208 protein-coding genes, 4 tRNA genes, 3 rRNA genes and 4 pseudogenes are annotated in these 227,880 nt (G+C 71.1%); 131 read left to right on the forward strand and 88 right to left on the reverse strand.

Annotation, left to right across the window (positions count from 1 at the left end):
- The first annotated feature begins 324 nt into the window (after positions 1-324).
- The gene (locus tag H4687_RS26345; protein WP_179860045.1) at positions 325-921 is read left to right on the forward strand and encodes a M23 family metallopeptidase; all 597 of its coding nucleotides are present in this window, start codon (positions 325-327) and stop codon (positions 919-921) included.
- Between the two features lie 22 nt (positions 922-943).
- Here H4687_RS26345 and H4687_RS26350 read toward each other — a convergent pair whose 3' ends face one another.
- Together H4687_RS26350 and H4687_RS26355 are read right to left on the reverse strand one after the other, a co-directional pair.
- Positions 944-1,132, reverse strand: coding sequence for a hypothetical protein (locus tag H4687_RS26350; protein ID WP_005475753.1), 189 nt, complete (start codon positions 1,130-1,132; stop codon positions 944-946).
- A 90-nt stretch (positions 1,133-1,222) separates the two neighbouring features.
- The gene (locus H4687_RS26355) at positions 1,223-1,852 is read right to left on the reverse strand and encodes a TetR/AcrR family transcriptional regulator (protein ID WP_046918542.1); all 630 of its coding nucleotides are present in this window, start codon (positions 1,850-1,852) and stop codon (positions 1,223-1,225) included.
- Positions 1,853-2,019: 167 nt separating this feature from the next.
- On the opposite strand from H4687_RS26355, the gene H4687_RS26360 reads away from it, so the two are divergent.
- A complete protein-coding gene (locus H4687_RS26360) occupies positions 2,020-3,621 on the forward strand; it encodes an MDR family MFS transporter (protein WP_046918541.1) in 1,602 nt (533 codons plus the stop codon).
- A 243-nt stretch (positions 3,622-3,864) separates the two neighbouring features.
- On the opposite strand, the gene cseC is transcribed toward H4687_RS26360, so the two are convergent.
- The 6 genes from cseC to H4687_RS26390 all read right to left on the reverse strand — a co-directional run bounded on the left by cseC (position 3,865) and on the right by H4687_RS26390 (position 9,895).
- Positions 3,865-5,271: a two-component system sensor histidine kinase CseC gene (gene cseC / locus H4687_RS26365; protein ID WP_046917025.1), complete on the reverse strand. Its 1,407-nt coding sequence runs from the start codon at positions 5,269-5,271 to the stop codon at positions 3,865-3,867.
- Between the two features lie 14 nt (positions 5,272-5,285).
- On the reverse strand, positions 5,286-5,993 hold the full coding sequence (cseB, locus tag H4687_RS26370; protein ID WP_046917026.1) for a two-component system response regulator CseB: 708 nt from the start codon (positions 5,991-5,993) through the stop codon (positions 5,286-5,288).
- A gap of 80 nt (positions 5,994-6,073) precedes the next feature.
- On the reverse strand, positions 6,074-6,757 hold the full coding sequence (locus tag H4687_RS26375) for a hypothetical protein (RefSeq protein WP_046917027.1): 684 nt from the start codon (positions 6,755-6,757) through the stop codon (positions 6,074-6,076).
- Positions 6,745-7,296: a SigE family RNA polymerase sigma factor gene (locus tag H4687_RS26380; RefSeq protein ID WP_013001644.1), complete on the reverse strand. Its 552-nt coding sequence runs from the start codon at positions 7,294-7,296 to the stop codon at positions 6,745-6,747. Before H4687_RS26380 ends, H4687_RS26375 begins: the two co-directional genes overlap by 13 nt.
- A gap of 352 nt (positions 7,297-7,648) precedes the next feature.
- Positions 7,649-8,566, reverse strand: coding sequence for an HhH-GPD family protein (locus H4687_RS26385; RefSeq protein WP_046917028.1), 918 nt, complete (start codon positions 8,564-8,566; stop codon positions 7,649-7,651).
- Between the two features lie 270 nt (positions 8,567-8,836).
- Positions 8,837-9,895 carry an LLM class flavin-dependent oxidoreductase gene (locus tag H4687_RS26390; protein WP_046919579.1) on the reverse strand — a complete coding sequence of 353 codons (1,059 nt, stop codon included), beginning with the start codon at positions 9,893-9,895 and terminating at the stop codon, positions 8,837-8,839.
- A 297-nt stretch (positions 9,896-10,192) separates the two neighbouring features.
- Between H4687_RS26390 and H4687_RS26395 the strand changes: the two genes are divergently transcribed.
- The gene (locus H4687_RS26395; protein WP_046919580.1) at positions 10,193-11,017 is read left to right on the forward strand and encodes a hypothetical protein; all 825 of its coding nucleotides are present in this window, start codon (positions 10,193-10,195) and stop codon (positions 11,015-11,017) included.
- 114 nt (positions 11,018-11,131) lie between these two features.
- On the opposite strand, the gene disA is transcribed toward H4687_RS26395, so the two are convergent.
- The 3 genes from disA to H4687_RS26410 all read right to left on the reverse strand — a co-directional run bounded on the left by disA (position 11,132) and on the right by H4687_RS26410 (position 15,359).
- Positions 11,132-12,256 (reverse strand): DNA integrity scanning diadenylate cyclase DisA, encoded by a 1,125-nt coding sequence (gene disA, locus H4687_RS26400; protein WP_046919581.1) that lies wholly within the window; start codon positions 12,254-12,256, stop codon positions 11,132-11,134.
- A gap of 80 nt (positions 12,257-12,336) precedes the next feature.
- Positions 12,337-13,746: a DNA repair protein RadA gene (gene radA, locus H4687_RS26405; RefSeq protein ID WP_005475728.1), complete on the reverse strand. Its 1,410-nt coding sequence runs from the start codon at positions 13,744-13,746 to the stop codon at positions 12,337-12,339.
- Positions 13,747-13,973: 227 nt separating this feature from the next.
- Positions 13,974-15,359: a hypothetical protein gene (locus H4687_RS26410; protein WP_046919759.1), complete on the reverse strand. Its 1,386-nt coding sequence runs from the start codon at positions 15,357-15,359 to the stop codon at positions 13,974-13,976.
- 215 nt (positions 15,360-15,574) lie between these two features.
- Here H4687_RS26410 and H4687_RS26415 point away from each other — a divergent pair, with 215 nt between their 5' ends.
- Positions 15,575-17,293, forward strand: a complete 1,719-nt coding sequence (locus H4687_RS26415; protein ID WP_050399569.1) for a BACON domain-containing protein — start codon at positions 15,575-15,577, stop codon at positions 17,291-17,293.
- 237 nt (positions 17,294-17,530) lie between these two features.
- Here the strand turns inward: H4687_RS26415 and H4687_RS26420 are convergent, their stop codons facing one another.
- Entirely contained in the window at positions 17,531-18,442 is a 912-nt protein-coding gene (locus tag H4687_RS26420) for a hypothetical protein (RefSeq protein WP_046920351.1), read from the reverse strand.
- Between the two features lie 71 nt (positions 18,443-18,513).
- On the opposite strand from H4687_RS26420, the gene H4687_RS26425 reads away from it, so the two are divergent.
- From H4687_RS26425 to ilvD, 4 genes are all read left to right on the forward strand, one after another.
- Complete coding sequence (locus H4687_RS26425; RefSeq protein WP_046920350.1) at positions 18,514-19,446, forward strand: Ppx/GppA phosphatase family protein; 933 nt, start codon at positions 18,514-18,516, stop codon at positions 19,444-19,446.
- Between the two features lie 159 nt (positions 19,447-19,605).
- Positions 19,606-20,427, forward strand: coding sequence for a sugar phosphate isomerase/epimerase family protein (locus tag H4687_RS26430; protein ID WP_050399570.1), 822 nt, complete (start codon positions 19,606-19,608; stop codon positions 20,425-20,427).
- Complete coding sequence (locus H4687_RS26435; RefSeq protein WP_046915413.1) at positions 20,424-21,041, forward strand: TetR/AcrR family transcriptional regulator; 618 nt, start codon at positions 20,424-20,426, stop codon at positions 21,039-21,041. The genes H4687_RS26430 and H4687_RS26435 overlap by 4 nt, the downstream gene beginning before the upstream one ends.
- Positions 21,042-21,228: 187 nt before the next feature.
- Positions 21,229-23,082, forward strand: coding sequence for a dihydroxy-acid dehydratase (ilvD, locus tag H4687_RS26440; protein ID WP_046915414.1), 1,854 nt, complete (start codon positions 21,229-21,231; stop codon positions 23,080-23,082).
- A gap of 172 nt (positions 23,083-23,254) precedes the next feature.
- On the opposite strand, the gene H4687_RS26445 is transcribed toward ilvD, so the two are convergent.
- The gene (locus H4687_RS26445) at positions 23,255-25,564 is read right to left on the reverse strand and encodes a protein kinase domain-containing protein (RefSeq protein WP_050399571.1); all 2,310 of its coding nucleotides are present in this window, start codon (positions 25,562-25,564) and stop codon (positions 23,255-23,257) included.
- Between the two features lie 196 nt (positions 25,565-25,760).
- Between H4687_RS26445 and H4687_RS26450 the strand changes: the two genes are divergently transcribed.
- The 6 genes from H4687_RS26450 to proC all read left to right on the forward strand — a co-directional run bounded on the left by H4687_RS26450 (position 25,761) and on the right by proC (position 30,531).
- Complete coding sequence (locus H4687_RS26450; protein ID WP_046919105.1) at positions 25,761-26,114, forward strand: SH3 domain-containing protein; 354 nt, start codon at positions 25,761-25,763, stop codon at positions 26,112-26,114.
- 154 nt (positions 26,115-26,268) lie between these two features.
- On the forward strand, positions 26,269-26,841 hold the full coding sequence (locus H4687_RS26455; RefSeq protein ID WP_050399572.1) for a hypothetical protein: 573 nt from the start codon (positions 26,269-26,271) through the stop codon (positions 26,839-26,841).
- 140 nt (positions 26,842-26,981) lie between these two features.
- Entirely contained in the window at positions 26,982-27,788 is an 807-nt protein-coding gene (locus H4687_RS26460) for a class I SAM-dependent methyltransferase (RefSeq protein WP_050399573.1), read from the forward strand.
- A gap of 217 nt (positions 27,789-28,005) precedes the next feature.
- Positions 28,006-28,821, forward strand: coding sequence for an ABC transporter ATP-binding protein (locus tag H4687_RS26465; RefSeq protein ID WP_192781720.1), 816 nt, complete (start codon positions 28,006-28,008; stop codon positions 28,819-28,821).
- Positions 28,818-29,606, forward strand: a complete 789-nt coding sequence (locus H4687_RS26470; RefSeq protein ID WP_046918902.1) for an ABC transporter permease — start codon at positions 28,818-28,820, stop codon at positions 29,604-29,606. Before H4687_RS26465 ends, H4687_RS26470 begins: the two co-directional genes overlap by 4 nt.
- A gap of 112 nt (positions 29,607-29,718) precedes the next feature.
- Positions 29,719-30,531 (forward strand): pyrroline-5-carboxylate reductase, encoded by an 813-nt coding sequence (gene proC, locus H4687_RS26475; protein WP_020113787.1) that lies wholly within the window; start codon positions 29,719-29,721, stop codon positions 30,529-30,531.
- A 12-nt stretch (positions 30,532-30,543) separates the two neighbouring features.
- On the opposite strand, the gene trpS is transcribed toward proC, so the two are convergent.
- Positions 30,544-31,539 (reverse strand): tryptophan--tRNA ligase, encoded by a 996-nt coding sequence (gene trpS / locus H4687_RS26480; RefSeq protein ID WP_046918903.1) that lies wholly within the window; start codon positions 31,537-31,539, stop codon positions 30,544-30,546.
- Positions 31,540-32,370: 831 nt separating this feature from the next.
- On the opposite strand from trpS, the gene H4687_RS26485 reads away from it, so the two are divergent.
- From H4687_RS26485 to H4687_RS26535, 11 genes are all read left to right on the forward strand, one after another.
- A 16S ribosomal RNA gene (locus H4687_RS26485) occupies positions 32,371-33,898 on the forward strand.
- A gap of 315 nt (positions 33,899-34,213) precedes the next feature.
- Positions 34,214-37,336: ribosomal RNA gene (locus H4687_RS26490) — 23S ribosomal RNA — on the forward strand.
- An 89-nt stretch (positions 37,337-37,425) separates the two neighbouring features.
- Positions 37,426-37,542: ribosomal RNA gene (gene rrf, locus H4687_RS26495) — 5S ribosomal RNA — on the forward strand.
- The 16S, 23S and 5S rRNA genes sit together here, the layout of an rRNA operon.
- A gap of 72 nt (positions 37,543-37,614) precedes the next feature.
- Entirely contained in the window at positions 37,615-38,259 is a 645-nt protein-coding gene (locus tag H4687_RS26500) for an HAD family hydrolase (RefSeq protein WP_046920319.1), read from the forward strand.
- Between the two features lie 54 nt (positions 38,260-38,313).
- Positions 38,314-39,531 (forward strand): MFS transporter, encoded by a 1,218-nt coding sequence (locus H4687_RS26505; RefSeq protein ID WP_050398089.1) that lies wholly within the window; start codon positions 38,314-38,316, stop codon positions 39,529-39,531.
- Positions 39,482-40,657, forward strand: coding sequence for an acetoin utilization protein AcuC (locus tag H4687_RS26510; protein WP_046918879.1), 1,176 nt, complete (start codon positions 39,482-39,484; stop codon positions 40,655-40,657). Before H4687_RS26505 ends, H4687_RS26510 begins: the two co-directional genes overlap by 50 nt.
- Positions 40,658-40,884: 227 nt before the next feature.
- Complete coding sequence (locus H4687_RS26515; RefSeq protein ID WP_046918193.1) at positions 40,885-41,700, forward strand: phosphatase; 816 nt, start codon at positions 40,885-40,887, stop codon at positions 41,698-41,700.
- Between the two features lie 129 nt (positions 41,701-41,829).
- On the forward strand, positions 41,830-42,042 hold the full coding sequence (locus H4687_RS26520) for a helix-turn-helix domain-containing protein (protein WP_004984898.1): 213 nt from the start codon (positions 41,830-41,832) through the stop codon (positions 42,040-42,042).
- A 167-nt stretch (positions 42,043-42,209) separates the two neighbouring features.
- Entirely contained in the window at positions 42,210-42,308 is a 99-nt protein-coding gene (locus H4687_RS26525; RefSeq protein WP_003948845.1) for a 30S ribosomal protein bS22, read from the forward strand.
- Positions 42,309-42,612: 304 nt separating this feature from the next.
- Positions 42,613-43,680 (forward strand): NAD-dependent epimerase/dehydratase family protein, encoded by a 1,068-nt coding sequence (locus H4687_RS26530; RefSeq protein ID WP_020113791.1) that lies wholly within the window; start codon positions 42,613-42,615, stop codon positions 43,678-43,680.
- A gap of 14 nt (positions 43,681-43,694) precedes the next feature.
- Positions 43,695-44,774, forward strand: a complete 1,080-nt coding sequence (locus H4687_RS26535; RefSeq protein WP_046918185.1) for a lysophospholipid acyltransferase family protein — start codon at positions 43,695-43,697, stop codon at positions 44,772-44,774.
- 92 nt (positions 44,775-44,866) lie between these two features.
- On the opposite strand, the gene H4687_RS26540 is transcribed toward H4687_RS26535, so the two are convergent.
- The 3 genes from H4687_RS26540 to H4687_RS26550 form a co-directional block, all read right to left on the reverse strand.
- A complete protein-coding gene (locus H4687_RS26540; RefSeq protein WP_046918186.1) occupies positions 44,867-46,102 on the reverse strand; it encodes a DUF5667 domain-containing protein in 1,236 nt (411 codons plus the stop codon).
- A gap of 296 nt (positions 46,103-46,398) precedes the next feature.
- A complete protein-coding gene (locus H4687_RS26545; RefSeq protein WP_020113793.1) occupies positions 46,399-47,175 on the reverse strand; it encodes an ECF subfamily RNA polymerase sigma factor, BldN family in 777 nt (258 codons plus the stop codon).
- Positions 47,176-47,560: 385 nt separating this feature from the next.
- The gene (locus tag H4687_RS26550) at positions 47,561-48,496 is read right to left on the reverse strand and encodes an HAD family hydrolase (RefSeq protein WP_078531388.1); all 936 of its coding nucleotides are present in this window, start codon (positions 48,494-48,496) and stop codon (positions 47,561-47,563) included.
- A gap of 197 nt (positions 48,497-48,693) precedes the next feature.
- On the opposite strand from H4687_RS26550, the gene H4687_RS26555 reads away from it, so the two are divergent.
- The 6 genes from H4687_RS26555 to hemB all read left to right on the forward strand — a co-directional run bounded on the left by H4687_RS26555 (position 48,694) and on the right by hemB (position 55,640).
- Complete coding sequence (locus H4687_RS26555; protein WP_046918187.1) at positions 48,694-48,981, forward strand: glutaredoxin family protein; 288 nt, start codon at positions 48,694-48,696, stop codon at positions 48,979-48,981.
- 317 nt (positions 48,982-49,298) lie between these two features.
- Positions 49,299-50,054, forward strand: a complete 756-nt coding sequence (locus H4687_RS26560) for a redox-sensing transcriptional repressor Rex (RefSeq protein ID WP_046918188.1) — start codon at positions 49,299-49,301, stop codon at positions 50,052-50,054.
- Positions 50,051-51,814, forward strand: coding sequence for a glutamyl-tRNA reductase (locus H4687_RS26565; RefSeq protein ID WP_046918189.1), 1,764 nt, complete (start codon positions 50,051-50,053; stop codon positions 51,812-51,814). Before H4687_RS26560 ends, H4687_RS26565 begins: the two co-directional genes overlap by 4 nt.
- Positions 51,811-52,779, forward strand: coding sequence for a hydroxymethylbilane synthase (gene hemC / locus H4687_RS26570; protein ID WP_046918190.1), 969 nt, complete (start codon positions 51,811-51,813; stop codon positions 52,777-52,779). The genes H4687_RS26565 and hemC overlap by 4 nt, the downstream gene beginning before the upstream one ends.
- The gene (locus tag H4687_RS26575) at positions 52,776-54,527 is read left to right on the forward strand and encodes a bifunctional uroporphyrinogen-III C-methyltransferase/uroporphyrinogen-III synthase (RefSeq protein WP_046918191.1); all 1,752 of its coding nucleotides are present in this window, start codon (positions 52,776-52,778) and stop codon (positions 54,525-54,527) included. Before hemC ends, H4687_RS26575 begins: the two co-directional genes overlap by 4 nt.
- A gap of 120 nt (positions 54,528-54,647) precedes the next feature.
- Entirely contained in the window at positions 54,648-55,640 is a 993-nt protein-coding gene (gene hemB / locus H4687_RS26580) for a porphobilinogen synthase (protein WP_046918192.1), read from the forward strand.
- Between the two features lie 43 nt (positions 55,641-55,683).
- Here the strand turns inward: hemB and H4687_RS26585 are convergent, their stop codons facing one another.
- Positions 55,684-56,448: a DUF4232 domain-containing protein gene (locus tag H4687_RS26585; RefSeq protein ID WP_050398090.1), complete on the reverse strand. Its 765-nt coding sequence runs from the start codon at positions 56,446-56,448 to the stop codon at positions 55,684-55,686.
- Positions 56,449-56,725: 277 nt separating this feature from the next.
- On the opposite strand from H4687_RS26585, the gene H4687_RS26595 reads away from it, so the two are divergent.
- Positions 56,726-58,318 (forward strand): helix-turn-helix domain-containing protein, encoded by a 1,593-nt coding sequence (locus H4687_RS26595; protein WP_050398112.1) that lies wholly within the window; start codon positions 56,726-56,728, stop codon positions 58,316-58,318.
- Between the two features lie 131 nt (positions 58,319-58,449).
- On the forward strand, positions 58,450-59,352 hold the full coding sequence (locus H4687_RS26600; protein ID WP_046920031.1) for an SAM-dependent methyltransferase: 903 nt from the start codon (positions 58,450-58,452) through the stop codon (positions 59,350-59,352).
- A 15-nt stretch (positions 59,353-59,367) separates the two neighbouring features.
- Here the strand turns inward: H4687_RS26600 and H4687_RS26605 are convergent, their stop codons facing one another.
- Entirely contained in the window at positions 59,368-60,300 is a 933-nt protein-coding gene (locus H4687_RS26605; RefSeq protein ID WP_046920032.1) for a phosphotransferase family protein, read from the reverse strand.
- 128 nt (positions 60,301-60,428) lie between these two features.
- Between H4687_RS26605 and H4687_RS26610 the strand changes: the two genes are divergently transcribed.
- The gene (locus tag H4687_RS26610) at positions 60,429-61,709 is read left to right on the forward strand and encodes an aminotransferase-like domain-containing protein (RefSeq protein WP_050398091.1); all 1,281 of its coding nucleotides are present in this window, start codon (positions 60,429-60,431) and stop codon (positions 61,707-61,709) included.
- A 10-nt stretch (positions 61,710-61,719) separates the two neighbouring features.
- Here the strand turns inward: H4687_RS26610 and H4687_RS26615 are convergent, their stop codons facing one another.
- The gene (locus tag H4687_RS26615; protein WP_050398092.1) at positions 61,720-62,559 is read right to left on the reverse strand and encodes a DUF4253 domain-containing protein; all 840 of its coding nucleotides are present in this window, start codon (positions 62,557-62,559) and stop codon (positions 61,720-61,722) included.
- A gap of 109 nt (positions 62,560-62,668) precedes the next feature.
- Positions 62,669-64,432, reverse strand: a complete 1,764-nt coding sequence (argS, locus tag H4687_RS26620; RefSeq protein ID WP_050398093.1) for an arginine--tRNA ligase — start codon at positions 64,430-64,432, stop codon at positions 62,669-62,671.
- A gap of 474 nt (positions 64,433-64,906) precedes the next feature.
- On the opposite strand from argS, the gene lysS reads away from it, so the two are divergent.
- From lysS to H4687_RS26635, 3 genes are all read left to right on the forward strand, one after another.
- Positions 64,907-66,652, forward strand: coding sequence for a lysine--tRNA ligase (gene lysS, locus H4687_RS26625; RefSeq protein WP_046917993.1), 1,746 nt, complete (start codon positions 64,907-64,909; stop codon positions 66,650-66,652).
- A 373-nt stretch (positions 66,653-67,025) separates the two neighbouring features.
- The gene (locus tag H4687_RS26630; protein WP_046917994.1) at positions 67,026-67,724 is read left to right on the forward strand and encodes a toll/interleukin-1 receptor domain-containing protein; all 699 of its coding nucleotides are present in this window, start codon (positions 67,026-67,028) and stop codon (positions 67,722-67,724) included.
- Positions 67,721-70,516, forward strand: a complete 2,796-nt coding sequence (locus H4687_RS26635) for an NACHT domain-containing protein (protein ID WP_046917995.1) — start codon at positions 67,721-67,723, stop codon at positions 70,514-70,516. The genes H4687_RS26630 and H4687_RS26635 overlap by 4 nt, the downstream gene beginning before the upstream one ends.
- 46 nt (positions 70,517-70,562) lie before the next feature.
- Here the strand turns inward: H4687_RS26635 and H4687_RS26640 are convergent, their stop codons facing one another.
- The 3 genes from H4687_RS26640 to H4687_RS26650 all read right to left on the reverse strand — a co-directional run bounded on the left by H4687_RS26640 (position 70,563) and on the right by H4687_RS26650 (position 74,093).
- Positions 70,563-71,933, reverse strand: coding sequence for a DUF2637 domain-containing protein (locus H4687_RS26640; RefSeq protein ID WP_046917996.1), 1,371 nt, complete (start codon positions 71,931-71,933; stop codon positions 70,563-70,565).
- A gap of 160 nt (positions 71,934-72,093) precedes the next feature.
- On the reverse strand, positions 72,094-73,029 hold the full coding sequence (locus H4687_RS26645; protein WP_046917997.1) for a hypothetical protein: 936 nt from the start codon (positions 73,027-73,029) through the stop codon (positions 72,094-72,096).
- 173 nt (positions 73,030-73,202) lie between these two features.
- Entirely contained in the window at positions 73,203-74,093 is an 891-nt protein-coding gene (locus H4687_RS26650) for a hypothetical protein (RefSeq protein ID WP_050398094.1), read from the reverse strand.
- Between the two features lie 205 nt (positions 74,094-74,298).
- Between H4687_RS26650 and H4687_RS26655 the strand changes: the two genes are divergently transcribed.
- Both H4687_RS26655 and H4687_RS26660 read left to right on the forward strand, forming a co-directional pair.
- Positions 74,299-75,492, forward strand: a complete 1,194-nt coding sequence (locus H4687_RS26655; RefSeq protein WP_046919322.1) for an RtcB family protein — start codon at positions 74,299-74,301, stop codon at positions 75,490-75,492.
- 56 nt (positions 75,493-75,548) lie between these two features.
- Complete coding sequence (locus H4687_RS26660) at positions 75,549-75,884, forward strand: YnfA family protein (protein ID WP_050398095.1); 336 nt, start codon at positions 75,549-75,551, stop codon at positions 75,882-75,884.
- A gap of 16 nt (positions 75,885-75,900) precedes the next feature.
- On the opposite strand, the gene H4687_RS26665 is transcribed toward H4687_RS26660, so the two are convergent.
- Positions 75,901-76,344: an ester cyclase gene (locus H4687_RS26665; RefSeq protein ID WP_046919480.1), complete on the reverse strand. Its 444-nt coding sequence runs from the start codon at positions 76,342-76,344 to the stop codon at positions 75,901-75,903.
- A gap of 145 nt (positions 76,345-76,489) precedes the next feature.
- On the opposite strand from H4687_RS26665, the gene H4687_RS26670 reads away from it, so the two are divergent.
- Positions 76,490-77,266: an SDR family NAD(P)-dependent oxidoreductase gene (locus H4687_RS26670; RefSeq protein WP_046919479.1), complete on the forward strand. Its 777-nt coding sequence runs from the start codon at positions 76,490-76,492 to the stop codon at positions 77,264-77,266.
- Positions 77,266-77,457, forward strand: a complete 192-nt coding sequence (locus tag H4687_RS26675; RefSeq protein ID WP_046919478.1) for a hypothetical protein — start codon at positions 77,266-77,268, stop codon at positions 77,455-77,457. Before H4687_RS26670 ends, H4687_RS26675 begins: the two co-directional genes overlap by 1 nt.
- A 26-nt stretch (positions 77,458-77,483) precedes the next feature.
- On the opposite strand, the gene H4687_RS26680 is transcribed toward H4687_RS26675, so the two are convergent.
- A complete protein-coding gene (locus H4687_RS26680) occupies positions 77,484-78,299 on the reverse strand; it encodes a helix-turn-helix transcriptional regulator (RefSeq protein ID WP_050398096.1) in 816 nt (271 codons plus the stop codon).
- A 142-nt stretch (positions 78,300-78,441) separates the two neighbouring features.
- On the opposite strand from H4687_RS26680, the gene H4687_RS26685 reads away from it, so the two are divergent.
- Both H4687_RS26685 and H4687_RS26690 read left to right on the forward strand, forming a co-directional pair.
- The gene (locus H4687_RS26685; RefSeq protein WP_046918332.1) at positions 78,442-79,593 is read left to right on the forward strand and encodes an LLM class flavin-dependent oxidoreductase; all 1,152 of its coding nucleotides are present in this window, start codon (positions 78,442-78,444) and stop codon (positions 79,591-79,593) included.
- Positions 79,590-80,189, forward strand: a complete 600-nt coding sequence (locus H4687_RS26690) for a CE1759 family FMN reductase (protein ID WP_005476502.1) — start codon at positions 79,590-79,592, stop codon at positions 80,187-80,189. The genes H4687_RS26685 and H4687_RS26690 overlap by 4 nt, the downstream gene beginning before the upstream one ends.
- Positions 80,190-80,216: 27 nt before the next feature.
- On the opposite strand, the gene H4687_RS26695 is transcribed toward H4687_RS26690, so the two are convergent.
- The gene (locus H4687_RS26695; protein WP_046918329.1) at positions 80,217-81,521 is read right to left on the reverse strand and encodes a glycosyltransferase family 4 protein; all 1,305 of its coding nucleotides are present in this window, start codon (positions 81,519-81,521) and stop codon (positions 80,217-80,219) included.
- A gap of 297 nt (positions 81,522-81,818) precedes the next feature.
- Between H4687_RS26695 and H4687_RS26700 the strand changes: the two genes are divergently transcribed.
- Positions 81,819-82,553, forward strand: coding sequence for a response regulator transcription factor (locus H4687_RS26700; protein WP_046918331.1), 735 nt, complete (start codon positions 81,819-81,821; stop codon positions 82,551-82,553).
- 12 nt (positions 82,554-82,565) lie between these two features.
- Positions 82,566-84,182: a sensor histidine kinase gene (locus tag H4687_RS26705; protein WP_050398097.1), complete on the forward strand. Its 1,617-nt coding sequence runs from the start codon at positions 82,566-82,568 to the stop codon at positions 84,180-84,182.
- Positions 84,183-84,233: 51 nt separating this feature from the next.
- On the opposite strand, the gene H4687_RS26710 is transcribed toward H4687_RS26705, so the two are convergent.
- Positions 84,234-84,746 (reverse strand): hypothetical protein, encoded by a 513-nt coding sequence (locus tag H4687_RS26710; RefSeq protein WP_046919937.1) that lies wholly within the window; start codon positions 84,744-84,746, stop codon positions 84,234-84,236.
- Between the two features lie 173 nt (positions 84,747-84,919).
- Complete coding sequence (locus tag H4687_RS26715; RefSeq protein WP_046919935.1) at positions 84,920-85,669, reverse strand: transglutaminase domain-containing protein; 750 nt, start codon at positions 85,667-85,669, stop codon at positions 84,920-84,922.
- A gap of 432 nt (positions 85,670-86,101) precedes the next feature.
- Between H4687_RS26715 and H4687_RS26720 the strand changes: the two genes are divergently transcribed.
- Entirely contained in the window at positions 86,102-86,596 is a 495-nt protein-coding gene (locus tag H4687_RS26720; RefSeq protein WP_050398098.1) for an ATP-binding protein, read from the forward strand.
- Positions 86,597-86,600: 4 nt separating this feature from the next.
- Positions 86,601-87,584: a phosphotransferase enzyme family protein gene (locus H4687_RS26725; RefSeq protein ID WP_050398099.1), complete on the forward strand. Its 984-nt coding sequence runs from the start codon at positions 86,601-86,603 to the stop codon at positions 87,582-87,584.
- Positions 87,585-87,606: 22 nt separating this feature from the next.
- Here the strand turns inward: H4687_RS26725 and H4687_RS26730 are convergent, their stop codons facing one another.
- The 4 genes and pseudogenes from H4687_RS26730 to H4687_RS26745 all read right to left on the reverse strand — a co-directional run.
- On the reverse strand, positions 87,607-88,002 hold the full coding sequence (locus tag H4687_RS26730) for a TOBE domain-containing protein (RefSeq protein ID WP_046917409.1): 396 nt from the start codon (positions 88,000-88,002) through the stop codon (positions 87,607-87,609).
- Positions 88,003-88,069: 67 nt separating this feature from the next.
- Positions 88,070-89,317 (reverse strand): pyridoxal phosphate-dependent aminotransferase, encoded by a 1,248-nt coding sequence (locus tag H4687_RS26735; protein ID WP_046917408.1) that lies wholly within the window; start codon positions 89,315-89,317, stop codon positions 88,070-88,072.
- Positions 89,318-89,596: 279 nt separating this feature from the next.
- Positions 89,597-90,526 carry a class A beta-lactamase gene (gene bla, locus H4687_RS26740; protein WP_373560627.1) on the reverse strand — a complete coding sequence of 310 codons (930 nt, stop codon included), beginning with the start codon at positions 90,524-90,526 and terminating at the stop codon, positions 89,597-89,599.
- A 72-nt stretch (positions 90,527-90,598) separates the two neighbouring features.
- Positions 90,599-91,092 (reverse strand): annotated as a pseudogene (locus H4687_RS26745) (Lrp/AsnC family transcriptional regulator); the annotation flags it as partial.
- Here H4687_RS26745 and H4687_RS26750 point away from each other — a divergent pair.
- Positions 91,090-91,743, forward strand: a pseudogene (locus H4687_RS26750) (M20/M25/M40 family metallo-hydrolase); the annotation flags it as partial. The pseudogenes H4687_RS26745 and H4687_RS26750 sit on opposite strands and share 3 nt — an antisense overlap.
- 81 nt (positions 91,744-91,824) lie before the next feature.
- Here H4687_RS26750 and H4687_RS26755 read toward each other — a convergent pair.
- The gene (locus H4687_RS26755; RefSeq protein WP_003974483.1) at positions 91,825-92,262 is read right to left on the reverse strand and encodes a hypothetical protein; all 438 of its coding nucleotides are present in this window, start codon (positions 92,260-92,262) and stop codon (positions 91,825-91,827) included.
- 988 nt (positions 92,263-93,250) lie between these two features.
- Here H4687_RS26755 and hemL point away from each other — a divergent pair.
- The 7 genes from hemL (at position 93,251) to ccsB (ending at position 101,515) form a co-directional block, all read left to right on the forward strand.
- Positions 93,251-94,570 carry a glutamate-1-semialdehyde 2,1-aminomutase gene (hemL, locus tag H4687_RS26760; protein ID WP_046917406.1) on the forward strand — a complete coding sequence of 440 codons (1,320 nt, stop codon included), beginning with the start codon at positions 93,251-93,253 and terminating at the stop codon, positions 94,568-94,570.
- A complete protein-coding gene (locus H4687_RS26765; RefSeq protein WP_046917405.1) occupies positions 94,567-95,241 on the forward strand; it encodes a histidine phosphatase family protein in 675 nt (224 codons plus the stop codon). Before hemL ends, H4687_RS26765 begins: the two co-directional genes overlap by 4 nt.
- Before the next feature lie 589 nt (positions 95,242-95,830).
- Positions 95,831-97,096, forward strand: coding sequence for a polysaccharide deacetylase family protein (locus H4687_RS26770; protein ID WP_179860040.1), 1,266 nt, complete (start codon positions 95,831-95,833; stop codon positions 97,094-97,096).
- Positions 97,097-97,161: 65 nt separating this feature from the next.
- On the forward strand, positions 97,162-97,761 hold the full coding sequence (locus H4687_RS26775) for a TlpA family protein disulfide reductase (protein ID WP_046919465.1): 600 nt from the start codon (positions 97,162-97,164) through the stop codon (positions 97,759-97,761).
- 10 nt (positions 97,762-97,771) lie between these two features.
- Positions 97,772-98,557, forward strand: a complete 786-nt coding sequence (locus H4687_RS26780) for a cytochrome c biogenesis CcdA family protein (protein WP_046919466.1) — start codon at positions 97,772-97,774, stop codon at positions 98,555-98,557.
- A gap of 4 nt (positions 98,558-98,561) precedes the next feature.
- On the forward strand, positions 98,562-100,394 hold the full coding sequence (resB, locus tag H4687_RS26785; RefSeq protein ID WP_050398101.1) for a cytochrome c biogenesis protein ResB: 1,833 nt from the start codon (positions 98,562-98,564) through the stop codon (positions 100,392-100,394).
- Positions 100,391-101,515 carry a c-type cytochrome biogenesis protein CcsB gene (gene ccsB, locus H4687_RS26790; protein WP_046920343.1) on the forward strand — a complete coding sequence of 375 codons (1,125 nt, stop codon included), beginning with the start codon at positions 100,391-100,393 and terminating at the stop codon, positions 101,513-101,515. Before resB ends, ccsB begins: the two co-directional genes overlap by 4 nt.
- A gap of 106 nt (positions 101,516-101,621) precedes the next feature.
- Here the strand turns inward: ccsB and H4687_RS26795 are convergent, their stop codons facing one another.
- The 3 genes from H4687_RS26795 to H4687_RS26800 all read right to left on the reverse strand — a co-directional run bounded on the left by H4687_RS26795 (position 101,622) and on the right by H4687_RS26800 (position 103,732).
- Positions 101,622-102,626 carry a hypothetical protein gene (locus tag H4687_RS26795; protein WP_225966833.1) on the reverse strand — a complete coding sequence of 335 codons (1,005 nt, stop codon included), beginning with the start codon at positions 102,624-102,626 and terminating at the stop codon, positions 101,622-101,624.
- Positions 102,627-102,699: 73 nt separating this feature from the next.
- Positions 102,700-102,828, reverse strand: coding sequence for a DUF397 domain-containing protein (locus tag H4687_RS46635; RefSeq protein WP_233443309.1), 129 nt, complete (start codon positions 102,826-102,828; stop codon positions 102,700-102,702).
- The gene (locus tag H4687_RS26800) at positions 102,785-103,732 is read right to left on the reverse strand and encodes a helix-turn-helix domain-containing protein (RefSeq protein ID WP_046914241.1); all 948 of its coding nucleotides are present in this window, start codon (positions 103,730-103,732) and stop codon (positions 102,785-102,787) included. The genes H4687_RS46635 and H4687_RS26800 overlap by 44 nt, the downstream gene beginning before the upstream one ends.
- A gap of 116 nt (positions 103,733-103,848) precedes the next feature.
- Between H4687_RS26800 and H4687_RS48520 the strand changes: the two are divergent.
- From H4687_RS48520 to H4687_RS26820, 4 genes and pseudogenes are all read left to right on the forward strand, one after another.
- Positions 103,849-104,252: pseudogene (locus H4687_RS48520) on the forward strand (hypothetical protein); the annotation flags it as partial.
- A 30-nt stretch (positions 104,253-104,282) separates the two neighbouring features.
- Positions 104,283-104,507, forward strand: coding sequence for a DUF7848 domain-containing protein (locus H4687_RS48720; RefSeq protein ID WP_451682053.1), 225 nt, complete (start codon positions 104,283-104,285; stop codon positions 104,505-104,507).
- 253 nt (positions 104,508-104,760) lie between these two features.
- Complete coding sequence (locus H4687_RS26815) at positions 104,761-105,138, forward strand: peptidoglycan-binding domain-containing protein (protein WP_046914235.1); 378 nt, start codon at positions 104,761-104,763, stop codon at positions 105,136-105,138.
- Positions 105,139-105,322: 184 nt separating this feature from the next.
- The gene (locus H4687_RS26820; protein ID WP_233443305.1) at positions 105,323-105,631 is read left to right on the forward strand and encodes a peptidoglycan-binding domain-containing protein; all 309 of its coding nucleotides are present in this window, start codon (positions 105,323-105,325) and stop codon (positions 105,629-105,631) included.
- A 6-nt stretch (positions 105,632-105,637) separates the two neighbouring features.
- On the opposite strand, the gene H4687_RS26825 is transcribed toward H4687_RS26820, so the two are convergent.
- The 4 genes from H4687_RS26825 to H4687_RS26840 form a co-directional block, all read right to left on the reverse strand.
- Complete coding sequence (locus H4687_RS26825; RefSeq protein WP_046914233.1) at positions 105,638-106,033, reverse strand: GntR family transcriptional regulator; 396 nt, start codon at positions 106,031-106,033, stop codon at positions 105,638-105,640.
- Positions 106,026-106,817, reverse strand: coding sequence for a hypothetical protein (locus tag H4687_RS26830; RefSeq protein ID WP_225966834.1), 792 nt, complete (start codon positions 106,815-106,817; stop codon positions 106,026-106,028). Before H4687_RS26830 ends, H4687_RS26825 begins: the two co-directional genes overlap by 8 nt.
- Before the next feature lie 178 nt (positions 106,818-106,995).
- Positions 106,996-107,970, reverse strand: a complete 975-nt coding sequence (locus tag H4687_RS26835) for an isopenicillin N synthase family dioxygenase (RefSeq protein ID WP_046914231.1) — start codon at positions 107,968-107,970, stop codon at positions 106,996-106,998.
- Entirely contained in the window at positions 107,954-108,436 is a 483-nt protein-coding gene (locus H4687_RS26840) for a nucleoside deaminase (RefSeq protein WP_046914230.1), read from the reverse strand. The genes H4687_RS26835 and H4687_RS26840 overlap by 17 nt, the downstream gene beginning before the upstream one ends.
- A 261-nt stretch (positions 108,437-108,697) precedes the next feature.
- On the opposite strand from H4687_RS26840, the gene H4687_RS26845 reads away from it, so the two are divergent.
- Both H4687_RS26845 and H4687_RS26850 read left to right on the forward strand, forming a co-directional pair.
- Positions 108,698-110,014, forward strand: coding sequence for a sensor histidine kinase (locus H4687_RS26845; RefSeq protein WP_233443306.1), 1,317 nt, complete (start codon positions 108,698-108,700; stop codon positions 110,012-110,014).
- Between the two features lie 243 nt (positions 110,015-110,257).
- Complete coding sequence (locus tag H4687_RS26850) at positions 110,258-110,635, forward strand: SH3 domain-containing protein (protein WP_020113811.1); 378 nt, start codon at positions 110,258-110,260, stop codon at positions 110,633-110,635.
- Between the two features lie 197 nt (positions 110,636-110,832).
- On the opposite strand, the gene H4687_RS47575 is transcribed toward H4687_RS26850, so the two are convergent.
- Positions 110,833-111,138: a hypothetical protein gene (locus H4687_RS47575; protein WP_046914229.1), complete on the reverse strand. Its 306-nt coding sequence runs from the start codon at positions 111,136-111,138 to the stop codon at positions 110,833-110,835.
- Between the two features lie 679 nt (positions 111,139-111,817).
- Here H4687_RS47575 and H4687_RS26860 point away from each other — a divergent pair.
- A complete protein-coding gene (locus H4687_RS26860; protein ID WP_046914228.1) occupies positions 111,818-112,501 on the forward strand; it encodes a response regulator in 684 nt (227 codons plus the stop codon).
- A gap of 95 nt (positions 112,502-112,596) precedes the next feature.
- Here the strand turns inward: H4687_RS26860 and H4687_RS26865 are convergent, their stop codons facing one another.
- The 11 genes from H4687_RS26865 to H4687_RS26915 form a co-directional block, all read right to left on the reverse strand.
- Complete coding sequence (locus H4687_RS26865; RefSeq protein WP_046914227.1) at positions 112,597-113,019, reverse strand: gas vesicle protein K; 423 nt, start codon at positions 113,017-113,019, stop codon at positions 112,597-112,599.
- Positions 112,994-113,281: a gas vesicle protein gene (locus H4687_RS26870; protein WP_046914226.1), complete on the reverse strand. Its 288-nt coding sequence runs from the start codon at positions 113,279-113,281 to the stop codon at positions 112,994-112,996. The genes H4687_RS26865 and H4687_RS26870 overlap by 26 nt, the downstream gene beginning before the upstream one ends.
- 2 nt (positions 113,282-113,283) lie before the next feature.
- On the reverse strand, positions 113,284-113,799 hold the full coding sequence (gene gvpJ, locus H4687_RS26875) for a gas vesicle protein GvpJ (protein WP_046914225.1): 516 nt from the start codon (positions 113,797-113,799) through the stop codon (positions 113,284-113,286).
- On the reverse strand, positions 113,796-114,959 hold the full coding sequence (locus tag H4687_RS26880; RefSeq protein ID WP_046914224.1) for an SRPBCC family protein: 1,164 nt from the start codon (positions 114,957-114,959) through the stop codon (positions 113,796-113,798). Before H4687_RS26880 ends, gvpJ begins: the two co-directional genes overlap by 4 nt.
- Complete coding sequence (locus tag H4687_RS26885; RefSeq protein WP_046914223.1) at positions 114,952-115,677, reverse strand: hypothetical protein; 726 nt, start codon at positions 115,675-115,677, stop codon at positions 114,952-114,954. The genes H4687_RS26880 and H4687_RS26885 overlap by 8 nt, the downstream gene beginning before the upstream one ends.
- Positions 115,674-115,934: a gas vesicle protein GvpG gene (locus tag H4687_RS26890; RefSeq protein WP_037627762.1), complete on the reverse strand. Its 261-nt coding sequence runs from the start codon at positions 115,932-115,934 to the stop codon at positions 115,674-115,676. Before H4687_RS26890 ends, H4687_RS26885 begins: the two co-directional genes overlap by 4 nt.
- 33 nt (positions 115,935-115,967) lie before the next feature.
- Positions 115,968-116,681: a GvpL/GvpF family gas vesicle protein gene (locus H4687_RS26895; protein ID WP_046914222.1), complete on the reverse strand. Its 714-nt coding sequence runs from the start codon at positions 116,679-116,681 to the stop codon at positions 115,968-115,970.
- 8 nt (positions 116,682-116,689) lie between these two features.
- Positions 116,690-117,139, reverse strand: coding sequence for a gas vesicle structural protein GvpA (locus H4687_RS26900; RefSeq protein WP_046914221.1), 450 nt, complete (start codon positions 117,137-117,139; stop codon positions 116,690-116,692).
- A 116-nt stretch (positions 117,140-117,255) separates the two neighbouring features.
- The gene (locus tag H4687_RS26905; RefSeq protein ID WP_020113814.1) at positions 117,256-117,582 is read right to left on the reverse strand and encodes a gas vesicle protein GvpO; all 327 of its coding nucleotides are present in this window, start codon (positions 117,580-117,582) and stop codon (positions 117,256-117,258) included.
- A gap of 78 nt (positions 117,583-117,660) precedes the next feature.
- Positions 117,661-118,386: a TioE family transcriptional regulator gene (locus H4687_RS26910; protein ID WP_050398103.1), complete on the reverse strand. Its 726-nt coding sequence runs from the start codon at positions 118,384-118,386 to the stop codon at positions 117,661-117,663.
- Positions 118,387-118,445: 59 nt separating this feature from the next.
- A complete protein-coding gene (locus H4687_RS26915; protein WP_046919358.1) occupies positions 118,446-118,853 on the reverse strand; it encodes a PLD nuclease N-terminal domain-containing protein in 408 nt (135 codons plus the stop codon).
- A 116-nt stretch (positions 118,854-118,969) separates the two neighbouring features.
- Here H4687_RS26915 and H4687_RS26920 point away from each other — a divergent pair, with 116 nt between their 5' ends.
- From H4687_RS26920 to H4687_RS26930, 3 genes are read left to right on the forward strand one after another with little or no spacing between them, the layout of a single operon-like run.
- A complete protein-coding gene (locus H4687_RS26920) occupies positions 118,970-120,427 on the forward strand; it encodes a menaquinone biosynthesis decarboxylase (protein ID WP_046919359.1) in 1,458 nt (485 codons plus the stop codon).
- Entirely contained in the window at positions 120,424-121,326 is a 903-nt protein-coding gene (gene mqnP / locus H4687_RS26925) for a menaquinone biosynthesis prenyltransferase MqnP (RefSeq protein WP_046919360.1), read from the forward strand. The genes H4687_RS26920 and mqnP overlap by 4 nt, the downstream gene beginning before the upstream one ends.
- 45 nt (positions 121,327-121,371) lie before the next feature.
- The gene (locus H4687_RS26930) at positions 121,372-121,938 is read left to right on the forward strand and encodes a Uma2 family endonuclease (protein ID WP_046919361.1); all 567 of its coding nucleotides are present in this window, start codon (positions 121,372-121,374) and stop codon (positions 121,936-121,938) included.
- On the opposite strand, the gene H4687_RS26935 is transcribed toward H4687_RS26930, so the two are convergent.
- Positions 121,928-122,551, reverse strand: coding sequence for a rhomboid family intramembrane serine protease (locus H4687_RS26935; RefSeq protein ID WP_046919362.1), 624 nt, complete (start codon positions 122,549-122,551; stop codon positions 121,928-121,930). The genes H4687_RS26930 and H4687_RS26935 overlap by 11 nt on opposite strands.
- Positions 122,552-122,642: 91 nt before the next feature.
- On the opposite strand from H4687_RS26935, the gene H4687_RS26940 reads away from it, so the two are divergent.
- The 7 genes from H4687_RS26940 to H4687_RS26970 all read left to right on the forward strand — a co-directional run bounded on the left by H4687_RS26940 (position 122,643) and on the right by H4687_RS26970 (position 127,438).
- Complete coding sequence (locus tag H4687_RS26940) at positions 122,643-123,341, forward strand: UbiX family flavin prenyltransferase (protein WP_078907098.1); 699 nt, start codon at positions 122,643-122,645, stop codon at positions 123,339-123,341.
- Between the two features lie 93 nt (positions 123,342-123,434).
- Positions 123,435-123,890, forward strand: a complete 456-nt coding sequence (locus H4687_RS26945) for an Lrp/AsnC family transcriptional regulator (RefSeq protein ID WP_005476412.1) — start codon at positions 123,435-123,437, stop codon at positions 123,888-123,890.
- Between the two features lie 66 nt (positions 123,891-123,956).
- Positions 123,957-125,120, forward strand: coding sequence for an aminofutalosine synthase MqnE (gene mqnE, locus H4687_RS26950; RefSeq protein ID WP_046919364.1), 1,164 nt, complete (start codon positions 123,957-123,959; stop codon positions 125,118-125,120).
- 107 nt (positions 125,121-125,227) lie between these two features.
- Positions 125,228-125,662, forward strand: coding sequence for a hypothetical protein (locus H4687_RS26955; RefSeq protein WP_046919365.1), 435 nt, complete (start codon positions 125,228-125,230; stop codon positions 125,660-125,662).
- A 76-nt stretch (positions 125,663-125,738) separates the two neighbouring features.
- Positions 125,739-126,263 carry a GNAT family N-acetyltransferase gene (locus H4687_RS26960; RefSeq protein ID WP_046919366.1) on the forward strand — a complete coding sequence of 175 codons (525 nt, stop codon included), beginning with the start codon at positions 125,739-125,741 and terminating at the stop codon, positions 126,261-126,263.
- Positions 126,264-126,361: 98 nt separating this feature from the next.
- The gene (locus H4687_RS26965) at positions 126,362-126,742 is read left to right on the forward strand and encodes a DUF4229 domain-containing protein (protein WP_046919367.1); all 381 of its coding nucleotides are present in this window, start codon (positions 126,362-126,364) and stop codon (positions 126,740-126,742) included.
- A gap of 36 nt (positions 126,743-126,778) precedes the next feature.
- Positions 126,779-127,438: a TetR/AcrR family transcriptional regulator gene (locus H4687_RS26970; protein ID WP_046919368.1), complete on the forward strand. Its 660-nt coding sequence runs from the start codon at positions 126,779-126,781 to the stop codon at positions 127,436-127,438.
- Between the two features lie 477 nt (positions 127,439-127,915).
- Here H4687_RS26970 and H4687_RS26975 read toward each other — a convergent pair whose 3' ends face one another.
- Entirely contained in the window at positions 127,916-129,055 is a 1,140-nt protein-coding gene (locus H4687_RS26975; protein WP_046919369.1) for a MaoC family dehydratase, read from the reverse strand.
- A 294-nt stretch (positions 129,056-129,349) separates the two neighbouring features.
- Here H4687_RS26975 and H4687_RS26980 point away from each other — a divergent pair, with 294 nt between their 5' ends.
- Positions 129,350-131,317, forward strand: a complete 1,968-nt coding sequence (locus tag H4687_RS26980) for an AMP-dependent synthetase/ligase (RefSeq protein WP_050398104.1) — start codon at positions 129,350-129,352, stop codon at positions 131,315-131,317.
- 22 nt (positions 131,318-131,339) lie between these two features.
- Here the strand turns inward: H4687_RS26980 and H4687_RS26985 are convergent, their stop codons facing one another.
- Positions 131,340-131,822, reverse strand: a complete 483-nt coding sequence (locus H4687_RS26985) for a hypothetical protein (protein WP_318787712.1) — start codon at positions 131,820-131,822, stop codon at positions 131,340-131,342.
- A 301-nt stretch (positions 131,823-132,123) separates the two neighbouring features.
- Between H4687_RS26985 and H4687_RS26990 the strand changes: the two genes are divergently transcribed.
- Positions 132,124-132,588 carry a DUF4115 domain-containing protein gene (locus H4687_RS26990; RefSeq protein WP_233443308.1) on the forward strand — a complete coding sequence of 155 codons (465 nt, stop codon included), beginning with the start codon at positions 132,124-132,126 and terminating at the stop codon, positions 132,586-132,588.
- Between the two features lie 103 nt (positions 132,589-132,691).
- Here H4687_RS26990 and H4687_RS26995 read toward each other — a convergent pair whose 3' ends face one another.
- A complete protein-coding gene (locus H4687_RS26995; protein WP_007490911.1) occupies positions 132,692-132,895 on the reverse strand; it encodes a cold-shock protein in 204 nt (67 codons plus the stop codon).
- A gap of 380 nt (positions 132,896-133,275) precedes the next feature.
- Between H4687_RS26995 and H4687_RS27000 the strand changes: the two genes are divergently transcribed.
- From H4687_RS27000 to H4687_RS27020, 5 genes are all read left to right on the forward strand, one after another.
- Positions 133,276-134,121, forward strand: a complete 846-nt coding sequence (locus tag H4687_RS27000) for a menaquinone biosynthetic enzyme MqnA/MqnD family protein (protein WP_005476378.1) — start codon at positions 133,276-133,278, stop codon at positions 134,119-134,121.
- A gap of 218 nt (positions 134,122-134,339) precedes the next feature.
- Positions 134,340-136,067: a serine/threonine-protein kinase gene (locus H4687_RS27005; RefSeq protein WP_050398106.1), complete on the forward strand. Its 1,728-nt coding sequence runs from the start codon at positions 134,340-134,342 to the stop codon at positions 136,065-136,067.
- A gap of 176 nt (positions 136,068-136,243) precedes the next feature.
- Positions 136,244-137,011, forward strand: a complete 768-nt coding sequence (locus H4687_RS27010) for a prepilin peptidase (RefSeq protein ID WP_050398107.1) — start codon at positions 136,244-136,246, stop codon at positions 137,009-137,011.
- 113 nt (positions 137,012-137,124) lie between these two features.
- Positions 137,125-138,324: a cyclic dehypoxanthinyl futalosine synthase gene (gene mqnC, locus H4687_RS27015; RefSeq protein WP_046919178.1), complete on the forward strand. Its 1,200-nt coding sequence runs from the start codon at positions 137,125-137,127 to the stop codon at positions 138,322-138,324.
- Between the two features lie 7 nt (positions 138,325-138,331).
- Positions 138,332-138,781: an imidazolonepropionase-like domain-containing protein gene (locus H4687_RS27020; RefSeq protein WP_046919177.1), complete on the forward strand. Its 450-nt coding sequence runs from the start codon at positions 138,332-138,334 to the stop codon at positions 138,779-138,781.
- 39 nt (positions 138,782-138,820) lie between these two features.
- On the opposite strand, the gene H4687_RS27025 is transcribed toward H4687_RS27020, so the two are convergent.
- Entirely contained in the window at positions 138,821-139,861 is a 1,041-nt protein-coding gene (locus H4687_RS27025; RefSeq protein WP_046919181.1) for a chitinase, read from the reverse strand.
- Between the two features lie 624 nt (positions 139,862-140,485).
- Between H4687_RS27025 and H4687_RS27030 the strand changes: the two genes are divergently transcribed.
- Both H4687_RS27030 and H4687_RS27035 read left to right on the forward strand, forming a co-directional pair.
- On the forward strand, positions 140,486-141,184 hold the full coding sequence (locus H4687_RS27030) for a demethylmenaquinone methyltransferase (protein WP_046919180.1): 699 nt from the start codon (positions 140,486-140,488) through the stop codon (positions 141,182-141,184).
- 198 nt (positions 141,185-141,382) lie between these two features.
- Entirely contained in the window at positions 141,383-143,359 is a 1,977-nt protein-coding gene (locus H4687_RS27035) for a zinc ribbon domain-containing protein (protein ID WP_107086283.1), read from the forward strand.
- Between the two features lie 76 nt (positions 143,360-143,435).
- On the opposite strand, the gene H4687_RS27040 is transcribed toward H4687_RS27035, so the two are convergent.
- Together H4687_RS27040 and H4687_RS27045 are read right to left on the reverse strand one after the other, a co-directional pair.
- Positions 143,436-143,759, reverse strand: a complete 324-nt coding sequence (locus tag H4687_RS27040; protein WP_078907100.1) for a PASTA domain-containing protein — start codon at positions 143,757-143,759, stop codon at positions 143,436-143,438.
- A 137-nt stretch (positions 143,760-143,896) separates the two neighbouring features.
- The gene (locus H4687_RS27045; protein WP_046913400.1) at positions 143,897-144,403 is read right to left on the reverse strand and encodes a GNAT family N-acetyltransferase; all 507 of its coding nucleotides are present in this window, start codon (positions 144,401-144,403) and stop codon (positions 143,897-143,899) included.
- Between the two features lie 145 nt (positions 144,404-144,548).
- Here H4687_RS27045 and H4687_RS27050 point away from each other — a divergent pair, with 145 nt between their 5' ends.
- A complete protein-coding gene (locus H4687_RS27050; RefSeq protein WP_046913399.1) occupies positions 144,549-145,841 on the forward strand; it encodes a geranylgeranyl reductase family protein in 1,293 nt (430 codons plus the stop codon).
- A 475-nt stretch (positions 145,842-146,316) separates the two neighbouring features.
- On the opposite strand, the gene H4687_RS27055 is transcribed toward H4687_RS27050, so the two are convergent.
- Positions 146,317-147,153 (reverse strand): C40 family peptidase, encoded by an 837-nt coding sequence (locus H4687_RS27055; RefSeq protein ID WP_046913398.1) that lies wholly within the window; start codon positions 147,151-147,153, stop codon positions 146,317-146,319.
- A gap of 715 nt (positions 147,154-147,868) precedes the next feature.
- On the opposite strand from H4687_RS27055, the gene H4687_RS27060 reads away from it, so the two are divergent.
- From H4687_RS27060 to H4687_RS48725, 16 genes are all read left to right on the forward strand, one after another.
- The gene (locus tag H4687_RS27060; protein ID WP_046913397.1) at positions 147,869-148,228 is read left to right on the forward strand and encodes an NADH-quinone oxidoreductase subunit A; all 360 of its coding nucleotides are present in this window, start codon (positions 147,869-147,871) and stop codon (positions 148,226-148,228) included.
- Positions 148,229-148,243: 15 nt separating this feature from the next.
- The gene (locus H4687_RS27065; protein ID WP_046913396.1) at positions 148,244-148,798 is read left to right on the forward strand and encodes a NuoB/complex I 20 kDa subunit family protein; all 555 of its coding nucleotides are present in this window, start codon (positions 148,244-148,246) and stop codon (positions 148,796-148,798) included.
- Positions 148,795-149,571 (forward strand): NADH-quinone oxidoreductase subunit C, encoded by a 777-nt coding sequence (locus H4687_RS27070; RefSeq protein ID WP_046913395.1) that lies wholly within the window; start codon positions 148,795-148,797, stop codon positions 149,569-149,571. The genes H4687_RS27065 and H4687_RS27070 overlap by 4 nt, the downstream gene beginning before the upstream one ends.
- Positions 149,568-150,908 (forward strand): NADH-quinone oxidoreductase subunit D, encoded by a 1,341-nt coding sequence (locus H4687_RS27075; RefSeq protein WP_046913394.1) that lies wholly within the window; start codon positions 149,568-149,570, stop codon positions 150,906-150,908. The genes H4687_RS27070 and H4687_RS27075 overlap by 4 nt, the downstream gene beginning before the upstream one ends.
- 29 nt (positions 150,909-150,937) lie before the next feature.
- A complete protein-coding gene (gene nuoE / locus H4687_RS27080; protein WP_046913402.1) occupies positions 150,938-151,768 on the forward strand; it encodes an NADH-quinone oxidoreductase subunit NuoE in 831 nt (276 codons plus the stop codon).
- Positions 151,768-153,123, forward strand: coding sequence for an NADH-quinone oxidoreductase subunit NuoF (gene nuoF / locus H4687_RS27085; protein WP_046913393.1), 1,356 nt, complete (start codon positions 151,768-151,770; stop codon positions 153,121-153,123). The genes nuoE and nuoF overlap by 1 nt, the downstream gene beginning before the upstream one ends.
- Positions 153,120-155,624, forward strand: a complete 2,505-nt coding sequence (locus H4687_RS27090; protein WP_046913392.1) for an NADH-quinone oxidoreductase subunit G — start codon at positions 153,120-153,122, stop codon at positions 155,622-155,624. The genes nuoF and H4687_RS27090 overlap by 4 nt, the downstream gene beginning before the upstream one ends.
- Positions 155,621-156,985 carry an NADH-quinone oxidoreductase subunit NuoH gene (gene nuoH / locus H4687_RS27095; RefSeq protein WP_046913391.1) on the forward strand — a complete coding sequence of 455 codons (1,365 nt, stop codon included), beginning with the start codon at positions 155,621-155,623 and terminating at the stop codon, positions 156,983-156,985. Before H4687_RS27090 ends, nuoH begins: the two co-directional genes overlap by 4 nt.
- Positions 156,978-157,619, forward strand: coding sequence for an NADH-quinone oxidoreductase subunit NuoI (gene nuoI, locus H4687_RS27100; protein ID WP_046913390.1), 642 nt, complete (start codon positions 156,978-156,980; stop codon positions 157,617-157,619). Before nuoH ends, nuoI begins: the two co-directional genes overlap by 8 nt.
- Positions 157,616-158,452, forward strand: a complete 837-nt coding sequence (locus tag H4687_RS27105) for an NADH-quinone oxidoreductase subunit J (RefSeq protein WP_046913389.1) — start codon at positions 157,616-157,618, stop codon at positions 158,450-158,452. Before nuoI ends, H4687_RS27105 begins: the two co-directional genes overlap by 4 nt.
- Positions 158,449-158,748, forward strand: coding sequence for an NADH-quinone oxidoreductase subunit NuoK (gene nuoK, locus H4687_RS27110; RefSeq protein WP_005481399.1), 300 nt, complete (start codon positions 158,449-158,451; stop codon positions 158,746-158,748). The genes H4687_RS27105 and nuoK (H4687_RS27110) overlap by 4 nt, the downstream gene beginning before the upstream one ends.
- A gap of 15 nt (positions 158,749-158,763) precedes the next feature.
- Positions 158,764-160,737 carry an NADH-quinone oxidoreductase subunit L gene (gene nuoL, locus H4687_RS27115; protein WP_046913388.1) on the forward strand — a complete coding sequence of 658 codons (1,974 nt, stop codon included), beginning with the start codon at positions 158,764-158,766 and terminating at the stop codon, positions 160,735-160,737.
- Between the two features lie 5 nt (positions 160,738-160,742).
- The gene (locus H4687_RS27120) at positions 160,743-162,314 is read left to right on the forward strand and encodes an NADH-quinone oxidoreductase subunit M (RefSeq protein WP_046913387.1); all 1,572 of its coding nucleotides are present in this window, start codon (positions 160,743-160,745) and stop codon (positions 162,312-162,314) included.
- Complete coding sequence (gene nuoN, locus H4687_RS27125) at positions 162,311-163,960, forward strand: NADH-quinone oxidoreductase subunit NuoN (protein WP_046913386.1); 1,650 nt, start codon at positions 162,311-162,313, stop codon at positions 163,958-163,960. Before H4687_RS27120 ends, nuoN begins: the two co-directional genes overlap by 4 nt.
- A gap of 287 nt (positions 163,961-164,247) precedes the next feature.
- Positions 164,248-166,308 (forward strand): DNA helicase RecQ, encoded by a 2,061-nt coding sequence (recQ, locus tag H4687_RS27130; RefSeq protein WP_046913385.1) that lies wholly within the window; start codon positions 164,248-164,250, stop codon positions 166,306-166,308.
- Between the two features lie 68 nt (positions 166,309-166,376).
- Entirely contained in the window at positions 166,377-166,631 is a 255-nt protein-coding gene (locus H4687_RS48725) for a WCX domain-containing protein (protein WP_046913384.1), read from the forward strand.
- A 58-nt stretch (positions 166,632-166,689) separates the two neighbouring features.
- On the opposite strand, the gene H4687_RS27135 is transcribed toward H4687_RS48725, so the two are convergent.
- The 7 genes from H4687_RS27135 to fahA form a co-directional block, all read right to left on the reverse strand.
- Positions 166,690-169,611: a fumarate reductase/succinate dehydrogenase flavoprotein subunit gene (locus H4687_RS27135; RefSeq protein WP_225966838.1), complete on the reverse strand. Its 2,922-nt coding sequence runs from the start codon at positions 169,609-169,611 to the stop codon at positions 166,690-166,692.
- A gap of 20 nt (positions 169,612-169,631) precedes the next feature.
- Positions 169,632-170,456, reverse strand: coding sequence for an ABC transporter ATP-binding protein (locus H4687_RS27140; RefSeq protein WP_046918536.1), 825 nt, complete (start codon positions 170,454-170,456; stop codon positions 169,632-169,634).
- Positions 170,440-171,372, reverse strand: a complete 933-nt coding sequence (locus H4687_RS27145) for an ABC transporter permease (protein ID WP_046918537.1) — start codon at positions 171,370-171,372, stop codon at positions 170,440-170,442. The genes H4687_RS27140 and H4687_RS27145 overlap by 17 nt, the downstream gene beginning before the upstream one ends.
- A complete protein-coding gene (locus H4687_RS27150; protein ID WP_046918538.1) occupies positions 171,369-172,721 on the reverse strand; it encodes an ABC transporter substrate-binding protein in 1,353 nt (450 codons plus the stop codon). The genes H4687_RS27145 and H4687_RS27150 overlap by 4 nt, the downstream gene beginning before the upstream one ends.
- Before the next feature lie 27 nt (positions 172,722-172,748).
- Positions 172,749-172,976, reverse strand: a complete 228-nt coding sequence (locus H4687_RS27155; RefSeq protein ID WP_010986276.1) for a 4Fe-4S dicluster domain-containing protein — start codon at positions 172,974-172,976, stop codon at positions 172,749-172,751.
- A gap of 45 nt (positions 172,977-173,021) precedes the next feature.
- The gene (locus tag H4687_RS27160; protein WP_050398109.1) at positions 173,022-173,825 is read right to left on the reverse strand and encodes a GntR family transcriptional regulator; all 804 of its coding nucleotides are present in this window, start codon (positions 173,823-173,825) and stop codon (positions 173,022-173,024) included.
- Positions 173,826-174,279: 454 nt separating this feature from the next.
- Positions 174,280-175,548 (reverse strand): fumarylacetoacetase, encoded by a 1,269-nt coding sequence (gene fahA, locus H4687_RS27165; protein WP_050398110.1) that lies wholly within the window; start codon positions 175,546-175,548, stop codon positions 174,280-174,282.
- Positions 175,549-175,895: 347 nt separating this feature from the next.
- Here fahA and H4687_RS27170 point away from each other — a divergent pair, with 347 nt between their 5' ends.
- Positions 175,896-176,702: a Cof-type HAD-IIB family hydrolase gene (locus H4687_RS27170; protein WP_046920076.1), complete on the forward strand. Its 807-nt coding sequence runs from the start codon at positions 175,896-175,898 to the stop codon at positions 176,700-176,702.
- Between the two features lie 63 nt (positions 176,703-176,765).
- Here H4687_RS27170 and H4687_RS27175 read toward each other — a convergent pair whose 3' ends face one another.
- Positions 176,766-177,518 (reverse strand): transglycosylase SLT domain-containing protein, encoded by a 753-nt coding sequence (locus tag H4687_RS27175; protein ID WP_046920075.1) that lies wholly within the window; start codon positions 177,516-177,518, stop codon positions 176,766-176,768.
- 960 nt (positions 177,519-178,478) lie between these two features.
- Here H4687_RS27175 and H4687_RS27180 point away from each other — a divergent pair.
- From H4687_RS27180 to H4687_RS27195, 4 genes are all read left to right on the forward strand, one after another.
- Complete coding sequence (locus H4687_RS27180; protein ID WP_046919435.1) at positions 178,479-179,489, forward strand: polyprenyl synthetase family protein; 1,011 nt, start codon at positions 178,479-178,481, stop codon at positions 179,487-179,489.
- 959 nt (positions 179,490-180,448) lie between these two features.
- Positions 180,449-181,798: a LolA family protein gene (locus H4687_RS27185; protein ID WP_046919434.1), complete on the forward strand. Its 1,350-nt coding sequence runs from the start codon at positions 180,449-180,451 to the stop codon at positions 181,796-181,798.
- A 70-nt stretch (positions 181,799-181,868) separates the two neighbouring features.
- Positions 181,869-182,846 carry an ABC transporter ATP-binding protein gene (locus H4687_RS27190; protein WP_046919433.1) on the forward strand — a complete coding sequence of 326 codons (978 nt, stop codon included), beginning with the start codon at positions 181,869-181,871 and terminating at the stop codon, positions 182,844-182,846.
- Positions 182,833-183,759 carry an ABC transporter permease gene (locus H4687_RS27195; RefSeq protein WP_046919432.1) on the forward strand — a complete coding sequence of 309 codons (927 nt, stop codon included), beginning with the start codon at positions 182,833-182,835 and terminating at the stop codon, positions 183,757-183,759. The genes H4687_RS27190 and H4687_RS27195 overlap by 14 nt, the downstream gene beginning before the upstream one ends.
- 22 nt (positions 183,760-183,781) lie before the next feature.
- Here the strand turns inward: H4687_RS27195 and H4687_RS27200 are convergent, their stop codons facing one another.
- From H4687_RS27200 to H4687_RS27220, 5 genes and pseudogenes are all read right to left on the reverse strand, one after another.
- The gene (locus tag H4687_RS27200) at positions 183,782-184,390 is read right to left on the reverse strand and encodes a flavodoxin family protein (RefSeq protein WP_046919431.1); all 609 of its coding nucleotides are present in this window, start codon (positions 184,388-184,390) and stop codon (positions 183,782-183,784) included.
- A 157-nt stretch (positions 184,391-184,547) separates the two neighbouring features.
- Complete coding sequence (locus H4687_RS27205) at positions 184,548-185,735, reverse strand: amidase (protein WP_078907101.1); 1,188 nt, start codon at positions 185,733-185,735, stop codon at positions 184,548-184,550.
- A gap of 95 nt (positions 185,736-185,830) precedes the next feature.
- Positions 185,831-187,204, reverse strand: coding sequence for a hypothetical protein (locus H4687_RS27210; protein WP_046918403.1), 1,374 nt, complete (start codon positions 187,202-187,204; stop codon positions 185,831-185,833).
- A gap of 86 nt (positions 187,205-187,290) precedes the next feature.
- Positions 187,291-187,600, reverse strand: a pseudogene (locus H4687_RS27215) (DUF4913 domain-containing protein).
- Between the two features lie 70 nt (positions 187,601-187,670).
- The gene (locus H4687_RS27220; RefSeq protein ID WP_159026243.1) at positions 187,671-188,102 is read right to left on the reverse strand and encodes a hypothetical protein; all 432 of its coding nucleotides are present in this window, start codon (positions 188,100-188,102) and stop codon (positions 187,671-187,673) included.
- Positions 188,103-189,804: 1,702 nt separating this feature from the next.
- Between H4687_RS27220 and H4687_RS47580 the strand changes: the two genes are divergently transcribed.
- Together H4687_RS47580 and H4687_RS27230 are read left to right on the forward strand one after the other, a co-directional pair.
- Complete coding sequence (locus H4687_RS47580; protein WP_264086503.1) at positions 189,805-190,476, forward strand: hypothetical protein; 672 nt, start codon at positions 189,805-189,807, stop codon at positions 190,474-190,476.
- 204 nt (positions 190,477-190,680) lie between these two features.
- Complete coding sequence (locus H4687_RS27230) at positions 190,681-191,154, forward strand: hypothetical protein (RefSeq protein ID WP_225966840.1); 474 nt, start codon at positions 190,681-190,683, stop codon at positions 191,152-191,154.
- A gap of 106 nt (positions 191,155-191,260) precedes the next feature.
- On the opposite strand, the gene H4687_RS27235 is transcribed toward H4687_RS27230, so the two are convergent.
- From H4687_RS27235 to H4687_RS27245, 3 genes are all read right to left on the reverse strand, one after another.
- Positions 191,261-192,217 (reverse strand): M28 family metallopeptidase, encoded by a 957-nt coding sequence (locus H4687_RS27235; protein WP_046919228.1) that lies wholly within the window; start codon positions 192,215-192,217, stop codon positions 191,261-191,263.
- 117 nt (positions 192,218-192,334) lie between these two features.
- Positions 192,335-193,294, reverse strand: coding sequence for an EamA family transporter RarD (gene rarD / locus H4687_RS27240; RefSeq protein WP_046919227.1), 960 nt, complete (start codon positions 193,292-193,294; stop codon positions 192,335-192,337).
- Between the two features lie 437 nt (positions 193,295-193,731).
- Complete coding sequence (locus H4687_RS27245) at positions 193,732-194,586, reverse strand: SDR family oxidoreductase (RefSeq protein ID WP_046919695.1); 855 nt, start codon at positions 194,584-194,586, stop codon at positions 193,732-193,734.
- Positions 194,587-194,678: 92 nt separating this feature from the next.
- Between H4687_RS27245 and H4687_RS27250 the strand changes: the two genes are divergently transcribed.
- Positions 194,679-195,095, forward strand: a complete 417-nt coding sequence (locus H4687_RS27250) for a winged helix-turn-helix transcriptional regulator (protein ID WP_046919696.1) — start codon at positions 194,679-194,681, stop codon at positions 195,093-195,095.
- 77 nt (positions 195,096-195,172) lie between these two features.
- Here the strand turns inward: H4687_RS27250 and H4687_RS27255 are convergent, their stop codons facing one another.
- From H4687_RS27255 to H4687_RS27275, 5 genes are all read right to left on the reverse strand, one after another.
- Complete coding sequence (locus H4687_RS27255) at positions 195,173-196,261, reverse strand: 2-oxoacid:ferredoxin oxidoreductase subunit beta (RefSeq protein ID WP_192781721.1); 1,089 nt, start codon at positions 196,259-196,261, stop codon at positions 195,173-195,175.
- The gene (locus H4687_RS27260; protein WP_192781722.1) at positions 196,254-198,191 is read right to left on the reverse strand and encodes a 2-oxoacid:acceptor oxidoreductase subunit alpha; all 1,938 of its coding nucleotides are present in this window, start codon (positions 198,189-198,191) and stop codon (positions 196,254-196,256) included. The genes H4687_RS27255 and H4687_RS27260 overlap by 8 nt, the downstream gene beginning before the upstream one ends.
- Before the next feature lie 328 nt (positions 198,192-198,519).
- Complete coding sequence (locus H4687_RS27265) at positions 198,520-199,179, reverse strand: response regulator transcription factor (RefSeq protein WP_020113839.1); 660 nt, start codon at positions 199,177-199,179, stop codon at positions 198,520-198,522.
- Positions 199,180-199,541: 362 nt separating this feature from the next.
- Positions 199,542-200,876 carry a sensor histidine kinase gene (locus H4687_RS27270; protein WP_046919889.1) on the reverse strand — a complete coding sequence of 445 codons (1,335 nt, stop codon included), beginning with the start codon at positions 200,874-200,876 and terminating at the stop codon, positions 199,542-199,544.
- Positions 200,877-201,204: 328 nt separating this feature from the next.
- Entirely contained in the window at positions 201,205-202,440 is a 1,236-nt protein-coding gene (locus tag H4687_RS27275) for a sensor histidine kinase (protein WP_097251346.1), read from the reverse strand.
- Between the two features lie 299 nt (positions 202,441-202,739).
- Between H4687_RS27275 and H4687_RS27280 the strand changes: the two genes are divergently transcribed.
- The 12 genes from H4687_RS27280 to H4687_RS27335 all read left to right on the forward strand — a co-directional run bounded on the left by H4687_RS27280 (position 202,740) and on the right by H4687_RS27335 (position 214,768).
- Positions 202,740-203,159 carry an NADH-quinone oxidoreductase subunit A gene (locus H4687_RS27280; RefSeq protein WP_046920355.1) on the forward strand — a complete coding sequence of 140 codons (420 nt, stop codon included), beginning with the start codon at positions 202,740-202,742 and terminating at the stop codon, positions 203,157-203,159.
- The gene (locus H4687_RS27285; protein WP_046920356.1) at positions 203,150-203,884 is read left to right on the forward strand and encodes an NADH-quinone oxidoreductase subunit B; all 735 of its coding nucleotides are present in this window, start codon (positions 203,150-203,152) and stop codon (positions 203,882-203,884) included. The genes H4687_RS27280 and H4687_RS27285 overlap by 10 nt, the downstream gene beginning before the upstream one ends.
- On the forward strand, positions 203,881-205,488 hold the full coding sequence (locus H4687_RS27290; RefSeq protein WP_192781723.1) for an NADH-quinone oxidoreductase subunit C: 1,608 nt from the start codon (positions 203,881-203,883) through the stop codon (positions 205,486-205,488). Before H4687_RS27285 ends, H4687_RS27290 begins: the two co-directional genes overlap by 4 nt.
- On the forward strand, positions 205,485-206,453 hold the full coding sequence (locus H4687_RS27295) for a complex I subunit 1/NuoH family protein (RefSeq protein ID WP_046918786.1): 969 nt from the start codon (positions 205,485-205,487) through the stop codon (positions 206,451-206,453). The genes H4687_RS27290 and H4687_RS27295 overlap by 4 nt, the downstream gene beginning before the upstream one ends.
- Before the next feature lie 2 nt (positions 206,454-206,455).
- Positions 206,456-207,049, forward strand: coding sequence for a NuoI/complex I 23 kDa subunit family protein (locus tag H4687_RS27300; protein ID WP_046918785.1), 594 nt, complete (start codon positions 206,456-206,458; stop codon positions 207,047-207,049).
- A gap of 47 nt (positions 207,050-207,096) precedes the next feature.
- Positions 207,097-207,771: an NADH-quinone oxidoreductase subunit J family protein gene (locus H4687_RS27305; protein ID WP_192781827.1), complete on the forward strand. Its 675-nt coding sequence runs from the start codon at positions 207,097-207,099 to the stop codon at positions 207,769-207,771.
- Positions 207,771-208,190 (forward strand): NADH-quinone oxidoreductase subunit NuoK, encoded by a 420-nt coding sequence (nuoK, locus tag H4687_RS27310; RefSeq protein WP_046917795.1) that lies wholly within the window; start codon positions 207,771-207,773, stop codon positions 208,188-208,190. The genes H4687_RS27305 and nuoK (H4687_RS27310) overlap by 1 nt, the downstream gene beginning before the upstream one ends.
- Complete coding sequence (locus H4687_RS27315; RefSeq protein WP_046917796.1) at positions 208,187-210,181, forward strand: NADH-quinone oxidoreductase subunit 5 family protein; 1,995 nt, start codon at positions 208,187-208,189, stop codon at positions 210,179-210,181. Before nuoK (H4687_RS27310) ends, H4687_RS27315 begins: the two co-directional genes overlap by 4 nt.
- 6 nt (positions 210,182-210,187) lie before the next feature.
- The gene (locus tag H4687_RS27320) at positions 210,188-211,771 is read left to right on the forward strand and encodes a complex I subunit 4 family protein (protein ID WP_046917797.1); all 1,584 of its coding nucleotides are present in this window, start codon (positions 210,188-210,190) and stop codon (positions 211,769-211,771) included.
- Positions 211,768-213,348, forward strand: a complete 1,581-nt coding sequence (locus H4687_RS27325) for an NADH-quinone oxidoreductase subunit N (RefSeq protein WP_179860039.1) — start codon at positions 211,768-211,770, stop codon at positions 213,346-213,348. Before H4687_RS27320 ends, H4687_RS27325 begins: the two co-directional genes overlap by 4 nt.
- A 161-nt stretch (positions 213,349-213,509) precedes the next feature.
- On the forward strand, positions 213,510-214,373 hold the full coding sequence (htpX, locus tag H4687_RS27330) for a zinc metalloprotease HtpX (RefSeq protein WP_046917799.1): 864 nt from the start codon (positions 213,510-213,512) through the stop codon (positions 214,371-214,373).
- Positions 214,370-214,768, forward strand: coding sequence for a YccF domain-containing protein (locus H4687_RS27335; protein ID WP_046917800.1), 399 nt, complete (start codon positions 214,370-214,372; stop codon positions 214,766-214,768). The genes htpX and H4687_RS27335 overlap by 4 nt, the downstream gene beginning before the upstream one ends.
- A 20-nt stretch (positions 214,769-214,788) precedes the next feature.
- Here the strand turns inward: H4687_RS27335 and H4687_RS27340 are convergent, their stop codons facing one another.
- On the reverse strand, positions 214,789-216,045 hold the full coding sequence (locus H4687_RS27340) for an APC family permease (protein WP_050399452.1): 1,257 nt from the start codon (positions 216,043-216,045) through the stop codon (positions 214,789-214,791).
- A gap of 150 nt (positions 216,046-216,195) precedes the next feature.
- On the opposite strand from H4687_RS27340, the gene H4687_RS27345 reads away from it, so the two are divergent.
- Positions 216,196-216,462, forward strand: a complete 267-nt coding sequence (locus tag H4687_RS27345; RefSeq protein ID WP_020113843.1) for a GlsB/YeaQ/YmgE family stress response membrane protein — start codon at positions 216,196-216,198, stop codon at positions 216,460-216,462.
- Positions 216,463-216,514: 52 nt separating this feature from the next.
- On the opposite strand, the gene H4687_RS27350 is transcribed toward H4687_RS27345, so the two are convergent.
- On the reverse strand, positions 216,515-217,003 hold the full coding sequence (locus tag H4687_RS27350; protein WP_046918419.1) for a YajQ family cyclic di-GMP-binding protein: 489 nt from the start codon (positions 217,001-217,003) through the stop codon (positions 216,515-216,517).
- Between the two features lie 165 nt (positions 217,004-217,168).
- On the opposite strand from H4687_RS27350, the gene H4687_RS27355 reads away from it, so the two are divergent.
- Positions 217,169-217,250: transfer RNA gene (locus H4687_RS27355), tRNA-Tyr, on the forward strand.
- A gap of 103 nt (positions 217,251-217,353) precedes the next feature.
- The gene (locus tag H4687_RS27360) at positions 217,354-217,560 is read left to right on the forward strand and encodes a hypothetical protein (protein ID WP_046918418.1); all 207 of its coding nucleotides are present in this window, start codon (positions 217,354-217,356) and stop codon (positions 217,558-217,560) included.
- A 25-nt stretch (positions 217,561-217,585) separates the two neighbouring features.
- Here the strand turns inward: H4687_RS27360 and H4687_RS27365 are convergent, their stop codons facing one another.
- On the reverse strand, positions 217,586-218,242 hold the full coding sequence (locus tag H4687_RS27365) for an SDR family oxidoreductase (protein ID WP_046918417.1): 657 nt from the start codon (positions 218,240-218,242) through the stop codon (positions 217,586-217,588).
- Positions 218,243-218,363: 121 nt separating this feature from the next.
- On the opposite strand from H4687_RS27365, the gene H4687_RS27370 reads away from it, so the two are divergent.
- Positions 218,364-219,398: a hypothetical protein gene (locus H4687_RS27370; protein WP_050399453.1), complete on the forward strand. Its 1,035-nt coding sequence runs from the start codon at positions 218,364-218,366 to the stop codon at positions 219,396-219,398.
- Between the two features lie 105 nt (positions 219,399-219,503).
- Here the strand turns inward: H4687_RS27370 and H4687_RS27375 are convergent, their stop codons facing one another.
- Positions 219,504-220,772 (reverse strand): amidohydrolase family protein, encoded by a 1,269-nt coding sequence (locus H4687_RS27375; protein ID WP_050399454.1) that lies wholly within the window; start codon positions 220,770-220,772, stop codon positions 219,504-219,506.
- Between the two features lie 355 nt (positions 220,773-221,127).
- Between H4687_RS27375 and H4687_RS27380 the strand changes: the two genes are divergently transcribed.
- The 6 genes from H4687_RS27380 to H4687_RS27405 all read left to right on the forward strand — a co-directional run bounded on the left by H4687_RS27380 (position 221,128) and on the right by H4687_RS27405 (position 223,732).
- Positions 221,128-221,200 (forward strand) — tRNA-Thr (locus H4687_RS27380).
- A 46-nt stretch (positions 221,201-221,246) separates the two neighbouring features.
- Positions 221,247-221,319 (forward strand) — tRNA-Met (locus H4687_RS27385).
- A 91-nt stretch (positions 221,320-221,410) separates the two neighbouring features.
- Positions 221,411-221,575 carry a 50S ribosomal protein L33 gene (rpmG, locus tag H4687_RS27390; RefSeq protein ID WP_003948671.1) on the forward strand — a complete coding sequence of 55 codons (165 nt, stop codon included), beginning with the start codon at positions 221,411-221,413 and terminating at the stop codon, positions 221,573-221,575.
- 137 nt (positions 221,576-221,712) lie between these two features.
- The gene (locus tag H4687_RS27395) at positions 221,713-222,165 is read left to right on the forward strand and encodes a MaoC family dehydratase N-terminal domain-containing protein (protein ID WP_005481302.1); all 453 of its coding nucleotides are present in this window, start codon (positions 221,713-221,715) and stop codon (positions 222,163-222,165) included.
- A 7-nt stretch (positions 222,166-222,172) separates the two neighbouring features.
- The gene (locus tag H4687_RS27400; RefSeq protein WP_005481300.1) at positions 222,173-222,601 is read left to right on the forward strand and encodes a MaoC family dehydratase; all 429 of its coding nucleotides are present in this window, start codon (positions 222,173-222,175) and stop codon (positions 222,599-222,601) included.
- Positions 222,602-222,676: 75 nt separating this feature from the next.
- Entirely contained in the window at positions 222,677-223,732 is a 1,056-nt protein-coding gene (locus tag H4687_RS27405) for a UDP-N-acetylmuramate dehydrogenase (RefSeq protein WP_046913798.1), read from the forward strand.
- Positions 223,733-223,741: 9 nt separating this feature from the next.
- Here H4687_RS27405 and H4687_RS27410 read toward each other — a convergent pair whose 3' ends face one another.
- Together H4687_RS27410 and H4687_RS27415 are read right to left on the reverse strand one after the other, a co-directional pair.
- On the reverse strand, positions 223,742-224,782 hold the full coding sequence (locus H4687_RS27410) for an adenosine deaminase (RefSeq protein WP_046913799.1): 1,041 nt from the start codon (positions 224,780-224,782) through the stop codon (positions 223,742-223,744).
- A gap of 125 nt (positions 224,783-224,907) precedes the next feature.
- On the reverse strand, positions 224,908-226,134 hold the full coding sequence (locus H4687_RS27415) for a pyridoxal phosphate-dependent aminotransferase (RefSeq protein ID WP_020113846.1): 1,227 nt from the start codon (positions 226,132-226,134) through the stop codon (positions 224,908-224,910).
- Positions 226,135-226,385: 251 nt separating this feature from the next.
- Here H4687_RS27415 and H4687_RS27420 point away from each other — a divergent pair.
- The 3 genes from H4687_RS27420 to nusG all read left to right on the forward strand — a co-directional run bounded on the left by H4687_RS27420 (position 226,386) and on the right by nusG (position 227,812).
- A tRNA-Trp gene (locus tag H4687_RS27420) sits at positions 226,386-226,458 on the forward strand.
- A gap of 114 nt (positions 226,459-226,572) precedes the next feature.
- Positions 226,573-226,860, forward strand: coding sequence for a preprotein translocase subunit SecE (gene secE, locus H4687_RS27425; protein ID WP_005481294.1), 288 nt, complete (start codon positions 226,573-226,575; stop codon positions 226,858-226,860).
- A 76-nt stretch (positions 226,861-226,936) separates the two neighbouring features.
- Entirely contained in the window at positions 226,937-227,812 is an 876-nt protein-coding gene (gene nusG / locus H4687_RS27430) for a transcription termination/antitermination protein NusG (RefSeq protein WP_046913800.1), read from the forward strand.
- Positions 227,813-227,880 lie beyond the last annotated feature (68 nt).

Below are 227,880 nucleotides of genomic sequence, written 5' to 3' on the forward strand. Positions count from 1 at the left end.
CGGGGGCGGTGACATGGCGCACTCGGGGTTCGGGCGGTACTACGCGGAATAGTGGGTGGCGTCTGTGGGGCAAAACGGACTTTTAGGTCTAGGGGTGCGGGTTTCGGGGGGCGGTGTGCAGGTGGGGAGGTGTTTGGGGGTGACTGTCAAGAACTGGGGGGATTTCTGATGGAGTACGACGTTCGGTCGTAGGTCACACGTTTGGGGGGTTTCGGGACGTAGGGGTACCAAGGGGTGTCCCGTTCGGCGGCCGCAGAGGTGCGCCGGGTGGGATTCGTGTCCGTCGAGGCACAGTCCCTGTCTCCGTTCCCCGTGAGGTACTCCATGTCGCAGCGTGTTCGCACTCCCCGCACCCGTACGTCCCGGCTCCGTGTCCGTGCCGCCGTGATGGCCGTCGGGATGGGGGTCTCGGGTGTGCTGGGGGCCGGGATCGCGTCCGCCGCCGACGGGGCTCCGGCCGCGAGCGCCGGTACCGTCCAGGCCGCCGCCGCCAAGAAGGCGGCCTCCTGGGTCAGCCCGGTCAAGGGTTACAAGCTGAGCGCGCGGTTCGCGCAGGCCGGCAACATGTGGTCCGCCAAGCACAGCGGGCAGGACTTCGCCGTCAAGAGCGGTACGTCGGTCGTCGCCGCGCACGGCGGCACCGTCGTGAAGGCCGGTGGCAACGGCGCCGGTGACGGTCCCGCGTACGGCAACGCCGTCGTCATCAAGCACGCCAACGGCCAGTTCTCGCAGTACGCCCACCTCTCGAAGGTCGGCGTGAAGGTCGGGCAGGTCGTCAAGACCGGGCAGCGCATAGCCTTCTCCGGCAACACCGGTAACTCCAGCGGCCCGCACCTGCACTTCGAGATCCGTACGACCGCCAACTACGGCTCCGCCGTCGACCCCGTCGCCTTCCTGCGCGCCAAGGGTGTCACCGTCTGAGACCGCGGGTGAGCGGGCCGGGTCAGCACGGGCCGTAGTCCTGGCCCGTGCCGCACATCGGGGTGTCCGCGTAGTAGTCGATGAAGAACACCATGAGCACGAGCATCACGACCGTCACCGCCGCCGTGACGGCGAGGGCGACATGGTGGCGTCCGCGGAGGAACTCCGCGCGTTCCTCGTCGGTCATGCGGGCGTAGTCCTCGGCGTTCACGGGGCCTCCTCGTGCGGATGCTCGGGAGGTCCCCGAAGGCACTGAGGGTTTACCCGGATACAGGGCCCTTCAAGAGCGTTGCTCAGGTTTTCAGGGGCTTTGGGTGCCCGCGTGGGCCTGGGTCACCAGATCGATCGCGACCTCCAGGACCGCCTCGCGCTTCTCCTCGGGGTCGCCTTCGACGTCCCGGAGGACGAACATGCCGGCGTGCATGGTGAACAGGGCGCTCGTGCAGCGGACCTGGTCGGTCAGGGCGGCGTCGGGTTCCTTGATGGTGTCGACCAGGCGGATCATCCGGTCCTTGAACGACTCCCCGACGCTCAGCTCGCGTACCGTCGCCTGGTTCTCCTGCATGAAGCGGAACAGGGGCGCCACGTCGGCCAGGGCCACGCTGTAGCGGCGCAGGATCTCGCGCTTGGTGTCGAGAGTGCGCGGCTGGGTGCCGGCCCACTCGATCAGCTCGTCGATCGGCCGCTGCAGATCCTGGAAGAGGCTGATGAGGATGTCTTCCTTGGTCTTGAAGTGGTAGTAGAGCGCCGCCTTCGTCACGTCGAGGCGTTCGGCGATCTCCCGCAACGAGGTCTTCTCGTACCCCTGTTCGGCGAAGAGTTCGAGGGCGACGTCCTGGATGCGCTGACGGGTGTCGCCGCGGCGCTGCCGTTTCGTCGTCGCCCGTGTCACGTCCGTCGCGCCCGTCGCGTCCGCTGTCGGGTCGCTCATCCTCGTACTCCTCGCCGTCGCGGAAGGCCTGCGCCGGTCAAGGCTCGGCCAAGCCCGTCGAACTTACTTGACGCCCGGCTAGTTAGGGACCTAGCTTCCCTTAGTGTAGACAACTAGCCGGTCGGCAAGTAAGTACTCGGTGGCTCCGGGGGGAGTGGAGGACCGCAATGGACGCGGAGAAGAAGAACGAAGTGAGTGGTGGGGCCGAGAAGGACGGGCCGCAGCCGCGCAGTGTGCGGGTGGTGCTGCTCGCGCTCATGATCGCCATGCTGCTGGCGATGCTCGACAACATGATCATCGGCACCGCGATGCCGACGATCGTGGGCGAGCTGGGGGGCCTGGAGCACCTCTCCTGGGTCGTGACCGCGTACACGCTCGCGACCGCGGCCTCCACTCCGATCTGGGGCAAGCTCGGCGACCTCTACGGCCGCAAGCGGGTCTTCATGACCTCGATCGTGATCTTCCTGATCGGGTCGGCGCTGAGCGGGATGGCCCAGGACATGGGCCAGCTGATCGCGTTCCGCGCGGTGCAGGGGCTCGGTGCCGGTGGCCTGATGGTCGGCGTCATGGCGATCATCGGCGACCTGATTCCGCCGCGTGAGCGGGGCAAGTACCAGGGGATGATGGCCGGTGTCATGGCCCTGGCCATGATCGCCGGGCCGTTGGTGGGCGGGTCCATCACCGACCACTGGGGCTGGCGCTGGTCCTTCTACATCAACCTGCCGCTCGGGGTCGTGGCGCTGGTCGCCATCAGCGCCGTACTGCATCTGCCGAAGCCGTCGCGGGACGGCCGGTCGGCACGGGACATCGACTACCTGGGCGCCGCCCTGCTCACCGTCGGCATCACGGCGATCGTCCTGGTCACGACGTGGGGCGGGACCGAGTACGCCTGGGGGTCGGCCGTCGTCATGGAGCTGATCGCGCTCGGTGTGGCCTCGCTGGTCGGCTTCCTCTTCGTGCAGAAGCGGGTGGCGGAGCCGGTGATCCCGCTGCACATCTTCCGCAGCCGGAACTTCACGCTGATGTCCCTGATCGGTTTCTTCACCGGGTTCGTGATGTTCGGCGCGGTGCTGTTCCTGCCGCTGTTCCAGCAGTCCGTGCAGGGCGCGTCCGCGACCAACTCCGGGCTGTTGCTGCTGCCGATGCTGGGCGCGATGCTCGCGGTGTCGATGGTGGCCGGACGGGTCACCACGGGAAGCGGTCGCTACAAGATCTTCCCGGTCGTCGGGAGCGTCCTGATGATCGTGGGCCTGTTCCTGCTGGCGCAGATGGACACCGGGACGAGCCGGGTGACGTCCGGGGTGTACATGGCCGTGCTGGGTGCCGGTATGGGCTGCCTGATGCAGATCACCATGCTGGTCGCGCAGAACAGCGTCGAGATGAAGGACATGGGTGTCGCCTCCTCGACCACCACGCTGGCCCGGACGCTCGGGTCGTCCTTCGGCGTTGCGATCATGGGCGCGCTGTTCAACAGCCGTGTGCAGGACGTGATGGCCGAGCGGGCCGGGGCGCTGGGGTCCCAGGTGACCGAGCGGTCGGCACAGCTGGACGCGGCGAGCCTGGCGAAGTTGCCGGTGGCGGCGCGGGAGGCGTACCAGTACGCGGTCGCTTCGGGCACGCACTCGGCGTTCCTGCTGGGGGCGATCGTGTCCGTGGTGGCGTTGGTGGCCGCGGTGTTCGTGAAGGAGGTGCCGTTGCGGGGGGCCGGGGGGTCGCCTGCGGTGGGCTCCGCCGGTGAGGCCGCGGCGAAGGAGGCGGCGGGGGTCTGATCGGGCCGTCCCCCCCCGGGTTCGCTTGAGAGCCCGGGGGGTTCGGTGCGTTGGCGGGTGCGGGTTCGGTGGGGGTTCTCGCGCAGTTCCCCGCGCCCCTGAAAAGCAGGGGCTGCGCCCCGTGCTTTTCAGGCTCGCCGGGCCGTCGTCGCTCGGGCCCGCGGGGACTGGTCTTTCAGGGGCGCGGGGAGCTGCGCGAGCAACCCCCGCCCACCCGCAGCCGAAGGAAGAGCGCGCCCCGGCTCACTCCGCCCCGTCGTACGACGTCGGCAGCATCGGATAGCTGCCCGTGTTCGTGGGGGCGTGTTCCGGGAGCCACAGGACCGCGACCGCGCCCTCGGACGGGACGCCGTCCGGGGAGCCGGGCGGGCGGACGTTGCGGAAGGTGAGGCGGGCGCCCAGGACGCGGGCCTGCCCGGCGGCGATCGTGAGCCCGAGGCCGTGCCCCTGGCCCGCGCGGTCGGAGGCGCCGGTGCGGAAGCGGCGCGGACCGTCCGCGAGCAGGTCCTCGGGGAAGCCGGGCCCATGGTCGCGGACGCGGATGACACGGCCCTCGACGGACACCTCGATCGGCGGCCTGCCGTGCTTCGCCGCGTTCGCCAGGAGGTTCAGCAGAACGCGTTCGAGCCGGCGCGGGTCCGTCGTCACCTCCGACTCGTGCACGACCCGCACCCGCACTCCCGCGTCCTTCGCCGCCACCCGCCGGGCCACGAACTCGCCCAGCATGATGTCCTGCAACTCGGCCCGCTCGGACGCCCCGTCCAGGCGCGCCACCTCCAGCACGTCCTCCACGAGCGTCCGCATCGCCTGCGCCCGGTCGCGGACCAGCTCGGAGGGCCGGCCCGGCGGCAGCAGTTCCGCGGCCGTGAGCAGGCCGGTCACCGGCGTACGCAGCTCGTGCGCGATGTCCGCCGTCACCCGCCGCTCCGCCTCGATGCGCTGACGCAGTGTGTCGGCCATGGCGTCCACGGCCCGCGCCAGCTCCGCGGTCTCGTCGCGTACGACACCGCCGATCGCGTCCTGCACCCGTACGTCGGACTCGCCCATGGCCACCTCGTGCGCGGCGGCGGCCGCCTTGCGCAGCCGGCGGGACATCTGGCCGCCGATGAGCACCCCGAGGGCCGAGCCGCCGAAGACCACCGCGATCGACCCGATGAGCAGGGCCTGGTCGAGGTCGCGCAGCACCGCGGAGCTGTGGTCGGTGAAGTCGGTGTGCAGGGAGAGGACGCGCTTGTCCTTCAGCGGGACGGCCGCCCAGATGTCGGGCACCCCGTTGCGGCCCTCGGACACATAGGTGGCCCGGCGGCCCTCCGCGACCTTGGCCAGGAGGTCCTTGGGGATGTCGGGGTCGTCGAGCTGCACCCCGAAGGCGCCGGACTTCAGCGGACGTCCCGACTCGTACATGCGCTGGGCGACCTGGATGCGCTCGTCGGCGAGGTCGCGCGAGTTGTCGAGCATCGAGACCCGCGCCGCGTTGTGCACGACCAGGCTGAGCGCGACCGCGACCAGCGCGCCGACCAGCGCGATCGCCGCGCTCAGCTGCCACCGCAGGCCGGTGCGGATGCCCGAGGCGAGCCCCGCGCCGGACCGGCGGACGCCGGCGCCCGACGGCTCCGGCGTCCGCCCCCCTCGTACCGCCCTCGTGTTCATCTGCCCCGCCCCGCTCAGGCCTTGAGCTTGTAGCCGAAGCCGCGGACCGTCTCGATGCGGTCCTGGCCGATCTTCGCGCGGAGTCGCTGGACGTGGACGTCGACGACCCGGGTGTCGCCGCCCCAGCCGTAGTCCCACACGCGTTCGAGCAGCTTGTCGCGGGACAGGACCGTGCCGGGGGCCGACGAGAACTCCAGCAGCAGCCGCATCTCGGTCGGCGTCAGCGCCACCGGCACCCCGGACTTCAGGACCTCCATGCCCTCGGTGTCGATCACGAGTTCGCCGAAGGTGAGCACCCCGCCGGTGCTGGCGGCCCCGGTCTCCTCGGCCTTGGCGTCACCGCCGGTCGCGTGCCCGAAGCGGCGCAGCACCGCGCGGATCCGGGCGACCAGGACGGCACCGTCGAACGGCTTGGTCACGTAGTCGTCGGCGCCCGCCTCCAGGCCCAGCACCACGTCGATGGAGTCGGCACGCGCCGAGAGCATGATCACGGGGACGGTCGACTCGTCACGGATACGGCGGCACAGGGAGACCCCGTCCAGGCCCGGCACCATGACGTCGAGGAGGGCGATGTCCGGCCGGTCCGCGCGGAACGCCTCCAGCCCCGACAGCCCGTCGGGCATGGCCGTGACCGCGAAGCCGTCGCGCTCCAGCGCGAGCTGGGTGGCCTCGCGGATCACGTCGTCGTCCTCGACGAACAGGACATGGGTCTGCTCTGCCATCCGGTGATCTCGCTCGCTCTCGGTCGGGGTGGGACGAACCGGTCGGGTCGTCCCGCGCGGCACGGCTCCCGGCGCCCGGGTCAGCCCTGCTCGGGGGTCGCCGTCTCCGTGCCGCCCACCGCGCTGCTGTACTCGGTGCGCGTGCTGGAGCGCTGTACGAAGCCGTCCTTGATCCAGCGGTAGGTCGTGACCTCCTCGCTGGACGGGTAGGAGGACGGGTCGCCATTCTCGTACAGCTGCCGAGTGACCATGAGGTCGCCCCGGTCGATCTCCGCGTAGACGGGGGGCTGTTCGGACAGGAAGACGCTCCGGTACGCCCCCTTCTCCGAGCGGTACACGTACGACGCCACCCCGACGGCGTCCGCGCAGGTCATCACGTTGACCACGAGGTCGTCGCCGGTGCCCCCGGTCAGGTTCCCGTAGGTCACGTCCACCGGGTACTCGTCGGCCACGCACGGCTTCAGGTCGCTCTTGACGGTCCGGCTGACCTCCGGGTCCGCGCGGACCATGCGGACGACCTCGTCGACGCTCGGGTGATCGCCGCCGCTGTCACCGTCCACCGACGCGGAGACGGACGGCGAGGCCGCGCCCGCCGCGAGGGAGTCGTTGTCGGCCGGGCCCTCGTCGCGGGCGCCGGTGCCGCCCGTGCCGCAGGCGGAGACGGAAAGACCGAGGGCGGCGAGCACGGCCACCGCCGTGATCACCGCCTTCGGGGCCTGCCGGGCTCCTGGCCCCGGGCCGGCCACTGTGCTCAGGCCGCGCAACGCTCCTGCTCCTCGCTCGCTTCGAACGCGCGGGCGGCACGCTCGTCGATGTCCCGCGACTCCAGCTCCTCGCGGAGCCGGGCCAGCGCACGGTGGAGTGTGCTCTTGACGGTGCCGGCCGACATGCCGAGGGCGGCGGCCGTCTCCTCCGTGGACATCTGCTCCCAGTGTCGCAGGACCACGACACTGCGCTGCTTGGGTGCCAGAACCTTGAGGATGTCCATCAGGAGGGCGCGGTCCGCGTGCTGCTCGGTGGAGTCCTCGATACGGGCGTCCGGCAGCTGCTCGGTCGGGACCTCCTCCAGCTTCCGGGCCCGCCACCACTCCGTCCGCGTGTTGATCATGACCCGGCGCAGATAGGCGTCCGCCAGCCGCTTGTCCGCGATGCCCTCCCAGCGGCCGTACGTCCGGGCCAGCGCGGTCTGCAGCAGATCCTGGGCGTCGACCGGGTCCGGCACGAGCCGACGGGCACTGCGCAGCAGCGCGTCCTGCCGGGTACGGACGTACTCCTCGAATTCGAGCACCTCGCCGTGCGCCATGATCAACCGCCTCCGTTCCCCGTTTCCGGCGTCCGCGCTGTCGCGCGGCGCCGGTTGTCCGCCGCTTCGTCTCGCTGGTGCGATCCGCTCGTGCCGCCTGGTCCGCTGGTTCGTTTCGCGGGTTCCTGCGGTACGCCAATGAAGCTACGGAGGGGTTGTCACGGGGACGTCCGAACCAGCCTGCGGAGAACGCTCGGCTGTCCGTCGGTTGTGTAACAGAAGGAGGAACGGGGTAAAGCGACCTGCCTTTTGGGGCTGGAATGTGCCGGTTCACCCCGTCGGGTGGGGATGCGGTCCGTGTCGCGGTCGAGCCTCGGCCCTGCGTGGCCTGTGACGTACGGCGGGCCGGCCGTCAGGTGAGGGGCAGGCGGTACAGGCCGCCGGGGAGGGGTTCCACCAGGCCGTCGGAGACCAGCCCGTCGAGCGCGCGGGCGCGCTGCACCGGCTCGTCCCACACCCGGTCCAGGACCGCCTGCGGTACGGGCGCGGTCGCGTCCCGCAGTACGGCGAGGAGCTTGCCGCGGACCTGACGGTCGGTACCGGCGTACGTCTGACCGCGCCGCGCCGGGCCCTCGTGCGCGGGCTTCCCGGCCAGCCGCCACGCGCACTGCCCGGCGATCGGACAGCTTCCGCACGCCTCGTTCTTCGCCGTGCACACCAGCGCGCCCAGCTCCATCGACGCGGCCGCCCAGCGCGACGCCGTACCGTCGTCCTCCGGCAGCAGGGCGCGGGCCATCTTCCGTTCGGCGGCCGTGGTCGCGTTCGGCGGGTACTGCGTGCCGCTGACCGCGCGGGCGAAGACGCGCCGCACGTTCGTGTCGAGCACGGCGTGCCGCTGGCCGTAGGCGAACGACGCCACCGCCGCGGCCGTGTACTCGCCGATCCCCGGCAGCGCGAGCAACTGCGCGTGCTCCCGCGGTACGTCCCCGCCGTGCCGTTCCGTTATGGCCACCGCGGCGCCGTGCAGCCGCAGGGCGCGACGCGGGTATCCGAGCCGGCCCCAGGCGCGGACCGCCTCGCCCGGTGGTTCCTTCGCGAGGTCCGCCGGGCGGGGCCAGCGCGCCAACCACTGTTCGTAGACGGGCAGTACGCGGTTGACCGGCGTCTGCTGCAGCATGAACTCGCTGATCATCACCCCCCAGGGCCCAGCCTCCGGCCGCCGCCAGGGCAGGTCACGGGCGTGCGTCTCGAACCAGGCGATCACCGGGGTGTGCAGTGCGGTCGGGGTTGCGTCGGCAGGGCTGCTCTGAGGCTTCGTGGGTGCAGTCATGGCACGGTCGATCCTGCCATGCGGGGGTGGGTGGGGGCGGGTTCTGGTGGGGGGTGTCTGGGGCGGGTCGGCCGGCTGCGAGCCGATGGGGCTCCCCGCGCAGTTCCCCGCGCCCCTGAAAAACAGGGGCTGCGCCCCGTGCGTTCAGGCCCGCCAGGGCCTGGGCTTCTAGGGGCGCGGGGAACTGCGCGAGAAGCCCCACGCGCCAGTACCCGCCGACGCACCCGCACCCCCGACCCCTGACGCGCCCGCCTCAACCGCCGGCCCGTCTCAACCGCCGGCCCGCCACCCCAGCTCCGGCCCCAGCTTCGTCGCGATGTCGGTCAGGATCTGCACGTAGTCCTCGTGCTCGAAGGTGAACGGCAGTGCGAATGCCACCTCGTCGACCTCCCGGAAGGCGACCTGCGCCCGCAGCCGCTCGGCGATCTCCGCGGACGTACCCACCAGGTCGGGTGCGAAGAGCAGCCGCCCCGGCCCCTGCGGCGCGGCGGTCCGGGGCAGCCGCTTCGCCGCGTACGCCTCGTACCGGGCGCGCTGCTCCGCCGTCGCCGAGTCGGTGGGGATGACGACGAGCCCCTGCGAGACCCGGGCCCCCGCCCCCTCGGGATGGTGTGCCCGGAACTCCCGGATGTGGGAGAGCTGGACCCCGGCGAAGTCCACCGCCCCGCTCGTCTCGCCCTCCGCCTTCACGACGCTGCTGGTCAGGAAGTTCATGCCGTTCTCGCCGGCCCACCGCGCCGACCGGAGGACGCCGCCGCCGTACCACATACGGCTCCCCAGCCCGGGGGAGTGCGGCTGCACTCGCTCGGAGAAGACCTCGAACCCCTCGGTGCCGCTGAAGTCGCTGGCCGGCTCACCGCGGACGAAGCCGAGGAGCCGCCGGACCCGATCGAAGCCGAAGTCCTCGGCGTCGGCGGTGTCCGGGTAGAGCGCGGCCTTGACGGTGTCGTAGTGCATCGGGGGTCCGACGCTGATCCCCGGGTTGAGCCGGCCGCCGGAGAGCAGGTCGACCGTGGCCAGGTCCTCGGCGAGCCGCAGCGGGTTCTCCCAGCCCAACGGGATGACGGCGGTGCCCAGTTCGATACGGCTCGTGCGCTGCGAGGCCGCCGCCAGGACGGCGACGGGGGAGGAGATGCCGTACTGCAGATGACGGTGGCGCAGCCACGCGCTGTCGAAGCCGAGCCGCTCACCCAACTCGATGATCTCCAGGGTCGACTCGTGGCCCCGGCGCGGATCGGCCTCGTCGAACAGTCCGATGGTCAGGAAGCCCAGCTTCCGCAACGGCCTGGGCGTCGGCACGGTGACGCCGCCCTCCACGGATCCGTCCATCGTCTTCTCCCGTCACGTCGACGCACTGCGCGGTGATGGGGAGATTGTGGCAGTTGTGGATGAGGAGACGGTGAACGGCGGTGCGAGGGCCGGACGTTCGCCCGGACGGCCGGGCGCGGTACGACGCCGATCCGGTCACGGAGGGTGCCCGTTCGGGTGTTGTGATCACGTACCGCGATCATGTGGCGTCCGGCGGGGGTGCCTTCGGGAACGACCGGGATGATGATCCGGAAAAGTTGGAGTTTCGGGCGGCGGGTGGGGCCGGTGAAGGGCCCGATCTCTCGTACAGTTTGCGCCGTGGGATCTCTGCGCAATCCGATCGGGCCGCTTCCCTCCACCATCTATTGGCGACGGAGGGCCATTCTGCTGACCGTCGTCGGTCTGCTGGCGATCCTGGTCGTATGGATCGTCACCGGCGGTGGCGGGGGCAACGGGAACAACGCGGGCGAGCCCGACGGCAAGAACCCCGTCACCTCGATCACCCCCGGGCCCTCGCAGTCCGGTCCCGCGATCAGTCAAGCGCCGGGCGGACGGGACGAGTCGGGCGACGGGTCGAGCGCGGGCGGCGACGGTTCGGGCTCCGGATCCGGCGGCTCGGGTTCGGGTTCTGGTTCCGGGGGCGCCGAGGACGGGTCCGGTGCCGCGGGCGGGGGCACGTCGGACGACGGCGGCAAGAACGGCAGCAGTTCCGGGGAGCAGGTCGACGCGGGGTCGAGTCTGCCCAACTGCACCGCCGGGGCCGTGAAGTTGACCGTGCGCAGTGTGCGCAACGACTACGAGCCCGGCGTGAACCCCACGTTCGAGCTGATCGCGCGCAACTCCTCCGGCGGTGACTGCAAGCTCGACCTCGGGCCGGACAACACGGTGGTGACGATCACCGCGGCCGACGGCGACGACGCGTTCTGGGCGTCCGACGACTGCCACGAGACCGCGGGGAGCCTGCTGTTCCGGGTGCCCGCCGGGGACCGGGTCACCTACACGGTGGAGTGGAACCGCGCCCCCAGCGCGCCCAACTGCGCGACTCCGTCGGCGGGTTCGGCCGGCGCGGGGACCTACCTCCTGGAGGCGAAGGCTCCGGGGCTGGCCACGGCCCGGGCGTCGTTCGTGCTGGAGAAGGACTGACGGTCGGGGACCGGAGACCGGGGTCATCCCCGACGCTCCACCCGTCCCGCGCTCGGAGGGGCCGCCCTCACGGCCCCGCACCGACCTCTGCCCTGCCGGGCGGCCTCCGCGCTGCTAGACGTACCGCTCCAGGATCGACGACTCCGCCAGGCGGGACAGGCCCTCGCGGACGCTGCGGGCGCGGGCCTCGCCCACTCCGTCGACCGTCTGGAGGTCGTCGACGCTGGCGGCGAGCAGCTTCTGCAGGCCGCCGAAGTGTTCGACGAGGCGGTCGATGATGGCGCCGGGGAGGCGGGGGACCTTGGCCAGGAGGCGGTAGCCGCGCGGGGAGACCGCGGAGTCCATGCCCTCCGGGGAGCCGGTGTAGCCGAGGGCGCGGGCGACGGTGGGCAGTTCGAGAAGCTCCGCGTGGGCGAGGGCGTCGAGTTCGCGCAGGGCCTCGTCGACCGTGCGGGAGCGTTTGGCCGTCGGCTCCGGGACATAGTCCCGGACGACCAGTTCGCGCTCCGGCTCGACACCCGCGATCAGTTCGTCGAGCTGGAGGGCCAGGAGGCGGCCGTCGGTGCCCAGTTCGACCACGTATTCGGCGATTTCGGTGGCGATGCGGCGGACCATCTCCAGCCGCTGCGCGACCGCCGAGACGTCCCGGACCGTCACCAGGTCCTCGATCTCCAGCGCGGAGAGGGTGCCGGCCACCTCGTCCAGGCGGAGCTTGTACCGCTCCAGCGTCGCCAGGGCCTGGTTCGCGCGCGACAGGATCGCCGCCGAGTCCTCCAGGACGCGCCGGTGGCCGTCGACGTACAGCGCGATCAGGCGCATCGACTGGGAGACCGAGACGACCGGGAAGCCGACCTGCTTGCTGACACGGTCGGCCGTGCGGTGCCGGGTGCCGGTCTCCTCGGTGGGGATCGTCGGGTCGGGGACCAGCTGCACACCCGCCCGGAGGATCTTGGAGAGGTCCGAGGAGAGCACGATGCCGCCGTCGAGCTTGCACAGCTCCCGCAGGCGGGTGGCCGTGAACTCCACATCCAGGACGAAACCGCCGGTACACATCGGCTCGACGGTCTTGTCGAAGCCGAGCACGATGAGCCCGCCGGTGTTGCCGCGGAGAATCCGTTCGAGCCCGTCGCGAAGGGCCGTACCTGGTGCCACGGCGCTCAGTGAGGCGCGCATCAGGCCATCGGCACCGGAGCTCCCACCGGACTTTCCGGGAGCTGCTGCCCGGTCGTTGGCTGCCACTGCACTCCTCCGGTCGCGGGTTGGGGGCGCTCCCGTTTCGCACTCCTGGTTCGTACGGACGGGCGAGACCTGGGCAAAGTCTACCGGCGGTCCTCCTCGTCCCGTGGGGCCTCTCGCCGACGGGATCGGGGCAGCACCCGCAGGGCGTCTCCCATGTCGGCCACTTCGAGGACCTTCATACCGGGAGGAACCCTGCCGGGATCGGACGGAACGAGCGCGTGGGTGAATCCCAGGCGGTGCGCTTCGGAGAGCCGGCGCTGGACGCCCGTGACCCGTCTGACCTCGCCCGCGAGGCCCACCTCACCGATCGCCACGAGGTTCTTGGGCAGCGGGGTGTCGGTCGCCGCGGACGCCAGGGCGAGGGCGATCGCGAGGTCCGCGGCGGGCTCCGAGAGCTTCACGCCGCCGACCGTCGCCGAGTAGATGTCCCGCTTGCCGAGGGCGCTGATACGGCCGCGCTGCTCCAGGACCGCGAGCATCATCGACACCCGCGAGGTCTCCAGGCCGGACGTCGTGCGCCGGGGGGAGGGGAGCTGCGAGTCGACTGTGAGCGACTGCACTTCCGCGACCAGGGGGCGGCGGCCCTCCAGGGTGACGGTCAGGCAGGTGCCGGGGACGGGTTCGTCGCGGCGGGTGAGGAAGAGACCGCTGGGGTCGGTGAGACCGGTGATGCCCTCGTCGTGCAGCTCGAAGCAGCCGACCTCGTCCGTGGCGCCGTAGCGGTTCTTGACGCCGCGGACCAGGCGCAGGCGCGCGTGCCGGTCGCCCTCGAAGTGCAGGACCACGTCGACGAGGTGCTCCAGGAGACGGGGACCCGCGATGGCGCCGTCCTTCGTGACGTGTCCCACCAGGAGGGTCGACATGCCGCGTTCCTTGGACGCGCGGATCAGGGCGCCGGCGACCTCCCGGACCTGGGCCATGCCGCCGGGGGCGCCGTCGATCTCGGGGGAGGCGATCGTCTGGACCGAGTCGAGGATCAGCAGGGACGGCTTCACCGCGTCCAAGTGGCCCAGCACGGCGGAGAGGTCGGTCTCGGCGGCGAGGTAGAGGTGGTCGTGCAGGGCGTTGATCCGGTCGGCGCGCAGGCGGACCTGGCTGGCGGACTCCTCGCCCGTGACGTAGAGGGTCGGGTGCTCGGCGTCGGCGGCCTTGGCGGCGACATCGAGGAGCAGGGTGGACTTGCCGACGCCGGGCTCGCCCGCGAGGAGGACCACGGCGCCGGGGACCAGGCCGCCGCCGAGGACCCGGTCCAGCTCCGGAACCCCGGTGGTGCGGGCGGTGGCCTGACGGCCGTCGACCTGGCCGATGGGCACGGCGGAGGTGGTGACGCGGCCGGGGGCCGTCGTACGGACGGCGGGCGTGCCGTACTCGTCGACCGTGCCCCACGCCTGGCATTCGGGGCAGCGGCCGAGCCACTTGGCCGTCTGCCAGCCGCACTCCGTGCAGCGGTAGGACGGCCGGTCCTTCGCGGTTTTCGTACGGGCAGCCATGCACGAACCGTAACGGAGGGCACTGACAGCGGCGGGGGCCGGGCGAATCGGGCCGGGGCCGGCGGCCGTGGGGGGTGCCGGCCCCGGTGGGGGCGCCCGTTCGCCGTGGGGGGCGTGCTCGTGGGGCGGGCGCCAGGGGGACGCGGTTGCTCACGCCGTTTCCCGCGCCCCTCGGGGACGCGCGCCACCGGTTGCCTGGGGCGCGCCCCGTGTCTCGCGAACGTGCCCTAGCGGCGGGGCCCGATCGTCAGGTCGGCCGGGCGGTACGGGACGTAGGCCGCGCCGTCGAGGCCGAGGGCGAGGGCGGCGGTCTGGAGGGCGCCCGGGGTCGCGGAGGCGCCCCAGCGGCCGGAGTCGAGGCGGGACTCCAGGGCGTGCAGGGCGGCGACGGTCTCGGCGGTGGTGAAGGTGCAGTGGCCCTGGCGTTCGACGTAGGCCTGGCGCAGGAGGGCGGCGTCGCCGGAGGCGCGCACGCGGGCGGCGAAGCGGGACTCCTGCTCCACGGGGACCAGGTCGTCGGCGACGGTGTGGATGTCCAGGAGCGGGACCGCGAGGCCCTGGCCGGCGGAGGAGGTGCGCTCGCCGGCCGCGACGGCGGCCGGGTCGGCGGCGATGTCGGCGTGGGAGGTCAGGTTCCGCAGATCGGCGCGCAGGTTCAGGCCGGCCTTCTTGTACAGAGCCTTGACCAGGGGCGCGTGCTGCGAGTTCGCGAGCACGCGCGCGTAGTCGACGCCCTTGTTCCCGGAGTTGTTGCCGCCCAGGGCCTTCTCGACGTGGTGGCGGGCGGGTTCGACGCGGTTGAGGACACCCTGAGCGAGCCACGCGTACTGCTGGGCCTGCTGCGCCTCCCAGTCCCCGTCGGCGGGGCGGTCCTTGCCGGGTGCCCAGGTGGGCAGGTTGAGGTAGGCGGCGGCGAGGGCGATACGGGCGCGGCCCTCGGGGGTCTGCTGGGCGGCGACGACGGCGTCGGTGAGCTGCCGGCCGGTCGCGGCGCCCTCGGCCTCGGAGGCGAGGTCCACCAGCTTCACCGGCGTGTCCGGGAGCAGGAGCCGGGCGATCGTGTACTCGGCGTCGAGCTGGTAGGTGTGCAGGTCGTTGGCGCCGGCCACGAGACCGCAGAGGCCGAGGGCGCCGTCGATCCCGCCGGCGCCGGAGCGGGCCAGCCGGGCGTTGACCAGACCGCCCATGGACTGCCCGACGGAGAGGGTGCGGGTGGGTTCGCCGATCTTCTCGGTGACCGCCGCGATGGTGGCGACCTGGTCGCGCTCGGCGCTCTCCAGGGCCCAGAGGGTCTCGCTCACGTCGTAGGAGGAGCCGGTGAGCGCGTAGCCCTCTTCGAGGAGCCGCAGGCGTACGGCCTCGCGGGGGGCGTTCTGGGGCGCGGTGCCGCCGAAGCCGTGGCTGAAGACGATCAGGGTGCCGTTCCAGTTCTCCGGGACGTCCGCGATCCAGGCGGCCCCGTCCGGGAGGGTGCCGGTGAGGCGTTCGACGGCGGGCGCGGCCGTCTGCGCGGTGGCCGTCGAGACGGAGGCGCCGGTCAGCGAGAGGACGACGGCGGCGGCCAGGGCGGTGAGCGTGCGGCCGGCGGGCGAGCGGACAGCGTGTGCGGTCATGAGAGTGGGGCTCCTGACTCGGCATACCTGAAGGTAACTTGGACTCCGGGAATGTAGGGCGAATTAGTGGCCGTGGTCAAGAAAGTGCACAACATTGGCGGGATGCCGCCGGAACCCAGGGTTCCTGTCCCCTTATGAGGGATCGTTTCACCCGTACGGAGTAAATGTGTCGAAGGGGCGGGAAGGTGCCGCTTCCGGGCGCCTACCGTCCATGAATGATGAGCATCAGTCCGGAAACCTCGACCCGCACCACCGGCGCGCACCGGGCGTACAGCGAGGCGCGCGATCGGGCGGCCGCGCGGGCGGTGGCGCATCGCACGCCGGCGCACTACGAGCCGTACCTGGACGGCCTGTTCACCTACTGCATGTCGGTGCTGTGCGACCACGACGCGGCGACCGCGGCCCTGGCGGACGTCCTCGCGCTCGCCGAGCGCCGCCGGGGCCCGGACGACGCCGGGGGCCGCCGGGCCCGGCTGTACGCACTGGCCCGGTGGGCCTGTCTGCGCGGGCTCACGGAGGTCCGGCAGAAACGGCCGGGCACGCACGCCTCCGCGCGCCCGCCCGCACACGCCGGCGGGACCGAGAAGCCGCGCGCCGCGAAGAACGCCGTCGGATCCGCCGTCCTCTCCGAGGACGAGGAGCGGCGGCGCAGGCGTGAACTGGCCCGGCTCGCCTGGCCGGAGGCCGCCGGCACCACGCCCGAGCAGCGCGAGGCGCTGGAGTTGGCGGTGCGGCACCAGCTCACCGCCCCCGAGGTCGCCGACGTGCTGGGGATGGACCCGGCCGCCGCCCGGGAGTTGCTCGCCTCCGCCGCCTGCGAGGTGGAGCGCACCAGGGCGGCCCTGGCCGTCGTGGAGAGCGGCGCCTGTCCGGGCGTCGCCCGCCTCGCCGGGGACCAGCCGTTCGTCCTGAGCGCCGCCCTGCGCCGCGAACTCGTCCGGCACGTCGACGACTGTCCCGTCTGCCGCCGCGCCGCCGAGCGCGCCGTCCCCGGCCACTGGCCCGGCACCAGCGTCACGCCCGCCGCGCTGCCCGTGCTCGAAGCGCCGCGCGCGGCCCTCGTGTCCGCGACGGCGCACCTCACGCGCGCGCGTGGCGGCGCCCCGCGCTTCGACCGCCGGGGCTTCCCCATGGACCCGAGGGACCGCGCCGCCCGCCGGGACCGGCTGCGCGCGCGTGCCGTCACGACGACCGTCGTGGCCACCGTGGTCGCCGCGCCCGTCTTCGCCCTCTGGGCCGCCTACCGGGGCGCCCCCCTCATCGGCGAGGGCGCCGACGGCCGTTCCGTCAGCGCGGGCGAGGAGCAGGGCGACGGCGACGGCACCGTCGGCGAGGGCGGCGGCGACGCCTACGAGAACGCCGGCAACGCCCGCACCAGGCCCGGTGCCCGCCCCGGCAAGGGACCCGCGGACGACGTGTCCGTGGAGGTCACCCAGGGGAAGGGGCGGGGCGCGCTCGCCGTCACCGCGGCGAACGACGGCGACACCACCCTCATCACCCTGAAGACGACGGGCGACTCCCCCGTCCGCTGGTCCGCCCGCACCGGCGCCGACTGGCTGTACCTCAGCCGGTCCTCGGGCACCCTGGAGCCCGGCGCGTCCACGACGATCAAGGTGTACGTCGACCAGCTGAGCGAGCCCGCCGGGTACTGGACGGCGGAGGTCTCACTGGCTCCCTCGGGCGCCGTGGTGACGATCGAGGGCTACGGACCGGTGCCGACGCCGCCGGTCGACACCCGGCCGACCCCACCGGATGCGGACCCGGGCCCGCCGAGGCCCACGGACCCGCCCCCGGCACCCGACCCGGACCCCACACCCACCGGCCCGGCGCAGCCCGACCCGACCCCGGCCCCCACCGACGAGACCCCCACGGACCCGCCCGGCCCGACCCCGCCGCCGAGCGACGGGGGAGGCGACCCGCCGCCGGCTTCGTAGGGACGGCGGGGGTGCGTGCCGGGAGGGAGGGTCTGGCCCGGCGGGGGAGCAACCGGGTGCGTCGCGCGTGGTGGGCCCACCACGGATCGCCGGGGCGGGCGAGGGCGGGGGCCGGCTCCGCCCGCGATGCTCGGCCCGCACCAGGGGCTCCGCCCACGGTGTACGGGCCCCGCCCACGGTGCGGTCCGACCGAATCCACCGACTCGGTCTGCGGTCCGACCGAAAGCACCGCTCCGCCTACGGTCCGACCGAATCCACCGGTTCGGCCGGCGGGGTGACCGGATCCGCCGGATGCGGTGCCACCAGCGGCAGACGCGACGCCAGTCGCTGCTCGCACAGCTCGACCAGGCGGTCGTACCCCTCCTTGCCCATCAGCTCGACCAGCTCCGGCCGGTACGAGACGTACACCGGGTCGCCCGCGCCGTGCGCGGAGGTCGCCGACGTGCACCACCAGTGCAGGTCGTGGCCGCCCGGGCCCCAGCCGCGGCGGTCGTACTCCCCGATCGACACCTGCAGCACCCGCGTGTCGTCGGGTCGGTCGATCCAGTCGTACGTGCGCCGGATCGGCAGCTGCCAGCAGACGTCCGGCTTGGTCTCCAGCGGCTCGCGGCCCTCCCGCAGCGCCAGGATGTGCAGCGAGCACCCCGCGCCCCCGGCGAAGCCCGGGCGGTTCTGGAAGATGCACGACCCCTTGTAGGGACGGGTCTGGCGGTCGCCGTCCTCGTCCTTGGAGACCCAGCCGGTCTCCGTGCCCACGTCGTGGAACTGCCAGATCTCCGGAGTGAGCCTCGCCACATGCTCGGCGACGCGCTTCTCGTCGTCCTCGTCCGAGAAGTGGGCGCCCAGGCTGCAGCAGCCGTCGGCCGCGCGGCCCGCCTGGATGCCCTGGCAGCCGCTGCCGAATACGCAGTTCCAGCGCGAGGTCAGCCAGGTGAGATCGCAGCGGAAGACCTGCTCGTCGTCCGCCGGATCAGGGAACTCCACCCACGCGCGCGCGAAATCGAGTCCCTTCTCGTCCGGCGCCGTGGACTCCGCGGAGCCCTTCGCCGACTTCGGTGGCCTGGTCGCCGCCTTCGCCCGCGAAGAGCCGCCGGTCGCGGCCGCTCCCGCTGCCGACTTGTCGGCCTTTGCCTTTTTCGTCTTTGGCACCCGTCCAGGGTACGGCGCCGGAGGCCGCATCGAGGACCTTGCACGGCCCAGCTGGCAGTAGCGTTCCGCCCATGAGACTCGGTGTCCTCGACGTGGGATCGAACACGGTGCATCTGCTGGTGGTGGACGCACACCCGGGCGCACGCCCCCTGCCCGCGCACTCGCACAAGGTGGAACTACGCCTTGCCCAGCTCCTCGACGAGGCCGGGGCCATCGGTCCCGAAGGGGTCGAGAAACTCATAGCCGTCGTCCACGAGGCGCTCCAGGCCGCCGAGGACAAGGGCGTGGAGGAACTGCTTCCCTTCGCCACCTCCGCCGTGCGCGAGGCCAGCAACGCCGACGAGGTCCTCGCCCGGGTCCAGGACGAGACCGGGGTCGAACTGCAGGTCCTCACCGGCGCCGAGGAGGCCCGGCTGACCTTCCTCGCCGTCCGCCGCTGGTTCGGCTGGTCCGCGGGCAAGCTCCTCGTCCTCGACATCGGCGGGGGCTCCCTGGAGATCGCGTACGGGATAGACGAGGAGCCCGACGCCGCCGCCTCGCTGCCGCTGGGCGCCGGCCGCCTGACCGCCGGCTGGCTGCCCGGCGATCCGGCGACGCCCGACGACGTCCGCGCCCTGCGCCGGCATGTCCGGGCCCAGATAGCCCGTACGGTCGGCGAGTTCAGCCGGTTCGGGGCTCCCGACCACGTCGTCGCCACCTCCAAGACCTTCAAGCAGCTCGCCCGTATCGGCGGCGCGGCCCGCTCCACGGAGGGGCTCTACGTCCAGCGCGACCTCAAGCGCGAGGCCCTGGAGTCCTGGGTCCCCAAGCTCGCCCAGATGACCACGGCCCAGCGCGCCGCGCTCCCCGGCGTCTCCGAGGGCCGCGCGAACCAGATCCTCGCGGGCGCGCTGGTCGCCGAGGCCGCGATGGACCTCTTCGACGTGCAGACCCTGGAGATCTGCCCCTGGGCGCTGCGGGAGGGCGTGATCCTGCGACGCCTGGACCACATGGGTACGGCGTAGGGGAACCGGGGGCGTTCGCCGTCGGCCGCCCCGGTGGGGGCCGACCCGCGGTCCACCCTCCCCGAGCACCCCCACGGCGTACGGGCGGGCCCACCCACCCCCGGCCGACCTCGCGCCCCCCGGCCCACCCGACCCGCCCCACCCCGTAGGCTGTGCCGCGTGGCAGAACCCGTACGGATCCCGGACGCGAAGGTCGCGCTGTCCACGGCCTCCGTGTATCCGGAGTCGACGGCCACGGCCTTCGAGATCGCCGCGCGCCTGGGCTACGACGGCGTGGAGGTCATGGTCTGGACCGACCCGGTCAGCCAGGACCTGGAGGCGCTGCGCCGCCTCTCCGACTACCACCAGATCCCCATCCTCGCCGTACACGCCCCCTGTCTGCTGATCACCCAGCGGGTGTGGTCGACCGACCCGTGGGTCAAGCTCCAGCGCGCCCAGGCCGCCGCCGAGAAGCTCGGCGCGAGCACGGTCGTCGTACACCCCCCCTTTCGCTGGCAGCGCCAGTACGCGCGCGACTTCGTCACCGGTATCTGGCGGATGGCGGGTGAGACGGACGTCCGGTTCGCCGTCGAGAACATGTACCCCTGGCGCTACCGTGACCGCGAGATGCTCGCGTACGCCCCCGACTGGGACGTGACGAAGGACGACTACCGTCACTTCACGATCGACCTCAGCCACTCCGCGACCTCCCGCACCGACGCCCTGGAGATGGTCGACCGCATGGGCGACCGCCTCGGCCACGTGCACATGGCCGACGGCAGGGGATCGGCCAAGGACGAGCACCTCGTCCCGGGCCGCGGCAGCCAGCCCTGCGCCGAACTGCTGGAACGTCTCGCCCACACCGGTTTCGACGGCCACGTCGTGATCGAGGTCAACACCCGCCGCGCCATGTCCGCCGCCGAGCGCGAGGCCGACCTGGCGGAGGCCCTCGCCTTCACCCGGCTGCACCTCGCCTCCGCCGTGCGGGTCCCCCGGCCGTGACCTCGGCCACCCCCCGCCGCCGGGGCCGGCCCTCCCGCACGGAGTCGGCCGACACGCCCGCCGCGCGCGACCGCATCCTCCTCGCGGCCCGCGAGGAGTTCTCCGAGCGCGGCTACGACAAGACGTCCGTACGCGGCATCGCCAAGGCCGCCGGGGTGGACTCGGCGCTCGTGCACCACTACTTCGGCACCAAGGAGCAGGTGTTCGAAGCGTCCATCGAGGTGGCCTTCGGGCCCCTCCTGAGCGCCCCCGGCTCGATCGCCGAGGGCCCCCTCGACGGTGTCGGCGAGCGGCTGGCCCGTTTCTTCTTCGGGGTCTGGGAGAACCCGGCGACCCGCGCGGCGCTGCTCGCGATCGTCCGCTCCGCCGTGAACAACGAGGTCGCGGCCACCGTCTTCCGCCGCCTCGTCTCGGCACAGCTGCTGCGCCGCGTCGCCGCCCAGCTCGACCGCCCGGACGCGGAACTGCGCGCTGAGCTGGCCGCCGCCCAGTTGGTGGGCATCGCCATGCTCCGCTACGTGATCAAGGTGGAGCCGCTGGCGTCGGCGGATCCGGAGCAGATCATCAGAAGGGTCGCCCCGGCGGTGCAGGCCCACCTCACCGCGCCCGGCTAGGCGCGCGAGCCCTCACACACGCGCGTCCCGGCCCCTCGCAACCGTGCCCCCGAACCCTGCCGACCCGCAGTCGAAAACCGAGACAGTCGTCCCGCATTCCGGACAAGCTGTCCAACCCTTGGCGCAACGGGCGTACGCTCGATGCAGTCAGAACTCTCTGATCGCAGTCTCTGAAGGAGCGAGCGCGATGCCCCAGCTGAGGTCCCGCACAGTCACCCACGGCCGCAACATGGCGGGCGCCCGCGCCCTTATGCGCGCCTCCGGTGTACCGGGCGCGGACATCGGCCGCAAGCCGATCATCGCGGTCGCCAACAGCTTCACCGAGTTCGTGCCGGGCCACACCCACCTCCAGCCGGTGGGCCGCATCGTCAGCGAGGCGATCACCGCGGCCGGCGGCATCCCGCGCGAGTTCAACACCATCGCCGTCGACGACGGCATCGCGATGGGCCACGGCGGCATGCTGTACAGCCTCCCCTCCCGCGACCTGATCGCGGACAGCGTGGAGTACATGGTCGAGGCCCACTGCGCCGACGCCCTGATCTGCATCTCCAACTGCGACAAGATCACCCCGGGCATGCTGAACGCCGCCCTGCGGCTCAACATCCCGACCGTCTTCGTCTCCGGCGGCCCCATGGAGTCCGGCCGGGCCACCCTCGTCGACGGCACGGTCCGCACGCTCGACCTGGTCGACGCGATCTCCGACGCGGTCAACGACAAGATCTCGGACGAGGACATCCTCCGTATCGAGGAGAACGCCTGTCCGACCTGCGGCTCCTGCTCCGGCATGTTCACCGCCAACTCGATGAACTGCCTCGCGGAGGCCATCGGACTCGCCCTCCCGGGCAACGGCTCGGTCCTGGCCACGCACACGGCCCGCCGGGCGCTGTACGAGAACGCGGGCCGCACGGTGATGGACATCACCCGCCGCTACTACGAGCAGGACGACGAGACGGTCCTGCCCCGCAACGTCGCCACCTTCGCGGCCTTCCAGAACGCCATGGCCCTCGACATCGCGATGGGCGGCTCGACCAACACGATCCTGCACCTGCTGGCCGCCGCCCAGGAGGCCGGCGTCCCGTTCGACCTGGACGACATCAACGAGGTCTCGCGCCGGGTGCCGTGTCTGGCGAAGGTCGCGCCGAACGTCGCCAAGGACCGCACGTACTACATGGAGGACGTGCACCGGGCCGGCGGCATCCCCGCCCTCCTCGGCGAACTGCACCGCGCGGGCCTGCTCAACGAGGACGTCAACTCGGTTCACAGCCCGTCCCTCGCCGACTGGCTGAAGACCTGGGACGTGCGCGGCGGCTCCCCGTCGCCGGAGGCTCTGGAACTGTGGCACGCGGCACCCGGATGTGTGCGTTCCGCCGAGGCCTTCTCCCAGTCCGAGCGCTGGGAGGCCCTGGACGTGGACGCCGAGGGCGGCTGCATCCGCTCCGCCGAGCACGCCTACTCCAAGGACGGCGGCCTCGCGGTCCTCAAGGGCAACCTGGCGGTCGACGGCTGTGTGGTGAAGACGGCGGGCGTCGACGAGTCGATCTGGACGTTCGAGGGCCCGGCGGTCGTCTGCGAGTCGCAGGAGGAGGCCGTCCAGAAGATCCTCATGAAGGAGATCAAGGAGGGCGACGTCGTCGTCATCCGCTACGAGGGCCCCAAGGGCGGCCCCGGCATGCAGGAGATGCTCTACCCGACCTCGTACCTGAAGGGCCGCGGCCTCGGCAAGACCTGCGCGCTCATCACCGACGGCCGCTTCTCCGGCGGCACCTCGGGCCTCTCCATCGGCCACGCCTCGCCCGAGGCGGCCGCCGGCGGCACGATCGCCCTCGTCGAGGACGGCGACCGCATCCGCATCGACATCCCGAACCGTTCGATCGAGCTGCTGGTCGACGACGCCGAGCTGGCCCGCCGCGAGCAGGCCCTGAACGGCGTCTACGCCCCGAAGAACCGGGAGCGCAAGGTGTCGGCCGCGCTGCGCGCCTACGCCGCGATGGCCACCAGCGCCGACAAGGGCGCGGTGCGGGACGTCAGCAAGCTGGGCTGAGGCCCCGCGAAAACAGCACATCGAGGGCCGTTCCCCTACGGGACGGCCCTCGTTCGTGCGGCCACTCGTTCGTGAAGCGCCTCGTTCGTGAAGCCACTCGTTCGTGCAGCCACTCGGCTGTGAGGGCGACGTCACTCGCCCTCGCCCTCGCCCGGCCGTGACCGGCGGAGGGTCACCAGCTCCCCGGGTCGTTCCCGTCCAGCCCGAGCACCGTCCCGTCGAGCGTGCCCGCGCAGACCCGGCCGTCGATGACCACGGGCTCGGGCAGCGAGGCGGTGACCCGGCCCGGGTCCCCGAGCCGCGACGGTGTGTCTCCGCTGATCCCGCCCTTGCGCACGTCCACCGCGAGCAACCGCCCGTCGGACGCGGTGAAGTACACATGCCGGTCGTCGGCGACCGGCGCCGAACTCCGCGCGACCCCCGTCTCCGTCCGCCACAGCTGCTTACGCGCCTTCATGTCGACGGCCGTGAGAGCGCCCTGCGCGCCGCTCAACAGGTACACGACATCGCCCCGCACGACCCCGTGGGCCCCTTGGAGCCGCACGGGCAGGGTGACCCGGACCGTGCTCCCGGTGCCGGGGTCGTACCGGACCACGGCGACCGTGTCGTCGTAGGCACCACCGATCGCGCCAAGGACGAGGGCGCCGTCCTGGACCCCCAGCAGCTCCAGGTGGCCCTCCAGCGGGGCGTCCCAGCGCACGTCACCCGTCCTCGGGTCCACCGCGGTGATCCGCGTGCGCGCCTCCGCCCCCTTGCCGGTGACACTCGCCAGGTACGCCGACCGGTCCCCGCCGAACGACGTGAAGTACGCCTCCGGCTGCCCCGGGATCCGGCCGCTCCACAGGGTGTCGCCGGTGGCAGTGTCCACACCGGTGACCGTCCCGTCGGCGGCGGTGAGCAGCAGCGCGCCGCCGGCGTAGTGCCTGCCGCCGTACGCCGAGACGTCCCGCTCCCACCGCACCTTCCCGGTGCCCGGGTCCAACGCCTGGGCCCGGCGGCTCTCGTCCGTCAGCACCTGCACCAGCCCACCCGACACGACGGGCGGGTCACCGGTGCCCAGCCCACCCGCCCCGGCGACGGTGTGCCGCCACAGCACACTGCCGTCCGCCGGATCCAGCGCGGAGACCAGCCCCGGCTGCACGCACAACAGCTTCCCCGCCCCGTACGAGCAGTGCGGCGCGCTCCTGTTCTTCGCCGCCGGCCTGGTGGCCCAGGCTTCGAGGGCGGGCGCGTCGGCCGCCGCACGTCCGGTCCGGGGCGAGGCCGCGCCACCGTCCGTCCGCCCGCCCTCGTTTCCCAGCGCCCGCACGGAGGCGAACCCTCCGCCCGCGACGAGCACCACCGAGACGGCGACGAGCACGGCCCGCACGCGCGACCGGCGCCAGGCCCGGCTGCTGCCCTGGTCCGCGCGCCGCCCGGAGTCTCCTCGCCCCTCGGCCCCGACGAGGCCGCCGCCCGAATCGGCGCCGGTGCCTGTGCCCGAATCCGCGCCGGTGCCGGTGCCGGTGCCGGTGCCGGTGCCGGTGCCGCGGGCGGTGCTGGTTGCGGTGCCGGTGGCGTCCTCCGTCACGTCCGTGGCCCGGCCCGGCGGAGACGCCCAGCCCGCCCCTTCTCGCTCCCGCCGGGTCGTCATGAACGTCTGGGTGTCGTACGAGGCGGCCACGGACCGCAGTTCGTGCATCAGCTCGTCCGCCGTGGGCCGGTCCTCGGGCTCCTTGGCCAGGCAGGCGCGGACGAGGGGAGCGAGGTTCTCGGGTACTGCGGTGAGGTCCGGCTCGTCGTGGACGACCTGGTAGGCGACGACATAGGGACTGTCGGAGTCGAAGGGCCCGCGCCCGGTGGCCGCGTGCACGGTGACCGAGCCGAGGGCGAAGATGTCGGCGGCGGGCCCGACCTCCCGGGGCCGCCGGAACTGCTCGGGGGCCATGAACGGCGGTGTGCCGATCAACTTCCCCGTCTCGGTGCGCAGTTCGCTGTCCTTCGGTCGCGAGATACCGAAGTCGATGACCTTGGGACCGTCCTCGGCGAGCAGGACGTTGCTGGGCTTGAGGTCCCGGTGCACGACGCCGGCGCGGTGGATGTCGCGCAGCGCCTCCGCGAGCCCGGCCATCAGGCGCCGCAACTGCCCCGGCGGCATGGGCCCGTTCCGCTTGACGTACTCGGCGAGGGTCGGGCCGGGGATGAAGAGGGTGGCCATCCAGGGCCGCGCGCTGTCGGTGTCGGCATCCACGACCGGGGCGGTGAAGGCGCCGCTCACCTGGCGGGCGGCGGCGACCTCCTGCTTGAAACGCCCTCTGAACTCGGGGTCCTTGGCGAACTCGGCGTGCACCACCTTCACCGCGAGCCGCAGACCGGACGTGGAGGCGGCCAGATGGACGACGCCCATGCCACCCGACCCCAGACACGATTCCAGACGGTACTGGCCGGCGTACTCGGGAAGTTCCGCTTCCGCTCCCGACCCGGTGCCGCGCTGCGGTGCCATGGGTCCACCCCCGTGCTGTTTCGGCCGCTCGCGCGACGTTCGGAGCCTAGTCGATGACACGTACGGGACAGAGGCGGCTTGCTAGCCTTCACGCGCGAAAAACGCACAGGTGTGTGTGTCCTGATTCAGGGGTATCAAAGGGTCCCCATGCCCTGCGTGGGGGTCGAACGGGGTTTCAAACGGGGGGAGTTCAGCCATGTCTGTCGACCATGTCGAAGAGATCGCGGGGGACGGCGAGGGGGAGCGGACCGTCACGGCATCGGCCGAGGGTTCGGCCACCGCCGCGACGGCCACGGCAGCCGTCCGCCGCTACTCGGTGGCGCCCGGCGTCCGTCTCAACGTCCGCAGCGGCCCGAGCACCAGCTACGGCATCGTCCGCGTCCTCTCCGAGGGCGTCACGGTACCGATCTACTGCCAGACCCCGGGCCAGACCATCTCCGGCCCCTACGGCACCACGAACGTCTGGGACAACATCGACGACGGCCAGTACATCTCCGACGCCTACGTCTACACCGGCAGCGACGGCTACGTGGCGGGCCGCTGCGGCTGACCCAGTAACCGGGGCCGGCTGACGACACGGCGCGGCGGCACGGAGAGCACCGCGGTACCCCCGCGCGGGGGTACCGCGGCCAGGCCGGTCCGGCCGCCCCGAGGGCCCGGACACCGCCGCGCAGCCGCTCCGACGCCGGAGCCATAATCGACCCGTGAGCGACAAGCCGAAGAACGACCAGGCGGGGCAGACGCAGGGGCAGACGCAGGGGCAGGGGCAGGAGCCGCAAGGGCCGCAGGCGCCCTCGGCCGCTTCCCCGGCGACCCCTACGGGCCCTCGCCCCGAGCCCATCCGCTTCTTCGGGACGACCTGGCTGAATCACGACGGCACCTACACGGCCCGCCGCGCGACCGTCACCGCCGGCTCGCTCGTGGCCCTGGCCGTCTCCTGCCTGGTGCTGCGCCTGGCCTACGAGGGCCTGCGACTGGCCGCGGTCGGCGGTTTCGTCAGCATCCTGGTCGTCGTCATGTTCGCCATCTGCAGCGCCCTGGCCTTCGGCCACACCTGGGGTGCCTTCACCAAGCGCCCCGACCCGGCCCGTCACTCCTCCCTACGGGGCCTCCTCACCATCGGCTTCCTCGGCTCCCTGACCGCCTACTTCCTCCGCTCCCTGAAAGAGGCCCCGGGCGAGTCCCTCCACCGCGAGGAGTACACCGAGGCCCGCCGGCAGTACGACCGCCGCACAGCCAAGCGCACGAAGAACCCGGCCAAGCGCCGCCGCCCCTGACCGACCGGCACGTCACCGCCCCGTCAGGTACGCGGCGAACCGCGACGCGGGAGGGTGCAGCCCCCGGGAACGGGACGGGTGGGTGCGGCCCGGGCGACAGCCCCTCCCCAACCCCAGCCCACCGAGCCACGATGTCCCCCATGACCACCTCTCGCCCCCGCCTCTCCCACACCGCCCGGGCCCACTCCTTCAACGCCGCCGCAGCCCAGTACGCGGCGAACCGCCCCTCCTACCCGGCCACCCTCTTCGACACCATCGAAGCCCTGGCCGCGCGGCCCCTCCCTGGCGCACGCGCCGTGGACGTGGGCGCGGGCACCGGCATATCCACGGCCCTCCTCCACACCCGCGGCGCCGACGTCCTCGCCGTGGAACCCGGCGCAGGCATGGCCGCCCAGTTCCGCCGCAGCCACCCCCACATCCCCCTGGTCCGCGGCGACGGCAACGCCCTCCCCGTCGCCACCGCCTCCACCGACCTCCTCACCTACGCCCAGTCCTGGCACTGGACCGACCCCGCCCGCTCGGTCCCCGAGGCCCTCCGCGTACTCCGCCCCGGCGGCGCACTCGCCCTCTGGTGGAACACCGACGCCGTCGACGTCCCCTGGATCGCCGACGCCACCGTCCGCATCCACCGCTTCCTCGGTGTGGACCCCGGCACCCCGATCGAGAAGAGCGGCTCCGGCGCACCCGCCGCCCTCGCCGACACAGCGGCCCTCGCCGGCACCACCGACCGGCTCGTCTTCACCCGCCGCCAGATCCGCTGGAGCCGCACGGTCCCCCTGGACACCCACCTGGCCAACATCGCCAGCCACTCGGGGTTCCTGGTCCTCGGCCAAGACGCCACCTCCACGTTCCTCACCGAGGAACGAGCCCACCTCCGCGGACTCTTCCCCACCGAAACCATCGAAGAGATCTACGACGTGGACCTACTGGTGGCCATCCGCCCCTGAACACCCTCCTTCCTGTTCCCGGGAACACCCTCCACCCGTGGGCACCCTCCGCCCCACCGACCGGCCCGAACCCTCACCCCCATCACCCCTGCCGAGCGCCCGCGCCCCCTACGCGCCCGCTCGCACTTCCGCCTGCCCCCGCCCGGAACCAGCCCCGCCCCGAACCCACCTCACCCCCTCACTTGACGTCCCCCTCGCCCTGCGCAATATTCACCACATGATGAATAACTCCGGGAGCGAGCCCCCACCCCCACCCGCCATCCACGCCCAGAACCTCACCGTCGCCCGAGGTCCGCGTACCGTGCTCCGCGCCGTCGACTTCGCCGTCCCGCAGGGCCAGATCACCGGCCTCCTCGGCCCTTCCGGCTGCGGAAAATCCACCCTGATGCGAGCGATCGTCGGCACCCAGGCCAAGGTCACCGGCACCCTGGACGTCCTCGGCCGCCCCGCGGGCGATGCCAACCTCCGCTCCCGCATCGGCTACGTCACCCAGGCCCCCTCCGTCTACGACGACCTGACCGTCAGCCAGAACCTCGCCTACTTCGCCGCGATCCTCGACCCCGGCCGCGCGGCCGCCGACCGCCGTCACGAGAACGTCACCCGGGCCATCGCCGACGTGGACCTCACCACCCACGCCGACGCCCTCGCCGGCAACCTCTCCGGCGGACAGCGCAGCCGCGTCTCCCTGGCCGTGGCCCTCCTCGGCGCCCCCGAACTGGTGGTCCTCGACGAGCCCACCGTCGGCCTGGACCCCGTCCTGCGCCGCGAACTGTGGGCCCTCTTCCACACCATCGCCCACGAGCGCCGGGCCACCCTCCTGATCTCCTCCCACGTCATGGACGAGGCCGAGCGCTGTCACCGCCTCCTCCTCATGCGCGAGGGCCGGATCCTCGCCGACGACACCCCCGAGGCCCTCCGCGCCCGCACCCACACCGAAACGGTCGAAGAGGCCTTCCTCCGCCTGGTAGACGAAGCCACGGCGACCGCGCCCACAGCCACGACCGACGCACACCAGAAGGAGCCGGCGCGATGACCGCCACGACCACATCCACGCCCCCGATGGCCTCCCGCCCGAGGGCCCTCAGCTACTCCCGCACGACCGCCACGGCCGCCCGAGTCCTCCGCCAACTCGGCCACGACCCCCGCACGATCGCCCTGCTGATCCTCATCCCGTGCGTGATGCTGTTCCTGCTGCGCTACGTCTTCGACGGCAGCCCGCGCGTCTTCGACTCCATCGGCGCCTCACTCCTCGGCATCTTCCCGCTGATCACGATGTTCCTGGTGACCTCGATCGCGACCCTGCGCGAGCGCACCTCGGGCACCCTGGAACGCCTCCTCTCCATGCCTCTCGGCAAGGGAGACCTCATCGCCGGCTACGCCCTCGCCTTCGGCACCCTGGCGATCATCCAGTCCGCCCTCGCCACGGGTCTGGCCGTCTGGTTCCTCGACCTGGACGTCACCGGCTCCCCTTGGCTCCTCCTGATCGTCGCCCTCCTCGACGCCCTGCTCGGCACCGCCCTCGGCCTCTTCGTCTCGGCCTTCGCCTCCTCCGAGTACCAGGCCGTCCAGTTCATGCCGGCCGTGATCTTCCCCCAGCTCCTCCTCTGCGGCCTGTTCACCGCCCGCGCGAACATGCACCCCGCCCTGGAGGCCATCTCCAACGTCCTCCCCATGTCCTACGCCGTCGACGGCATGAACGAAGTCCTCCTCCACACCGACATGACCGCCACGTTCGTACGCGACATCGCGATCGTCGCCGGCTGCGCCGTCCTGGTCCTCACCCTGGGAGCGGCCACCTTGCGGCGCCGGACGACCTGACGCCCCCCACACCACCCGGCCGACGTCCCGCCCACCGGACACGCCGACCGAACCCGCGCCCCCGGTGCGAGGATGGCCCCAGGACGACGCACCCCCGGAGGGCACCCGCACCATGAGCCAGAAAGTCGCAGTCCTCGGCACCGGCAAGATCGGCGAGGCCCTGCTCAGCGGCATGATCCGAGCCGGCTGGGCACCCGCGGACCTCCTGGTCACCGCCCGCCGTCCCGAACGCGCCGAAGAACTCCGCACCCGGTACGGCGTCACCCCGGTCACCAACGCCGAGGCCGCGAAGACCGCCGACACGCTCATCCTCACGGTCAAGCCTCAGGACATGGCCACCCTCCTCGACGAACTCGCCCCGCACACCCCCGCCGACCGTCTGGTCGTCAGCGGCGCGGCGGGCATCCCCACCTCCTTCTTCGAGGAGCGCCTGGCCGCAGGCACCCCCGTCGTCCGCGTTATGACGAACACCCCCGCCCTCGTCGACGAGGCCATGTCCGTCATCTCCGCCGGCAGCCACGCGAGCGAGGCCGATCTCGCGCACGCCGAGGAGATCTTCGGCGCCGTCGGCAAGACCCTTCGCGTCCCCGAGTCCCAGCAGGACGCCTGCACCGCCCTCTCCGGCTCCGGCCCGGCGTACTTCTTCTACCTGGTCGAAGCCATGACCGACGCGGGCATCCTCCTCGGCCTGCCCCGGGACAAGGCCCACGATCTGATCGTCCAGTCCGCCATCGGCGCGGCCACGATGCTCCGTGACAGCGGCGAACACCCCGTCAAGCTCCGCGAGAACGTCACCTCTCCCGCCGGCACGACGATCAGCGCCATCCGTGAACTCGAGAACCACGGAGTGCGCGCCGCGCTGATCGCCGCACTGGAGGCCGCCCGCGACCGCAGCCGCGAACTGGCCTCCGGCAAGAAGGACTGACGCCCCGCGCGGTCAGCCGGCCAGCAGACCGATCGCCCGGTACGCCTCATCCACCCTCGGCCGAGCCATGCCTCTGGCCTTCTCCGCGCCCATCCGCAGCACCCCCTCCACATACGCAGGATCCGCGCACAACTCCTTGTGCCTCTCCTGTACGGGCCTGAGGAGTTCGACCACGGCCTCTGCGGTGTCCTTCTTCAGTGCTCCGTACGATTCATATACACCGCTCAGGTCCTCGGGGTTCCCACCCCCACAGGCGGCGAGGATCTCCAGCAGGTTCGCGAGCCCCGGCCGTTTCTCCGGGTCGTACACGACATCCCGCCCGCTGTCGGTCACGGCCCGCATGACCTTCTTCCGCGCCACGTCCGGTTCGTCCAGCAGGTAGACGATGCCCGGCCCGACGTCGTCGGTCTTCCCCATCTTCGACGTCGGATCCTGGAGGTTCATCACCCGGGCCGCGACCTTCGGACGCGTGGCCCGCGGCACCACGAACGTCCGTCCGTACCGCTGGTTGAAGCGCACGGCCAGGTCCCGCGTCAGTTCCACATGCTGCGTCTGGTCATCGCCCACCGGCACCTCGTCGGTCCCGTACGCCAGGATGTCCGCCGCCATCAGGACGGGATAGGTCAGCAGCGACAGCCGGACACTGCCGCCCCGCTCCCGTTCCCGCGCCGCCTTCTCCCTGTACTGGATCATCCGCCGCATCTCGCCGTCCGTGGCCACGCACTCCAGCAGATACGACAGCCGCGCGTGCTCGTCCACATGACTCTGGACGAAGACGGTGCACAGTTCCGGATCAAGCCCCGACGCCAGCAGCAGGGTCGCCGCCTGCCGGGTCAGCCTTCGCACCCGCGCCGGATCGTGGTCCACGGTGAGCGCGTGAAGATCCACCACACAGAACAACGCGTCCGTCCGGTGCTGGTCGACCTCGGCCCACCGTCGTACGGCTCCCAGGTAGTTCCCCAGCGTCAGATGCCCCGTCGGCTTGATCCCGCTGAACACCCGTGTCATCTCTCCACCTCCTGATCAGGACCGCCGCCACCGGCCGGCCGTCCCACAGGAGGGAGATACGAGAAACGGCCGCCGGGGGCGGCGGCCGTCGAGTACATACGTGCGTACGGCCGCCGTCAGGCGGCCCACCACTGCTGGTGACACGTACGCGTAGTCATGGGGGTCAGGCTACGCCTCACAGGACCGCGCGGCAGCGAGTTGACACACCCCGAGCCGGTACGTAATGTTCTCCGGGTTGTCCGACGTGAGCGCCGACCTCGGTCGGTCCCCGGACAGCCATTCCGCAGGTAACCACCAACAATCGACGACCTGTCGTCGTGTCCTTGGCATGTGTATTTGCGAAATGAGGAATCCGCGTTCGAAAGGGCGCAACCCCCGATTAGCTAGGGGGCAGGGAATCCGCTAAAGTCTCACTCGTCGGAACGGCCCAACAGCCGCGAGGACAACACCCGCTGACTGGGAATCAGGCCCGAAAGGATCTGGTAGAGTCGGAACCGCCGGAAAGGGAAACGCGAAAGCTGAAACCTGGAAAGCACCGAGGAAATCGGAGCCGGAAACGGTCTGATAGAGTCGGAAACGCAAGACCGAAGGGAAACTGCCCGGAGGAAAGCCCGAGAGTAGCTTGGGTGAGTACAAAGGAAGCGTCCGTTCCTTGAGAACTCAACAGCGTGCCAAAAATCAACGCCAGATATGTTGATACCCCGTCCGCCGGGCAGTGTTCCGGTGGTCGAGGTTCCTTTGAAACAAACACAGCGAGGACGCTGTGAACGGCCGGGCTTATTCCGCCTGGCTGTTCCGCTCTCGTGGTTTGCACCCGATTACGGGTACACATTCACGGAGAGTTTGATCCTGGCTCAGGACGAACGCTGGCGGCGTGCTTAACACATGCAAGTCGAACGATGAACCACTTCGGTGGGGATTAGTGGCGAACGGGTGAGTAACACGTGGGCAATCTGCCCTTCACTCTGGGACAAGCCCTGGAAACGGGGTCTAATACCGGATACAACCACTACAGGCATCTGTGGGTGGTGGAAAGCTCCGGCGGTGAAGGATGAGCCCGCGGCCTATCAGCTTGTTGGTGAGGTAACGGCTCACCAAGGCGACGACGGGTAGCCGGCCTGAGAGGGCGACCGGCCACACTGGGACTGAGACACGGCCCAGACTCCTACGGGAGGCAGCAGTGGGGAATATTGCACAATGGGCGAAAGCCTGATGCAGCGACGCCGCGTGAGGGATGACGGCCTTCGGGTTGTAAACCTCTTTCAGCAGGGAAGAAGCGAAAGTGACGGTACCTGCAGAAGAAGCGCCGGCTAACTACGTGCCAGCAGCCGCGGTAATACGTAGGGCGCGAGCGTTGTCCGGAATTATTGGGCGTAAAGAGCTCGTAGGCGGTCTGTCGCGTCGGATGTGAAAGCCCGGGGCTTAACCCCGGGTCTGCATTCGATACGGGCAGACTAGAGTGTGGTAGGGGAGATCGGAATTCCTGGTGTAGCGGTGAAATGCGCAGATATCAGGAGGAACACCGGTGGCGAAGGCGGATCTCTGGGCCATTACTGACGCTGAGGAGCGAAAGCGTGGGGAGCGAACAGGATTAGATACCCTGGTAGTCCACGCCGTAAACGGTGGGAACTAGGTGTTGGCGACATTCCACGTCGTCGGTGCCGCAGCTAACGCATTAAGTTCCCCGCCTGGGGAGTACGGCCGCAAGGCTAAAACTCAAAGGAATTGACGGGGGCCCGCACAAGCAGCGGAGCATGTGGCTTAATTCGACGCAACGCGAAGAACCTTACCAAGGCTTGACATCGCCCGGAAAGCATCAGAGATGGTGCCCCCCTTGTGGTCGGGTGACAGGTGGTGCATGGCTGTCGTCAGCTCGTGTCGTGAGATGTTGGGTTAAGTCCCGCAACGAGCGCAACCCTTGTTCTGTGTTGCCAGCATGCCCTTCGGGGTGATGGGGACTCACAGGAGACTGCCGGGGTCAACTCGGAGGAAGGTGGGGACGACGTCAAGTCATCATGCCCCTTATGTCTTGGGCTGCACACGTGCTACAATGGCAGGTACAATGAGCTGCGAAGCCGTGAGGCGGAGCGAATCTCAAAAAGCCTGTCTCAGTTCGGATTGGGGTCTGCAACTCGACCCCATGAAGTCGGAGTTGCTAGTAATCGCAGATCAGCATTGCTGCGGTGAATACGTTCCCGGGCCTTGTACACACCGCCCGTCACGTCACGAAAGTCGGTAACACCCGAAGCCGGTGGCCCAACCCCTTACGGGGAGGGAGCTGTCGAAGGTGGGACTGGCGATTGGGACGAAGTCGTAACAAGGTAGCCGTACCGGAAGGTGCGGCTGGATCACCTCCTTTCTAAGGAGCACTTCTACCGATCCCTTCGGGGTGAGGTCAGAGGCCAGATCATCAGCGAACGTCTGATGCTGGTTAGCTCATGGGTGGAACGTTGATTATTCGGCGTCTTGAGTCATCTCAGGCTGTGAGTACTGTCCTTTCGGGGGCGTGGAAAGCTGATCGGAGTGGTGAGGGATGCCGGGCACGCTGTTGGGTGTCTGAGGGTATGGCCGTATGGCTGCCTTCAGTGCCGGCCCCAGTGAACTCCGGTGGTTACCGGGGGTGATGGGTGGTTGGTCGTTGTTTGAGAACTGCACAGTGGACGCGAGCATCTGTGGCCAAGTTTTTAAGGGCGCACGGTGGATGCCTTGGCACCAGGAACCGATGAAGGACGTGGGAGGCCACGATAGTCCCCGGGGAGTCGTCAACCAGGCTTTGATCCGGGGGTTTCCGAATGGGGAAACCCGGCAGTCGTCATGGGCTGTCACCCTTGCCTGAACACATAGGGCAAGTGGAGGGAACGCGGGGAAGTGAAACATCTCAGTACCCGCAGGAAGAGAAAACAACCGTGATTCCGGGAGTAGTGGCGAGCGAAACCGGATGAGGCCAAACCGTATGCGTGTGAGACCCGGCAGGGGTTGCGTATACGGGGTTGTGGGATCTCTCTTCTGTCGTCTGCCGGCGACAGGACGAGTCAGAAACCGTTGATGTAGGCGAAGGACATGCGAAAGGTCCGGCGTAGAGGGTAAGACCCCCGTAGCTGAAACATTGACGGCTCGTTTGAGAGACACCCAAGTAGCACGGGGCCCGAGAAATCCCGTGTGAATCTGGCGGGACCACCCGCTAAGCCTAAATATTCCCTGGTGACCGATAGCGGATAGTACCGTGAGGGAATGGTGAAAAGTACCGCGGGAGCGGAGTGAAATAGTACCTGAAACCGTGTGCCTACAAGCCGTGGGAGCGTCGCGCATCAAGTTTACTTGGTGCGTCGTGACTGCGTGCCTTTTGAAGAATGAGCCTGCGAGTTTGCGGTGTGTTGCGAGGTTAACCCGAGTGGGGTAGCCGTAGCGAAAGCGAGTCCGAACAGGGCGTTTCAGTAGCACGCTCAAGACCCGAAGCGGAGTGATCTAGCCATGGGCAGGTTGAAGCGGAGGTAAGACTTCGTGGAGGACCGAACCCACCAGGGTTGAAAACCTGGGGGATGACCTGTGGTTAGGGGTGAAAGGCCAATCAAACTCCGTGATAGCTGGTTCTCCCCGAAATGCATTTAGGTGCAGCGTCGTGTGTTTCTTGCCGGAGGTAGAGCACTGGATAGGCGATGGGCCCTACCGGGTTACTGACCTTAGCCAAACTCCGAATGCCGGTAAGTGAGAGCACGGCAGTGAGACTGTGGGGGATAAGCTCCATGGTCGAGAGGGAAACAGCCCAGAGCATCGACTAAGGCCCCTAAGCGTACGCTAAGTGGGAAAGGATGTGGAGTCGCAGAGACAACCAGGAGGTTGGCTTAGAAGCAGCCACCCTTGAAAGAGTGCGTAATAGCTCACTGGTCTAGTGATTCCGCGCCGACAATGTAGCGGGGCTCAAGCGTACCGCCGAAGTCGTGTCATTCCAGCATTGAGGGCCAACGCCTGCTGGGATGGGTAGGGGAGCGTCGTGTGCCGGGTGAAGCAGCCGCGGAAGCGAGTTGTGGACGGTTCACGAGTGAGAATGCAGGCATGAGTAGCGATACAAACGTGAGAAACGTTTGCGCCGATTGACCAAGGGTTCCTGGGTCAAGCTGATCTGCCCAGGGTAAGTCGGGACCTAAGGCGAGGCCGACAGGCGTAGTCGATGGATAACCGGTTGATATTCCGGTACCCGCTGTGAAGCGTCAAACACTGAACCAGGCGATGCTAAGTCCGTGAAGCCGTTCCGGACCCTTCGGGGAAAGGAAAGTGGTGGAGCCGACGGACCAGACTTGTAGTAGGTGAGTGATGGGGTGACGCAGGAAGGTAGTCCATCCCGGGCGGTGGTTGTCCCGGGGTAAGGGTGTAGGCCGTGCGATAGGTAAATCCGTCGCACTTGTGGCTGAGACCTGATGCCGAGCCGATTGTGGTGAAGTGGATGATCCTATGCTGTCGAGAAAAGCCTCTAGCGAGTTTCATGGCGGCCCGTACCCTAAACCGACTCAGGTGGTCAGGTAGAGAATACCGAGGCGTTCGGGTGAACTATGGTTAAGGAACTCGGCAAAATGCCCCCGTAACTTCGGGAGAAGGGGGGCCATCACCGGTGATAGCACTTGCTGCTTGAGCTGGGGGTGGCCGCAGAGACCAGCGAGAAGCGACTGTTTACTAAAAACACAGGTCCGTGCGAAGCCGTAAGGCGATGTATACGGACTGACGCCTGCCCGGTGCTGGAACGTTAAGGGGACCGGTTAGTCACATTTCGGTGTGGCGAAGCTGAGAACTTAAGCGCCAGTAAACGGCGGTGGTAACTATAACCATCCTAAGGTAGCGAAATTCCTTGTCGGGTAAGTTCCGACCTGCACGAATGGCGTAACGACTTCTCGACTGTCTCAACCATAGGCCCGGTGAAATTGCACTACGAGTAAAGATGCTCGTTTCGCGCAGCAGGACGGAAAGACCCCGGGACCTTTACTACAGTTTGATATTGGTGTTCGGTTCGGCTTGTGTAGGATAGCTGGGAGACTGTGAAGCTCGGACGCCAGTTCGGGTGGAGTCGTCGTTGAAATACCAGTCTGGTCGTGCTGGATGTCTAACCTGGGTCCGTGATCCGGATCAGGGACAGTGTCTGATGGGTAGTTTAACTGGGGCGGTTGCCTCCTAAAGAGTAACGGAGGCGCCCAAAGGTTCCCTCAGCCTGGTTGGCAATCAGGTGGTGAGTGTAAGTGCACAAGGGAGCTTGACTGTGAGACCGACGGGTCGAGCAGGGACGAAAGTCGGGACTAGTGATCCGGCGGTGGCTTGTGGAAGCGCCGTCGCTCAACGGATAAAAGGTACCCCGGGGATAACAGGCTGATCTTCCCCAAGAGTCCATATCGACGGGATGGTTTGGCACCTCGATGTCGGCTCGTCGCATCCTGGGGCTGGAGTCGGTCCCAAGGGTTGGGCTGTTCGCCCATTAAAGCGGTACGCGAGCTGGGTTTAGAACGTCGTGAGACAGTTCGGTCCCTATCCGCTGCGCGCGCAGGAATATTGAGAAGGGCTGTCCCTAGTACGAGAGGACCGGGACGGACGAACCTCTGGTGTGCCAGTTGTTCTGCCAAGGGCATGGCTGGTTGGCTACGTTCGGGAGGGATAACCGCTGAAAGCATCTAAGCGGGAAGCCTGCTTCGAGATGAGTATTCCCACCCACTTGATGGGGTAAGGCTCCCAGTAGACGACTGGGTTGATAGGCCAGATATGGAAGCCTGGTAACGGGTGGAGTTGACTGGTACTAATAGGCCGAGGGCTTGTCCTCAGTTGCTCGCGTCCACTGTGTTGGTTCTGAAACCACGAACAACCCCATGCCATGGTCACGGTGTGGTGCGGTTGAGTGTTTCATAGTGTTTCGGTGGTCATAGCGTGAGGGAAACGCCCGGTTACATTCCGAACCCGGAAGCTAAGCCTTACAGCGCCGATGGTACTGCAGGGGGGACCCTGTGGGAGAGTAGGACGCCGCCGAACAAATATTGCGAAAACCCCCGCCGGGAAACCGGCGGGGGTTTTCTGCGTTTGGGCGTCGTTTAGGGTCGGAGCATGCGCTACGACCTCGTGATCTTCGACAATGACGGCGTTCTCGTCGACAGCGAGCCCATCTCCAACCGGCTCCTCGCCGAGTACCTCACCGAACTGGGTCACCCGACCTCGTACGAGGACTCCATCCGCGACTACATGGGGTCGGCCATGCACCGGGTTCACGACGTGGTGCTGGAGCGGACCGGGCAGAGCCTGCCGGGGGACTTCGACGACGTCTTCCACCAGCGGGTGTTCGCCGGGTTCGAGCGGGAGTTGGAGCCGGTGCCGGGTGTGGTCGCGGTGTTGGAGAAGCTGGTCGCGGACGGGGTGCCGTACTGCGTGGCGTCGTCCGGAAGCCATGAGCGGATCCGGGTGGGGCATCGCACGACCGGGCTCGACCGGTGGTTCGAGGAGGGGCTCGTGTTCAGTTCGCAGGATGTGGGGCGGGGCAAGCCGGCTCCGGACCTCTTCCTGCACGCGGCCGAGCGGATGGGTGTCGCCCCGGAGCGGTGTGCCGTCGTCGAGGACAGCCCTCTCGGGGTGCGGGCGGGGCTCGCGGCCGGGATGGATGTGTACGGGTATACGGCGATGACGCCCGCTGGGAAGCTGGCCGGAGCCAGGGGGTACTTTTCGGACATGGGAGAGCTGCTCGACCTGCTTAGTTGAGCAGTATTCAACTTCCTCTACCCATGAGTAGGCCGTGCCCCCTACTGTGCCGCCATGACAGATGTGCTGCGGCGCGGTCGGGCCGCGTTGGCGTTCAGCTTCTTCGCCCAGGGTGTCGCCTTCGCGCTGCTCGTGACGCGGATTCCGGCCATCCAGGACCGGTACGGGGTCTCCGACGCGCTGTTGCCCGCCTTCCTCGCCGCCGTGCCGGTCCTCGCCGGAGTCGGCAGTGTCTGCACCGAACATCTCGTGAAGAGGATTCCGCCGAGCCGGGTGCTCCGGTGGTCCCAGCCCGTCGTGCTCCTGGCGCTGCTCGGCGTGGGGGCGGGCGACCGGATGGTCGTCCTGGGTGCGTCGCTCGCGGCCTTCGGGCTGGCGGTCGGTGCGCTGGACGCGTCCATGAACATGCTCGGGGTGAGCCTGCAGCGGTCGTACGGGCGGAGCATCATGCTCGGCTTCCACGCCGTGTACAGCCTGGGTGGGATAGCCGGGGCCTCGCTGGCCTGGGTGGGGGCGCACTGGGATGTGGCGCTGCTGCCCCTGTACCTGCCGGTGGTGATCGCGCTGCTGCCGGCCGCCCTGGCGGCGAGCCGGTGGTACGTCGACGGGGGTGGCCCGGAGGACAAGGTCCCGACAGCCGCCGCGGAGGGTGGGAACGTCGCCTTCAAGCTGCTGCTGCCGCTCTGTCTGGTGATGTGCTTCGCGTACATCGGGGACTCGACCGTCTCCAACTGGAGTGCGAAGTATCTGCAGGACGTGCTCGGGAGTTCCGACCAGCTGTCGACCGTTCCGTACAACGTCTATATGGTCACCACGCTGATCGGGCGGTCCATCGGGGACCTCGGGGTGCGGAGGTTCGGGGCCGTGGCCGTCGTGCGGGCCGGTGCGGTGGTGGCGGCGGCCGGATTCGCCGTGGTGGCGGGGGCGCCGGGGGCCTGGGTGGGGATGCTCGGGTTCACACTGCTGGGGCTCGGGCTGTGTGTGCTGGTGCCGCAGACGTTCGCGGCGGCCGGGCGCCTGTTCCCCGGAGCTTCGGACGCGGCCGTCGCGCGGCTGAACATCTTCAACTATGTCGGTTTCCTGATCGGTTCTCCGTTGGTGGGGGCCCTGGGCGACCTCTGGAGCTATCGCGGGGCGATGCTCGTACCGATGGTTCTGGTGCTGGTGACGTTGGTGTACGCCCGGTCGTTCGAGACCGAACCGGACCGATACGGTGGCGGGCATGAGCGGCCGCGCACAGCTGATGTGGGACGAGGCAGTAACGGGCTATGACTTCGGTCCGGACCATCCGATGGATCCGGTCCGGCTGGCGCTGACCCGGAGCCTGGTGAGCGCCTTCGGGCTCGACCGGGAGATGGACGTCGTCTCGGCGAAGCCGGCGGGGGAGTCGACCCTGCGGCTCGTGCATCGCGAGGACTATGTGGCGGCGGTCAGGGCCGCGTCGGCCGATCCCCGGGGCGCGGACGGGGCGTACGGGCTCGGGACCGTGGACGATCCGGCCTTCGCCGGGATGCACGAGGTGTCCGCGCTGATCGCGGGGCAGTCGGTCGGGGCGGCGGAGGCCGTGTGGCGCGGGGACGCGCTGCACGCGGTGAACTTCGCGGGCGGGCTGCACCACGCGATGCCCGGTGGCGCGTCGGGGTTCTGTATCTACAACGACGCGTCGATCGCCATCGCCCGGCTGCTGGAGCTGGGAGCGGAGCGGGTCGCGTACGTGGATGTCGACGTGCACCACGGGGACGGGGTGCAGGCGGCGTTCTGGGAGGACCCGCGGGTGCTGACCATCTCGCTGCACGAACATCCCCGGACCCTGTTCCCGCAGACCGGGTGGCCGGAGGAGACGGGGGCCTCGCCGAGCGCGGAGGGGTCGGCCGTGAACGTGGCGCTGCCGGCGGGGACCGGGGACGCCGGGTGGGTGCGGGCGTTCCACGCGGTGGTACCGGAGCTGATCGCGGACTTCCGGCCCCAGGTGCTGGTGACCCAGCACGGGGCCGACACGCACTTCGAGGACCCGCTGGCGCACCTGGCGGTGTCGCTGGACGCGCAGCGGGCGGTGCAGGTGGCGTTGCACGAGCTGGCCCATGAGCACGCCGACGGGCGGTGGGTCGCGCTCGGCGGGGGCGGGTACGCGGTGGTGGAGGTGGTGCCGCGGTCGTGGACGCATCTGGTGGCGATCGCGGCGGGGCGGGAGATCGCGCCGGAGAGTGTGATCCCCGAGGAGTGGCGGCAGCAGGTGTTCGCCCGGACGCGGCAGCTGGCGCCGGCGCGGATGACCGACGGGCGGTGGCCGGTGAAGTGGGCCGGGTGGGAGGCCGGGTACGACCCCGCCGATCGGTTGGATCAGGCGGTGCTGGCCGCGCGGAAGGCTGTGTTTCCGTTGCGGGGGTTGTTGCCTTAGGAATTCTCTTCGCCCCCGCCGCCCCTACCCGTCCCCTTCTCCAGGGGGCTGCGCGCCCCCGTCGCCCCCCGTCAAAGACTTCGGGGCTCCGCCCCGGACCCCGTTCGCGCAGTCCCCGCGCCCCTGGGACGCGTAGTTCCCCGCGCCCCTGGGAGGGGTTACGCCAACTGTGTGGTGGGGCGGGGGTTTTCGGGGTGGCGGGGCGGGCGGTGCGTCAGCATCGGGGCGTGGTGAGTGGCGCGGCGTTGCGGGAGCATCTGGTGGCCTGCGGGCTCGCGGGGCGGGTCGCCACCGCCCGGGAGGCGAGTCTGCGGAGTTATCGGTTGTTCGCGGCCCGGGACCCTCGGTTTCTGATCGGACTTGATCCCGAACTGTCCTGGCGGCAGCGGGATGTGCTCGATCTGATGGCGGAGAAGTGTGGTGTTTCGGCCGATCCGGGGTGCACCTCAGGGCAGGATGTCATTGACCCCGAGCGCACGATGGGTGCGCTGGACCGCTTCGCGGAACGCGTCGCGGCGGTCGCTCGCCGTGGTGGGACGGTCCTCTTCGGGACCGGGCACCCGCATCGGCTGATCGGTTTCTACGGCGCGTTGGCAGACGCCATGTCGGCGGCAGGATGTGAGGTTCTCACCCCAGCGACGGGTAGACGTGTCGACATAACGACCCGGTTCGGTCTACGCACGCACCATCTCGACTACGTACGAGGCGTCGCCGTCGTCCGTGAGGCGCCCGCCCTGCGCTCCGGTTGTGCGACCGGCGTGCACACCCACTCACCGCTCCCGGTTCGGACGGTTCTGGCGGCCGCGGCGGAGGCCGGCGGGCCGCTCCCGGAGCTCGTCGTGGGAGACCACGGATGGGTCTGCGGGGCAGGTCAGCTGGGGTTCGAGGCGATCGGGCTCGCCGACACGGACGATCCGGCTCTCTTCGTGGGCGAGAGGGAGGGGCGGGTGTCCGTCGCCGTTCCACTTGATGACGGTGTGCGGTCCGCTTACTACCGACCACTGACCCGCTACGTACTCAATCGGGCGTGTCTGTCACAGTAGGCCGCCGATGGCATCCCCTCTTCCCCACTCGCATCACCCGCCCCTACATTGGGGAGTGAGCACGCAACGACGAAGAGTCACCGGAAGGGGAAGCCGGTGACCGTCGAGTGCGGAAGGTTCAGGTGTGTCATGGCTGCAGCTGGCGAGAGGCCTCTGAACGAGGTTCAGTTCCTGACCGTGGCGGAAGTCGCCTCGGTGATGCGAGTGTCGAAGATGACCGTGTACCGCTTGGTGCACAGCGGTCATCTGCCGGCGATCCGGGTGGGCAGGTCCTTCCGGGTGCCGGAGCAAGCGGTACATGAGTACCTCCGCGAGAGTTATGTGGGGGTGGAGACGGCCTGACGGCCATCGGGGCAGAGGGGCTTCCGGAGGACCTGCGGTACCTCCGGGATCCCCCCGCTCCCCCTCGATTACGACCTCAGCGCTCGGACCGGTAGGCTGGCCCCTCGTAGGTCGTATGGGCCCATGGCGCCCAAACGCCGAGTGATGAGAAGTGAGCGAGGGTAGTCGTGGGCTCTGTTATCAAGAAGCGGCGCAAGCGGATGGCTAAGAAGAAGCACCGCAAGCTGCTCAAGCGCACCCGCGTTCAGCGTCGCAACAAGAAGTAAGGCGGTCCGGCCCCGGTAACGGGGTCCTGGCCGGCCCCCCTCGCGTAAGGGGGCCGCACGCCTTGCTTTCTTGCGCGAGTGCTGTTGAGAGCGCGTTGCTGTGGCCCTCCACCGAATGCGGTGGGGGGCCACGGTGTTTTCGCCGCCCAGTTTTCGCCGTCCCTTGTTTTTGCCGGTCATTGACGGGGTCGCGGTCACCACACCGCAACATCGAACCGCTAACGTGGCCGCACACGGGGAACGCGGCAGAGTACGAGCAGAGTTACGCCTGTGTGAGCGGACGTCTGGAAGGAAGGCGCTGATCTTGGGAAAGGTCGTGCTCGTCACCGGGGTGGCCCGTCAGCTGGGGGGCCGTTTCGTGCGGCGGATCCAGCGTGACCCGCAGGTCGACCGGGTCATCGCGGTCGACGCGGTGCCGCCGGGACATCATCTGGGCGGCGCGGACTTCGTGCAGGCCGACATCAGGCAGCCGGCCATAGCCCGTCTGCTGGCCGAGCACAACGTGGACACCGTGGTGCACATGGACGTCACGGGCACCCCGCTGGGCAGTGGCGGCCGGGCCACGCTCAAGGAGACCAACGTCATCGGCACCATGCAGCTGCTCGGTGCCTGCCAGAAGTCCCCGCTGGTCAAGCGGCTGGTCGTGAAGTCCAGTACGAACGTGTACGGGTCCGCGCCGCGCGACCCGGCCGTGTTCACCGAGACGATGCCGCCCAAGTCGCTGCCCAGCGGCGGCTTCGCCAAGGACACCGTCGAGGTCGAGGGGTACGTACGCGGGTTCGCCCGGCGGCGGCCCGACGTGGCCGTGTGCGTGCTGCGGTTCGCGAACATCCTCGGGCCGAGCGCGGATTCCCCGCTCGCCTCGTACTTCTCGCTCCCGGTGCTGCCGACCGTGCTGGGCTACGACCCGCGGCTGCAGTTCGTGCACGAGGACGACGTCATCGAGGTGCTGCGGATCGCCTCGCACGAGCCGGCGCGGGGCACGCTCAACAGCGGCACGTTCAACATCGCGGGTGACGGCGTCCTGCTGCTCTCGCAGTGCGCGCGGCGCCTCGGCCGGCCGACGGTGCCGCTGCTGATGCCGGCGGTCAGCTGGGTCGGTTCGATGGTCCGCACGCTGGGCTTCACCGACTTCTCGCCGGAGCAGCTGCGGCTGCTGACCCACGGGCGGGTCGTGTCGACGAACCAGATGCGCGAGACGCTCGGCTACCGGGCCAGATACACGACCGCGGAGACCTTCGCCGACTTCGCCCGCAGCAGGGGCCCCGGCCTCCTGCCCCCGGAGGCCCTCGCTGGGGCCATCGACCGGATCGCCGCCCTGCCCGTGCCCACGCCGGTCGGCGGCCACCCCCCGACGCAGAGCGCCAACTGAGGAGCGCATCAACGATGGCGGATGCCAAGGTCATTCCGTTCGACGACGACCGGACGCGTGGGGGCGCCGTGCAGCGCCCGCCGCGCCGGCGGAGTACGGGGAGCCGGCGCAAGGGCGACAACGCGGTCGTCCGGGATGTTCGTGAATCCGGCGAGGTCCAGGCCCTCCCCGGACGGCCGACCAGCACCGATGATGTTCCTGTGACACGGGAGAAGCCGGAGCCGCCTCAAGAGGCCGCCGAGGCACAGGACGGCAGCGGCCTGGAGCGCCGGATCGCGGGCGGTCTCGCGTTCCTGCGCAAGCGGCTCACCGGTGACTACGAGGTCGACGACTTCGGCTACGACGCCGAACTCACCGACCAGGTGCTGATGTCCCTGCTGCGGCCGGTGTACGAGAAGTACTTCCGGGTCGAGGTGAAGGGCATCGAGAACATCCCGACGGACGGCGGCGCCCTGATCGTCTCCAACCACTCGGGGACGCTGCCGCTGGACGGCCTGATGATGCAGGTCGCCGTGCACGACAACCACCCCACCGGGCGGCATCTGCGGCTGCTCGCGGCGGACCTGGTCTTCATGCTGCCGGTGGTCAACGAGCTGGCCCGCAAGCTCGGCCACACCCTCGCGTGCGCGGAGGACGCCTCACGGCTGCTGCAGCAGGGCGAGCTGGTCGGGGTCATGCCGGAGGGCTTCAAGGGCCTCGGCAAGCCCTTCGGTGACCGCTACAAGCTGCAGCGCTTCGGCCGCGGCGGCTTCGTCTCCACCGCCCTGCGTGCCGGTACGCCGATCATCCCGTGCTCGATCGTGGGCGCGGAGGAGATCTACCCGATGATCGGGAACTCGAAGACGATCGCCCGGCTGCTGGGCTTCCCGTACTTCCCGATCACGCCGACGTTCCCGTTGCTCGGTCCGCTGGGCGCGGTGCCGCTGCCGACGAAGTGGACGATCCAGTTCGGCGAGCCGATCCCGACGGACGGGTATCCGCCGGAGGCGGCCGAGGACCCGATGCTGATGTTCAACCTGACGGACCAGGTGCGGGAGCAGATCCAGCACACCCTGTACAAGCTGCTGGTGCAGCGACGGTCGGTGTTCTTCTAGCCGTCGCCTGACTGTCGCGGCGGCTGGACACGGCGGTGGACACGACGGTGGGGCGCCCTTCTTCGGGAAGGGCGCCCCACCGTCGTACGGGGTCAGTCGCTGTTCTGGCCGTCGATGCCCAGGCCCGGGAGGAGGCCCGGGAGGAGGGGCGGGAGGGTGACGTCGGGCTGTTCGGCCTCGGTGGACCTGCCGGTGGACGGGGAGGTGCTGGCGGTGTCCTGCTGGGGCGGGTCGAGGAGGCCGCCGGTGGTGCCGCCGACGAGTCCTTCGCCGCCGCCGTCCGAGGTGGACGGCTTCGGTTTGCCGGTGGTGTCCTCGCTGTCGCCGCCGACGGAACCGCCGGTGGCGCTCGGGGCCGGGTGGCCGGGGTCGGTGGTGTCGGGTGTGCCGGAGCCCGTGGAGCGCTGCCGGCCGTCGCCGCCCGGGGTGGGGGGCGGGGGCAGGAGCGACGAGTGCGGGGCGACCTCGTCGTCTATGGCGTCGAAGACCGACGAGACCTGCCGGCTCACGTCTCCGAGCTGCACGGGCAGCCGGTCGCGCAGGGCGCCCCAGGCCTCGCGGTGGGACCGGGAGAACGCCGAGAGGGCTCGGATGGGGCCCAGGGACTCCGGATCTCGCTCGTAGGCCTCGTGGAGCAACCGGTGACCCTCGGAGGCGTCGTGCCGCATCCCGGTGAGGGCGCGGCGGATCTCGCCGAGGGACTCGTGGTCGAGCTGTCCGCCCCGGCCCCGCTCCATGAGGCGGCGGGCCTCGCCGAGACGGGTCGACGCCTGGTCCAGGTAGAGCCGGCCCCGGTCGTCGGTGTCGTCGGCCAGGGTGAGCTTCACGTCCTCGATGCCGCGCTTGAGGCCGTAGAGCGAGTCACCGGGCAGGGCGTCCGAGCTGGCGGCTGCCACGCCGCCGAAGGCGCTCGCGGCCACGCCGACGCTGAGCCCGCCGGCGGCGAGCCCCTTCGTCAGGCGGGACCGTGGTCGCAGCTTGCCCAGCGGACTTGCCCGGTGCGCGCCCCGCGCCTTGCCCGATCGCTGTTCGGGCACCGAAGGGTCCGACGCCTCGCGCCCCGGCAGCGTGCCGTCCCGCAGCATGGCTTCCATCGCGGCCACCAACTGCGCGCGATGGACGACCTTGACCTCGGGGTCGAGCACTGGCTTGGGCAGCTCGTCGAGACCGGTGGTGAGGGCCAGCATGTGGTCCTGCTCGGTCTGGCGCGCTGCCGGGGCCGGTGCCGATCCCTCGGGCCGCTCGGCCGCCGTGCCCCGGTCGGACAGCTCCTCCAGGGCCTGGGCGAAGGCGTTCGCCCGCCGGTGCGCCGATACGTTCGCGATCACTGGCGGCACCTCCTCTCGTCATGACGGTCGACTCCCCAGGGGGTCCTGAGGGTTGCACGTCCCTGGCCGGTGCACACGATCGAGTGATCGGTGTCGGCCAGGCGCGACCACAGGGAGCCTGTATCCCGCACAACGAGCGGCGTGGCACTTGGGTTACGGACGGCGGATGATCGGGCGGGGAAGTCAACGGACTTTGACAGCGGGTGAGTTGAGGATCGCGGAGCGTGCGCGAATCGGCGCGCCGGGCGCGGGTGTCGCTCAGCGGGTGGCCGTCCCGGTCGGCGGGGTCGGCGGGGTCAGCGGGCGTCGTCCGGGAGGAGGCGGGCGAGGGTGCGGACCGCGCGGTACTGGAGGGTCTTGATCGCGCCCTCGTTCTTGCCCATGACCCGGGCGGTCTCGGCGACGGAGAGGCCCTGCAGGAAGCGGAGCGTGACGCACTCCTGCTGCTGGGGGTTGAGGCGGCGTACGGCTTCGAGGAGGGCCGCGTTGGAGAGGGACTCCAGGACGGAGTCCTCGGGGGAGCGCTCGACCTCGTTGGCGTCGAGCATCTCGCCGGTGGTGACCTCCAGCCGGAAACGGCTGGACTTGAAGTGGTCGGCCACCAGGTTGCGGGCGATCGTCACCAGCCAGGCGCCGAAGTCGCGGCCCTGCCAGGTGAACGTGCCGATGCGCCGCAGGGCGCGCAGGAACGTCTCGCTGGTGAGGTCCTCGGCGGTCGCCTTGCCGCCGACGCGGTAGTAGATGTAGCGGTAGACCGTGTCGCTGTACTGGTCGTACAGGCGACCGAAGGCGTCGGCCTCGCCGGACTGGGCGCGTTCGACGAGGTCCATCATGCGGGCGCTGTCGCTGTCCGCGGCGGGACGGCGGGTGGTCGTGGCGGTGGATCCCGAACGGCCTCGTCTGCCTACCGCCGCGCTGCCGTCGGCCAGTGCGTAGCACGGGCCGACGGGCGCGGCGGAGGTGGCGAGGGCGGGGACGGCGTACGCGGTGGGGACGAAGCCGCGCAACAGTTGGTTGACCGTCGCGCGCAGCGTAGCCAGGCCCGAGGCGTCAACCCCGACGTGTGGGTACACGGGACTCCCAGAGGCAGAGCTTCCATCACGTGCAGTGCGGAACCTTTCACCCGTCGTAGCGACGGAGGGGTACCGGTTTGCGTTTGAGGAGAATAACGCTTCGTGCAGGCACTGCTACACCCAGTTGCTCAAATCATCGATTACGTCGCTTCTGTTACTGATTGACGGCTGCTCAAGTGCAGGTCCGTGATCGGTTGTTGATCGATTGGGTTCGTGTTCCGTCTGGGTGTGGGGCGTGTTGTGGTCGGGTGCGGACGGCGTGACTGAGGGGGGTGGAGTGGGGGTAGGACCGCTGGAATGCGCTGGCCGCGGGCCCGACGCACGAACGCCGGAGGGGCTGGTCTCCCAGCCCCTCCGGCGTTCGAAGAACGACAGACAGTTCAGTTCAGCGGCGACGGCGGTGCAGGGCGATCGCGGCCACCGTGCCGCCGGCCACCGCGCCCACGCCCGCCGCCGCGGGGAGGCCGACCTTGGCGGCCTTGCGGGCGGTGCGGTAGTCCCGCAGCCGCCAGTCCATGTCCCGGGCGTGCCTGCGGAGTTTGCTGTCGGGGTTGATGGCGTACGGGTGACCCACGAGCGACAGCATCGGGATGTCGTTGTGGGAGTCGCTGTACGCGGCGCAGCGCGAGAGGTCGAGGCTCTCCGCGGTGGCCAGGGCGCGTACGGCCTCGGCCTTGGCGGGACCGTGCAGCGGCTCTCCGACCAGCTTGCCGGTGTACACGCCGTCGACGGACTCGGCGACCGTGCCCAGGGCGCCGGTCAGGCCTAGGCGGCGGGCGATCACCTGGGCGATCTCCACCGGCGCGGCCGTGACGAGCCAGACCTTCTGGCCGGCGTCGAGGTGCGCCTGGGCCAGGGCGCGGGTGCCCGGCCAGATGCGCTCGGCCATGTACTCGTCGTAGATCTCCTCGCCGATGATCGTCAGTTCGGCGACGCGGTGGCCCTGGACGATGGAGAGCGCGGAGTTCTGGGCGTCCTGCATGTGCTCGGGGTCCTCGGATCCCGCCAGCCGGAACCACGCCTGCTGCCACGCGAATCGGGCGAGGTCGCGGGTCTCGAAGAACTTCCGCTTGTACAGGCCGCGGCCGAAGTGGAAGAGCGAGGCGCCCTGCATGACGGTGTTGTCGAGGTCGAAGAACGCGGCGGCCCTGTCGTCGCCGAGGACCGGGAACACCGGTTCCTGGACGGCGTCGGGTGCGGGGGAGATGTCCTCCAACTCCTGGGAGGACTTGCGCGCTGCCTCCGCAGAGGCCTCGCCTGCCAAAACGCTCCGCGCCGTGGCGGAGCGCCTACGGGGAGTGAGCCATCCGAGAGCGGCCATGTCGTGAGCATAGCCAGTCTGTTCGGTGGTTCCGGAGTCCCGAGGTTTGCGGGATGTGAACTCTCCGCGACCGTGTCGTCGAAGAAGGGACGCGGACGGCGTGTCCCGGTATGGAACGGGGCGTGACCGGTGGGGAAAAGAGCAGGTCGTGCGCTGTGTGGTGAGGAGGAGGTGTGGACATCGGGTGGGGAGCGACAATGGCCGACATGAGTGCCATGTTCCGGCGGACGCCTAAGAATTCCGGTGAGCGTCTCGTCACACTGATCGGAAAACCCGGCTGTCATCTGTGCGACGACGCGGAGGCGGTGGTCGGGAAGGTCTGCGGAGAGCTGGGCGTTCCCTGGGAGAAGAAGGACATCACCGAGGATGCGGAACTGCACCGGCAGTACTGGGAGCAGATTCCGGTCGTGCTCGTGGACGGCGCTCAGCACACCTTCTGGCGGGTGAACGAGGAGCGCCTTCGCAAAGCCCTCGCATCAAGGTGACGATGATGTGACCTGACCGACCAGTCCAAGTGGTCCCATTAGTCGCTTAGGATCGATGGGCTGGTTGGTCTCGGGGGCGGGATTCGTGAGGAGAGTGTGCGGTTTTGCCCCTGTCGTGCAAGGCATTCGGTGAGGAACGACGGTGCGTGTGCGCCGGTTCCCCACGCGTGCGCCGCGTGTGCGTGACCCCGGTCACGTTGGCCGGGCAAATCGGACACCATCTTTGTGCACGCGTTCACAAAGACATAGCCTGCTGTCGACGGGGCGGTCTGGGGACGCATGACCGCCCGCAGCCCCGCTCTACCCGCAGGAGCACCGTGGCAACTGGCCGAACTCACCGACCGGCGACCCGTAGCCGAGGGATTCCCGAGGCCACCGTCGCCAGACTTCCGCTGTACCTCCGTGCCCTGACCGCACTCTCCGAGCGTTCGGTACCCACCGTTTCATCCGAGGAACTCGCGGCCGCCGCCGGGGTCAACTCCGCGAAGCTGCGCAAGGACTTCTCGTACCTCGGTTCCTATGGGACGCGGGGTGTGGGGTACGACGTCGAGTATCTCGTCTACCAGATCTCGCGTGAGCTGGGGCTGACCCAGGACTGGCCGGTCGTGATCGTCGGGATCGGTAATCTCGGCGCCGCGCTGGCCAATTACGGCGGGTTCGCCTCCCGCGGCTTTCGGGTGGCCGCGTTGATAGACGCCGATCCGGCGATGGCGGGGAAGCCGGTCGCGGGTATCGCGGTGCAGCACACGGACGAGCTGGAAAAGATCATCGACGACAACGGCGTGTCGATCGGCGTGATCGCCACGCCCGCCGGCGCCGCCCAGCAGGTGTGCGACCGGCTGGTCGCCGCCGGGATCACGTCGATCCTCAACTTCGCGCCCACCGTCCTCTCCGTGCCGGACGGCGTCGACGTCCGCAAGGTGGACCTCTCCATCGAGCTGCAGATCCTCGCGTTCCACGAGCAGCGCAAGGCCGGCGAGGAGGCGGCGGCCGAGGCCGCCGCCGTGGCGCAGGTTCCCCGGGAGTCCGGGAAAGGGCCCGACGGGGATGTCCCCGCCGTGATGCCGGCATGAGTCTCCTGGTCGTCGGACTGAGCCACCGCAGCGCTCCGGTGAGCGTGCTGGAGCGGGCGGCGCTGTCCCTGGACGCGCAGATCAAGTTGCTTCAGGACACGGTCGCCGCGGAGCCGGCCACCGAGGCCGCGCTCCTCGCCACCTGCAACCGCATCGAGCTGTACGCGGACGTGGACAAGTTCCACGCGGGCGTCGCCGAGCTGTCCACGCTGCTCGCGCGGCACAGCGGCGTCGGGCTCGACGAGATCACGCCGTATCTGTACGTGCACTACGAGGACCGCGCCGTCCACCATCTGTTCTCCGTGGCCTGCGGGCTCGACTCGATGGTCGTCGGCGAGGGGCAGATCCTCGGGCAGATCAAGGACGCGCTGGCCCGCGCCCAGGAGCTGCACACCGCCGGACGGCTGCTGAACGACCTGTTCCAGCAGAGCCTCAGGGTCGGCAAGCGGGCGCACTCCGAGACCGGGATCGACCGGGCCGGACAGTCGCTGGTGACCTTCGGTCTGGAGCAGTTCACCGCGGGTGCGGACGTCGCGAGCTGGGCCCGGGGCAAGCGGGCCGTGGTGATCGGCGCGGGTTCCATGTCCTCGCTGGCCGCCGCGACCCTCGCGCGCGCCGGCGTGGGCGAGATCGTGATCGCCAACCGGACCCGTGACCGGGCCGAACGGCTCGCGCAGATCCTCACCGAACAGGGCGAAACGGACGTGCTGGCCCGCGCGGTACCGATGGAATCGGTGCCGGCCGAGCTGACACGTGCCGACGTCGCGGTCTCCTGTACGGGTGCCACGGGCCTGGTCCTCACCGCCGAGATGGTCGCGGCGGCCGTCGAGGGCCGGGTGCCCGAGGGCGTTCCCGCCGGGCCGGAGAGCCGCCCGGACACCCGCACCGGCATACGTCCGGCCCTGGCGCCGACCTCCCTCGGCAGCGACGACGACTGCCCGCTCGACCTGCCCGCCGTCCAGGGCGGCGGCTTCTCCGTGCACGGGGAGGCCGCGGTAGCCGGGATGGACGCGGCGACCCTGGAACAACACGCGGCCTGGGTGGACAACGCGACCGTGGACCGGCGCGCGAGCCGCCGTACGCCGGAGCGCGAGGCCCCGCGTACGCCCGCCGCCGACGCCGAGCTGATCGCCGCGCTCGTCGCGGCCGTCGCCGTCACCGGACGGATCACCGAGCTGCGCCGCCCCGAGGCGGTCGTCGAGGTGCCCCGGCCCGCGCCCGTGCTTGCGCTGCTGGACCTGGCGATGCCCCGCGACATCGACGCGGCCGCGCACAGGCTGGCCGGCGTACGGCTGGTCGACATCGAGTCGCTCGCCGAGGTCTCCGCCGACGCGCCGATGGCCGCCGACGTCGACCTGGTGCGGAGGATCGTTTCGGACGAGGTGGCGGCCTTCGGCGCCGCTCAGCGGGCCGCGCACATCACACCCACCGTCGTGGCGCTGCGCGCCATGGCCGCCGATGTCGTCGCGAGCGAGATCGCCCGCCTGGAGGGCCGGCTGCCCGGCCTCGACGACAAGCACCGGGGCGAGATCACCCAGACCGTGCGGCGCGTGGTGGACAAGCTGCTGCACGCGCCGACCGTACGGGTCAAGCAGCTCGCGGCCGAACCCGGCGGCGCCGGGTACGCGGACGCGCTGCGGACCCTGTTCGACCTGGACCAGGAGACGGTCACCGCCGTGTCCCGGGCCGAGGACAGCGACCAGCGCAGAGCCGACGACAGATTCGTCGGAGCGAACGCCGAGAACCGAGGGCGATCATGAGTGAGCCGCACAACAGGGCCCTGAGGCTCGGGACCAGGCGAAGCAACCTCGCCATGGCCCAGTCCGGGCAGGTGGCGGACGCGGTCCGCCGGCTGACCGGGCGGCCCGTCGAACTCGTGGAGATCACGACGTACGGCGACGTCTCCCGCGAGCAGCTGGCGCAGATCGGCGGCACGGGCGTCTTCGTCACCGCGCTGCGCGAGGCGCTGCTGCGCGGCGAGGTCGACTTCGCCGTGCACTCCCTCAAGGACCTGCCGACCACGTACCCGGACGAGCTGGCCCTGGCCGCCGTGCCGGTGCGCGCGGACGCGCGGGACGTCCTGGTGGCCCGGGACGGACTGACCTTCGAGCGGCTGCCCGAGGGCGCCCGGGTCGGTACCGGCTCCTCGCGCCGGATGGCCCAGCTGAACGCGTACGCGCGCAGCCACGGGCTCACGATCGAGACGGTGCCCATCCGCGGGAACGTCGACACGCGGATCGGATACGTACGGCAGGGCGAGCTGGACGCCGTCGTCCTGGCCGCCGCCGGACTGACCCGGATCGGACGGATCGACGAAGCGACCGACTTCCTCCCGGTCGACACTGTTTTGCCCGCCCCCGGCCAGGGGGCACTGGCGATCGAATGCGCCGCAGCCGATGCGGAGCTGATCGCCGCGCTCGCCGGACTCGACGACCCGGACACCCGGGCCGCCGTGACCGCCGAGCGATCCCTGCTCGCCGCCCTGGAGGCCGGTTGCAGCGCACCTGTGGGTGCGTTCGCCGACCTTCTGGCCGACGGGCAGACTGTCAAGGAGATGCGCCTGCGCGGCGTCGTCGGCACGACCGACGGCTCGACGCTGGTGCAGCTGTCCACCACCGGTCCCGTGCCCGAGACGTACGACCAAGCAATGGCGCTCGGCCGTGAACTCGCCGCCGAGATGCTCGCTAAGGGCGCGGCCGGTCTGATGGGGGAGCGAGCACATTGAGCCCCACCACCCTTCCCGCCGGTCCGGACCACGGTCACGTCACCTTCCTCGGTGCCGGACCCGGGGATCCGGGACTGCTGACACTGCGCGCCGTCGAGGCCCTGGCGAACGCGGACGTTCTCATCGCCGAGCACGATGTGCTCGACGTGGTGCGTACGCACGCCCGCGCCGGCGTCGCCCTACTGGACACCGACTCGAGCCCGCCGTCGGCTCTGACTGCGGCGTCCTGTGCCACTTCCGCGGCTACTTCAGCGGATACGTTCTCGGGCACAGGCACGCCTCAGCTGACGGTTGTTGACGGCGCGTCAACAACCGTTGGTGCACCCGCTGTGCGGGATGCGGCACATCTTGTCATGGAGGCCGCGCGGGGCGGCAGGCGGGTGGTGCGTGCGGTGTCCGGGGACCCCGGACTCGACACGTACGCCACCGAGGAGATGCTGGCGTGCGCCGCCGCCGGCGTGCCGTTCGAGGTGGTGCCCGGTGTGGCCGCCGCCGTGGGCGTGCCCGCGTACGCCGGTGTGCCGCTGCGGGACGCGCAGGGCGCGGACGTGCGGTTCGTCGACGCGCGCACGGCTTCCGACCGGTGCTGGGCGGAGGTCGGGGCGTCGGACGGGACCGTGGTCGTCTCGGCGACGCTGGAGACCGTGGCCGCGGCCGCCGGTGAGCTGGTCGCGGCGGGCCGCAAGCCCGATACGCCGATGACCGTGACGGTCGCCGGTACGACGACCCGGCAGCGCACCTGGACCGCGACCCTCGGCACGATCGCGCAGACGCTGAAGCAGGCCAAGGTGCTGCCCTCCCCCGAGGGCGGCAGGCCGGTGATAGTGGTGGTCGGCGAGCGTTCCTCGGCGGCCCAGCGCGACCAGCTGTCGTGGTTCGAGAACAAGCCGCTCTTCGGATGGCGGGTCCTCGTGCCGCGGACGAAGGAGCAGGCCGCCTCGCTCTCCGACCAACTGCGCTCGTACGGGGCCGTGCCCCACGAGGTGCCGACGATCGCGGTCGAGCCGCCGCGGACGCCGCAGCAGATGGAGCGGGCCGTGAAGGGGCTCGTGACGGGGCGCTACGAGTGGATCGCCTTCACCTCGGTGAACGCGGTCAAGGCGGTGCGGGAGAAGTTCGAGGAGTACGGGCTCGACGCGCGTGCCTTCGCCGGGATCAAGGTCGCGGCGGTGGGTGAGCAGACCGCCAGGGCGCTGATCGCGTTCGGCGTGAAGCCCGATCTGGTGCCGAGCGGCGAGCAGTCCGCCGCCGGGCTGCTGGAGGACTGGCCGCCGTACGACCCGGTCTTCGACCCGATCGACCGGGTGTTCCTGCCGCGGGCCGACATCGCCACGGAGACGCTGGTCGCCGGGCTGATCGAGCTGGGCTGGGAGGTCGACGACGTCACCGCGTACCGGACCGTGCGGGCCTCGCCGCCGCCGGCCGAGACGCGGGAGGCGATCAAGGGCGGCGGCTTCGACGCCGTGCTGTTCACGTCCTCCTCCACCGTGCGGAACCTGGTGGGGATCGCCGGGAAGCCGCACAACGTGACGGTGATCGCCTGTATCGGGCCCGCCACGGCCAAGACGGCCGAGGAGCACGGGCTGCGGGTGGACGTGATGGCTCCCGAGCCGTCCGTGCACAAGCTGGCGGAGGCGCTGGCGGACTTCGGTCTGCGCCGACGGGCCGCGGCGGTCGAGGCGGGGGACCCCGTGACCCGGCCGAGCGAGCGGCGGCCGGGCGCGCGGCGCCGGAGGACGACGACGTAAGGGCTGGGCCCTTCACCCCCTGAGTGCCCGCGCGCTCGGGGGGTTTGTCGTGTTCGCCGGGCGGCATCCGCCGACGGGCCGTCGGCAAAGGGGGCGGTGGGGCGGGCGTAGCGTAGGTGTATGTCGAAGTACGGATCGTTTCCCGGTACGCGGCCCCGCCGGCTTCGTACGACGCCTGTGATGCGGCGGATGGTGGCCGAGACGCGGCTGCATCCCGCGGACTTCATCCTGCCCGCGTTCGTGCGGGAGGGTGTGAGCGCGCCGGTGCCGATCACCGCGATGCCGGGGGTCGTGCAGCACACGCGGGACAGTCTGAAGAAGGCCGCCGCGGAGGCCGTCGAGGCCGGGGTCTCCGGGATCATGCTGTTCGGGGTGCCGGAGGACGACAAGAAGGACGCGCTCGGCACGCCGGGGACCGATCCCGACGGGATCCTGCAGGTCGCCATCCGTGACGTGCGGGCCGAGGTCGGGGACGAGTTGCTCGTCATGTCCGATCTCTGTCTCGACGAGACCACCGATCACGGGCACTGCGGGGTGCTGGACGCGCAGGGTCGCGTCGACAACGACGCGACCCTGGAGCGGTACGCGGAGATGGCCCAGGTACAGGCCGACGCCGGCGCCCATGTGGTCGGGCCCAGCGGGATGATGGACGGCCAGATCGGGGTCGTCCGGGACGCGCTCGACCAGATCGGGCGCGAGGACGTCGCCGTCCTCGCCTACACCGCCAAGTACGCCTCCGCCTTCTACGGGCCCTTCCGGGAGGCTGTCGCCTCCTCGCTGCAGGGGGACCGCAAGACCTACCAGCAGGATCCGGCGAACACCCGGGAGTCGCTGCGGGAGCTGGTCCTCGATCTTCAGGAGGGCGCCGACATGGTGATGGTGAAGCCGGCCGGGCCCTACCTGGACATCCTCGCGCGGGTCGCGGACGCCGTGGACGTGCCGGTCGCCGCCTACCAGATCTCCGGGGAGTACTCGATGGTCGAGGCCGCCGCCGAGAAGGGGTGGATCGACCGGGACCGGGCGATCCTGGAGACGCTGACGGGGATCAAACGGGCCGGTGCGCGGAACATCCTCACGTACTGGGCCGTCGAGGCGGCTCGTATGGTGCGCTGAGGCGCCTCGACGGCCCGGTTCGTGCTGTTCCGCCGCCCCGGGCTCAGTACATGAGGGCGTCGTCCATCGACGACTGCCAGTAGGTGACGGTCAGGGAGCTGTCGTAGTAGACGCCCTTGGCGGGCAGGGCGGGGGCGGCGACGGCGCCGCCGTTGCTGCCCAGCTTCTTGCCCTGGAAGCCGATGGTGGCCTTCTTGGCCGTGGTGCCGTTCTGGCCGCTGCCGTCGGCGGAGGCGAGGAGGACGCCCGCGTAGCCGGATTCGCCGGGGGCGAGGGTCACCACCGCCTGGGGCTGGGACTCCTCGAAGACGGCCGGGGCCCACTGGGCCTGGTCGAAGCGGACCGTCGGGTAGTAGTAGAGGTCGCAGTACTTCGTGCCGGTGTTCTTGACGGTGATCAGCAGGTGGTTGATCGGGCGGGGCGCCGGCTTCGCGGTCACCGTGGTGTTGGAGCCGTTGCAGGTGACGCGGTTGGCGGGGTCCCACGGGTCGGACGTGGCGGACTTGCCGGTCTTGGCGGCGCCGGTGCCCGTCTTCGAGGAGGCCTGGTCGGTCGTCGTGCCGCCGGTGGAGGAGCCCGAGCCGCCGGTGGTGGAGCCGGTGCCGCCCGTGGTCGTCGTGGTGCCGCCGGTCGTGGAGCCCGAGCCGCCCGTGGAACCGGAGGTCTGCGAGGTCGACGTGGAGTCGCTCGCCCGGCCCTCGTCCCGGGGGCCCATGCCGTTGTCGCAGGCGGTGAGGGCGAGGGCGGCGATCGCGACGCCGGTCGCGGCGAGCAGACGGGCGGGGCGGGCCGTACGGAACGTGCGCATGATCAATTCCTTTTCGGACAAAGCCGGTTGCCGCGGCTGAGAACAAGTGGTCGAAGCCGTGCCGCTCGACCGGGTTTCAGGGAGCGGCGTGCTTGGATGACCAGAGCTTGCGGGGTGAGTCGTCCCGGCCGCCACACTCGGCGGACGATCAGGGACGCTGGAATGCCCAGAGCGGCTTTGACCTGGAAGAACGTCAATCCCCTGGAACGCCGGACGGGACGCGGGGGGCGTATGGGGTACGGAGGACGCTGTGTCGGGGAGTGGTGCCGGGGACGGCATGGGGGCTGAATTCGCCGAGGCGCTGAGGGAGTTGAAGGAGCGCTCGGGGCTCAGTTACGGGGTGCTCGCCAAGCGGCTCCACATGAGTACGTCGACACTTCACCGGTACTGCAACGGGGACGCCGTGCCCGTCGACTACGCGCCCGTGGAGCGGTTGGCCCGGCTGTGCAGGGCGACTGCGGAGGAGTTGGTCGAACTCCACCGGACGTGGGTGCTCGCGGACGCGACGCGGCGGCGTAAGGGGAGCGACTCCGCCGGGGCGGCCGGCGGAGCGGTGTCCACCAAGGCAGAGTCGGCCTCGGGCGCCGCGGCGGCCGAGCCGAACTCGGACGCGGGGGCGGAGGCGGAGGCAGGGCCGGAGGCCGGGACCGGGGAGGCGGCGACCGCCGGCGCGGGGGCGGGGCGTGGTGGCGCCTCGGACGGGTCCGGTGGCGCCGCGGACGACGGCCCTGACAGCGCTCCGGACGGGCCGGGTGGCGCTGCGGACGGGCCGGGTGGCGCTGCGGACGGGCCCTATGGCGCTTCGGACGGGTCCGGTGGCGTGGCTGTGAGGCGCTCGGGGGAGGGCGCGGTGGGGGAGACGGTGATCGGGCGCGACGTCTCCGGCGGTGCGGGGAACCGGTCGCGTACCGAACGGCGTTCGCGGACGACACTGGTGGCCGGGCTGGCGGTCGCCGCCGTTCTCGGTGCGGTCACGCTCGCCGCGGGTCTGCCGTCCGCCGGGGAAGAGGACGGGTCCGCGCGGTGGGCCGGGGACGTGTCCGTGGGGGAGGAGGAGTTCCCGGGTGAGGAGCGGGACGACCGGGGATCGCCCGTACCGTCCACTGCCTCGCCCTCAGTCTCCGCGAGCGAGTCGGGTGCCGGGAGGCAGAAGGGTGCCGGCCAGGAAAGCGGGCCCCCCGCCGGTACGGACCCGACCCGTACGAGTGCGGCGGGCGGGGGCGGCGAGAACGCGTCCCTCCCAGCGCCGCTGTCGGTGAAGGTGGAGCCGTACACCTGGGAGTCCCCCTGCTCCCAGCGGTATCTGGCCGACCGTGCGCCGGCCGAGGTGGGGCCGCCTCCGCTGGAGCAGGACGCGGCGGCCTGGGCGTCGTCGGAGGGGGCCGTGTCCTCGGGGCAGCAGTTTCTGACGCTCACCGTGCAGGGCTCCGGCGAGGAGACCGTGGTCGTACGGAGCCTGACGGTCCGTATGGTCGACAAGCGGTCGCCCCTCGCCTGGAACGACTACGCCATGGGCTATCCCGGAGTCGGCTGCGGGGCCGGTGTCCCGACCCGGTCCTTCACGATCGCCCTGGACGCCGCGCGCCCCGACGTGAAGCCCAAGGCGGGCAGCAGGAACTTCCCGTACTCCGTCAGCGAGTCCGACCCGGAGGTCTACTACATCACCGCCGACGCCTCGGCGTACTCCGTCAGTTGGTACCTGGAGCTGAAGTGGAGCAGCGGCTCGCGCAGCGGCACGCTGACCCTGAACGACGACGGTGCGCCGTTCCGCACGAGCGGCAACAACGGGCGCCCGGCGTACGAGTATCCGCTGGGCGGGCCGAAGTGGGTCAAGGAGGGGACGACGCTGGGCGCGGGGACGGAGGGGTAGGGCCGGTCGGCCACCGCTCTCGGCGGGGCGGCCCCAGGGGGGTGGGCGGGCTTCCGCATCCGTGCGGTGCCAACTTGCCCTGGAGGTTAGGTTGTTGCTCATTCGATGACCCGCCCCCCAGGGAGAGTTTCATGGCCGGTGACGCGCTCAGTCAGGACCCCGCCGAGCTGCGGAGGAGGATCGACACCACCAGGGCGCACCCGGCACGGGTCTACGACGTCTTCCTCGGCGGCAAGGACAACTACCCGGTGGACCGGGACGCGGCCGCTGCCGCGCTGGCGGCCAACCCGCGCGGCTATCTCGACGTCCGGCACAACCGGGACTTCATGCGCCGCGCGGTGACCACGCTCGCCGGGGACGAGGGCATCCGGCAGTTCCTCGACATCGGCACCGGGCTGCCGACCGCCGAGAACGTCCACCAGATCGCCCAGGAGATCGCCCCCGACAGCCGGGTCGTGTACGTCGACAACGACCCGGTGGTGCTCGCCCACGCGCGCGCGTTGCTGACGAGCGGGCCCGAGGGCGTCACGGACTACATCGACGCCGACCTGAAGTCGCCGGAGCGGATTCTCGAAGCGGCCGCGAAGACACTCGACTTCGACCGGCCGATCGCGCTGTGCCTGGTGGCGGTCCTGCACTTCGTGGAGGACGGGCAGGCCTACCCCGTGGTGCGCGAGCTGGTGGACGCGCTGCCCGCCGGGAGCCGGCTGGTCCTCAGCCATCTGACCGAGGACCTCAACCCGGCGAGCATCCGGGCCGTCCAGAAGACCTACACCGAGCGGGGGTTCACCTTCGTGCTGCGGTCCCGGGACGAGGTCGCCCGCTTCTTCGAGCAGAGCGGTCTCGTGCCGGACGAGCCCGGGGTGGTGCCGGCGCACCACTGGCGGTTCGAGGACGGCGCCCCGGTGCCGGCGGGCGTGGAGCCGCATGTGCTGGCCGGGATGGACGACATCGAGAAGGTCCGGTACCGGGACATCAACGACGTGACCGACGCGGACGTCAACGTGTACGTGGCGACGGGGCGCAAGGGGTAGCGACGGCCGGCGTCCTCACCCGCCGGTGCCGAACCAGGTCTCCGCCAGGGACTCGAAGTTCTGGCGCGGCGGAGCCGGCAGGCTGCGCAGGTACCAGTTCAGGTCGCTGTAGACGTGCAGCAGGGTGTACGCCATCAACTCGCGCGGGTCGAACGGCGGGTGGCCGTATGCCTCGTAGAAGAGTTTCAGCAGGGTGGGATCGGCGCGGGTCAGCAGCAGGCCGACGCTGACGAAGTCGTAGGCGGGGTCGCCGACCATGGCCGGCTCGAAGTCGAAGAGGCCGGTGAGCCGCCAGCCGTCGTGCGGGTCGACGGTGAGGTGTTCGCGCATGTACTCGGTGTGCAGCAGGACCGGGCGGCGCCGGGCGTTCAGGGGCACGGAGCGCAGGAAGTCCGGGATCTGCTCCAGCCAGGGGCCCGAGAGCCCGCCGCTGAGCTGCTGTTCGACCGCCGCCGCGCGCTGAGCGGCGATGAACCTGCCCCAGTCCGTCGGCCCGGTGAGGGGGACGATCGGGGTGGCGTCCAGGGCGTGCAGGGCGGCGAGGCCCTCGGCGGCCTCGACGACGACCCGTTCCTGGTCGGCCCGGGGGATCCGGGGCCAGGCCTCGCTGAGGTCCTCGCCGGGCAGCCGGGACATCAGCACATAGCGCCAGCCGTTCTTGTACTGGTCGGCCGAGTGCAACCGGGGTGTGGGGATGGGGAGTTTGCCCCACAGTATCGACAGCAGTCGGGCCTCGCGGACGGCTTCCGTCGCTTCGAAAGCCGGATAGAGCTTGAGGACGAGGGCGTCGCCGACGGCGTACACCGGCAGCGAGCCCTCGGGGAAACGTACGATTCGCGCGCCTGCGAGACCGAGCTGACCGCAGAGATCCTGGGCAGCAGGTCGCAGCAGCGCCTCGTCACCGACGACTTCTTGCAACTCGTCGTTCGTGTCCACGCTGGGCAGCATGTGCGCAGCCTAGGGGGTGCGGAGCACGGTCCGCATCGCGGAAATGGTGAATGTAGGGGGCATGCACCTGTCTAGGGTGCGGGCAGGGGCGGGATCGGGCCGTCCGCGAGGGGCGAAGGAGCCGTGGGATGGGTGCCGTGGATGCTGTGCGTGCCGCGCATGACGTGGGGTTTGTCGCGAAGGCGGAGGGCGGGGACGCTCCGGGGGGCCCGGCCGCGGGCGGCGGCGGGGCGGCCGTGCCCCGCTTCGCCGGACGGGTCACGGCGGTCGGGGGTTCCCCCGTTCGGGACATCCTCGCCGTCACCTCGCGTCCCGAAGTCGTCAACTTCGCGGGTGGATTGCCCGCCCCCGAGCTGTTCGACGCCGAGGGGATAGCGGCCGCCTATCGCGATGTGCTCGCCGAGTCCGCGGGGCGCGCCCTGCAGTACGCGACGACGGAGGGCGAGCCGGTGCTCCGGACGGCGCTCGCGGCGCGGTACGGGGCGCGTGGACTGCCGACCGGCGCGGACGAGGTCCTCGTCACCACCGGGTCGCAACAGGCGCTGTCGCTGCTCGCCACCGCGCTGCTGGAGCCGGACGACGTCGTCCTGGTCGAGGATCCCTGCTATCTGGCGGCACTTCAGGCGTTCCGGTTCGCGGGGGCGCGGGTCGTGGCCGTGCCCGGCGACCGGCACGGGGTGGACCCGGCGGCGCTGGAGGACCTGGTGGCGAGGCTGCGCCCCAAGCTGTTCTACACCGTGCCCACCTTCCAGAACCCGACCGGGCGCACCCTCCCCGCCGAGCGGCGGGCGGCCGTCGCCTCGGTCGCCGCCCGGCGCGGGCTGTGGATCGTCGAGGACGACCCGTACGGCGAACTCCGCTTCGAGGGCGGCCGGGTGCCGTGGATCGCCTCGTACCCGGGGGCCGAGGACCGCACGGCGCTGCTGGGCTCCTTCTCCAAGGTGATGGCCCCCGGGATGCGGCTGGGCTGGCTGCGCGCGCCGGCCAAGCTGCGCCGGGCGTGCGCGGTCGCCAAGCAGGCGGCCGACCTGCACACCCCGACCGTCAACCAGCTCGCCGCCGCCCGCTACCTCGCCGACCGTGACCTGGACGCGCATGTCGTCCGGGTCGCCGCCGCCTACCGTGAGCGCCGCGACGCCATGCTCGACGGCCTCGCCGCGGCGCTGCCCGAGGGCTCCACCTGGAACCGCCCCGAGGGCGGCATGTTCCTCTGGGCCCGCCTCCCCTCCTCCTACGACACCGGCGCCCTGCTGCCGCGCGTCGTCGAGCAGGACGTGGCGTACGTGCCCGGCGCGCCCTTCTACGCCGGTGAACCGGACCGGTCGACCCTGCGGCTCTGCTTCGTCACGCAGACGCCGGAGGAGATCCGGGAGGGGCTGCGGAGGCTGGGGGCGGGGCTGCGGGGGTGAGGCCGCCGCGTCAGTCCCACCAGAAGGACCACAGGGGTGCGTCGAGGAGGGTGCGGGCGTAGGAAGCGCGGGTGCCGTCGGTCGTGCCCTGCCAGATGTTGTCGGGGCAGAAGGCGAAGTGCTCGGCGGCGACGGCTTCGGCCTCGGCCTCGGTGGTGGGCGGGGCGGCGACGGAGAGGACGAGCTGGTCGAAGGTGAGGGCGACCACCCGTATCCCGAAGCGGTCCTCCCACGAGCGCAGGACCGCGCAGAGCCTCGCCACGTCGTTCTCGTGGTTGACCGGGCCGGTCCAGCCGATCGCCGCCGGGATGTCGGCGCTGCGGCGGGCGGGCACCAGGGCGAGGCGGGGGTCCTTCAGGCGGGAGGGGTCCTCGACGAGGGCGTCGGCGGTGGTGGCGGCGAGGGTGTCGGGGTCGGCCGGGAACCGGTCCGGGGCCGGGGCTCCGGTGAGGCCGGGCCAGTCGGGGTCCTCGGTGCCCGCGTACGCGTCCCAGAACTCGGCCAGGACCTCGTCGGCGTCGTGGTCGCCCGGGTAGGACGTCTCGCCGGGCATCAGCTCCCACTCCTCCGGCCCGCCCTGGCTGCCGCCGACGTCCAGGAGCACCGGGAGGAGGCCGACCGTACGACGTGCGGGCAGGACCGCGGCCCAGGCGCCGGGTGGGGCCGGCTCGTCCGCGCACCACAACAGCGGTTCGTGCCACGGGCCGTCGTCCTCCCCCACTGCCCCAAGGGCGTGGGAGGTGCCCCCATCGTCGATCAGCCGCCCCTGCGGAAGCGGAGCTTCAAGCCCGAGCACACGCCCGCTCGGGTCGGCCGCCAGCTGGGGCAGCGGGTTGGGAAGGGTCGCCATGCGAGCGACTGTAGGGGGAGCCACTGACAGCGGCCCGGCCGATCGCGCCGGAGCACGATCGCCGGGCCGCGGCGCCGGTCCGCTCGCCGTGAGCGGTCACCGTGGGCGGTCAGAGCTTGTCGGGCGTCCTGATGCCCAGCAGGGCCATGCCGCGGTGCAGGGTGCGGGCCGTCAGGTCGACCAGGAACAGGCGGTTCTCCACCTGGGCCGGGGTGTCGGCCTTGAGGACCGGGCACTGGTCGTAGAACGACGTCAACAGGGTCGCCAGCTTGAAGAGGTACGCGGCCAGCTTGTGCGGCTCGTACGACTCCGCGACCTCGGCCACCGCCTCGCCGAACTGGTCCAGGTGCAGGCCCAACGCCCGCTCCGCAGGGGCCAGTTCCAGCTCCGGGTGGGCGGCGGGGCCGGCCTCGCCCGCCTTGCGGAGGATCGACTGGATACGGGCGTACGCGTACTGGAGGTAGACGGAGGTGTCGCCGTTCAGCGAGACCATCTGGTCCAGGTCGAACTTGTAGTCCCGTACGGCGGAGGTCGACAGGTCGGCGTACTTCACCGCGCCGATGCCGACGTACCGGCCGTTCTCGACGATCTCCTCCTCGGTCAGACCCACCTTCTCGGCCTTCTCCCGGACCACGGCCGTGGCACGGTCGATCGCCTCGTCGAGCAGGTCGACCAGCCGGATCGTCTCGCCCTCACGGGTCTTGAACGGCTTGCCGTCCTTGCCGAGGACCGTGCCGAAGGCGAGCTGGAACGCCTTGACGTCGTCGTCGTTCAGCCAGCCCGCCCTGCGCGCGGTCTCGAAGACCATCTTGAAGTGCAGGGACTGGCGGGCGTCCACGACGTACAGCAGGGAGTTCGCCTTGAGGTGGAAGACGCGGTCCCTGATCGCGGAGAGGTCGGTCGCCGCGTAGCCGTAGCCGCCGTCGGACTTCTTGACGATCAGGGGGACCCGGTTGCCGTCCGGGCCCTTGATGTCGTCGAAGAAGACACAGAGAGCACCCTCCGAGCGCTCCGCGACGCCCGACTCCTCCAGGAGGCGGCAGGTCTCGTCCAGCATGTCGTTGTAACCCGACTCGCCGACGATGTCCGCGTCCCGGACCTCCATGTCCAGCTTCTCGAAGACGGAGAAGAAGTAGATCTTCGACTCGTCGACGAACTTCTGCCAGGTGGCGAGGGTGTGCGGGTCGCCCGCCTGGAGGTCGACGACCCTGCGGCGGGCCCGCGTCTTGAACTCCTCGTCGGAGTCGAACAGCTTCCGGGCGGCCTTGTAGAGGCGGTCGAGGTTCGACATCGCCTCCTCGCCGCTCACCTGGGTGTCCTTGTGGTCCAGCTCGTGCGGGTGCTCGTCCAGGTACTGGATCAGCATGCCGAACTGGGTGCCCCAGTCGCCGATGTGGTGCCTGCGGACCACGTTCTCGCCGGTGAACTCCAGGATCTGGACGACCGCGTCACCGATCACGGCGGAGCGGAGGTGGCCGACGTGCATCTCCTTGGCCACGTTCGGCTGGGCGTAGTCGATGACCGTGGTGCCCGGGTGCGCCGCGAGGGGGACGCCGAGGCGGGCGTCCGCGTAGCGCTCCGCGAGGTTCGCGGTGATGGCCCGGTCGGTGAGGGTGATGTTGAGGAAGCCGGGGCCGGAGACCTCGATCTCCCCGATCAGCTCGCCGGACTCCACCTGGGCGACGACCTGGGCGGCCAGCTCCCTCGGGTTCGCCTTCGCCTTCTTCGCGAGGGCGAGGATCCCGTTCGCCTGGTAGTCCGCCCGGTCGCTGCGTCGCAGCAGCGGGTCCGCGTCCGCGGTCGGCAGGGTGGCCGAGAGGGCGGTCGCGAGGCGCTGGTGGACGGAGGCGGTGAGGGACGTGACCGAAGCCATCAGGGGGTGCCGTTCTCCTTGGGGTACGGGTGGATGCCGCCAGTATCCCACGGGGGTAAAGGGGTTTTTCTTGGGCGCCTCGGGGGTGCTTGGGCGCCTCGGGGGGTGGGGGACGGGGGCTGTGGGCGGGTGCGGGTCCGGTGGGGCTTCTCGCGCAGTTCCCCGCGCCCCTTAAAGGACCAGGCCCCTGCGGGCCTAAAGGACCAGGCCCCTGCGTGCCTGAGAGACCAGGCTGCTGCGGGTCTGAAAGGACAGGGCTCTGTGGGGCTGGGAAGCATGGGGCGTGCCCCCCTTCTTTTCAGGGGCGCGGGGAACTGCGCGAGGGGCCACGACGCAGCCGCACCCGCCGACGCACCCGTGCCCCCCCCGTTTATCGGGCGCCCGGTTCGACCCACGGAGTGAAAGGCTGGGAGGATGGGGCCGTCGGCCGGCGACCGTACCGGCGGCCATGGACAACCTTCAGAAAAAGAGGACGTGCCGATCGTGGCTCAGAGCACCGAGACCACCGACTGGGTCTCCCGTTTCGCGGACGAGGTCATCGAGGAGTCGGAGCGTCGGGCCCCCGGCAAACCGGTCGTCGTCGCGTCCGGGCTCTCCCCCTCCGGCCCGATCCACCTCGGCAACCTCCGCGAGGTCATGACCCCGCACCTGGTCGCCGACGAGATCCGCCGCCGGGGCCACGAGGTCCGGCACCTGATCTCCTGGGACGACTACGACCGCTTCCGCAAGGTCCCGAACGGCATCGACGGCGTCGACGGCTCCTGGGCCGAGCACATCGGCAAGCCGCTCACCTCCGTGCCCGCCCCGCCCGGCTCCGCCCACCCGCACTGGGCCGAGCACTTCAAGGCGGCGATGACCGCCGCCCTCGCCGAGATGGGCGTCGAGTTCGACGGGATCAGCCAGACCGAGCAGTACACCTCCGGCGTGTACCGCGAGCAGATCCTGCACGCCATGAAGCACCGCGGGGACATCGACGCGATCCTCGACCAGTACCGCACCAAGAAGGCCCCGGCGAAGAAGCAGCAGTCGCAGAAGCCGGTGGACGAGGCGGAGCTGGAGGCCGCCGAGGGCTCCGGCGCCGCCGGTGAGGACGACGGCAGCTCCGGCAGCGCCGGGTACTTCCCGTACAAGCCGTACTGCGGGAGCTGCGGCAAGGACCTCACCACCGTCACCGCCTACGACGACGACACCACCGAGCTGACCTACACCTGCACCGCCTGCGGCTTCTCCGAGACCGTCGCGCTGAACGAGTTCAACCGCGGCAAGCTCGTCTGGAAGGTCGACTGGCCGATGCGGTGGGCGTACGAGGGCGTCGTCTTCGAGCCGAGCGGGGTCGACCACTCCTCGCCCGGATCCAGCTTCCAGGTCGGCGGCCAGATCGTCGGGATCTTCGGCGGCAAGCAGCCGATCGGCCCGATGTACGCCTTCGTCGGCATCTCCGGCATGGCCAAGATGTCGTCGTCGAAGGGTGGCGTGCCGACCCCCGCCGACGCGCTGAAGATCATGGAGCCGCAGCTGCTGCGCTGGCTCTACGCCCGCCGCCGGCCCAACCAGTCGTTCAAGATCGCCTTCGACCAGGAGATCCAGCGGCTCTACGACGAGTGGGACAAGCTCGACGCCAAGGTCGCGGACGGGTCCGCGCTCCCCGGCGACGTGGCCGCCCACGCGCGCGCGGTGGGGACCGCCGCCGGTGACCTGCCGCGCACCCCCCGCCCGATGCCGTACCGGACCCTCGCGTCCGTCGCCGACATCACCGCGGGCGCCGAGGACCAGACCCTGCGCATCCTCAGCGAACTCGACCCCACCGACCCGCTGTCCAGCCTCGACGAGGTACGGCCGCGGCTGGACCGGGCCGAGGCGTGGATCAACACGCAGGTTCCCGCCGACCAGCGGACCATCGTGCGCGAGGAGGCCGACGGCGAGCTGCTGAAGTCGCTCGACGAGCCTTCCCGGCAGTCGCTGCGGCTGCTCCTCGACGGGCTCGCCGAGCACTGGTCCCTGGACGGGCTCACGCATCTGGTCTACGGCGTGCCCAAGGTGCAGGCCGGGTTCGCGGCGGACGCCACGCCCAAGGAACTGCCGGCGGAGATCAAGACGGCCCAGCGGTCGTTCTTCGCGCTGCTGTACCACCTGCTCGTGGGCCGGGACACGGGTCCGCGACTGCCCACGCTGCTGCTGGCGGTGGGGCAGGAGCGGGTGCGGGCCCTGCTCGGGGAGTAGGGCCGCGTCCTGGCACACAGCAGTGTGCACAGCGCGCACAGTGCGCGGCAGTGTTCCGTGACGCCGTAGTGCGTCCGTCGTGCCACGGCTTGCCGCGAGAGGGGGCGCCCGGTGATCACCACCGGGCGCCCCCTTCGTCATGTCCCGGTCGCCACCCGCCTGTTGTCGCGGGAGTCGGACGGGCGTCGTCGCGGGAGTCGGACGGCCGTTCTGCGGAAACAGTCCCGATCATCACGCATCACCCGTACGCTACGAATCGGCGGTCACTTCCGGGTCGTGCCGTCATGTCTCCTCGCAGCAACTCCGCCTCACGGGTCGGTCGCTCCCGGTCAGGATGGTTCGGGTGCCGTCTCGCAGACGTCAACGGGAAGCCATGTCTGTCACGCCAGATCCCCTGTGCCGCGTCGTCATCACCTACTCCCGTGCGGAACAGCACCACCGGAAGACCTTCCGCAGGCATGTGGCGGACCTCGAACGAAGCGGCGTCGAGTTCTTCGACGACCAGGACATCCCGCCAGGCGCCCCGTGGGAGACCACCCTCTTCGGCAAACTGGAGTCCGCCGACATCATCGTGCTGCTCCTGTCGTCGAACTACGTCTCGTCCGACTTCTGCATGGAGCAGGAGGTGCCGCGGGCGCTGCGGCGGTGGAAGGCCGGGGAATGCCAGGTCTTCCCGGTGAACGTCGCGCCTTTCGACCTGACGGAGCGCTCCCCTCTGCGGCAGCTCCAGTGGATCCCCAGCGGCAAATCCGTCACGGAACAGGGCGCCGCCGCGGCGAGGGAGTGGCGACGGGTGGCTCAGGAGCTGCGGAAACTGGTCGAGGGGCTGGGTGGCGCCACCGGCGGCGCGGCGTCCGCGGCGAACCCGGCCGTCGCCCCGGCGTCCGCGGCGAACCCGGCGTCGTACGCGCCCGGTGCCGGAGGGAAGGCGCCCGGACACCGGCCGCCCACCGTGACGAACAGCGTCGAGGGAAGCATCGTGTCCGGCACCGTCGTGCAGGCAGGTGAGATCGCGGGGAACGTGATCATCGGTTCCCCGCGGCATCCCCCGGCCGACGGGCCCGGCAGTTGACCTCGTCCTCACCCGTCCAGAACGTCGTCGTCGACAGCACGATCGGGACCCTGGTCCAGATCGGCGTGATCAACGGACCGTCCGTCCTCCAGTTCGTCCAGCAGGCCCCCTTACCGGTCGAGGCGCTGGAGCTGGCCGCCCAGACGCTGGCCAAGAACGTGTTCCGGCAGTGGCGCGAGGAGGCCAATGCCTGGGACATCGCCAAGCCGGAGCCGATACGGGTGCGCTGGAGGGCCAGTTGGCCCGACGCCGACCACCCGTACAACGTCGGCGGCGAGGTGGCGGGGCAGGGCGACCGGGTCGGCACCATGGCCGAGGCGTTCCTCGCGCTCCGGCAGCGGCGTCTGGTCGTGCTGGGCGAGGCCGGGGCGGGAAAGACGACCCTGGCGGTCCTGCTGACGCTGGACCTGCTGACCCGTCGGCTCCGGGGGGCCGACGGCGGGCCGGTGCCGGTGTTCCTCTCCCTGGAGACCTGGCAGGCCGAGCGCGATCATCTGCGTACCTGGCTGGCGCGGCGCATCGCCGAGGACCACCCCGGTCTGCCGCGCGTCGACGGCCGCCACCCGGCCGAGCGTCTGGTCTCCGACGGCCAGATCCTGCCCGTTCTGGACGGGCTGGACGAACTGCCCGTGCACCGCCGGGCCTTCGCCGTCGAAGCCCTCAACCACGCGCTGAGGGACGGCGACCCGCTGATCCTCACCTCCCGCACCGCCGCATACCGTGACGTGCTGCGGGACATGCGCGGTATCTCCGCCGCCGCGGTCGTCGAGGCACTGCCGGTCCGCGGCCAGGACGCGGTGGCCTACCTGGAGAGCGGCACCTCACCCCTCCACCTGGACCGCTGGCGGCCGGTCTTCGAGGAACTGCGGGAAAGCCCGCCCGAGCCGGTCGCTCTCGCGCTGTCGAACCCCCTGATGCTCTGGCTGGCCCGCCGCGGGTACGCCCAACCGCACACCGACCCGGCGGAGTTGACCGACACGACGCGGCTGCCCACCCCCGCCTCGATCGAGGAACACCTGCTGGAGCACATCGTGCCCGCCGTCTTCAGCCCGCTGCCGCACGCTCCGGACCGGCTGCACGCCCCCGGCGCCTGGGACCCCGTCCGTGCCCGACGCCACCTGGCGTTCCTGGCGACCTTCCTCGCCGACCGCCATCGGACCGAGTTCGCGTGGTGGCAGTTGCACCGCCACCCCCTGGTGCGTGTCCTCACCGTGCTCGTCGTGCCGGCGCTGTGCGCGGTGACCGCCTGGATCGTCGGGGCGTCGGGCGCGGTCCTCGACCGCTCCGGGGCCACGTCGGACCTGGCGCGAGCCGGGGCGGAACTGCCCTTCGCCACGGCACTGGTGCTGACGGGGTTGCTCCTGATGTTCCAGAGGCTGTGGTTCAGGCGCCGCGACGGGCGACCACGGCGGCTGGCGAACCCGTTCCGGTTGGGCGCCGCCCTGCGTTCGGCCGGCCGGGCCACCTCGCTGGGCAGGGCCCTGAAGGCCGCCTCCGTGGTGGCGCTGCCCACGCTGCTGCTGTCGGGATGGGCGCTGACGACACCGTTCGCGGCACCGCTCGTGGCGATGGCCGTGTGCTCCACGCTCCTGGCGCCCCTCCTGCTCGTGGCGATCTCCGCACCGTCGGACACGGAGGACGCGACCAGCCCCGACGAACTGCTGCGGGACGAACGCAGGGCCCTGGTGTGCTCCCTGGTCACGGTCGCCCCGCTCGTCGGCGTGGGACAGGGCGCCATGGACTGGCTGCTGCCCGAGGTGTCGGGCGCCGGGGTGGTGTGGGCGCTGCTCGGCTGGTTCGGCGCGGCCGTGGTGCTGGTGCCGTTCAGCCCGTGGAGCAGATGGCTGCTGGCGAAGGTGTCCCTGGCGGCACTGGACCGGGTGCCGTGGTCGCTGATGGAGTTCCTGCGCCACGCGCACCGAGCCGGACTGCTGCAACGCTCCGGCGGGGTCTACCGGTTCCGCAACCTGCGACTCCAGGAGCACTTCTCGCGACGGGGCCGGCGGGATGGGCGGGACGGCCGCGGTGGAGGCGGTGGGCGCGACGGGCGTGGCGTACGCGACAGGAGTGACCGGCGCGACGGACCCGCCTCGGCGGGGAGTGCCCGGAACCCCGCCTCGCGGGAAGCGACCCCCACCGGTCGCCACGTCTTCTCCGTGACCCGGCCGGGGTACGGGAAGCCGCTGATCGCGCCGGGGCGCTCGCTCTTCGACGCCGAACAGGAACCCCTGGCGGGGCGGCCGAACTGGGCGGTGCGGGAGGACGAGCACGGCTTCCGCGCGTGGGGACGCCACCGGGGTCTCGTGCTCGGGCACTGGAACACGGTGGCCCTGGCCGCCCCTCTCCACTTCGTCCTCTTCGCCGCGTACGGAGACTGGCGCAACGGGTTCCGGTTCGTGCTGTTCTGGCTCGCGGTCGGTGTGGCCGTGACACTCAGCGGCCTGCTGCGAAGACCACTGATCCTCGATCTGCAGCTGACGCACGACCGCCTGACCTACACGGTGGGCCGTCACCAGGGCGTCGTCCCCTGGCGGGACACCGCGCGCGTCGAGGTGTCCAAGGTGTCCCAACGAGGCTGGAAGGGCGCCACCTACGGCGTCGTGATCACCCTGTATCCCGGGGCGCCCAGCCCTCACCGGAAGCTCCGGGTGGGCGAGCGACGCTACGTCGTCCTGCCGCTGATGTCGCTGAGTCCCGCGGTACCGGCCGATCTGGGAGCGGCCCTGGCGCGGTACGCGGGTGCTCGTTGGTCCGCACCCGGCCCGGCCTCATCGGCCCCGGGCGAACCCTAGGCGAGGTCCCGGACGAGTCCCGGCGAGTTCCGGCACCCCAGCCGGACTACGCGATGTGGTCCTCTTCCAGCTCCGCCGTGTGGCGGTTGGTGAAACGGTTCACCATGCGCTTGGACTCCTCGGCGGGAAGGGTGACGCCGAACTCCGCCTCCACGTTGTCGATCAACTCGCGCGGCGTCGGATAGCTGCCGTTGATCGACTTCTTGAAGACCTGGTAGTACGACTCCTCGTCCGGGGCGGCCGGCTCCGGAGGGCCGCCGCCTTCGCCCAGCTCACGGGTGCGGCCGGGGCCGGCCGGGATGGGGAAGCTGCCCGTCTCCTCCGGGGAGGGCTCCGGGGCGGCCTGCCGGCCGGGGTCGCGGAGGTCGGGCGCCTCGAACCGCTGCTGCTGGTAGCGGGGGTCACGGGGGTCCGGCTCGAACTGCTGGTACCCCTGGTACTGCTGGTACTGGTCCGGGGCCTGCTCCTCGTACCACTCCTCGTACTGTTCCTCGGGGTCGTACGAGGGGTCGTAGCCACCCTGGTAGGGGACCTCCTGGGGGTGGCGGGCGTGCAGCCAGGGGCTCTCGTCGACCGGGGGTTCCTCCTCGGCGCGCGCCGGTGCGTGCTGCTCGGCGTACTCCGGGTGCTGCTCGGCGGGGGCACTCTCCAGCTGGGGGCGCTGTTCGCCGGGAGGCGCCGCCGCGGTCGCACGGGCCGTGCCGGGACGGACATCCGCGGCCGGGGCGATCTCCGCCGGCGGCAGCACCGCGGGCTCTATGCCCGCCGCCGCCAGACCCGCCGGAGCCGTTTCCGCCAGGGGGACGCCGTAGCGCGCGAGGCGCAGCGGCATCAGGGACTCCACCGGGGCCTTGCGGCGCCAGGCCCGGCCGAAGCGGGAGCGGAGGCGGGCCTGGTAGACGAGACGTTCCTGCTCCAGCTTGATGACCTGCTCGTAGGAGCGCAGCTCCCACAGCTTCATGCGCCGCCACAGCAGGAACGTGGGCACGGGGGAGAGGACCCACCGGGTGAGGCGGACGCCCTCCATGTGCTTGTCGGCGGTGATGTCGGCGATCCGGCCGACCGCGTGCCGGGCCGCCTCGACCGAGACGACGAACAGGATCGGGATCACCGAGTGCATGCCCACGCCCAGCGGGTCCGGCCAGGCCGCCGCGCCGTTGAACGCGATCGTCGCCGCCGTCAGCAGCCACGCCGTCTGGCGGAGCAGGGGGAAGGGGATGCGGATCCAGGTCAGCAGGAGGTCCAGGGCCAGCAGGACGCAGATACCCGCGTCGATGCCGATCGGGAAGACATAGCTGAAGTTCCCGAAGCCCTTCTGGAGGGCCAGCTCGCGCACCGCCGCGTAGGAACCCGCGAAGCCGATCCCGGCGATGATGACGGCGCCGAACACGACCACGCCGATGAGAACGCGGTGCATTCGAGTCAGCTGCATTGGCGCGGCCACCCGTACTCCCCTCCCCTTGCGTGTTGTTGCGCGCAACAGAGTGGCACATGCGTACGTCGGACGGATTGCCGGAGGCTGCGCAGCCCGGCCCCCACGGGGACCGGGCTCCGGTGAAACCGCAGGTGGAACGCGGCTACGACTTGGTCTTCCGGGTGCCGGACGTGGAGGAACCCGAGTCCGAATCGGAATCCGAGCCACCGCCCGAGTCGGAACTCACGTCCGCGCCCGAGCCGCCGGACGACGACGACTTCGTCGCGCCCTTCGAGGGAGTCTTGGAGGGGTCCTTCGAGGGCGTCTTCGAAGCGCTCTTCGACGGGGACGCCGACGGGTCCGTGCCGTCGTTCGCGTCCTCGATCGCCTCCACGGCCTCCTCGGCGGCGGACTTCGCGGACTTCAGCAGTGCGGCCGGGTCCGGGGTCTTGTCGCCGGCCAGACCGGCGCCGTTGTAGTCGAGCGTGATGACCACGTTCGCCGTGCGCACCACGATCGTCTGCTGCTTGAAGGTGTCGCCGTCCTTCTTCAGGTCGTACTTGACCACCGTCGCCTGGTCGCCCGTGCCCGTCAGCGGCTCCGTCTTGACGTTCTTCGCCCCGTCCACGGCCTTCGCCGCGGTCACCTTCGACTCGAACGCCTTGGCCGCGCGGTCCTCACCGGGGCCGTTCGCCTCGTCCGAGGCCAGCAGGTGCAGCGACACGCTCAGCCAGCGGTACTGGGAGCCGTCCACGCCGTTGTTGTCGAGGCTGATCCAGCGGCAGTCGCCGGTCACGTTTGCCTCGGCCTTGTTGATGGCCTTCCCGGACTTCACGCCCTTCGGCACCACCGACTTCAGCGTCTTGTCGGAGAACACCTCGCACGCGTCCGGCAGCGAGGCGTACTTCCCCGCGACCACCTCGGGCGTGGCACTCTGCGTCGCCGACCGGTCCAGCCCCGCCGGGGTGTCGTCACCGGAGGCGCTGTCGGAGCCGGAGTCCGACGAACAGCCGACCGCCAGCAGCATCACCGGCACGACCGCCGCGCCGACGAGAACCCGGGCCCGGCCCGGACGCCCGAGGTGTCCGACGCGCGTCATCCGCGGCGAACGCGCGAAGCGCGGCGACTGATGCTGATCTGACTCTGCGGCTCGTTGCATGGTTCCTTCACAATCGGATCGGGTCTCCGAGAGGCCACCGTACGCGGTGAAGAAGAAGTGCGGTTCTGAATCAGGGGGTTCACAACGACGCCCGAATCACCCCCGAGCGCCCCTCAGTCGTCGAACGCGGCGGCCAGCCGGTCCGCCAGATTCCGGGCCCTGTCCTGCATTTCCTCACTGTCCGGCACCACCGTCGTGGTCGCCGGCTGCTCCTCGTACTCCACGGTCACGATCACGTTCGACGTGCGGAAGACCACAGTCACCGTCCGCTGCTTGCTCGTCCCGAGCGTGTCGTCGAGGAACGCCTCGTCGCCGAGACCGTCGAGCGTGCGGGGCAGGAGGGAGGCGGGGGTGCCGGACGGGGAGGGGGAGGAGGAGCCGGCGGACGGGGAGGAGCCGGAGGGGGAGGCCGTGCGCGACGCGGTGGCGGAGGGGTTCGCCGACGGCTCGGCGGCGTCCGCGCCCGAGTCCGCGGGTTCGCCGGACTCCTCGTCCGTCCCCTGGTCCGTCTCCTGATCCGTCTCCTCGGTCTCCTCCTCGGAGGCGCTCGGCGTCGGCTCCGGGAGGTCGGCCGCCTCGACCTTGCCGCCGTAGACCTCCTGCGCCGTGCTGTCGTCGCTGACGGCGTTGTCGTAGGACACGACGCGTTCGAAGCTGACGAACAGATAGTGGGTGGCGTCCGGGGACTCCACCTTCCAGCGGCAGCCGGCCATGCGGTCCGTGTCGTACGTCTGTGTGGCCTCGCCCTTGTACGCCTGCTCGCGCCGGGTCGCGCCGGGGATCTGCCGGATGCCGGGGAGGAGGGTGTCGAGGGTGCCGGTGTCGACCGAGCCGCAGGGTTCGGGGAGCGTGGCGTAGCGGCCCGGCTGGGCCACGGTCGCCGACGCGGTGACCTCGCCCGGGCGGGGGTCGTCGTCCGAACTGCCGTCGTCGGAACCCGTGCACGCGGCCAGCAGTGCCGCGAGGAGCACGGCGACGCCGGGTACGTACGCCTTCCGCTGCACGGTGGGGCTCCTCTCGACGGGGTCCCTCGGGACGCCTGCGCTGTCCTGCCTGTGGTTATTCACTTGCCGCCCGGGGGTGACCCCCGGGCACCATGTGTATCGCACGCACTGCCGTGGACGCCGGTCCGGCATCCCTTTTCACCGCCCTTGGCATCGGTTTTGCGTTCTGAGACTTTCATCTGTTCTTCGGGGGAATGAGGACGTTTTGTCGTACGTCGAGATACCGGGCGCGAAGGTACCCATCCGTATGTGGACCGACCCCGCGTCGGTCGAGGAGGGGGCGCTCCAGCAGCTCCGCAACGTCGCCACCCTCCCCTGGATCAAGGGCCTCGCCGTCATGCCGGACGTGCACTACGGCAAGGGCGCGACGGTCGGGTCCGTCATCGCGATGCGGGGGGCCGTGTGTCCCGCGGCGGTCGGTGTCGACATCGGCTGCGGAATGTCGGCCGTGAAGACCTCCCTGACGGCCAATGACCTCCCCGGCGACCTCTCCCGGCTGCGCTCGAAGATCGAGCAGGCGATCCCGGTGGGGCGGGGGATGCATGACGACCCCGTCGATCCTGGACGGCTCCACGGCTTCGCGACCGGCGGGTGGGACGGCTTCTGGGAGCGGTTCGACGGGGTGGCGGACGCGGTCAAGTTCCGTCATGACCGGGCGGGGAAGCAGATGGGGACGCTTGGCGGGGGGAATCACTTTGTCGAAGTCTGCACGGATTCGACCGGTTCTGTCTGGCTGATGCTGCACTCCGGCTCCCGGAACATCGGCAAGGAGCTGGCGGAGCATCACATCGGCATCGCCCAGAAGCTCCCGCACAACCAGAACCTGGTCGACCGCGACCTCGCCGTCTTCGTCGCGGACACCCCGCAGATGGCGGCGTACCGCAACGACCTGTTCTGGGCGCAGGAGTACGCGAAGTACAACCGCTCGATCATGATGGCGCTGCTCAAGGACGTCGTGCGCAAGGAGTTCAGGAAGGCGAAGCCGGTCTTCGAGCCCGAGATCAGCGCGCACCACAACTACGTGGCCGAGGAGCGCTACGACGGCATGGACCTCCTGGTGACCCGTAAGGGCGCGATCCGCGCGGGCTCCGGGGAGTACGGGATCATCCCCGGCTCGATGGGCACCGGTTCGTACATCGTCAAGGGCCTCGGCAACGAGAAGGCCTTCAACTCGGCTTCGCACGGCGCCGGTCGGCGGATGAGCCGGACGGCGGCGAAGCGGCGCTTCTCGACCAAGGACCTGGAGGAGCAGACGCGGGGCGTGGAGTGCCGCAAGGACTCCGGTGTCGTGGACGAGATCCCGGGCGCCTACAAGCCGATCGAGCAGGTCATCGACCAGCAGCGGGACCTGGTGCGGGTGGTGGCGAAGCTGAAGCAGGTCGTGTGCGTGAAGGGCTGAGGCCCTGGCGCGGCCGCTCCCGCTGAAGGCCCCCGGCCGCGTGCGAGGCTGGGGGCATGGTCATCGCCCGCTCCGCCGCTCTGTTCGTGCTCGCCGCGCTGTTCGAGATCGGTGGGGCCTGGCTGGTGTGGCAGGGGGTGCGGGAGCATCGCGGGTGGGTGTGGATCGGGGCGGGGGTCGTCGCGCTGGGGGCGTACGGGTTCGTGGCGACGTTCCAGCCGGACGCGCACTTCGGGCGGATCCTCGCCGCGTACGGCGGGATCTTCGTGGCCGGGTCGATCGCCTGGGGGATGGTCGCCGACGGCTACCGGCCCGACCGCTGGGACGTGTCGGGCGCGTTGGTCTGCCTCGCGGGCATGGCGGTGATCATGTACGCGCCGCGGGGCGGGTGACGGCGGACGGCCGCCGCTACGACGGCTGGGCCGGGTCCTCCGGCAGCAGGCCGAGCTGGTTCAGGAAGTCCAGCTGGTCGAAGTAGAGCCGGTAGCTGGTGATCCGGCCGTCCCGGACGGTGGCGAAGTCCACGCCGCGCATCCTGATGTCCCGCTGGGTCGCGGGGAGGGTCGTCCCGTCGGGGAACGCCATCGGGCCGCTGTTCCTGCCGCTGAAGATGCCCTCGTCGATGGCGGTGTCGCCGACCTCGAACGAGGCGAGCGACTCGTAGGTGGCATCGGGTACGGCGTCCGTCATCTGGCGCCAGTACTCGGCGATCTCGTCCCGCCCGTGGATCTCTCCGGCGTCGGGGGTGTGGGCAACCGCGTCCTCCGCGAAGAGGTTCGCGATGGTCTTCGGGTCCTGGTGTGTGGTGAGCGCCTCGGTGAGCTGGTCCATCAGCTCGCGCGCCTGTCCCATGATCCACCTCCTGTGCAGGGGATCACCCCTCTCATTGTCCCACCGCACGCCTATCCTGGCTGGGCAGAACGCCGTTCGATACGCACAGTCGCGCACGCGTCGCTCACACGCGCGTCCGCGCAGCGCCCACGCTCAGGAGCAGCTCATGGCCCCCGCCGCACCGTCCGCCGCCTCCCGCATCGCCGTCGTCACCGGTGCGAGCGGCGGGATCGGCGCCGCCACGGCCCGGCAGCTCGCCGCCGCGGGGTACCGCGTGGTGCTGACCGCGCGCCGCAAGGACCGTATCGAGGCGCTGGCCGAGGAGATCAACGACGGGGGCGGGCAGGCCACCGCGTACCCCCTGGACGTCACGGACCGCGCGGCGGTCGACGAGTTCGCGTCCGCGTTCAAGAAGATCGGTGTGCTGGTCAACAACGCGGGCGGCGCGCTCGGCGCCGATCCGGTGGCGACCGGCGACCCGGCCGACTGGCGCACGATGTACGAGACGAACGTCATCGGCACGCTGAACCTCACCCAGGCCCTGCTGCCCGCGCTGACCGCGAGCGGTGACGGCACGGTGGTCGTGGTGTCGTCGACGGCCGGGCACGGGACGTACGAGGGCGGCGGGGGCTATGTCGCCGCCAAGCACGGCGTGCACGTCCTCGCCGAGACCCTGCGGCTGGAGATCGTCGGCACGCCGGTCCGGGTCATCGAGGTCGCGCCCGGCATGGTGAAGACGGACGAGTTCGCCCTGACCCGCTTCGGCGGCGACGCGCAGAAGGCGGCGAGCGTCTACGCGGGCGTCGCGGAGCCCCTGACCGCCGACGACGTCGCCGACACGATCACCTGGGCGGTCACCCGGCCCAGCCACGTCAACGTCGACCTGCTCGTCCTGCGCCCGCGCGCCCAGGCCTCCAACACCAAGGTCCACCGGGAGCTGTGATGGCGCCGGAGGAGGGCCGGGCGCCGCAGGACGGTCCGGCGCCCGGGGCTGCCGGCCCGACGGCCGAGCGGCGCCGGCTCGCCGAGGAGAAGAGGAACGAGCGGTACGTGTGGTGGTACCTCGCGTACTTCCTCTTCGGCATCCACATCGTGGCCTTCGTGATGATCTACGCGGTCATGCACGCGAAATAGCCGCCGCCCGGGAAGTCCGCCGCCGGTCAGGCCGAGGACATCGCGTCCGCGTACGCCGTCGGGGGCACCCCCACCGTGGCCGTGAAGTCGCGGACGAGGTGGGCCTGGTCGGCGTACCCGAGGTCGGCGGCGAGGGCGGCCCAGTCGACGGCCCGGTCGGTCTCGGCGCGTTCCAGGGCCTCGTGGATGCGGTAGCGCAGGATGACCCACTTGGGGCCGACGCCCACGTACGCGGAGAACAGGCGCTGCAGGAGCCGTACGGACAGGCCCTCGGCGCGGGCGAAGTCGGTGACGCGGCGGATGGTGCGGTCGGTGCGGATCCGGGTGACCAGGGCCATGGCGAGGTCCGCCTGGGGGTCGGGCTCCGGGGCGAGCCCGGTCAGGAACGCGTCGAGGGCGGCGACGCGGGTGTCCTCGTCGTCGGGGGTGAGGATCGCGGCCGGGGTGACGGCGGTGTCGGGGAACGCCTCGGGCTGTCGTACGCGGCGGCCGGTCCAGTGGGTCGCGGGGTGGGCCGGGGTGAAGGGGCGGAAACCGCCGGGGCGGAACTGGATGCCGCAGACCCGGCCCCTGCCCTGCAGTTTCTGGGTGAAGAGACCGAGACCGACGCCGGAGATCTCGGCGAAGGGCTCCTGTCCCTCGTAGCGCTGGAAGACGACGTTGACCGACGGGTGCGGGACGACCTGGGAGACGTACGGCTCGGGCAGGTCCCAGTCGATCAGCCAGTAGTGCTCCAGATACGGGCGCAGCGGCTCGGCGGGTTCGCGGCGGCGGAAGCGGACCCGGGCGAAAAGCTCCGGGGCGTCGACGATGCCTCGGGTGTCACGGCGTGGGGCGGCCATGAGGAGATCGTAGGGACGACCACTGACAGTGGCCCGGCTCGTGCTCTCGCCCCGGAGGAACGCTCCGGAGGAATAGTGGAGAGGGGGCCCTCGTTCATGGGTATAGTTGAATCGTAAACAACCTGGGAGGGTGGCAGCGATGATGCAGTTCGGGATCTTCAGTGTCGGAGACGTGACTCCGGACCCCACCACGGGCCGGACGCCGACCGAGCGCGAGCGCATCAAGGCGATGGTCGCGATCGCGCTCAAGGCGGAGGAGGTCGGGCTCGACGTCTTCGCCACCGGCGAGCACCACAACCCGCCCTTCGTGCCGTCGTCGCCCACGACCATGCTCGGCTACATCGCCGCGCGCACGGAGAAGCTGGTCCTCTCCACCTCCACCACCCTCATCACCACCAACGACCCGGTGAAGATCGCCGAGGACTTCGCGATGCTCCAGCACCTGGCCGACGGCCGGGTGGACCTGATGATGGGGCGCGGCAACACCGGGCCCGTCTACCCCTGGTTCGGACAGGACATCCGGCAGGGCATCAACCTCGCCGTCGAGAACTACGCGCTGCTGCGCCGCCTGTGGCGCGAGGACGTCGTCAACTGGGAGGGCAAGTTCCGCTCGCCGCTCCAGGGCTTCACCTCCACCCCCCGCCCGATGGACGACGTACCGCCGTTCGTCTGGCACGGCTCCATCCGCTCGCCCGAGATCGCCGAGCAGGCCGCGTTCTACGGTGACGGCTTCTTCCACAACAACATCTTCTGGCCGGCCGACCACACCAAGCGGATGGTCGAGCTGTACCGGCAGCGGTTCGCGCACTACGGGCACGGCACGCCCGAGCAGGCGATCGTGGGACTCGGCGGGCAGGTGTTCATGCGCAAGAACTCGCAGGACGCGGTGCGGGAGTTCCGGCCGTACTTCGACGTCGCGCCGGTGTACGGCAACGGGCCCTCGCTGGAGGACTTCACCGACCAGACCCCGCTCACCGTCGGCTCGCCGCAGCAGGTGATCGAGAAGACGCTGGCCTTCCGGGAGTACGCCGGTGACTACCAGCGGCAGTTGTTCCTCCTGGACCACGCGGGGCTGCCCCTGAAGACCGTGCTGGAGCAGCTCGACCTGCTCGGCGAGGAGGTCGTGCCGGTGCTGCGCGCGGAGTTCGCGAAGGGGCGGCCGGCTCAGGTGCCGGACGCGCCGACGCACGGGTCGCTGCTGGCCGCGGCGGAGAAGGACGCGGGGACGCGGAGCGCGGGCACGAAGGGTGTGAAGGACGCGAAGGGCGTGGAGAAGAAGGAGAGCGTGGCATGAAGCTGGTCGTCGTCTCGGCGGGGCTGAGCGTGCCGTCGTCCACGCGGCTGCTGGGGGACCGGCTGGCCGCGGCGGTCGCCGGGCACGACGCCTCGGTGGAGGTCCAGGTCGTCGAACTGCGCGACCTGGCCGTGGAGATCGCGCACCACCTCACCAACGGGTTCCCCGGCCGGAAGCTCGCCGCCGCGCTCGACGCGGTGGCGGGGGCCGACGGGCTGGTCGTGGTGACACCGGTGTTCTCCGCCTCGTACAGCGGGTTGTTCAAGTCGTTCTTCGACGTGCTCGACCGCGACGCGCTGGCGGGGAAGCCGGTGCTGATCGCCGCCACCGGGGGATCGGCCCGGCACTCGCTGGTGCTGGAGCACGCGATGCGGCCGTTGTTCGCGTACCTGCGGGCCGTGGTCGTGCCCACGGGGGTGTACGCCGCCTCCGAGGACTGGGGTGCGCAGGGGCTGGCCGGGCGGATCGAGCGGGCGGCCGCGGAGCTGAGCCGGTTGATGGGCGGGCTGTCCCGGGAGGCGGCCGCCACGCCGGCCGAGCCCGAGGAGTTCGTCGTCGTCCCCTTCGCCGAACAGCTGGCGGCGCTGCGGGGCTGAGCCTCGCCGTCGGGGGTGGTGCGGGCCTCAGGCCACGGGTTGCTCGTGGTTGCCCGCACCCGCGCGGCGGAGCCGGGGCTGCGACGGTCCCGCGGCCCTGAGGAACGCCGGCGTCGCCCTCTTCCAGGAACGCAGCCGGTGCCCCAGCCAGGCCCGCACCCGCGTCAGCTCCCGCTCCCAGGCACGGTGGACCCGCGTCGCGCGCAGGTCGGCGAACAGGCGCTCGTACTCGGCGACGATCGGGGCCGGGTCGTAGCGGTGGGCGCTCGCGAGGGCGGCCCGGCCCATGGCGCGGCGCAGGTCCGGGTCGGCGGTGAGGTCGAGAATGGCCTCGGCGAGGGCGTGGGGGTCGTCGACGGGGACGAGGCGGCCGTCGGTGCCGTCGGTGATGATCTCGGCGGGGCCGAGCGGGCAGTCGGTGCTGACGACGGGCACGCCGCAGCGCATGGCCTCGACGAGGGTCATGCCGAAGGACTCGGCGTCCGAGGCGCTGACGACGACGGAGGCGCGCGCGAACTCCTCCTCGATCGGCGTGTGCGGGCCCATCAGATGGGCCCGGTCGGTGAGGCGGAGGTCCTCGATCAGGGCCTCCAGCCGGTCCTTCTGCTTGCCGCCGCCGTAGATGCGAAGCTGCCAGTCCGGTTCCTTCGCGGCGACCTTCGCGAACGCCTCCAGCAGGAGGTCGAAGCGTTTGCCGCGGGCCAGGCGCCCGGCCGCCGCGATGACGGGGGCCGTGACGTCCGACGGTGCGACCGAGGCCGGCGGGACGATGTTGGGCACCGGCATCACCCGTACGCCCGGCAGTTTCATCCGTGCGCGGTACACCGCCGCGTCCGCCGCCGTGGTCGTGACGACCGCGTCCAGGGTGCGGTAGTGACGGGCGAGGACCTTGCGGAGCTGCTTGCCGTGGGCGTCGTGGCGCAGGTGCTCCTGGCCGATGCGCAGGGCCCGGCGCGGCGCGAAGCGGGAGACGTAGACGTTGATGCCGGGGCGGGTGCCGATGACGACGTCCGCGCCGCAGCGGGCCAGATAGGCGCGGACCCGGAGGTCGGTGAGCCGGCTGTACTGGCGGTGCCGCTTGTCCTGCGCCGGAAAGTCCACGGCGGGCTGCACCTGGGCGGGATCGCGCAGGTCGGGGCTGTACGGGCGGATGTCCACCAGGGGGACGAGCGTGACTCTCGGGTCGACCGTGAAACGCGGTTCGTCCAGGTGACGGGCCATCGAGGCGATCTCCACGTCGTGGTGGTCCGCGAGCGCCGACGCCAGGTTCAGCGTCGTACGGACGGTGCCGCCGATGGCGTACGCGTTGTGCAGCAGGAACACGATCTTCATGCGGCGGCTCAAGGCCCTGCCTTCCCGACGGTGTGGGGGGGTGCGGTTGTGCGACGGTGGCACGGTTGTCCGGTGATGCAACTGCTGATGGTGGTTTGGCTGGTTCGGACCCTTTGTACTCCATCTGTTCGCTCCGGTCGGGTTCCCGTGCGGGCGGGTGTCACACGGACACGCTGCTCCGGAGGGGTAAGCCGGGCGCGCGGTCGGGGTGAGAGGCCGGTAAGAAGGGCCGTCCGGGGCCCCCGGCGAGGTGGTGGGCGCCGGTGACCTTGGCAGACTGGTGGGGTGCCCCAGAACGTGCTGCTCGCCGAGGACGACCGCGCCATCCGCCATGCCCTGGAACGCGCGCTGACCCTGGAGGGGTACGAGGTCACGGCGGTCGCCGACGGCGTCGAGGCGCTCGCCCAGGCCCACCGCACCCAGCCCGACGTGCTCGTGCTGGACGTGATGATGCCCGGCATAGACGGGCTCCAGGTGTGCCGTGTGCTGCGCGCGGAGGGTGACCGGACGCCGATCCTGATGCTCACCGCGCTCGTGGAGACCGCCGACCGGATCGCCGGGCTCGACGCCGGCGCGGACGACTACGTCGTCAAACCGTTCGACGTGGAAGAGGTGTTCGCGCGGTTGCGCGCACTCCTGCGCAGGACGGGCAACGACGGCTTCGCCCGCCCCCTCCCGCCACCGGCGGGCGCGGTGGCCGGCCCCGCCGGGGCGGCGGCCCCGGACGGCGGCGGGCTGCTCACGGCCGCCGGGCTGCGGATGGACGTCCAGGCGCGGCGGGCCTGGCGCGGGACGCGCGAACTGGAGCTGACCCGCACCGAGTTCGACCTCCTGGAACTGCTCGTCCGCAACGCGGGCATCGTCCTCGACCATGCGACGATCTACGACCGCATCTGGGGCTACGACTTCGGCCCCGGCTCCAAGAACCTCGCCGTCTACGTCGGTTATCTGCGCCGCAAGCTCGACGAGCCCGGGGCGCCGGCGCTGATCCACACCGTGCGGGGTGTGGGGTACGCGCTGCGGGAAGACTGAGGGCGGCGCCCGGTGCCGCCGCGTCCCGTCCGGGCGCTGTCCCGGCTGCTCGCCCGGCTGCGGCCGGTCCCCTCGCTGCGGGCGACCTTCACCGTGTCGTTCGTGGCGGTGGCGTGTGTCGTCACCGTCCTCGTCGGGATCCTCAGCTACAGCGCGGCGGCGCGGCTGGTGCGGGTCGACGAGCAGACCGTGTTCGCCGAGGTCGTGCGTGATCTGCGGGAGCTGGTCGAGCAGGACCGGCTGACCCCGGAGGACTTCGCGCCGAGCGGCAGCGGCGGCCCGCGCGACGACCTGATCCGCTCCGGCCGCACCGACGTGCAGGTGCTCGGCCCGCACGGCGAGATCCTGGAGAAGGGCGCCCCCGGCCTGCCCGTACGCGACGCGGACCGCCGTACGGCCGACACGGCCCTGCCCGGGGTGATGGTCGAGCACGGTGAGGTCGAGGTCGGTGACGACCGCTACCGGGTGGTGACCGTCGCCCTCGGCGGCGGCCGGGGCGCCGTGCAGGTCGCGCAGGAGTTCAGCGACACGGAGGATCTGCTGCGGGAGCTGCAGCAGCGGACCCTGCTGTTCGTGTCCGGCATCGTCATCTCCGCCGGGCTGTTCGGATGGTGGCTGGCGCGGCGGCAGACCCGGCGGCTCGTGCAGCTGGCGGGGGCGGCGGAGGACGTGGCGCGGACCGGGCGGCTGGGCATCCAGGTGCCGGTCGCGGGCCGGGACGAGGTGGGGCGGCTCGGGCGTTCCTTCGATCGCATGCTGGTCCGCCTCGCCCAGTCGGAGGAGGACCAGCGGCGGCTGGTCCAGGACGCCGGGCACGAACTGCGCACCCCGCTGACCTCCCTGCGGACGAACATCTCGCTGCTGCGGCGCATCGACGAGCTGCCGTCCCGGATGCGTGCGGAACTCGTCGACGACCTCTCCCAGGAGGCCCTCGAACTGACCGATCTGGTCAACGAGTTGGTCGACCTCGCGGCCGGGCAGTCCAGCACCGAGCCCGTGCAGCGGGTCGACCTGGCGGACCTGGCGGAGGAGGTCGCGGGGACCGCCCGCCGCCGTACCGGCCGCGAGGTCCTCGTCCGCGTGGCCGGTGACACGACCGTCGAGGGGCGGCCCGGGGCCCTCCAGCGGGCCATCTCCAACCTGGTGGAGAACGCGGCGAAGTTCGACCGCGCGGGGTCCGGGGCGATCGTGGTGGTCGTGGCGCGGGGGTCGGCGGGAGAACTGGGGGAGCTGGGCGGGCTGGAGGAGTGGGGGGAGCCGGGCGTGCGGGGCCAGGGGGGTCCGGGGAGCCTGGGAGATCACGGTGGCGCGCGGGAATCGGGTGGCTCGCGCGCGTCGGGTGGCTCGCGCGCGTCGGGTGGGGCGCGTGCGGCGGGTGCGGCGGGTGCCGGTTCGGATGTCGTCCGCGTCGAGGTCCTCGACCGGGGTCCCGGTGTCCCCGACTGCGATCTCGAACGCATCTTCGATCGCTTCTATCGCGCCCCGGACGCCCGCAGCCTGCCCGGGTCCGGGCTCGGGCTGTCGATCGTGCGCGCGGTGGCGGCCGCGCACGGCGGCGCGCCGTTCGCGTTCCGGCGGGAGGGCGGGGGGCTGGTGACCGGGTTCACGGTCCGGGACGCGGGCGGGTGACCGGGGCCGGCCACCCGGCCCGCCGGCACCGTCCGGCCCGGCCCGGTCCGGTCAGGCGTAGGTCCAGCGCCAGGCGTTCGAGCGGTAGGCGCACGTGATCTCGGTGCCGTCCTCGGTGGTGGTGACGGCCCCGTGGTCGCTGTTGCGGCAGAACTGCCCCGCCGAGTAGCAGTTGCCGGAGTTGGAGACGATCGAACAGGTGCCGACGGAGTCCTGGCCGCCGGTGTCGTCACTGCCGCCGCCGGGGTCGCTGCCGCTGTCGGCCGCCTTCGCGACGGCGGTCTCGGTGACGGTGACGGTGGGGCGCGGCTTCGCCTTGGCCTTGACGGTCTCGGTGACGGTGGGGCCGGGCTCGGGTGTGGCCGTCACGGTCGCCGTGACGGTCGTACGGGGCTTGGTGGTGGCCTGCACGCCCTCCTGTCCGTCGCCCCCGGCGGACCCGATGAGCGTGCCCGTCATGAGCAGGGCGGAGCCGCCGACCCACACGAGGACCCGCTTGCGCAGCGGGCGGGTGTCGGGCGGGCGGGGCGCCGACGGTGTGGGGCCGGTGTACGGGTTGGTCATCTCGTCCCCCTGGGCGTTTCGGGTGGAGTGACCGTAGTGCCCGGTGGCGCCGGATGCGGGGGAGTGGGGGAGAGGAGGCCATTCCGTGACCGGTGGGTCCTCGTCGGCCCGCTCGACACGGACGCCGCGCGCGGTGGGCGCGGTGCCGGACCCCGGGAGGCCGGGGTGCCGCGTCAGGCGGTGGGCCGGGTCGCCCCCGCGCTCCAGCGGCCGAGCACCGGCTCGCCGAGGGTGCGGGCCGTCCGGCACAGGGTCTGGCCGTGGCGCGCGAAGAGTTCGTCGCGGTCGTCGAAGTGGCCGAGGTCGGCGACCACTCGGGCGGAGAGGTCGCAGGTGCCGGGGGCCGTGCCGCAGGAGTCCCACTGGACGCCGGTACGGGCGATCGCGTCGAAGAGGGTCTCGCCGCCCCGGTTGGCGAAGCCGTCGCCGCCCGTGGCGGGGGCGTCGAAGAGGTCGCCGATCGGGAGCCACGCGCCGCTGATCCTGAACTCCGGCCAGGCCAGCAGGACCTGCTCCGGCACGAACGGCTTCAGCCGCGGGAACCTCGGATACCAGAAGGTCCCGTCCACCAGCAGCCCGCGCACCCGCGTCCGTACGCGTACGGCCCGGGCGACGGCCTCCAGCGCGGCCATCCGCTGACTGCACGAGCCACGCCGCAGCCGCAGCGTCCGCGACACGCGCCGGCGGTCCTCCACCGAGTACACCGGGCGGACGTCCCGCGCGATGATCCGGTGCGCGGTCCGCAGCGCGTCACGCGGTGTCGCCTCGCTCAGCACCCGGCGCGCGAGGGCGCCCACCAGTGGATCGTCGTGGTCCAGGATCGCCGTGGCCCGCGTGGACCCCACCACGCCCGCCGACTCCCGGGCGGGCACCCCGGCCCGTTTGCCCTGCGCGTTGTACGACATGAGCAGTCGACTGGTCATGACAGTTCCGTCCCCGTGCCCGTTCGGTTTCCGCCCCCGCGAGGAGCGCCGCCCGTCCCCTACGGGCGCCCGGCGCCCATCATCACACGACGACCGGGCGGGGCCGCGGGCCACTCGGGAGGGGGGCGGGACGGTGGCCGGGGCCGCGGCTGCCGGGGGGTCCCGGCGGTGCGCTTTCGTAGTACTTCCACCGACCCCATTGCGGCGGCGTGAACACGCCGACTACGGTCGTCCCTGCGCTCACGGAGAGTGTGCACCTGATTACTCAGACATATCCAGCCTGCAGCGAGCCCTGTACTCGAATCTCTCATACTCCATCCCCTGCGTACCGCCAGTTGAAAGCGCACCCCGGGCCGTCGACACCCGAGGAGGAGCCACCGACGCGGTAGGGACCCGAGCAATCCCTTCTCGTCGCAACGGAGTTGATCGCACATGACCGAAACAGCCCCTGACGTCGCCGACCCGATCCCGGACACCGCCCCCTGGCTCTCGCCCGCGGCGACGACCTACACCCTCTCCTGTCCCTCCCTCGACACATCCCCCCACATCGCGCGCGACTTCGTCGCCACCGTCCTGCGCGCCCTCGGCCTCGACACCCTCGTCGAAGCCGCCGCCCTGTGCACGTCCGAGCTGGTCACGAACGCCTGTGTGCACGCCAAGGGCGGAGGGTCGGTGCTCCGGCTGACGGTCGAGTCCTGGCGGGTCCGGGTCATCGTCTACGACGGCGACGAGAACCCGCCCGTCATGCGGGAGTTGACCCCGGGCGGCTGGGAGGAGGGCGGCCGCGGTCTCTACCTGGTCGACGCCCTCACGGACGGCCACTGGGGAACGTCCACCACCGTCCCCCAGGGCGACGGCCTCACCCGACCCGACGGCAAGGCGGTGTGGTTCGACCTGGCGGCGCCGGGCGGGTCCGTGCTGGGGTGATCCCATGCGAAGCAGAGCGGCGTTTGTTGCGGATGTGTATGGCCTCGGGGGCGGGGCGTGGGACATGGTGCCTGTCGCCCGGGGGGCGTTGGGGCAGGTCTGGAGGCTGTCCGGTGGTGGCGGGGGATCGTGGGCGGTGAAGGAGTTGCTGTTCGGGTGTGATGTCGAGCAGGTGGGGCGGGAGGCGGCCTTACGGGACGCGGCCGAGGAGCTGGGGATCTCCGCACCCCGCCTCTTCGCGGACCGGGACGGGGCGTATGTGTCCCGGCTGCCCGACTCGATGGGCGGGGCGTACGTGAAGGTGTACGACTGGGTCGACGGGAGCGAGGCGGACCCGGCCGATCCGGAGGTACTGGAGTGGTGCGGGCGGACGCTCGCTCTGTTGCACCGGGCCGGGGAGGGGGCGAAGGAGACGCCCGACGGGTGGTACGAGCGGTGCCCCGGGGAGGGCGACTGGGCCGCGTTGTGCGAGGCGGTCGGGCGGGCCGGGGTGCCCTGGGCACACGCGCTGGAGCGGTTCGTCGCCGGCCCGGCGCGGGAGCTGGCGGCGTACGTCACCCCCTGCGAAGGCGGTGACGTGGTGACCTCGCATCTCGACGTGCGGCCGCAGAACGTGCTGGTGGGGCGGTCCGGACCGGTCCTCCTCGACTGGGACAACGCCGGGCCCGTGTCGGCGGAGCGCGAACTCGCCCGCGCCGTCCATGTGTGGGCCGGCGGTGACGACTTCCGCGCCGCTGCCGCCCGGCGGCTGGTGCGGGGCTACCGGGAGGCGGGGGGCCGCGCGGTCGTGCGGGGGGCGGAGTCGTTCTCCATGCTCTTCGCGACGGAGCTGAACTACGTCCGCGTGCAGGCCGCGTGCGCGGTCGATCCGGAGGTGACCGAGGCGCAGCGGGCGTTCGCGAGCGAGCAGGTCGTGGGTCTGCTGGGGAGGCTGCCCGACCCGGCCGCCGTCTCCCGGCTGGTGGAGGCGCTGGCTGCCGGGTGGTGAGGCCGGTCCGTCGAGGGCTCGTTCAGGTGCGGTCGATGTGCACGTTCGTCGACTTCACGCGGGCCGTGGCCTCCATGCCGACCTCCAGGCCCAGCTCCTCCACGGCCTCCCGCGTGAGCAGGGAGACCAGGCGGTGCGGGCCCGCCTGGATCTCCACCTGGGCCGCCACGTCACCGAGTTTCACGGCGGTGACGATGCCGGGGAAGGCGTTGCGGGCCGACGTGTAGGGGGCGTCGGCCTCGTCGGCGGTGTCCGAGGCCAGCTCCACGGAGAAGGCGGCGAGGTCTTTGCCGTCGATGAGCCGCCGGCCGTTCTCGTCGCGGCGGGTCGCCACCCGGCCCGCGTCCGCCCATCGCCGCGCGGTGTCGGGGCTGATCCCCAGCAGCCGCGCGGCCTGACCGATCGTGTAGGACTGCATGGCGCCAAGATATGCGCCGCCGGACGCCCGCTCGGCCCCGCCACCGGGGAACCGGCCGGGCGCCCGGTCACCGCAGCGTCGTCAGGAACTTCCCCAGCCGGGCGACGCCCTCGCGCAGCTCGTCCGCCGAGGCCGCGTAGGAGAGGCGGACGTGGGTGTCGGCGGTGTGCGTGCCGAAGTCCCGGCCGGGCGTCAGCGCGACGTGCGCCTCCCGCAGCGCGCGCTCGCAGAACTCCCAGGACGTGAGGCCGGTCCCGCTGACGTCGAAGTAGACGTAGAACGCTCCGTCGGGCGGCACCGGGACCGGCAGCCCGATCCGCGCCAGCCCGTCCAGGACGAGCGCGCGCCGCGCGCCGAACTCCACCCGGCGGGCCTCGCAGACCGCCAGCGACTCGGGGGTGAAGCAGGCGAGGGCGGCGTGCTGGGCGGGGGCGGAGGCGCAGAGGAAGTAGTTCTGCGCGAGGCGTTCCAGGGCCGGTACGAGGGTCTCGGGGACGACGCACCAGCCGAGCCGCCAGCCGGTCATGCCGAAGTACTTCGAGAAGCTGTTGATCACGACGGCCCCGGGGTCGAACGACAGCGCGCTGCGCGGCGGGCGGCCCCGCTCGTCGTGGTCGCCGAGGTCGAGGTAGATCTCGTCGACGAGTCGCCAGGCGTCGCGCTCACGCGCCAGGTCGCAGAGCGCGGCCAGCTCGTCGGCGGGGACGGAGGTGCCGGTGGGGTTGGAGGGGGTGGCGACCATGACCCCGCGCGTACGGTCCGTCCAGTGCGCCCGCACCGCCGCCGCGTCCAGCTGGAACCGGCTCGCGGCGGTGGTGGGCACGAGGGTGACCTCGGCACCGAAGCTCTCGACGATCTGCCGGTTGCAGGGGTAGGAGGGGTCGCCGATGAGCACCTCGTCACCGGGGTCCACGAGGGCGGCGGTGGCCAGCACGAGCGCGGCCGAGGCGCCCGCCGTGACGACGATCCGGCCCGGGTCGACCTCGACGCCGTGCCGATCCCGGTAGAACCCCGCGACGGCCTCCCGCAGGGCCGGCAGTCCGAGCGCCGCGGTGTACGTCATCGGCCGCCCGTCCATGACGTCCCGCATCGCCGCCACGACGGCCGGGGGAGCACCGAAGTCCGGTTCCCCGAGGCTGAGTTTGACGACGTCATGGCCCTGCGCGGTCAGCGAGGCGGCCTGCTTGGCGAACTCCATGGCGTAGAAGGGGGCGACGGCGCGGGCCCGCCGCGAGACCCGCACACCGCCGCTGCCTCCGAGGCCACCCGTACCGCCCATGTCACTGATGCCGCTCGCGTCGTTCACATCGCTCATGCCCCTCATGCTGCGGCCCACAGGGGGCTCGGGGCCAGCGGCGACCGGGGTGCGGACGGTGGAGGGCGGAGGAAGGGGGTGAGGCCCAGGACCGGCGACGGTCCGGGGCCTCGTGCGCGGCGCGCCGGGCGGCACGGGCGCCGCGCGGTAGGGGACGGCGGCATGCGTCCGCGGGATCGCGGCCCAGGAGGCGGCGGCGCCGACCCCCGCACGCTCACACGGCCGTGCCGGACGGGGAGGTCCCGCGCCGGGGCCGCCCGGGCCGGCCGGTGGTCGCCGCTACGCCGTGAGCGCCCCCGCGACCAGCCCCGCCGCCCTGGCCACCAGCGGGTTGTCCGTGGGGCCCTCGGGGTCGTACTTGGTCGACAGCACGGACAGGACCAGGGGCGGGCGGCCGGGCGGCCAGACGACGCCGACGTCGTTGGCGACCCCGTACGCCGATCCGCCGCCGGTCTTGTCCGCGAGCGTCCAGTCGGCGGGGAGGCCTGCCCGGAAGCGCTCGACGTTCGTCGAGTTGGCGACCAGCCAGCCGGTCAGCAGGTCCCGGTCCGCGTCCGGCAGGGCCCGGCCGAGGAGGAGCCGCGCGTAGGTTCCGCCGATCGCCCGCGGGGTGGTGGTGTCGGTCGTCCGCCACGGTTCCGCCGTGTTCAGCTCGGGTTCCCAGCGGTCGAGGCGGGTCGTCCGGTCGCCCAGCGAGCGGCAGAAACGGGTGATCGCGGTGGGCCCGCCCAGCTCGCGCAGCAGCAGGTTCCCGGCCCCGTTGTCGCTGTGCGAGACGGTCGCGGCGCACAGCTCCCCGACGGTCATACCGGTCGAGACGTTCTCGACCGTGATGGGGCAGTAGCCCGCCGCCTTGACGTACTCCTCCGTGTAGTGGATCCGCCGGGCGAGGTACTCGCCGTCGCGGTCGAGGTCCCGTAACACGGCCCCCGCCGCGAGCGTCTTGAACACCGAGCAGAGGGGGAACCGCTCGTCCGCCCGGTACGCCACCGTGCGCCCGGTGGCCGTGTCGTGGGCGAAGACCCCCAGCCGCGCGGAGTACTCCCGCTCCAGCTCGCCCAGTCGGCCCGCGAGCCCCGTGTCGTCCGGAGCCGAGGCGTGCGCCGGCCCGGCACCGACCGTGCCGAGCGCACCCACGGCGCCCAGGCCGCTCAACCCGCCCAGACCGAGCACCGTGCGACGGCGGAGGCCTGATCCCTTGCTTTCCAAGGTCTTCTCCCTACGTGGTCGTGATCTCTGTCCCGACTCCGGAGACGTCACTCCCGTCACACGGGGTTCCCCTCACAACAGGGCGGGCGCGTGGAAGGTGCCCAGGCCGGCGGCGAGGTCGCGGTCGAGCCAGTACCGGCGCGGCTCGGCGAGCATCACGTCGACGCGGGCCGTGAGGATGCCGGGGATCTCGGCGAGGTCGTGGTCGACGAACGCGGCCAGGGCGGAGCGGTCGGTGACCAGGCCCGTGGCGAGGACCGACATGTCACTGGCGACGTGGGCGACGAGGCGGGTCTGCGGGAGCCGGTCGATGCGGCGCATGACGTCGGGGGTCTCGCCGGGGGCGACCCGCAGCCGGAGGATGAACGGCGTCTGGAAGCCGAGCCGCTCCGACACGATCTCCAGCCGGGGCCGCACCAGCGTTCGTCCAGGACCCGGCGGACGACGCGGTGCGCGGTGGAGGTGGCCGGCCCCGCGCCGCGTCCGATGCTCGCGGAGGAGGCCCGGCCGTCCTGGGCCAGCTGGGCGACGACGGTGCGTTCGGCCTCGCTGAGGGGCTTGGCGGGACGCTGGTGCTGGAGCCGACCGCGCACGGCGCGGTGAAGACCGCCCGCAAGGGCACCGGGATCTTCCGGGTCACGGCCACGGGCGTCGAGTCGCACGCCGGGCTCGCGCCGCAGGACGGGGCGAGCGCGATCCTGGCGCTGGCCGAGTTCGTGATCGCGGCCGCGGCCGTCGCCGCGCCCGAGTGGGGCACGACGGTCAACACCGGGGTGGTCAGCGGCGGTTCGGCGGTCAGCGTGGTCGCGGGGTCGGCCACCGCCGGCATCGACATCAGGGTTGCCGGCGCGGCCGAACAGGCCCGTGTGGACGCCGAGTTCGCCGCCATCGAGGTCACCGACCCCCGGGTGCGCATCGAGGTCGACCACGACTGGAACCATCCGCCGATGGCCCTCGGCGCCGCCTCCGCCCCGCTCCTGGACCTCGCCCGCGGGACCGCCCGCGCCCAGGGCCGCGAGGAGTTGCCCACCGCCGCCGTCGGCGGGGCCAGCGACGCCAACTTCGTCGCCGCCCTCGGCCTCCCCGTCCTGTGCGGCATGGGCGCGACCGGCGACGGCGCCCACGCCCGGGGTGAGTACATCCTCCCGGACACGGTCCCGGCCCAGACGGCCCTGGTGGCCGGGATGCTGCTCCGCCTGACCCGGCCGCCGCGGAGCGGACCGGCCGGGTGCGCGCCGGTCCGGCGCATGACGAGGGCGGGGTCGCGAGAACCCCGCCCGGACCTCCTGGAGGTCAGCTCACGGCCAGACCAGGCAGTACGGCTGGTGCCCCGCCTCATGCAGGCGATGGCTGAAGTCCTGCCACTCGTGGAGGAGTTGGTAGACGTTGAAGGCGTCGCGGGGGCCACCCCGGTCCGGGACCGTCGACCAGATGAACGCGGCCGCGCCGACCGCTTCCTCGCCGATGCCCCTGAGCGGGTCGACGACGGTCATCGGGAGCTTCACCACGGCGTAGTCGGGGTGCAGGACGACCAGTTCGAGCGGGGGCACCTTGTGCAGGGGGACGCCTTCGATGCCGGTCAGCACCATCGCGGCCATCGTCTCCGGTTTGATCTTGGTGAACATGCCGTTCATCCCGAGCTCGTCGCCGCCGAGTTCCTCGGGGCGCATCGAGATCGGGACACGGGCCGCGGTCGCGCCGTCGGGCGCGCCGAAGTATTTGTACGTCACCCCCACCCGACCACCATTCCCGCTCCCCGCCCGGAGCCGGTTGACCACATGGTCCAGGCCGTCCACCCGGTCCGTGCGGTCCGCACTCTCGATGCGGTCCGTACGGTCCTTGCGGTCCGCGCGGCTCCTGCGCTCCGCGCGACTCCTGCGATCCACCAGGTCAGGCCGGTCCATCCGGTCCGTCTGATCCATTCCGTCCACACGATTGACGCGATCCACATGATCGGCACGATCCATACGGTCCATACCGTCCATACGGCTGCGGCGCCCGATCCGCTCAGGCCCGCCGCTCTGGATCCGGTCGGAGCCATTGGACGGGACCCGGTCGGAACCGCTCTGTATACGGTCGCCACCGGTCTCGGAGCGGTCGATATCCGCTGCTTCGCGCTCGGTGTGGTCGGTACGGTCGGCGTCGCCCTGCTGACCGTGTGCGTCGTGGGTGCCGTGTGCACCCTGCGGACCGTACACGCCCGGCCGACCCTGCGGGGTGTACGGGGGCTGTGACCCCGGTGACCCCGAGGGCGCGGGTGGGACGACCGGGGCCGGCGGCACGGGAGGTACCGGAGGTACGGGGGGCACCACGGGAACGACGGGTACGGGCGGCGGCACCGGCGTCGGGCCGCCCTGCGGACCGGGCGTCGCCGATCCGGTCAGCTCGCCCGGTGTGCTCCGCTCCGTGGGCGCGGTGCGCTCCGGAGGGCCGCCGCGGTCGGCCGAGGCGCCCCGGTCGGTGGACGCGCCGCGCTCCTGCCGGGTCTCCGCGGCCTCCTCCGCCTCGCGTCGGTGCCTGCCCCGCCGGGCACGACGAGGACCGAGGTCACCGGTCCCGTCGCCCAGTCCGCCACCGCGATGCATATCTCCACCCGAACGCATTTCTGGGCCGCGTGACCCCCGCCGCGCAACCCGATCATCGTGTCAGTGACCTCCCCCGCGACCGCTCGCCGAAACGTGTGCGCAAACACCAGTCGGCGGGATCTCCGGAGCCTCTGACACCATGGCCTGTGTGAGCTATCCGTACGAAGCCCCAGTTTCGCAGACTCTTTTCGAGCGCGCGGCGGCCGTCACGCCCGGCGGCGTGAACTCTCCCGTGCGCGCCTTCCGCGCCGTGGGCGGTACGCCCCGGTTCATGGTGTCCGGTACCGGTCCGTATCTGACGGACGCCGACGGCCGCGAGTATGTAGATCTTGTGTGTTCGTGGGGTCCCATGATCCTCGGACACTCCCGTCCCGAGGTCATCGCCGCCGTTCAGGAGGCCGTCGCGCGCGGCACCTCCTTCGGTACGCCCGGTGAGGGCGAGGTGGCGCTCGCCGAGGAGATGGTGGACCGGGTCGGACCGCTGGAGCAGGTGCGGCTGGTGTCCAGCGGGACCGAGGCCACCATGTCCGCGATCCGGCTCGCCCGCGGCTTCACCGGCCGCGGCAAGGTCGTGAAGTTCGCCGGGTGTTACCACGGTCACGTCGACTCTCTGCTCGCCGCCGCCGGCTCCGGGGTCGCCACGTTCGCGCTCCCCGACACCCCGGGCGTCACCGGCGCCCAGGCCGGCGACACCATCGTGCTGCCCTACAACGACCTCGACGCCGTACGGGCCGCGTTCGCCGCCCACCCCGGCGAGATCGCCTGCGTCATCACCGAGGCCTCCCCGGGCAACATGGGCGTCGTACCGCCGCTGCCGGGCTTCAACCAGGGCCTCAAGGACGTGTGCGCCGAGCACGGCGCCCTGTTCGTCTCCGACGAGGTCATGACCGGGTTCCGCACCAGCCGGGCCGGATGGTTCGGCATCGACGGGGTCGTCCCCGACCTCATGACCTTCGGCAAGGTCATGGGCGGTGGCTTCCCCGCCGCCGCCTTCGGGGGGCGGGCCGACGTGATGGCGTACCTCGCGCCCGCCGGACCCGTCTACCAGGCCGGCACGCTCTCCGGGAACCCGGTCGCGACCGCCGCCGGGCTCGCGCAGCTGCGGCTGCTGGACGCGGCGGCCTACGACGTCGTCGACGCCGTGTCGCGGCGGATCCAGGGGCTCGTCTCGGAGGCGCTCACCAAGGAGGGCGTCGCGCACACGGTGCAGAACGCCTCCAACATGTTCTCCGTGTTCTTCACGGACACGCCCGTGCGGAACTACGAGGAGGCCAAGGCGCAGGAGTCGTTCCGCTTCAACGCCTTCTTCCACTCGATGCTGTCGCAGGGCGTCTATTTGCCGCCGTCGTCGTTCGAGTCGTGGTTCGTGTCGACCGCGCACGACGATCGCGCGGTTCAGCGGATCGCCGACGCCCTTCCGGCGGCGGCGCGGGCAGCAGCGGAGGCTTCGGCAGCATGAGTGACATCACGGTCGTCCACCTGATGCGGCACGGCGAGGTCGCCAACCCGGACGGGATTCTCTACGGGCGCCTCGACGGCTACCACCTCTCCGACCTCGGGCGCCGGATGGCCGACCGGGTCGCCGAGCATCTGGCGTCCCGGGACGTCACGCACGTCGGCGCGTCCCCGCTGGAGCGGGCGCAGGAGACGGCGACGCCGGTCGCCAAGGCGCACGGGCTGGACCTCGCGACCGACGGGCGGCTCATCGAGGCGGACAACGTCTTCCAGGGCAAGACGTTCGGTGTCGGTGACGGCGCGCTGAAGCGGCCGGAGAACTGGAAGCACCTGGTCAACCCCTTCAAGCCGTCGTGGGGCGAGCCGTACGTCGACCAGGTCGTGCGGATGATGGGGGCGCTCGACGCGGCGAAGGACGCGGCGCGGGGGCACGAGGCGGTGCTGGTCTCGCACCAGCTGCCGATCTGGATCGTGCGGTCGTACGTCGAGCGGCGGCGGCTCTGGCACGATCCGCGGCGGCGGCAGTGCACGCTGGCGTCCCTGACGACGTTCACGTACCAGGGCGACAGGATCGTGTCCGTCGGGTACAGCGAGCCCGCGCGGGATCTGGTACCGGCGCATCTGCTGGCGGGGGCGAAGCCGGTGAAGGGGCAATCCAAGGCCTTCGGAGCGTGAGCGCTCCGCTTGGGGTGGGGTGAGGGGTGGGCGTTGGGGGGCTGTGGGCCGGTGGTGGTGGTCTCGCGCAGTTCCCCGCGCCCCTGACGGGGCCTCCTGTGGGTGGGGTGGTGCGGTTGTCGGGGGGCTGCGGGTCGGTGGGGGTGTTCGCGCAGTTCCCCGCGCCCCTGAAGGGTTGTCCGCGTCCCTGGGAAGGTGTCCGTGTCCCCGGGGCGCCCCTGTGCGTGGTGGGTGCGGTTGTTCGGGGGAGTGCGGGTCGGTGGGGGTGTTCGCGCAGTTCCCCGCGCCCCTGAAAAGCTGCCCGCCCCCTGCCAAGCTGCTCGCGCCGCTGGAAAGCTGTCCGCGCCTCCGGGGCGCCCCCGTGCGTGGTGGGTGGGGGAAGGGTGGCTTGGTGGGGGTGTTTGTGTTCTCCGCGATGCTGAGGGGGGCCGGGTGGTTCCCTGCGGCCCAGGGAAAGGGCTTCCTTCGGGTGCGGGGGCGTAAAGGATTCGTGCCGGGTGTAGATCAATGGGAACCCTCTCGTCCTTTCGGGCCTCTCAGACGGTGTGCTTCACGTGAACGGGTGTGTGGAATGACCGAGGGGGACGTAATGCGCGGGATATCGCGGAGGGGGATGCTCGGGCTCGGGGCGGGGGCGGCCGTGGGGCTCGGGCTGACCGGGTGTGGGACCGGGCTCGGGGGCGAGCCGAGCGAGGCCGGGAGGTCCGGGGGCGGCAAGAAGCCCGGCGGGAAGAAGCCGGGGAAGAAGGCGAAGCCGCTGGGTGACGGCTCGACCTCGTACACGGGGAAGCAGCCGAACCAGCCGGGCAAGCCGCAACCGCTGGCGCCCGGCGAGAAGCCGCCGCAGTTCGTGGTGTTCTCCTGGGACGGGGCCGGTGACGTCGGGAACGGTCTTTTCGAGCGGTTCCTGAAGGCCGGGCGGGATCACGACGCCCATATGACGTTCTTCCTCTCCGGTATCTATCTCCTCCCGGAGTCGAAAAAGCGCGTGTATCTCCCGCCGAACAACGCCCCCGGCGCCTCGGACATCGGTTATCTGACGGACGAACACATCAAGTCGACGCTGGGTCACGTGCGTACCGCATGGCTCGACGGACACGAGATAGGCACCCACTTCAACGGCCACTTCTGCGGCGGCACCGGCTCGGTCGGGAACTGGACGCCCAAGCAGTGGCGCAGCGAGATCGAGCAGGCGAAGTCGTTCGTCAAGGAGTGGAAGACCAACAGCGGCTGGACGGATGTCGAACCGCTGCCGTTCGACTACGACAAGGAGCTGATCGGCGGCCGCACGCCCTGTCTGCTGGGGCAGGAGAACCTGCTGCCCACCGCGCGCGAGCTGGGCTGGCGCTACGACTCCTCCTCGCCCGGCGGCCTCCAGGTCTGGCCCAAGAAGAAGCAGGGCATCTGGGACCTGCCGCTGCAGTCCGTGCCGTTCCCGGGCCGCGGCTTCGAGGTGCTGTCCATGGACTACAACATCATGTTCAACCAGTCGCAGAACTCCACCCAGGCCCCGCCCGCCAACTACCCGGCCTACCGCACCCAGGCGACCGGCGCGTACGTCGCCGGCTTCCAGCGCGCGTACGAGACGAACCGGGCGCCCCTGTTCATAGGCAACCACTTCGAGGAGTGGAACGGCGGGGTCTACATGGACGCCGTCGAGGAGGCCCTCAAGCACATCGCGCGGGCCAAGGAGAAGGCCAAGGACGGGGAGGTGCGCATCGTCTCGTTCCGGCAGTTCGTGGACTGGATGGACGCGCAGACCCCGGAGGTCCTGGCCAAGCTCCAGACCCTCGGGGTGGGGGAGCGGCCGACGGGCGGGTGGAAGGAGTTCCTGGGGGCCGGTTCGGCCGCCTGACCTGCGCGCCAAGGGGCTGTCGACCCCGCCGTAAGCCCCCGAAACGGGCATGCGAAACTTTTCACATGAGTGTCCGTACGAGCCGTAGTCGTGCCGCTTTGCTCTCCGCCGGGGCCGTCGCCCTGGTGCTGACGCTGTCCGCCTGCGCGGGCGGCGGCATCGAGGGCGGGGGCGGTGGGACCGGGTTCATCACCGGCTCCGACGGGATCGCGACGGTGAAGAAGGGGGACCGAGCCACCGCGCCCGATCTCTCCGGCAAGACCATCGACGGCGACCGGCTCGACCTCTCCGCCTACAAGGGCAAGATCATCGTCCTGAACGTGTGGGGCTCCTGGTGCGCACCGTGCCGCGCCGAGGCGCCCAACCTGGCGAAGGTCGCCGAGGACCTCGCCGACCAGGGCGTGCAGTTCGTCGGCATCAACACACGGGACACCAGCACCCGGCCGGCGGTCGCCTTCGAGGAGCAGTACAAGGTCACGTACCCGAGCCTCTACGACCCCACGGGCAAGCTCCTGCTGCGCTTCGAGAAGGGGTCGCTCAACCCGCAGCTGATCCCCTCCACGCTCGTCGTCGACCGGGACGGCAAGCTCGCGGCGCGCACCCAGCAGGCGCTCAGCGAGGAGAAGCTGCGCAAGATGCTCGACCCGATCCTCGCGGAGAAGTGACGTGCCGGGAATGTCCGATCCGGCCATGGCGGCCGCGCTGACCACGACCGCCGCCGAGCTGAACAGGACCGTGTTCGACGGAGCCCTGCTGCTCGCCCTGCCCATCGCCGTCCTCGGCGGACTCGTCTCCTTCTTCTCGCCCTGCGTCCTGCCGCTCGTGCCCGGCTACCTGTCGTACGTCACCGGCGTCGGCGGTACCGACCTGGTCGACGCGCGACGGGGCCGGATGGTGGCCGGGGCCGGGCTGTTCGTGCTCGGCTTCACCTTCGTCTTCGTCTCCGGCGGCGCGCTGTTCGGGTACTTCGGGCAGACCCTGCTGGAGCACCAGGACGTGCTCACCAAGGTGCTCGGCGTGCTCATGATCGCCATGGGGCTGTTCTTCATGGGGCTGATGCCCTGGTTCACCGCGCGCGAGTTCCGCTTCCACACCAGACCGGCCACCGGACTCGTGGGCGCCCCGATACTGGGCGCCCTCTTCGGGATCGGCTGGGTCCCCTGCATCGGACCCACCCTCACCTCCGTCAACGCCCTCGCCCTCGAACAGGCCAGCGCCGGTCGCGGGGCCCTGCTGATGGTGGCGTACTGTCTGGGGCTGGGCCTGCCCTTCGTGCTCGCCGCGGTGGCCTTCCGCAAGGCGCTCGGCGCCTTCGCCTGGGTCAAGCGGCACTACGCGTGGGTGCTGCGCATCGGCGGCGGCATGATGATCACGATCGGACTGCTCATGCTGACCGGCGCCTGGGACCGCATCATTCAGGAGATGCAGGTCTGGTCCGCCGGTTTCACCCCTGGGATCTGAGCCAATGACGACGACCGACTCCGGCAACCGCGACAGCGCCGCCCGACGCGCGAGCGGGACCCCCGACGACAACGACCTCGGCGCCGCCGGCTCGCAGCTCTCCACCGCACCGGAGGAGGAAGCGCCCCACCTGCCCTCGCTGGGCGTGATCGGGTGGGCCCGCTGGTTCTGGCGTCAGCTGACGTCCATGCGGGTCGCGCTGCTGCTGCTGTTCATGCTGTCGCTCGCGGCGATCCCCGGTTCACTGATCCCGCAGTCGGGCCAGGACGAGTCCCGGGTCGTCGACTTCATGCGGCGCCACGACACACTGGGGCCCCTCTACGAGAGGCTCGGGCTGTTCCACGTCTACAGCTCGGTGTGGTTCTCCGCGATCTACATCCTCCTCTTCGTCTCGCTCATCGGCTGCATCGTGCCCCGCACGGGGCAGTTCGTCGGCCAGCTCCGGGGCCGCCCGCCGGGCGCGCCCAAGCGTCTGACCCGGCTGCCCGCCTACGCGACCTGGCGCACGGAGGCCACGCCGGAGCAGGTCCGCGAGGCCGCGCTGAAGGCGCTGAAGAAGCGCCGGTTCCGCGCGCATGTCGCCGGGGACGCCGTCGCCGCCGAGAAGGGCTATCTGCGGGAGGCGGGCAACCTCGCCTTCCACATCGCCCTGATCGTGATGCTCGTCGCCTTCGCCTGGGGCCAGCTCTACCGGTCCGAGGGCAACAAGCTGATCGTCGAGGGCGACGGCTTCGCCAACACCCTCATCCAGTACGACGACTTCAAGTCCGGCAACCTCTTCACCGCCGACGATCTCAACCCCTTCAGCTTCGACCTCAAGAACTTCCGGGCCACGTACGAGACGAGCGGCCCCAACAAGGGCACGCCGCGCGTCTTCGAGGCCTCCGTCGACTACGCGGTCGGCGCCGACGGCAAGGAGCGGCCGACCAGGATCGAGGTCAACAAGCCGCTGGAGATCGGCGACTCGAAGGTCTACCTGGTCAGCCACGGATACGCTCCCGTCGTCACCATCAAGGACGGCCGGGGCAAGGTCGTCTTCCAGGACGCGGCGCCGCTGCTGCCGCTGGATCCCAACATCACCTCCACCGGCGTGATCAAGGTCATGGACGGCTACCGCGACGCCGAGGGCGCGTGGGACCAGCTCGGTATCCAGGCCTTCTTCCTCCCGACGTACGGCGGCAAGAACACCGCCGTGGTCTCGCAGTTCCCCGCACTGCTGAACCCCGTGCTCAACCTGGAGCCGTACCACGGTGACCTCCGGGTCAACGCGGGCATCCCGCAGAGCGTGTACCAGCTCGACAAGTCCAAGCTGAAGGAGTTCAAGGACTCCAAGGGCGCGCAGGTGCGGGAGAACCTGAGGATCGGCGAGTCCATGACGCTGCCGAACGGGGCGGGCACGATCACCTTCGACGGGGTCAGGGAGTGGGCCGGCTTCCAGATCACCCAGCAGCCCGGCAGCGGATGGGCCCTCGGCGGCGCGATCACCGCCATCCTCGGGCTCGCCGGGTCCCTGTTCATCCAGCGCCGACGGGTGTGGGTGCGGGCGGTGACCGGCCCGGACGGGATCACCGTCGTGGAGATGGCCGGGCTGGGCCGCAGCGAGTCGGCGAAGGTGCCGGAGGAGCTGGGCGAGCTGGCGGCGGTCGTCCATGCCGAAGCGCCCACCGCCCCCGAGCCCGAGCCCGAGTCGGAGCCCGACAGCGAGCCGTCCGCCGCCGCCACGGCCACCCCCGCCGCCCCGGCGCCACGATCGCCCGCGGACAGCGCGGTCAGCGTGGGCCCGGACTCATCCACCCCCAAACCCCCAGCCGTACCCTCCGAAGGGGCCGAGCAGTGACTCTCGCCGCCGCCACCAACGAAAATCTCGCCAACATCAGCAACACGTTGATCTACTCGGCGATGGCCGTGTACACCCTGGCCTTCTTCGCGTACATCGCCGAGTGGCTCTTCGGGAGCCGGAGCAAGGTCGGCCGCACGGCCGCCGCGCTCACCTCCGACCCGAAGGACGCCAAGAAGGCGGACGCGCCCGCGGTGACGGTGAAGTCCGCCGGCGGGACCAGCGTGCTGGAGCGGCCGAAGGTGGTCGTGCGGGCCGCCGCCGGTGCCCGGGACGTGCCGGACGGGCCGGGCGCGCACGGCGGGGACGAGCAGGGCGACCTCTACGGCCGTATCGCCGTGTCCCTCACCGCGCTGGCCTTCGTCGTCGAATTCGGCGGGGTGCTCACCCGGGCCCTCTCGGTGCAGCGGGCGCCGTGGGGCAACATGTACGAGTTCAACATCACCTTCTCCACCGTGGCCGTCGGGGTGTACCTCGCGCTGCTCGCGCTGAAGAAGAACGTCCGCTGGCTCGGGCTTCCGCTGATCACGACGGTCCTCCTCGATCTCGGTCTCGCCGTCACTGTCTTGTACACCGCCAGCGACCAGTTGGTTCCCGCCCTCCACTCGTACTGGCTCTACATCCACGTCTCCACCGCGATCTTCTGCGGCGCGGTCTTCTACGTCGGCGCGGTCGGCACGATCCTGTACCTGTTCAAGGACTCCTACGAGAGCAAGCTCGCGAGCGGCGGGCGGCCCGGCCGGTTCGCGACCTCCGTCATGGAGCGGCTGCCCGCCTCGGCCTCCCTCGACAAGTTCTCGTACCGCGTCAACGCGGCCGTCTTCCCGCTGTGGACGTTCACGATCATCGCGGGCGCGATCTGGGCGGGCGACGCGTGGGGCCGCTACTGGGGCTGGGACCCGAAGGAGACCTGGTCCTTCATCACCTGGGTCGCCTACGCCTGCTACCTGCACGCCCGCGCCACGGCCGGCTGGAAGGGCCGCAAGGCCGCGTACATCGCGATCGTCGCCTTCGCCTGCTGGCTGTTCAACTACTACGGCGTCAACATCTTCGTCAGCGGCAAGCACTCCTACGCGGACGTGGGCCTGGCCGTGCTGCACTCCGTCGGAGGCCGGGCCTGACGGTTCGGCTCCGGCAGCACCCCCGCCGCCGTACGGCTTCGCACACCGAAGGCCGGTTCCCATGACACGTCACAGGGGAACCGGCCTTCGGCGTACGGACGAGCCCTCAGGGGCCCACAGGAGGCGGCAGGGACACCAGCAGCGCCCGTGACGACGGCGTACTGCCCGGTGTCCAGCCGCCCGTACCGGCCATCCCGGGGAGCGTGCGGCGGGTGGCGTTCCGCAGGGCCGGGTGGTCCCGGCCGCGCAGTCCGGCGAAGAACGCCACCCGGTCGGCCCTGCCCTCGGCCCGGTCGTGCAGGACGGACTCCATCAGCCGCCGCCCGGCCGTCTCCTGCACGTTGTCCAGCAGGACCACCGGCCGGCCGGCTCGCTGCGCCCGGGGCACGACCCCCGCGTACGCGTCGTCCAGGTCGGCGAGCAGTGCCCGTACGAGTTGGTGTTCAGCGTGGGTGCGGGCGTCGCCGCCCGCCCGGAAGTGCCGCGAGAGGAGTATCAGGCCGAGCTTCGGGTTTCCGGCCGCGTGCGGATGGTCGCGGTACCAGACCGCGCCCCGGCGCAGCCGCCGGTGCGAGGACGACATCCCCTCGCTGAACGCCTCCAGCGCCGCCTCGATGATCGCCTCCACCGCCGGCTGCCCCTGCACCGACATCGACGACACCAGCCGCGCCACGGCCTTTCCCACCCACCGTCCCGCCAGCCAGCCGCCCGTGTCGCTCAGCAGCAGCACCCGCTCGGCCTCGGCGCAGACCCGCGACAGCCCGCGATCCCCCCAGCCCCCGGCCGCGACCGCGAGCAGTCCGCACGCCAGCCGGGGGAACGTGATCCGCCCCGCCCCGCCCACGGGCTCCCCGAGCTGCTCCGCGACGGCCGACAGGGCCTCGTAGGCGGGTGACCAGGTCTCCGGGGGCCGGCCCTGCGGAGGCCGGTCGAACCGTGCCTCCTCGCCGTCGATCAGGGCGACAGGCATCCGTCCCGTGTACGCGGCCCGCAGCTCCCGCAGCGCCGTGCCCCGGGCTTCCGCCAGCACCACGAAGGGGAGGGCGTCGGAGTGCTCGTACGCCGCGGGTATGTCGAAGAGGGCGTGGGTGTGCGTCGTTGCCGTTGTCATAGCTGCTGTGGGTATCAACAGCTGTGGGGCAAGGGGCAGTTGTTTCGGAGTACGGCGAAGTCTGCCCGTTCGCTTACGAACCCGACCGTACGGCGCCTATGAAGGAGAGCCAGGCGGAGCGGTTGATGACCAGTACCGGGCCGTCGGGGTTCTTGCTGTCACGGACGGGGACGAGTCCGGGGAAACCGGGGGCTACTTCGATGCAGTCGCCGCCGTTGTCGTCGCTGTAGGTGCTCTTGATCCAGGTCGCCGTGCTCAGCTGGTACTCGTCCATGATCCCCGTACCCCTCCATCACGTCGCTGATCAGCGCGGCGGACTCGCGAGCTGACGGAGCGTCGGCCCTGAGCACATCATAGGTCTGGCTATGTCGTACGAAGACGGCCGGATCGTCGCTGAAGTAGCCACGGTCCAAGGTCTCCGAGTAAACCCACTTGTGTCCGTCCGGCATCGTGATCAGCGACATCGAGCCGCTGGGGCGGACGACTCCGGGAAGGGCGGCCGGGGCCATCTGGATGTGGATGTTGGCCTGCCTGGCGACGTTGAGCAAGTGCGCGCACTGGCCCCGCATGACGTCGGGGTCGCCGACGAGGTTGCGCAGGCAGCTCTCGTCCAGCACCACGGCGTAGAACGGGCCGCCGGGCTCCAGGAAGCGCTGCTGTCGGCTCAGCCTGGCCCGCACACGCTCGTCCACCTCGTCGGAACTCCTGCGGCGACGGCTGAAGAGCGCCTCCATGTAGTCCACTGTCTGCAACAGGCCCGGAATGACGCGCTCGTGGTACGCCCGCAGATCGACAACCTCGGTGTCCATCTCGGCCCGGCGCCTGAACCAATCCGGATGCTCCACCTGCGGGTACCAGTCCACCTTGGCCCACATCCGAGCCAACACCCCACCCGTGTCCAGCACTTCATCGCACCGCTTCGCCAACTGCTCGCTCGGCACCCGGGTGCCCGCCTCGACCTTCGCCACCTGGGAGCGGTCGCACGGGACCTCTCTCGCGAGGGACTCCTGGGTCAGCAGGGCCGCCTCGCGGTAGTGCCGGAGCACCTCGCCGAACAGGGCCGAACTTCCGGCCCCGCCGGCCCCTTCCGCGTTCCGCCTCGTCATGACGTCCCCCTCGTGCCGTCCGTGGCAAAGGTCCAGTGCCACACGTACCGCATTGATGGCGACCGTTCCCTTCGGCGACGCTGTGTACACCCAGAGTGACGGAACAGGGCTGTGGAGTGTGCGTGGAACCAGTGGAACCAGAGGGACAGCTTGTCTACGATCCGCGGACGCGGCGCGTGGGGGAGTACCGGGACAGGGTCGGGCCGTACGCGATGCTGCGGCCGGTGGGCGGCGGCCGGGAGTGGGAGGCGGACCCGGGGACGCTGCGGCCGGCGACCGATGCGGAGCGGATCGGGGCGCTGGTGAGGGCGGCCAACCAGCGGACGAGGAGGAGGGTGTGACGGTACGTCGACATGACCCCTTGGGCGGCCTGGGCAGCCCGCCCGTTCCGGCGCCCGGCTGTGCCGCCTGCGCCGATCTGGCCGTACGGCGGGGCGAGGCCCGAGCCCGGTACGACCGGAGCGCGGAGACCGACGCGAACGTGCTGCTGCGTCACCATCAGCGACGGGAGCACGCCGGAGGTGCCCGTACGCGGCGGGTGTTCCGGTACGTGCCGTACGTCATCGCCCAGGACGCCACGGCGGAGCCGGAGTACGAGGCGCGGTGCGTGTCGGGCGACGAGACGGAGTGCGGTGCGGAGTCGGGCGTACGGAGTGATCCGGCGGCGGTGGAGGAGTGGCAGCGCGGACACACCCAGGAGACCGGGCACCTGCGGTACCGGCGGAGCTTCGGCGACTACTCGGTGCTGGAGCCGCTGGAGGAGGTGCCCCTGTGACGACGGTGAGGGTGCACGCGCCGACGTCGTTCGAAGGTCCTCACTTCGCATATCGATGCGGGGAATCGGACATTCCGGCCCTGTCGATGCCCCTGGTGGCGCTGTGCCCGTGGTTGTCCCGTGAAGTAACTCGCAGGTCAGGAGTGACGGTAGGGGGAGGGGTGACCCGGCTGGAACACTCCTTCACGCCGGAGCGCGGGGTCTCATAGCTTCGAGTCGTCCGAACTGTCACCCAGTACAGGAGTGAACAGAAATGAGACGCATCCGAAGGCTCGCCGCATCCGGCGCGGTCGTGGCCGCGTTGATGGCCGGCACCAGTGCCATCTCCATGACCAGCGCGACGGCGGCCCCGGCTGCCCCGGCAAAGGAATTCGCCCCCACCGCCCTCTACTGCGGGTACCACGGCGCCGTCACCCCGCCCGAGATCGCGTACGGCAGCACCGGAAACGCCGTGCGCGAGGCCCAGTGTCTGCTCCAGTACTGGGGCTTCTACATCGGCCCGACCGGCGTCGACGGTGACTTCGGCGGCAACACCCGAACGGCCACCCGTGACTTCCAGGCCACCTGCCGCATAGGCGTCGACGGCCGCATCGGGCCCATCACCTGGAACCGCCTGCGCAACGGCTGCTGACCGCATCCGTGCCTCACTGTCGGCCCGCGGTCCCCGACCGCGGGCCGACACCCGTTTTCCCCACCGCACACCTCGCACCTCCCTGGGAGGCGACCGCGTCATGCCCGGTACGTTCCGTACGCTTCGCGGGCCCCGTCCCCGCCCGGGCCGCGCGGGTCCCGGACTCGGCGCTCTCCTCGCGGTGGTGACCGGCCTCGCGCTCGGCCCGAGCGCGGCACCGGCCCTCGCCGACACCCCCGCGCGGGCCCTCTACGCCGAGCCCGCCGCATGCCCGTGGGGCGCCTCGTCGCATCCCACCGGCTTCCGGATCGGTGCGTCCGGCACCGGCGTCGCCCATCTGCAATGCCTGCTCATCCGGCTCGGCTACACCGTCGCGGACCACGGTGTCTACGACGCGCGGACCCACCAGGCGGTGCGTGAGTTCTGCCGCGCCGAGGGCATCGGCTACGACGGCGTTCTCGGCCCGGTCTTCTGGACGGCCCTGCACCGATGACCGCGCTCAGGGCGGGCCCGGCCGTTCCGGCCCCAGAGCGTCGCGCACGGCGGTGAGGATCGCCTCCGGGTCCGCGCCCAGGGCGCGGGCCGAGGAGGTGAAGTCGCGCGCCAGAGTGGTGAGTTGGTGAGTGTCGGGGCGGGGCGGCCGGACCGGTGGGGCCGCCACCCGGGTGCCGGCCCCCCGGCGGGTGCGGATCAGCGCGCCGGCCTCCAGCTCGCGGTAGGCGCGGGCGACCGTGCCCGGGGCCAGCCCGAGGTCGGTGGCCAGCTGGCGGACGGTCGGCAGCCGGTCGCCCTCGGCCAGCCGGCCGGTGACGATCAGCGCGGCGAGCTGGGCGCGGATCTGCTCGTACGGCGGGACCTGGCTGGTGGTGTCGACGCGGACGGCGGCCTCACTCATCGGCGGAGACCCCCTCCGCCGCCTCGTCGTCGACGGCCCGGGGCGCCACCACGGTGACCAGGGACCAGACGACGGTGAACAGGTTCAGGAGGGCGAGCGGGTAGAACACCCAGAAGGTGAGCACGCCCAGCACGCCGGCGCAGCCCGTCTCCGTCAACGCGAGGGAGACCATCAGCACGGCGTACAACTGCTGGCTCGACACCAGCAGACCCCAGGCCCCGGTGACGGCCCACGCGCGGTCCCGGCGCTGCTGTTCCTCGCCCGGACCGTGGGTGATGCGACGCAGGGCCCACACGCAGGTGGGGGTGGCTATGGCGAGCGCGCCGAACATCGGGAGGGTGTAGTAGAGGCCGGGCCACGGGCCGGCGGTCGCGCGCATCCCGTTGCAGGTGAGGGTGAGGACCTTGCCCGTGCTCAGGATGCGGTCGGGGTCGACGGAGGCCGTGGCGGCCGTGAGCACCAGCAGGACGGCGAGGGAGACCCCCTGGAGCGCGATCAGGGGGCCCATGTGCGGGGGGACGTGGTCTCGGACCAGGCGCGGGGCGAGGCTCGCGGTGCGGACCGCCTCCTGGGGGCGCAGGGTCAGGGCGTCGGCGAGGAGGACTCCGGCCACCGAGCACAGGCCGAAGGCGGTGATGCAGAACACCACGCGCTGTTCGAACTCGACGTCCCCCAGCGTGGACAGCGCCTGGGCGAGCACGAGACCGATGGCCAGCCCGGACCAGCGGGCGTAGTGGTCGGCGTGGTCGAGGAGCCGGTGCCGGAGCGGGGCGGTGTCGAGCATGCGGAGATCCCCCCGGATCATCTTGTATCAATCGGTGAGTACAAGATGCCCCGGGCCGGGATCTTGTGTCAAACGCTCGATACAAGATGCCGTGGATGCCGGGGGAGACAGGGGAGACGGGCTGTGGGGCGCGATGGTTCCCGGGTGGGGAGATCTCCCCACCACGGCGAAGGGACGGTCAGCCGACGGTGATCGAGTCCAGCTGCGCCCGCAGGTACACGTGCGAGTCCACCGGTGGGTGCGCCACCCGGCCGACCGGCGGCGGCACGGACTCCACGATCGTGCCCGGGGTGCACTCGCCGAAGTAGACCAGCGACATCAGCTCCTCGGTGGGTTCGTCGGCCGGCGGCGGCAGGACCCGGTGCCGCCCGGAGCGCCAGCGGTCCCCGGTCCAACGGGCCAGCAGATCACCGACGTTGACGGTGAAGGCGTCGGGGTCGTAGGGGGCGTCCTCCCAGCCGCCCTCGTCCGTGAACACCTGGAGTCCGCCCTTCCCGGCCTGCCGGTCGAGGATCGTGACCGTGCCGAAGTCGGTGTGCGGGCCGATCCGGAACTGGCCCGGCACCGGGTCGCCGATGACCTCGGTGCCCGGATACCAGTTGATGTTGAAGCCGTAGGTGGGGTGGCTCATGTGCCGGGAGAAGAAGTCCGGCTCCAGGCCGAGCGCGTCGCCGAGGAGGGCGAGCAACAGGTTCTCCAGCTCGCCCATGCGCGCCAGGTACTCCTCGCACAGGGCCCGCAGTTCCGGCACCTCCGCCGGCCACACGTTCGGCGCGTACCACTCGGCGTTCACGACCGGGTCGTCGAACGGCTCGTGCGTCGCGAACGTCAGCGACTCCTTGAGGTCCGGCGGGGTCTCGGTCCCCTCCGCGTACCCGTTCGCCTCGGCTCCCGGCCCGAGCCAGCCCCGCCCGCCGACCTTCACCTCGTACGCCTGCTTGGCCTCGACGGGCAGGACGAAGAAGGCGCGGGCGGCCTCCCGGACGCGGGTGCGCAGGGCCGGGTCGACGCCGTGGCCGGTGACGAGGAGGAAACCGGCGCTCTGGAGCGCCTCGTCGACCGTGCGGGCGATCCGGGCACGGACCTCGGGGCCGCCGTCGCGCCAGGGGCGCAGATCGATGGTGGGGATGCGGGGCCTACTCGTCGATGTCACCGATGTCCTCGTTCCATAGGGCCGGTTCGCGCCGGATGAAGTCGCGCATCAGGGCCACACACTCCGGGTCGTCCAGCACCAGGACCTCCACCCCGTGCTCGGCGAGCCAGTCGTGGCCGCCGTGGAAGGTCGTGGCCTCGCCGACCACCACCCGCGAGATCCCGAACTGCCGCACCAGCCCGGAGCAGTACCAGCACGGCGACAGCGTCGTCACCATCGTCGTACCGCGATACGTCCGCTGCCGTCCCGCCGCGCGGAACGCTGCCGTCTCGGCGTGTGTGGACGGGTCGCCGTCCTGGACGCGGCGGTTGTGGCCCCGCCCGAGGAGGCTGCCGTCCGGGCCGTAGAGGGCGGCGCCGATCGGAATGCCGCCCTCGGCGAGGCCGGCACGGGCCTCCTCGACGGCGGTGGCGAGCCACGCGCGTGCCTGCGCGCCGGCCCGGGGTGGTGGCTGTGTCGGGTCCATGCGCTCACTCTGCCCTCGAAACGGCGGCGCCACCGACTGTGGCCCGGAGTCGTGGCCCGAGCCGTGGTCTGCGCCTGGCCCGCGCTCCAGCCGGAGCTGTGGTCCGAGCTGTGGTCCGAGCCGGGCTGATCTGGAACACTCCGGCACGGAGCGGGCGGCGGGGTCGTGGCCGGCGGGAGAGGCGGTTCGCTCCCGCCCGATCATGGGATGAACCTCGCCTGCGCACAGGGCGGTCGCCGACGTACCACCAGGGGTGTTGCCGTGGTTGAGATCCGGGTGGAGCGATCGCTCCGGGCCCAGGCCCGCAGGACGTTCGCGCGGCGCCCGTGGAGCACGGCGGTGCGCCGGGCGTTCCCGCAGGTGGCGGACGCCGTCTACGCCGTGGTGTCGGTCTGGATCTCCAGCACCATGCTGCACAACTGGCCCGACCCGCACGGCTACTGGCGGCCGGCCGACACCTGGGCGTACGCCCTGATCGCGCTGGTCTACCTCCCGCTGGCGGTGCGCCGCCGGGCTCCCGTGGCCGTGCTGGTCGGTACGGCGTCCTGCACGCTGTGCTATTTCACTCTGGGTTACTACCACGTGGTCGTCGTCTGCGGACTGGGCCTGGCGTTCTACACCGTGGCGGCGCTGTGCCCGCGCAGGGTCGTGGCGAAGTGCGCCGCCGTGTCGCTGCTCGTGCTGCTGTGGGGTACGCGGCTCGCCGAGCCCGGCATCGGCCCGCTCAGCGTTGTCTTCGTGACCGTGATGGTCGCCGTCGTCTGGGTGACCGGCGACCGGTCCCGCCGGCTCGCGGAGCGCGGCGAGCAGCTCGCCGCGCTCACCGAGCAACTGCGCCTGGAGCAGGAGGAGAAGGCCCGGCGGGCCGTCATCGCCGAACGCATGAGGACGGCCCGTGAACTGCACGACGTGATCGCCCACCACGTGTCCGTGATCTCCGTCCAGACCGGCCTGGCCGGGTACGTCTTCACCTCCGACCCGAGGACGGCCCGCAAGGCGCTGGACGTCATCGCGGGTAGCGCCCACGAGGCGATGGCGGAGATGCGCCGCATGCTGGTCGTGCTCAGGGAGGGGCTGGAGGGCGCCCCTGAAGGGACGCGGGGCGAGGATGAAGAAGCGGGAGCGAGAGCCGAAGCGAAAGGGGCAGGAGAGGGAGAAGAGGCGGGAGACCATGACGCGCCTCCCGGACTCGGGCGGCTGGATCGGCTGACCCGGCGAGTGAGAGCCGCGGGCGTCCCCGTCGACGTCCGGATCACGGGCTCCCCGTTCCCGCTGCCGCCCGGTGTCGACCTGTGCGCCTACCGGGTCATCCAGGAAGCCCTCACCAACGTCATGAAGCACGCGCCGACCGCCCACGCCAGCGTCACGGTGCACTATGACGAATCCGCGGTCCGCGTCGTCGTGGCCGACGACGGACGGGAGCCGGTGCCGGCCCGTCCCGTCACGGGGTCCGCCGCCCACGGACTGATCGGCATGCGCGAGCGGGCCGGTGCCTACGGCGGGACGGTGACCGCCGGCCCCGGCCCCCGGGGCGGTTTCGAGGTCGGGCTGATGCTTCCCGTGCCCCGCGGCGGGTGAGAAGGGCCGCTCGGCGCCCGGCGGGCACGCAGGCCTGTCGACCGGCTTTCGCGGCCCCGCGCGGCCCCCTGAGGGGAAGGCCCGTGGCGCGGTCCGGGCGAGCGCGGATACCGCGAAGGTTTACCCGGGACCAACCCTCGGGTTGACGCGGCCAGGCCGGAGCCCCACGTAGCTTTCTGCATGTCCATGATCAAGCGCCCCGTGTGGTCAAGCGGGGCGTACCGGCATCGCAGGGAGAACACGATGAGACTCGCACACTGGAAGGCAACCGTCGTCGCGACCGGAGCCACCGCGCTCCTCGCCACCGGCATGGCCTTCGCCCCCGCAGCCAGCGCCGACGCATTCCGGTGCGGCTCCTTCGGGAGCGACGCGCGGGCGATGTGCGCATACGTTCAGGGGGCGCCCAACGGACTCACGGTGCGCAGCGGCCCCAGCAGCCAGGCCTCCCCGCTGTACAGCCTCGCCAACGGCACCAAGGTCGAGGTCGACTGCTGGACCACCGGCAGTTCGGTGAACGGCTACAACATCTGGGCCAAGCTCTACTCGCCCGCCGGATCCCGGTACGTCAGCGACTTCTACCTGTCGACCGGGCACATCCAGAGCTACGTGAACCACTGCTGACGCGTACGGAACCGGCCCGGCGGTCGTTCACGGCCGCCGGGCGCGCGGCGGTTCGCCCTCACCCCCGGGGAGGACGGGCCGCCGCGCGCCCGGCCGTGCCGCCGTGCCGGCCGGGGGCGGGCTTCAGTGCGTTCCCGCGCCCGGCTGACCCGGCTGACCCGGCTGACCCGGCTGACCCGGCTGACCCGAGTGAGAGCTCACCACATGTCGATCCAACGGTGGGTCATCCGGCCACTGCCGCAGGCGACGTACTTCGTTCCCCGGATGGTGCTGATCCCGGAGTAGTAGTGCTGGCCGTCCGTGCACTTGATGCCGACGCGCCAGTTGCTGCCGCCGGAACACCAGCCGGACGCACGGTAGTCGCTGATCTTCGTGGTCGAACAGGACATGGCTTGGGCGGCGGCCGCACCGGAGGAGGCCGCGGAGGCGGCGGGGGCGAGTGCGAGTCCGCCACCGAGAGCGACCGCCGCAGTGGTGAGGGCGAGGGTCCTACGTATCTTCATGAGTTCCGGTTCCCCTTCTCGGAAGCGACGGCCGGCGGTCGGCCGACTCGTCGTGGTGCTGGTCCAGGACGCTACGGGCGGGCCGCGTGCGGCGTCGTCCCACGCTGGTTGGAACTCCGGCTCGACGCAGCGCGGTAGACGCGCCGTACCTGCAACTTCCGCTGTACCGCGAGAGGTTGACGCCTCGCCGACGGCGGCGGCGCCACGCTGCGGCGATGCGGATCCGGGTGCCTCGCCCTTCGGTCCTGGTCCATCTGCCGCCCACGGTCCGCAGCCGGTCGCCGGTCACCGGTCGCCGTCTGCCGCCCGGTGCACCTCATCCGGTGCGGGTACGTCACCGCCGGCTACCGGCCCGTGGTGCGTGGTGACACCGACTCGATGGCGTCCGTCGTCAGAGCAGGTGCGACGCGCCCGGCGGATGCTCGCCGAGGAGCGCGGCCGGATCGCCCGCGAACAGGGGCCGGAGCAACCGCGGCACATGCTGACGGTGCTGCGGGCCTGCGACGGGTTCCGGACAAGCTTCCCGCCGTCGGCGGGAATGGCTTGATCGATATGCGGGAGCGGGCCAAGCTCTACGGCGGGACGATCAGTATCGGCCCGGGGAACGACGGGGGGTTCGCCGTCCGGTTGAGTCTGCCGACTTCCCCGCAGCCGTACGCCGGGAGGACGACACCGCGGAATGACCGGACGCCGCGATACCAAGGTGCTCGTCGTCGACGACCAGTTCCTCATCCGTGCCGGCCTGGTGGGGCTGCTGCACGCCGCGCCCGGCGTCGAGGTCGTCGGGGAGGCGGCGGACGGCGCGGAGGCCGTCGAGGTGGCGGCACGGACCCGGCCCGACGTGATCCTGATGGACATCCGGATGCCCGGCATGAACGGCATCCAGGCCACCGAGCACATCCTCGCCCAGGCCCCCGATCCAGCGCCCAGGGTCCTGGTGCTGACCACCTTCGACCTCGACGAGTACGTCTACGGGGCGCTGCGGGCCGGGGCGTCGGGGTTTCTGCTCAAGGACTCGGGGCCCGAGCGGCTGCTCGCCGCGGTGGCCGCGATCGGCGGCGGCGACGCGCTGTTCGCGCCCAGCGTCACGCGGCGACTGGTCGAGGCGTTCGCCCGGCAGGGCGGGGCCGTCGACGCCGGTGAACAGCCGCCCGACCTGGGGGCCCTGACCTCGCGTGAGGTCGAGGTCCTCAAACTCATCGCGCGGGGCCTGTCCAACCTGGAGATCGCCGACCTGCTCCACATCAGCGAGGCGACCGTGAAGACGCACCTCAACCGCACCATGACCAAGCTGGCACTGGGCAGCAGGGCCCAGGCGGTCGTGGTCGCGTACGAGACGGGACTGGTGACGCCCGGCGGCTGAGGGCGTCTTCGCGTCTTCGCGTCTTCGCGTCTTCGTGTCTGCGTGTCTGCGTGTCTTCGCGTTTTTGAGTCTTCGGCGTTGTCGTTCTTCGCGGATCAGGGTGGGAGCAGGGTTCCCAGAGGGCCGAGGTCGAGGTTGAGGTCGTCCAGGGTGAGGCCGTAGCGGTCGCAGAGTTCGGTCATCCGGTCGTGCAGGACCATCAGGGTCATGCCGAGCCGTTCCTCCTGGTCCTCGGTGAGGCCGCCCTTGTCGACGCGGTGCAGGGCCTGGCGTTCCATCAGCTGGCGGAGCAGTTCGACGATGGTGAGGACCAGGCGGACGAGGTCGCGCTCGACCGTGTCGGGGTCGGTGCGCAGCCGGCGGGCGACGGCTCCCGTGCCGCCCCGGCCGGTGGGCGGCGGGGGGAGGTCGTCCGGCCGTGCGGGCAGCAGCGAGAAGGCGCGGCTCGCGGCGTCGGCGACCTCGCGGAGGCGGTCGGTGTGGGGGCCGCCGTCAGGCCGGGGGTCCGGGACTGTCATCAGCGCCGTCTCCTTCCAGGGGCGTCCGCGTGGGCAGGTCCAGCGCCCACTGCTCGTCCATCTGCTCGCGTACGGCGACGATCACCGCGCGCAGCGACACCCGCACCAGGTCGATGTCCGCGACGCTCAGGACGAGGTCACCGGTGAGGACGACACCGCCGCTCAGGAGGCGGTCGAGCAGGTCGATCAGCGCCACCTGCCGTCCGCTGAGGGGGCGGTCGTCGTCGGCGTACGCGTCGTAGCCGTCGGGGTCGCCGTACATGCTCAGGGCCGGTCCTCCTCGGTGCCGTCGGCCTCGTCGCTCACCGGTCTGCGCCGTTTGCGCGGGGGTTCGGCCGGGCGGCTCTCGGTACGGCTCACCTTGCGCGCCGTACCGCGACGCTCGGCCGATCCGGCCGGCCGGGGCTTCCTCGCGGGCAGCTCCGGGGGCGCCTCGACGCGTTCGCGCAGCTCCTTCACCTCGGCGCGCAGGCGCTCGTTCTCGTCGGCGAGCGAGCGCCGGCCGTCGGAGCGGGACGCGCGGGAGGAGAGGGCGGGGTCGTGCTCCCACCAGTCGATGCCGATCTCCTTGGCCTTGTCGACGGAGGCCACGAGCAGGCGCAGTTTGATGGTGAGCAGCTCGATGTCGAGCAGGTTGATCTTGATGTCGCCGACGATGACGATGCCCTTGTCGAGCACCCGTTCAAGGATGTCGGCGAGGTTCGCGCTGGAGCCCTGGCCGCCGCCGTAGGGGTACGGGCTTCGCGTCGGCGAGGGAACGGGGGAGTCGGACTGGGTCACGGCTCGCTCGACCTCCTCGACCTCACCGGTTCCTCTTCGACTTCGTCGTCCTCGTCCTCGTCCTCCTGCTCATAGTCGCCCGCGTCGTCCGTGACCTCGTCGTCGTCCTCTTCCTCTTCCCACTCGCCTTCCGCGTCCTCGTCCTCGGGGCCGTAGTCGTCCTCGTCCTCGTCCTCGGCTCCGGTGTCGTCCTCGTCGTCCTCGGCCCGGGGTTCGCCGTCCTCGTCGTACCCGTCGTCGTCCTCGTCGTACCGACCCTCCGCCTCGTCGTCCTCCTCGTCCCGCTCCTGGACCTCTCCGTCGCGGATCTCTCCGCGCCAGCCGCCGGTGGCCTCGCCACGCATCATGACGAACGTGCGGTACAGCTTGAGGTCGAGGCGGGCGCGGCGGCCCTGGGCCCGGAACAGACCGCCCGTCTTCTCGAACAGCCCCTTGGGGAAGTACTCCAGGACGAGCAGCACCTTGGTGAGGTTGTCCCCGAGAGGGTGGAAGGTGACGACGCCCCTGGTGGTGGCCTTGTCGCCCTCGGAGGTCCAGGCGATGCGTTCGTCGGGCACCTGTTCCGTGATGGTGGCGCGCCAGTGCCGGTTCGACTTGGCGACCTTGACGTGCCACTGCGTGGTGGCCTCGTCCTTCTGCTCGACGCCGATCACACCCTTGGCGAACCGCTGGAACTCCTCGAACTGCGTCCACTGGTCGTACGCCTCGCGCACCGGGACACCCACGTCGATGTCCTCGATGATGGTGTGCCCCTTGCCGCTGCCGCCCGAGGGGTCCTTGCCGTGCCCCTTGCCCTTGGTGAGGGCGTCCTTCGCCTTCTCGGTGACGCCCCCGGCCTTCTCGCCGACGGTGTCCTTCGCCTTGCCCGCGGCATTCTTCGCCTTGTCGACCAGCGCGTCCTTGGCGTGGCCCGCGGTCGACGTCAGCGTCCCCGCGCTCATGTCGCCCAGCTTGCGCGCGCCGGTGCCCAGACCCTGGCCCACGCCCTGGAGCATCACCGACAGCCGGGCCTCGATGTACTCCTCCAGCTCCTCCTTCAGCCGGCTCGTGCTCGCGTTCCCGTTCTCGTTCGCGTGCCCGTTCCCACCGGCCTCCTCGTCCGTCCTGCTGAGGGTTCCGGTACCAGCCGAGCCGCCTTTCGCCGTTCTGCCCTCAGCCATCGTCCTGCCTCCTCGACCGTGAGCCGCTGCCGCTCGTGGAGCGGCTCGCGGAGGCGGTCTTCTTCGTCGCGCGCGGTGCGCTCTTACGGGCCGTCGACGACCCGCCGCGCTGAGCTGTGGAACGTCCGCCGCCGCTGCCGCGGCGGGCGGTGGTGGTGCCGCCGGACTTCTTGGCGGGCCGCTTCCGGCTCGCTCCCGCCTTCTGGGCCGCTCCCGCCTTCTCGGCGGTGCCGGACTTCTCGGCGGTGCCGGACTTCTGGTCCGTGCCGGACTTGGCATCGGTGTCGGACTTCTCGTCCTCCTCGGCTCCCTGCTCCTCGGCCCCCTGCTCCTCGTCCTCCGCCTCCTCCACGTCCTCCTCGTCCTGGTCGGTGTCCTCGACCTCGGCTTCGGCCTCGTCCTCCGACTCGTCCTGCGGGCCGTTCCCCTCGGCCCGCTCCCGCAGTCCCGCGGTGCGTTCGTGGAGGGTTCCGGCCAGGCTGTCGGCCTTCGACGTCAGTACGGAGGTCGCCGCGGCCTTGCCCGCGCCCGTCAGTTCGGTGCGGATCTGCCGGGTGATGTCTCCGAGGAACGGGGCGTCGATCGCCTTGCCGAGCTGCCCGGGTCTGACCCGGGATCCGGCGAGCAGCGCGCCGAGCCCGAGGGCGAGCTTGGCCTTCTTCGTCCGCCCCAGCAGATACCCGCCGAGGACGGCCGCGCCGATGGTGGCGTTGTTCATGACTGTGCCTCTCTCTGCTGGAGCCGGTAGGCGCTGATCTCCTCCAGCCGGTGCAGCAACTCCTCCTCGCGTCGCGCGAACTCCTCCTCGGCGACCTGTCCCTCGCCCCGCGCGCGCTCCAGCCGCACCAGTTCCTCCTGGACCGGAGCCGGGTCGTAGTACTCGTCCTCGGCGGCCTGCCGCACCTTGTCGACCACCCACCCGACACCCCGCACGGGAGCGAACGGCAAGGTCAGAATCGTCCCGACCAGTCCCACCACGACGCCTCCTCAGGCTGATCCGCGAGTCGGTCACACGAAGCTGTACGGCGGCAGCGGCCCGCGCAGCCGCAGCTCCACCCCCTCTCCGAGGGCCTCGGCCAGCTCCCCGCCGGCCTCGGTGAACTCCTCGGACCTGTCGTCTTCCACCAGGAAGGAGGCGTTCACGAAGTACTGCTGGGACGCCGGCGAGAGCTGCTCGGCCAGCGTGTACGGGCGCAGCGCGGCGAGAGCCTCCTCGCCCATCGCCTGCTGCCGGCCCTGCACCTCCTGGGCCACGAGTTCGCCGAGGGCGAGGCGGTCGTCGTACGTGCCGCCGCCCTCGCGGATCACGTCGTTCAACTCACGGGCCTGCGGGGATTCCGCCAGGATGGCGCGCAGGAGGGTGTCCTCGTCCGCGACGCCCTTGACGTTGAACTCCGCGCGCCCGGCGAGTTCGTCCAGACGCCGGGAGTACGCCTCGGCCCGCTGCTGGAGCAGGGCCTCGACGGCGGCCTCGTCCTCGGCGACGAACCCGAAGCTCAGCGGCAGGATGGCACCGTCGGCCCACAGCTGTTCCTGGACCTGCTGGTGGGCCTCCACGTCCCGGCGGCTGACCGAGAGCACCTCGGGGGCCTCGCTGACGACGGCGCTCAGGTCGCCGCTGCTGACGGCGCGCAGCTCGGTGGGGTCCTCGCCGACGCCCCTGACGTCGTCCAGGCCCAGCGGATGCGCTGCCTTGGTGATGGCGTAGACGTACACCGACATCGGCTCGCTCACTCCTCACGCTCTCGGGAGGAACGGCGGCTCGCGCCCCGCTCCGAGCGCACGCGCTGCCTCTCGCGGCCGGACTCGCGGTCGTCGTCCCCGCGCCCCTGGTGGAGCGAGTCGGAGACGGCCTCGACGGCGCCCGTGAGCGCCCCCTTGCTCTTGCCCTTGGCGCCCGACTCGACGGTGTTCCCGACGATGTCCGTCAGCTGGGAGGGGGCCTTGCGACCCGACTCCAGGTCCAGTCGGTTGCACGCCTCGGCGAAGCGCAGGTACGTGTCGACGCTGGCCACCACGACCCGGGCGTCGATCTTCAGGATCTCGATGCCCACCAGGGAGACCCGTACGAACGCGTCGATGACCAGACCTCGGTCGAGGACCAGTTCCAGCACGTCGTAGAGGTTCCCGGAGCCACCGCCACGGGCGGCACCGGCGCCGCCCTCGCTCTGCGGCACCACAGTCACGATCTCTTCCCTTCCGGTACGGGAAGCCGTACGTCGGAGGGTGTCGGGCCGCGGTCGTGTCGAAAGCAGCCGGCCTGTGCGATGTCAGCGGCGGCCGTGACCTCGGCGGCTCAGCGGGAGCCCCGGTCGACCTGGGCGCGCGTGTACCGGCGGCCGCGCTCGTACGCCAGCAGCTTGCCCGTGGGATCCAGGGCGACCCGGTAGGCGGCCATCACACTGGTCGTCTGCGGGACGCGCTCCAGTTCCAGGACCTCGACCTGGGCCTCCCAGCCCTCGTCGGTCGGCTTCAGCGCGGAAACGGACTCGGGGGCACGGCCCAGCAGCTGACTGAGCTGCTCGATCGCGCTCCGCATGGCCTCGGGCGCGGAGACCCGTTCCTCGGCGGGCTCTGACTCCCGCGACGAGGAACGGCGCTTCTCCGACTCCCGACCGTTCATCACTGTCACCTGCCTGTCCGTATACCCATCATTGTCCTTTTAAGCGGCATATGTGAACTTCTTACGCGTTGATGCCGTTCAGTCGGAGGGCGCGCCGTCGGACAGACTCAGATACGTGTGCAGGTGGCCCGCCCCCTCCAACATCGCCGCCGTCCGGGAGGTCAGGGCGGTGCGACGGGCCGTGATCGCGGCGCGGAGGGCCTCGGTGCCGCCCTCGTCGCGGAGGTCTTCGAGGACGGGGCGGATCTGGTCGAGGAGGTAGTGGTTGCGGCGGAGGGCGAGGATGAAACGGGCGTCGCGCACCTCCTCGGGGGCGTAGTGGCGGTAGCCGGTGCCGCGTTCACGACGGGGCGCGAGGAGACCGGCCGCCTCCCAGACGCGGAGCGTCGACGTGCGGACGCCGAGCAGCGCGGCGACCTCGCCGATCAGCAGGTCGGTGGCGGGTACGTCGTCCTCCGGCGGCTCCCCGGCCAGCGTCCGCAGCGCCTCGCCGGTCGTCCGCAACGACACCCGCTCCGCGTGCAGCGTCGCGTGGACCTCGTCCACCAGCGCCAGGGCCCCCGGCACGTCCCCCTCGTGCACGGTCCGCATGATCCGCGCGGCGGCCACCGCCCCGTACCCCTTCGACAGGGCCCGGTACGTCAGCAGCGCCCGCCGGTGCGCGTCGCCGAACACCCGGTACCCCGAGTCCGTACGCGGCACGGGCGGCAGCACCCCGGCCGTCTCGTAGTTGCGGATCTGCTGGGTGGAGACACCGCAGAGGCGGGCGAGGTCGACGGGGCGCAGGCGGGGCGGACCGGGCACGGTGGGCGTACGGGGCGGGCCGGTTCGACGGGGTGCGGGCGGGGCCTTCTCCTCGTCCGTCAGTCCTCGCCGTCCTTCTTCTCCCGCTTCTCGCCCTTCTCCTCCTCCTGCCGCTTCAGCTCCTCCTCGCGGCGGCGGAGGTCGGCCTCCCAGCTCTTGAGGAGGGCCTCGTCCTTCTTGTTGTCCTCGGCGAGCGACTTCAGGAACTCGGGGTTGTCGTCGGGGGCGACGTACTCCGCGCGGTGGCCCCGGTGCCACTCGGAGGGTGTGCGTCCACTCCCGGGAACGCCCCGCAGCTTGCCGGCGACGAGCCAGGCGATGGGGCCGACGATCCAGAAGAGCAGGATGATGAAGACCCAGGCGATCTTCGGCAGGTGCTTCGCCTCGTCCTCGGGGGTGTTGAGGCAGTCGATGAACGCGTAGATCGTCAGCGCCAGCGGCACGAGGTACAGCAACACCCTGAGCATGGAACAGCCCCCTGGAAGCGGTGGCGGCCGGTCGACCGGCCGCCGGACACGACGGCGGGACCGTGCGCGGGGCCCCGTGACGGGGTCAGGGTAGCCCCTCGGGGATACTTGTCCGCATGGCTTACGACGATCTTCGCTCCCTGCTCCGCGCACTGGAGCGCGAGGGCGATCTCAAGCGCATCAAGGCCGAAGTCGACCCCTGTCTGGAGGTCGGGGAGATCGTCGACCGGGTCAACAAGGCCGGCGGCCCCGCCCTGCTCTTCGAGAACGTGAAGGGCTCCTCGATGCCCCTCGCGATGAACGTCTTCGGCACGGACCGCCGCCTGCTGAAAGCCCTCGGTCTCAAGTCGTACGCCGAGATCAGCGAGAAGATCGGCGGCCTGCTCAGGCCCGAACTGCCGCAGGGCTTCGTGGGGGTGCGCGAGGCGTTCGGGAAGCTCGGCGCGATGACGCACGTCCCGCCGAAGAAGGTGAAGGCGGACAGCGCCCCGGTGCAGGAGGTCGTCCTCCAGGGCGACGACGTGGACCTGGACCAGCTCCCGGCCCTCTTCACCTGGCCGAAGGACGGCGGCTCCTTCTTCAACCTCGGTCTCACCCACACCAAGCACCCCGAGACCGGCGTACGCAACCTCGGCCTCTACCGCCTCCAGCGCCACGACAGGCGCACGATCGGCATGCACTGGCAGATCCACAAGGACAGCCGCAACCACTACCAGGTGGCCGCCAAGCGCGGTGAGCGCCTGCCGGTCGCCATCGCCTTCGGCTGCCCGCCCGCCGTGACCTACGCCTCGACGGCCCCGCTCCCCGGTGACATCGACGAGTACCTGTTCGCCGGGTTCGTCTCGGGGAAGCGGATCGAGATGGTCGACTGCAAGACCGTGCCGCTGCAGGTGCCGGCGCAGGCGGAGGTGGTCATCGAGGGCTGGCTGGAGCCCGGCGAGATGCTTCCCGAGGGCCCGTTCGGCGACCACACCGGCTTCTACACGCCGCAGGAACCGTTCCCCGCGCTGAAGATCGACTGTGTGACGATGCGGAAGCGGCCGCTGCTGCAGTCGATCGTCGTGGGCCGCCCGCCGACGGAGGACGGGCCGCTGGGGCGGGCGACGGAACGCTTCTTCCTGCCGTTGTTGAAGATCATCGTCCCGGACATCGTGGACTACCACCTCCCCGAGGCGGGCGGCTTCCACAACTGCGCGATCATCTCGATCGACAAGAAGTACCCCAAGCACGCGCAGAAGGTCATGCACGCGATCTGGGGCGCCCACATGATGTCCCTGACCAAGCTGATCGTGGTCGTCGACTCCGACTGCGACGTCCACGACCTCCACGAGGTCGCCTGGCGCGCCCTCGGCAACACGGACTACTCCCGCGACCTGTCGGTGGTCGAGGGCCCGGTGGACCATCTGGACCATGCCTCCTACCAGCAGTTCTGGGGCGGCAAGGCGGGGATCGACGCGACGAAGAAGTGGGTCGAGGAGGGCTACACGCGGGACGGGGGCTGGCCCGACATGGTCGAGTCCGACCCGGCCACGGCGGCCCTGGTCGACCGCCGCTGGAAGGAGTACGGCCTGTGACCAGCGCCTCCGCCGCGATCCCGCAGCCGGGCCGCACCAAGGCATTCCTCCGGCTGGTGATGATCGAGCACTCGATCTTCGCGCTGCCCTTCGCGTACATCGCCGCGCTCACCGCCATGTTCCGGCTGGACGGCAACGTCCACTGGGCGCGGCTGCTGCTGGTCACCGTCTGCATGGTGGGTCTGCGTACGTTCGCGATGGCGGTCAACCGGATCATCGACCGGGAGATCGACGCCCGTAACCCGCGTACGGCACATCGCGAGCTGGTGACCGGCGCGATGTCGGTCAAGCACGCCTGGACGGGCGCGCTGATCGCGCTGGTGATCTTCCTGGGCGCGGCGGCCCTGCTGAACCCCCTCTGCCTCGCCCTGGCCCCCATCGCCGTGATCCCGATGGTCGTCTACCCCTACGGCAAACGCTTCACGAACTACCCGCAGGCCATCCTCGGCCTCGCGCAGGCCATGGGGCCCATCGGCGGCTGGCTCGCGATCACCGGGGAGTGGTCCTGGGAGGCGGTCGTCCTCGGTCTGGCGGTGGGCATCTGGATCGGGGGCTTCGACCTCATCTACGCCTGCCAGGACATCGACTCCGACCGGGAGTCGGGCGTGCTGTCGGTGCCGGCCCGGTTCGGTGTTCCGGCGGCGATCCGGTCGGCGCGGGTGTGCCACGCCGTCACGACCGCGCTGTTCGCCTGGTACGCCGTCCTGACGGGCGCGGGGGCGTTCCTGTGGCTGGGGCTGGCGATCGTGGCGGGCGCGTTCGTGTACGAGCACACGATCGTGCGTCCGCACGATCTGTCCCGGCTGAACCGGGCGTTCTTCTCGGTCAACGGGTTCATCGGGATTGCCCTGTTCGTGTGCGCCCTGCTCGATCTTCTGGTTCGGGGTCTGACCCTCTGATCACCGTCGGCCTACCATCGAGGGCAGGACCCCAGGGAGGCCAGCGTGACCGTCTCGGGCATCGACCGCCTGCACTCGCAGCTCAGCAGGCTGGAGGACATGTTCCCCGGCTATCTGACGGAGATTGTCGAGGGCAGCATCGTGATGAACCCGGTCAGGCCGTTCCATGGGAAGACGATCCTGAGAGTGTCGACGGACCTGGAGGAACAGCTTCTGCCACCCTGGGCGCTGGTGAGTGATGTGGCGTTCCCCTTCGACGATGCCAACGAGTTCTGCCCGGACATCGCCGTCATCCCGGCGGAGGCGGAGAACCGCAGCGCATATCCGGCCGATCTGATCGAGTTCGTGGCCGAAGTGGTGTCGCCGGAAAGCATCCGACGCGACTACGAGATCAAGCCTCGCTGGTACGCCTCCCGAGGCATCACCCACTACGTGATCCTGGATCCGCTCAAGGGCCACGCCGTCATGATGTGGAACCCCGGGCCCGACGGCTACCGGGGCCGCGACACCCTGCCCTACGGCCCCGACCTGACCCTCGACACCTCCCTCGGCAAACTCACGATCGCCACCGCCCGACTCCCCGTGGACCCGAAGGCGCCCCCTACGCGCTGAGCGCCCCGCGGGGTTCACGCCGCCGGAACAGGAACGCCGCCGCGACCCCCGTCACCAGCCCGATCAGGTGCCCCTGCCAGCTGATGCCGGTCTCGTTCGGGGCGATGCCCGCCAGGATCGAGCCGCCCCAGACGGCCGCGACCAGCACACCCGCCGCGACCCCCAGCAGCCGGCGCTCGACGAACCCGCTGACGACGAGGAATCCGAAGAGCCCGAAGACGACGCCGGAGGCGCCGGCGGTGTTCGTGTTGTCCGGGGATATCAGCCACACCCCCAGCCCGTCCGCGACGATGATCAGCGCGCAGACGGCGGCGAAGCGCCGCAGCCCCCCGAGGGCCGAGAGGAACCCCAGCACCAGCAACGGCACGCTGTTCGCCGCGACATGGGCGAAGCCGAAGTGGACGAACGAGGCGGGCACGACATCGACCAGCTCGGGCACCGAGCGCGGGACGATCCCGAAGCGGTCCAGCGAGTGACCCGTCGCCACGTCGATCACTTCGAGCAGCCACAACAGCGCCACCCAGCCCACCATCAGCTTGGCCGCCGCCTTCGCCCGGTCCCCCCGCGACCACTCCCGCTCAGGACTCAGCGCCCCACGTACTCCACCAGCCATGTCCGACCCCCGACTCAACTCGTCCCCTTCAAGAAACGGCCGTGCCCCCTTGACCGGTTCCCGCCCCGCGCCGCCGGATAGGCTCGGGGTCGTGAACCCAGCCAAGCCAGGGAAGACGCCGCGTACGCCTTGGATCGTAGGGGTGTCCGGCGCATCCGGCACCCCATACGCCGCGGCGGTGCTGCGCGCGCTCCTCGCCGCCGGCGAGAGCGTCGACCTCGTGGTGTCCCGGGCCTCGCGGCTGACCCTGCTCGACGAGACCGGTATCTCCTTCCGGGACGCCCACTGGCGCGACGACCTGCGGGAATGGCTGACCCGTGGCGCCGACGGCAAGCCCGGCACGTTCACCGTGGACCTCGACGGCGACCGCGTACGGCACTGGAGCGCCGGGGATCTGGCCGCCGGACCGTCCTCGGGCTCGTACCCCGTCAAGGGGATGCTCATCGTGCCCGCGTCGACCGCGTGCGTCGCGGGCGTGGCCCTGGGGCTCTCGAAGGATCTGCTGCAACGCGCGGCGAGCGTGACCCTCAAGGAGGGCCGGCCCCTGGTGGTCGCCGTACGCGAGACCCCGTTGAGCGGGCAGACCCTGCGCCACCTGGTGACCCTGGACGAGGCGGGCGCGACCGTACTGCCCGCGTCCCCGGCCTTCTACGCGGGCGCCACGCACATCCAGGACCTGGTGGACTTCGTCGCCGGACGGGCGCTGGACGCGGTGGGCGTCCCGCACACCCTGTACCGGCGCTGGGAGGGCGACGTGGGCGGCGCGCGCGCCTCTCGTACCACCACCTGAGCGCCCCACACGCTCACCCCTCGCCCCGCACGACCCCGTACGACCTCACGCATCACTCACAACGCAACTCTTCAGCGGAAGGCAACCGATCGCATGGACGCGGTGGACAGGCAGCTCATCCAGGCCCTGAGGGAGAACGGCCGGGCCTCCTACGCGGAGCTGGGACGCCTCGTCGGTCTGTCGGGACCCAGTGTCACCGACCGCATCAACCGGCTGGAGGCGGCCGGGGTCATCACCGGCTATCGCGCCACCGTCAACGCGGCTTCCCTCGGCCTCGGCGTGACCGCCCTCATCGGCATCTCCCTCTCCGACGCCGCCGACCACGAGGACGTGGCGACACGGCTGCGGGACCTGGCCGAGATCGAGGACTGCTGGTTCATCGCGGGCGACGACTCCTTCATGCTCAAGGTGCGCGCCCCCGACGTGGACGGTCTGGAGAAGACCATCCGCCGCCTCTCCGGCACCGCCGGTGTCTCCCGGACCCGTACGACCATCGTGCTCTCCACGAAGTGGGAGAACCGGGTGGGTGAGCTGCCGGAGGAGGAGTAGGGCGGTGGACGTAGGGTTGAGCGGGCAAGTCGGTAGGTCGGTGGTCGGTCGGTGAAAGGTGTGGGCATGGACGTCGGGCTCAAGCGGGAGCTGGAGGAGAAGGTCCGCTCCGGCGAGCGGCTGACCCGCGAGGACGGCATCGCGCTCTACGAGTCGGACGACCTGGCCTGGCTGGGCGGTCTGGCGCACGAGGTGCGGACGCGGAAGAACGGCGACGTCGTCCACTTCAACGTCAACCGCCACCTCAACATGACCAACGTGTGCACGGCGTCGTGCGCGTACTGCTCCTTCCAGCGCAAGCCGGGGGAGAAGGACGCGTACACGATGCGCATCGAGGAGGCGGTGAAGCTCGCCAAGGCGATGGAGGGCGAGAACCTCACCGAGCTGCACATCGTCAACGGCCTGCACCCGAACCTTCCGTGGCGCTACTACCCGCGCTCGCTGAAGGAGCTGAAGGCCGCCCTCCCGGACGTCTCGCTCAAGGCCTTCACGGCCACCGAGATCCACCACTTCGAGACGATCAGCGGTCTGACGGCGTCGGAGATCCTCGACGAACTGATCGACGCGGGGCTCGAATCCCTCACCGGCGGCGGCGCGGAGATCTTCGACTGGGAGGTCCGGCAGCACATCGTCGACCACCGCACCCACTGGGAGGACTGGTCGCGGATCCACCGCCTGGCGCACGAGAAGGGCCTCAAGACCCCGTGCACCATGCTCTACGGCCACATCGAGGAGCCGCGCCACCGGGTGGACCACGTCCTGCGCCTGCGTGAACTGCAGGACGAGACCGGCGGTTTCCAGGTCTTCATCCCCCTGCGCTACCAGCACGACTTCGTCGACATGCAGGACGGCAAGGTCCGCAACCGCCTCCAGGCCCGCACCCAGATGGCGACGGGTGCCGAGGCCCTGAAGACCTTCGCGGTCTCCCGCCTCCTCTTCGACAACGTCCCCCACGTCAAGGTCTTCTGGGTCATGCACGGCGTCCAGACGGCCCAGCTGGCGCTGCAGCACGGCGCCGACGACATGGACGGCTCGGTCGTCGAGTACAAGATCACCCACGACGCGGACAACTACGGCACGCCGAACAAGCTGACCCGCGAGGACCTGCTGGACCTCATCCGCGACGCCGGCTTCCGCCCGGTGGAACGGAACACGAGGTACGAGATCATCCGCGAGTACGACGGCCCGGACCCGGCACGCCGGGAATCTCCGCAGCCGATGCGGGTGTGAGCCGCCGACGCGGGTCCGAGGGCGACGTGCGTCCCGTGCACCCTTGACAGGGGCACGATCAAGATCGCACGCTTTCCCCATCTTGCATCACAGGAGGGGGAAACGTGATGAGGCATTCCTGGGGCAGGCTCGGCACGCTGGCCGGAGCGTTCGTACTCGCGGCGAGCACCGTGATGACGGGCGGGACTCCGGCCGCCGCGGCACCCTCGGTGTCGTTCGACCCGGATCTGACGACCATCTATCGCAATCAGCGCATCTACGTCTCCATCGACGGCGACTACGCCGGCTATGCCACCTGGTACAGCGATCCGGGAGAGATCTCGACGGGGGACACGCTGGAGGCCCACGACGCGCGCTCGGACGGCTATGGCATCGAGGCGCAGATCAGCAACGGCCGGATCGCCACGACGCGCGGCCACAACGCCCCTTACACGGAAAGGGACTCGGGTGATGTCGTCGAGGACGTCGAGTACCTGATGTGGGTGTGCGTGGTGAAGGGCAGCTATCAGAACTGCTCCGACGTGGTGTCGGTCTGGTCCTGATCGAAGGGCCGGAGAATGGCCGGAGTGGGGCCGGAGAAGTGTGAGTGTCTCGTCGGGTAATGACTACTCTTCTTCAATGGTCCTTACGTTCCGGCTCGATCCGCCCCTCACCCCCGCCCTCCACGACGGAATCCTCGCCCTCTGGGCGGCCGTCTCCAACGCCGGCGGAGCCGTTGGTTTCGTTCCGCCGGTGACCGCGGAGGAGATCCGTCCGGAGCTTCTCAAGCACCTCACGGCGATGGCGGAAGGCAGGCACCGCCTGCTTCTCGGGCTGGACGACACCGGCAGCCCCGCCGCCACCGCCTTCTTCGCCTTCAACACCCACCGCCTGATGACCCACTGGGTCTGGCTCTACACGGTGATGGTCCACCCCGCCCATCAGGGCAAGGGCCACGGCCGCGCCCTCATGACGGCGGTCGAGACCGCCGCCCGCGGCTTCGACGGCATCGACGCCGTCCGCCTCGGCTGCCGGGGCGGCCACGGCCTGGAGCACTTCTACGCCTCCTGCGGCTACAAGGAGGTCGGCCGCGTCCCCGGCGCGATACGTGTCGCCCCCGGCGACCACCGCGACGACATCACGATGCTCCTGCCCCTGACCTGAAACCGGCACAACCCCCCTGCAAGATCGCCCGTCGACCGTGCTTCACTGGAAGACGCCCTGTGGCAACGTCCGGCACGGAAACGGAAGAGTGGATTGAGATGCTCCGCTACACACTGATGCGCCTCGGTATCTTCGCGGGCTGCTTCGTGGTCGTCTGGGCCCTCGTCTACTCCGGCGTCGCCCCGCGCGGCCTCGGCGCCTCCAACGGCATGTGGGTGGTCGTCCTCGCCCTGCTGATCTCCGCGCCGATCAGCTTCGTCGCCCTGCGCAAGGAGCGGGACCGGGCCTCCGAGCGGATCGCCCCCCGTCTCGACCGCTCCATCGACCGCGTCAAGTCCAACCTCGCGGCCAACCGCAGCCAGGAGGACGAGGCCGACGACGAGGCGCGGACCGAGGCACCGACGCCGGTGGCGGCCGAGGAGACGAAGAAGGACGACGCCGTCAGGGCCACCGAGCCGGTGTCCGGCCAGGCTTCCTAGGAGCCCGCCCCCGCCCGGAACCGTACGCTAGCCCGCATGGGTGCTGTGAAGAGCAAACGGATGCCTCGCGCGGTGCGGGAACAACAGATGCTGGACGCGGCGGTGCGGACCTTCGGGCAGCGCGGCTACCGGGCCGCGTCGATGGACGAGATCGCCGAACTGGCGGGCGTGTCCAAGCCGTTGGTGTACCTGTACCTGAACTCCAAGGAAGACCTCTTCACGGCCTGCATCCGCCGCGAGGTCACGGCGCTCACCACCGCCGTGCGCGCGGGCGTCGACCCCGAGCTGCCCGCCGACCGCCAACTCTGGGAAGGCCTGCGGGCGTTCTTCACGCACACCGCGCGCAACCCGGACGCCTGGGCCGTGCTGCACCTTCAGGCCCGGACGCACGGGGAGCCGTTCGCCGCCGAAGTGGCGGCGATGCGGGAGGACATGGTGGCGTTCGTGACCGGGCTGATCCTGGTCGGGGCCCGGGAGGCCCGTCGCGATCCGTCACTGCCCGAGCGCGAGGTGGCCGGTCTCGCGGAGGGTCTGGTGGGCGCCGCCGAGGCCCTCGCGGCCTGGGCCAACGCGACCCCCGGCATCACCGCCCGCCAGGCCGCCGCGACCCTGATGAACTTCGCGTGGGCGGGCCTGGGCGACCTCATGGAGGGCCGCCCATGGACTCCGCCGCCCGTGGGGGAGCCCGGGGAGTAGCGCCCGCCCTCAGCCGCGGAACCGGTGGGGCTTCTCTCGCAGTTCCCCGCGCCCCTGAAGACCGGGCCCCTGAAGACCGGGCCCCTGAAGACCGCGCCCCTGAAGACCGCGCCCCTGAAGACCGCGCCCCTGACGAACCGGGCCCCTGAAAGGCCGGGCCCCTGCGGGCCCGAAAAGCACGGGGCGCAGCCCCTGCTTTTCAGGGGCGCGGGGAACCGCGCGACCAGCCCTCACCGACCCGCAGCCGAACACCGCCCCCTCACACCGCCCCCACTCGCGCAAACGCGGGCGCCACCCTCTGCCGCCCCACCCGGTACCGCGACTTCGCCCCGCTCCGGGCCACCGGCGGACCACGTCCTTGACCCGCGTCGATGTCGTCCCAGGAGGCCAGGCAGCCGGAGTGGAGGAAGCAGGGGGTGCCGTGCGGCCTCGCGGCCGAAGTCGGTGAGGATCGCGGTGGGGAATGGTCACGTGCGTTCAGCCGACGAGCGGGTACACGTGGCCGCTCACATGAACCCTCGGCCGGACCTGCTCCCCGTCCGGCCCCGGGACGCCTCCGCTGCGCAGCTCGAAGCCGCCCCACGTCCCCGCGTCGGCCGCGTACGTCACCGTGCCGGGCAGGGGCACCGGGGCCCGGAACTCCGCGCGGACGAGGGCCGCCGGGGGAGTGCCGTACTCGGCGAGGCAGCGGGCCACGGTCCACATGCCGTGCGCGATGGCCCGCGGGAACCCGAACAGGCGGGCGCCGAGCGGATGCAGATGGATCGGATTGCGATCCCCGGACACGGCCCCGTACCGCCGCCCGACATCCCCACCGAGGGACCACTCGGCAACCCCGGGCACCGCCTGAAGCCCCTCGGACGCCCACCCGCTCCGGTCAGCCGATGCCGCCCCGCTCCGGTCGCCCGAAGCCGTCCCACTCCGGCCGGCCTGTGCCGTCCCACTCCCGTCGGCCTCCTCCAGCCCGCCCCCGTCGGCCTGTGCCGGCCCGCTCCGGTCGCCCGAAGCCGTCCCACTCCCACCGACCGCAGTCCGTGCGATCCCGTCGGCCGCAGCCCGCCTCCGCCCCTCGCCCCGCCCATGCCGGGCGAGATACGTGCTCCGGGACTCCCACGCGACCCCGGCCCCGCCTCCGAAACCGCCCTCGCCCTCGCCCTCGCTCCCGTCCCGTACCTCGGTCACCACCGTCGCCTCCGTGCCCCGGCGATGGGGCGCCAACTCCTCGACGTACACGGTGATCTCGTACTCCCCGGTGGCGGGCAGCCGTCGGCGTCGGGTGATCTCGATCGACGTGTGCACGAGTCCGAGGAGGGGCAACGGGAAGTCCCGGCCGGACATGATCCGCATGGCGAGCGGAAATCCGAGGACATGCGGATACGTCAGCGGGACGGCGTCCTCCCCGGTGGGGAACCCGCAGACGCGCTCGTACGCGGCGAGACGGGCGAGGTCGATCCGGACACCGGGCAGGACGAGCCGGGCGAACCGACCGGGGGGCGGGGGCGGGAAGTCGGCGCCCCGCAGCCCGCGGCTCTTGCGCGGCGAGCCGAGCGCGCCCCTGGCGAGAAGGGGAGCGAGAGCCGGTGGGGCCGCGAGGGTGTGCGTGGGCGTCGGCTGCATCGAACGGCCTCCCTCTCCCCGCGCCGGGCTCCGCTCCCCGCGCCGGATCCGCTTTCTTACCCAAGGGTCAGGTTACCCGAGGTAAGGGCTGGGTGGACCTCCCGTGCGCTCCAGGACATGAGCGACCCTCAGGTAACTTGGCACCCCCTTGACCTGCGCGGGAGCCGCGCACGGACGGCCTGCGAGACTGCACATCCCCGGCCCGGTTCCATCTCCGGACCATCGCTACACTCACACGCACCTCACACACCAACCCCGTACGATCCGGGCACACCGAACGCCCAGGAGCCGCCCGTGTCCAGCCTCGAACACACCGAACCCGCGCTGCTGGAGCCAGAGTTGAAGCGGCTGGACGGCACCGTCCGAGAGGCGTACGTCCCCGCGCTCGCCGAGCCCGCGGCCTACGGCTCGCTCGCGGACATCCCGTTCGACAACGCCACCCACGCGCCCGACGCGGTCGTCCTCAGCCGCAAACACGGGACTGCGGCGACGGAGCGGAACGCGGACGGGGGCGACGGGGGCCGGGACCATGAGCGGGACGCCGGTACCGTCGAGGGCGGGTGGAAGGACGTGACGGCGGCCGAGTTCGCCGCCGAGGTGCTCGCGCTGGCGAAGGGGCTGATCGCCGAGGGCCTGATGCCGGGCGACCGTATCGCGATCATGGCGCGGACGACGTACGAGTGGACGCTCCTGGACTTCGCGGCCTGGGCGGCGGGCCTGGTGACGGTCCCCGTCTACCCGACCTCCTCCGTCTTCCAGACCCGCTGGATCCTCCAGGACTCGGGCGCGGTGGCGCTGGCCGTGGAGACGGCGGGTCAGGCCGCCGCCCTCGGCCCCGAACTCGACCGCATTCCCGACCTGCGCCACATGTGGGTCTTCGAGAAGGGCCACCTGGGCCGGCTGGCCGAGCGGGGCCGGGACGTGTCCGACCAGGAAGTGGCCGTACGGCGCGGGGTGCTGGGCCCCGACACCCTGGCGACCCTCATCTACACCTCGGGCACGACCGGCCGCCCCAAGGGCTGCGCCCTCACCCACGGCAACTTCTGTGCCGAGGTCGACAACGCGATCGACCTCCTCTACCCGATCTTCCGCGCGAAGACGGACGAGGAGGCCTCCACCCTCCTCTTCCTCCCTCTCGCCCATGTGTTCGGCCGCATGGTGGCGATCGGCTGTATGCGGGCGAGGGTGCGCCTCGGCCACTCGCCGAGCTTCCGCACGGAGGACCTGCTCGCCGACCTCAAGTCCTTCCGTCCGACGTTCCTCCTGGTCATCCCGTACGTTCTGGAGAAGGTCTTCAACACGGCCCGTGCCTCCGCCGAACGCATGGGCCGCGCCTCCTCGTACGACAGGGCCTCCGCCGTGGCCCGCCGCTACGGCGAGGCCCTGGAGGCCGAACAGCACGGCACCGGGCCCGGCCCCTCCGCCTTCCTCAGGACGGCCCGTACCTTCTACGACCCCCTGGTGTACCGCCGTATCCGCAAGGCACTGGGCGGCAGGGTCCGTTACGTCATCTGCGGAGGCAGCCCCCTCGGCCGGCGCCTCGCCGCCTTCTACGCGGGCGCGGGCATCGACGTCTTCGAGGGGTACGGCATGACGGAGACGACGGCGGCCGTGACCGTCACCCCGCCCAACCTCCCCCGCCTGGGCACGGTCGGCCGCCCCCTGCCCGGCACACGGATCCGGATAGCCGCCGACGGCGAGATCCTGCTGCACGGCGGCCAGATCTTCCGCGGCTACTGGGACCCCCAGGCCGGCGGAGTCGTCCCGGCGGGCCCCGACGGCTGGTTCGCCACCGGGGACATAGGCCGGCTCGACGACGAGGGGTACCTCACGATCACCGGCCGCAAGAAGGAGATCCTCGTCACCGACAGCGGGAAGAACGTGGCCCCGGCCCCGCTGGAGAACTGGCTCCGCTCCCACCCCCTGATCGCCCACGCCATGGTCGTGGGCGACCGCCGGCCCTACGTCACCGCCCTGCTGACCCTGGACCCCGAGGGCATCACCCACTGGGCCCAGATGAACGCCAAGCAGGACACTCCCCTCGGCCACCTCGCCACCGACCCGGACCTGCGAGCCGTCCTGCAACGCGCGGTGGACGAGGCCAACCGGCTCGTCTCCCGCCCCGAGTCCATCCGGAGGTTCACGATCGTCCCCGGTGGCTTCACGGAGGAGGAGGGTCACCTCACCCCGTCGATGAAGCTGCGGCGCGAGGTCGTGGAGCGGTCCTTCGCGACGGAGATCGAGGGGCTGTACGAGACGTAGTCCCGCCGGCGAGGGCGGGCCCCTACTTCCCCGCCGCCGGGTCACCCTCCCCCAGCCCGACCCACCAGTACCCGTCGTCCTTGACCAGCAGCAGCTCCTGCTTCTGGCCGGTGCTGCCGTAGGTGAGCCGCACGGGATTGAAGTAGTCCACGACCCCTTCCAGCACGGTGACGTCGACATGCCCTCGGGCGCCCTCGCCGAACTCCCGCACATGCTCGTACGCGGCACCCCGCGTCCCGTCGTACGCGGGCCCGGCCAGCTCCATCAGCCCGTCCACGTCACCGGCCTTGAGCCGCTGCACATACGCCCGCACGACGGTGTCGACGTCCTCGGCGGTCTCCCGGACATCGGGATACCGCGACTTCTCGGCCCGCACGGTCACATCGACGCCGGGCGAGTCGGCGAGCGAGTACGGCGCCCGCAACCAGTTCCACCACACGACCGCCCCCACCCCGAGCACGACGACCACCCCACCCCAGCACAGCAACCCACCACGCCTCCGCACCGACCCACCCCGTCCCGTCGCCTACGCTCTCCGGCGCATTCTCCAGCTCAACTGCCTGCCCTACACGATGATGGTGCCGATACCGTGCGGTCACATGGACCGAAGACACCTGGCACAGATCCCAGGCCTCGCACCGCCGGGCTGATCCCCGCCCCGGTCCGCCGGAGTGCTGACCCCAGGTCCCGCACCGATTTCCCCGCCCCCGTTCGGGAACGCCCCCTCGCCCCGCGCCGTCATAATGTGCGCGACATCGCACCGGGGGAGGCTGGCAGCAGTGGAGTCGGGAACGGATCTGCCGCGGGTGCCTTCCTCGGAGGTCTCGGGGACCACGGCCGGGCGTACGCGGGCGGGCGGGCCGGTCGCGGCGGTCGTTGCCCTGGCGATCGTGGGCGCGCTCGTCGCCGCCGGGGTGTATGTGGTGAACCGGGAGGGGGCGACCGGTGCGCCCTCGGGCAAGGGCCCCACCGCCGCGTCGGCCGGCGCGTCCTCCCAGGGCTCCGGCGTAGAGGCCCCCGCGAACGAGGTGACGGTCCGCGTCACCGCCGAGGACGGCCGCAGCTGGGTCTCGGCGAAGGACTCCACCGGCGAGTTGCTCTACGACGGACTGCTCCGGCAGGGCGAGACCAGGACCTTCTCCGCCGAGGAGTCGATCGACCTGGTCCTCGGCGAGCCGAGCGTCCTCAGCCTCGTGGTGAACGGCAGGAAGACCGACGACCACTTCCCCTCCGGCAAGGTGAAACGCCTGACCTATACGAAGGACGACTGAGTCATACAGGCCCGCCCGGAGGAAAAGGCAGGAGCCCCTTCGCCGAAAGGCAAGGGGCTCCTTGGGTACTGCTCTCAGACGTCGTCAGAGGGGCATCCCTCGATCAGACGGGGGTGACGTTCTCCGCCTGCGGGCCCTTCGGGCCCTGCGTCACGTCGAAGGAGACCTGCTGGTTCTCCTCCAGCGAACGGAAGCCGTTCGCGTTGATGGCGGAGTAGTGGACGAACACGTCCGGTCCGCCACCTTCCTGGGCGATGAAGCCAAAGCCCTTTTCGGCGTTGAACCACTTCACGGTTCCGGTAGCCATAAGCCCTCCTTGGGCCCAAAGGGTTTGCCCTGCTCCAGAACCCTGCAAGTGTGAAAACAAGATGCCGCACAACTGCATACGTCTGAAAACGACGAGAGCCCGCGGTTACATGCTCCGCAGGCTCTGTACTGCAAGGGAAACCAAACTGCAACTTGCGGCGAGCCTAGCACGCAGGCAGGGGAATGCAATAGAGGGCAAGATCACGTCACCCGGATGTTTGATCGGCTCGACTCGCGTGTTGACGCATCGCCTCTTCCGCACCACCGGCCCCACTGGCGACACGCCGTCGAAAGCCTTGACACGGGGTGTACATCCGGTTTCGGGAACCCCTCCCGGCCCCCGGAGCCCGCACCGTACCCCACGAGGGCTAGCCTCGCGATGTGGACAATTCTCGCAACCGGCCGCGCGTCGGCCACATCCAGTTCCTGAACTGCCTGCCCCTGTACTGGGGGCTCGCGAGAACGGGCACGCTCCTCGACTTCGAGCTGACCAAGGACACCCCTGAGAAGCTCAGCGAGCAGCTGGTGCGCGGCGACCTCGACATCGGGCCCATCACGCTCGTCGAGTTCCTGCGCAACGCGGACGACCTGGTCGCCTTCCCCGACATCGCCGTCGGCTGCGACGGCCCGGTGATGTCCTGCGTCATCGTCTCCCAGGTACCGCTGGACCGTCTGGACGGCGCACGCGTCGCGCTGGGCTCCACCTCGCGCACCTCCGTACGCCTGGCGCAACTGCTGCTGGCCGAGAGCGTCGGCGTACAGCCGTCGTACTACACCTGCCCGCCCGACCTCCCGCTGATGATGCGGGAGGCGGAGGCGGCGGTGCTGATCGGGGACGCGGCGCTGCGGGCCAACCTGCTCGACGGCCCGAACTACGGCCTGGAGGTGCACGACCTGGGCGCCATGTGGAAGGCGTGGACGGGGCTGCCGTTCGTCTTCGCGGTGTGGGCGGCGCGGCGGGACTACCTGGAGCGGGAGCCGGAGGTCACCCGCAAGGTGCACGAGGCGTTCCTGGCCTCCCGCGACCTGTCCCTGACCGAGGTGGCCAAGGTCGCCGAGCAGGCCGCCCGCTGGGAGGCCTTCGACGAACGGGTCCTGGAGCGGTACTTCACCACCCTGGACTTCCGCTTCGGCGGACCCCAGCTGAGCGCCGTGGCCGAGTTCGCGCGGCGGGTCGGCCCGACCACCGGATTTCCGGCGGACGTGAAGGTCGACCTGCTTTCCTGAACATTCCCCCTCGAAGTCCCGGCGAACTTCCCGGAATTTCGATGGACGAATTCCGCGTGCTGTGGGACCGGCCCGCGCGACCGCCGCCGATCGCCCCCGACGTTCGCATTCCCCTTCGGGCGTACGGCACTAGGCTTCTGGGGAGTCGTGCGTCGAGGAGCGTTCGTACGGGGGAACGTACGGGGTGGCGCGCGAGACGTACGGGGGAGGTGCCGCCCATGCAACCGCTCGATGTCGGCGAGCCCACGGTCGTGGGGCCCTACCGGCTGCTCGGCCGGCTCGGATCCGGCGGGATGGGCCGGGTCTACCTGGGGCGCAGCGCGGGCGGCCGTACCGTCGCCGTCAAGATCGTGCATCCGCACTTCGCCCTGGACGAGGAGTTCCGCGCCCGCTTCCGGCGCGAGGTCGACGCGGCCCGCCGTGTGGGCGGTTCCTGGACGGCCCCCGTGCTGGACGCGGACCCGGAGGCGGCGGTCCCGTGGGTGGCGACGGGCTACGCGGCCGGTCCGTCCCTCGCGGCGGCGATCGCGGACGGCGGCCACCTGCCCCCGCACTCGGTGCGGGTCCTGGGCGCGGGCCTGGCGGAAGCGCTGGCCGCGGTGCACGCGCTGGGCCTGGTCCATCGCGACGTGAAGCCGTCGAACGTGCTGCTGACGGTCGACGGCCCCCTCCTGATCGACTTCGGCATCGCCCGCGCCACGGACGGCACGGCCTCGCTCACCTCGACGGGCGTGTCGATCGGTTCCCCCGGTTACATGTCCCCGGAGCAGATCCTCGGCAAGGCCATCACCGGCGCGGCCGACGTCTTCTCCCTCGGGGCGGTCCTCGCGTACGCCGCGACCGGTCGGTCCCCCTTCCCCGGTGACTCCTCCGCCGCTCTCCTCTACAAGGTCGTCCACGAGCCGCCGCGCCTGGACGGTCTGGAGGGCGACCTGCGCGACCTGGTCGAGCGCTGCCTGTCCAAGGAGCCCGCCGCCCGCCCCGCCCCCGAGGAGGTCGCCCGCGCCCTGGCCCCCCAGGGCGCGGCCCGTCTGGTGTCGGCGGGCTGGCTGCCGGGGCCGCTGGTGGAACAGGTGGGCCGCAGCGCCGTGCAGCTGCTGAACCTGGAGATGGCGGAGGAGGTCCCGTCCGGCCCGGTGGGGTTCAGCAGCCCGTCGGTGGGGGTGGTGAGGACGGGGGAGTCGGCGGCGGGGAGCCCGACCGGCGAGGCGAAGGCCGACGCGGCCGCCGAGAGCGGGGTGTTCGGGCCGCCGCCGGTGATGTCGTCGCAGGCGCCGCCCGTGACGCACGTGCCGGGGCAGCGGGCCGACGTCTCGGTGGCGGACACGGCGCAGCCGAAGCCGGGCAAGCTGTCGCTGAGCGTGGCGGCCGCGTCCACGAGCGCGGCGAACGGGCGCGGCCGGAAGGTGAGTTGCTCGGTCGCTCTGGCGATCGCGGGAGCGTTCGCGCTGGTGAGCGTGGGGACGCTGTTCGGGCTCGGGATACTGAAGAACGAGGACGAGAAGGGCGACGCGGCGGGCAAGGCGCCGTCGGCCGAGGCCAGTCCGAGCGGGCGGGGTCAGGACACGGAGGCGCCGGGGGACGCGCCGGGCGAGCTGCCCGGGAAGTACCTGGGCACCTGGGAGGGCGACGGCTACGCCCTCTCCGGCAGCCTCCCCGCCGGCACCTTCACCGTCACCCTCGAACAGGCCTCGCCCGGTGACCCGTTGGGCACCTTCCGTTCCGTCGACCTCCTCGGCGGCACCTGCGACGACAAGCTCGTCCTCAAGAAGGTCACCGAGAAGAACATCGTCGCCACGAGCATCGCCGACACCAAGAACAACCCCGGCACCTGCACCAGGAACACCCACGAGATCACGCTCACCCCCGTGGGCGAGGAACTCGACTACACCTCGACCAACACGGACGCGGGCAACCCGACGGCCCGTCTGGCGAAGGTGAAGTAGGGGCGGCGGCGCGGGTGTTCGTCCTTCTCCGGGGTGCGGGGAACTGCGCGAGAACCCCCACCGGGCCGGCAGACGGGGGTCGAAGGGGCGCAGGCCCTGGAGGAGGGACGGGCAGGAGCGGCGGGGGCGAGAGCACCCCGGTTCGCCCCGAGCCCACCCCCTCATAGGCTGCCCCCGTGGATCCGGACCTCTGGCTGATCGCACTGACCCTGACCGCCGCCCTCTGGGGCGCGGCCGCGGGCACCCTGCTCCCCCGCCCCGCCTACCGCCTCACGACCGACGAGGACACCCCCTGGCGCCACACGTGCCCCGCCGGCCACCGCATCACCGGCACGGCGGGAGGCTGGCTGGGCCTCGCCCGCTGCACCACCGCCCCCACAGGCCCACCCCCCACCTGCGCCTACGGCCCCCGCACCCCCGCCGTCGCCACCACGACCGCCCTCGTCTGCGCCACCCTCGCCCTGGCATCGGGTCCCCGCCCCGAACTCGCCGTATGGCTGCTCCTCGCCCCCCTGGGCATCCTGCTCACCCTCGTGGACCTCGGCGCACAGCGCCTCCCCGACCCCCTGACCCTCCCCTTCGCGGCCCTGGCCCTCACCCTGCTGGGCGGGGTCGCGTTCGTCCCCGAGCACGCGGGCCAGTGGCGCACGGCGGCCTACGGCGCACTCGTCCTCGGTGGCTTCTACTTCCTCTTCTTCCTCATCAGGCCCGTCGCCCTCGGCTTCGGCGACGTGAAACTGGCCCTGGGCCTCGGCGCCGTCCTCGGCTGGTACGGCTGGGGCGCGCTGTACCTCGGCACGTTCGCCGGCGCGCTCATCGGCAGCGCGTACACCCTGGTCCTGGCGGCCCGGGGCCGCGCCGTACGCGGACAGCTGGTCGCCCTGGGACCGTTCATGATCGCCGGTGCGTATGTCGCCCTGCTGCTGGAGGCGTACGCGGCCTGAGGAAAGCCCTGTCCCCGGAGTTGTCCACAGGCGGGCAGGCTGACGTCGGGTGATCCCGGGCTCTGGCGTAGGCTGGCCCGGTCCGTTCAACCCTCATGAAAGGGACGCCCCCGGTGACCGAGAAGGCCGATCTCCAGTCCGTTCTCGACCGTGCCGCCGAGGGTGGGCGGATCACGCCGGAGGAGGCGCTCGACCTCTACCGCGACGCCCCCCTGCACGCGCTCGGCGCCGCCGCCGACGCCGTCCGCAGGCGACGGTACGCGGGCACGGAACACATCGCGACGTACATCATCGAGCGGAACATCAACTACACGAACGTCTGCGTCACGGCGTGCAAGTTCTGCGCGTTCTACGCCCCGCCGAAGGCCACGGACAAGGGCTGGACGCGCGACCTCGACGACATCCTGCGCAGGTGCGCGGAGACCGTGGAGCTGGGCGGCACCCAGATCATGTTCCAGGGCGGCCACCACCCGGACTACGGGGTGGAGTACTACGAGACGCACTTCGCGGCCATCAAGAAGGCGTTCCCGCAGCTGGTCATCCACTCCCTCGGCGCGTCCGAGGTCGAGCACATGGCCCGGATCTCGAAGGTGAGCGTGGAGGAGGCGATCACCCGGATCCACGCGGCCGGTCTGGACTCCTTCGCCGGCGCCGGCGCGGAGCTGCTTCCCGAGCGCCCCCGCAAGGCCATCGCCCCGCTGAAGGAGAGCGGCGAGCGCTGGCTGGAGATCATGGAGGCCGCGCACGGGCTGGGCGTCGAGTCCACGTCCACGATGCTCATGGGCACCGGCGAGACCAACGCCGAGCGCATCGAGCACCTGCGGATGATCCGTGACGTACAGGACCGGACGGGCGGTTTCCGGGCCTTCATCCCGTACACCTACCAGCCCGAGAACAACCACCTCAAGGGCCGTACGCAGGCCACGCTCTTCGAGTACCTGCGCATGATCGCCATCGCCCGGCTGTTCATGGACAACATCGCCCACATCCAGGGCTCGTGGCTCACCACCGGCAAGGAGGTCGGCCAGCTCTCCCTGCACTACGGCGCGGACGACCTCGGCTCGATCATGCTGGAGGAGAACGTCGTCTCCTCCGCCGGTGCCAAGCACCGCTCCAACCGCATGGAGATCATCGACCTGATCCGCAAGGCCGGCCGTGTCCCGGCCCAGCGGACCACCACCTACGAGCACATCGTCGTCCACGACGACCCGGCGAACGACCCCGTCGACGAGCGGGTCATGTCCCACATCTCGTCCACGGCCATCGAGGGCGGCACGGCCCACCCCGAGCTCAAGCTGCTGAGCGCCAACTAGGTCTCCCGTGCTGACGATTCACGCCGCCGACGAGGTGCGGCGCACCTGGGACGACCCGGTGCCGATCAAGGACGGTGCGGTCGTGGTGGACGGCACCCGGATCGAGGCCGTGGGGCCGGCGGAGGACGTCCGCCAGCGGTTCCCGGCCGCCCGGGTGCGGCGGTGGCCCGGCGTCCTCGGGCCCGGCCGGGTGTACGAGGGCCCGCTTCCGGACGCCCCGTCACCGCGCGAACGCGTCCACGCGGTCCTGAAGTCGGGCGCGACGGCGGTCCTGGAACAGCATGCGGGCACCCCGGAACTCCGTTCCGCGGCCGAGCGCAACCATGTGCGGGTGCTGCCACGGCCGCACAGCCCGGCCATCGTCGAGCTGGGCCGGGCGGACCTGGTGGTCCTCGACGACTCCGGCAGCTGCCTGGCCACGGTGTGCGCCGGGCGGTTGGTCCACCGACGCCGCTGAGGGGCCACGCCGCCGCGGTGCGTTCTCGGGGGGTGCGCCTCACCCGGAGAACGCCTCGCCGAACGCCCCGTCCGTCTGCTCGACCCCGCTGCAGTCGACCAGCTCGTCGTCGGTCCCGCCCCCGCACTCCCGGTCCCGGAACGTCGCCCACATCGACACCCAGGCCACCCCCTTGTCCTCGGCGAACGACCGCACCTGTGCCGCGTCCTCCAGCGTGAACGTCTCGTTGTCGACGTCGTTGACGCCCAGCATCGAGGTCAGCGCCAACGCCCCCCAGGCCGTGGACCCGCTCGTGCCGAAGACGTCCCTCAGCTGCTCGTGCGTCGACTCGGCCGCCCGCACCGCGTAGTCGCCCATGTCGCCGCCGTACGAACTGGCGTAGTTCATGGTCATGATGTTGACCGTGGTGACCTGGACGGCGTGGTCGTTGGCCGAGTCGAGCAGGGCCACGCCGTCCGCGTCGAGACCGGACGGCATGACGGGGAGGGTGAAGGTGACGGAGAGGTCTGGGCGATCCTTCTGGAGCAGTGCGATCGCCGCTGAGCGCAGGTCGACGGAGTCGGAGTCCTTCAGCGCGTCGCCCTCGACGTCGAAGTCGGCCGCGGTCGCGCCGGCCGCGTCCAGCGCCGCGCCGTACGCCTCGGCCAGCTCGGACGCGCTGTCGCAGACCTCCGCCAGCTCCGGCCCGGAGGCCCCGCCGAAGGAGACCCGCACCGACGCCCCGGAGTCGGTGAGTGCCGCGATCCGGGACCTGACCGCCGTGTCGTCGACGGCCTCCGTCCCGTTCCAGGCGGGTGTGCACGCGTCGCCTTCGGCGATCACGAACGCCAGGTTGTAGGCGGCGGCCGACCCGGCGTCGTCGAGGCCGGAGGCGTCGGTGGCGCTCACGTACGGCGCGTAGGCCGTGGACGTGCCGGACACCTTCGCGGGCGATTCCCCGGTGACCGACGGGGTGGCGGTGGCCGAACTCGACGGACCACCGGGTGCGGACGCGGACCCCGCGGTCTTCGCGGTGCAACCCGCGCAGGCCAGGGCCACCGCACCTATCAGTGCGACGACCGGTCTCAGGGAATTCCTCACGGTACTCACGAGGGAAATGAATCACACCCGGCTGTGCTTCATGTGTGCTTTCTGGAGATTGCAGATCCGAAGGCCGGTCACGGAACGGCTGACGACAAAGGGTTCGCCAGTCGGGCAAACATGCCCGTATCGGCGAGGAATATCCCCCCGAAGGCAAACACCGGCCGCTTCGCATTCGCTCACGGATTCTCTCGGGAAGCGGACAGGCTCGGACGTTTTTCGTGCGCCTTTCACAGAGCTGGGCATTTCCCGAACAAAGCCCGCCCGATGTCCGGGGATATGCGATCCGACTCAGCCAACGAAAACCTCGCCCCAGAGGGCCCCTGTTCGTCGACACCTCCGGGCGCCGCGCCAGACCGCTGCGGTGCTGCGGCACGCTGCTCGGGGTCGTCTGCCTCGGGGACGCCGTCGTGCTCGGTATGGCGTTCATGGGCTGGGGGTACGCCTTCACGCATCCTCATGTGGGGCGTCGGCCGGCCGCCGATCGGCACCTTCGTGCTGTTCTGCGGCCGGGTGGAGGACGTGGCGGCGGGGAGGAGGCCGCGACCGCTGCCGTGACACCGGGTGGCCGGTGACGGGCCGGGCGCCGCGTGGGTGTGCGGCCCGTACTGCCACAATGGGCCCGTGACCCGCGCATCCCTGGACAAGCAGCCGCACGAAGTCGCCTCGATGTTCGACCGAGTGGCGAAACGGTACGACCTGACCAACGACGTGCTGTCCCTCGGACAGGACCGGCGCTGGCGCAAGGAGGTCGCGCAGGCGGTCGACGCCCGCCCCGCCCAGAAGATCCTGGACCTCGCCGCCGGTACGGGCACCTCGTCCCTGCCCTTCGCGCGGACCGGCGCGTACGTCGTGCCGTGCGACTTCTCCCTCGGCATGCTCCGGGTCGGCAAGGAGCGCACCTCCTGGCTGCCGTTCACCGCCGGTGACGCCACAAGGCTGCCGTTCAAGGACGACACCTTCGACGCGGTGACCATCTCCTTCGGCCTGCGCAACGTGCAGGACACCGACACCGCGCTGCGCGAGCTGTACCGGGTGACCAAGCCCGGTGGGCGCGTGGTGATCTGCGAGTTCTCCCACCCGACCTGGGCGCCGTTCCGCACCGTCTACACGGAGTACCTGATGCGTGCGCTGCCGCCGGTGGCCCGCGCGGTGTCGTCCAACCCGGACGCCTACGTCTATCTCGCCGAGTCCATCCGCGCCTGGCCCGACCAGGCCGGTCTCGCCGAGCGGCTCCGGAAGGCCGGCTGGGACACGGTGGCGTGGCGCAACCTGTCGGGCGGGATCGTCGCGCTGCACCGGGGGTTCAAGGCCCTCACGTAGGGCGCGAGGACACCCACGACACTCCTGGTTCACTCGCACGAGGGACGCTCGCGAGGGAATCCGGTTGACGGGAACCGGTCAACAGAAACTACCGTCCGTTGATACGTCGGTACGCGCCGGTGATGTCTCACGACTCACCGGTGCGAGCCCTGAGCACGTCACCTCACGGCACGAGTTCTCTGAATGACGGAGCGTTGCATGACGTCCTACTGCCCGCACTGCGGAACACCCGGCCCCGACGAGGCGCGCTTCTGCATGAAGTGCGGACGGGAACGCCCGCCGGTCCCGGCGGCGGCGCCCGGCGCGGGGACCGGGGCGACTCCGGCGCCACCGACCGCCCCGCCGACCGCCCCACCGACCGCTCCACCGGCGGTTCCCCCGTCGGCCCCGCCGGGTGCACCCCCCGGCCCGCCGCCGCCCCCGCCCGAGTACGCTCCCGCCCCCGCACGCCCCTCACCCGTGGGCGCCTTCCTCGGCCGGGCCTTCCGGGGCGACTGGGCAGGTGCGGCCCTGGCCGCCCTGTGGCCGGTCGGGCTCCTCTTCCTGGCGGCCGTCGCCCTGGCCATCCCGTCGTACGGCCAGAGCGGCCAGGACGAAGGGGACTTCGTGGGCTTCGGCGACCGTCTCGGCCTCGCCCTCGCCGGCCTCCTCCAGGGCCTCGGCGGCGGCTTCGAGATCTCCGAGTCCGGCGGCGGCGACTACTCCGGCGAGTTCCGGTCCGCCGGGGGCGCCCTCTCGGTGACCCTGGTCCCGCTCACGGTGACCGCCCTCTTCGTCGGGGCCCTCTTCATCGGCGTACGGCTGCTCCGCACACGCCTGGTGACGCGGGGCGCGTACGGCGGTGGTGCGTACGGCAGCGCGTACGGCAGCGCGTACGGCGGCACATACGGGGGCGTGCCGGGCGGTACCCACGCCGGCGGCTACGGCGGTACGTACGCCGGAGTGCCCGCGGCGGTGCCCGGTGGCGGCCGTACCGCCGGGCTCGAAGCGGCCGTGCGGGTCACGCTGCTGGTGACGGTCGCCGTTCTGCTGCTCGCGCTGTTCGGGGAGCCCGAGATCGCGGTCGTCGAGGTCTCGACAGCGGTCTGGCGCGCGGCCCTCGGCGCCCTGCTGCTCACCGCCGCCGTCTCGGCCGGTCTGCTGCAACGCGACGACCTGGCCGCCTGGCTGGCCGTCCGCCCCGGCCCCCGGGCCCTGTTCCGGGCGACCGGGACGGCCGTACGGGCCATGGCGATCGTCCTCGTCCTCTGCTCGCTCGTCGCGTTCGTCGTCCTCGCGGCGAACGACGAGTGGCAGGGCGAATGGGACGAGGAACTCAACCCGCTCCTGCTCGTCCTGCTCGTCCTGCCCAACCTCGCCGTCCACCTCCTCGGCCTCGGCTGGGGCGCGTCCGTCCAGGGCGAGGCGGGCCGTACGAGTCAGGGGAGCGACGCGTCGTTCGGTGGTGGCGACTCGTCCGGTGACTACGGGCTCGTCGAGTCCGGCCCGTACGGCGGCGGCTACGAGCGCGAGTCGTTCGGGCTCTCCGAACTGGGCGACGCCGTCAACTCCTGGGCGGTCGTGGGGGCGTTGACGCTGGGCGCGGTGTGCGCCCTGACCCTCGGGGTGCTGGCGGCCCGCCGCTCCTCGGGGCGCGGCGAACAACTCCTCGCCGCCGGGGTCTTCTTCGGACTGTTCCTCCTCCTCGCCGGTGTCAGCGGCTTCGGCATGGAGGCGTCCGGCTCCGCCACGTCCGACTTCAGCAGCGAGTTCTCGGCGGCGGGCCAGGTGGACGTGGGCCTCGACATCCCCGAGGCGCTGCTCTTCGGCCTCCTGTGGATCTTCGGTGCCGCCTTCCTCGCGCCCTATCTGGTCCAGATGGCCGGGGCGCGCACGGCGGTCATCGCCCCGCCGATCCCCGCCATGCCGAGCGGTGGCCCGGCGTCCCACGGGGTCCCGCGGCAGCCCTCCGTCCCGCACCAGCCCTCGGTCCCGGCCCCGGCCCCGGCGCCCGCGCCGGCCTCGGCCTCGGCCTCGGCCTCGTACGAGCCTCCGCTCGTCGAACTCGGCCATCACGTGGCACCCGGGGCCCCGGCCGGGCCCCGCAGCCGGACCCTGGTCTGGATCATCACGATCGTCGCGGCCCTCGTGATCGGCGGGGGAGGGGCGGCGGCGATCCTGCTCTGGCAGAAGTAGGGAGGGTCCGGAGGGAAGTGGCGGCGACCCGCGCCGACGAGGCGCGGGGCAGCCCCGGACCCGGGTCCTCGCCGGGCTAGCGGAGAACCGGGAACGGATCCCCCGGCTCGTCCAACGCCCTGCGCAACCCCGGCGGCGGTCCACCGTGGCGCGGTTCCCGCACACCGCCGCCGTCGTCACCCGACTCGAACCACACGGTCACCGCGGCCCCGCGCGGCACCTTCACGCCCGGTGGCGGGTACTGCCGTACGACGTGGTCCACGACGGCGAGTCGGAGGTCGGGCCGGTCGGGCGCGACGAGGGTCAGCCCGTCCGCCTCGGCCGTCTCGTGCGCGTCCACGGCCATCAGGCCGACGAACCGCGGCACGCGCACTTCGGATGACTTGGGTGTTATGCGCACAGATGTTCACCCCCAGCGGTACCGGCAGAGTAGCCGCCGAGCGAGGCCGATTGGAAGCACTGCGTGGCAATCTGCGGCAAATAGCTACTCTGGGTGACGAGTTGGCGAAATCTCGAACAGGCGGAACGAGCGGCCCCTCACAGCGCCAGCCGGTAGCAGTGCCCCTCCTGCCGCGAGACCGGTGTCGTGTACGTCTCCGCCAGCTCCATGCCCAGCCGCCGGGCCACCGCGATGGACCGCTCGTTGCGGGCGTTGACCATGGCGACGACGCTGCCCACGCCCGCCTCCCGCACCCGTTCCAGGGTCTGTGTGGCGGCGGCGGTCACATACCCCTTGCCCCAGTGGTCCCGGGCGAGCCGCCAGCCGATCTCGATCTCGCCGGTCGGACCCCACTCCCGGGGCCACGGCTGGGCGCCGGTGAAGCCTATGGCCCGGCCCTCCTCGTCGAGCATCGTCCACAGGCAGAACCCGTGTTCGGCGTCGTGGCGGCGCTGGCGCGCGGTGAGCTCCTCGTAGACGGACAGCTCGGCGGACCGGCCGCCGTGGAACTCCATGACGTCGGGATCGTCGAAGATCCGGTGCCAGGCGAAGGCGTCCTCGTCGGTGGGGACGCGCAGCCGTACGTCGGGCAGAGCTCTGGTCACAGGGGCAGCCCTTCAGCCGATGATCGGTACCGCTGAATAGACTGCCCATGTCCGACGCCTGTCGGCACATGTTTTCTGGCCGTCCGGCCCGCGGACGTCCAGCAGGCTTTGCTTCGCACCCTCTACTACTTGGGGAGTACCCGTCGTGACCGAGCCCCAGCCCCTTACCGAACACACCGCCGATGTGATCGTCGTCGGGGCCGGGCCAGCCGGTTCCACCACCGCGTACTACCTGGCGAAGGCCGGACTGGACGTGCTGCTCCTGGAGAAGACCAGCTTCCCCAGGGAGAAGGTCTGCGGCGACGGCCTCACCCCGCGTGCCACCAAGCAGCTGGTGTCGATGGGCATCGACATCTCCGAGGAGGCCGGCTGGCTCCGCAACAAGGGCCTGCGGATCATCGGCGGTGGCGTCCGTCTCCAGCTGGACTGGCCGGATCTCGCCGCCTACCCGAACTACGGACTCGTCCGCAAGCGCGACGACTTCGACGAGCAGCTCGCCCGCCAGGCCCAGAAGGCGGGCGCCCGGCTGTACGAGCGCTGCAACGTGGGCGCACCGATCATCGACGACCGCACGGGCCGCATCACCGGCGTGCACGCCAAGCTCGGCGACGAGAAGCGGGAAGTCACCTTCCACGCCCCGCTGGTGGTGGCGGCCGACGGCAACTCCACCCGTCTGTCCCTCGCGATGGGCCTGCACCGCCGTGAGGACCGTCCGATGGGCGTCGCGGTCCGTACGTACTTCACCTCCCCGCGCCACGACGACGACTACCTGGAGTCCTGGCTGGAACTGTGGGACAAGCGCGGGCCGGGCGAGGACCGCCTCCTGCCCGGTTACGGCTGGATCTTCGGCATGGGCGACGGCACGTCCAACGTCGGTCTGGGTGTGCTCAACACCTCCGCCGCCTTCAAGGAGCTGGACTGGCGCGACGTCCTGAAGGCCTGGTGCGCCTCCATGCCGGAGGAGTGGGGCTACACCCCCGACAACATGACCGGGCCCATCCGCGGCGCCGCGCTTCCGATGGCCTTCAACCGCCAGCCCCACTACACCAAGGGCCTGTTGCTGGTCGGCGACGCCGGCGGCATGGTGAACCCGTTCAACGGCGAGGGCATCGCCTACGCCATGGAGTCCGGGCAGATCGCGGCCGACGTCATCGTCCAGGCCCACGCCCGCACCACCCCCGGGCAGCGCGAACTCGCCCTGCAGCGCTACCCGCAGGTCCTCAAGGACACCTTCGGCGGCTACTACACGATGGGCCGCGCCTTCGTGAAGCTCATCGGCAACCCGAAGATCATGAAGCTCGCGACACAGCGGGGCCTCACCCACCCGCTCCTGATGAAGTTCACCCTGAAGATGCTGGCCAACCTCACCGACCCCACCGGCGGCGACGCGATGGACCGCATCATCAACGGCCTGAGCAAGGTGGCCCCGAAGGCGTGACCGGGGTGTGTGACCCCAGTGCGTGAGCGGGGTGGCCGCCCCGGCCGCCCCGCACCGGCAGTACCTGGCCCCGGCCGCCCGACGTCCGAAGCGGACGTCCGGCCGCCCGACGTCCGAAGCGGACGTCCGGCCGCCCGACGTCCGAAGCGGACGTCCGGCCGCCCGACGTCCGAAGCGGACGTCCGGCCGCCCGACGTCCGAAGCGGACGTCCGGCCGCCCGACGTCCGAAGCGGACGATTCGGGCGCCCCATGCCGTGCGGCGCGCGAGGTGTACCGACCCCGGACGCGGGAACCCGTCAGAGGAGAGGACGAGGCCCGTCGGCGGCCGGGCCCGCCCGCAACCCCCTGCATGGGGTGACAGCGGCTCTGTGGGGCCTCTGTGGCCTTTCTGGGGGCAGCCCGGAGGGCCGCTTCCCCTCGGGGAGAGCGGCCCTCTCGAAAAAAGCGTCTGGGCGACCGCGCGGAGGCGAGGCCTCAGAGCACGCGCACCGCGCCCGTCGCCGGGTAGCCGGACAGGTCCTGGATGACGACGCCCTTGGAGGGGTTCGCCGCGTCGAGGTACTGGCCGTTCCCGACGTAGACGCCCACGTGGTACGCGGAGCCCTTGGCGCCCCAGTACAGGATGTCGCCGACCTGAAGGTTGGACAGCGAGACCTCGGTGCCCTGCATCGACTGGTCCTGCGAGACCCGGGGGAGGCTCACGCCGACCTGCTTGAAGGCGGCCTGCACCAGCGAGGAGCAGTCCCACGCGTTGGGGCCGGTGGCGCCCATCACGTAGGCGTCGCCGAGCTGTGCCTTGAGGAAGGCGATGACCGTGCCGACGCTGCCACTGGCGGGCGCCGTCGTCGTCGTGGTGGTGGTCGACGAGTTGGTCGTCAGGGTGGTCCGCTCGCTGTCACGCGCGGCACGCTCGGCCTCGGCCTTGCGCTCGGCCTCGGCGGCGGCCTTCTTGCGGGCCTCTTCCTTCTTCGCCTTGACCAGGTCCTTCTCGGCCTGCTTGGCAGCCTGTTCGGCAGCCGTGTCACGCTCGGCCTGCAGCTGGTAGTCGGCCGCCATCGCCTGCGTGGCGTCCGCGGACTGCGCGGCCTGCGTGGCCAGGTCGGCCGTGAGGGTGGGCAGTTCGAGCGTCTGCGTCACCGGCTCCGCCGCGAAAGCCGACGTGGACGCGCCGGCCACTGCCACGGTGCTGAGAACGCCACCGGCGACTCCGGCGCGCATCGCGATCGAGGACGCGTTGCGGCGGGGTTTCCGGTGGCTGCGTATGTGAGCGGTGTGGGACATGGGTACAAGCGGTACCAGCGACTCCTCCATACCTTCAAGAAACGTGTGCTGCGCCACAGTTGTTCAACGGAGGCCCCAAATTCCCTGTGCGTCACTCTTTATTGACGCCGTAACGGGCATAGCGGACACGGCCCGCCATGCCTGTGATCATGCACTTTCGTGAATACGCCCGAATTGCCCTGCGCTTACCATCGATCGCAGCGAGTGGCCAAGGCTGGTTGATTTGATCTCGCTCGGGTGTGACACAGGTCACAGAGTGGTTGCCCGTCGGCACGGCGTCCCGCGCGGGAGGGCTCGCTCCCGGCGCTCGTGAACGCGTGCACGCGTCCACATCCGTCGCCGGACTCCCTCCCGGGTGTGAACGCCGCGCACTACCAAGCGACCCCGTCCAGCACCAATTTGCATGCAGCGGAAATCTCTTGATATGGAGACGCCCCGCGTGACCAGCGGTAACGAACGAAAATGTCACTTCTGGTGATCAGTCTGGCGCTTCCGGTATGAAGATCGACCTGCGTCCGCCATCATGATCGTTCGTCAGGTGGTGGAGATCACAAACTCGGTGCCGCACCCCGTGTCGCAGATCACAGACCGGCAGGCATAGGATGCGGGGCAGTTGGGCTTGTGACCTGCTTCACATGTTCGCGATCTTCGTCGGGACGGGCGGAGTTCGTGGGACCGGTGAGCCGGTGATCAGGACCGACGCAATCCGCCAGCAGTCAGTGCCGACTGAGAGGAGCGAGGAGCGGTGAACGCCTATGCGCCCATCCTCGTACTGGGAGCCCTCGGGGCAGGCTTTGCGATCTTCTCCGTGATCATGGCCTCGCTGATCGGCCCGAAGCGCTACAACCGGGCCAAGCTCGAGGCTTACGAGTGCGGGATCGAGCCCACCCCCACGCCGGCCGGCGGAGGGCGTTTCCCCATCAAGTACTACCTGACGGCGATGCTCTTCATCGTCTTCGACATCGAGATCGTCTTCCTCTACCCCTGGGCCGTCACCTTCGGCGCCCTGGGTGTTTTCGGGCTCGTGGAGATGCTGCTCTTCGTGCTCACCGTCTTCGTCGCCTACGCGTACGTCTGGCGCCGCGGCGGCCTGGAATGGGACTGAGGGGCCTCTAAGACCATGGGACTCGAAGAAAAACTGCCGAGCGGTTTCCTGCTGACCACCGTCGAGCAGGCCGCGGGCTGGGTACGCAAGGCGTCCGTCTTCCCCGCCACCTTCGGCCTCGCCTGTTGCGCCATCGAGATGATGACCACGGGCGCGGGACGCTACGACCTGGCGCGCTTCGGAATGGAGGTGTTCCGGGGGTCGCCGCGCCAGGCGGACCTGATGATCGTGGCCGGCCGGGTCAGCCAGAAGATGGCGCCGGTGCTGCGGCAGGTCTACGACCAGATGCCCAATCCCAAGTGGGTGATCTCCATGGGGGTCTGCGCGTCGTCGGGCGGCATGTTCAACAACTACGCGATCGTCCAGGGCGTCGACCACATCGTCCCCGTCGACATCTATCTGCCCGGCTGCCCGCCGCGGCCGGAGATGCTGATGGACGCGATCCTCAAGCTCCACCAGAAGATCCAGACGTCCAAGCTCGGCGTGAACGCCGAGGAAGCGGCCCGCGAGGCGGAGGAAGCGGCACTCAAGGCGCTCCCCCTCATCGAGATGAAGGGGCTGCTGCGATGAGCGACGCGAACGGCAGGAACAGTGCCGGCGGACCGGATGCGGGCGGCTCGAACGGGGTGAACCCCGACAAGGACCTCGCCGCCTCCAACCTCCCCGGCCAGCGCGGCGACGGCGGTGAGGAGATCCGCGTCCAGCGCGGCATGTTCGGCGCCAGCAATGGCGGCGACACCTCCGGCTACGGCGGCCTGGTCCGCTCCGTCCGCCTCCCCGGCGCCGCCGGCCGCCCCTACGGCGGCTGGTTCGACGAGGTCGCCGACGAGCTGGAGGGCGCCCTGGAGGAACAGGGTCTGGTACCGGAGAACGTGATCGACAAGACGGTCGTCGACCGCGGCGAGATCACCTTCCACATCGAGCGCGAGCACCTGCCGCGCGTCGCCCGGACCCTGCGCGACGACCCGGCCCTGCGCTTCGAGCTGTGCACCGGCGTCTGTGGCGTCCACTACCCCGGCGACAAGGGCCGCGAGCTGCACGCCGTCTACCACCTGCGCTCGATCACCCACAACCGGCTGATCCGCCTGGAGGTCTCGGCCCCCGACGCCGACCCGCACATCCCGTCGCTCGTCCCGGTCTACCCGACCAACGACTGGCACGAGCGCGAGGCGTACGACTTCTTCGGCATCGTCTTCGACGGCCACCCCGCACTGACGCGGATCATGATGCCGGACGACTGGCAGGGCTTCCCGCAGCGCAAGGACTATCCCCTCGGCGGCATCCCCGTCGAGTACAAGGGCGCCCAGATCCCGGCTCCGGACCAGCGGAGGTCGTACTCATGAGCACGCAGCACGCATCTGCCGAGTCCACCGCCTCGGCGCGCGAGACCACCGAGGGCACCGTCTACACGGTCACCGGCGGAGACTGGGACGAGGTCGCCGAGACCGCCGCCCGGTCCGACGACGAACGCATCATCGTCAACATGGGCCCTCAGCACCCGTCCACCCACGGAGTGCTCCGGCTCATCCTGGAGATCGACGGCGAGACCGTCACCGAGGCCCGCTGCGGCATCGGCTACCTCCACACCGGCATCGAGAAGAACCTCGAATACCGCACGTGGACCCAGGGCACCACGTTCGTGACGCGCATGGACTACCTGACGCCGTTCTTCAACGAGACGGCGTACTGCCTCGCCGTGGAGAAGCTCCTCGGCATCGAGGACGAGATCCCCGACCGCGCCACGATCATCCGTGTGCTCCTCATGGAGCTGAACCGGCTCTCCTCCCACCTGGTGTGCATCGCCACCGGCGGCATGGAGCTGGGCGCGACCACGATCATGATCTACGGATTCCGTGATCGTGAACTCATTCTCGACATCTACGAGCTGATCACCGGCCTGCGCATGAACCACGCGTACATCCGGCCGGGCGGACTCGCCCAGGACCTGCCGCCCGGCGCGGTGGACCAGATCCGCGAGTTCGTGAAGAAGATGGAGAAGAACCTCCCCGAGTACGACAAGCTCGCCACCGGGAACCCCATCTTCAAGGCCCGGATGCAGGACGTAGGCCATCTCGACCTGTCCGGCTGCATGGCCCTCGGCGCCACCGGCCCGATCCTGCGCTCCGCCGGCCTCCCGCACGACCTGCGCAAGGCGCAGCCGTACTGCGGATACGAGACCTACGACTTCGACGTCCCGACCGCCGACACCTGCGACTCCTACGGCCGCTTCCTGATCCGGCTCGAAGAGATGCGCCAGTCCCTCAGGATCGTCGAGCAGTGCCTGGACCGGCTGCAGCCCGGCCCGGTCATGGTCGGCGACAAGAAGATCGCCTGGCCCGCCCAGCTCGCGCTCGGGCCGGACGGACTCGGCAACTCCCTGGACCACATCAAGAAGATCATGGGCACCTCCATGGAGGCCCTGATCCACCACTTCAAGCTGGTGACCGAGGGCTTCCGCGTCCCGCCGGGACAGGCGTACGCGGCGGTCGAGTCGCCCAAGGGCGAACTCGGGGTGCACGTCGTCTCCGACGGCGGCACCCGCCCCTTCCGGGTCCACTTCCGGGACCCGTCCTTCACCAACCTGCAGGCCATGGCGGCGATGTGCGAGGGCGGCCAGGTCGCCGACGTCATCGTCGCCGTCGCGTCCATCGACCCCGTGATGGGAGGCGTCGACCGGTGACCACCACCCCCGAGGGCGTCAGCCTGGGCATGCCCCAACTGCCCGCGCCCGACTTCCCGGACGACGTTCGAGCCCGGCTGGAACGCGACGCCGCCGCGGTCGTCGCCCGTTACCCGGACTCCCGGTCCGCCCTGTTGCCGCTGCTGCATCTCATGCAGGCGGAGGAGGGCCATGTCACCCGCACCGGCATGCGGTTCTGCGCCGACGTGCTCGGCCTGACCACGGCCGAGGTCACCGCGGTGGCCACCTTCTACTCCATGTACCGACGCAAGCCCTCCGGCGACTACCAGGTGGGCGTCTGCACCAACACCCTGTGCGCGGTGATGGGCGGCGACGCGATCTTCGAGGCGCTGCAGGACCACCTCGGCGTGGGCAATGGCGAGACCACCGACGACGGCAAGGTCACGCTGGAGCACATCGAGTGCAACGCGGCCTGCGACTTCGCGCCGGTCGTGATGGTCAACTGGGAGTTCTTCGACAACCAGACCGTCGACAGCGCCAAGCGCCTCGTCGACGACCTGCGCGAGGGAGCCGAGGTCGAGCCCACGCGCGGGGCGCCGCTGTGCACCTTCAAGGAGACCGCGCGGATCCTCGCCGGCTTCCCCGACGAGCGGCCCGGGGCCGTCGAGGCGAGCGGCGGCGCCGGACCCGCCTCGCTGGTAGGCCTCCGCCTGGCCAGGGGAGAGACCGGACCCGCGCGCGTGGTCCATCCACGCGACGGCGGCCCGCACGACGAGCCGCGCGGCACGGTGCACGAGCCGTCACCCACCGAACACCTCAGCTCGCACGACGCGCCGCAGGACACGTCGGCCTCGGACCCCGCCCACCCGGCCGGTCCGGCAGCCGAGGAGGGGGAGTGATGACGTTGGCACCCGAGATCAAGGGCACCAGCCCGGACAAGCTGCTCGCACCCGTGCTGTCGGCCTTCTGGGACGAGGACAGGGCGTGGTCGCTCGACGTCTACCGCAGACACGAGGGCTACGAGGGACTGCGCAAGGCGCTGGCCATGTCACCGGACGAGGTCATCGCGTACGTCAAGGAGTCCGGGCTGCGCGGCCGGGGCGGCGCGGGATTCCCGACCGGAATGAAGTGGCAGTTCATCCCCCAGGGGGACGGCAAGCCGCACTATCTGGTGGTCAACGCCGACGAATCGGAACCCGGAACGTGCAAGGACATTCCGCTCCTCTTCGCGAACCCGCACAGCCTCGTCGAAGGCATGATCATCGCGTGCTACGCCATCCGTTCCTCGCACGCCTTCATCTACCTGCGGGGTGAAGTCGTTCCCGTCCTGCGGCGGTTGCACGAGGCCGTCCGTGAGGCCTACGAGGCCGGCTTCCTCGGCGAGAACATCCTGGGCAGCGGACTCGACCTCGACATCACCGTGCACGCGGGCGCGGGCGCGTACATCTGCGGTGAGGAGACCGCACTGCTCGACTCGCTCGAAGGCCGCCGTGGTCAGCCGCGACTGCGTCCTCCCTTCCCCGCCGTCGAGGGCCTCTACGCGTGCCCCACTGTCGTGAACAACGTCGAGTCCATCGCGTCGGTTCCCGCCATCCTGCACAAGGGCAAGGAATGGTTCCGGTCGATGGGCAGCGAGAAGTCCCCCGGCTTCACGCTCTACTCGCTCAGCGGCCACGTCACGAGCCCCGGCCAGTACGAGGCACCGCTCGGCATCACGCTGCGCCAGCTGCTGGAGATGAGCGGCGGAATGCGCCCCGGACACCGCCTCAAGTTCTGGACACCGGGCGGCTCCTCGACCCCGATGTTCACCGACGAGCACCTCGACGTCCCTCTCGACTACGAGGGAGTGGGCGCCGCGGGTTCCATGCTCGGCACCAAGGCACTCCAGTGCTTCGACGAGACGACCTGCGTCGTACGGGCCGTCACCCGCTGGACCGAGTTCTACGCCCACGAGTCCTGCGGCAAGTGCACCCCCTGCCGCGAAGGCACCTACTGGCTCGTGCAGTTGCTGCGTGACATCGAGGCCGGCAAGGGCGTCATGAGCGACCTCGACAAGCTGAACGACATCGCCGACAACATCAACGGCAAGTCGTTCTGCGCCCTCGGCGACGGCGCCGCCTCGCCGATCTTCTCCTCCCTCAAGTACTTCCGCGCGGAGTACGAGGACCACATCACGGGCCGGGGCTGCCCCTTCGACCCGGCCAAGTCGACCGTCTGGGCCGACAAGGACAAGCACGCGGAGGTGAACGCATGACTGTGACCACCAGCGCTCCCTCCGGCGGAGGCGACGCGGCGGTCCCGCCGGAGGATCTCGTCTCGCTCAAGATCGACGGCATGGACATCAGCGTGCCCAAGGGCACTCTGGTCATCCGGGCCGCCGAACAACTCGGCGTCGAGATCCCCCGCTTCTGCGACCACCCCCTCCTGGACCCGGTCGGCGCCTGCCGCCAGTGCATCGTCGAGGTCGAGGGCCAGCGCAAGCCCATGGCGTCCTGCACGATCACCTGTACGGACGGGATGGTCGTCAAGACCCACCTCACCTCCCCGGTCGCGGAGAAGGCCCAGAAGGGGGTGATGGAGCTCCTGCTCATCAACCACCCGCTGGACTGCCCGGTCTGCGACAAGGGCGGCGAGTGCCCCCTGCAGAACCAGGCCATGTCGCACGGCCACTCCGAGTCCCGCTTCGAGGGCCGCAAGCGCACCTACGAGAAGCCCGTACCGATCTCCACCCAGGTACTGCTCGACCGTGAGCGGTGCGTGCTGTGCGCCCGCTGCACCCGCTTCTCCAACCAGGTCGCCGGCGACCCGATGATCGAACTGGTCGAGCGGGGCGCGCTCCAGCAGGTCGGCACCGGAGAGGGCGACCCGTTCGAGTCGTACTTCTCCGGCAACACCATCCAGATCTGCCCCGTCGGCGCGCTGACCTCGGCGGCGTACCGATTCCGCTCCCGCCCCTTCGACCTCGTCTCCTCCCCGTCGATCTGCGAGCACTGCTCCGGCGGCTGCGCGACCCGCACCGACCACCGGCGCGGCAAGGTCATGCGGCGCCTCGCGGCCAACGACCCCCAGGTCAACGAGGAGTGGATCTGCGACAAGGGGCGGTTCGCGTTCCGCTATGCGCAGCGCCCGGACCGGCTCACCACCCCCCTCGTCCGCAACGCCGAGGGCGTCCTGGAACCGGCGTCCTGGCCGGAGGCCCTGGAGGCCGCCGCCCGCGGACTCCTCGCCGCACGCGGCCGGGCCGGTGTCCTCACCGGCGGCCGGCTCACCGTCGAGGACGCCTACGCGTACAGCAAGTTCGCGCGCGTGGCCCTCGACACCAACGACATCGACTTCCGCGCGCGTGCGCACAGCGGCGAGGAGGCCGACTTCCTGGCCGCCCGCGTCGCCGGCCGCGGTCGTGACCTCGACGGTACGGGCGTCACGTACGCCTCCCTGGAGAACGCGCCCGCCGTGCTGCTGGTCGGGTTCGAGGCGGAGGAGGAGGCGCCCGGCGTCTTCCTGAGGCTGCGCAAGGCCTGGCGTAAGCACAAGCAGCGGGTGTTCTCGCTGGCCACGCACTCCACCCGGGGCCTCGCGAAGGCCGGCGGCACGCTGCTGCCCGCCGCGCCCGGCACGGAGACCGAGTGGCTGGACGCCCTCGCGAGCGGCTTCGGACTGGACGAGGATGGCACCAGGGCGGCCGAGGCGCTGCGCACCGAGGGCGCCGTGATCGTCGTCGGGGAGCGGTTCGCGGCCGTGGCGGGCGGCCTCACCGCAGCCGTACGGGCCGCCTCTCTGACCGGCGCGAAGCTCGTGTGGATCCCGCGCCGCGCCGGGGAGCGGGCCGCCGTCGAGGCGGGCGCGCTGCCCTCGGCGCTCCCGGGCGGCCGCCCGGCGACCGACCCGCGCGCCCGCGCGGAGGTCGCCTCCGCCTGGGGCGTCGCCGAACTCCCCACGCGTTACGGCCGCGACACCGGGCAGATCCTGGAGGCCGCCGCCACCGGCGAACTCGGGGCCCTGGTCGTGGCGGGCGTGGAGGTCGCCGACCTGCCCGATCCGCCGCACGCGCGTGAGGCACTCACCGCGGTGGGCTTCCTGGTGTCGCTGGAACTGCGGCCCAGCGAGGTCACCGACCGGGCGGACGTCGTCCTGCCGGTCGCCGCCGTCGCCGAGAAGGCGGGCACCTTCCTCAACTGGGAGGGCCGCGCGCGGATGTTCGAGGCCGCGCTGAAGCCCGACCAGATGACCCGCCCGGTGGCACCCACCGACGGACGGGTCCTGCAGATGCTGGCCGACGCCATGGACGTCCACCTGGGGCTGCCCGATCTGCGCACCACGCGCACGGAGCTGGAGCGCCTCGGCGGATGGGACGGCGCGCGGGCCAACGAGCCCGTGGAGGTCGCCGCCGGACTGCCGCGCCCGGCCGCCGGAGAGGCCGTCCTCGCCGGACACCGGCTGCTGCTCGACCAGGGGCGCCTCCAGGACGGCGACGACGCCCTCGCCGGCACGCGGCACGCCGCCCACGCGCGCGTGTCCGCCGCCACGGCCGCCGAGGCCGGCGTCAAGAACGGCGACGTCCTCGCGGTGAGCGGCCCCGCCGGGGTCGTCGAACTGCCGCTGCAGATCACCGAGATGCCCGACCGCGTGGTCTGGCTGCCGCTGAACTCCACCGGCTCGGGCGTCGCCTCCGACACCGGGGCGCAGCCCGGCGCACTCGTCCGTATCGGCCCCGCGACGCTCGCCGCCGAGGCCCCCGAGGAGGTGGAGGCATGAGCGCGTACTACCTCGCCGCGGAAGACCTCTCGATGTTCGGCCGCGACCCCTGGTGGCTGGTCGTCGTCAAGGCGGTGTTCTGCTTCGCCTTCCTGATGGTGACCGTGCTGTTCTCCATCGTGTGGGAGCGCAAGGTCGTCGCCTGGATGCAGCTGCGCATCGGCCCCAACCGGCACGGCCCCTGGGGCATGCTCCAGTCCCTCGCCGACGGCATCAAGCTGATGCTGAAGGAAGACGTCATCGTCAAACGCGCGGACAAGGTCGTCTACGTCCTCGCACCGATCGTCGCGGCCATCCCGGCCTTCATGGCGATCGCGGTGATCCCCTTCGGCCCGGCCGGCAACGAGATCTCGATCTTCGGCCAGCGCACCACGATGCAGCTCACCGACCTGCCGATCGCGATGCTCTACGTCCTCGCGGTCGCCTCGGTCGGCATCTACGGCATCGTGCTGGCGGGCTGGAGCTCCGGCTCCACCTACCCGCTGCTCGGCGGCCTGCGGTCCGCCGCCCAGATGATCTCGTACGAGATCGCCATGGGCGCCGCGTTCGCCTCCGTCTTCCTCTACTCGGGGTCGATGTCGACCTCGGCGATCGTGGAGGCGCAGCAGGACCGCTGGTACATCGTGCTGCTGCCGGTCTCGTTCCTGATCTACATCGTGACCATGGTCGGTGAGACCAACCGCGCCCCCTTCGACATGCCGGAGTCCGAGGGCGACCTGGTCGGCGGCTTCAACACCGAGTACTCGTCGATCAAGTTCGCGATGTTCATGCTCGCCGAGTACGTGAACATGGTGACCGTCTCCGCCGTGTCGGTGACGCTCTTCCTCGGCGGCTGGCGGGCCCCCTGGCCCATCAGCACCTTCTGGGAGGGCGCCAACCACGGCTGGTGGCCGATGCTCTGGTTCGTGGTGAAGGTGCAGCTGCTGCTGTTCTTCTTCATCTGGCTGCGCGGCACCCTCCCGCGCGTCCGCTACGACCAGCTGATGAAGCTCGGCTGGAAGGTCCTCCTGCCGGTCTCCGTGGTGTGGCTGATGCTCGTCGCGACCGTACGGACCCTGCGCAACGAGAACTACGACTTCGCCGAGATCGCCCTGTACGTCGCCGGTGCCGTCATCGTGCTGTTCCTGCTCTCCGTCGTCGCCGACATGTTCCGCGACCGGCGCGAGGCCCAGGACCGGCCCGCCGAACCGGCCGCCTTCGACCCGATGGCCGGCGGCTTCCCCGTACCGCCCCTGCCCGGACAGACCCTCCCGCCGGTGCCGCGCAGGCGTCCGCGCCGGGAGCGGGAGCTGATTGTCAGTGGTGGGTCCGATACTGACAGTGACGGATCTTCGAATGGGAGGGAGGCGTCCGATGGCTGAGGAACCGAAAGAGAACAAGCAGGGTTTCCAGAACCCCGTCGCCGGCTTCGGCGTGACCTTCAAGGCCATGTTCAAGAAGCGGCTGACCGAGCAGTATCCGGAGCAGCAGAAGACCACGGCCCCGCGGTTCCACGGCAGGCACCAGCTCAACCGCCATCCGGACGGCCTGGAGAAGTGCGTCGGCTGCGAGCTGTGCGCCTGGGCGTGCCCCGCCGACGCCATCTATGTGGAGGGCGCCGACAACACCGACGAGGAGCGCTACTCGCCGGGCGAGCGGTACGGCGCCGTCTACCAGATCAACTACGCCCGCTGCATCCTGTGCGGCCTGTGCATCGAGGCGTGCCCCACCCGCGCGCTCACGATGACCAACGAGTTCGAACTGGCGGACAGCAGCCGCGCCAACCTCATCTACACCAAGGAGCAGCTGCTCGCCGGGCTGGAGGAGGGCATGGTCGACTCACCCCACTCGATCTTCCCCGGGACCGACGAGCAGGACTACTACCGGGGCCTGGTCACCGAGGCCGCGCCCGGTACGGAGCGGCAGACGGCGGTGTCCAAGGGGGAGAAGCCCCAGGAGGCCGCGTCCACCTTCGGCGAGGACGAGTCGGCGTCGCACAAGGCGGTCGGCCGATGACGGAGCAACTCGCCGCCTACACGACCTCCACCGGCGAGGCCGTCCAGTTCTGGGTGCTCGGCACGGTCGCCGTGATCGGCGCCCTGTGCACCGTCTTCATGAAGCGGGCCGTGCACAGCGCGCTCTGCCTCGCCGGCACGATGGTGATCCTGGCGGTGTTCTACCTCGCCAACGGCGCCTACTTCCTCGGCATCGTGCAGATCGTCGTCTACACCGGCGCGATCATGATGCTGTTCCTGTTCGTGGTGATGCTCGTCGGCGTCACCGCGTCGGACTCCCTGAAGGAGACGATCAAGGGCCAGCGCTGGCTGGCCCTCCTGTGCGGCGCCGGCTTCGGCATCCTGCTGATCGCGGGCATCGGCAACGCCTCCCTGACGGAGTTCAACGGCCTCGGCACGGCGAACGCCGGCGGCAACGTGGAGGGTCTCGCGGCCCTGATCTTCACCGACTACGTGTTCGCCTTCGAGCTGACCGGCGCCCTCCTCATCACGGCCGCCGTGGGCGCCATGGTCCTCACCCACCGTGAGCGCACCGAGCGCGCCAAGACCCAGCGCGAGCTGGCGGAGGAGCGCGTACGCGAGGGCAAGCACCTCCCGCCGCTGCCGGCCCCCGGCGTCTACGCCCGGCACAACGCGGTCGACATCCCGGGTCTGCTGCCCGACGGCACCCCGTCCGAGCTGACCGTGGCCAAGACCCTGCGGGACCGGGGCCAGGTCCGGGACGTGTCGACCGAGGCGCTCAACGACCTCAAGGCCCTGGAGCAGCGCGCCGAGGACCGCCTGGAGCGCACCCACGGCGGAAACGGCGGCAAGAGCGGGGAGGCATCGAAGTGAATCCCGTCAACTACCTGTATCTCGCCGCCCTGCTGTTCACGATCGGCGCCACCGGCGTCCTGATCAGGCGGAACGCGATCGTGGTGTTCATGTGCGTGGAGCTGATGCTCAACGCCTGCAACCTCACCCTGGTCGCCTTCTCCCGGATGCACGGCAATCTCGACGGCCAGATCATCGCCTTCTTCACGATGGTCGTCGCCGCCGCGGAGGTCGTGGTCGGACTCGCGATCATCGTGTCGCTGTTCCGGTCCCGCCACTCGGCCTCGGTCGACGACGCCAGCCTGATGAAGCTGTAAGGGGTCGGAAGAATCGTGGAGAACCTGATTGCGCTGCTGATCGCGGCGCCCCTGCTCGGAGCCGCCGTCCTGCTGTGCGGCGGCCGGCGGCTCGACGCCGTCGGCCACTGGATCGGCACAGCCCTGGCCGCCGCCTCCTTCGTCATCGGTGTCGTCCTCTTCGCCGACATGCTCGGCAAGGAGGCCGAACACCGGGAGATGGGCCAGTACCTGTTCAGCTGGATCCCCGTCGAGGGCTTCCAGGCGGACGTCGCCTTCCAGCTGGACCAGCTGTCGATGACGTTCGTCCTGCTGATCACCGGGGTCGGCTCGCTCATCCACGTGTACTCCATCGGGTACATGGAGCACGACGAGCGCCGCCGCCGTTTCTTCGGCTATCTGAACCTGTTCCTCGCGGCGATGCTGCTGCTGGTCCTCGCCGACAACTACCTGCTGCTGTACGTCGGCTGGGAGGGCGTCGGTCTCGCCTCGTACCTGCTGATCGGCTTCTGGCAGCACAAGCCCAGCGCCGCCACCGCGGCGAAGAAGGCGTTCCTGGTCAACCGCGTCGGTGACGTGGGTCTGTCCATCGCCATCATGCTGATGTTCACCACCTTCGGGACCTTCGCCTTCGGGCCGGTCCTGGCGGCCACCGGTGAGACGAGCGAGGGCAAGCTCACCGCCATCGCCCTGATGCTGCTGCTCGCCGCCTGCGGCAAGTCCGCCCAGGTGCCGCTGCAGTCCTGGCTCGGGGACGCGATGGAGGGCCCGACCCCCGTCTCGGCCCTCATCCACGCCGCGACCATGGTCACCGCCGGCGTCTACCTGATCGTCCGGTCCGCCAACATCTTCAACGGCGCCCCGGACGCGCAGCTCGTCACCACCGTCGTCGGCGCGGTCACGCTCCTCTTCGGTGCGATCGTCGGTTGCGCGAAGGACGACATCAAGAAGGCCCTCGCGGGTTCGACGATGTCGCAGATCGGCTACATGGTGCTGGCCGCGGGCCTCGGTCCCATCGGCTACGTCTTCGCGATCATGCACCTGGTGACGCACGGCTTCTTCAAAGCCGGCCTCTTCCTCGGCGCCGGCTCGGTCATGCACGGCATGAACGACGAGGTCGACATGCGCAAGTACGGCGGCTTGCGGAAGTACATGCCGGTCACCTTCGTCACCTTCGGCCTCGGCTACCTCGCCATCATCGGCTTCCCCGGCCTGTCCGGCTTCTTCTCCAAGGACAAGATCATCGAGGCGGCGTTCGCCAAGGGCGGCACCGAGGGCTGGATCCTCGGCGGCGTGGCCCTGCTCGGCGCGGCCATCACCGCGTTCTACATGACGCGCGTGATGCTGATGACCTTCTTCGGCGAGGAGCGCTGGCGCAACCGGCCCACCGCCTCCCCGGCGGAGCCGGACGTGGAGCCCGCCGCCGAGCACGCGGGCGCGGCTACGTCTGCTCATGTCGCTGCCGCGACGGGGGAGCCGCACCCGCACGAGTCGCCCAGGGTCATGACGATCCCCATGATCGTCCTGGCCGTCGGATCGGTCTTCGGCGGCGCGTACTTCAGCATCGGCGACCGGTTCCTCCACTGGCTGGAGCCCGTCACCGGCCACAAGCACGGGAACCCGCCGATCGGCGCGGCCGCGGTCACCACGGCCACGGTCGCCGTGATGATCATCGGAGTCGGCCTCGCGTGGCTCCAGTACGGGCGCAAGCCCGTCCCCGTCGTCGCCCCGCGCGGATCGCTGCTCACCCGGGCCGCCCGGCGCGACCTCTACCAGGACGACTTCAACCACGTCGTCCTCGTCCGGGGCGGAGAGCACCTCACACGTTCCCTCGTCTACGTCGACCACACCCTGGTCGACGGTGTCGTCAACGGCACGGCGGCCTCGATGGGCGGCCTCTCCGGGCGGCTGCGCCGGATCCAGAACGGCTATGCCCGGTCGTACGCGGTCTCGATGTTCGGCGGTGCTGCGATCCTCATCGCCGCGACCCTGCTGATGAGGGCGGTCTGATACCGATGTCCTTTCCTCTGCTGACAGCGACGGCGGCGCTCCCGGCCCTCGGGGCGATCGCCACGGCCGCCGTCCCGGCCCAGCGGCGCAACGCCGCGAAACTGCTGGCGCTGACCGTCTCGCTGGGCACGCTCGTGCTCGCCGCGATCATCGCGTTCCGCTTCGACCCGGGCGGCGACCGCTACCAGCTCACCGAGTCCCGCGCCTGGATCGCGGACTTCGGGGTGCGCTACGAACTGGGCGTCGACGGCATCGCGGTGGCGCTGATCGCGCTCACCGCCCTGCTGATGCCGTTCATCATCCTCGCGGGCTGGCACGACGCCGACCCGCTGGAGACCGGCAGCAAGAGGTGGCGGCCGACCCAGGGCTTCTTCGCCCTGATCCTGGCCGTCGAGGCGATGGTGATCATCTCCTTCGAGGCCACCGACGTCTTCCTCTTCTACATCTTCTTCGAAGCCATGCTCATCCCGATGTACTTCCTCATCGGCGGCTTCGGCGACCGTGCCCACGAGCACGGCGAGGAGACGGCGGCCACCCAACGGTCGTACGCCGCCGTGAAGTTCCTCCTCTACAACCTGGTCGGCGGCCTGATCATGCTGGCCGCGGTGATCGGCCTGTACGTGGTCGCCGGGAACTTCTCGCTCCCCGATATCGCCGAGGCCCGCGCCAACGGCACGCTGGAGATGGCCACCAACACCGAGCGGTGGCTGTTCCTCGGCTTCTTCTTCGCCTTCGCGGTGAAGGCCCCGCTGTGGCCGCTGCACACCTGGCTGCCCAACGCCATGCAGGAGTCCACGGCCCCGGTCGCCGTCCTCATCACGGCCGTCGTCGACAAGGTCGGCACCTTCGCGATGCTCCGCTTCTGCCTCGGACTGTTCCCCGAGGCCAGCGAGTGGGCGACCCCCGTGATCCTGGTCCTCGCGCTGATCAGCATCATCTACGGGGCGCTGCTCGCGGTCGGCCAGCGGGACATCAAGCGGCTGGTGGCGTACGCGTCGATCTCGCACTTCGGGTTCATCATCCTGGGCATCTTCGCGATGACCAGCCAGGGCCAGTCGGGCGCGACGCTCTACATGGTCAACCACGGCATCTCGACCGCCGCGCTCATGCTGGTGGCGGGCTTCCTGATCTCCCGGCGCGGGTCCCGGCTCATCGCCGACTACGGCGGCGTGCAGAAGGTCGCCCCGGTGCTCGCCGGCACCTTCCTGATCGGCGGCCTCGCGACCCTGTCACTGCCCGGACTCGCCCCGTTCGTCAGTGAGTTCCTGGTCCTGGTCGGCACCTTCGCGCGCTACCCGGTGGTCGGCATCATCGCCACCGTCGGCATCGTCCTCGCCGCGCTCTACGTCCTCGTCCTGTACCAGCGGACGATGACCGGCCCGGTGAAGGCCGAGGTCCAGGGGATGCCCGACCTGAGGGCGCGCGAACTCGTGGTGGTCGCCCCGCTGATCGTTCTGCTGATCTTCCTGGGCGTCTATCCGAAGCCGCTCACCGACATCGTCAACCCGGCGGTCGAGCACACCATGTCCGACGTCCAGAAGAAGGACCCCCAGCCCGAGGTGGAGGCGGCCAAGTGAGCGCATCAGCCGTCCACAGCCTGTGGACAACCGCGGCCGACCCGATCACCAAGATCGACGCGCCGAAGATCGAATACGGGCAGCTGTCGCCCACCCTGATCGTCATCTCTGCGGCGATCATCGGGGTGCTGATCGAGGCCTTCGTGCCACGCAGGTCCCGCTACCACGCCCAGGTGTTCCTCTCCGTCGTCGCCCTCGCCGCGTCCTTCGCCGCGGTCGTCGCCCTCGCGGCCCGCGGCTACGGCACGACGAAGGCCGGCATCGCCGCCATGGGTGCCATCGCCGTGGACGGACCGGCCCTGTTCCTGCAGGGCACGATCCTGCTGGCCGGCATCCTCGGCGTCTTCACCTTCGCCGAACGGCGCCTCGACCCCGAGGCGCACGGCAACAAGGTCGACTCCTTCGCCGCGCAGGCCGCGTCCGTGCCCGGCAGCGACAGCGAGAAGGCGGCCGTGAAGGCCGGGTTCGCCACCACCGAGGTGTTCCCGCTGCTGCTCTTCGCGATCGGCGGCATGCTGATCTTCCCGGCGGCCAACGACCTGCTGACCCTGTTCATCGCCCTGGAGGTCTTCTCCCTCCCGCTGTACCTGCTGTGCGCCGTGGCCCGCCGCAAGCGGCTCTTGTCGCAGGAGGCCGCGGTCAAGTACTTCCTGCTCGGCGCCTTCGCCTCCGCCTTCACCCTCTTCGGCATCGCCCTGCTCTACGGCTACGCCGGCTCGGTGAAGTACGCCACGATCGCCCAGGTCGTCGACGGCACCATCGGCGACATCAACCCCGCCCTCGCCGGCACCATGGGCAACGACGCGCTGCTGCTCATCGGCTCCGCCATGATCGTCATGGGCCTGCTGTTCAAGGTCGGCGCGGTGCCGTTCCACATGTGGACGCCCGACGTGTACCAGGGCGCGCCCACACCGGTCACCGGCTTCATGGCGGCGGCGACCAAGGTGGCCGCCTTCGGCGCGCTGCTCAGGCTCCTGTACGTGGTCCTGCCGGGCCTGCGCTGGGACTGGCGGCCGGTCATGTGGGCCGTCGCCGTCGTCACCATGCTGGGCGGCGCGATCGTCGCCATCACCCAGACCGACATCAAGCGACTGCTCGCCTACTCCTCGATCGCCCACGCCGGGTTCATCCTCGCGGGTGTCATCGCGGCCTCGCCCGACGGCGTCTCGTCCGTGCTGTTCTACCTCGGTGCCTACTCGTTCGTGACGATCGGCGCGTTCGCCGTGGTGACCCTGGTGCGGGACGCGGGCGGCGAGGCGACCCACCTGTCCAAGTGGGCCGGGCTCGGCCGCAGATCGCCCCTGGTGGCGGCCGTGTTCGCGGTGTTCCTGCTGGCCTTCGCGGGCATTCCGCTGACCTCCGGGTTCGCGGGTAAGTTCGCCGTCTTCAAGGCGGCGGCGGAAGGCGGCGCGGGTGCGATCGTCGTGGTCGGTGTGATCTCCTCGGCCATCGCCGCGTTCTTCTACATCCGCGTCATCGTGCTCATGTTCTTCAGCGAGCCGCGCCCCGAGGGGCCGACCGTCGCCGTGCCGTCAGCGCTGACCATGACCGCGATCGCTGTCGGTGTCGCCGTCACGCTGGTGCTCGGCATCGCGCCGCAGTACTTCCTGGACCTGGCGGGACAGGCGGGCGTGTTCGTGCGGTAGCGCTCCGCTCGGTCGGTCGGTCGGACGTGGCGGGACCCGGCTCCTTCTGGGGCCGGGTCCCGTCGTCCGTACGGGGCCGGGTCCCGCTGTCGTCACCCGGCCGGGACCGCCCCGCACGGGTGGAGCCTGTGGATAACTCTGAGGCTGTCGGTGCGGGCGCCTATGGTGGCAGGGGCTGGAGGAAGCACGGGCGGCACAGGACGCACCGGCACGGTACGCACGGGCAGAGGACGCACGGGCGGCACGGGACGCGTGGGCACAGGACGTAAGGGCGCGGGGGACAGGCGATGAGCGGGACGGGCGTGACGAGTGTGATGGCGGACGAAGGCAGGACCACCGAGGCGGACAGCGAGGCGCTGGCCGTACTCCACCGGGTCTTCGGGTACGACGCCTTCCGGGGTGAGCAGGCGGCGGTCATCGAGCATGTGATCGCGGGCGGCGACGCCGTCGTGCTCATGCCCACCGGCGGCGGCAAGTCCCTCTGCTACCAGATTCCGTCCCTGGTCAGACCCGGTACGGGCATCGTGGTCTCCCCACTGATCGCGCTCATGCAGGACCAGGTGGACGCGCTGCGGGCACTGGGCGTCCGCGCCGGCTTCGTCAACTCCACGCAGGACTTCGACGAGCGGCGCCTGGTGGAGGCGGAGTTCCTCGCGGGGGAGCTGGACCTGCTCTACCTCGCCCCCGAGCGGCTGCGGCTCGACGCCACACTCGACCTGCTGGGGCGTGGCAAGGTCGCCGTGTTCGCGATCGACGAGGCGCACTGCGTCTCCCAGTGGGGACACGACTTCCGTCCCGACTACCTGTCCCTCTCCCTGCTCGGCGAGCGCTGGCCGGACGTGCCGCGCATCGCGCTCACCGCCACCGCCACCCGCGCGACGCACCGGGAGATCACCGAGCGGCTGGCCATGCCCCGGGCCCGTCACTTCGAGGCCAGCTTCGACCGGCCCAACATCCAGTACCGGATCGTGCCCAAGGCCGACCCGAAGAAGCAGCTCCTGTCCTTCCTGCGCCAGGAACACCCGGGCGACGCGGGCATCGTCTACTGCCTGTCCAGGAACTCGGTGGAGCGGACGGCGGAGTTCCTGAGCAAGAACGGCGTCGAGGCGGTGCCGTACCACGCCGGGCTCGACGCCGGGACCCGCGCGGCACACCAGTCGCGGTTCCTGCGCGAGGAAGGGCTCGTGGTCGTCGCCACCATCGCCTTCGGCATGGGCATCGACAAGCCCGACGTCCGGTTCGTCGCCCACCTGGACCTGCCGAAGTCGGTGGAGGGCTACTACCAGGAGACCGGCCGCGCCGGCCGCGACGGACTGCCGTCCACGGCATGGATGGCGTACGGCCTCAACGACGTCATCCAACAGCGCAAGATGATCCAGGGCAGCGACGGCGACGAGGCCTTCCGCCGCCGGGCCGCGAGCCATCTGGACGCGATGCTGGGGCTCTGCGAGACCGCCCAGTGCCGCCGGGGACAACTGCTGCAGTACTTCGGCCAGGAACCGCAGGCCGAGGGCTGCGGCAACTGCGACACCTGCCTCGTACCGCCGGAGACCTGGGACGGCACGGTCGCCGCGCAGAAGGTGCTCTCCACGGTGGTGCGGCTGCAGCGGGAGCGCGGGCAGAAGTTTGGCGCCGTGCAGATCGTCGACATCCTGCTGGGGCGGCGGACCGCGAAGGTCATCCAGTTCGACCACGACCAGCTCTCCGTCTTCGGCATCGGCGAGGAACTGCCCGAGGGCGAATGGCGGGGCGTCGTCCGCCAGTTGCTCGCGGAGGGGATCCTCGCGGTCGAGGGCGAGTACGGCACGCTCGTGCTCACCGAGGAGAGCGGGGCGGTGCTGCGGCGGGAGCGGGACGTGCCGCTGCGCAAGGAACCGAAGAAGCCGGTGACCACGCGGTCGGCGTCGTCGTCCTCCTCCGGCCGGGGCGACCGCAAGCCGAAGGCGGCGGTCGAACTCTCCGACGACCTGGTCCCCGTCTTCGAGGCCCTGCGCGCCTGGCGCGCCGACCAGGCCCGCGACCAGGGCGTCCCCGCCTACGTCATCTTCCACGACGCCACCCTCCGCGAGATCGCGGCCACGGCCCCCACGTCCGTCGCCGAACTCGGCACGATCAGCGGAATCGGCGAGAAGAAGCTGGCGACGTACGGGGAGGGGGTGCTGGCGGTGCTGGGTTCCCTGGGCGGAGACGCCGGTGCGGCCTCGGGCCCGGCCTCGGGCCCGGCGGCGGCCTCGGTGCCCGGGAGCACGTCCGGCCCGGCCCCGGAGGGTGACGCTGACACCGACACGGGACAGGACTTCGACTGGCCCGACGAGGAACCGGAGCCCGACCACGACGACTGGGCCTAGAAGGGCTCCCAGGAGGCAAGGCGACCCGATGAGCCCGGGGGCGGGCGCAGGCTGCGTGTTCGGATGGGATGAGGGCGCGTGGGCGGGGGATTCCCGGGCGCCGCATCCCGGGCGTCCACGGTGTCACCCCCGACGGACGCATCACCGTCGTGATCCGCGGACCCAGCGAGTACGGACTCGCCGGGCACCTCGCCGGACTCGGCGCGTGGCTCGACATCACCAGTCCCCCAGGTGTGCGAGACCACCTCGCCGCCATCGGCAACGCCCTCACCGGACGATACGGCGGGAGCGGTCGCCGTGCGGCGACGCGGGAACGTCCGTGAGCTGCAAGGACCCGCGGGAAACGGTCCGGTTCCCGGACCTGCCGCCTCGCGGCGGTGCTCAACCGGTCCTGGGCCGGCTCCGCGAGCCCCGCCCACGCGGCACGTCGCATCCCCCGGCCAACGGCTCCGTCCAGTCCGACAGCGCCCGGGACGCGTAGGCCCTCACGTCTGCGTCCGTGTCCTTCGTGGCTGTCGTGAGGGCCGTGCGGGCTTCCTCGGTGGTGGTGTGGTGGGTCAGGGAGAGGACGGTGGCTTTGCGGACGTCGGCGTTGGGGTCCGCCAGGGCTTCGGCCAGGGCCGGGACGGCGACGGTGGTGGCCGCGGAGAGGGCCGTGGCGGCGCCGGCGCGGACCTGCCAGGCGGGGTCGGTGAGGGCGGTGACGGCTCGGGCGGCGAGCGGAGGGGGGCAGCCGACGGTGCCCAGGGCGGCGTAGGCGGCGGCGCGGACCAGGGGGTCGGGGTCGTCGGTCAGGGCGGTCAGCGCGGTGAGGACGGCGGGGGGCCGGGGGGTTGCGGTGTCCGCCGAGACCGTGGCCAGGGCCTTGGCGATCGTGACGCGGACCTCGCGGGACGGGTCGGCGGTCGCGGCCCCGGCCAGTTCGGTGGCGGCGTCGACCGAGACGAGGGCGCGTACGGCCTCGATGCGGACGGAGATGTCGGAGTCCGGCAGAAGGGCCGCGTACAGGGCGGTGTCGCCGAGGCCGAGGGCGCGCAGCACGTCCAGGGCGGCGGCGCGGACGACCGGGTCGGGCTCGGCCAGGGCGGCGGCGAGGCCGTCGCGGAGGGCGGGCTCGGGCGGGAGCGTCTCGACGAGTTCGCGCAGTGAGGCCGCGGCGGCGGCGCGGACCTCGGCGGCGGCATCGCGGAGGGCTTCGGCGAGGGCGGGGCCGGTGCCGGGCGGAAGGGTCTCGGTGAGGACGGCGACCGCCTCGCGCCGGACGGCGGGTGCCGGGTCGGCCAGGTAGGGCCGGAGGGCGTCGAGTTCGGGCTGCTCCTCGGCGAGGGCGACCAGTTCGAGGAGGCGGGTGGAGGAGGTCGGGGGGGTGGGGTGGGAGGAGAGGGCCCCGCTTCCGGACCCGTCGGCAGCCGCATCGCTCTCCGAGTCCGTCCCCGCAGCTCCCGCATCCCCCGCGACTCCCGCCGCCACCGGTGCCACATCCCGTGACCCCGCCGTCGCCACGTTCTCCGCGTGGACCTCGCCCAGGTGGCGGGAGGGGCCGCCGACCGGGGTGAACTCCTCGATGGGGACGAGGTAGGGGGCGACGGGGCGGGCGGTGAACTCCATCGCGCCGGAAGGGGACTTGTGGAGGTCGAGGTGGTGGAACCAGGAGGCGTCGTCGCGGTGGGGGTGGTCGAGACGGTCGTGGTAGAGGCCCCAGCGGGACTCGGTGCGGGCGAGGGAGGCGCGGGCGGCCATCTCGGCGCAGTCGCGGATGAAGGAGACCTCGGCGCAGCGCATCAGCTCGTGCGGCGTGCGGGCGCCCATCTCGGCGATGTCGTCGCGCATGCGCTCGAAGGCGTTGAGGGCGAGCGAGAGCCGGGAGCCGGACTTCGGGGGCGCCACGTAGTCGTTGACGAAGCGACGGAGCTTGTACTCGACCTGCGGCTGCGGAGGGCCGTCCGGGTTGCGCAGCGGACGGTAGATCAGCTCGTGCGCGTCGCGGAGCTGGTCCGGCGGCAACTCGCCCTCGTACGGGGTGTACCGGGAGGCGTCCGCGCCCGCCAGGTCACCGAAGACGAACGCGCCGATCATGTAGTTGTGCGGGACGCAGGCGAGGTCGCCGGCGGCGTACAGGCGGGGGACGGTCGTACGGGCCTGGTCGTCCACCCGGACGCCCGAGGCCGAGTGGCCGCCGCACAGGCCGATCTCCGAGATGTGCATCTCGATGTCGTGGGTGCGGTAGTCGTGGCCGCGGCCGGCGTGGAAGGTCCCGCGGGTGGGACGTTCCGTGGTGTGCAGGATCGACTCCAGCGCGGAGACGGACTCCTCGGGGAGGTGGCTCAGCTTCAGATAGACCGGCGCGCGGTCGGAGGCGATCTCGGCGGCGAACTCGGCCATCATCTGGCCGGACCAGTAGTCGGAGTCGACGAAGCGTTCGCCGTGCCGGTTGACCTGGTAGCCGCCGAAGGGGTTGGCGACGTAGGCGCAGGCGGGGCCGTTGTAGTCCTTGATCAGCGGGTTGATCTGGAAGCACTCGATGCCGGTGAGCTCGGCGCCCGCGTGGTAGGCCATGGCGTAGCCGTCGCCCGCGTTGGTGGGGTTCTCGTAGGTGCCGTAGAGGTAGCCGGAGGCGGGCAGACCGAGGCGGCCGCAGGCGCCCGTGGCGAGGATGACGGCGCCCGCGCGGACCGTGACGAACCGTCCGGTGCGGGTGTTGAAGCCCGCCGCGCCGACGGCCCGCCGCTCCGCGCCCTCGCCGGCCGTGAGCACGCGGACCGGCATCACCCGGTTCTCGATGCGGATCCGCTCGCGCATCTCACGCCGCCGCAGCTGCCGGTACAGGACCTTCTTGACGTCCTTGCCCTCCGGCATGGGCAGCACGTACGAGCCGGAGCGGTGGACCTGGCGGACCGCGTACTCGTTGTGCTCGTCCTTCTCGAACTTCACCCCGTACGACTCCAGCCGCCGCACCATGTCGAAGCCGCGGGTGGCGGTCTGGCGGACCGTGGACTGGTCGACGATGCCGTCGTTGGCGCGGGTGATCTCGGCGACGTAGTCGTCCGGTTCGGCGCGGCCCGGGATGACGGCGTTGTTGACGCCGTCCATGCCCATGGCGAGGGCGCCCGAGTGGCGGACGTGCGCCTTCTCCAGCAGCAGGACGTTCGCGCCGTGCTCGGCGGCGGTCAGGGCCGCCATGGTGCCGGCGGTGCCGCCGCCGATGACGAGGACGTCGCAGGTCAGCTCGTCGGCGTCGGCGAGCGCCGGAATCGTGAGGGGGGTCTCCACCGTGTCCACCGTGTCCACCGAAGTGCCTTTCATGTACGCGGGTACGCGAGCGCTCAGTCGCTGAGCGAGGTCAGGACGTCGCGGCGCAGGGCCGCGCGCGCCGGGTCGTCGTGGGCCGTACGGTCGCGGGGGCGCGGGACGTCCCGCACGGCGGTCAGCCGGCCGGAGCCGAGGAGGGCCACGCGGTCACCGAGGAACAGGGCCTCGTCCACGTCGTGGGTGACGAAGACGACCGTGGCGCCCGTGCCCCGCAACACCTCCACCAGCAGGTCCTGCATCCCGGCGCGGGTCTGGGCGTCGAGCGCGCCGAACGGCTCGTCCATCAGGACGGCGCGGGGGCGCCCGGCGAGGGCGCGGGCCAGCTGCGCGCGCTGGCGCTGTCCGCCGGACACGCGGTGCGGGAGCTGCCGGGCGTACTCGGCGAGTCCGACTCGGGACAGCCACTCCTCGGCCTGGGTGCGGCGTTCGGCGCGGGGCAGGCCACGGATGGCGAGCGGGAGTTCGACGTTGGCGCGCAGGGTGCGCCAGGGCAGGAGGGCGTCCTCCTGGAAGACGAGGGCGCGTTCGGCGGAGGGACCGGTCAGCGGGGCCTCGTCCTGGGTGATCTCTCCGGCGAGCGGCGGCAGCAGGCCCGCCAGGGTGCGCAGGAGGGTCGACTTGCCGCAGCCGGACGGTCCGACGACCGTGAGGATCTCGCCGGCAGCGATGTCCAGGCCGACGTCCGTCAGGGCGACGGCGTCGGGGCGGCCCAGGTCGGCGCGGTGGAGGGCGAGGCGGGTGCCGCGTTCGGGGGCGGGCTTCGCCTTCGCCCCGACGGCCGGCGTCGGCGCCGGTGCCTCCGTGCGGACCCGGGCCCGGGTCTCAGACGAGGTGCTCATCACGTGCCTCCTCGGGCTCGGCCGTGGTGGGGACGGTGGTCGCCGGGGCGGCCTGCGTTACGGCGGTCCGCGGCACCCGGGGGCGGGCGGCGGGGGCCGACGAGGTACGGGGCAGCCAGTGCGTCAGCCGGCGGCCGACCAGCTCCACGGCGGTCGACGTCAGCCAGCCCAGCACCCCGATCGTGGCCATGCCGACGAAGACGCCGGGATAGTTGACGACCGTGTAGTCCTGCCAGGTGCGGTAGCCGACGCCGTACTGCCCGGAGATCATCTCTGCGGAGATCACACAGATCCACGACACCCCGATGCCGACCGACAGACCGCCGAAGATGCCCGGCAGCGCGCCCGGCAGGACGACCGAGGCGAGGACTCGCCACCGGCCGCCGCCCATCGTGCGGACCGCCTCCTCCCACACCGGGGTCAGCGCCCGTACCGCGTGCCGGGTGGAGACAAGGACCGGGAAGAACGCGGCGGTGAAGGTGATGAAGACGATGCCCTGCTCGTTGGAGGGGAACAGCAGGATCGCCACCGGGACGAGGGCGATCGCCGGGATCGGGCGGATCACCTCCAGGACCGGCCCCAGCAGGTCCTCGGCGAGACGGGACCGGGCGACGAGGGTGCCCACCGCCACACCCAGCACCGCCGCCAGCAGGAAGCCGGTGAGGATGCGGGTGAGGCTGTCGGTCAGGTCGGTCCAGTAGTCCGGTCCGGTCACCCGGTCCGCGAAGGCGTGCGCCACGTCGGTGACCGTGGGGAACTGCGAGAAGCGCAGCCACACGTCGACGTCCAGGCTGGTCAGCAGCTGCCAGAGGCCGAGGGCGGCGACCAGGGACAGCGCGCGCAGGGCGTAGCGGGCGGCGGGCCGGGAGCCGGGGCTCCGTACGCGCCGGGCGCCGGCTTTCGCGGGGCGGCTCACGAGGCCCGCTCCAGGGCGGCGGCGTAGGTGACGGTCTCGGCGCCGTCGTGTCCGGCGACGTACGCCTTCGCCGTGGCCGGGGCGACGAAGGGCAGGAGCCGGTCGCCGTCGGCCACCCAGACCGCCTTGTCGGCGAACCACTGGGTGCCGGTGGTGGCGTCCGGGACGTACGCGGCGCGGATCGCGTCCTTGTGCCCGGCGACGTAGGCGAGGAGTCCGGCGGGTGTCTGGAAGGAGCGGGTCTCGGTGGCGTTCTTGGGCCAGACCTCGCTCGCGGCCGGGGCGGGCTCCGCCGCGAGCCGCTTGTCGTACGCGGCGGAACCGAGCGCCTTGCGGACGTACCGGTCGTCGACGAACGCGTCCACGTCCACGTCGCCCGTCAGCTTCGCGGCCCTGAGGATCGGCACGTCCTTCTTCAGGGCGGCGATCAGCGCGGGCTTCAGCGCGGGGTCGAAGGTCGCGATGCCGTGGGCGCCGTTGTAGAGGTAGACGACCTCGGCGGGCAGTCCCGTGGCGTCGGCGACCTTCTCGGCGGCCTCGACGGGGTGCTCGTTCAGGTAGTCCGTGGCCTTGGCCTGGGCCTTGAGGAAGGCCTCCAGGACGGCCGGCCGCTGCTTCGCGAAGTCCTCGCGGGCCGTCACACCGTGGAAGGTCGGCAGGTCCAGCTGGGCCCCGTCGTACAGGGCCTTCGCCTTGCCCTGGTAGGTGAGCAGGCCGGGCCAGGCCACGAACTGCGACAGTGCGTCGGTGCTGCCGGCGGAGAGCGCGGAGGCGCCGACGGCCGGCTGCTGGTTGAGCTTCTCGATGTCCTTGTCGGCGTCGAGGCCGGCGTCGTTCAGCGCCCGTACGAGGGTGCCGTCGGCCGCCGACCCGATGCTCGTGGAGACCTTCCTGCCCTTCAGGTCCTTGAGCGTGCTCAGCTTCGAGTCCGGCGTGGTGACGATGGTGTTGAGGCCGCCCCGGAGGTTGTAGCCGGTGGCCGCGACGAGCCGGGTGGGCTTGCCGAGCTGCTTGCCGCGGGCCGCGTTGAGCAGCAGCGGGAAGTCGCCCATCGAGCCGATGTCGATCTTCCCGGCGGTCATCTGGGCGGTGATGGGGGCGCCGGTGGCGTAGTCCTGCCAGTCGACCTTGTACGTGGTCTTCCCGCCCAGCGCGTTCAGCTCGTCCTCGAAGTAGCCGAGGGAGCGCAGGAGGGTGCCGGCGGTGACGGTGTTGATGGTCTTGGACTGGTAGCCGACGGTGACGGTGACCGTCCCGCCGTCCGCCGCGGTGTCACTGCCGTTGCCGCAGGCGGTCAGGGTCAGCGGCAGCAGGAGGGCTGTGGCCAGGGTGACTGCTTTGGTCTTCATGGGTGTTCGGGCCTCTCACCGGAGCGTTCAGCGGAGCAGGTAGGGCATGTTGACCGTGACGGCGCCGGTGGGACAGCGGGCCGCGCACGGGCCGCAGTACCAGCACTCGTCGACGTGCATGTAGGCCTTGCCGTTGCTCTCGTCGATGGCCAGGGAGTCCAGCGGGCACATGTCCACGCAGAGGGTGCAGCCGTCGATGCACTTCGACTCGTCGATGGTCACGGGCACGTCGGCCCGCTGGGGCGCCAAAGGCATGGCTGTCTCCAGGGAGGGGCGGAACAGGGGCTGTTGCGGGGGCTGTTACAGGGAGCGGTGCAGCAGACCGCTCATCGCGATGCGGTCGCCCCGGAAGCGGATGAACTCCAGGTCGACGGGCCGGCCGTCGGCGAGGTGGGTGAGCCGTTCCAGCATCAGGACGGCCGAGCCGCGCGGGGCTTCGAGTACGGCGGCGGAGTGGGTGTCCGCGTTCACCGCCTCCAGGGTGATCTCGGCGTGGCCGAGGCGCCGGCCGGTGATCGTCTCCAGGAGGCGGAAGACGTCGGTGTTCTCCAGGTCGGCGCCGAGGAGTGCCGTGCCGAGGTCGAGGGGGCCGAGGGCGAGGGGGATGTAGGTGAGGTCGAGGGAGAGGGGGAGGCCGTTCAGCCGGCGCAGACGTTCGATGTAGAGGACGTCGCTGCCGGGTGGGAGGTGGAGGCGGTCGGCCACGGGGGCGGGGGCCGGGGCGGGGCCCATGGTGCGGACCTCGTTGGTGACCGTGCCGTGTTCGCGGAGGGTTTCCGCGAGGCCCTGCAGATGGTCGAGGCCGTGGGGATACTTCTGGGCCACGACGACGGTGCCCACGCCGGGGAACCGTTCCACGAGGCCCTCGGCGCGCAGGAGGTCCAGTGCCTCGCGGACCGTGTTGCGGGTCGCGCGGTAGTCGGTGGCGAGGGTGGACTCGTGGGGGAGGGTGCCGTTCTCGAAGCCGCCGGTGAGGAGTTGGCGACGCAGGAGGTCGGCGAGCTGCCGTGCCTGGTCCGCACGCAGCCGACGGCGCGCACGGTGGGCGGCGACGGTGGTCGCGCCCTGGCCGGCGTGCTCTCGGACGCGGTCGGTGGGTGGCATGTTTCGAACCATACCGAAATGGTGGGGAAGGGAATGTTGCCGGAGTGTTGCGCCATGTTGCCGACCGGGCCTGCCGGTTCTGAGCTGGGGTTTTGCGGCGGTGTGACGAAGATCTGCCACCGGGTTGTCCAGTGGGTGGGATGCGAGGGTCAATGGCTGGGATTCGCCCTCTCCTCCGCCCTCCGCCCGTCCGCCTCTGCGCGTGCTGACGTCGGGCCGCGCCGGGCGCGGGGAACTGCGCGAGCAACCCCGAGGGACGTGACGCCGCCGACGAAGCGCCCGCCCCTACGGCGAGGACGCGCCCTCAGCCACCCAAGTCGCCGGCCCCCGAACCCCCCGGAGCCCCCGAGCGCACCCATGCCGCCCCGCCACCGGAGGCGCAGGCACCCACGCCGCCCGCCGCCGGAGCCGGAGGCACCCACGCCCGCCCCGCCGCCGGAGGCGCAGGCACCCCCTAGTCCCGGGCCCGCACCCGCCCCTTCACCTCTCCCAGCCCCACCCTCGCCCCGCCCGGCCCCGGTGCCCAGGCGGTGAGGGTCACCTCGTCGCCGTCCTCCAGGAACGTGCGCTTGCCGTCGGGGAGGTCGAGGGCGTCCCGCCCGTTCCAGGTGAGTTCCAGCAACGAGCCCCGCTCGCCCGCCTCCGCCCCGCTGACCGTGCCGGAGCCGTAGAGGTCGCCCGTCCGCAGGGACGCCCCGTTGACGGTCATGTGCGCCAGCTGCTGGGCGGCGGTCCAGTACATCGTGGAGAAGGGTGGCTCCGAGACGACGTGTCCGTTGACGGCGACGCTGATCCGCAGGTCGTACCCCCCGAGGTCGACGTCCGGCCCGGAGTCGTCCAGATAGGGGAGGAGCGGATGCGTGCGCTCCGGCGGCGCCACCCGTGCCTCGTCCAGGGCTTCCAGCGGAGTGATCCACGCCGAGACCGACGTCGCGAAGGACTTCCCGAGGAACGGGCCGAGCGGAACGTACTCCCAGGCCTGCAGATCGCGCGCGGACCAGTCGTTGAGCAGGCAGAGTCCGAAGACGTGGTCGCGGTAGTCCCGCAGTCCCACCGGCCGCCCCCTGTCCGAGGGCACGCCCACCACGAACCCGACCTCCGCCTCGATGTCCAGTCGCACGGACGGGCCGAACACGGGCGCCGGATCGGCGGGCGCCTTGCGCTGCCCGGACGGCCGTACCACCTCCGCGCCGGAGACGACGACCGTGCCGGACCGGCCGTGGTAGCCGATCGGCAGATGCTTCCAGTTGGGGGTCAGCGAGTCCGGGGAGTCGGGCCGGAAGATCCGGCCCACGTTCCGCGCGTGGTTCTCGGAGGCGTAGAAGTCGACGTAGTCGGCCACCTCGAACGGCAGATGCAGGCGCACGTCGGACAGCGCGTGGAAGTGCGGCGCGATGGTCTGCCGGTGCGAGGGCACGGTGAGCCACGCGGTCAGGGCCCGCCGGAGGTCCGACCAGGCGGTACGTCCCGCGGCGAGCAGGGGGTTGAGCGTGGGGTGGGCGAGGAGCGCGGTGTACGGGGAGCCGAGGGCGTGGGCCGCGGCCGCGGCGTCGAGGACGTGGTCGCCGAGACGGACCCCGACCGTGCGGGCGTCGGAGCCGGCGGGGGAGAAGACGCCGTAGGGGAGGTTGTGCGACCCGAAGGGGTGACCCTCGGGGATGCCGAAGGGGTGACCCTCGGGGACGTCGGAGGGATTGCCTTCGGGGACATCGACGTGGGGCATCAGATGCTGCCTCGCTCTCGTGCTTTCCGTCGTTCCTCTGGTCGCGGCACACGTTACGGGGCGGTGCGAAGATCGGGGAGTGTCTGAAGAGTTCGCAATGTCCGGGTACGCAAGGTCCGGGCAGGGGACGTGCACGCGATCGCGCGCACCGTCGCGCACGCGCTGTGTGCCCGCGCCGTGTGCCCGCGCGCTGTGTACGTCCTGCGCGTGCTCACGTGCGCCGACGCCCACTGAACCGCCGTTCGGGCAAAGGGGGTTGACATACGGGGTGGCCATGGCGGTCGGGATGCCGGACGTCGTCCGGTTCGCGTCGAACCGATGGGGCGTGGCATCCGTATTCTCTGATCATGGCCGCTCCCACCGCATATTCACTCATCGCCACTGACCTGGACGGAACGCTCCTGCGCAGTGACGACACGCTCTCCGACCGGTCCCTCGCCGCGCTGGCGCGGGCCACGAGGGCCGGTGCTCAGCACCTCGTGGTGACGGGACGGCCGGCGCCCAGAGTGCGCCCACTGCTGGAGGATCTCGGCGGCAGGGGGCTCGCGGTGTGCGGACAGGGCGCGCAGTTGTACGACCACGGTGCGGACCGGCTGCTGTGGTCCGTCACCCTGGACCGGGAACTCGCCGAGACCGCGCTCGGCAAGATCGAGGCCGAGGTGGGACAGGTGTACGCCGCCGTCGACCAGGACGGGGTCGACGGTCTCACCCTGATCGAGCCCGGCTACCTCATGCCGCACCCCACGCTGCCCGCGCTGCGGGTGCCGCGCCGGGACGACCTGTGGTGCGAGCCGATCAGCAAGGTGCTGCTGCGCCACCCCTATCTGTCGGACGACGAGCTGGCCTCGGCGGCGCGCATGGCGGTCGGCTCGCTGGCCACGGTCACCATGTCGGGGCCCGGCACCGTCGAACTCCAGCCATGCGGCATCACCAAGGCCACGGGCCTCGCCCTGGCCGCCGACCACCTCGGGCTGACCGCGCAGCGGACCATCGCCTTCGGTGACATGCCCAACGACATCCCGATGTTCGACTGGGCCGCGCACGGGGTCGCCATGGCCAACGCCCATCCCGAACTCAAGGCCGTCGCCGACGAGGTGACCCTCTCCAACGAGGACGACGGCATCGCCGTGGTGCTGGAGAAGCTCTTCCCGTGAACGGGCTGTTCCCCTGGGCCCGCCGGCCCAGGGGAACAGATGGAGAAGGGGGAGCCGCAGGGCTCAGTACGCGCCGAAGACGTTGTCGATCGAGCCGTACCGGTCGGCGGCGTAGTTGCACGCCGCCGTGATGTTCGCGACCGGGTCGTACGGGTCGTACGGGGTGCCGGAGACGTGGTACGCGGCGAACGTCGGGTCGATGACCTGGAGGAGGCCCTTCGAGGGGGTGCCCGCGGCGGCGTTGGAGTCCCAGTTGTTGATGGCCAGCGGGTTGCCCGAGGACTCGCGGATGATGTTGCGGTAGATCCCGTTGTACGTTCCGGGAATTCCCTTTTGCGCCATGATGTCCAGCGACTCGCGGATCCAGCCGTCCAGGTTGTTCGCGTAGGTCTTGACCGACGCCTGCGTGGCCTTGGACGTCTTGGACGCCGTCGACGACTTCTGGGCCGTGGCCGGCTTGGTCGCGTTCAGCTTCAGCTTCAGGCCCGGGCGGATCAGCGCCGGGTTGTCGCCGATGGCCGCGCGGTTGTTCTTGTAGAGCTGCTGCCAGCCGCCCTTGGTGTGGTGCTTGCGCGCGATGGAGGACAGCGTGTCGCCGGAGACCACGGTGTACGTCGTGGGCTTGGGCAGCGTCGCGGCGGGCGCGGACTGCGGGGCCGACTGTACGGAGGTGACGGCCTGGGTCGGGGTGGCGGCGTTCGCGGTCGTGGCGACCGTGAGCGGGAGGGCCAGTGCGGCCCCGCCGGTGCCGGCGGCGACGATGCCGCGGGTCAGCGCGTTGCTTCGGGGACGACGGTGTTTGCCGTGTGCGGGCATGGTGAATTCCTCTCCGTCGCCTGCGAGGTGAGCTGTCGGGTTCGGGCTGGAGATGCCCGGCCGTGCGCGTCGTCCCGGCGGTCGCTGTGCGTGCCGCGTCCGCTGGGCGTACTGCGCGTGGCTTCACCCCGAGCCGGTCCGAAGGGGGTCTTCGGACCGACGGCTTACCTGGGTCCCCCGCTCCTGCCGTGCGTGGATGAGTGGTGATGGGTGGGGAGTCCGGGGCGGCGGCAGGATTCGGCGGTCCGTCCGGACGGGGTGTGAACGTATGCGAGAGCACACGACCGGAACAAGTCCTGGTTTGGCGCTTTGATCCAGTTGACCTTGAGTTTGCTGCGATTCGACCCAAGATCAGATATCTCGTGCAGGGCTCAACTTGCCTACCGCAAAGGGAAAATCGACGGCGTGGGGTGTGAATGTCGCGTAGGGGGTGAGGGGAGGCTGGTGACTCAACTCACGGGAGGAGTCGGGTGAAGTGAAGAGTAAGGCGCAAATCGGTCAACTCGGGCTGGGGGGAGAGGGTGTATTTGGTGCGAAATGTGCGGGCGTCCGAGTGGGGGAGGCGGTCGGGCGGGGAGCGCGTCGGAGGTCGTCCCGGGGCCGCGTATGCGTCGTCGCGGGCGAGGGCGGGTACCCGTCGCGGGCGGGCGTGTGTGCGGGCCCGTGGGCGGGGGTGCGGGCAGGTGTGCGGGCCCGCGGGCCGGCGTGCGGGTCGGGCGCGGACGGGTGCGGCACGCGCGTCGATGGATATCGGCGTGGATCGGTTGATCAAGAATGGGGGAGGTGCGGTCCCATACCACTGGAGACGAAGCCGTGGGCGCTCGCGGTGATCGAAAGGTGACCGGATACGCTGACTCGGGTGATGACAGCGACAGATCGACAAACTTTGTCATCGACCGTGAGAGCGACCTAGACCGACCGTGTGACCGTCATCAGACGTCAGCAGACAGGAGAACCCTCGTGACCGTCGTCGAGCCGTTTGGGCTGAGCGCGCGGGACCAGGCTCTCGAAGCCGATGTCCAGGCCGGAATGGCGGCCGTCGAGGAGGGTCTGCTGGAGGCGACCAAGAGCGAGGTCCCGTTCATCCAGGAGGCCGCCCAGCATCTGCTGCGCGCGGGCGGCAAGCGGTTCAGGCCGCTGCTGGTGATGCTCGCGGCGCAGTTCGGCGACCCCTACGCGCCGGGTGTCGTGCCCTCGGCGGTGGTGGTCGAGCTGACGCATCTCGCCACGCTGTACCACGACGACGTGATGGACGAGGCCGAGGTGCGCCGGGGCGTGCCGAGTGCCAACGCCCGCTGGGACAACTCCCTGGCCGTGCTGACCGGCGACTTCCTCTTCGCCCGTGCCTCGCACGTCCTCGCCGACCTCGGCCCCGACGCCGTCCGCATCCAGGCCGAGGCCTTCGAGCGGCTGGTCACCGGACAGATCCTGGAGACCGCCGGGCCGCGCGACGGACGCGACCCGATCGACCACTACCTCGACGTGCTGGGCGGCAAGACCGGATCGCTGGTCGCGGTCGCCGGGCGCCTCGGTGCGCTGATGGCGGGCGCCGACGAGACCGTGGTCGACGTGCTGACCCAGTACGGGGAGCGGCTCGGGGTCGCCTTCCAGCTCGCCGACGACGTCCTCGACATCGCCTCCGACTCGCACGAGTCCGGCAAGACGCCCGGCACGGACCTCCGTGAACATGTGCCGACCATGCCGGTGCTGCGGCTGCGCGAGCGGGCGGGGCGGCTGGGGCTGCCGGACGACATCGCCCTGTGTGAACTGCTCGACTCCGACCTCACCGACGACGCCCGCCACGCCGAGGCCCTGGCCCGCCTCCGCGTCCACCCCGCACTGGAACAGGCCCGCCGCGACACGATCCGCTACGCCGAGGAGGCGCGAGCGGCCCTGGCCCCCCTCCCGGAGTGCGACGCGAAGGCGGCCCTGGTGGAACTGTGCGACGCGGTGGTGCACCGGGCCGGGTAGTCGGTCGCGGTCGCGGTCGCGGTCGCGGTCGCGGTCGGTTGTGAGGCTGTGGCGACTGGCTTCCGCCGGGACCTGGGCCGGCGCGGGTCGCCGCTACGGGGTCCGGGTTCGTGGCGCCGGCCACCGCCGTGTGCGGGTGCGTGCCGGTGGCAGACGCCGAGTCCGTCCCGGCGCCGGTTGATCGTCGGCGGGGCTCGGATCCGTGCCGGTCGGGCCGCAGCCCCTTCCTGGTCTTGAGCTGGTCGGTCGCGGTCGGGCCGTGAGCGCTTGCCCGGGTGGCCGCTACCGGTTCCCGGGTTCGTGGCCGCTCGCCGGCGTTGGACCGTGGACTCGTGCCGGCGGCTGCCACCGGCTGTCCCTGCCCGCCCGCCGGTCCGTCGTCGGCTCCCGAGGCCGAGCCGGTTGGTCACCGTCCGGCCCTGTGTCCGCGCCGGTCAGCCTTCTTCGGGTTCCGGGGGCGGCGCTCGGCGGCCGTCAGCCGCCGGGACTGCACCGTCGGCCGTGGTCGGCCCCCCGGCTCGTCCTTGTCCACGGGCCGGCTCGCTGCTCCGTGGCCTCGCGTGTCTGCCGGGAGGGAGGTCGCCGGCCTCGCGTGTCTGCCGGGAGGGAGGTCGCCGGCCTCGCGTGTCTGCCGGGAGGGAGGTCGCGCCCGGATCCCGTCTCGCGGTGCGGCACGGCGGCTGCCGGACGCCGGGCCCGCGCGGTCCGGGTGGCGTCGGCGAACACCGGCGGGGTACTCCGGACTCGTACCGACGGCCGCGGCTCCCCCCGCGACCCCTACGGGTCGGGTGGACGCTCCGCCTCGTCGTGTCATCCCGTAGCAGTACGTCGAGTTGAGCCCGGAGTCTGACGCTTCTCTCCGGCCGATTTGGTCAGATGGGTATCACCACTCCTCACCGATTCGGGTGAGAATGGCGGCTCCGAGAGACGCCGCCGCCGACGACGGAGGTAAGGCACACATGGCACCGTACGAAACCGACGACAGCGCCAGGTCCGGCGACGCCGCCGCGCTCGCGGCCGAGGCCGAGGAGATGCGCTCGGCACGGCGACGCAAGGCCGCGCGGTACGTCGTCCCGGTCACCGTGCTGGGCGTCGCCGCCGCGACCATCGGGCTCGTCCCGGCCTTCGCCGGCTCCGGTGACCCCGATCTGCCGAAGATCAGCGCGCAGGAACTCATCGAGAAGATCGCCGCCTCGGACGTGGAGCGGGTGTCCGGCACGGTGAAGATCACCACGGACCTCGGCCTTCCCGACCTGGCCGGTCTCGCGGACGGCCTCGTCTCGCAGGCCGCGCCCTCCGGCGGAGACGGCGGATCGGCCGCCGACCCCTCCGCCAAGCTCCTCGAACTCGCCACCGGCACCCACACGTTGCGGGTCGCCACCGACGGCCCCGACAAGCAGAAGCTCTCGCTGCTGGACGACGCCGCCGAGTACAGCGTCATCCACAACGGCGACGACCTGTGGGCGTACGACAGCGCCTCGAACGAGGTGTACCACGCGACCGGCGCCGACGAGGGCAAGGACCAGCGGGTGCCCAAGGACGCTCCCGACGGGTTCGAGGACGCGCCCGCCACCCCGCAGAAGCTCGCCGAGGAGGCCCTGAAGGCCGTCGACGACACCACGTCCGTGACCGTCGACGGGACCGCGCGGGTCGCCGGGCGGGACGCGTACAAGCTGGTGATCGAGCCGAAGCAGTCCGGTTCGACGGTCGGGGCGATCTCGATCGCCGTCGACGCGAAGACGGGGCTGCCGCTGAAGTTCACGCTCACCCCGGCGAGCGGCGGCTCGGCCGTCGTGGACGCGGGCTTCACGAAGGTCGACTTCGGCAAGCCGAGCGCCTCGACGTTCGACTTCACCCCGCCGAAGGGCGCGAAGGTCACCGAGGCGGACGAGGCCGACGGGGCCGGGAAGTCGGGCGGCCACGAGTCCGGGTTCGGTGACTCCGTGTTCGGCGAGCCCGGCAAGGGCGGGGAGTTCAAGGACGGGAAGAACACCGAGCACCGCAAGGAGAGCAAGGGCCCCAAGGACTCCGGGCTCGACGGGCCGAAGACCATCGGCAAGGGCTGGAGCACCATCGCCGTGTTCGACGACGGCGCCGGGGGCGGCGGCATGCCCACCGGCGGCGACTCCTCCGGCGACGCCCGGGTCGACGGCTTCCTGAACTCCCTCGGCGACCCGGTCAAGGGCGAGTTCGGCTCGGGTACGGTCTTCAAGACCCGGCTGATCAACGTCCTGTTCACCGAGGACGGCAAGGTGTACGCGGGTGCCGTCACCAAGGACGCGCTGGTGAAGGCGGCCGACGCGGCGTAGCGACGCCGGCCGGTGGGGCGGGACGGCGAGACCGCCGCTCCCGCCCCACCGGCCGTACCCGAGGGGAGCCATGACCGACGCAGCCATCCACACCCAGGGGCTGACCAAGACCTTCCGCGGCGGCCAGGTGGCCGTGGACCACCTGGAGCTGTCGGTGCCCAGCGGCAGCGTCTTCGGCTTCCTCGGCCCGAACGGCTCGGGCAAGACCACCACCATCCGCATGCTGATGGGCCTGATCGAGCCCACCTCGGGCACCGCCCGGGTCCTCGGCCTGCCCATGCCCCGCTCCACCCGGACGGTGCTCCCGCACGTGGGCGCGCTCATCGAGGGGCCCGCCCTCTACGGCTTCCTCTCCGGCCGCGACAACCTGCTGCGCTACGACTCCGCCGACCCGACCGCCGACCCGCGCACCCGGCGTACCCGGGTCGAGGCCGCACTCGACCGGGTGGGGCTCGCGGCCGCCGCCGGCAAGAAGGCCAAGGCGTACTCGCTGGGCATGAAGCAGCGGCTGGGACTCGCGGCGGCACTGCTCCAGCCGCGCCGCCTGCTCGTCCTGGACGAGCCGACGAACGGGCTCGACCCGCAGGGTATGCGCGAAATCCGTTCGCTGGTACGGGAGTTGGCGTCCGACGGCACCACCGTCTTCCTCTCCTCGCACCTGCTCGACGAGATCGAGCAGGTGTGCACCCATGCCGCCGTCATGACCCGGGGCAGGCTCGTCGTCCAGGGCCCGGTGACCGAACTGGCCGCCGGCGCGCGCGGCCGTCTGGTCGTCACCACCCCCGACACGGCGGACGCGGTCAGGGTGCTCAAGGAACAGGGCATCGGGGACGTGGTCGTGGCGGAGGAGGACGGTGCCGCCGCGCACCGGGCCGGCGAGGGAGGCAGGGTGACGGCGGAACCGCCCACCCCCGACCGGGATCTCGCCGAACTGAACGCCGCACTGGTCACCGCGGGTGTCCGCGTCCGCGGCTTCGCCCTCGAACGCGCCTCGCTGGAGGACGCGTTCGTGGCGCTCACGGGGGAGGGCTTCGATGTCGCGGGTTGACACGCCGGAACCGGCTTCGCCGGCCGCCGCTGCCGCTACGACTCCGGCCGCCGCAGCCCGCAAGCCCGGCCTCCTGTGGACCTTCGGGCTGTTCCGCAGCGAACTGGTCACCACCTTCCGGCGGTGGCGGACGATCGCGCTGCTGGGTGTGCTCGCGGCGGTGCCGATCCTGGTCGGCATCGCGGTGCGGATCGAGACGGGTGACGGGTCGTCGGCGGGAGGCGGCCCGGACGGCGGTGGCGGGCCCGCGTTCATCGCGCAGATCACCAACAACGGGCTGTTCCTGGTGTTCACGGCGCTGGCCGCGACGCTCCCCTTCTTCCTGCCGATGGCCGTCGGCGTGATCGCCGGGGACGCGATCGCGGGCGAGGCGAACGCGGGCACCCTGCGCTATCTGCTGGTCTCACCGGCGGGGCGGACCCGGCTGCTGCTCACCAAGTACGCGACGACCATGACGTTCTGCCTGGTCGCGACCCTCGTCGTGGCGGCCTCCGCGCTGGCGGTCGGGGCGTTGCTGTTCCCGCTGGGGGACCTGACGACGATCTCCGGTACGAGCATCAGCTTCGCCGAGGGACTGCTGCGGGCACTGCTGATCGCGCTGGCCGTGGCCGCCTCACTGATCGGGGTCGCGGCCCTCGGCCTGTTCATCTCCACCCTCACCAACAGTGGCATCGCCGCGATGGCCACCACGGTCGGGCTGCTCATCACCGTCCAGATCCTCGACCAGATCCCCCAGCTCGACGCCCTCCACCCCTACTTCTTCTCGCACTACTGGCTCTCCTTCGCCGACCTCATGCGCGAGCCGGTCTACTGGGACGACCTCCAGCGCAACCTCGGCCTCCAGGCCGTGTACGCGGCGGTGTTCGGCTCGGCGGCGTGGGCGAGGTTCACGGCGAAGGACATCACGGCGTAGGACATCACGGCGTAGGCGCCGCTCACGCGGCCTCGGCCTCGGCGTCGGCGTCGTAGGGGAATCGGGCGCGGGGCGCTTCGCCGGGCTCGGTGAAGAACGTCTTCGCGCGGGCGAGGGCCGCGGTGTCCCGGAGGACGTCACCGGGCTTGCTGCCGTTGCCGAGCAGGACTCCGCCGAAGCGCATGCCCAGGTACGCGGCGGAGTTGTTGAGCGTCCCGACGAGCGGCTCGGCGACCTCCTCCTCGGGGTGCGCGAGCGCCGTGACGCCCCAGAGGGTGCGGCCGGCCATCGTCGCCTTGAAGTCCACCCCGGGGGTGCGCAGCCAGCCCGACCAGTGGTCGAGGTACCGCTTGACGTGGGCGGACACGGAGTACCAGTACAGCGGCGACACGATCACGAGGTCGGTCGCCGCGAGCGTGGCGTCCAGCAGCAGCGCCCTGTTGTCCCCGTGCGGCCGTACGTGGTCGCTGTCGTGCCGCAGGTCCTCGAAGTCGGGCAGCGGGTGCTCCGCGAGGTCGAGCCAGCGCTGCTCGACCCCGTCCGGCAACTGCTCGGCGGCCGCACGGGCCAGCATCTCGGAGTTGCCGTCCGGCCGGCTGCTGCCGAGGACGAAGAGGAAGCGTCGGGTCATGGGGTCCCCCTGGTGCGCGTACGAAGATTGCATGCATAGACAATATATGCGTATGCATAAAATTCAAGAGGCGGCTTCCGCTGTCGGACTGTCGGACTGTCGGGCTGTCGGGCTGTCGGGCTGTCGGGCTGTCGGGTCGGGCGGCTTCCGTGCCGGGCTACGTCCGGACGGCTTCGGCGGCCTCCGCCACCCGCAGCAACAGCTCCTCCTCACCGTGCCGCGCCACCAGGTGGAGACCGACCGGGCACCCGTCGGAGCCGAACCCGGCCGGGATGCTCGCCGCAGGGTGCCCACTGAGGTTGAACGCCCAGGTCAGGGCTGTGGAGTAACGGTCACCGGGGCCGTCGTGACCGTGGGGGGCGTAGGGGGTGACGGGGGTCAGGATCAGGTCGACCTCGCCGAAGACCGTGGCGAGCCGCCGGTCGTTCTCGGCGCGGAGGTCCTGGGCGGCTCGGAACGCGGCGGGGTCGGGGTCGGGCGACGCGGCGCGGAGGGCGAGCCAGGCGGGGGCGGGGTCCTTCAGGTGGAGCGGGTGCGGCTCGGGCGGGGAGTCCTGCCCTACGACGGGTGCGGACCCGGCGAGCCGTACGAGCCCGGCGTCCGCGAGGCGGAGCGCGGCGCGGTGGGCGATCGCGGCGGGCTCGGGGTCGGTGTCGGCGAAGCCGAGGTCGGCCGACCAGACGGCGAGGGGAGGAGGCGGGACACGGTCGGGCACCCGGTCCGCCCCGCCCGAGCGCGTCACGTCGGGCTCCCCCTCCTCGCCGACGCCTCCCGCTCCGCTCACACACCGCCAGTACGCCGCCGCGTCCGACGCGTACCGGGTGAGGACACCGGCCGCCGCCAGGCCCGTGCGGTCGGGGGACGGCAGACGGCCGTTCGTGGTCTTCAGGCCGACGACGCCGCACCAGGCGGCCGGGATGCGCACGGACCCGGCGCCGTCCGTACCGGTGGCCATCGGCACCAGGCCGGCGGCCACCGCCGCCGCGGACCCGGCGGAGGAACCGCCCGGCGTCCGGTCCGCCCGCCAGGGGTTCACGGTCCGGCCGCCCGCCCCGAGACCCCAGGTCTGCCAGGGGGTACCGGGGCCGGGCACGGAGGTCGCCCCCACGGGCACGCAGCCGGCCGCGACCAGCGCCCGTGCCGCCGCCGTACGCGACCCGGCCCGCCCCTTCACCCCGAGCGGAACCCCGGCCAACGGCAACCACTCACCGCGGGCGACCCGCGCGTCCACCTCCACCGCCGACCGCAGCGCGCCCTCGTCCCACACCTCGGCGAACGCGCACAGTGTGGGTTCGGCCTGCTGGATGCGGGCGAGCGCGGCCGTGACGACGTCGACGGCCGTCATGCTTCCCGCTCGGACGGCAGCGGCGATCTGCTCGGCCCGCCACAACGGTGCACGCGACAACGGTGCACGCGGCCCGCGTGGCGCGCGCCCGCTGATCAGCGCTCCTGCCGAACGGAGATCAGCAGGCCGCTGCCGTTCTCCCGCAGGGTGAACAGCGCGGCCTTCTTCAGAATCGCCGCCGGGAGGTACGTACCGTCGGTCAGAACCTCGGGCTTGCCGTCACTCACCTTCAGCTCGATCACGGGCTTGGCGCCACTCTCGACATCGGTCTCGCCGTAGGCCACGCCGCCGTCGGTGAGGGCTCGGATGCCGATGGTCCGCCGGTTGTCGTCCCCCTGGAGACAGAGCCCCGTACCCGACTTGACGTCGAGGACGACGGAATCGAGAGCGAGGTAGCGGCCGTTGGGGGAGGCCACGGCGTTGGTCACGCCCGCCGTACCCCCTTCACCGCATGTCGTACTGGCCAGGAGACGACCGGTGTCCAGGTCGTGCGCGGACCAGACGGTGGCATCCAGGTCGTCGGCGCCCTTCCAGTGGGCGAGGAACACACCGTCGCCGACAGCGGCGATGCCCCCGCTCACGTACCCGCCGCTGTGGGTCTTCCTTCCCGAGTCGGCGTCCTTGGGGGCGACGTCCTGAGAGGACCATCCGTTCACGAGGCCGAAGCCGCCCAACGCGTGCACAGCCACCGGAGCGTCCGGCGCGACACCCACGACCTCGCTTCCCGTGCAGATGGAATGACACTTGGGGATCTGCACGTCCACGGGGTCGTACTCCGTGAGCTTGCCAGTCGCGCCGTCGATGGAAACGCTGAGCCTGTCGGAGTACTCCTCCCAGGTGACGACCAGTTCGGCCCCACCGTCATAGACCTTGAGTGTGTCCCCCCTGGCGGTGACGGGTACGGCGACACGGTGCAGCGGGGCCACGGAGGTGCCCGAGGCGTCCATCGCGTACAGGTCGACCTGTACGACCTCCTGGCTCTTGGTGAGGGCGTCTCCGTCCTGCCGGCCGTGGGCCCAGGCCGCGACAAAGGTGCGGCCACTCTGCCGGACCACGGTGACCTGGGGGATCTCGCGGTTGTCTTCGTTGTACCCGTAGGACGGCTGGTCGTTGATCACGGTCGGCACCTGGTAGGGGGCGCCTCTCCACCGCACCTTGCCCGTGGCGATGTCGCGCGCCTCGACCGCGTATCCGTCACTGGACCGGGTTACGTACGCGACCGTCTGCCCGTCTGTCGTCACCGGCATATCGGACTCGGTGCTCTCCGGAACCCAGTCCAGTTCCTGGTCCCAGCCCTTGGCGCCCTCGTAGGCGGGAGGCACGGTGAGTTCGGCCGGAGAAGGAGCCTTGGTGCCGGCGCCCTTGTCACCCTGGCCCGTGCCGGAACCGCCGCCGTCGCCGTCCGAGCTGCATCCGGCGAGCAGCACTCCGGCCAGGGTGACGGCCACGGCTGCCTTCGTCCTGTACATCTCTGTTCCTTCTCGTCACGTGGGGGCCTCGTCGGGACCGGCTGCCGCCTGCCGGCGGGCGGTCTCGCATCGAGCGTGCTCGCTTGTCAGCCGTCGTACGCATCGACCGTCGGCGCCGCCTTCGCCCGGTGACCGCCCTGTTTGCAGCCTGCGAACGGCCCGACGGGGAAGCGGAGTTCGGCGAGTACGGGGCCGAGGTGATCACGATGCCACACGGCGGGACCCGAGGCGCCGGCCGCCGGATCGGTGCACTCCTGCCAGGCCAGCCAGGGCATGCAGCCGGGCGACCGCCTCCAGATGCCCCCACCAGCGGGGGCACCACGGCTGCTGCGAGCTGACCTCGCGGCCGTACACGGGCAGCAGGAGATCCGAGACCCACCGGGCCAGGCCGCGCATCTCCTCGGCGTAGTCCTCGCCGTCCAGGTAGAGGATGAAGGGGGTACTCCGGCCGGTTCCTGGACTGTGGTCATCGGACGGCCTTCTCCACGGCGCGGGCGGTCATGGCCTTCACCTCTGCGTGGGCGGCCGCCCATCCGTTCGGCGGCGACGACACCGGCGCGCAGCACCGAGTCCGGTGCCGCCGCGCCCCGCTCGACGCGCTCGGCCACAGGGCTCCCGGCCCGTCCTTGACCAGGGTCGCCAGGGTTTCCAGGGCGAACTCCAGCAGTCGCGGGAGAGGTTCACCGGCCAGGTGCGGTCCTGGGCGTCCAGGGACGGGCAGACCGACGGCAGGCTCTCCACTGTCCTGGACAGTTTCGTCCGGCGCGGCGACAAGAACGTCGTCAAGGACCTGGACAAGGCACTGCAGCACGCAGGAGTGAACCAGCGGGCGGCCGAACCGCTCTGGAAGCGGTTCGGCGAGTTGCAGACCCTTGAGGAAGAAGAAGCGGTTCGCCAAGGACGCCACCACGCCGGCGCCCGGCAGTGGCAAGACACCGCAGGAACACCTGCGCGGGGCCGTGACCGCCGCCGGTGGTTCCTTCTCGCCGCAGGCCGGAGGTGGGGGAACGTCGGTGGCCAAGGCTGCCGGACTTCACCTGAAGGGAAGGTCTCCGGGCACTCCTGGTGCGCAGAATTCCGCGAACCAGCAGACCGGCAGGATTACCGGCGCAGGCTCCTGGCGAGTACCTTGCCAGCCCGGGCCACCACCGCCGGGGAGCGACAAGGGAGGGTCGAAGCGCTGAATCATGGCCATCAGGCCGGGCCGGCCAGGCTTCTGCGACGTGTCTGTGACGCCGTGGTGACGTGAAATCGTTGGCGAGCCGGGAGACTTGGGACCAAGTGTGGGGCCGGTTCCCCGGCACGACAGAGTGAGGGAACAGATGCGTCGACCCAGCCGGGAGAAGAAGAGGGAACAGAAGCGTTCGGCATCCTCGGCCGCCCCGGCGGCGGTGCCGGTCGATGTTCATGTCCCCGCGGTCGGCCCTGGGGCGGGCGCTGCCTGGATCGGAGGCGTATCGGTCGTCGCGGCGCACGGCCAGGAGATCCAGGAAGCCGTCCTTCGGCACCTTCATCGGATCGCCCTCGCTGCCGGACACCCCGTGCACGCCAGGGTGCACGATGAGCGCATCGGGTATGTGGTGCCATTGCGTGTGTGCGTGGACGGTGCCAGCCAGTTCGCCGGCGAGCCCGTACGGGTGGGAGAGCCCTGGCTCGTCGGCGAGGCGATTGCCGACCCACAGGCCGGGAACGCGGTCGCGCCTCGATTTGCCGGAGGGCAGCTGTCCGAGACCGCTATGGCAGCTGCGCGTCCGGAGATCTCGCCGACACTTCGCCGCGACAGGTCGACCCAGATCCTGCGTGCCGTACCGGAGTCGGCGGTAGCGGAACAAGCGCTCGGCCCTGTGGCCGTAGCCGCGCCTGACGCCGTTGACGAGGTGCGCCATGAGCCCGAGGTGCGGCACGCACCGAGCGTGGCGGGCGCGGCTTCCGCCTCGACCGGAGTGCCCGCGCCGGGGCACGCGGCCGCCGGTCGCCCCGCATCTGAAGCCACACCTCTTGCCGAGCCAGTGGTGGCTTCCGAAGTCCCGTACGCACAGGCACAGGGCGGTGACTCCTCACACGGCGACCTCGCTTCTCGGACGAGGCGGGAGCCGAGCACCATGCGGTTGTCGGCGGTGGAGCCGATGGCTGCGGCGGAGTCCATCGCTCCCGCGACACCCGGGCGCCCGTCCGGAGAGCCCCGGACCATGCCTCTCACCAGGGCGAGACAAGAGCCATCGGAGCCGACGGCGGGTGGCGTCGCGCCGTCGACGTTCGTCCTGCGTAAGGTTCCGGAACCGAAGCACGGTCCACTCGCGCAGTCACCCGGGGCCCCGGGGCCCTCGCAGGACCCGCCCGGCATCACTGCCGAGGCAGGAAGGGCAGATCCGTCATCTGCCGGAAGTCGGCACTCGGCCCCGGCCCTCGGTACCGTCTCACCCCCGACGGGTGAGTTCGGCCCGGTGACCGAAGCCACCGCCCCGGGGCCGGCCGTGGCTCCGCAACCGTGGCCGCCGAGCCAGGCTCAGGAACCGGCTGCTTCCTCGGAGCGCGGTGTGCTTCCTGCGCCGCCGGAGCCGCAACCCTGGCCGCCGACCCCCGGTCAGCCTTCTGATCCGATGCCCGCGATCGTGCCGCCTTCCGCGCCGGCACCCGTGCTCGCGCCTCCGGAGGAGTCCGCGACGGACTCCTATCTCGCTCCCGAGTGGAAGGTTGAGGAAGAGGACCCCGGCCCCAAACCGGCGCCGGTTCGGGAGTTCGACGGGGTGGCCGAAGCCGTGTTGGAGCTGGAGGGGACGAGCGGCGGTGCGGCATCCCTTTTCGTGGAGCCCCTGTCCCGCATCAACGAGGCGGTGAAGCTGGGCCGTATCCAGGAGGCCGCGGAGATGGCCGAGCAGACCGTCGCCCAGGCGACCGTGGCGCTGGGCCCGCACCACCCCGAGGTGCTGAAGCTCCGCGAGCTGACCGCCTACATCGCCTACCTGGCCGGCGACGCCCTCCGTTCCTTCCACCTCTCCCTCGACCTGGCGGGTCTGCGCCACCGTCTGCGCGACGAGCGTGCCGCGTATGGCAACATCCAGAGCGCGGCGGCCGCCTGGCGCGCGGTCCGTGACCCGCTCCAGGGCCTGCACCTGGGCCGCGACCTGATCGCCGTCTGGACCGACCTCGCCGCCGACGCGGGGCCCGCCGCCGACGACCTGGAGCAACTGGAGAAGGCCCGCACCCGGATGACCCGCCTCGCCGAACGGGCCCGCGCCCTCGACTCCGCCCCCTACGCCCATGGCCAGTGATCACACCGGCAACCACCACGACAGGGGACCCGCCGGGGCCGGCGTCACGCGGCCGGCCCCTCCCCGCCCTCTGGACACGCCGCGCGACCCGGCCGTCGCCAGGCGCTCCCAGGCGGCCCGCCACCGCTCCCCGCACCCGTCGTCCCCCGAGCGCCCCAGCCCCGCCCCCGGGTCGAGGTCACCTTCAACGAGCTGATCGGCACGATGAGTTGGCGCACCCTCGACCGGTCGGCGCCCGCACCCGGCGCCCAGGACGGCAACCACCGCACCCCTCACCGCCGTACGCCCGAGACGGCCCCCTGGAGCACCCGCGCCGCGGCCCTGCGCTCCGCCGGCCTGGACCCGTCCCGGGCCCCCGGACAGGGCGCCGCCCCGATTCCGACGCACCCCGGGACCGTACGGTCCGCCCTGAGCGTCGACATCACGGCGCTCACCCCGGAGGGCCGGCGGAGTCTGGCCAGGCTCGGTGCCCTGCGCTCCGAAGCGGCCGCCGGTCTCGCCGAGAGCACCCGCATGCCCACGGCGGTCGCGTCCCGCCTCAGGTCGGCGAGCGCGGCCCCGGCCCACACCCACGCCCTGACGACACGGCGCACCGCGACCCGCCCACCGTCCTACGCGCCCACCCGCTCGGGCACCCCCGGCACCCCTGGCGCACCCACTCACCAGCCGCGACGCTGACCCGCCCCGGTCACGCGATCACCACGCACCCGGCCCGGGACCGGCCACGGCGCTCCCCGCCGACCGGCCGACCCCGGGCATGGACCACCTCTGACCCTGCCTCGGACTACTCCGACAGCTCCCACACCGCGTACGCCAGCGCGTCGCTGTTCCGGTCGAGCGCCGTGTCGTTGATGTTGGACGTGGTGTCGCAGGACGAGTGGTAGCAGCGGTCGAAGGCCTGGCCGGACGTACCGCCCCACTTGGTGACCTGCGCGGCGGTCTTGGTGCGGCTGGCTCCCGTGAAGAGGCCGCCGACGGGGACACCCGCGCTCTTGAAGGGCGCGTGGTCGGAGCGGCCGTCGCCCTCGGTCTCGATCTCGGTCGGGACGCCGATCCCCGTGAAGTAGTCCTTGAAGGTCTGCTCGATGACGGGGTCGTCGTCGTAGACGAAGTACCCGGGGTTCGGCGAGCCGATCATGTCGAAGTTCAGGTAGCCGCTGATGCGGGCCCGGTTCGTCGAGGACAGGTTGTTGACGTAGTAGCGGGAGCCGACGAGACCCAGCTCCTCCGCGCCCCACCAGGCGAACCGCAGGTGCTTCGTGGGCTGGTAGTTCGAGCGGGACACGGCCAGCGCGGCCTCCAGCACGGCGGCGGAGCCCGAGCCGTTGTCGTTGATACCGGCACCGGTGGTGACGCTGTCCAAGTGTGAACCGGCCATGACAACCTGGTTCGTGTTGCCGCCGGGCCAGTCCGCTATCAGGTTGTAGCCGGTGCGGCCGCCGGACGTGAAGGACTGCGTGGTGGTGACGAAGCCCGCCGCGTCGAGCTTGCCCTTCACGTAGTTCAGCGACGCGGTGTAGCCGGCCCGTCCGTGGGCTCTGTTGCCGCCGTTGGCCGTGGCGATGGACTGGAGCTGGGCCAGGTGGGCCTTGACGTTGGCCACGGGGAGGTCGGGTGCGGCGGCGAGTGCCACCTCGGGGGCGGGAGCCGCCCCGGCTATGGACCCGGTGGTGATCAGCGTGACCGCCGCGACGGCGGCGGCGAGGGTGGTGCGTCCTGCGGCTGGAACGGAGAGCTTCATAGTGGGGGCTCCGAATTCCATGGGTTCGCTCCGGACACACTGTTGATGTGTCCATGGCGAATCCGGTGAATGGGGTGCCTGGATGGTGCGGGTGGGACTGACTCTCCGTCAAGGGCGCTATTTGGCCAGCGGGGCACGCGTCTCGGACACCTCGACGGCGGTGGTCAGCTCCTCCAGCCGCCTGCGCGCCGCGCGCGCCGTCCGCAGCGCGTCCCAGGTCAGCAGCGACAGCGCGAGCCACACCAGAGCGAATCCGGCCCACCGCTCGGGCGGCATCGCCTCACCGAAGTAGACGACCCCCAGCAGGAACTGGAACACCGGCGCCAGATACTGCAGCAGCCCCAGCGTGGACAGCGGCACCCGGATCGCGGCCGCCCCGAAGCAGACGAGCGGCAGCGCGGTCACCAGCCCGGTCGCGGCGAGGAGCAGCGCGTGCCCCGTCCCGTGCGAGCCGAAGGTGACGTCCCCGCGCGACCCCAGCCACAGCAGATAGGCCAGCGCGGGCAGGAACTGGATCGCGGTCTCCGCGGCGAGCGACTCGACGCCGCCCAGGTTGACCTTCTTCTTCACCAGTCCGTACGTGGCGAAGGAGAAGGCGAGGCACAGCGAGATCCACGGCGGTCGCCCGTATCCGACGGTGAGGACGAGGACGGCCGCGAAGCCGACGCCGACCGCCGTCCACTGCACGGGCCGCAGTCGTTCCTTCAGCAGCAGGACGCCCATGGCGATCGTGACGAGCGGGTTGATGAAGTACCCGAGGGAGGCCTCGACCACCTGGTGGGCGTTCACGGCCCAGATGTACACCCCCCAGTTGACGGTGATCACCGCCGCCGCGACCGTGACCAGGGCGAGCTTGCGTGGCTGCCGCAGCAGTTCACCGGCCCAGGACCAGCGCCGCAGCACCAGCAGGGCGACACCGACGACCGCGAGGGACCAGACCATGCGGTGGGCGAGTATCTCCACCGCGCCGGAGGGCTTCAGCAGCGGCCAGAAAAGCGGGACGATCCCCCACATCCCGTACGCGGCGAAGCCGTTCAGCAGCCCTATCCGGTGTTCGCCCCTCGACTGCGCCGCCACGGCCCCTCCTTCTCGCGGGCCGCACCACCGCGACCCCAAGCCCTGACGAAGGTAACGCCGACCACCCCCGGCTGTCATGCCCGTATCGGCATACGGTCATGACAGCCGGGGGTGGTCCAGGGGATGGTCCCCGAGGGGGAGTCCGGGGGTCCCCGAGGGGGAGTCCGGGGTTTGGGTCAGGGGCTCGTATCCGGGACTCGTGTCCGGGGCTCGAGGCTCGGGGCTCGGGGCCGGGAGTCGGGCCCGGGACTCGCGTCCGGGGCGGCGCGGCCCCGGCGCTCGGGCTGGGGGTCGGGGGAGTGCTCGGGCGAGAGCCGCCCTGCCCGGTCCGGGGCCAGTGGTCCGGTCCGCGATCCGGAATCCGAGGGCCGGTCCGGGGTCCGCGGGTCGGTTCGGGGTCCGCGGTACGGACCTCGGACCGCGGGCGAGGGCCGGGTTCAGCCCTTCAGCGCCGCCGCGATCGAGTCCGAGATCGGCGTGGTCGGGCGGCCGATGAGGCGGGAGAGGTCGCCGGAGGAGACGACCAGCTCGCCCTTCTCGACGGACGCGTCCACGCCCGCGAGGATCGCGGCGAAGCCCTCGGGGAGCCCGGCGCCGGTGAGGATGCCGACCAGGACATCGCCCGAGACGGGGTTGTTCGCGATCTCCTTGCCGGTCTGCCCGCTGACCTCGGCCGCGTACTCGGCGAAGCTCCACGCGGTGTCGCCGCCCAGCTCGTACGTCTGGTTCTCGTGGCCCTCGCCGGTCAGCACGGCGACCGCGGCGGCGGCGTAGTCCGCGCGGGCCGCCGAGGAGACCCGGCCCTCGCCGGCGGCGTGCGTGACGGCGCTGTACTCCAGCACCGGTCCGAGCTGCTCGGTGTAGTTCTCGTTGTACCAGCCGTTGCGCAGCAGGGTGTACGGCAGACCGGAGGCGAGCAGCGCCTCCTCGGTGGCCCGGTGGTCGTTCGCGAGGGCGGCCGTCAGGCTGCCCGGCGCGCTGGTGTAGGCGAGGAGAGCGACCCCGGCCGCCTTGGCGGCGTCGATCGCGACCTGGTGCTGGGCGGCGCGGTCCTTGTCCACCTCGCTGCCCGAGATCAGCAGCACCTTGTCACCGGCGGCGAACAGGCCGTCGAAGGTCTCGGGGGTGTTGTAGTCGGCGACGGCGATCTTCACGCCGCGCGCCGCGAACCCCGCGGCCTTCTCCTCGCTGCGGACGACGGCCGTGATCTGCTCGGCCGGAACCTTCTCCAGCAGCCCTTCGACGACGAACTTGCCGAGGTGGCCGGTCGCTCCGGTGACGACGATGCTCATGGTGAAACTCCTCCAGTGGGGCGGGGTGCTTCACTAACCCTAGGGGGTGCGCTAACTCTGCGAAAGTACCCACTTTGAAGTAAGGTACTGGCATGGCCGTAAGCAAGGTGTCGAAGCAGCCCGCGATCATGGACGACATGAACGGCGAGGGCCTCTGCCCCCACCGCCTCGTCCTGGAGCACGTCACCAGCCGCTGGGGCGTCCTCGTCCTGATCGTGCTGCTGGAGCGGTCCTACCGGTTCAGCGAGCTGCGCCGGGCCATCGGCCGCGTCAGCGAGAAGATGCTGACCCAGACCCTCCAGACCCTGGAACGCGACGGCCTCGTCCACCGCGACGCCAAACCCGTCATCCCGCCCCGCGTCGACTACTCCCTCACCGACCTCGGCCGCGAGGCGGCCGAACAGGTCCGCGCCCTCGCGAGCTGGACCAAGGACCGCATGGACGAGGTGCAGACGGCCCGCCGGACGTACGACGAGGCCCGGCAGGCATACGACGAGGCCCGGGCCTGAACCCGACCCGGGCCTGCGCGCTCGACTGTTCACCCTCAGCCGTCCGTCCTCAGCCGTCCGTCCTCAGCCGTCCGTCCTCAGCCGACGACCGTCCAGGTGTCCTTGCCGGTGAGGAGTGCCGACAGGTCGCCTTTGCCGTACTGGTCGATGGCGGTGTCGAGTTGGTCGGCCATCTGGGTGTCGTAGACGGGGCGTCGGACGGAGCGCAGGACGCCGATGGGGGTGTGGTGGAGGGTGTCGGGGTCGGCGAGGCGGGAGAGGGCGAAGGCGGTGGTGGGGGAGGGGGAGTGCGCGTCGTGCACGAGGATCCGTGACTGGTTGTCCTCGGTCACGGTGACGACTTTCAGGTCGCCGGTGGTCTCGTCGCGTACGACCCCTCGTGTGGCGTCGGTGCCGAACCGGATCGGCTGCCCGTGCTCCAGCCGGATCACGGCGTCCTGGGCCGAGTCGCGGTCCTTGAGCACCTCGAAGGCGTTGTCGTTGAAGATGTTGCAGTTCTGGTAGATCTCGACGAGGGCGGTGCCGGGGTGTGCGGTGGCCTGCCGCAGCACCTCCGTCAGGTGCTTGCGGTCGGAGTCGATGGTCCGTGCGACGAACGACGCCTCCGCGCCCAGAGCCAGCGACACCGGGTTGAACGGCGCGTCCAGCGACCCCATCGGCGTCGACTTGGTGATCTTGCCGGTTTCGGAGGTGGGGGAGTACTGGCCTTTGGTGAGGCCGTAGATGCGGTTGTTGAAGAGGAGGATTTTGAGGTTGACGTTGCGGCGCAGGGCGTGGATGAGGTGGTTGCCGCCGATGGAGAGGGCGTCGCCGTCGCCGGTGACGACCCAGACGGACAGGTCGCGTCGTGAGGTGGCGAGTCCGGTGGCGATGGCGGGGGCGCGGCCGTGGATGGAGTGCATCCCGTAGGTGTCCATGTAGTACGGGAAGCGGGAGGAGCAGCCGATGCCGGAGACGAAGACGATGTTCTCCTTGGCCAGGCCGAGTTCGGGCATGAAGCCCTGGACGGCGGCGAGGATCGCGTAGTCACCGCAGCCGGGGCACCAGCGCACCTCCTGATCCGACTTGAAGTCCTTCATGGACTGCCGGGCCGTGGCCTTGGGCACGAGGGCCAGCGCCTCGATCGTGCCGCCCGTGCCCGCGCCTTCCGTGGACCTCTCAGCCATCGATGGCCTCCTTGAGAGCCGTGGCGAGCTGCTCCGCCTTGAACGGCATACCGTTCACCTGGTTGTACGAGTGGGCGTCGACGAGGTATTTCGCCCGGATGAGCAGGGCGAGTTGGCCGAGGTTCATCTCGGGGACCACGACCTTGTCGTAGCGCTTGAGTACCTCGCCGAGGTTCTTGGGGAAGGGGTTGAGATGGCGCAGATGGGCCTGGGCAATGGATTCCCCGGCGGTGCGCAGTTCCCGGACGGCCGCGGTGATGGGGCCGTAGGTGGATCCCCAGCCGAGCACGAGGGTGTCGGCGTGGTGCGGGTCGTCGACCTTGATGTCGGGCACGTCGATGCCGTCGGTCTTGGCCTGGCGGGTGCGGACCATGTGGTCGTGGTTGGCGGGGTCGTAGGAGATGTTGCCGGTGCCGTCCTGTTTCTCGATGCCGCCGATGCGGTGTTCGAGGCCGGGGGTGCCGGGGATGGCCCAGGGGCGGGCGAGGGTGTGGGGGTCGCGTTTGTAGGGCCAGAAGACTTCGGTGCCGTCGTCGAGGGTGTGGTTGGGGCCCTGGGCGAACTGGACGGTGAGGTCGGGGAGTTCGTCGGTGTCGGGGATCCGCCAGGGCTCTGAGCCGTTGGCGAGGTAGCCGTCGCTGAGCAGGAAGACGGGGGTGCGGTAGGTGAGTGCGATCCGGGCTGCTTCGAGGGCGGCGTCGAAGCAGTCGGCCGGGGTCCTGGGTGCGACGACGGGTACCGGGGCTTCGCCGTTGCGGCCGAACATGGCCTGGAGCAGGTCGGCCTGTTCGGTCTTGGTGGGCAGGCCGGTGGAGGGGCCGCCGCGCTGGATGGCGACGACGAGCAGCGGCAGTTCGAGGGAGACGGCGAGTCCGATGGTCTCCGATTTCAGTGCCACGCCGGGTCCGGAGGTGGTGGTGACGGCGAGTGATCCGCCGAAGGCGGCGCCGAGTGCGGCGCCGATGGCGGCGATCTCGTCCTCGGCCTGGAAGGTGCGGACGCCGAAGTTCTTGTGGCGGGAGAGTTCGTGGAGGATGTCGGAGGCGGGGGTGATGGGGTAGGAGCCGAGGTAGAGGGGCAGGTCGGCCTGGCGGGAGGCGGCGATGAGGCCCAGGGACAGGGCGAGGTTGCCGCTGATGTTGCGGTAGGTGCCGGGGGGGAAGGCGGTCGCGGCGGGGGCGACTTCGTAGCTGACGGCGAAGTCCTCGGTGGTTTCGCCGAAGTTCCAGCCGGCGCGGAACGCGGCGAGGTTGGCGGCCGCGATCTCGGGTTTCTTGGCGAACTTGGCGGCCAGGAACTTCTCGGTGCCTTCGGTGGGCCGGTGGTACATCCAGGACAGCAGCCCCAGCGCGAACATGTTCTTGCTGCGTTCGGCTTCCTTGCGGCTGAGGTCGAAGGTCTTGAGGGCTTCGACGGTCAGGGTGGTCAGGGGGACGGGGTGGACGCTGTAGCCGTCCAGTTGGCCGTCGTCGAGGGGGCTGGTGGTGTAGCCGACTTTGTGCAGGGCGCGTGGGGTGAATTCGTCGGTGTTGACGATGATCTCGGCGCCGCGGGGCAGGTCGGCGATGTTGGCCTTGAGTGCGGCGGGGTTCATCGCGACGAGGACGTCGGGGGCGTCGCCGGGGGTGAGGATGTCGTGGTCGGCGAAGTGCAGCTGGAAGCTGGAGACGCCGGGCAGGGTGCCGGCGGGGGCGCGGATCTCGGCGGGGAAGTTCGGCAGGGTGGAGAGGTCGTTGCCGAACGACGCCGTCTCGGAGGTGAACCGGTCACCCGTGAGCTGCATCCCGTCACCGGAATCCCCGGCGAACCGGATGATCACCCGATCGAGTCGGCGGACGTCCTTCGTCCCCGCCGGTTTGCGCTGTTCTCTCAGTTCTCCCAGAGCGGCCTCGTCGGCCTGCTCCGCTGGGCTGCTGACCTGGCTGGTCACTGAACTGGACCTCCCTCGGGGCGGCTGTCCGGGAACGGCCGTCCCGCCGGCCCTCCCCAGACCAACCCTACGTCGGCGAGGATGACCTTCCCTCGCTCTTTCGCCTGATGGACGCTGTTTTGAGACCGCCGAACGCCCTGACTTGTCATGATTTACCCGCCCGTGCCACCTCCTTCGAAGACGCGCGCCACCGGTCGGCGGTTCTCGACCCGAGCGGAGGAGGTGAGGCGGGCGCGGGGTCGGCGAGGTTGACGGTGCGGGGTGAGGAGGGGCGAGGAGAGGGGGGAGGGGAATGAGGAGACGGACCATCTGACACAGTGTCAGAGGATCACGAATTGAGGTAGGTGAGCACCGCCAGAACACGCCGGTGGTCCCCGTCGCTCGGGGACAGCCCGAGCTTCAGGAAGATGTTGCTGACATGCTTCTCGACGGCTCCGTCGCTGACGACCAGCTGCCGGGCGATCGCCGAGTTGGTCCGCCCCTCCGCCATCAGCCCCAGCACCTCCCGCTCCCGAGGGGTGAGCCCTGCGAGCACGTGCTGCTTCCGGCTCCGCCCGAGCAGCTGCGCGACCACCTCCGGGTCCAGCGCCGTGCCACCCCGCGCCACCCGGACCACCGCGTCCACGAACTCCCTGACCTCGGCGACCCGGTCCTTCAGCAAATACCCCACGCCACGACTGGACCCCGCGAGCAGTTCGGTGGCGTAGCGCTCCTCCACGTACTGCGACAGGACGAGAACCCCCAGCTCAGGGTGCTGCTTCCGCAGCTGTACGGCGGCCCGTACGCCTTCGTCGGTGTGGGTCGGAGGCATCCGTACGTCCGCCACGACCACGTCCGGGAGGTCGTCCTGGGCCGCGAACTCCGTGATCGTCTTGATCAGGGCGTTCCCGTCCCCGACCCCTGCCACGACGTCGTGCCCCCGGTCGGTCAGCAGCCGCGTCAGCCCCTCCCGCAACAGCACCGAATCCTCGGCGATGACCACCCGCACCCTGTCCTCCACGCCTCGTCCCCCCACGACACCCACCCCGACCGGCCCATGCTCCGGGCCCGACCTGTACGACAGCCCCCAGCATTTCAGCATCGGAACCGCCGGGCACCGCGCAGACGAGGAATTCAGGACAGGAACGGCCGACGAACTGGCCGAATGGCGCGGTCGGCCTGCGCGCCGGGGGTTCAGTCGGCGCTGGAGGAGGGGGTGGGGGAGGTGGGGAGGAGGAGGGGGTGAGGGGGGGGAGGGGGCAGCACGGAAGCGCGTCCAAGGGCGAACCCCTTGGACGCGCCGGTCGAGACCCGCCGTCAGATCCCCGCCGTCAGATCCCCGTTGTGGGATCCCGTTGTGGGATACCCGCGTCAGACCGTTCGCCAGGGCAGCTCCGCCGTCACCCGGGTCGGGCCGCCGGCGGGGGAGTCGACGACCAGGATGCCGTCGACCGCCCCGATCCGCTCGGCGAGCCCCGCCAGGCCGGAGCCGCGCCCGGTGTCGGCGCCGCCCACGCCGTCGTCGGCGACCTGGAGCATCAGCCGGTTCTCGACCTTCCACACATCCACGGTCGCCCGCGAGGCCCCCGCGTGCTTGCTGACGTTCTGCAGCAGCTCGGAGACGGTGAAGTACGCGATGCCCTCGATCGCCGGCACCGGCCGTGCCGGGAGGTCCACGTCCACCTCCACCGGCACCGCACACCGGGAGGCGACCGACGACAGCGCCGCGTCGAGCCCCCGGTCGGTCAGCACGGCCGGATGGATGCCTCGCGCGAGATCCCGCAGCTCCTGGAGCGCCGTCTTCACCTCACCGTGCGCCGAGTCCACCATCACCGCCGCCGCGCGGGGGTCCTCGGCCAGCTTCTCCTTCGCCAGTCCCAGGTCCATGGCCAGCGCGACCAGCCGGGCCTGCGCCCCGTCGTGCAGATCCCGCTCGATCCGCCGCAGGTCAGCGGCGGCCGTGTCGACGACGACGCCCCGGTCCGACTCCAGCTCCACGACCCGCGCGCCCAGCCGCGACGGCCCGAGCAGCGCGCCCACCATCACCCGGTCGACCGTCGTCAGCCCGCGCACGATCCACGGCGAGGCCATCGTGAAGAGCAGTCCGACCAGCGCGGTCACGGTCACCTCGAACGGGTTGTCGAGATACACGGAGTGCGTCTCGTCCCCGTACAGCTGCAACCCGTCCTGCCCGGCCCACACGGGGAACACCCAGAACCACAGGGGGTACGTCAGCAGCGCCCACCCGTACGTCCAGAAGGTCACCGCCACCACGAAGGAGAACACCGACCACGGGAACTGGATCACCGCGTACAACAGCTGCCGCCACGACGACCCGCTGCGCAGCACGGCGCCCATCCACGCCATCGCCCCGCGCCCCTTGGGCCGCAACGGCTCCGGCGCGGACACCTCCACCCCGAGCAGCGCCCGCGCCCGCGCCCGCTCCAGCGCGCCGAACCCCCGGCACCCGGCCAGCCCCGCCGCCAGCACCGGGACCCCGAGGAACGTGATCAGCAGCCCCGCGCCGACCGACACCATCGTCACGGCGTACGTGAACAGCAGGATGCCGACGGGCAGCCCCAGCAGCACGTACCCGAACTCCCGCCAGCTGCGCGCCTCGATCGGCGCCCGCAGCCCGGCCGGCATCCGGTGCCGCCGCTCCTCGCCGCCCCAACTCCCGTACCCGTCCCCGTACTCCGTGGCCATCACCGTCGCCCGCCTTCACTGATCCCGCACTCCCGATGTCGTACACCCACCCTGCTCGCCCCACACCTCCCACACCATGGAGCGAGTCACCGTCTCGACAGGGGGGTTTTCCCCACCCCGCCCAACCACCCGACCCGCCACGGCGCGCGGAGGCGTGCTTTTTGGGGGCGCGGGGAACTGCGCGATCACCGCCACGCTCCACCGCCCGCCCGCCCGCCCGCCCGCGCACGCACAGGAACCGCGACGGCGAGGTGGCGTGCTTTTTTGGGGGCACGGGGAACTGCGCGAACACCCCCACACCCCCGGCCCCCGACCACATACCCCCCCGCTAACCGCCGACGGCACCCCGCCCACGCCAAGGCAACTCCGCCGTCACCGTCGTAGGCCCCCCCACCGGTGACTCGATCACGAACACCCCATCAACCGCGTCGATCCGCTCCGCCAGCCCGGCGATCCCACTGCCCCCATCAAGCCGCGCACCCCCACACCCGTCGTCCCACACCTGGATCAACAGCCGTTCGTCGGACCGCCACACATCCACCGAGGCAGCTCTCGCCCCACTGTGCTTACTGATGTTCTGCAGCAACTCGGACACGGTGAAGTACGCGATCCCCTCGATCGCGGCGGCAGGCCGCGCGGGCAGATCGACGCTCACCTTCACCGGCGCGGCACACCGCGAGGCGACCGACGACAGCGCCGCGTCCAGCCCCCGGTCCGTCAGCACCGCAGGATGAATCCCCCGCGCCAGATCCCGCAGCTCCTGCAACGCCAGCTTCACCTCGCCATGCGCCTCCTCCACCATCGTGGCGGCCGCGTCGGGGTCCTCCAGCAGCTTCTCCTTGGCGAGCCCGAGCCCCATCGCCAGATTCACCAGCCGCGCCTGCGCCCCGTCGTGCAGGTCCCGCTCGATCCGCCGCATGTCGGCCGCGGCCGTGTCGACCACGACCCCCCGGTCGGACTCCAGCTCCGCGATCCGCCGCTCCAGCTCGTCGGACGGCGACAGCAGCGACCGCACCATCACCCGGTCCACGTTCGTCAGCCCCCGCACGATGTACGGCAGCACCGGCCACGCCACGAACAGCCCCGTGAGGGTGATGACGAACGTCGTCACGGCCCACGGCATCCGGATCAGCTCGTACAGCATCGAACGCCAGCCGACGGGATCCTTCACGCTCATCCACACCTGCGCGAAGAACCCCTCGTCCGCCCGCCGCCCGCTGCCCCGGAACGGCAGCGGACTCGGCTCGTCCACCCCCACCCGCAGCAGCGCCCGCGCCCGCATCCGCTCCAGCCTCCCCAGCTGCCGGGCCCCCATCAACGCGGCGGCCAGCAGCGGAAAACCGATCACGGTCAACGTCAGGAAGGCACTGGTGAACAGCACCGTCGTCACGTACACGAACCCGAGCAGCGCGAATGGCAGGTTCGCCAGCAGATGCGCGATCTCCCGCCACGTCTGCGCCCCGAAGGCGAACTGCGCCGGCGGCAGCGGCTCGGACGGCGTCTGACTGGAGGGCAGCGGACGACCGTACGGCCGCCCGGAGCCGGAGGATGGGGATGCGGTCATGCCCACCACCCTGCCCGCCCGCGTCGGCCCCGCGCCATGAGGCGGACCGCCCCGGCCGCCCTGGGGAAAACCCCACCCCACCCCGTCCTGCCCCATGTCGCCCTCTCTCCCCTCGCCGCGCACCGCCCCGTCCCACCCGGGCCGGACCGCGCTCGGGGGTGCCGACCTGTGACGGGCTGCTTACGGTCTCTTTAGCAGGGCCTAGACTCCCGTGCGTACAGATCGTCGAACAGCGAAGTACGTACGGCGTCCGCATCACGTACGTACGAATCGCCTGGCCAGGGGAGCGAGGGACGGACGTGCCGGAACCGACCGTCGCCGTAGCGGCGCAGCCGACCGTCGCCGTAGCGGCGGACTACTTCCAGTCCTACTCGGTGGTCGGGCTGCTCGCCGCCGTGGGCGTGCTCTTCGTCGCCGTCGCCTTCGGCGCGGGACGCCTGCTGCGGCCGGAGGTACCCACCCGGGAGAAGCTCCTGACGTACGAGTGCGGCGTCGACCCCGTCGGCGAGGGCTGGGCCCACACCCAGGTCCGCTACTACGTCTACGCCTTCCTCTACGTCATCTTCGCCATCGACTCGATCTTCCTCTTCCCCTGGGCGACGGTCTTCGCGGACCCCGGCTACGGCGCGACGACCCTCGTCGAGATGTTCGTCTTCCTCGGTTTCCTCGCCGTGGGCCTGCTCTACGCATACAAGAAGGGCGTCCTGGCATGGACGTGACCCCAGAAACGAACGCGCGGCACACGCACCTGCCCCAGCCGGACGCGTCGGAGCCGCTGGACACCCCGGGGCCCGTCCTCCTCCCGGAGCCGAAGCGGCTGGGCGCCCTCGCCCGTCTCGCCCCGGAGCCGATGAAGGTGATCCTCAACTGGGGCCGCCGCTACTCCCTCTGGGTCTTCAACTTCGGCCTCGCCTGCTGCGCGATCGAGTTCATCGCCGCCTCCATGGCCCGCCACGACTTCATCCGTCTCGGCGTGATCCCGTTCGCGCCGGGCCCGCGCCAGGCCGACCTGATGGTGGTCTCGGGCACGGTCACGGACAAGATGGCCCCGGCGGTGAAGCGCCTGTACGAGCAGATGCCGGAGCCGAAGTACGTCATCTCCTTCGGCGCGTGCAGCAACTGCGGCGGCCCCTACTGGGACTCCTACTCCGTCACCAAGGGCGTCGACCAGATCATCCCCGTCGACGTCTACGTCCCCGGCTGCCCGCCCCGCCCCGAGGCGCTGCTCCAGGGCATCCTGAAACTCCAGGAGAAGATCGCCCGGGAGTCCCTCGGGGAGCGGTACGGCCACGGCGGCGGCCCCGGCACGACGACCGGCCCGGCGGCGGGGTCCCGCCCCTCCACGGCGGCCCTGCAGAGCGGCCTGGTGAAGCCGCCCGCCGCCGCGACCGACACCGGAACGGCTCCCGGCGGCGCCACCGGAGTGGAAGTGGGAGACAAGTGACCGGCTGGCTGCCCGCCCCCGCCGAGGAACTCTTCGGCCCGGAGGCCACGGCCGAGGAGTCGTACGACGTCCTCACCGTGGACGTCCCGCCCGCATCCTGGACCGAGGCGCTGCGCACGGCCCGCTCCACCCTGGGCTGCACCTATTTCGACTGGCTGAGCGCGGTCGACGAGCCGGGCACCGGCTTCCGCGTGGCGGCGCACGTGGTGGCCCTGGCCCCGGTCCGCCGCTTGCTCCTGCGCACGACGGTCCCCCACGAGTCCCCGGTCCTGCCGACCGCCGTCGACGTCTACGCCGGCGCGGCCTGGCACGAACGCGAGACCCACGAAATGTTCGGCGTCCGCTTCGAGGGCCACCCCGCCCTGGACCACCTCCTCCTCCCGGAGAACTTCGAGGGCCACCCCCTCCGCAAGGACTTCGTCCTCGCCGCCCGCGTGGCCAAGGCCTGGCCCGGGGCCAAGGAGCCCGGGGAGCCTGCGGCGGGCGCGGCGCACGGCGGCCCCAAGCGCCGCCAGATGCTTCCCCCCGGCGTGCCCGACCCCAACGAATGGGGGCCCCTCAAGGGCCAACTGCCCCCGGCCCCGACCCGCCCGACCCGAGGTGCGGCCCCGCGAGCAGCCGGCGACCGCCCACCCCGTCGCACCCGCACCGCGACCGAGGCCGCAGCCGACCGGCCGACTCCCGGCCCGGCACCGGACGCGGGCGCCGGCGCCACGGTGCCGCGCCGCGCCCGCACGACAGCGGAGGGTTCGGCGAGCCAGACGCCCGCCGGCCAGACGCCCGCCGGTCAGACGTCCGCCGGTCAGACGTCCGCCGGTCAGACGTCCGCCGGTCAGACGCCTGCCGATCCGGCGCCGGACGCGAGCGGCAGTCCCACGGCCCCGCGCCGCGCCCGGAGCGCGAGCGAGGGGTCAGCCACGCAGCGCACCCAGCCGCAGAGCCGGCCCGCCTCGCAGGAGTCGGCCACACCTGAGAGCCGGGCCGCCTCCGATCCGCAGCGCCCCTCCGGCCTCGCGACCGCCCCCGTCGAGCCGACGTCTCCCGTCGAGCCGACGTCTCCCGCCGGACCGCGCCGCGCCCGCAGCGCGTCAGGAGGCTCGGCGAGTCAGCGCGACGCGGCCCCGGACGACACCCCCGGCACCGCCGAGCCCTCGCCGCAGCCGGGCCCCACCCGGCCCGCCCCCCGCAGCACGGACGCCCCTTGGCACCACGCCCGCCCGGCTTTCGACGAGCCGGAGGCGAAGCCGGAGCCGGAGCCCAAGCCCGAGCGCGAATCCGACACCCCGCAGCCCGAGCCCGCCCCGCACGCCGAGCCCGCCCCGCACGCCGAGCCCGCCCCGCAGCCCGAGCCCGCCCCGCACGCCGAGCCCGCCCCGCACGCCGAGCCCGCCCCGCAGCCCGAGCCCGCCCCGCACGCCGAGCCCGCCCCGCACGCCGAGCCCGCCCCGCACGCCGAGCCCGCCCCGCAGCCCGAGCCCGCCCCGCACGCCGAGCCGCCCGGCACACCCCCGGACGACGACGCACCCGAGGACGACGGCACCCCCACCGAAGTCACCCCCCGCGACACCCCTGACCCCGAACACCCCACGGGAGGCTCGCAGTGAACGACGCATCGGACGTCGCCCTGCGACTCCTCATCGTCTTCGTCGTCTTCCTCACCTTCCCCCTGATCATCGGTCAGACCGAGCACAAGGTGATGGCCCACATGCAGGGCCGCCTCGGCCCCATGTACGCCGGCGGCTTCCACGGCTGGGCCCAACTCGTCGCGGACGGAGTCAAGTTCGCCCAGAAGGAAGACATCGTGCCGGCCGGCGCCGACCGCCGCGTCTTCCAGCTCGCCCCCGCCGTGGCCCTCCTCCCGTACCTCCTCGTCCTCCTCGCCATCCCGATCGGCCCCGGCGAGGGCGCCGTCGGCGAGGTCATCGACGCCGGTGTCTTCTTCGTCCTCGCGGTGATGGGCGTCGGCGTCCTCGGCTCCCTCATGGCCGGCTGGGCCTCCGCCAACAAGTTCTCCCTCCTCGGCGGCCTCCGCACCGCCGCCCAGCTCCTCGCGTACGAACTCCCGATGCTGCTCACCGCCGCCTCCGTGGCGATGGCGGCCGGCACGGTCTCCCTCGTCGGCATCCTCGACGCCTTCGAATGGTGGTGGCTCCCCTGGCAGATCGTCGGCGCGATCGTCTTCTTCGTCGCCGGTCTCGCCGAACTCCAGCGCCCGCCCTTCGACATGCCCGTCGCCGACTCGGAGATCATCTTCGGCGCCTACACCGAGTACACCGGCCTCCGCTTCGCCCTGTTCCTCCTCGCCGAGTACGCCGGCATCGTCGTCCTGTGCGGCCTGACCACCGTCCTCTTCCTCGGCGGCTGGCACGGCCCCTGGGGCGCCGACGGCCTCGGCTGGGTCTGGACCCTCCTGAAGACCGCCGTCCTCGCCTTCGTCGTCATCTGGCTCCGCGTGACCTACCCCCGGCTGCGCGAGGACCAGCTCCAGAAACTCTCCTGGACCCTTCTCGTCCCCCTCTCCCTCGCCCAGATCGCCCTCACCGGCGTCGTCAAGGTGGTGATCCAGTAGCCATGGCCCCCATCCCCGGTAGTGGCCTCGCGAAGGGCCTGGCCGTCACCCTCCGCACGATGACGAGGAAGACCGTCACCGAGCAGTACCCGGACGTCCAGCCCGAACTCCCGCCCCGCACCCGCGGCGTCATCGGGCTCTTCGAGGAGAACTGCACGGTCTGCATGCTGTGCGCCCGCGAGTGCCCGGACTGGTGCATCTACATCGACTCCCACAAGGAGACGGTCCCGCCCGCCGCCCCCGGCGGCCGCGAACGCAGCCGCAACGTCCTCGACCGCTTCGCCATCGACTTCTCCCTCTGCATGTACTGCGGTATCTGCATCGAGGTCTGCCCCTTCGACGCCCTCTTCTGGTCACCGGAGTTCGAGTACGCCGAGACCGACATCCACGAACTCACGCACGAGCGCGACAAGCTCCGCGAGTGGATGTGGACCGTCCCCTCCCCACCGCCCCTCGACCCCTCGGCCGAGGAACCCAAGGAACTGGCCGCAGCCCGCAAGACCGCCGAAAAACTGGCCACCGCCCAGGCCACCGAGACGGGCCGAGCCGCGCAGACCGAGAACCCCGAATCGCCGACCGCAGGGGGAGACGCGTGAGCCTCGCCGCAGCCTCGGCCGCCGCCGTCACCACGACGCACCCCGCCCTGGCCTCCACCACCCTGACCGCCGTCGAGACCCGCGGCTTCCTCTCCCCGACCGGGGTCGAGATCGCCTTCCTCCTCGTCGGTCTGGTCACCTTCGGCGCCGCGCTCGTCACCGTCACCACCCGGCAGCTCGTGCACGCCGCCCTGTGGCTGGTGGTGGCCCTCGGCGGGCTCGCCGTCGAGTACCTCCTGCTCACCGCCGAGTTCATCGCCTGGGTGCAGGTCCTCATCTACGTCGGTTCCGTCGTCGTGCTCCTCCTCTTCGGTCTGATGCTCACCAAGGCCCCGATCGGCCGCTCCCCGGACGCCGACTCCGGCAACCGCTGGGCCGCCCTCACCGTGGCCCTCGCCTCGGCCGCCGCCCTCGTCTGGGTCGTCGTCGACGCCTTCCGGACCACCTGGATCGACCTCGACGGCCCCGCCGCCGGCTCCACCGAGGCCACCGGCGAGAGCCTCTTCCAGCACTGGGTCCTCCCCTTCGAGGCCCTCTCCGTCCTCCTGCTCGCCGCCCTGGTCGGCGCGATCGTCCTCTCCCGCAAGGCGAAGCAGGACCCCCCGACCCCGGCCCGCACCCCTCGCCCCCGCAACGCCGACGGCACCGGCAACGGAACAGGCAAGGGCACCGGCACCCCCACCGGCACCAGTACCCCCACCGGCAACGGAGGCGTCCGCTGATGCACCTCGCCTACCCCGCCGTACTCTCCGCCCTCCTCTTCTGCACGGGCCTCTACGGCGTCCTCGCCCGCCGCAACGCGATCCTCGTCCTGATGTCCGTCGAGCTGATGCTCAACGCCGTCAACCTCAACCTCGTCGCCTTCGACGTCTGGCTGAGCAGGGCCGCCGAGGAGACCCTGCACTCCGGCCAGGCCCTGACCCTGTTCACGATCACCATCGCCGCCGCCGAGATCGGCATCGGCCTGGCGATCGTCCTCGCCGTCCACCGCAACCGGGGCACCGCCGACATCGACAAGCTCCGCGACACCGCCGAGCCCCCCACGGACTCCGACGACCCCGACGACCCCGCCCGGGAATCCCGCCGGCCCGGTCAGCCCGGCGGCCCCGAGCGGAGCGAGAAGGCTGAGGCCACCCCGTGACCACGACCACCCTCGCCGTCCTCGTCCCCCTCCTCCCGTTCCTCGGCGCCGCGACCGGCCTCCTCCTCGGCCGCACCGCCCCCGGCTTCGTCCGCCCCCTCGCCGTCCTGCCCACCCTCACGGCCTTCGCCCTCGCCGTGCTGGTCGCCGTACGCCAGGGCGGCGACGCCGCGGTCGACGCGGCCACCCAGCTCACCCCCACCGGTTCGGTCCCCGTCGAACTCGCCCTGTACATCGACGGCTTCGCCGCCCTGGTCGCCGTCCTGGTGGGCCTGGTCGCGACCTGTGTGCAGATCTACTCCACGGGCTATCTCCGCGACGACCCGCGCTACCCCTCCTACGCCGCTCTCGTTTCCCTCTTCACCTCCGCCATGCTCCTCGTCGTCTACTCCGGCGACCTGATGGTGCTCCTGGTCGGCTGGGAGATCATGGGCATCTGCTCGTACTTCCTGGTCGGCCACTACTGGGAGACCCCGGAGGCCCGCGCCGCCTCCCTCAAGGCCTTCCTGGTCACCAAGCTCGGCGACGTCCCCTTCCTGATCGGTCTGTTCGCCCTCGCCACCGACGCCGGCTCCTTCCGCATCACCCGGATCCTGGCCACCGTCGCCGAAGGCGGCCTCGACCACCCGACGCTGATCGCCCTCCTGCTCCTCGCCGGTGTCGCGGGCAAGTCGGCCCAGTTCCCGCTGCACACCTGGCTCCCCGACGCGATGGCGGGCCCGACGCCCGTCTCCGCGCTGATCCACGCCGCGACGATGGTCGCCGCCGGTGTCTACTTCGTCGCCCGCCTCCTGCCGGTCTTCGCCGCCTCCTCGGCGGCCCTGCTCGTCCTCGCCGTCATGGCCGCGGTGACCATGACCGGCTCTGCCCTCGCCGCACTCGCCCAGGACGACATCAAGCGCGTCCTCGCCTACTCGACGATGGGCCAGCTCGGCTACATGACCGGCGCCCTCGCCGTCGGCGACCGGGGTGCCGCCGTCTTCCACCTCATCTCCCACGGCGCCTTCAAGGCGCTGCTGTTCCTCGCGGCCGGCGTGATCATCCACGCCGCCGGCACCAACTCCCTGGCCGCCATGTCCCGCATGAGCCACCTGCCGGCCCGCGTCCCCGACGCCTTCTGGACGATGACCGTGGCGCTGCTCGCCCTCGCCGCGATCCCGCCCTTCAGCGGCTTCTTCTCCAAGGAGTCCGTCCTCGGAGCCGCCGAGCACGCCGCCGGCGGCCACGCCCAGCCCGTCCCCGGCGCCGCCGGCTGGACGGTCCTGGTCGCCGGTGTCGCCACGGCCCTGCTGACCGCCGCGTACGCGACCCGTCTGTGGCTGCTCGCCTTCCACGGCAAGGGCACCGAAGCGCCCGACCACGGCCGGCAGCCCCGCACGATGACCGTCGTGCTGTGGGTGCTCGCCGTCCCCTCCCTCGCCCTCGGCGGGTTCGCCTACGGCAGGCTCCCCGACTGGTTCGACGGCGACGGCCTGGCCCCCACCCTGACCACGTCCGTCCTCGGCACGGGCGCCGCCCTGATCGGCGCCCTGGTGACGTACGCGGCCTGGCGCTCCACCAGGGCCGAGGCCGCCCGTGTCCCCCTGGGCGCCGTCGCGGCCCATCCGGACGCGGACGCCGGCACGGTCGAGGCGGAGGCCATCGCCGGCCACACCCCGGCCTACGGGGACGTGGCCTCGGCGCCCGACCCGGCGGACCCGGGCCGCCGCCTGCTCGGCCCGCTGCACCGCCACGCCGCCGCCGGCTTCCACCTCGACGCCGTGTACGCGGTTCTCTTCGTCCGCCCGGTCCAGGCCGGTGCACGTCTCGTCCGGTTCCTCGACCGCGAGGTCGTCGACACCTACGTCAACGGCGCGGGCGCCCTGCCCCGCCTGCTGGGCGCGGCCGTACGCCGGGCGCAGACCGGCAACATCCAGACCTACGTGAGCGCGCTGCTCGCCGGCACCGTCGTCCTGGTGGTCGCCGCCCTCGTCGTCGCCACGGGAGCGTGAGCAGGCGTGATCGATATCAACGAGTCCGTGATGCAGGTCCTTCTGGCGTTGATCGTCGTCGGCCCGCTCATCGGTGCCGCCGCCGCTCTCCTGCCGGCCCCGCCCGGGCTGAAGGGGACGTCGCCCGAGCAGGCCGTGCTCCGCCACGGGACCGTGGTGACCGGCGCGGTCCTCATCGCCGCGATCGTCCTCGCGCTCGGCTTCGACCACGACCAGCCGTCGAGGATGCAGGCCAGTACGGACATCAGCTGGATCCCGGCACTCGACGTGCGCATCCACCTCGGCATCGACGGCATCTCCCTCCCCCTTCTGGTCCTGACCGCGCTGCTGACCTTCCTCTGCGCGCTCTACTCCTCCTCCAAGATGCCCGCGGGCCCCTCCCCGAAGGCCTTCGTCGCGCTGGTGCTCGTCCTGGAGTCCGGCACCCTCGCGACCTTCGCCGTCCTCGATCTGCTGCTGTTCTTCCTCGCGTTCGAGATGGTGCTCATCCCGATGTACTTCCTCATCGCCCGCTGGGGCGGTGAGCAACGCACACGAGCCGCTTGGAAGTTCATCCTCTACACCCTGCTCGGTTCCGTGGTCATGCTGCTGGGCCTGCTCCTGATCGGACTCAGGGCGGGCACCTTCGACATCGTGGCACTCACCACTGACAATCACCCCGAACTGACCACATCCGTGCAGGTCGTCGCCGCCTTGTCCATCGGGATCGGGCTCGCCGTCAAGACCCCGATGTGGCCGTTGCACAGCTGGCTGCCGGACGCCCACACCGCCGCCCCGACGGTCGGCTCGGTCCTCCTGGCCGGCGTCCTGCTGAAGATGGGCACGTACGGGTTCGTACGCATCCTGCTGCCGATCACCCCGGACGGGTTCCGCACCTTCGCGCCCTACCTCGCCGCCTTCGCGGTCGTCGGCATCATCTACGGCTCGCTCGCCTGCCTCGCCCTCGCCAGGCAGGGCGCGAAGGGCGACCTCAAGCGCCTCATCGCGTACTCCTCCGTCGGCCACATGGGCTTCGTGCTCCTCGGCATCGCCACGATGACCCCGACCGGCGTGAACGGCGCGCTGTTCGCCAACATCGCCCACGGCCTCATCACCGGCCTGCTGTTCTTCCTGGTCGGCGCCCTCAAGGACCGCACCGGCACCACCGACCTCGACACCCTCGCGCGGGAGACCGGCGCCGCCCTCTACGGCAGGGCGCCGCGCCTCGGCGGCCTGCTCGCCTTCGCAGCCGTCGCCTCCCTGGGCCTCCCCGGACTCGCCGGGTTCTGGGGCGAGATGCTGGCGCTGTTCGGCGCGTTCGAGCCCGCCGAGGGCCTCAGCCGCCCGGCCTTCCTCACTTTCATGACGATCGCCGCGTTCGGCACGCTCCTCACCGCCGCGTACCTGCTGATCGTGGTCCGTCGCGTCTGCATGGGTGCCGTGCCGCAGGACCCGCAGGACGGGCCACGGCTCGCGGACGTACAGACGTACGAGTTCGCGGCCTGGACCCCGCTCGTCGCCCTCACCGTCCTCGCCGGCCTCTGGCCCGCGGCCCTCCTCGGTCTGACCGACCCGGCCGTGCAGCAGCTCCTCGCAGGAGGCACCCGTTGAGCCCCTTGGCCCAGCCGCCGGTCCCGGCCCAGGCACAGACCCTGGCCGAGTCCGTCGTCCAGTCCGTCGACTGGCTCGCGATCGCGCCGCCCACGATCGCCGCGGTCGTCGGCCTCGCCGTGCTCGTCGCCGACCTGTTCGTGGGCGACACCAGGAAGGCGGCGCTCGGCTGGACCTCCGTCGCGGGCCTCACGGCCTCCCTGCTGGCCCTGCTGCCCCTCCTGGACGGCGACCGCGCCACCTTCTGCCTGACCGGCGCCCCGGACGTGTGCAGCTACTCCGCGGACCGCTTCACCCTCGTCGTCCAGTTCCTCGTGCTCGGCGGCGCGCTCCTCACCGCCCTGCTGTCGCTGACGGCCCTGAACGACGACGAGAAGGCCCTGCCCGCCGGGGAGTTCTGGTTCCTGCTGCTGTCGTCCGCCGCGGGCGCCGCGCTCCTGCCCGCCTCCCGCGACCTCGCCACGCTCGTCGTCGCCCTGGAGGTCGCCTCGCTGCCCGCCTTCGCGCTCGTCGGCATCCGGCTCGGCGACAGGCGTTCCTCCGAGGCCGCCCTGAAGTTCTTCCTGTCGTCCGTCACCGCCACCGCCGTCAGCCTGCTCGGCATCAGCTTCGTCTACGCCACGACCGGCACCCTGTACCTCACCGAGATCGCCGACCGCATCCAGAACGTCGACGCCCAGCTGCACACCATCACCCAGGCCGGCGTCGTCCTCACCCTCATCGGCTTCGCCTTCAAGACCGCCGCCGTCCCCTTCCACTTCTGGGTCCCCGACACCTACGTCGGCGCCCCCCTGCCGGTGGCGGCCTACCTGTCCGTCGTCGGCAAGGCGGTCGGCTTCTCCGGGCTCATCCTGATCACGGTCGTCGCCCTCCCGTCGTACGCCGACGTCTGGGGCCCCGCCGTCGTCGCCCTGGCCGCCCTCACCATGACCGTCGGCAACCTCGGCGCGCTCGGACAGCGCTCCACGCGCGCGTACAGCGCGGTCCGGCTGCTCGCCTGGTCCTCCGTCGGCCAGGCCGGCTACCTCCTCGTCCCGATCGCGGCCGCCGCGTACGCGGACAGCACCGACGACGCGCAGAAGGCCGTCGGCTCGACGGTCGCGTACGCCCTGATGTACGCGGTGGTGAACCTGGGCGCCTTCGCCGTGGCCGCCCTGGTCGGCCGTACGAAGACCCTGAACCGCGTCAGCGACTACCGGGGCCTCTACGCGTCCCGCCCCCTGCCCGCCCTGCTCCTGGCCTTCTTCCTGCTCTGCCTCGCGGGCCTGCCGCCGGGCGTCATCGGCCTGTTCGCCAAGGTCACCGTCTTCTCGGCGGCCGTCGACGCGGGCCTCGGCTGGCTCGCCGTGGTGATGGCCGTCAACGTGGTGATCGCCCTCTTCTACTACCTCCGGTGGACGGCGCTGCTGTTCCGCACGCGCGCGGACGAGACCGCGGGCTCGACGGCCGGCGCACCCCTCCCGCACCGCGTCCCGGCGCCCCTGACCGCCGCCCTCGCCCTCACCGGAATCGTCGGCATCGCGCTGTCCGGCGCGCCCCAGCTCGTCCTGCGCTTCGCCGGCATCGGTCTCTTCTAGCCGCCCCGCCCACCCGGACGGCCCAGCGGCCGGGCCGCGCGCACAAGGGAACTAGTGCCTTCCGCCTCGCGTTGACCAGTACGGGAGGGTCCACTGAGAGGTGGAGTCAACAGCGACAGCAAGCAAAGGGTTCCCCTGCCGCACGACTTGGAGGGCGTACCGTGCACCGCCGGCACAACGGGCTCAGGACCGCCGTACTCCTCGGGGGACTGTCCGCACTCATCATCGTCATCGGAAGCCTCTTCGGCCGTACGGGTCTGATCGTCGCGGTCGTCGTCGCCCTCGGCACGAACGCCTACGCGTACTGGAACAGCGACAAGCTGGCTCTACGCGCGATGCGCGCCCGCCCGGTCAGCGAGTTCGAGGCCCCGGCGCTGTACCGCATGGTCCGTGAACTCTCCATGCAGGCCCGACAGCCCATGCCGCGCCTGTACATCTCCCCGACGGACGCCCCGAACGCCTTCGCGACCGGCCGGAACCCGCGCAACGCGGCGGTGTGCTGCACCGACGGCATCCTGCGCCTGCTCGACGAGCGCGAGCTGCGCGGCGTCATCGGCCACGAACTGAGCCATGTGTACAACCGGGACATCCTCATCTCGTCGGTCGCCGGCGCCCTCGCCTCCGTGATCATGTTCCTGGTGAACTTCGCCTGGCTGATCCCCATCGGCCGCTCGGACGACGACGACGGCCCCGGCCTCCTCGGCATGCTGCTGATCATGATCCTGGGCCCGCTCGCCGCGTCCCTCATCCAGCTCGCCATCAGCCGCTCCCGGGAGTACGAGGCCGACGCCTCCGGCGCCCACCTCACCGGTGATCCACTTGCCCTCGCCAGCGCCCTTCGCAAACTGGAAACAGGCACCAAGCAACTGCCGCTGCCCCCGGAGCCCCGGATCGAGACCGCGAGCCACATGATGATCGCGAACCCCTTCCGGCCGGGCCAGGGATTCTCCAAGATGTTCTCGACACATCCGCCGATGGCGGAACGCATCGCCCGACTCGAGAAGATGGCAGGTCGCTCCCAGTGAAGACCATTCTGAACATCATCTGGCTGATACTCAGCGGATTCTGGCTCTTCGTCGGCTATCTGTTCGCAGGATTGCTTCTGTGCATCACGATCATCGGCATCCCGTTCGGCATCGCGTCGTTCCGCATCGGGATCTACGCCCTGTGGCCCTTCGGGTACAGCGCCGTCGAGCGCCGTGACGCGGGCGCGCCCTCCTGCCTCGGCAACGTCCTGTGGCTGCTCCTGGCGGGCTGGTGGCTGGCGCTGACGCACATCGTCACGGGCCTCGTGCTCTGCGTCACGATCATCGGCATCCCCTTCGGCATCGCCAACTTCAAGCTCGTCCCGGTCTCGCTGATGCCCCTGGGCCGCGAGATCGTCCGCTCCGACCAGCCCTTCGCCCAGCAGCGCTTCTAGCCGGCAGGCACACGGGCGCGCTAACCGCTCCGCCCCGCCCACCACCGCCGTACGCCGTACGCCGCCGCCCCCACACCCAGGACGGCGGCGCCCGTGCCCACCGACGACGCGGGCAGCGCGAACGCCAGGACGGCGCACCCCACGAGCCCGATCACCGGCACCACGCGTGAGAGGGGCGCGGAACTCAGCGTCCAGGCGGACGCGTTGGCGACCGCGTAGTACGCGAGGACGCCGAAGGAGGAGAACCCGATCGCACCCCGCACGTCGACCGTGGCGGCCAGCACGGCGACCACGGCGCCCACGGCCAGTTCCGCCCGGTGCGGTACCTGGAAGCGCGGGTGCACGGCGGCCAGGGCGCCCGGCAGATGCCGGTCACGGGCCATGGCGAGGGTGGTGCGGGAGACGCCCAGGATGAGCGCGAGCAGCGATCCGAGGGCGGCCACGGCAGCTCCCACCCGCACCACGGGCACCAGCCCCGGCACCCCGGCCGCCCGCACCGCCTCGGCCAGCGGAGCCGCGGCCCGCCCCAGCCCGCCGGAGCCCAGCACCGCGAGAACCGCCACGGCGACGGCCGCGTACACGACCAGCGCGATGCCCAGCGCGAGCGGGATCGCACGCGGGATGGTGCGCGCCGGGTCCCGCACCTCCTCGCCGAGGGTCGCGATCCGGGCGTACCCGGCGAACGCGAAGAACAACAGCCCGGCCGCCTGCAGCACCCCGCCCACGCCCCCCGACGCGCCGCCGCCCAGCCGCCCGGCGTCCGCCTCACCGGACCCCAGGCACACGACCACCACGGCGGCGAGGACCGCCAGCACCACCGCCACGATCACGCGCGTCAGCCACGCCGACTTCTGCACCCCGCCGTAGTTCACCGCCGTCAGCGCGACCACGGCCGCCACCGACACGGCGTGCGCCTGCCCCGGCCACACGTACGCCCCCACGGTGAGCGCCATCGCCGCGCACGAGGCCGTCTTGCCGACGACGAACGACCAGCCGGCCAGATACCCCCAGAAGGCGCCGAGCCGCTCCCGCCCGTACACGTACGTGCCGCCGGACGCCGGGTACCGGGCCGCCAGCCGCGCCGACGACATCGCGTTGCAGTACGCCACCACGGCGGCGAGCGCGAGCCCGAGCAGCAGCCCGGACCCGGCCGCGCGCGCGGCCGGGCCCAGCGCGGCGAAGATCCCGGCGCCGACCATCGACCCGAGGCCGACGGCCACGGCGTCCCTCACCCCGAGCGTGCGGCGCAGCCCGGCGCCCGATCCGGCCTGTGTCATGCGCCGCACCCTACTGACCACCGCAACCACCGGATGGCGAAGGGGCGTCCTCCAGGACAACAGGACAGGACGACACGGTGCCTGGCCCCTGTGGGGGGAAACACGGCACGATCAGAGCAGTGGCACGGCACGAAAGGGCAGGTTCACGGCATGAGCATCATCGGCTGGATCGTTCTGGGGCTGTTGGCCGGCGCCATCGCCAAACTCCTGCTGCCGGGCCGCGACCCGGGCGGCTTCATCGGCACGACCCTCATCGGCGTCGCGGGCGCCTTCATCGGCGGCTGGATCTCCGCCCGCTGGCTGGACCGCCCGATCTCCGAGAACTTCTACGACGGCGCCACCTGGGCGGCCGCGATCGGCGGTTCCCTCGTCCTGCTGATCGCCTACCGCATCCTGTTCGGCCACTCCCGCCGCTGAGCACGCCCGTCGCACGCGAACCCGGGTCCGGCCCGGGTTCGCGTGCGGACGATCACCGGTAGTTGACGAACTGCACCGCGAAGTCGAAGTCCTGGCCCTTGAGGAGGGTGATCACGGCCTGCAGGTCGTCCCGGCTCTTGGAGCTGACGCGCAGCTCGTCGCCCTGGACCTGGGCCTTGACGCCCTTGGGACCCTCATCGCGAATGATCTTCGCCACCTTCTTGGCGTTCTCCTGGGAGATGCCCTCCTCGATCGACGCGAAGAGCTTGTACTCCTTGCCGGACAGCTGGGGCTCGCCCGCGTCCAGCGACTTCAGGGAGATCCCGCGCTTGATCAGCTTGGACTGGAAGACGTCGAGGATGGCCTTGACCCGGTCCTCGGAGTTCGCCTCCATCAGGATCTTCTCGCCGGACCACGAGATCGAGGCGCCGACGCCCTTGAAGTCGTAGCGCTGCGAGATCTCCTTGGCGGCCTGGTTGAGGGCGTTGTCGACCTCCTGCCGCTCGACCTTCGAGACGATGTCGAAACTGGAGTCGGCCATGTCCTGTGGCTCCTTGAAATCGGGGTATCGGGGGCGACAAGCCTAGCCACCCCGGCCACCGCGAGTACTGATCAATCAGGTGGCGGAGCACCCCCGGGCATCAGGTATCGTTTACGTCGTTGCCACAGAGCACCGCCGAAAAGCGGTTCGAAGGGCAGCATCCCAGGCGGTGTGCCCGAGTGGCCAATGGGAACGGACTGTAAATCCGTCGGCTATGCCTACCCAGGTTCGAATCCTGGCGCCGCCACGTGGAGGGAAGCCCCTCCGGACTGTGAGAGCAGTTCGGAGGGGCTTCTTCGTGTGTCGGAGGGCTTCTTCGGGTGTCAGTGCGGCGAGGCACACTGATCCGCATGTCATCGCGTCGCAGGAACTGCCCCGAGTGCCGTCGTGAGATCGCCGTCGTGGCGGGGCGGTTCGCGCGGCACGATCCGCCCGGAGCGAGCGGGGAACTCGTGTCGTGCCCCGGGTCGCGCAGGCCGGCCCGGATCGGGGCGGCCCAGCCCGCGCTCGACGGCTTCGTCGTGCCCGAATTCCCCGGTCAGCTATCGCTGTTCTGAATCGCGGGGACGTCCTGTCGGTGCCTCAGTTGCCCGCCACCGACTTCACGGCCACGGACACGGGCGTCGAGCCGCTGACGAGTTCCAGGGTCAGACCGGCGGTCGCGGGGGTTTCCAGGAGTTCGGCGAGGGTGGCGGCCACGTCGTCGCGGGGGATCGGACCGCGGCCCGTGGACGCCGCCAGGCGGACGAGGCCGGTGCCGGCGTCGTCGGTCAGCATGCCGGGGCGCAGGATCGTCCAGTCCAGCGCCTCCTGCCCGCGTACGTACGCGTCGGCCTCGCCCTTGGCCCGCAGGTAGACGTCGAAGATCTCGTCGCCCTCGTGCGCCGGGTCCGCACCCATGGACGAGACGACGAGGTGGCGGCGCACGCCCGCGCGCACCGAGGCATCGGCGAACAGGACCGCGGCCCCGCGGTCGACCGTGTCCTTGCGGTCCGCCCCGCTGCCCGGCCCGGCGCCCGCCGCGAACACGGCGGCGTCCGCGCCCCGCAGATGGGCGGCGACCTCCTCGACCGACGCCGACTCCAGATCGCACAGCACGGGTTCGGCACCGGCCGCGCGCAGATCGTCCTCCTGCTCGGCGCGGCGGATGATCCCCGCGACCTCGTGACCGCGCGCGGCGAGCAGTCGCTCCAGCCGCAGCGCGATCTGACCATGACCTCCGGCGATGACAATGCGCATGCCTCCGACCGTACGCCCGAACGGACGCGTTTGCCGCGCAACCATCCCGCCGTCCCAGGTGTCTCACCCATGTTCGCCGTGTCGGCGGACGCCGGAACCACGGGGGGAAAACATCACCGCCATGCGTATTGCCACACGCCACAAGAACGTCGTACGCCGCGCCTGCACCGGCGTCGGCTGCGCCGCGGCCGCGCTCGTCACGGTGGCCGCGTGCGGAACCGTCGAGAACCTCACCGCGGGCCAGAAGGTCGACGGCGCCGTCGAACGGCTGGGCGAGCAGAAGTCGCTGGCCTTCGGCATGCGGCTCGACGCCGACCCGGACGACCTCACCGCGCTGATGGGCGAGGACGGCGAGGAAGTGCCGCCGGAGATGGCGGAGTTCTTCACCGGGCTGCGCGTCGACGTGTCGGTCAGGTCGAAGAAGGCGCTGGCCGAGTCCGGTGAGAAGGACATCGCCGGAGTGGGCATGAAGATCTCCGGTGACGACGGCGTGCTCGTCGAGTACCGGGTCGTCGGCGACTACACCTACTACCGCGCCGACATGAAGGCCATGGGCGACGCGATGGGCATCCCCTTCCCGACGGCCGACGAACTCCCCGAGAGCGAGCAGCACTTGCGGCCCGCCCTGGAGGGTGACTGGGTGAAGGTGAACACCGCCGAGCTGCAGGACGCCGCCGGGGAGGAGGGAGCCGGTGGCTCCAAGGGCTCCGACGAGATCGACGCCAGGACCCAGAAGAAGATCCTCGACGCCGTCCGCGGTGTCGTCGCCCGCGAGGTCGGCTTCAAGACCAAGGACGGCAAGGACGGCACCGAGGTCGTCACCGCCAAGGCCAACTTCCGCGACCTGCTCACCGGCATCGTCGACAAGCTCCAGCCGCTGGAGGGCGAGTTGCCGCCGGGAGCCGAACTCCCCACGGCCAAGGACATGAAGGACGCCCCGGACAAGAACGTCGCGGTCGACTTCACCCTCAAGAACGGTGACCTGACCCGGATCGAGACCGACCTCGCCGCCCTCGCCGACGACCCCGAGGGCGCCAAGGCCTCCCTGGTCCTCACCTTCGGCAAGGCCGGTGACGTCAGCGCGCCCAAGGGTGCCGCCGAGATCCCGTCCGACGAGTTCAGCGACCCGATCGGCGGCGGTCTGTTCGGCGTCTGATCACACCGGCGGCGGGGCGGGCGTCCGTCCGGTCGGTCGGGCACCGCGCCGCCGGGTACCCGCCCCGCCGCCCACCCGCACGCCCCCGCGCGGCCACGCTCGCCCTCAGGACGGCTCGCCCCGCCCCTGCCGCGGCAGATCCACCGCCGCGCCCGTCACCGAGCCGCAGTACTCCCGTACCGCGCTGGTCCGCGCCACCACGCGCCCCCGGTGCACGACGATGCGGCTGTACGCGAGCGACAGCACTCCCGCGAGCCGGGCGCCCCGCACGGCGAGCAGTTCGGCGGGAAAACCGGCCTCGACCCGCACCTCGGGCAGGCCGAGCCCGGCGCGGGCCGCCCCGCTGACGGCGTCGTACGCCTCCGCTGGCCGCAGCCCGTACCGGGAGGCGAGCAGGAACGCGGCCTCCAGGGGGTCCCCGCGCCCGACGGGGTTCGACACGTCCCGCAGTGCCCCGCTGCCCGCCGCGACCCGCACCCCGGCCGCCCGCAGGAGCCGTACGGGGGCGGTGCTCCGGCCGTCCACGGTGCCGCAGCCGCCCTGCGGAAGGCAGACGACGGTCACACCGGCCGCCGCGAGCTGGTCGGCGGCGCGGGCGGCGGCCTGGCCGGGAAGCCGGGCGAGCCCGCCGCACGGGCCCAGGGTGACGCCGGGCCGCAGACCGCCCGCCATGGCCGCGAGCCGGGCGAGGCGGGCCGGGTCGTCGCCGTCGGTGTGCAGGTCGACCGGGCAGCCGTGCTCGGAGGCGATCTCCAGGACCGCCTCCACGTACCCGGTGGGGTCGGGGTCCAGATCCGGACAGCCGCCGACCACCGAGGCGCCCATCTTCACCGCGTCCCGCAGGATCGCGAGCCCGTCCGCGCCGGCCACCCCGGTCAGCACCCGGGGCATCGCCACCGTCGTCAGCTCGGCGAGCCCGCGCAGCGCCTGCCCCGCCCGGAGCACCGCCGCCAGCGCCTCCAGCCCCTGGACGTCGCCGACATGCACGTGCGAGCGCACCGCCGTGGCGCCGTGCCCGAGCTGCAGCAGCGCGGCCTCCGTGGCCCGCCGCTGGACGTCCTGGCCGTCGTAGGGGACCGGGCCCTCGAAGTCGGCCGACAGGGCCGTGTCGCCGTGGGCGTGCGGCTCCGCGGGGGCCGGCAGGAGCAGATGGCCGCCGAGATCCACCCGGGTGGCGGGCGCCCCGGACGCGGCGGGCCCCGCGCCCAGGCTGCCGGCCGTGCCCACCGCCTCGATGCGCCCGCCGCCCAGCCGTACGTCCACCACACGGCCGTCGGTCAGCCGCGCCCCGCACAGCAGCAGGGCGCCTGCCTCGTCCGGGCCGGAGGGCGGGCCGGAGGAGGAGTGGGACGGCTGCGGCTGGCTGTCGGGCATCGCACTCTCCCGGTGGCTCGACGACGGCTGCGCGGTGACGCACATGGGGAGGAACAGCAGGGGACACAAGATCACGCAGAGTGAGACGAGCCTAGGCGGGCCGCCCCGCCCCGTCGCGGAGGAGCGCAATAGTCGTACCGGTGTGGTGCGACTGCCGGAGGGACGCCGGGGAAGGCCGGTGGCGAAGGGGCGTACGGGGCTCACGTGGCCTGGGGAAACGGCATGGACGCGGGCTCGGGGCGAGCGCCGGACGGCTTTCGGAAGATCCCCGCGCGACCGGTGGACCGCCCATGGATGCGGGCGCGGAAACGGATTTGGGCGATCGGCGGTGGGGCGTGTAATGTCTTCATCGCTCGCCCCAATAGCTCAGTCGGTAGAGCGTCTCCATGGTAAGGAGAAGGTCTACGGTTCGATTCCGTATTGGGGCTCTGATGTGAAAGGTTCCCGCCGCGAGGCGGGAACCGATCGCATCACAGCGGTGTAGCTCAGTCGGTAGAGCAAGCGGCTCATAATCGCTGTGTCACCGGTTCAAGTCCGGTCACCGCTACTGACGGTAGCCGATTGCGGGGTCGGTCCTTCGATCGGCTACTCTTTTATGCGTTCAACCCTGTCCCATCCGTTCGTCAAGGAGCACTCACGTGGCTGCCACCGACGTCCGCCCGAAGATCACGCTGGCCTGCGTGGAGTGCAAGGAGCGGAACTACATCACCAAGAAGAACCGGCGTAACAACCCGGACCGACTGGAGATGAAGAAGCACTGCCCGCGTTGCAACGCGCACACCGCGCACCGCGAAACGCGATAAATCAGGCTCGTACACGAGGCCGTCCCCGAGAGATCGGGGGCGGCCTCGCGTCGTTGCACCACCCGTACCGGTCAGTACCGCCGTATCCGTACCGCCGTACCGCCCTATCCGCCGAGCAACCAGGAGGTGCCGAGCCGATGGCGCTCGACCAGTCCTTCGTGGGGCGTTCCTACCCGCCCACCGACCCCTACGAGGTCGGCCGGGAGAAGATCCGCGAGTTCGCGGAGGCCGTGGGGGACACCAACCCCGTCTACACCGACCCGGAGGCCGCCAAGGCGCTCGGGTACGCCGATGTGATCGCCCCGCCGACCTTCGTGTTCTCGATCACCTTCAAGGCGGCCGGACAGGTCGTCCAGGACCCCCAGCTGGGCCTCGACTACAGCCGGGTGGTGCACGGCGACCAGAAGTTCGCCCACCGGCGCCCGGTGCGCGCCGGTGACCGGCTCACGGTCACCTCGACCATCGAGGCGATCAAGTCCCTGGCGGGCAACGACATCCTGGACATCCGCGGCGAGGTCCACGACGAGTCCGGCGAACACGTCGTGACCGCCTGGACCAAGCTCGTGGCCCGCGCGGCCGAGGAGGCGTGAGGACCCGATGACCGCGAAGATCTCCTACGACGACGTCGAGGTCGGCACCGAACTGCCCGCGCAGACCTTCGGTGTGACCCGAGCCACCCTCGTCCAGTACGCGGGCGCCTCCGGCGACTTCAACCCGATCCACTGGAACGAACGGTTCGCCAAGGAGGTGGGCCTCCCGGACGTCATCGCGCACGGCATGTTCACCATGGCCGAGGCGATCCGCGTCGTCACCGACTGGACCGGCGACCCGGGCGCGGTCGTCGAGTACGGCGTCCGCTTCACCAAGCCCGTCGTTGTCCCCGACGACGACGAGGGCGCCACCATCGAGGTCAGCGCCAAGATCGGCGCCAAGCTCGACGACAACACGGTCCGCGTCGACCTCACGGCCATGAGCGCCGGCCAGAAGGTCCTCGGCATGTCCCGAGCGGTCGTACGACTGGCCTGACGGCCCGCGCGGCCGAGCCGCACCGGCACGGTCCCCCGCCCCTCCCGGGTGCGGGGGTCTCGTACTCTTGAGCCCGTGCAGGAACTCCACGACGCCCCCCTCGCCCCGCTGACCACCTTCCGGCTGGGCGGGCCCGCGCGACGGCTGATCACCGCGACCACCGACGACGAGGTGATCGCCGCGGTCCGCGAGGCCGACGACACCGGTACGCCGCTGCTGCTCATCGGGGGCGGCTCCAACCTGGTCGTCGGGGACCAGGGCTTCCCCGGGACCGCGCTGGTCATCGCCACGAAGGGCTACATGCTCGACGCGACGCGGCTGGAACTGGCCGCCGGTGAGGTGTGGACCGACGCGGTCGCCCGCACCGTCGAGGCCGGGCTGGCCGGTATCGAGTGCCTGGCCGGCATCCCCGGCTCCGCCGGCGCCACACCGATCCAGAACGTCGGGGCGTACGGCCAGGAGGTCGCCTCCACCATCACCGAGGTCGTCGCCTACGACCGCCGCACCCGCGAGACGGTCACCGTCCCGGCCGCCGAGTGCGCCTTCTCGTACCGCCACAGCCGCTTCAAGGACGAGCCCGAGCGGTACGTCGTCCTGCGCGTCCGGTTCGAACTGGAGGACGCGGGCGGTCTGTCGGGGCCGGTCAAGTACGCGGAGACGGCCCGCTCGCTCGGTGTCGAGCCCGGCGACCGGGTGCCGCTGGCGCGGGCCCGCGAGACCGTGCTGAAGCTGCGGGCCGGGAAGGGCATGGTCCTCGACCCCGAGGACCACGACACCTGGTCCGCCGGGTCGTTCTTCACCAACCCGATCCTCACCGACGAGGAGTTCGCCGCGTTCCACGCGCGCGTGCGGGAGCGGCTCGGGCAGGACGTCACCCCGCCCGCGTACGCCGCCGGCGACGGGCACACCAAGACCTCCGCCGCCTGGCTGATCGACAAGGCGGGCTTCACCAAGGGGTACGGCACCGGCCCCGCCCGGATCTCCACCAAGCACACCCTCGCCCTCACCAACCGGGGCGCGGCCACCACCGAGGACCTGCTCGCGCTGGCCCGCGAGGTCGTGACCGGAGTCCGGGACGCCTTCGGCATCACCCTGGTCAACGAGCCGGTGACGGTCGGCGTCAGCCTCTGACCGGAGCCGCTATCCGGCCGGGCGGGCGAGCCAGTCGTCCACACCGGACAGCAGCTTCGCCCGCTCGTCCTCCGGCGCCGCCGACGCCCGGATCGACTGCCGGGCCAGCTCCGCCAGTTCCGCGTCGGTGAAGCCGTGATGGTGCCGGGCGATCTCGTACTGGGCCGCGAGGCGGGAGCCGAACAGCAGCGGGTCGTCGGCGCCGAGCGCCATCGGCACACCCGCCTCGAACAGAGTGCGCAGGGGGACGTCCTGGGGCTTCTCGTAGACGCCGAGCGCCACGTTCGAGGCGGGGCAGACCTCGCACGTCACGCCCCGGTCCGCGAGGCGCTTCAGCAGCCGCGGGTCCTCCGCCGCGCGTACCCCGTGCCCGATGCGCGAGGCGTGCAGATCGTCCAGGCAGTCATGCACCGACGAGGGGCCTGTCAGCTCGCCGCCGTGCGGCGCCGACAGCAGGCCCCCCTCGCGGGCGATCGCGAAGGCCCGGTCGAAGTCCCGCGCCATGCCCCGGCGTTCGTCGTTGGAGAGCCCGAAGCCCACCACGCCCCGGTCGGCGTACCGCACCGCCAGCCGGGCCAGCGTGCGCGCGTCCAGCGGGTGCTTCATCCGGTTCGCGGCCACCACCACCCGCATCCCGAGCCCGGTGTCCCGCACGGTCGTGTCCACGGCGTCGAGGATGACCTCCAGCGCCGGGATCAGTCCGCCCAGCCGGGGCGCGTACGACGTGGGGTCCACCTGGATCTCCAGCCAGCCCGAGCCGTCCCGCACGTCCTCCTCCGCGGCCTCCCGCACCAGCCGCTGGATGTCCTCGGGCCCCCTGACGCACGAGCGCGCCGCGTCGTACAGCCGCTGGAACCGGAACCACCCCCGCTCGTCCGTCGCACGCAGCTTCGGCGGCTCCCCGCTGGTCAGCGCCTCGGCGAGCGCCTCGGGCAGCCGCACCCCGTACTTGTCGGCCAGCTCCAGCACGGTCATGGGCCGCATCGACCCGGTGAAGTGCAGATGCAGATGGGCCTTGGGCAGTTCAGAGAGATCACGTGCACGCTCCATCGCCCGATCCTGCCGCACGCCCGTGCCGTCCCGGTAGCGGAATCCTCGAACGTGGTCTTGCTCGCACAAACGACAAGGGCCCCCCACACACGAACGTCCGTATGTGGGGGGCCCTGAGACCGACGTCAGTCCCGGGCCTCCGCCAGCAGCTTCTGGAGGCGCGAGACGCCCTCGACGAGATCCTCGTCACCGAGGGCGTACGACAGACGCAGATAGCCGGGGGTGCCGAAGGCCTCGCCGGGGACGACCGCCACCTCGGCCTCCTCCAGGATCAGCGCGGCCAGCTCGACCGTGTCCTGCGGGCGCTTGCCCCGGATCTCCTTGCCGACCAGAGCCTTCACCGAGGGGTAGGCGTAGAACGCGCCCTCGGGCTCCGGGCACAGGACGCCGTCGATCTCGTTGAGCATCCGCACGATCGTCCTGCGGCGCCGGTCGAAGGCCTCCTTCATCTCGTCGACGGCGGACAGGTCGCCCGACACGGCGGCGAGCGCGGCGACCTGGGCCACGTTGGAGACGTTCGAGGTCGCGTGCGACTGGAGGTTGGTCGCGGCCTTCACGACGTCCTTCGGGCCGATGACCCAGCCCACGCGCCAGCCCGTCATCGCGTACGTCTTCGCGACACCGTTGACCACGATGGTCCTGTCGGCCAGCTCGGGCACGACCACCGGCAGGGAGTGGAACTCCGCGTCGCCGTAGACCAGGTGCTCGTAGATCTCGTCGGTCAGGACCCACAGGCCCTTCTCGGCGGCCCAGCGGCCGATCTCCTCGATCTGCGCGCGCGTGTAGACCGCGCCGGTCGGGTTGGAGGGGGAGACGAAGAGGAGCACCTTCGTGTTCTCCGTGCGGGCCGCCTCCAGCTGCTCGACGGAGACCCGGTAGCCCGTGGTCTCGTCGGCGACGACCTCGACCGGGACACCGCCGGCCAGACGGATCGACTCCGGGTACGTCGTCCAGTACGGCGCCGGGACGATGACCTCGTCGCCCGGGTCGAGGATCGCGGCGAAGGCCTCGTAGATGGCCTGCTTGCCGCCGTTGGTCACGAGGACCTGCGACGGGTCGACCTCGTAGCCGGAGTCGCGCAGGGTCTTCGCGGCGATCGCGGCCTTCAGCTCGGGCAGACCGCCGGCCGGCGTGTACCGGTGGTACTTCGGGTTCTTGCAGGCCTCGACGGCCGCCTCGACGATGTAGTCGGGAGTCGGGAAGTCGGGCTCGCCGGCGCCGAAGCCGATCACCGGACGCCCTGCGGCCTTGAGGGCCTTGGCCTTGGCGTCCACGGCGAGGGTGGCGGACTCGGAGATCGCGCCGATGCGCGCGGAGACCCGGCGCTCGGTGGGAGGGGTTGCAGCGCTCATGGGCCCCATCGTTCCAGACCGGAAACGCGCCGGGCACGCGGGTTTCACAGACTGAGCAGCGACGGAACAACCGCCCGCCTCCGCGGCCGGAAACGGTCGATCTTCGACGGACAACGTCCCTACGGACGCTTTCTGTTCGACGACAGCTCTCGGACCACGTATGCTCTGTCCTCGTTGGCCTTCACCGGCCGCGCCCGTCAGGTGCACACCGTGCACTCGCTCGGATGCGGTACGTTGGGGGAGAACCACAAAGGGTCGTAGCTCAATTGGTAGAGCACTGGTCTCCAAAACCAGCGGTTGGGGGTTCAAGTCCCTCCGGCCCTGCTACACACTCCTCACGCCAGGATGTGTGCGCATGTACGTACAGTAATGTTCCGCCGTGCGGCTCAGACCGGGCGCGGCACGGCCACGACCCGGACCGGAATCAGGTGAGGATGAATGACGGACGCCGTGGGCTCCATCGACACGCCTGATGCCCAGGACGAGGTGCCCGAGGACAAGAAGAAGACCCGCAAGGGTGGCAAGCGGGCCAAGAAGGGCCCGCTGAAGCGCCTCGCGCTCTTCTACCGGCAGATCGTCGCGGAGCTGCGTAAGGTCGTCTGGCCGACCCGCTCCCAGCTGACGACCTACACCTCGGTGGTCATCGTCTTCGTCGTCGTCATGATCGGTCTTGTCACCGTGATTGACTTCGGCCTCGACAAGGCCGCCAAGTACGTCTTCGGCTGAGCCGAAAGCGAAGGGCGCCGAGACTTGGCGCCCCTTTCGCATGTTCCACCCCCATGATCCAGGAAGAAGCAGCCACGTGTCTGACCCGAACCTGAAGGACGCCATGGAGCCTCGCGGTGAAGGTGCCGAGTCCGTGGATGACGAACTCGACATCGTCGAGGGAGCAGACTCCGAGGACGGTGTCGACGAGTTCGAGGCTGCCGAGGCCGAGGCGGGGGAGTCGGCCGAGGAAGAGGCCGTGCACGGCGAGGACGACTCCGACGACGAGGAAGCCGACGTCGAGGACTCCGAGGACGACGACGCCGAAGAGGCCGTCGAGGAGGAGACCGAGCCGGTCGACCCCGTCGAGGCCCTGCGCGCGGAACTGCGGGCCCTGCCCGGCGAGTGGTACGTCATCCACACGTACGCCGGTTACGAGAACCGCGTGAAGACCAACCTCGAACAGCGTGCCGTCTCGCTGAACGTCGAGGACTTCATCTTCCAGGCCGAGGTGCCGCAGGAAGAGGTCGCGCAGATCAAGAACGGCGAGCGCAAGACGATCCGCCAGAACAAGCTCCCCGGCTACGTCCTCGTCCGCATGGACCTGACGAACGAGTCCTGGGGCGTCGTCCGCAACACCCCCGGCGTCACCGGCTTCGTGGGCAACGCCTACGACCCGTACCCGCTGACCCTGGACGAGATCGTCAAGATGCTCGCGCCGGAGGCCGAGGAGAAGGCCGCCCGTGAGGCGGCCGAGGCCGAGGGCAAGCCGGCTCCCGCCCGCAAGGTCGAGGTCCAGGTGCTGGACTTCGAGGTCGGCGACTCGGTCACCGTCACGGACGGCCCGTTCGCCACGCTGCAGGCGACCATCAACGAGATCAACGCGGACTCGAAGAAGGTCAAGGGTCTCGTGGAGATCTTCGGCCGCGAGACGCCGGTCGAGCTGTCGTTCGACCAGATCCAGAAGAACTAGCCGGTTACCGGCTCCTTCCTGGACCACCGCTTCCGACCAGGTCAGACGGGCTGTCAAAAGCTTGTCTG

Source organism: Streptomyces stelliscabiei, assembly GCF_014873495.1.
Classification (GTDB): domain Bacteria; phylum Actinomycetota; class Actinomycetes; order Streptomycetales; family Streptomycetaceae; genus Streptomyces; species Streptomyces bottropensis.

Excerpts from the sequence above, each read along its gene's own strand:
- H4687_RS26690 (WP_005476502.1), top strand. The coding sequence starts at position 79,590 with ATGAAGCTGGTCGTCGTCTCGGCGGGGCTGAGCGTGCCGTCGTCCACG.
- hemC (WP_046918190.1), top strand. The coding sequence starts at position 51,811 with ATGAGTGAGCCGCACAACAGGGCCCTGAGGCTCGGGACCAGGCGAAGC.
- H4687_RS26550 (WP_078531388.1), bottom strand. The coding sequence starts at position 48,496 with ATGGCCGCTCTCGGATGGCTCACTCCCCGTAGGCGCTCCGCCACGGCG.
- H4687_RS26955 (WP_046919365.1), top strand. The coding sequence starts at position 125,228 with ATGAGGCATTCCTGGGGCAGGCTCGGCACGCTGGCCGGAGCGTTCGTA.
- H4687_RS27135 (WP_225966838.1), bottom strand. The coding sequence starts at position 169,611 with ATGAAAGGCACTTCGGTGGACACGGTGGACACGGTGGAGACCCCCCTC.
- H4687_RS26965 (WP_046919367.1), top strand. The coding sequence starts at position 126,362 with ATGCTCCGCTACACACTGATGCGCCTCGGTATCTTCGCGGGCTGCTTC.
- H4687_RS27175 (WP_046920075.1), bottom strand. The coding sequence starts at position 177,518 with ATGCCCGCACACGGCAAACACCGTCGTCCCCGAAGCAACGCGCTGACC.
- H4687_RS26595 (WP_050398112.1), top strand. The coding sequence starts at position 56,726 with ATGGGGGCTGAATTCGCCGAGGCGCTGAGGGAGTTGAAGGAGCGCTCG.
- H4687_RS27120 (WP_046913387.1), top strand. The coding sequence starts at position 160,743 with ATGTCCTTTCCTCTGCTGACAGCGACGGCGGCGCTCCCGGCCCTCGGG.
- H4687_RS26610 (WP_050398091.1), top strand. The coding sequence starts at position 60,429 with ATGGGTGCCGTGGATGCTGTGCGTGCCGCGCATGACGTGGGGTTTGTC.
- H4687_RS26725 (WP_050398099.1), top strand. The coding sequence starts at position 86,601 with ATGCGAAGCAGAGCGGCGTTTGTTGCGGATGTGTATGGCCTCGGGGGC.
- H4687_RS26720 (WP_050398098.1), top strand. The coding sequence starts at position 86,102 with ATGACCGAAACAGCCCCTGACGTCGCCGACCCGATCCCGGACACCGCC.
- secE (WP_005481294.1), top strand. The coding sequence starts at position 226,573 with ATGACGGACGCCGTGGGCTCCATCGACACGCCTGATGCCCAGGACGAG.
- H4687_RS26830 (WP_225966834.1), bottom strand. The coding sequence starts at position 106,817 with ATGCTCGACACCGCCCCGCTCCGGCACCGGCTCCTCGACCACGCCGAC.
- H4687_RS27070 (WP_046913395.1), top strand. The coding sequence starts at position 148,795 with ATGAGCGACGCGAACGGCAGGAACAGTGCCGGCGGACCGGATGCGGGC.
- H4687_RS27150 (WP_046918538.1), bottom strand. The coding sequence starts at position 172,721 with ATGAAGACCAAAGCAGTCACCCTGGCCACAGCCCTCCTGCTGCCGCTG.
- H4687_RS26860 (WP_046914228.1), top strand. The coding sequence starts at position 111,818 with ATGACCGGACGCCGCGATACCAAGGTGCTCGTCGTCGACGACCAGTTC.
- H4687_RS26600 (WP_046920031.1), top strand. The coding sequence starts at position 58,450 with ATGGCCGGTGACGCGCTCAGTCAGGACCCCGCCGAGCTGCGGAGGAGG.
- H4687_RS26510 (WP_046918879.1), top strand. The coding sequence starts at position 39,482 with ATGAGCGGCCGCGCACAGCTGATGTGGGACGAGGCAGTAACGGGCTAT.
- H4687_RS27365 (WP_046918417.1), bottom strand. The coding sequence starts at position 218,242 with ATGCGCATTGTCATCGCCGGAGGTCATGGTCAGATCGCGCTGCGGCTG.
- H4687_RS26605 (WP_046920032.1), bottom strand. The coding sequence starts at position 60,300 with ATGCTGCCCAGCGTGGACACGAACGACGAGTTGCAAGAAGTCGTCGGT.
- H4687_RS26695 (WP_046918329.1), bottom strand. The coding sequence starts at position 81,521 with ATGAAGATCGTGTTCCTGCTGCACAACGCGTACGCCATCGGCGGCACC.
- H4687_RS26615 (WP_050398092.1), bottom strand. The coding sequence starts at position 62,559 with ATGGCGACCCTTCCCAACCCGCTGCCCCAGCTGGCGGCCGACCCGAGC.
- H4687_RS26915 (WP_046919358.1), bottom strand. The coding sequence starts at position 118,853 with ATGCTCAGGGTGTTGCTGTACCTCGTGCCGCTGGCGCTGACGATCTAC.
- H4687_RS27155 (WP_010986276.1), bottom strand. The coding sequence starts at position 172,976 with ATGCCTTTGGCGCCCCAGCGGGCCGACGTGCCCGTGACCATCGACGAG.
- H4687_RS27345 (WP_020113843.1), top strand. The coding sequence starts at position 216,196 with ATGAGCATCATCGGCTGGATCGTTCTGGGGCTGTTGGCCGGCGCCATC.
- H4687_RS27170 (WP_046920076.1), top strand. The coding sequence starts at position 175,896 with ATGGCCGCTCCCACCGCATATTCACTCATCGCCACTGACCTGGACGGA.
- resB (WP_050398101.1), top strand. The coding sequence starts at position 98,562 with ATGACGACGACCGACTCCGGCAACCGCGACAGCGCCGCCCGACGCGCG.
- H4687_RS26970 (WP_046919368.1), top strand. The coding sequence starts at position 126,779 with ATGGGTGCTGTGAAGAGCAAACGGATGCCTCGCGCGGTGCGGGAACAA.
- H4687_RS27285 (WP_046920356.1), top strand. The coding sequence starts at position 203,150 with ATGGACGTGACCCCAGAAACGAACGCGCGGCACACGCACCTGCCCCAG.
- H4687_RS26505 (WP_050398089.1), top strand. The coding sequence starts at position 38,314 with ATGACAGATGTGCTGCGGCGCGGTCGGGCCGCGTTGGCGTTCAGCTTC.
- H4687_RS27005 (WP_050398106.1), top strand. The coding sequence starts at position 134,340 with ATGCAACCGCTCGATGTCGGCGAGCCCACGGTCGTGGGGCCCTACCGG.
- H4687_RS27410 (WP_046913799.1), bottom strand. The coding sequence starts at position 224,782 with ATGGAGCGTGCACGTGATCTCTCTGAACTGCCCAAGGCCCATCTGCAT.
- H4687_RS26645 (WP_046917997.1), bottom strand. The coding sequence starts at position 73,029 with ATGACGCGCGTCGGACACCTCGGGCGTCCGGGCCGGGCCCGGGTTCTC.
- H4687_RS27160 (WP_050398109.1), bottom strand. The coding sequence starts at position 173,825 with ATGCCACCCACCGACCGCGTCCGAGAGCACGCCGGCCAGGGCGCGACC.
- H4687_RS27245 (WP_046919695.1), bottom strand. The coding sequence starts at position 194,586 with ATGAGCATCGTCGTCACCGGAGCGACCGGCCACCTCGGCAAGTTCGTC.
- H4687_RS26585 (WP_050398090.1), bottom strand. The coding sequence starts at position 56,448 with ATGCGCACGTTCCGTACGGCCCGCCCCGCCCGTCTGCTCGCCGCGACC.
- nuoI (WP_046913390.1), top strand. The coding sequence starts at position 156,978 with ATGGCTGAGGAACCGAAAGAGAACAAGCAGGGTTTCCAGAACCCCGTC.
- fahA (WP_050398110.1), bottom strand. The coding sequence starts at position 175,548 with ATGCCCCACGTCGATGTCCCCGAAGGCAATCCCTCCGACGTCCCCGAG.
- H4687_RS48725 (WP_046913384.1), top strand. The coding sequence starts at position 166,377 with ATGAGGGCGCGTGGGCGGGGGATTCCCGGGCGCCGCATCCCGGGCGTC.
- H4687_RS26850 (WP_020113811.1), top strand. The coding sequence starts at position 110,258 with ATGAGACTCGCACACTGGAAGGCAACCGTCGTCGCGACCGGAGCCACC.
- H4687_RS26555 (WP_046918187.1), top strand. The coding sequence starts at position 48,694 with ATGGCCGACATGAGTGCCATGTTCCGGCGGACGCCTAAGAATTCCGGT.
- H4687_RS27300 (WP_046918785.1), top strand. The coding sequence starts at position 206,456 with ATGGCCCCCATCCCCGGTAGTGGCCTCGCGAAGGGCCTGGCCGTCACC.
- H4687_RS26520 (WP_004984898.1), top strand. The coding sequence starts at position 41,830 with ATGGCTGCAGCTGGCGAGAGGCCTCTGAACGAGGTTCAGTTCCTGACC.
- H4687_RS26425 (WP_046920350.1), top strand. The coding sequence starts at position 18,514 with ATGAGACTCGGTGTCCTCGACGTGGGATCGAACACGGTGCATCTGCTG.
- H4687_RS26920 (WP_046919359.1), top strand. The coding sequence starts at position 118,970 with ATGGCTTACGACGATCTTCGCTCCCTGCTCCGCGCACTGGAGCGCGAG.
- H4687_RS26730 (WP_046917409.1), bottom strand. The coding sequence starts at position 88,002 with ATGCAGTCCTACACGATCGGTCAGGCCGCGCGGCTGCTGGGGATCAGC.
- H4687_RS27140 (WP_046918536.1), bottom strand. The coding sequence starts at position 170,456 with ATGAGCACCTCGTCTGAGACCCGGGCCCGGGTCCGCACGGAGGCACCG.
- nuoE (WP_046913402.1), top strand. The coding sequence starts at position 150,938 with ATGCCCCAACTGCCCGCGCCCGACTTCCCGGACGACGTTCGAGCCCGG.
- H4687_RS26665 (WP_046919480.1), bottom strand. The coding sequence starts at position 76,344 with ATGGGACAGGCGCGCGAGCTGATGGACCAGCTCACCGAGGCGCTCACC.
- H4687_RS26535 (WP_046918185.1), top strand. The coding sequence starts at position 43,695 with ATGGCGGATGCCAAGGTCATTCCGTTCGACGACGACCGGACGCGTGGG.
- H4687_RS27370 (WP_050399453.1), top strand. The coding sequence starts at position 218,364 with ATGCGTATTGCCACACGCCACAAGAACGTCGTACGCCGCGCCTGCACC.
- H4687_RS26390 (WP_046919579.1), bottom strand. The coding sequence starts at position 9,895 with ATGGACGGATCCGTGGAGGGCGGCGTCACCGTGCCGACGCCCAGGCCG.
- H4687_RS27205 (WP_078907101.1), bottom strand. The coding sequence starts at position 185,735 with ATGACGGCCGTCGACGTCGTCACGGCCGCGCTCGCCCGCATCCAGCAG.
- H4687_RS26685 (WP_046918332.1), top strand. The coding sequence starts at position 78,442 with ATGCAGTTCGGGATCTTCAGTGTCGGAGACGTGACTCCGGACCCCACC.
- H4687_RS27375 (WP_050399454.1), bottom strand. The coding sequence starts at position 220,772 with ATGCCCGACAGCCAGCCGCAGCCGTCCCACTCCTCCTCCGGCCCGCCC.
- H4687_RS26345 (WP_179860045.1), top strand. The coding sequence starts at position 325 with ATGTCGCAGCGTGTTCGCACTCCCCGCACCCGTACGTCCCGGCTCCGT.
- cseC (WP_046917025.1), bottom strand. The coding sequence starts at position 5,271 with ATGAACACGAGGGCGGTACGAGGGGGGCGGACGCCGGAGCCGTCGGGC.
- H4687_RS27250 (WP_046919696.1), top strand. The coding sequence starts at position 194,679 with ATGGCCGTAAGCAAGGTGTCGAAGCAGCCCGCGATCATGGACGACATG.
- proC (WP_020113787.1), top strand. The coding sequence starts at position 29,719 with ATGAGCCAGAAAGTCGCAGTCCTCGGCACCGGCAAGATCGGCGAGGCC.
- H4687_RS27200 (WP_046919431.1), bottom strand. The coding sequence starts at position 184,390 with ATGACCCGACGCTTCCTCTTCGTCCTCGGCAGCAGCCGGCCGGACGGC.
- H4687_RS27415 (WP_020113846.1), bottom strand. The coding sequence starts at position 226,134 with ATGAGCGCTGCAACCCCTCCCACCGAGCGCCGGGTCTCCGCGCGCATC.
- H4687_RS27255 (WP_192781721.1), bottom strand. The coding sequence starts at position 196,261 with ATGGCTGAGAGGTCCACGGAAGGCGCGGGCACGGGCGGCACGATCGAG.
- H4687_RS26765 (WP_046917405.1), top strand. The coding sequence starts at position 94,567 with ATGAGTGACATCACGGTCGTCCACCTGATGCGGCACGGCGAGGTCGCC.
- H4687_RS26885 (WP_046914223.1), bottom strand. The coding sequence starts at position 115,677 with ATGAACAACGCCACCATCGGCGCGGCCGTCCTCGGCGGGTATCTGCTG.
- trpS (WP_046918903.1), bottom strand. The coding sequence starts at position 31,539 with ATGACACGGGTGTTCAGCGGGATCAAGCCGACGGGGCATCTGACGCTG.
- H4687_RS27360 (WP_046918418.1), top strand. The coding sequence starts at position 217,354 with ATGTCATCGCGTCGCAGGAACTGCCCCGAGTGCCGTCGTGAGATCGCC.
- H4687_RS26975 (WP_046919369.1), bottom strand. The coding sequence starts at position 129,055 with ATGCAGCCGACGCCCACGCACACCCTCGCGGCCCCACCGGCTCTCGCT.
- H4687_RS27340 (WP_050399452.1), bottom strand. The coding sequence starts at position 216,045 with ATGACACAGGCCGGATCGGGCGCCGGGCTGCGCCGCACGCTCGGGGTG.
- H4687_RS47575 (WP_046914229.1), bottom strand. The coding sequence starts at position 111,138 with ATGAAGATACGTAGGACCCTCGCCCTCACCACTGCGGCGGTCGCTCTC.
- H4687_RS26895 (WP_046914222.1), bottom strand. The coding sequence starts at position 116,681 with ATGTCGGTGTACGTCTACGCCATCACCAAGGCAGCGCATCCGCTGGGC.
- recQ (WP_046913385.1), top strand. The coding sequence starts at position 164,248 with ATGAGCGGGACGGGCGTGACGAGTGTGATGGCGGACGAAGGCAGGACC.
- H4687_RS27270 (WP_046919889.1), bottom strand. The coding sequence starts at position 200,876 with ATGGCCACGGAGTACGGGGACGGGTACGGGAGTTGGGGCGGCGAGGAG.
- H4687_RS27035 (WP_107086283.1), top strand. The coding sequence starts at position 141,383 with ATGACGTCCTACTGCCCGCACTGCGGAACACCCGGCCCCGACGAGGCG.
- H4687_RS27395 (WP_005481302.1), top strand. The coding sequence starts at position 221,713 with ATGGCGCTCGACCAGTCCTTCGTGGGGCGTTCCTACCCGCCCACCGAC.
- H4687_RS26715 (WP_046919935.1), bottom strand. The coding sequence starts at position 85,669 with ATGACCAGTCGACTGCTCATGTCGTACAACGCGCAGGGCAAACGGGCC.
- H4687_RS26775 (WP_046919465.1), top strand. The coding sequence starts at position 97,162 with ATGAGTGTCCGTACGAGCCGTAGTCGTGCCGCTTTGCTCTCCGCCGGG.
- H4687_RS47580 (WP_264086503.1), top strand. The coding sequence starts at position 189,805 with ATGCCCGCGATCGTGCCGCCTTCCGCGCCGGCACCCGTGCTCGCGCCT.
- H4687_RS26995 (WP_007490911.1), bottom strand. The coding sequence starts at position 132,895 with ATGGCTACCGGAACCGTGAAGTGGTTCAACGCCGAAAAGGGCTTTGGC.
- cseB (WP_046917026.1), bottom strand. The coding sequence starts at position 5,993 with ATGGCAGAGCAGACCCATGTCCTGTTCGTCGAGGACGACGACGTGATC.
- H4687_RS26770 (WP_179860040.1), top strand. The coding sequence starts at position 95,831 with ATGCGCGGGATATCGCGGAGGGGGATGCTCGGGCTCGGGGCGGGGGCG.
- hemL (WP_046917406.1), top strand. The coding sequence starts at position 93,251 with ATGGCCTGTGTGAGCTATCCGTACGAAGCCCCAGTTTCGCAGACTCTT.
- H4687_RS26680 (WP_050398096.1), bottom strand. The coding sequence starts at position 78,299 with ATGGCCGCCCCACGCCGTGACACCCGAGGCATCGTCGACGCCCCGGAG.
- H4687_RS27105 (WP_046913389.1), top strand. The coding sequence starts at position 157,616 with ATGACGGAGCAACTCGCCGCCTACACGACCTCCACCGGCGAGGCCGTC.
- H4687_RS26640 (WP_046917996.1), bottom strand. The coding sequence starts at position 71,933 with ATGCACCGCGTTCTCATCGGCGTGGTCGTGTTCGGCGCCGTCATCATC.
- H4687_RS27210 (WP_046918403.1), bottom strand. The coding sequence starts at position 187,204 with ATGTACAGGACGAAGGCAGCCGTGGCCGTCACCCTGGCCGGAGTGCTG.
- H4687_RS26800 (WP_046914241.1), bottom strand. The coding sequence starts at position 103,732 with ATGACGAGGCGGAACGCGGAAGGGGCCGGCGGGGCCGGAAGTTCGGCC.
- mqnE (WP_046919364.1), top strand. The coding sequence starts at position 123,957 with ATGGACGTCGGGCTCAAGCGGGAGCTGGAGGAGAAGGTCCGCTCCGGC.
- H4687_RS26660 (WP_050398095.1), top strand. The coding sequence starts at position 75,549 with ATGGTCATCGCCCGCTCCGCCGCTCTGTTCGTGCTCGCCGCGCTGTTC.
- H4687_RS26630 (WP_046917994.1), top strand. The coding sequence starts at position 67,026 with ATGTCTGTCACGCCAGATCCCCTGTGCCGCGTCGTCATCACCTACTCC.
- H4687_RS26445 (WP_050399571.1), bottom strand. The coding sequence starts at position 25,564 with ATGGCACCGCAGCGCGGCACCGGGTCGGGAGCGGAAGCGGAACTTCCC.
- H4687_RS26360 (WP_046918541.1), top strand. The coding sequence starts at position 2,020 with ATGGACGCGGAGAAGAAGAACGAAGTGAGTGGTGGGGCCGAGAAGGAC.
- H4687_RS26380 (WP_013001644.1), bottom strand. The coding sequence starts at position 7,296 with ATGGCGCACGGCGAGGTGCTCGAATTCGAGGAGTACGTCCGTACCCGG.
- H4687_RS26710 (WP_046919937.1), bottom strand. The coding sequence starts at position 84,746 with ATGACCAACCCGTACACCGGCCCCACACCGTCGGCGCCCCGCCCGCCC.
- H4687_RS27075 (WP_046913394.1), top strand. The coding sequence starts at position 149,568 with ATGAGCACGCAGCACGCATCTGCCGAGTCCACCGCCTCGGCGCGCGAG.
- H4687_RS26815 (WP_046914235.1), top strand. The coding sequence starts at position 104,761 with ATGAGACGCATCCGAAGGCTCGCCGCATCCGGCGCGGTCGTGGCCGCG.
- H4687_RS26825 (WP_046914233.1), bottom strand. The coding sequence starts at position 106,033 with ATGAGTGAGGCCGCCGTCCGCGTCGACACCACCAGCCAGGTCCCGCCG.
- H4687_RS26780 (WP_046919466.1), top strand. The coding sequence starts at position 97,772 with ATGTCCGATCCGGCCATGGCGGCCGCGCTGACCACGACCGCCGCCGAG.
- H4687_RS26795 (WP_225966833.1), bottom strand. The coding sequence starts at position 102,626 with ATGACAACGGCAACGACGCACACCCACGCCCTCTTCGACATACCCGCG.
- H4687_RS26670 (WP_046919479.1), top strand. The coding sequence starts at position 76,490 with ATGGCCCCCGCCGCACCGTCCGCCGCCTCCCGCATCGCCGTCGTCACC.
- nuoF (WP_046913393.1), top strand. The coding sequence starts at position 151,768 with ATGACGTTGGCACCCGAGATCAAGGGCACCAGCCCGGACAAGCTGCTC.
- argS (WP_050398093.1), bottom strand. The coding sequence starts at position 64,432 with ATGGCTTCGGTCACGTCCCTCACCGCCTCCGTCCACCAGCGCCTCGCG.
- H4687_RS26470 (WP_046918902.1), top strand. The coding sequence starts at position 28,818 with ATGACCGCCACGACCACATCCACGCCCCCGATGGCCTCCCGCCCGAGG.
- H4687_RS26840 (WP_046914230.1), bottom strand. The coding sequence starts at position 108,436 with ATGGACCCGACACAGCCACCACCCCGGGCCGGCGCGCAGGCACGCGCG.
- hemB (WP_046918192.1), top strand. The coding sequence starts at position 54,648 with ATGTCGAAGTACGGATCGTTTCCCGGTACGCGGCCCCGCCGGCTTCGT.
- H4687_RS26465 (WP_192781720.1), top strand. The coding sequence starts at position 28,006 with ATGATGAATAACTCCGGGAGCGAGCCCCCACCCCCACCCGCCATCCAC.
- H4687_RS26415 (WP_050399569.1), top strand. The coding sequence starts at position 15,575 with ATGATGAGCATCAGTCCGGAAACCTCGACCCGCACCACCGGCGCGCAC.
- H4687_RS26945 (WP_005476412.1), top strand. The coding sequence starts at position 123,435 with ATGGACGCGGTGGACAGGCAGCTCATCCAGGCCCTGAGGGAGAACGGC.
- H4687_RS27190 (WP_046919433.1), top strand. The coding sequence starts at position 181,869 with ATGACCGACGCAGCCATCCACACCCAGGGGCTGACCAAGACCTTCCGC.
- H4687_RS26865 (WP_046914227.1), bottom strand. The coding sequence starts at position 113,019 with ATGACAGTCCCGGACCCCCGGCCTGACGGCGGCCCCCACACCGACCGC.
- H4687_RS26460 (WP_050399573.1), top strand. The coding sequence starts at position 26,982 with ATGACCACCTCTCGCCCCCGCCTCTCCCACACCGCCCGGGCCCACTCC.
- H4687_RS26355 (WP_046918542.1), bottom strand. The coding sequence starts at position 1,852 with ATGAGCGACCCGACAGCGGACGCGACGGGCGCGACGGACGTGACACGG.
- H4687_RS26880 (WP_046914224.1), bottom strand. The coding sequence starts at position 114,959 with ATGGCTGAGGGCAGAACGGCGAAAGGCGGCTCGGCTGGTACCGGAACC.
- H4687_RS26385 (WP_046917028.1), bottom strand. The coding sequence starts at position 8,566 with ATGACTGCACCCACGAAGCCTCAGAGCAGCCCTGCCGACGCAACCCCG.
- H4687_RS26565 (WP_046918189.1), top strand. The coding sequence starts at position 50,051 with ATGAGTCTCCTGGTCGTCGGACTGAGCCACCGCAGCGCTCCGGTGAGC.
- H4687_RS27065 (WP_046913396.1), top strand. The coding sequence starts at position 148,244 with ATGGGACTCGAAGAAAAACTGCCGAGCGGTTTCCTGCTGACCACCGTC.
- H4687_RS26675 (WP_046919478.1), top strand. The coding sequence starts at position 77,266 with ATGGCGCCGGAGGAGGGCCGGGCGCCGCAGGACGGTCCGGCGCCCGGG.
- H4687_RS26870 (WP_046914226.1), bottom strand. The coding sequence starts at position 113,281 with ATGTACGGCGACCCCGACGGCTACGACGCGTACGCCGACGACGACCGC.
- H4687_RS26735 (WP_046917408.1), bottom strand. The coding sequence starts at position 89,317 with ATGAGCGATGTGAACGACGCGAGCGGCATCAGTGACATGGGCGGTACG.
- radA (WP_005475728.1), bottom strand. The coding sequence starts at position 13,746 with ATGGCTGCCCGTACGAAAACCGCGAAGGACCGGCCGTCCTACCGCTGC.
- H4687_RS26450 (WP_046919105.1), top strand. The coding sequence starts at position 25,761 with ATGTCTGTCGACCATGTCGAAGAGATCGCGGGGGACGGCGAGGGGGAG.
- H4687_RS26410 (WP_046919759.1), bottom strand. The coding sequence starts at position 15,359 with ATGACCGCACACGCTGTCCGCTCGCCCGCCGGCCGCACGCTCACCGCC.
- H4687_RS26905 (WP_020113814.1), bottom strand. The coding sequence starts at position 117,582 with ATGAACGGTCGGGAGTCGGAGAAGCGCCGTTCCTCGTCGCGGGAGTCA.
- H4687_RS26960 (WP_046919366.1), top strand. The coding sequence starts at position 125,739 with ATGGTCCTTACGTTCCGGCTCGATCCGCCCCTCACCCCCGCCCTCCAC.
- H4687_RS27275 (WP_097251346.1), bottom strand. The coding sequence starts at position 202,440 with ATGACCGCATCCCCATCCTCCGGCTCCGGGCGGCCGTACGGTCGTCCG.
- nuoH (WP_046913391.1), top strand. The coding sequence starts at position 155,621 with ATGAGCGCGTACTACCTCGCCGCGGAAGACCTCTCGATGTTCGGCCGC.
- ilvD (WP_046915414.1), top strand. The coding sequence starts at position 21,229 with ATGCCCCAGCTGAGGTCCCGCACAGTCACCCACGGCCGCAACATGGCG.
- H4687_RS27090 (WP_046913392.1), top strand. The coding sequence starts at position 153,120 with ATGACTGTGACCACCAGCGCTCCCTCCGGCGGAGGCGACGCGGCGGTC.
- nuoK (WP_046917795.1), top strand. The coding sequence starts at position 207,771 with ATGCACCTCGCCTACCCCGCCGTACTCTCCGCCCTCCTCTTCTGCACG.
- H4687_RS27400 (WP_005481300.1), top strand. The coding sequence starts at position 222,173 with ATGACCGCGAAGATCTCCTACGACGACGTCGAGGTCGGCACCGAACTG.
- H4687_RS27350 (WP_046918419.1), bottom strand. The coding sequence starts at position 217,003 with ATGGCCGACTCCAGTTTCGACATCGTCTCGAAGGTCGAGCGGCAGGAG.
- H4687_RS27230 (WP_225966840.1), top strand. The coding sequence starts at position 190,681 with ATGAGTTGGCGCACCCTCGACCGGTCGGCGCCCGCACCCGGCGCCCAG.
- H4687_RS27235 (WP_046919228.1), bottom strand. The coding sequence starts at position 192,217 with ATGAAGCTCTCCGTTCCAGCCGCAGGACGCACCACCCTCGCCGCCGCC.
- H4687_RS27195 (WP_046919432.1), top strand. The coding sequence starts at position 182,833 with ATGTCGCGGGTTGACACGCCGGAACCGGCTTCGCCGGCCGCCGCTGCC.
- H4687_RS26500 (WP_046920319.1), top strand. The coding sequence starts at position 37,615 with ATGCGCTACGACCTCGTGATCTTCGACAATGACGGCGTTCTCGTCGAC.
- H4687_RS27055 (WP_046913398.1), bottom strand. The coding sequence starts at position 147,153 with ATGGAGGAGTCGCTGGTACCGCTTGTACCCATGTCCCACACCGCTCAC.
- H4687_RS27185 (WP_046919434.1), top strand. The coding sequence starts at position 180,449 with ATGGCACCGTACGAAACCGACGACAGCGCCAGGTCCGGCGACGCCGCC.
- H4687_RS26935 (WP_046919362.1), bottom strand. The coding sequence starts at position 122,551 with ATGGCTGGTGGAGTACGTGGGGCGCTGAGTCCTGAGCGGGAGTGGTCG.